Raw genomic sequence first — 230,686 nt, 5'->3', positions numbered from 1 at the left:
GAGCCATCGGTTTCTCTTTAAAAAAGATCAAAGAACAATTGATTGTGGGCACCGAGGAGCAGGATATCGAGAACATTCTAGATTACCAGGCATCGATCCTTTATTCACAGAAAGAGAGCATCCAAGCCAAGCTTGACGGATTGCATGTGGCAAAGGAAATGATGAAAGAAGGGTACAACGTACCCTGGGAGCTGTTAGCCCATCTTATGCGTTCGTTGAATGAGGTCGATATGTCGGCTTGGAAAGAATACGAATTTTCGGAGGAAGACGCGCGGCTGTTTCAAAAAGTATTTGACTCTGAGCAGGCGGTATTGGATTTTTACAATACGTTCAGAAAAATATCGCTGCAAGCTGCAGCTTATAAGGCCTCAAACGTCCCCATCGAGTCCCGTTTAGCCAGGGCCTTAGCCCAAGAATGGCAACAGATGGTTCAACGTGTGACCCATGGCGACGAACGGATTCATGCTGCCTTTTTAGCGGTCGATAACAATCGGGATCAATGGAACGCTGGAGAGCGTCAGCTTGTAATGGAAGCAGAACAATATTTGCAGGACGTCATAGAGCGCTATGCTGATCGTAAATGAGCCGCATGCTGCCCGGGTTCGCTTCCAGTGCAGGAAGCTTGATCGTATGCTACTATTCATGACGGATCGGTTTTTCTCTTGGTAAACAATGTTTCCTCAAGGTAACAAAAGGGGCCGAGCCGCATATAGTATATGAATAAGACATCGAAGAGAGGGAGGGGCCGGGGTGATGGAAGTGCAGGTAAAAAAAGCGCCGCTTCAACGCGCGAAAATGACGGTCGGTTATGTACTGCTTCTCATGTTGACGGTTTGAAGGCGATCAGGCCTTTTACCCGAAGGAGAGGATAAGTTCCTTCATCTAAACATAAAAGATGGCGCCAGAGGACACACCCTCTTGAAACGCCATCTTTTTTAATGCCAGAATGTAAGGATCGCAACGTTATCGATCGGAGTCATGAAGTTCCTTCCAGTACCTGTAGTCGTGAATGGCGAACCCGGAGAAGGAAGGGTGCTTTTCCGCCTTGGTGCATACCTTGCTCAGCTGTTCCTCCATATAGGCCGTGCCTTCCTCGAAAAAGGTAATGTAAGCTCCCTCATTGCTGGACTTGGTCTCCACGGCAATCAGGGCCTCCTTGCCGAGTTCGTCGGCTTCCTTTAGCTCGGTCGCGGCGAGGTTGTATATGTTATCCGCTTGATCGCGATAGGCCATAATGACGATCTGGTCGAACTGCTTGATCATCCAGCGGCTGATCGACATCGACTGATCCGGCAGCCGGTAGGTATGCAGCCAGAAGGTCATGTCGGAGCCGATCGGCAGATTCAGCTTGTGCGCTTCATCGACCAGATAACGGACGCTCGCTTGCCACTGCTTAACGACCGAGGACTGGTTCGTTTTCCATTCGGCCAGCACATGCGGCTCGATATCGACATGGATGCCGGTGAAGCGCTCATTCGGGGCAGCGGACGCTTGATATTCGGCGGTCCATTGAATAAACGTCTCCAGCCGGTGACGTTCCGATTCCAGCGCCCAGTTCGGCGCCCCGCCGAGGACGTGGACCTCGATCCCTTGCACTCCTGCTTGGCGGATAAAGCTGCGGTAATACTCGGGACGGACATCGCGGTTCATCTGCAGGTAGAGCACGTTCACTCCCTGGCTGCCGGCAAAGCTCAGAATGTCATCGGCGGAGTCTTTGATTTGCGGGGTATCCCAGAACCAGGTTGCCTTCTGGCTGGGTTTCGCTTCCGCGGCATCAGGATGAAGGGACAGACTGCTTAGCAGCAGCAGGCCGCCGGCGAGACAGAGAGCCAGCAAGCGGACGTATTGTTTTTTCATAGGATGGATGTTCTCCTTTTCATTACGATTTAAACATAAGCATTAGGACAATCTTCGACAAGCGTATACCATTAGTATTGCGTTAGAAGTCATTACGCCAAATATATATTTTCATAAATGTGCACTTATGTATTCTATCGGTGAAAACAATATCGCAATTCATAGGTCTAAAGATCTAATGTTTTGAGGAAAAATGAATAAGTGGAGTTTGAAGAGGTCTGCAAGGGGATAAGTAAATAGGAGGTGCGATCGACCAAGTGCGGCTATACGCGGCACCGGGTGTTCATACTACTACTTAAGATATAAGAGAACCATTCCCCATCCTGGGTGATGTAGTATAATTTTTAAACGAAGGAGCGATGAACATGAAGGTAGCATTGATTGGAGCAAGCGGGACGATCGGGAAACGCATTACGGAAGAAGCGCTGCGCCGGGGACACGAGGTAACGGCGGTGCTGCGTAATCCGGATCGCCTTGAAGCGGAGCATGAGCGATTACAGAAAGTCAAAGCGGATGTGATGGATCCTTCGTCATTGGAAGAGGCTGTTCAGGGACACGATGCCGTGATCAGCGCTTTCGGTCCGAAGTTCGGCCAAGAAGAGGAGCTTGTAGCAGCCGCGCGGACCATTGTGGAGGGAACGAGACGCGGCGGCGTAACCCGCCTGTTGATCGTTGGCGGCGCAGGCAGCCTGATCGCCGACAGCGGGGTACCGCTTATGGAAACCCCGGAATTTCCGGAAGAGATCAGACCGCTTGCCCGTGCGCATGCGGATGCTTACGACCTTTATAAGGAAAGCGATCTGGAATGGACGTATATCAGTCCGGCGGCCATCATCGAGCCGGGGAAACGTACCGGACAATTCCGGATCGGCATGGACCGCCTGGTGACGGATGAGAGCGGAAGCAGCCGGATCTCGGTTGAAGATTTTGCGGTAGCCGTGATTGATGAGCTGGACGATCCGCAGTTCATTCAGTCCCGTTTTACCGTTGCTTATTAATCGACAGGCATCAAGCGAAGTCGTCAGAGCGTTTGGGTAGGATATATCGAAGCAAAGGGGAGAGCTTGGATGTATGTTGTGACGTCCGAACAGATGAGGGCACTCGATAACTACGCGATTCGCCGCATCGGCATTCCGGCCATCGCGCTTATGGAAAATGCGGGTAAAGCGATTGCCGAGGAAGTCCTGAAATTATGCCTGGAGCGTCATGTCGCGAGCCAGTTACCGTCCACGGCGGCCGCTCGGACATGCGGAAGCGATCAAGCCTACTTGCCGGAGGATGAGAGGTGCGACCGGCCGACTTCCTTATTGGATTATTCGGCAGCGTCAGAGGGCCCTTTCACCGGAAATGAGCGGGTTATCGAGATGAGCCGCCCGTCGCCTGTCATCGACGGAGACGCGCGATTGCCCACCGCGCTGGCGGCGCAGGAGCACTGGCTCATTCTGGTGGGCAAAGGCAATAACGGCGGCGACGGCGTGGTCGCCGCACGGCATTTGCGTGACGCCGGCATAAGCGTCACGCTGCTCTACGCCGCCGAGCCGTCCGCGCTGGCCGACGAGGCGGCAGTGCAGCGGGATGCCGCGGCAGCGCTCGGCATCCCGGCTCTGGTCCACGGCCGTGCCGCCGTGGACTACGGCGCGTACACCGGCATCGTGGACGCGCTGCTCGGGACGGGCGCGACGGGCACGCCCCGCGGCGCTTACGCCGCGCTGATCCAGGCCGCGAACGACAGCGGCCTGCCGATTGTGTCCGCCGATATTCCGAGCGGACTGGACGCCGATACCGGCGCGCGGCACGAGCCGTGCATTTCGGCCGCGGTGACGGTATGCCTCGCCTTCCTGAAGCGAGGCTTGGTGCAGTACCCCGGCGCCGGGGCCGCGGGCCGGGTGGTGGTCCGCTCCATCGGCATTCCGGCATCGCTGTGCCGGGAGCAGGGCGTCAGCACGCGTCTGCTTACCCCGCATGTCCTTCGGACGGAGCTGGGCGCCGACGTGTCGCGCCGCCGCGCGCCGGACGGGCATAAGGGCACCTACGGCCACGTCCTGACCGTAGGAGGCAGCCGCACGATGAGCGGCGCAGGCCTGCTCGCTTCCCGGGCGGCGCTCCGCGCGGGCTGCGGCCTGGTGACCTGGGCGCTCCCTGCCAGCCTGGTGCTGCCGCTGAGCGGAGCCGCGCCCGAGGTGATGCTCGCCCCTGCGACAGAGGAGAGCGGCGGCTACTGGAATGAGGCCTCCGCGGAGCAGGTCCTGTCCCTCGCCAAGTCCCGCGATGTGCTGGCCGTAGGTCCGGGGCTTGGCCGCTTCGAAGGAGACGACAGGTGGCTCCGCCGACTGTGGGAAGAATGGGAAGGGCCGCTGGTGGTGGATGCCGACGCGCTGAATATGCTGTCTGCGGCTGGCGATTTCAGCGCCTGGAAGCCGCGTGCCGCGGCCACGGTGCTGACCCCGCATCCCGGGGAGATGTCCCGGCTGCTGGGCATTCCTACTGCCGAGCTGCAGCGGGACCGGATCGGTGCCGCCGCAGGGTTCGCGACCGGCCACGGGGTTACCCTCGTGCTCAAGGGGGCGCATACCGTCGTGGCTTCGCCGGACGGACAAACCTACATCAATACGACCGGTGCCTCCGGCATGGCGACCGGAGGCACCGGAGACGTGTTGACCGGCATCATTGCCGGCCTGCTGGCGCAAGGGCATGCCGGTCCGTCTGCAGCCGCGCTTGGCGTGTGGCTGCACGGCCGTGCCGGCGAGCGGGCCGCGCGGCATCGGGGGCATCCCGCCTCGGTCATCGCCGGGGATGTCATCGAAGCGCTTTGAAGCAAAGAGCCAAGGGCCCTCATCAGAGGGCCCTTTTTCCATGGGAAGAGGCTATAGCTCTTGAATCAGATTACCCAGCACAGCAGGGGAACGGCCAGGGCAAAGAACGGGGTGGCCAGCGAATTGCTGGAGAATGCATGCTTTCCCCACAAGAACAGAAGCAGCGTCAGGGTTCCGGCAGCGGCACGGAGCCAGAGCTGCTCCGGATGACCGCCCGTGAACAAGGCGAAGAACAGAAAACCGACCGCTCCATACACGGCAGCCTGTTTCCCCTTATGCAGCGAAGGCAGGAACGCGAGTATGGCATCGGCCGCGAGAGAGGCCGTCAGCGCGTAACCGTACACCCAGTGTTCTTGCGGCATGTAAAGGCCTAACCACTCCGAGGCCTGATCCGCGCCGGACGGCCACGCCCAATCCAGCAGACTCAGCAGCAGCACGACGATACCGGCGCTGGCCAGCTTGTTTAATGCATAAAACCCCATGTCCATCCGGGCGGACCGTTTGGGAATTCCGGTGTTCATTGTACACATCCTCTGCACGTTATTCGTGGAATCCTCGGATGCCTGCGGCATCCATGCTAGCTGGTTACCATCTGCCCTCCGTTGACGTGAATAGCCTGACCCGTGACATAAGAAGAAGTGATGGACGATGCCAGGTAAACATAAGCGGGTGCCAGCTCATAAGGCTGTGCGGCTCGCTTCATCGGCGAATTCGTTCCGAATACGGCAACCTCATCGGCGGAGAAGCTGGAAGGGATGAGCGGCGTCCAGACCGAGCCTGGCGCGACGGAGTTGACGCGGATGCCCTGATCGACCAGCGAAAGGGCCAGGGATCGGGTAAGGGAAACGATGGCGCCTTTGGTTGAGGAATAGTCGATGAGCTCCTTTAAACCGTCATAGGCCGTAATGGAGGCCGTGTTGATGATCGATGCCCCTGCTTTCATATGGGGCAGCGCAGCCTGGATCATGAAGAAGAACGGAAAGATATTCGTCTGATAGGTGTGATGCAGCTGTTCTTCCGTAATGTCCAGAATGCTGCGCTGCACATACTGGACGGCATGGTTGTTCACGAGAACATCCACTCTGCCGAAGCAGGCGATCGTCTCATTAACCACGGCTTCGCAGTTTTTTTTGTAGCGCAGATCGATCTTCATTAAGAGGCATCGTCTGCCGAGCGATTCAATCCGCTGCTTCGTCACTTCCGCATCCGAAGTCTCATATAAGTATGGGATGACCAGATCGGCACCTTCCTTGGCGAAGGCAATGGCGGTCGCTTTGCCGATACCGCTGTCCCCCCCGGTCACAATGGCGATTTTGCCATCCAGTTTACCGCTGCCCCGGTAGGCGGGATCTTCGCTGATCGGACGCGGCGACATCAGGCTTTCAAGGCCCGGCTGGCAGTTTTGATGCTGGGGAGGGAAAGCGATGAGCTGTTCTTTGCATTCGGTTTTGGAGCCTACGTATGGAATGGGCTGTTGGGGATTCATTTCATTCCTCCTTTGGTATACGGGATGTTATTCATGGAACGTCGATGCTTTATCTCTATGCATTCGCCCAGTCCAGGGTGCCGGTTGTGAACAGAATAGGTGAAAGGTCGTGCGCAAACGCGCGGGTTACGGATTTTTTACGATGTCCTTTGGGCTATTGTGGTAAAATATTTCCAAATTCATCAATACGGCCAAGGGGGCACGGTCACGGATGAAACCCGTCAAGCGTTCAAAATTCCGCCTGTGGGCAGGCAAGCAGTATTTTACGTACCGGCGTTATTGGGCATGGATGAGGAAGAGGGGCGGCATCGCCCGCACGCAAAGTCCTGAGCTACTGCGATATTCGGTGTTCACACACCAAACCCCGCTGAAACGCCAGCTCAAGGACGTTGATATGTGGTATCAGCATCATAAGGTGATCAACCTGCGTCTGGCCGTGCGCCATCTGGATGGACTGCTGGTTCGTCCGGGAGAGACGCTGTCCTATTGGAGGAGCATTGGACGCCCGACCCGCAGGAAAGGGTATGTCGACGGCATGGTCCTGTTCTATGGAGGCTTTAAGGCCGGCGTGGGCGGAGGGCTGTGCCAGCTGTCCAACCTCATATACTGGATGACGCTGCACACCCCTCTGGAAGTGAAAGAACGGCATCGGCACAGCTATGACGTATTTCCGGATGCGAACCGGACCCAGCCGTTCGGAAGCGGCGCTACGTGCGCCTATAATTATTTGGACCTTCAGATTTATAATCCGACGAACGATACATACCAGCTGTCGGTATATGTATCAGAGGAGGATTTGATCGGGGAATGGCGATCCAGCGCCGCTCCGCTGCATCGCTATGAAGTATATGAGCGGGACCATCGCATTACCCAGGAAGTTTGGGGAGGATATGCGAGGCATAACGTCATTGGCCGCAAAGTGTTCAACAGGGAAGGCGAACGGATTCGGGATGAGTGGATTACCGAGAACCATGCGCTCATGATGTACTCGCCGCTGCTTGCCGAACAAGGAAGTGGGTCGTCCTGATCAAGGGAGGGGCCAGGTGCCGATCTTAAACCGTATTCGCATGGGGAGCCCTGTTCGTGATCGGTTAAATGGAGCGGGCAATGGAGAACATCGGTTTGACGCATTCTGCCGGATTGACAAAAGCGCGGACACATTGATACGATGATACTAATTCTGACAAGTTTGCTCTGATTTATGCCGGTTGATGTCGGATGCAAGAGCGACTGCTGACCGGAAGACTTTGCCGTATCCTGTAAAGTCTTTTTTTTCTGAGATTCAGGCTATGGCGGTCTGACTCTATATCGAGAGGACCTTACATAGCGATCTGATGGTGCGTGGATGAAATGGTGACATTATAAGATAAGCTGAGGTGAACAATGATTATGGCGAAAGCTGTTATTATTAACGGGAGCCCTACAGCCGGATCCCGATTGAATGCGGTTATGGATTTTGCGGAGCAGGCACTAACTGCTGCCAATTTCGAGGTGAGCCGGATCGACGTGGCCGGGCTGCCGCCCGAGGATTTGATTCATACGAAGTTTGAGAGCGAGCATATCGTCAAAGCCAACGGGCTTGTGGCCGAGGCCGATGCCGTGATTGTGGCAAGTCCGGTTTATAAAGCTTCGTTTACCGGCGTGCTTAAGACATTTTTGGACCTGATTCCGCAAAAAGGCTTGGCTGGCAAAATCGTGCTTCCGATGTTCATTGGCGGCAGTCTCGCGCATTTGCTGGCGATTGATTATTCGCTCAAGCCCGTGCTTTCCTCGATCGGGGCCCGGCATATTCTGGGCGGCGTGTACGCCGTGGATGCCCAGGTGGCGCGTACCGAGGATGGCGGGTTTGACGTAGCGGAAGTGCTTCAGGAGCGTTTGGCCTCCGCGATGGAGGAATTGATTGAAGAAACCCGTTACCGGACAGAACGCGCATAGGGATAGCGTGAGTGACGGCAGGGGTGTTCTAGCGATATAGATCATATGGAGGGATACCATTTGCAAAAGCTAGTGTTTTTTGTCGGCGTGGCCGGCACAGGCAAGACAACCGTAGCGAAGAAACTTGCAGTCCTCATACCGGCTGCATTCCTCGACCGTGATACGGTGGGGGGACGGTTTGTCGAGAAGTTCCTGGAGAGCAACGGACTGGATCCGAACGACCGCGATTCTTCCTTCTATAAAGAGAATCTGCGCGATCTGGAATATGATACGACCAAGGATATTTGCATCGAGAACCTGGGTGCCGGGCAAAATGTCTTTATGATCTCGCCGTTCACGGCGGAGCTCAAGAACCGCGAATGGATTGAAGAGGTCATCGCATCCGCGGGATTAACGAAGAACGACGTTGACGTGAAGGTCATCGTGGTTGCGCTCAAGGACATGGATTTGCAGAAGGAGCGGATCATTGACAGACAGACCGAGCGGGATCAGTGGAAGCTGGATCATTGGGACGACTTCAAGAAGCGCGTCGATTTCGTTCCGGAAGTGAACTGGGATATTCCGCAAACGTCCATCAAGGTGTTTGATAACAGCGGCGATCTGACGGAAGAGAAGGTCGAGGAGCTCTATCAATTTATCGTAAGCGAATAGTAAGTATATCGTAACAACAGATTCAATATCGGATGAAAAATTGCGTCATTCCAGGTCCCGGCAAGCCCTGTGATGGCGCATTTTTTTGAATATCGGGGCATCTTCGATTGCTTCAAGGAAGCGGTCTGCCTGCTATCGCAGCAAACAGCGGGCTGCTCGGATTCGCTGTATGTCCAGGAATGCGTTCTATGAGAGCGTGCAGCCTGCATCGCGAGATCCTGAATTGGAACCGAAGCCGGAATGTTATATAGTAGTAGACTTGTCATGATCGGTTAACGTAGATTTCAAGGAGGGAAAGCGGTTGGATAACTCGGCTATGCTTGCCTATCTTCGAAGCGTTGTGTTAATGAGGGATCGCATCCCGTCATTTAACGAATACCCCTTTAATTTGCCGGCCGTAGCGGCTATGGACGGACTTCGCTTTCATCCGAAGGTCACTTATATCGTGGGCGAGAACGGAATGGGCAAATCCACGCTGCTGGAGGCGATTGCCGCGGCCCTCGGGTTCAATCCGGAAGGAGGGACGCTCAATTTCTCCTTCTCGACGGAGGAGACCCATTCCAGGCTGTATGAATATATTCGAACCGTCCGGGGCGCACGCAAACCGCGGGACGGGTTTTTCTTCCGGGCGGAGAGCTATTATAACGTCGCCAGCGAAGTGGATGCACTGGAGCGGGAGCGTCCTGGACTTTATGATTCCTATGGCGGCAAATCGCTTCACCAGCAGTCGCACGGAGAATCCTTTTTTGCCACCTTTTTGCATCGGTTCTGGGGGAACGGGCTGTACATCATGGACGAGCCGGAAGCGGCCTTGTCGCCATTTCGCCAAATGGCGCTGCTGAGGCGCATCCATGACCTGGTTCATGAAGACTCGCAGTTTATTATTTCCACGCATTCGCCGATTGTCATGGCTTATCCGGATTCGATCATCTACAAGCTGACATCCGAAGGCGTGGAAGAGACGAGCCTGGAGGAAACGGATCATTACATGATCACGAAGGAATTCGTGAATCGCCGGGAAGCGATGCTGCATGAATTGTTTGCAGATGATGAGGAATAAACGGGAAAGATAAGGGCTCGCGGATCGCTAGATCTTGCGAGTCCTTTTTGCATTGGGGGCCTGTTATTGTACTGACCGTTTCCTGCCAAGGCATGAATAAGAGATTTCTCTCCGTAGATGCTTCTGATTTTAAGAATTAGAATGGTTCAATGTCTCGAAATAAACTTTGAATAATTTAAGTAATTAGTCCATTATACCTCGATAATTGGGATGAATTAGAATGAAAATCATGAAAATGGTGTTTACAAGTTAGAATCATTGAACTAAAATAAGAACGAGGTGAAATGCTCTGGAGAACGGAAGAGAAGCAAGCGTGGAGAGACTCATGGACATGTATCGTGAGTTATCGGATAAAATGACGAGGCATCGGGTCGTGTCTTTCTTGAGTCATTTAAGAAAGAACGATTTGACGATGAATCAGTATAAAATCCTAAGTTTGATCGAGCAGCAGGGACCGTGGCTTCCCAACCGGTTGGCTGAGCACATGGAGCTTAAAGCTGCAACGATTACTTATTTGGTGGATGCCTTGGAACAACGGGGCTTGGTGATTCGAACGCCGAATCCGAGTGACGGACGCAGCCACTATGTCAATTTTACGGCAGAAGGCCGGCAGCTGGTGCTCGACGCGCGCAGCGAGGGGGATTATGCCGTCATGGAATCCTTCAAGCAGCTGGATGAGGACGAGGCGGATAACCTGTATATTTTGCTGCGATTGCTTGGCCGAAAGCTATTTCCAACAGAGTAAACGATATGAAACTGAAGTAATCCTGCCTCCAGTTCTGTTATCAGATCCGGGCGGGGTTACTTTGTTTAGGAGGCTTCTTGTGAATACAGACGAAAAATCTTCATTCTGGCTAATTATGAGCGCCGTGTTTTTCGGCAATTTTCTCGCGGTGCTGAGCATTACCACCATCAACGTCGCCTTTCCGGTGGTGATGGAACAGTTTCATGCCACGCTGAGCACAACCCAATGGCTGATGGCCGGGTATTTGCTGGCAACGGGGATCGTGGCCCCCATCGTCGGCTACATGGGGGACCAGCTAAGCTATAAGAGGCTGTTCGTACTGGCATTGACGGGTTTTACCCTTTCGTCGCTGCTATGCGTTGTCGCCTGGAACATCGAGACATTGATCGCGTTCCGGATCACGCAAGGCGTCTTCGGCGGGATGATCATTCCGATTACGATGACGATCATTTACCAGGTATTCCCGCGCGAGCGGCAGGCCTACGCCATGGGCTTGTGGAGCCTGGCTTCCATGCTGGCACCGGTGATAGGGCCGACCCTGGGCGGATGGCTGGTGCAATACTTTGGCTGGAAATCCATATTCATTCTGAATGTCCCCATCGGCCTGATATCGATCGTCATCGTAAGCAAATTCATTCCATTTTATCGACTGACCGGGAAGAAGAGCTTCGATCTCCTCGGCTTCTTGACGGTGGTGGCGGGCAGCTCCTGTTTGCTGCTCTCCTTCAGCCATGGCAACGATTGGGGCTGGGGGTCCTGGAAGACGATCTCCTTGCTCGTCGCCGGCATTTTGCTGCTGCTGTTCTTTATTAAGTGGGAGCTTCGCATCCCGTTCCCGCTATTGCAGCTGAAGGTATTCAGATTCCCCCGATTCCGGTACAGCTTGATCTTGAACTGCATCGTGACGATCTCCCTCTATACGGGAACCTTGCTGGTGCCGCTCTATTTGCAGACCGTGCTGAAGCTGTCCCCGATGGATACCGGATTGATCATGCTGCCGGGCGCGATCGTCATGGCGGCGGCATCGCCGATTATCGGCAAATTTTATGACCGGATCGGTCCGTTCCGGCTGGTCATCACGGGTGTCCTTATCATTGTGGCCGCCACGCTGGCTTTCAGCGGGATCGGCACGAATACGTCGGTTCTGTACATTTCCATGCTGCAGCTGGTTCGCTGCCTCGGCATAGCGCTGTGCAACATGCCGTTAACGAACGCCGCGATGAGCGCGGTGTCCAGCGAGTACTCAGGCCATGCATCGTCCATTACGAACTGGGCGCGCCAGGGGCTGGCTTCGTTATCCATCGGCATTTTCAGCGCGCTGGTGGTAACCAGAACATCCTATTACATGGGCGCCGGAACTGTGACTCCGCGTGCGGCAACGACCATGGGCATTGATGACGTGTTCATGATCGGCACGATGGTGGCGGTGGCAGCCATACCTCTTACATTTTTGTTACGGGTCAAAAAGAAAAAATCGGCTCGCCATATCGCGCTCTGACCGGGCATGCCCCGGCTGTATGAAGAGGAGGAGCCTTCAGGCTGTTGAGACCGGCCCAAGATGCCGGGAACCCGAATATAATCTAGCGATTGAACAAGGTTGAACCTAAGAGCTTGCATGCCGCAGGTATAACCTTAAGGATCGTCGGATAGCCCGTTAACCGATGAGAGAGCAGCTGCAGGAGCTGCTCTCTTATTTTGTTTTTGCGCTTAATAGCCTGGATGAAATATGACAAAGCTGTTCTTTTATTCAATTCGCGGTCTGTGGTAGGGTGAAGTATACGAATGCAGGCGCTAGGAGGAGCTTATGGAATTTATACGGAAGCTGTGGGTTTTCGGTTATCAGCAGGCTTTGTCCTGCCTATTTCCGGTGATTATCTTCGGCGCGCTGGGACTGACCAAGGTGGTCGAGATTCCGGGTTTGCCGCGGTATGATCTCATTCTTCTCATCTGCGTCTTGGCGCAAATCGGGATGCTGGTCAGCAAGCTGGAGACATGGGATGAACTGAAGGTCATCTGCGTCTTTCACGTCATCGGATTGATGCTGGAGCTGTATAAAGTGCATATGGGCTCATGGTCTTACCCGGACGAGGGCTGGAGCAAAATCGGCGGCGTTCCGCTGTACAGCGGCTTCATGTATGCCAGCGTGGCCAGTTATATCTGCCAGGCTTGGCGGCGAATGAATTTGCGCATCACCGGCTGGCCGCTGCCTGTGCTGACCGTGCTGATCAGCGCGGCGATCTATGCCAATTTCTTTACCCATCACTACGTGTGGGATGCGCGCTGGCTCCTGACCGCATTGTTGTTCGTGGTGTTTGGCAGAACCATGGTGTATTTCGACGTTGACGGAAAAACCTTGCGCATGCCGCTGGTGCTGTCGTTCCTGTTGATTGGTTTTTTTATTTGGATCGCTGAGAATATCTCCACGTTTCTCGGGGCCTGGACCTATCCGGGGCAGGAACGGACATGGAGTCTGGTGCATATCGGAAAAATCAGCTCGTGGTTCCTGCTGGTGGTCATCAGCGTCATCATTGTGGCCCAGCTGAAGCATATCAAGCAGGGGAGAGGCCCGTCCAAAGGCAATCCGAAGGGAACGGTCATGTGAATGTAGCTCAGCGGATTTGATCCTTCATGCAGAATCATGTATCCTATGGGTAATCGAGACGATGGAATTAGCGAGCCATAAGGCAAGCTACTTGTTATGAACATAGATGGTTGAAATCTTGGCAGGGAGGAGTATTCACATGAAAAAAAGATCATTGGCGTCGTTGTCCAAAGGCATGGGATACTCCACCGCTGTTTTCTTTGATCGGTCCGATGACGGGAGAAGTCTGTCCAAAATCGGATATTCGGCGATCAAGGATCCTTCATGCTATTCACTAAAATGAGGGAGCAGTGGAATTAAAAACACCACAGGTCGCTGGCTTGTGGTTGCATAGATCGGCATGTACACCACAGGTGCGCTGTGGTGTTTTTTGCGTTTCTAATGATACGAGCAAAGGAGAGGTAGACCATGTTCATGCAAGGTAAACAAATCTATGTCAAGTCGGTAGAGGAATCGGATGCGGAAGCGCTATGGAAGCTCGAGGTGGATAACCGGGATTTTTTTCAACGGTTCACGGGCTTAAGGGACGACGAATTCTATACCCTTGAGGGACAACTCGAACGGATTCGCAAGGCCCGGGAATCCAGCAAGGCGGATCAGGCGTATCTCTATATGATTGGACTGCGGGATACCGAAACGATCATCGGGGAGATCATGCTGACGGAAGTGGTACGGGGGAATTTGCAGAGCTGCTGGATCGGTTATTTTCTGGACCGGGACCATAACGGTAAGGGGTACATGACCGAGGCCGTTCAAATGGTGGTGAGGTTTGCCTTTCAGGAATTGAAGTTTCACCGGATTGAAGCGGGCGTGATGCCGCACAACCTAGGCTCGATCCGAGTGCTCCTGAAGGCCGGCTTCCATAAAGAAGGCATCGCCAGGAAAAACGTGAAGATTAACGGGAAGTGGGAGGACCATCAGACACTGGCTATGTTGAATGAAGCCGATGAGGAGGCATCGTCCCCGATTCACCGGTACAATCCGTCCGTCATCGCCCCGCCGATCGGTCCGTATACCCATGTAACCAAGGTTGCGAGAGGGGCTGAGCTGTTGGTATTCTCCGGCCAGGTGGGGACCGACAGGGAGGGGAGCCTGCCGGCCGATATGAAGGAGCAAGTAGAGAACACCTTGGCGAATATCCAGCGGGTATTGGCTTCGGAAGCCATGTCGGCGGATCATATCGTCAAAATCAACATTTGGGCGGTTCAGGAGGTCGACTGGGATCATTTCCACCGGGTATGGGAGAAATTCCACGGGGGGAAGGCGCCGTCCATGACGATGACCTACGTGCCGGCGCTGGCGATGCCGTCCCTTCAGGTGGAGATCGAGGTATGGGCAGCGAGGGGGCAACGCTTAATGTAGAGGAGCGGATTGCAGCCGTCTTATATAAGGCATAAAAAAACCTCCGGGATCCTGTTTAGGGAACCTCGGAGGTTTTGTGTATATGGAAGGAAACTTATAGATCGTCAAAGCCGTTGTCGTCGCCAACTTTGCCGTAGTTACGGGATTTGGCTTCGAAGAAGTCGGTTTTCGTTGCGTTGAGGGCTTCGTCGGAGAAAGGCTTGATCCATGGCATGCAGTTGACGTCCACGCCTTCGTAAGCTTTTTCCAGACCCATCATGGTGATGCGACGGTTCGCGATGTACTTGATGTAATCGCTCAACTCGTTCAGATCGATGCCGCGCACATTGCTGAGCGTGTAGTGGGCCCAGTTGGTTTCGAGCTCGACGGCACGGTCAATGGTGCGGTACAGGTAGTCGATGTTCTCTTTGGTGTTCAGCTCAGGGAAATCCTTGAGCAGCTGCTTGAACACTTCGGCGAAGAAGTAGCAGTGCTGGTTCTCGTCACGCTGAATATAGGAGATCATCTGGCTGGTTGCCATCATCTTTTGGTCACGGGCCAGGTTGTAGAAGAAGGCAAACGTGCTGTAGAAGAAAATCCCTTCCAGGATCAGGTCGGCGACCATGGCTTCGAAGAAGGATTGCGGCGACGGATTGTCGCGGAAATTCTGGTAAATGTTCGAGATGAACTGGTTGCGCTCCAGAAGAACCGGATCATGCTTCCAGTATTCGAAGATTTCCTTCTGCTCCTGCTCCGATACGATGGAGGAAAGCACGTAGGAATAGGATTGGTTGTGAACCACCTCTTGCTGACCGATGATGGCCGAGATGGCTTCGAGCGACGAGTCGGTGAAGTAACGCTTCACGTCGCCGACAAACATCGTCTGCATGGAATCGAGCACAGCCAGCAGGGAGATGTTGATTTTGAAGGTGCGCTGCTCTTCAGGGTCCAGGCGCGGGAACTGCTGCGCATCCTTGGACATCGGAATTTCATCCGCGATCCAGTGGTTCAGCAGCAGAACCTTATACAATTTATACATATGAGGCATCCGAATGTCGTTCCAGTTCAGGATCCCGGAGCATTCACCTTCAATGACGCGAGTGGAGCGGTTGGGTGCTTCGGTGTTAAATATCTTTTGCATTTGCATGCCGATTTTCTCTCCTTGTATTTCATAATAGGGCGGCGCATAGGCGAAGCCTGAGGGAAACCTCCCAGCATATTCATGGAACGGGTATCCACACCGGGACGGGTATCCATCTCCAGCCGCTGTTGTCCGCCCTTTGCCTTAATGTATTTTAAAGGTTGCAAAGGGCTCCCAAAGGCGGACGTAAACTCTTCCGATTGGATACCCTTACCCTTGTAGTCTTTTAGTTAGAAAGCTTATTCCCGCCTGCTATGCGAGACCCCCCGCATGCAGCCGCTCGACGCTTGTCGCATCGCATGAGAAGCGATTCCCAAAGGGAGAGCGAACCACGCAGGCAGTAACTCAAAATCGCACGAAGTAGGTCAATAGTCCCCGCACCACATGAAAAGCGATTCCCAAGGGGAGAGCGATCCACGCAGGCAGTAACTCAACCAATCGCACGAAGTAGCTCAGTAGTCCCGCACCACATGAAAAGCGATTCCCAAAGGGAGAGCGATCCACGCAGACAGTAACTCAACAAATAGCACGAAGTAACTCAAAGGTCCCCGCACCGCATGAGAAGCGATTCCCAAGGGGAGAGCGATCCCAGCAGACAGTAACTCAACAAATCACACGAAGTAACTCAGAAGTCCCCGCGCCGCATTCCAGCGTTCCCGCAGGGAGAAAGCGCTCCTAGCCACTAAAGCAACTTAAGAAGCGCCTCATTCACATCCAACCCACCTTGCGGGTGTCCAGAGGGCAGAGCCCTTGGGGCCCTCCCTTGGAAGGGAGGGGTTGGGTGGGTTCGAAAAAGGTTAATCTAAACTCTTAGCTTGCGCACGACTCACACTCTTCAATCGTCAGCGCGCGGCTGCGTACATAGTACGTGGATTTGATGCCGGCTTTCCAGGCATGCAGATGCAGCTCCAGGAATTCCGAAGCCCGGATATCAGGGCGGACGTACAGGTTAAAGCTTTGCGCTTGGTCAACGTGACGCTGACGGGCGGCAGCCATTTTGATGGACCAATGCTGGTCGATCAAGAAAGCCGTTTTATAGTACCAGATCGTTTTCTCGGACAGATCCGGAGCAGGGTTCGCCACTTTATAAGTGGTTTTTTCTTCATAAGACAGAAGTTCGTACAATGGATCGATGCTCGCCGTGGAACCCGCGATGATCGAAGTGGAGCCGTTCGGCGCGATGGCAAACAGCCATGCGTTACGGACGCCGTTCGCTTGCACTTCCTGCTGCAATTCACGCCACTGTTCGGTGGTCACGAACTTGCCTTCATGCTCGCCGTCGGTATAACCGCGGAACGTGAAGTACTCGCCGCTCTCCCAGTCGGAGCCTTTGAATTTCGGGTAGTGGCCTTTTTCCTTGGCCAACTCCATGCTGGATTTGACGAGCAGGTAGTTGATGTGTTCGTACAGATTGTCATTATAGGCAACGGCTTCGTCGGATTCCCAGCGGATGCCTTCCAGCGCCAGCAAGTGGTGCAGACCGAAGGTGCCGAGACCGACCGCGCGATATTGGCTGTTGGTGTATTGAGCTTGCAGAACTTCAATATTGTTAATGTCGATGACGTTATCCAGCATGCGAACCTGGATCGGAACGAGACGCTCCAGCACACCGGCAGGTACGGCACGGGCCAAGTGGATGGAGTTCAGGTTGCAGACAACGAAATCGCCAGGGATTTTGGAAATCACGATCCGGGTTTGGCCGTCTTTCGTAACCAGCTCCTCTTGCTCAACGACCGTCGGAGATTGGTTCTGCATGATCTCCGTGCACAGGTTGGAAGAGTAGATCATGCCATGAGCCGAGTTCGGGTTCGCACGGTTGACCGTGTCGCGGTAGAACATGTACGGCGTACCCGTTTCAAGCTGGGATTTCATGATGCGCTTCATAATGTCGATGGCTTGTACCGTAATGCGCGGCAGCAGCGGGTTCGCTACGGCTTCCGCGTATTTTTGGCGGAATTCGCCTTCGCCTTGAGTATGGTCATAGAAGTCCTCCAGACCTAGCGGACGGCCGTTCTCGTCTTTCCAGCCCATGATTTTCTTCACTTCATGCGGACAGAACAGGCTCCACTCTTCACGAGCTTCTACAGCCTCCATGAACAGGTCGGGCAGGCATACGCCATGGAACACGTCATGCGCTCTCATGCGCTCGTCGCCGTTGTTCAGCTTCAGATCCAGGAAGGACAGGATGTCTTTGTGGAACACGTCCAAGTACACCGCGATGGCGCCTTTACGAGTTCCCAATTGGTCAACGCTAACAGCGGTGTTGTTCAACTGGCGAATCCAAGGGATGACGCCGGAACTGGTATTCTTGTGACCACGGATGTCAGAGCCGCGTGCACGGACTTTACCGAGGTATACCCCGATGCCGCCGCCCATTTTGCTGAGACGGGCGATGTCCGTATTGGAATCGAAGATTCCTTCCAGGGAGTCGTCCACGGTATCGATAAAGCAGCTGGACAGCTGGCCGGCTACTTTTTTACCTGCATTGGACATGGTCGGCGTAGCCGCCGTCATGTACAGGTTACTCATGGCCCAGTAGGCTTCCTTGACAAGGTCAAGACGCTTGTCGGCAGGCTCGTTATGCATGAGGAACATCGCGATGACCATGTAGCGTTCTTGCGGAAGTTCCATGACGCGACCGTCAAAGTCGTTTGCCAGGTAACGCTCAGCCAGCGTCAACAGACCGATGTAGTCAAACAGCAGATCCCGGCTTGGATCGATGCATTCGCCGAGTTCTTCGATTTGTTCTTTGGTGTAGCTGGTCAGAAGGTCCTCGCGATAGATGCCTTTTTGCACAAGCTCCGTAATGAGCGGGTAGAAGGCACCGTATGGTTCTTCCGGGTATGCTTTGTATCGGCGGTTGGTAGCCGCTTTTTTATATAAAGAGGTCAGAAACGAACGCGCAGCTGCAAACTTCCAATTCGGCTCCTCTTTAGTTACAAGCTCAAGGGCGGACATCGTGAAGGCGCTGCTGATTTCTTCGCCGGTAACCTGCTCACCGCGCAATTTGGCATTGACGCCGCGAAGCAGACGCTCCTTATCGAGCATGTCCAATCCTTTCAGAGTCCGGTCGGCATAGACGGAGAGGCGAATTTCATCAAAGGCGAGCTGACGGTTGTTCGGTTTAACTACGAGCTGGGGCATGAATAAATTCCTCGCTTTCTTCGGGGGAAATATGAAAAAGGACATCAAAAAAACATTTTCTAAAACCCGCGGGCAGGCTTGAAAATGTCCGTGCGCTGTGATTCGGAAATGACGTTTGACATAAGCCCTTGAACGGGCATGATGTTATGTACAGACGCAAGTTTAACGAACACTTACCTAAAGCCCCGTAGGTTGGTGTCTGCTGCATATAGGCAGGTCTCTGACTCGGGCTTCTGCCTCCCGGCGGTGCCTCCCGAAAACCTTGATCCGATTCTTCGGCGGCTATGCCGTATGAGGATGGCTGAAAAAAATGATGAACAGCCTAAGAGCCCTTACAGTGGCGGGACCGTGATGGATTTACACCATGCTTCCCTATTAAGCCGGACTGCCTTATGGGTTGATCCGGCACCTATATACACTATATTTGGTTGTTGTTAATCTAATTTAACCCAATATATTGTGTTTGTAAACCATATTCTTAAAATTGAACGCAAAAAGAATTATAGCAAACGAGCGGTCATTGTGCCAGTTAAGAAACTGTCAAAAGGCGATAAGATTTCCTGGATTGTGACCAAATGCGACCTTTTCTGCGCAGATACCGCGTATATTCTCGTTTTGACAAAATAGGATATTACCGTATGGATGAGGCGGGCAGGATACACTATATCTTGTGTGAAGCTAAAACTGAAGGGCTTTGATATGGCGGACCGAAATTGGTATGATATCCGTATCCGGAATTGGAATTGGAAAATGGAAGAGCATCGCATGATTGAGATATGACGAGGGGGGTTGTTCAGATGGCAATAGCAGAGGTAACGGTGATTCCGATCGGAACCGCAACCACGAGTTTAAGCGCTTATGTCGCCGAGATGCAGCGAATACTGAAACAGCAGGAAGGGATTTCCTATGAGCTGACATCGATGAGCACGATCATCGAGGGAGAGCTTAACATGATCTGGCGGGCGATTGAGGCTTTGCATGAAGCGCCTTTTCTGTCCGGGGCAAAGCGCGTATCGACTTCCGTTAAAATTGACGACCGCAGGGACCGGGTCTCCTCAAGCAAACAGAAGATCCAATCCGTGCAGGAAAAGTTAGGCGGGTAATGCCGCCAAATTCGGTGGATATTCCCGTTAGAATAGGACTTGCTTTTTGCTGCCGAAGTATTATAATAATTTTTGTTGTTTCGAGAGGAATATCATCGAACCACATGTGCTGGTGTAGCTCAGGGGTAGAGCAACGCACTCGTAATGCGTAGGTCGGGGGTTCAATTCCCTTCACCAGCATCTTCATAAAGTCAATAACGGCGCGGTTTTCCGTCATTCGGGAACCGGGCCGTTATTTGTACGTGTTGGCGAATGCGCAATATTATTCGTTCCCATCAAAATGATAAATTAGTTGCACAACGCCTGAGGAGAACGTTCTTGTATTCACCATTTTTAAATTCAACCTCTGTTTTATATCCACAAACAGCGGTTTTCCTTCTCCCAAAACGACAGGGTGAACGGATAATCGATATTCATCAACAAGTCCCAAATTGATAAAAGTCGTAATAAGACTTGCCCCTCCGTACAGCCAGATGTCTTTACCAGGCTGATTCTTTAATTTATTTACTTCTTCAAGAATGCGATCATTTATGAATATTGCTTTATGATCACTCCCCTTTTGCGTCCTGGAAAACACATACTTTTCTTTACTATGAACCAATTCCCAAAACTCTTTTTCGGAATCCGCATGTCCAATTTCCGGAGTGAATTGTCCCCATAAATCATAGCTTTTTCTTCCATACAAAATGGTATCGATTTGATTTAAAAAATGATTAAACCCCATTTCAGAGTCCATAATGCACCAATCAACTTCACCATGTTTCCCTTCAATAAAACCATCCAAAGTAACCGCTAAATCTAAAATTATTCTTCGTGCCATGATTTATTGCTCCTTTCGTTACGTTAATCTACCATCCAGTATAGACTTCAAATACGTCACCTTATGTCATAAAACGCCTAACCTCGTTAAAATGATTTTATGTAAACTGAAGTCGTTCCCTCCTGGAGCGGCTTTTTTTATTTCTTCGAAGGAGCGTGATATGATATGAAATAAATTGATGGAATGGTTGGTACAGAAGGTGAATGCAACTTTTTCTTGAGGTGATATTTTGGGCGATAGACCATTTAAAGCTTTGAGATATATATTCACGTGGATAGCCTTTATTTTTGTTATATGCGTTTGGTTCAGTTCTCACAAAACGTTATATTTAGGGTTTGTAACGCTGTCTGTAAGTGCCGGATACCTAATGCACATTGTTGGAGTGAAAAGAGGGGAAAGTGAAGATAGCAAACTGTTCTTATCCATCATTTCGTGCTGTTTATGTTTTTTAGTCTCGTTATATATTTTTTGTATAACACTTTAGCCCGCCAGCATTAAGCTGACGGGCTTCAGTTTTCTAACGGCATATAAATTAGCAAAATCCTAAGAATAACAAATTCTAATCAGCAGACATGGCCTCTGCTTTTGTTTCGTGGACCGTGCCAAATGGATGCTCTGGAGGGGCATATATCACGTATATTTTTAGCGGTACGCTGCCCATATTGGTGACATTGTGCCATTTTCCAGCAGGTATCATGATGGCATAGCCATCATAGGCCATTTGTTGAAAATCTAAATTATGTTTGCTATCGCCCATTTGAACAAGCCCTTGACCTTGTTCAATGTGTATGAATTGGTCGGTTGTGGGGTGAACCTCTAATCCAATGTCATCTCCAACATGAATGCTCATTAGGGTCACTTGTAAGTGCTTCCCTGTCCATAAAGCGGTTCGGTACGTATTGTTTTGTTTCGCAGCTTGATCAATATTCAGTACAAGTGGTCCTCGCCCATAATCCGTTATTTGAATATCTTCATCATCACGATTCCAACGGGCATCATACCAACTGAAATAATGAGGATTCAAGCTATGAAGCCGGTTGTAATCGTTCCAGTATTGATATCTCGGATCAAACACTTGATAAGGGTAACATGGATCGCGGTACATGTTCATTCTCCTTTTATCGTTTCATCATTTTCCGATTATCCTATGCTGCTGCCTAATTAAAAGATTCGAAAATGGGCTAGGGCCTATAACTAAAGACAAGCGGTAAGCTAAGACATGGATATCGTCTTGGACTGCCGCTTTCAGGTTTTAAGTTACCCTTGTTAGCCATAACGATAACGCCACTAACAACGCCTAACAACAAATAAGCCAATATTATGGTTAGGACGCCTTTAATCCCTTTCAGAGATGGGTGTGCCTATTCTCCAAGAGCTAAATAGGGTATATGCAATGGCTGATAGCAGCGCGGCCCCCAAAAGCAGTATTAAGCAGTGCCGTGCTGGTCCCGTGATATAATTCGGATAAAAAAGTGGAGCGTGGACAGATGCTTAGACTGGAGAGTGTAGAGAAGAATCAAATAGGCGTTTATGCAGCAGCCTTGATATTAGGTGCAGTAATGGGCTTATTAAGTCCCGCCATAGGCATGTTTGTTGAGCCTGCCATATCATTCATGATTGCCATTCTTCTTTTCAGCATGTTTTGTCAAATTCCATTCCTTAAGCTGAGGGAGGCTTTATCCAACGGGCGTTTTATAGGAGCTTTATTGCTTGTGAATTTTGTTCTGACACCGGTTCTCGTCTATATTCTAACCTTGGTATTTCCTCAACCGGCTCCCGTTTTACTTGGTGTTTGCCTTGTGCTTCTGACGCCATGCATTGATTATGTTATTGTTTTTACACAGTTAGGGAAAGGGAATGAGCGATTGATTCTTGCGTCCACACCGATCCTTTTTGTAGTACAGATGATTATGCTTCCGTTTTACTTGTGGCTTTTCCTTGGCTCGGAAGCAGCAGAAATGGTCAAGGTGGGCCCATTTGTCGAGGCATTTATCTTCTTGATTTTCGTCCCGTTGCTTCTTGCTTTGGCTGCACAGTTCTGGGCCAAGAAAAGTGCCAAGGGTTCAAAATCGTTGCAATTAACCGCATGGCTCCCTGTACCCTTTATGGCAATCGTTCTTTTTGTAGTCATTGCTTCACAAATCGGGAGGGTGTATGAAGATCTTAGCGTTATCATAGCGGTTATTCCCATTTATGTTCTATTCCATATCATGACGCCGTTTATTTCACGGGCGACCTCGGCGTTTTTTCGAATCGGACCCAAGGATGGGAGAGCGCTTATATTTAGTGCAGGGACACGGAATTCATTAGTCGTTCTTCCTTTAGCACTTACCCTGCCTGAGGAAATGGCTACGATTGCAGCAGCGGTAATCGTCACTCAAACCGTGATAGAGCTAATTGCCGAGCTTGTTTATATACGTATCGTGCCAAATTTGATTTACCGGGATTGAAAATAAGTTGTTACCGCCTGACTGGACAGGAAATATCGTCGCCGAGTGACATTTGGATCGCTGGCAGAGGCTGGCGGGGGTATTTTTTGTCTATGAGCAGTACATGCGCCCTGACACTTCATGAAATTTTGAATACGTTATATCGTATCGTAAGCAAAGGAGGGAATCTCATGGGCGAAGTTGGATACGGTGGGTATAACTCTGTGGGAGCGATTCTTGTTCTCTTCATCTTGTTGGTTATCATTACTGCTTCTTTCTGGGTATAATTTCGTTTCTCTTCGCAACAAAAAGCCCTGCCGACTCATGTCGGCAGGGCTTTTTAAATCCTAAAGGGATGATCGGTAATGGGGCTCAAAATATAACCATCAGGATACCGAATACGAGTACGATTGATCCCAGAACCACCAGAAGAATCCCGCTGGATTTTATATAGCGAATGTAGTCGGAATCAGGCTCCGACCCATACTTTATGCTCCACATTTTATATAAGGACCCCCATGTGGGTTTGCGCATCCTCATGACACCACGAATGATAAGAGCTGTAGCGAACACGATAAGTACAAATCCAGACATATAACCCGTCTCCGATCGGTTAGAATAGAAGTAACACGGATGAAATCACCGCCTAGCCAAACATGAAGGCAATCTCCGGGAAAGTTCCATTGTATGCATAATATCAGGGATTCCGGATGAAATGAAGCTTGGGCCTGGGGCACAAGAGGTCAGCTCAAAACCGTAACCGGGCCATTCGATATAGGCTCCAGCAAACACCGACCGTACCCCATTGGAGTATCTTATATTATATACTCGTCCTTGCAGTAGGATCTATAGTTGCCTTGCCTAGTAAACGTGGAAGCATGAGCGGAAGGAAGGGACGCGGCCTACTCCGCTGTATTTAGCCACCAGGCTATTCAACAACCTACAAAGGCGGTGAATGATCGTGAAAAAGGTTTGGATTGACGCAGGACATGGCGGAAAGGATGCCGGAGCCACCGGAAACGGGCTGCAGGAAAAGGATATCGTATTAGCGCTGTCCCTGGCCGTGAAAAAACGATTGGAAGCCGAATACGACGGCGTTCAGGTATACCTCTCCCGGTCTTCCGACGTGTTTCTGGAATTGGCGGAACGGACCGATAAGGCAAACGCTGCCGGTGCCGATGTCCTGGTAAGCATCCACTGTAACGCAGGCGGCGGTGCAGGGGGCTTCGAGTCATATCGATATACCTCCGCAAGCCCTGGTTCGGTAAAACTCCAGAATGTTATTCATTCGGAGGTCATGAGCGCGATTACATCCTACGGGGCAAGTGATCGAGGACAGAAGGCGGCTAACCTGCATATGGTCCGTGAATCTAAAATGCCTGCGGTGTTGACCGAGAACCTGTTTATCGATGTGGCAGCGGATGCAGCCAAGCTGAAACGGCCGGACGTGCTGGACGCTCTGGCGAGAGGCCATGTCAACGGCATTGCCAAATACCTGGGACTTCAGAAGAAAGAGGGGGCTGCTGCGGTGAGCGATAAGGTCAATGTCATTGTAAACGGTAAGCAGATCGAAGATGGCAAGCTGGAGAATGGCGTGACCTATGTACCGCTCCGGGCCATCGGTGAGGCATTAGGCGTCAAGGTGGGATGGGATAACAAGACCAAGACGGCTACGGTGACGACCGAATAGACTCGAGTCCGGTGGCTTTTAGATGAAGTGCCTTCCTCGCCGTGTCTTGATGTAGATGCACAAGGACGCGTTCATGTTGAACAATTTATGTCTCTTTAATCGTAATTTAAGCTTCCCTTAATATTTGAGGCATAAGATAAAAGCACCCCTTTTAAAAAAATATATCAGAAGCCCCTCTAACATAGGTTAGAGGGGCTTCTTTGGTTGTCTTCCCTTATTAGAGGAAAGACCCGGGGTACGGTACTGATGGAATATTTACAATCCCAGCCATTTCGTAATATAAGCGGATACGGCTAATTCCTGAAAATCCTGCCAGCTGCGAAATGGGGTATGCTCAACGATAAACGGGTTAATCGTGCGACCTTGTATGAATTCGTCAAAATCTTCATCGGTGCTTCCCTCGTATCCAGCGGCCTTCAGCAAGTGATCGATGGAAGAAAACTTCGTATGTCTTTGAATAAATGATTCCGAGAACAGTTCTTCCACGGGCACCTCTTGTTTCATGTCCGAGAGCCTTGCGGCATTTTCGCGAATTTCTGATAGCTTCTCTTCATCCAGTCCGTCTAATCCACTGATCCCAGTATTCATTATGCCCACCTCCAAAAAGTTGCACGTCACTCTATTATACATATACGAGTATGCTGAATTATCGGATTCGCTTTTTTTTGAAGCGGGTATTGACTCGTTAGATTTATATAGGAAGAGAAGACGGAAGGGGCTCCTTCAATTGTATATAATCGCAGAGAGGCCGTGCAGTTATGCACTTAAGAATAAACGATCATCACATTATAATTATTCTTTACCTAGGAATGATCGGGGTTTTCATGTAGACTGGTAATGATTTACTGCCGGGCATGCCTGTGTTTGGGGGATGACGGTCCGTACATACTTGCTTGCATATGGGGGTGGGCACTGTGCCCAAAAAAGAAAAGGTATCCATGTCATGGCTGCTGCGGTATTTGAAGCCGGTAAAAGGACGGCTGATCCTGCTGCTGGCCATGCTGCTGACGTCGACCGGCTTGCAGCTGCTGAATCCGCAGATTGTCAAACGCTTTATCGACACGGCAGCCGGCGGAGGCGTGATAGCCACGCTGATCCAGCTTGCGGGATTATTCCTGATCGTGGCTGTGTTGAACCAGCTGATTACCGTAGCTGTCAGTTATCTGGGGAATGATATTTCATGGCGCGCGACGAACCGGCTCCGCGGCGATCTTTTGAAGCATTGCTTACGGCTGGATATGCGGTTTCATAATGTGAAAACGCCCGGCGAGATGATTGAGCGGATTGACGGAGACGTGACGAATATCTCGAATTTCTTTGCGATGTTCATCGTGCAGGTGATCGGCAGCTTCGTGCTGCTTGCCGGCATATTGGGATTCATGTTTACGGTCAATTTGCCCATCGCGATCGTGATGACGGTGTTCACGCTGCTGTCCATTCTGTTCATGGTGTTCATCCGGAATATGGGCGTCAATTCCTCCAAGAACGAACGGGAAGCCAGCGCTTCGCTGTTCGGATTGATTGAGGAACGCATCGCCGGCATCGAGGATGTTCAGGCAAATGGCAACGTGCCGTACGTCATGAACCGGTTTCACCGCTTGATGCGCAGCGTGTTCCTGAAGGGGAGAAAAGCCTGGATGCTCCGCGTCGTACCCTGGAACACTACGGTGATCCTGTTTGCCCTAGCGGTTACCGCAGTCCTGTTACTGGGGGTACGCTATTATTTGATCAATGAAATTACGCTGGGAACCCTGTTCCTGATCTATCAATATACGCAGATGTTAAACGATCCGATCGAGATGCTGGGCGACCAAGTGCAGGAGTTCCAGAAAGCGAAATCCGGCATGCTGCGCTCCAGAGAGCTGCTGTCCAACAAGAGCGAGATCGTGAACGGGGAGCAGGAAGAGCTGCCCGAAGGCGCGCTCGGTTTGGAGTTTGAGGGCGTCAACTTCAGTTACAACGCGGATAAACCGGTATTAAAGGACATTAACTTCGAAGTGAAGCCGGGTGAACGCCTGGGGATCATCGGACGTACCGGCAGCGGGAAGTCGAGTCTCAGCCGCATTCTGCTTCGGCTGTATAACATCGACAGCGGGGTCATCCGCGTCGGAGGCACGGATATCACGAAGCTGAAGCTGCCGGCGCTTTACCGCCGGGTGGGGATGGTTACGCAGGATGTGCAGCTGTTCGACGGCTCGCTGCGCGACAACCTGACGCTGTTCGATCACGGCGTGTCGGACGAATTCATCCTGGAAACGACGGAGCGTCTCGGGCTTCGGCAGTGGATCGATGCGCAGCCGGAAGGTCTGGATACGCATCTGACCACAGGCGGGGCCTCGTTGTCCGCCGGGGAAGCGCAGCTGTTTGCGTTAACCCGGGTATTTTTGACGCAGCCGAGCCTGGTGATTCTGGATGAACCCTCTTCCCGCTTGGACGCCGCAACGGAGACCATGCTGCAGGCAGCCGTCGATCAGCTGATGAGCAGTTGTACGGGCATCATCATCGCGCATCGGCTGGCTACCCTGGAGCAGGTGGATAAAATCATGGTGCTGGGTGACGGACGAATTCTGGAATTCGGCGCACGGGAAGCACTTGCGTTAGATCCGGCATCGCATTATGCGAGACTGCTGAGCACAGGCAGAGAGGAGGAGCTGGCGTGACCATCACGGGTTTTATAGGGCGGCTGTTTCGATTTAGGCCCTCATTATTTTTAATCAACGGTTTATTGTGGTGCATCTTTCATTCGCTGCCGTTATTGATCGGGCTCGGAATGCAGTGGTTTTTCGACCGGGCCACATCGAATTCCACGGATTATGTATGGCTGGCCGTTCCTTTGATTTTTATTGCCGTTGTAAGGGTCGCGCGGGTGGGGACGTTCTTTGCAGCCTTCTATCAATGGGTAACGTATATTTATCATATCCAGGCTATCTTGCGCACCAACATGCTGGCGGGGATCATGCGCTGGCCGGGACGGAATTTGCCGGCTTCTCCAGGGGAGGCGATGAGTCGCTTCCGCGATGACGTGGATGAAGTGGTGGAATACGTGGAGTCCTGGGTGGATTTTTGGGGACGCCTTGTTTTTGCGCTCGTATCCGTTGTCATCATGGCAAGCATTAACTGGAAAATCATGCTGGTGGCCGTGCTGCCGCTCGTGGTGGTCACGCTCCTGAACAATTTATCCGGCAACCGCGCACGGCGTTACGGCCTGAAGAACCGGGAAGCTACGGGGCGCATCACCAGCTTCATTGCCGAAACCTTCGGCGCGGTTCAAGCATTGAAGCTCGGGCAGGCCGAAGATCATGTCCATGAACGCTTCACGAAGCTGAATGAGGACCGCCGGCAGGCAGCGCTGAAGGATAATCTGTTCAAACAATGGATGCGGTCCCTGAACCAGCATGTGCTGAGCATTTGTACGGGGCTGATCCTGTTGATGTGCGCAACCGAGATGCAGGCCGGACATTTCACCGTCGGTGATTTTGCGTTGTTTACGACGTACCTGGCCAATATCGGGTTCAGCATTTCCTTATTCGGATATATGGTGTTCCAGCACAAACGGCTGAAGGTTTCCTTTGACCGTATGCGCTCGCTGTTCCGCCCCGGCGAGGAGGACCGGATTATTGAGGCGAGGGAAACGTATCTGAACGAAGATCCTCCGGAACTGCCTCTCATTCGCAGGGAGCCGGGGGAGAAGCTCAAAGAGCTGGAGGTAAAGAATTTATCCTATCATTATCCGAATTCGGAGAATGGGATATCGAATATTAACCTCCGCCTGGAGCGCGGCAAGTTTCTGGTGGTGACCGGCCGAATCGGGGCCGGGAAATCGACGCTTGTCCGGACCCTGCTGGGGCTGCTGCCCAAGCAGGCGGGCACGATTCGCTGGAACGGGGAAGAAGTCGATCCGGCTACCTTCCTGATGCCCCCTCGGGCGGCTTATACCCCGCAGGTTCCAAGGCTGTTCAGCGATCCTTTGAGAGAGAACATCGTGCAAGGGAAGAAAGAGCGGGCCGAGGAAGCGCTGGAACGGGCCGTCCGGCTGGCCGTCATGGAGAAGGACATCGAGAATCTGGATCAAGGGCTGGAGACGTTTGTCGGCCCGAGAGGCGTCATGCTGTCGGGGGGACAGATCCAGCGCGCGGCCACGGCGCGCATGCTGATGACCGGCGCGGATCTGTACATCTTCGACGATCTGTCCAGCGCGCTGGACGTGGAGACGGAGCAGCTGGTATGGGAGGGAATGTTCAAGGAGCGTGACGTCACCTGCATTGCAGTATCGCACCGCAGGGCGGCTCTGTCCAAGGCCGATCATATCATCGTCATGAAGGATGGACGGATCGAAGCGGAGGGAAGCTTGGCGGAGCTGCTCGCCACGAGCGAAGAGATGCAGCTGTTATGGCAGGGTCAGTCCACGACCGAGACCGAGGCCGCGGTAGCGGATGAAGCCGAGGTTAGTAAGGTATAACATTCAATGTGGTTTGGAATTGGGGATGTTTGAACAGGTTTATGAGCAAGGCAGCTTCCGTTGGTGAGGAGGCTGCCTTGTTTTGTATAATAATGGGTGGAATATACTGGAATTATATCGGTCATATAAGGGGGAGTTCTGCATGAAGAATCGCAAGTTCTTGATCACTTTCGGTCATAACCTGGACCATAGCAACATGGATGATCTGGTGTCAGATCGCCTTTCCCGTCATAAGGGGCGGATACAGAAGGATTACTTCGATCCGGTGCTGCGCAAAGGTGCTGCGTTTATTCTAAACTATCAGATCATCGACACGAATGCGGACAGAGTCTCGCAGCGGTATTACTTGGATGACTACCACATAACGGAAGCCCAGCTGCAAGGCTTTCTGTACTCATTGAACAAGCTGAAGGGTACGCATTTGTTGTGCAATCCCAGGAGGCAGGGACATCACTGGACCGTCATCGACGAAATCGAGTACAGCTGTTATGCCTATCAGACATTGGACGGAAGGGATCTTCGTTTTATAGAATACCAAAATGATACCAGGGCGGATGCCGTCATGAAGAAGGGGATACCCCGGATTCCCGAGCATCAGCACTACCTTGCCTTGCCAACGGACTGCAGTCAGGAAGAGAAGGATCGGCGGTTGACCGATTGGATCTGCGGGATCATTGAAGCGGCAGGCAATGACCTTTAGTTTCAACGCCACTTCAAAGAATACCTTCTTGTATTCCCTCCACCCGGAAATACGCGATTGGCGCTTCGTCTGCCCATCCATGAACCTATCATGAATTCCATCGGCAGATTCTATTATTTTGCCTGCGGGAATAAGGATATAAGTACAAGCCGATCGATAGGCTCTAGGAATAGGATGTAGAAAATGAATGGAAAGGGTGGGTTTGTCATGGAATGGAGCGTCATTTTTCAACTGATCGATCCGCGGCTGTTCATGGTCGTTGCCGCTTGTTGGGTGATCGGATACGTGCTGAAGCAAACGCCTAAGGTTCCGAATTGGAGCATCGTATATGTGGTTATGGTCGTATCCATCCTGTTGACAACCGGCTTGATCGGCTGGAGCGTGGAGAATATCATCCAAGGCATCCTTGCGGGAGCGTTCGCCGTATTCGGGCATCAGGCCGTTAAACAAACGGCAGAGGCGATTGCGACCAGAAAGAAGTAAGAACGGCTGCAATGGGCCCCAGGATCATTTTGGTCTAAACCGAACGTTACCTTGTAGCCTGCGTCTCCCGCCTGTTATCCTAAAGTGCATGAGATCATGAGAGGGAGCGTGAAAGACTTGCAAAGGAAAACGTTGACCGTTGAGGCGCTGCCTGGGTTTGAGCCGGAGATCGGCCGCTGGATATGGGGACTTGAGGACGTGCGGCGGACGATATTGAAACGGCTGGCCGGGATCCCATATGAGCATCTGAATCATAAGGCGGCCGGCCGGCAATCCATCGGTTCACTGCTATACCATATTGCCTTAATCGAAGCGGACTGGCTGTACGTCGAGGTGCTTGAATCCGATTGGGACCCGAAAATAAAGGCAGGTTTCCCCTGGGATCACCGTACGGAGGATAACCGTCTTTCCGAAGTGCCGGATCAGCCGCTCGCTGAGCATCTCCACCGTATGCACATGGTTCGTCAGGAACTGGTTGCCCATTTCCGAGGCATGGACCTTTCGGACTGGAGAAGACCCAGACGACTGGAGGCGTACGATGTGACGCCCGAATGGGTCATCTATCATCTGATTGAGCATGAGTCCCATCACAGGGGACAGATATTTCAGCTGTTAAGGGAATTGGAGCAAGCGTGAGCATCGTCCTGACGCTGGGAAGCTTCGGCTTCTTCCGGAGCCGCGCATCGCGGCATTTTAAGCGAATGTGCCATAATTTTTATAACCACGCAGGGCAGGGAGCATTCCTTGCTCTTTTTGCGCATATCCTGCAACGATTCATTCCGCCATACGTATTAAGCCAGATAGAATGCGGTTCGGAGGGGATACGATGAATAACGAATTTTACGTGGGATGGGGAACGCTGGCGCTGATCAATGCCGGGCTGGCCCAAGGAAAGAACAGAACGGGATTAAACTGGTTTCTGCTGTCACTGTTGTTAGGCCCGCTCGCAACCCTGTTTCTTGTCTTGTCAGCTAAAAGGTGAACTTGGCAAAAAAGGTAAATCGGGCAATAAAAAGAGCCGCCTCCCGGCAAGGGAAGCGGCTCTTATCGTATTTTACATCCGCTGAAACATTGCGGTATCACGGCTGTAGTGCGTCAAATAACCTGTTTCTTCGTTGCGGATGCGGACGACATCCGGCGTGTAGCATTCAATGTAACCTCGCTCGATCTCCACGTATACGCTTGCGGGGTCTTCCTCCCACACGGAAACCAGCGTTTCCGACAGCGCGGCAGCGAAAAAATGGATGTCTTGCGACAGGTACCGGCTATTGCGGTCTATATTCATTTCATTTCCCCTTGATGATTAGAATCGGATAACATGCGGTCTACTAACTCGTTCATTCCCTTCCAGGAATCCTTCAGAATAAATTCATGCTGAATATGCGCATTCCATGGGCGCGGAATCAGGATGGTCTGTTTTCCGGCTTTTCTCGCAGCAATCGCATTATGGGGACCATCGTCAATCAGAAGGTCAAACTCTACTAAATCCTTGCGCTTGGCCACGAAAAAATTCTCGAACGGAATAAAAGGCATATGCCTCTGCAGCCATCTCCATTTCTCAGGCACCGAGGATGGGCGGGCTGCGGTAACGACAATGACATCATAATCATGTGTCATTCTGTGAACCTCGTCAATCGTATATTCGTCAAATAGTTCGAGCTCTTCATACAAACCGGGCTTTCCGAAGAAAAATTCTTCCGAGCATTCAGGATGCCAGATTTGGTGCAGGTTGTAATCGGTAATCTGATCGAGCGTAAGCTGGGGATCCTTGTACTGCAAATTGTGATAATGGATGGCTTTGGGAATCAGATGGCAGATCGTATCATCCATATCGATGGCGACTATTTTTTTGCTCATATCGTCATTACTCTCCTGTAATCATGAAATCTTCGAAAGATGATGTTCCGTAAATTGTAATGGACAGGATGCATATTGGCAAACCAAAATCAAAAATGGAAGGATGTTGCATTTCTTTCCCCTGACTCATTATAAACTAAGTATAACATTAATAGGCCGGCAACCCTTCTGATATTTTCCCGGCGCGGGTTCGACCGGAATCATAGCAGCTTTCCTTCATTATGACAGTACATGTCATGAATGCCCTTTTATAATAGGAGCACTACAGGGCACAAAGGAGGAACGGCCATGCCGCAAGAATATATCCGCATTCGCGGTGCCAGGGAGAATAATCTAAAGAATGTTTCGCTCCAAATTCCAAAACGAAAAATCACCGTCTTTACCGGCGTATCCGGCTCGGGCAAATCGTCCATCGTGTTTGATACCATCAGTTCCGAGGCCCAGCGATTGCTGAACGAGACGTTCACCGCTTTTGTTCGGAACCGGCTTCCCCGGCATAGCCGCCCGAACGTGGACTCGCTCGAGAATTTGTCGACCGCCATCGTCATCGACCAGAAGCGGCTGGGAGGGAACTCGCGTTCCACGCTCGGCACGATCACCGATCTGTACGCCGTTCTTCGACTGCTGTTTTCGAGGGTGGGGCAGCCATTCGTAGGTTATTCCAATGCGTTTTCTTTTAACGATCCGCAGGGCATGTGTCCGGAATGCCAGGGAATCGGGAAGAAGGTGGAGCTGGATCTGACGAAGCTGCTGGATACGACCAAATCCTTGAATGAGGGAGCGGTCCGGTTTCCGATTTTCTCGGTGGACAGCTGGTATATGAAGAACTACACCATGTCCGGTTTCTTTGATAACGACAAGAAGCTGGCCGATTATTCCGAAGCGGAATGGGATCTCTTCCTGTACGGCAAGGAGGGAAAAGTGACGTTCCCGTCCAAAGGCGGACCGGTGCAGTCCGACTTCGAAGGCCTCGTGCTGAAATTTAACCGGCTGTATATTCAGCGAGACAGCAGCGAATTGTCCGAACGAACCTTCAATCACGTGAAAAATTTCATTACGCACGGCACATGCCCGTTATGCGAGGGGACACGGCTCAGCCAAGCTGCGTTAAGCTGCAGGATCAACGGATTCAACATCGCCGAGTGTGCGGCCATGGAGATCGGGGACCTAAGAGCGTTCATCCTGGATATCAAGGAGCCGATCGCTGCCGGCATGGTAGCCAGCTTAGCGGAGCGGCTGCAGCATTTGATGGATATGGGACTGGATTACCTGACGCTGAACCGGGAGACGACCACGCTCTCCGGAGGCGAGTCGCAGCGGGTCAAGATGGTCCGGCATCTGGGCAGCAGCCTGACGGACATGATGTATGTTTTTGATGAGCCGAGCGTGGGCTTGCATCCGCGGGATGTCCACCGTCTGAACGGCATGCTGAGGAAGCTTCGCGACAAGGGCAACACCGTGCTGGTCGTGGAGCATGACCGTGACGTGATTGAAATTGCCGATCATGTGGTGGATGTGGGGCCGAATGCCGGTACCCGGGGAGGGGAAATTGTCTTCGAAGGGACGGTCGAGCAGCTGTGCGACCAAGCTTCCACCTTAACCGGGCGGTATATGAAGCGGTGGATGCCGATGAAGGAACAGTTTCGCGTACCTACAGGGCATATGCGCATTGCCAATGCGAATCATCATAACCTGAACAATGTGACGGTGGAGATCCCGGTAGGCGTATTGACCGTGGTCACGGGCGTAGCGGGATCAGGAAAGAGCTCGCTCATTCACCATGCCTTCCTGTCCCAGCATCCCGAGGCTGTTGTCATCGACCAGTCCGCCGTCAGCGCCTCGATCCGTTCCAACCCTGCCACCTACACGGGGATCATGGATGACATCCGGAGCATGTTCGCCAAGGCGAACGGCCAGAGTCCGTCCCTGTTCAGCTTCAATTCCAAAGGGGCCTGCCCCGACTGCCACGGGCTCGGCTTCATCTATACGGACCTGGCTTTCATGGAAGGCATCAAGTCGCCGTGCGATACCTGTGACGGCAGACGTTTTAAGGATGATGTGCTCCAGTACAAGCTCCATGGAAAAATGATCACCGAGGTGCTGGACATGACGGTGCTGCAGGCGCTGGATTTTTTCGAGAAAAAAGAAATCAAGCGGCGGCTGGAAGCATTGCATGACGTGGGCCTGCACTATCTGACCCTCGGACAGCCGCTGAGCACCCTGTCCGGGGGCGAAAGCCAGCGCATCAAGCTGGCCAGCGAGCTGCACAAGCAGGGGCAGATTTACGTCATGGATGAGCCGACGACGGGGCTGCATATGTCGGATGTCGGGCATCTGCTGGACATGATGAATCGGCTCGTCGATAACGGCAGCTCGGTGATCGTGATCGAGCACAATCTGGACGTGATCCGTCAGGCGGACTGGATCATCGATCTCGGGCCCGAAGGCGGCAGCAGGGGAGGGAGGGTCATATTCGAAGGAACGCCCGCCGAACTGATCGCGGCGGAACACTCCCTGACCGGTAAATACGTGAGAGGATAGACTTAGAATGGCTGTGCCGCATATCCCCGCGGCATGGCCATTCTATGGTTATCAGGCTTATATGATCGTTTAAACGGCAATACTGTATGCTGCCACAGACTGCGGCTTAGGCAGGAGTCGGTTCATAAGAATAAACGACTAATGTCCGTATACCGCGATGGGCAGCATTTTGATTGTAAACGGGGGATCAGGCAATGCGGAAAGCATGGTGGAAAGAAGCCGTTGCGTATGAGATCTATCCGCGCAGTTTCATGGATTCGAATGAAGATGGCATCGGGGATCTGCAAGGGGTGATATCCCGTCTGGATTATTTGAAGGATCTCGGGATTGACGTCATATGGGTATGCCCTATCTATCGATCCTCCAATAACGACAACGGCTATGATATCAGCGATTATCAGGATATTATGACGGAATTCGGCTCGATGGCCGACTTCGACCGGCTGCTGGCCGAAATCCATAAGCGCGGCATGCGCCTTATCATGGATCTGGTGCTTAATCATACCTCGGATGAACATCCGTGGTTTATGGAAGCCCGCTCCTCCCGAACGAATCCGAAGCGGGATTATTACATCTGGCGGGACCCGAGGGACGGGGCCGAGCCGAACAATTGGGAATCGGTGTTCACCGGTTCCGCTTGGGAGTACGACGAATTAACGGGTCAATATTATCTCCATCTCTATTCGAAAAAGCAGCCTGATCTAAATATGGAGAATCCGGCGGTCCGGGAAGAGCTGGTGCGGATGATCCGCTGGTGGCTGGATAAAGGGATCGACGGCTTTCGCGTGGACGCGATCACCCATATTAAGAAGCTGCCGGGTTTGCCCGACATGCCGAATCCAAACAACCTTCGATATGTCGATTCAAATCCCGGTCACCGGAATATCGCGGGAATCCATGAATTTCTTCAGCAATTCAAACGCGAAGCGTTCGCCGATTATGACATTATGACGGTGGGCGAAGCCAGCGGCATTCCGATCGCCGAAGCAGACCGCTGGATCGGGGAGGAGAACGGGGCGCTGAACATGATTTTTCAATTTGAGCACGTCAATCTCGATTTCGGACTCGAAGGGCGCTGGGATTACGCCGTCTGGGACTTGGCCGAATTGAAGCAGATCATGCATAAATGGCAGACGGGCCTGGAAGGGACGGGCTGGAACGCTCTCTATATGGAGAACCATGATCAGCCGCGCTCCGTATCCCGTTTTGGCGATCCGGTCCACTATCATAAGGAATCGGCCAAGATGCTGGCTACTTTTTTTATGCTGATGCAAGGGACGCCGTTCATTTACCAGGGGCAGGAAATCGGGATGACGAATGTCGAGTTTCCGGAGCTGAGCGATTATCGGGACGTGGAGATCTACAATTATTACCGCGAGCGGCTGTTGGACGGAAAAGACGTGTCCGAGACGATGCGCAGAATCGCGTACCGGGCCCGGGACAATGCAAGAACGCCGATGCAGTGGGATGACACGCTTTATGGCGGTTTCTCATCCGTCGTGCCGTGGATTCGGTCCAATCCGAATTATCATGAGATCAACGTGGAGCATCAACTGGCCGATCCGGATTCCATTCTGAATTACTATAAGGCCTTGATCCGTCTGCGCAAGTCCACCGAGGTGCTGATCTACGGAAAATACGAAGCCGTGCTGGAGGAGCATCCGGAGATCTTCGCTTATTCCAGATCATTAGGGAACGAGGTATATCTGATCGTATTGAACTTTTACGGCAGGACGCCGGAGTTTCAGTTTCCAGCGGAATGGAGCGGCCGTCATCCGGAAGTGGTGCTCACCAATTACGAGCGGTCGGACCGGAGTTTCGGCCAATTCACCTTAAACCCTTATGAAGCGATAGTTTATCGTGTAAACTAAGTGGGTAAGCGATTTCTTGAAATGAGAGGTGAATGCAGCTTGTCGCAGCCTAATTTGATGTCTGCCGCCGTTCTTGATCGTCCTTTATCCATTGGGGTGAAGCAGGTGCCCATTCCGGAGCCGAAGCCGGATGAAGCCTTGATTCAGGTGTTTTGCATCGGCATCTGCGGTTCGGACGTGCATTATTATGAGCATGGACGGATCGGAAGGTATGAGGTGAAGGAGCCGTTGATTCTGGGACATGAGCTGGCTGGAGTCGTTGTGAAAACGGGGGAGAAGGTGACAAATGTCTCCGTCGGTGACCGCGTGGCCGTAGAGCCGGGCGTTACGTGCGGGCGATGCGCCTATTGCAAAAGCGGACGCTACAACCTGTGCCCGGACGTGGTGTTCATGGCGACTCCTCCGGTTGACGGTGCCTGGGCCGAATACGTTGCGGTTCGCAGCGACTTCCTGTTCCGGCTGCCGGATGAAATGTCCTTCGAGGAGGGCGCATTGCTTGAGCCGCTGTCCGTTGGCCTTCATGCCGTACGCCGCGGGCGTATCCGGCCGGAGGACCGGGTGCTGGTGCTCGGTTTGGGCCCGATCGGCCTGCTTGCCATGGAGGCAGCCAAAATGTCCGGAGCCTCACAGGTATTCGGCAGCGACGTCGTGGATTACCGGCGCAATCTGGCCCTTCAGATGGGGGCCTCCGGCGTGATCAATCCCATGGACGAATCCGTGCCCCAGCGATTGGTCGAACTTACGGGCGGCAAGGGAATCGATCTCATCATCGAAACATCGGGCAATGCCGGGGCCATCGCGGATTCCATCGGTTATGTGAACCGCGGGGGCCGCATCGTGTTTGTAGGCTTGCCTGCAAAGGATGCCATTCCGGTGGATATCGGCGCTTTGGTTGACGCCGAGCTGGATGTATACGGTGTGTTCCGCTATGCGAATACGTATCCGGCCGCTATTCAGATGCTGCAGAACAAGGGCAGCCGCATACGGGACATCATCACCCACCAGTTTTCTTTGGATCAGATCGAGGAAGCCGTGGAGCTTGCCCGCACGCAAAAGGACACCAGCGTCAAAGTCATGATCTATCCTCATCAAAACGCATAACGTTTCTTTGCGGCAGGAAGAGCTGCTTCCGGAGCTGGAGGTACAACCGAACCTGATAATGTGATCATCAAAAAGCACCGCTCCAACACTTGTCGGAGCGGTGCTTTTTTCATGTGTTACCGGTTAGTCCGGGCGCTCATTGCTCATCCAGCTGTCGATGCGAAGATCATCGCCGTAGGTCTCGCGCGACGAAATTTCGCCGAGCTTCTGCTCGGCAGCCTCGCGGGTATCGAATCCGCCGATGACCGCGATAAAGTCCCCGCCGGCCGCCTTAATGAAGGTCACGTCGTCTTCCAAGTAAATCTCTTCAAGAATGGCCAGGGATTCCCCTTGCGGCATCGTCTCACTGCGGATATAGAAGACTTCGCGCGGAGTTACCGGCTCGCCGGTGGAAGTAAGCTTCAGCTCCAAATAGCCGGGATCTTTATATTCCGATACGGAATGCTTCACGCCGTCCTTCAGCTCAACGACAAAACGCATGGCCGAATCGTCCAGAATCACATTTTCATAAACATCCTTCACCAGCGGAAGCGCCAGCATGTCTTTCTTGATGGTATCATAGTCAAAATTTCGAACCCCGTTAAACGTGAAAATAAGGCGGTTCGGGGCATCTCTATGGTCGACGGTATAGGCAGGCACGCTGGAAACGGACTCGCCTTCCTGATCAAAATGAATCTTGAATACATCCTCGGAAGCTTCCGTTCCTACGGTAACGCCGTCGGTCCGCTCGCCGCCGCCCCCGAATTGCAGCACCTGAACGATGCTGCCCACCACGGGTACTTTGGATAAGGCATTGGCTACCGTTGGGATATTGACCACGAACAGCAGGGCAGCGGCCGCTGCAACAACGGAAGAATACCTCATCATACGTTTGGATCGTTTACGGGTGGCCGCCTTTTTCTGCGCAGCATCTATGACGCCTGTTAACTGAGCGGGGATTTCAATGTGTTCGTAGCGTTCTTTTCCTGTCATAGGCTATCGACCTCTCCCTCGATTAAATAAGATTTCAATTTTCCGATAATGCGATAAAACCTGGTTTTGACGGTGTTCTCGGACAATGACAGCACATCCGCCATTTCCCTAAAGCGCAGGTCCTCAAAAAACTTCAAAATCATGTAGGTTTTCTCCTCCGGCGGCAGTTTGTCCAGCGCATCGTACAGATCCATTTTCTCCTCCAGCGGGACCCCATGCTCTGCAGCCGCGTAGTCCTGGGCCTGGTCTTCCATATAGGTAAACCGCTTCTTGCGACCGAGATGGTCGATGGCAGCGTTAATGACGATCCGGGTCATCCAAGAATCAAAATACTGCGGCGCGTTCATCCGCTCATAAGCGAGGTATCCCTTATAGGTCGCTTCCGAGACGATGTCCAGTGCCTCCTGCTCGTTTTTGACATAGCAATAGGCCACCCGGTATAACTTGTTCTTGCATTTCTCGATATGTTCGCTGAACTGTTGTTGCTTCGATTCTTTCGCTCTCAGTTCACTCACTCCTAACTACTAGCACTAGTATACATGTCATGGCACGAATTCGTTGATCTGTTCATTCATTGGCCGGATTGATGGGATCAACTCAAGTACTTGAGTGCGCTTGACTGATCATTAGACCGTGGAGAGGGCCAAATAGTTTTAGTCCGGGATAAAAAATAGACGAATGGAGGGATATACCAGGCCGGTTACGCCGTTTGTGCGAATCCAAGGCTGAAATGAGGAGGGATTGAAAAATACCGAGCAGCTTAACAGAAGACATGAAGGATGTTACTATATGAGTCATATGAAATGAACGGAGGCCAGAATATGTAGGTTTTTCTACCCAACCCGCACAACTAAATACAGAATTGGGGTAGAAAGATGAAACGGAAATCCTTTCGATATCTCTGGATAGGCCAGGCGCTCGCCAATAGCGGCGATTTATTTTACATTGTCGGCCTGATGACTATGATCCATGGGATTACGGGATCTGCCATGTTGATGGCCATGATCCCTTTCGTTACGACGACGGCCCGGTTTATCAGCGGGAGCTTTGCGCCCGTTTTAATGGACAAGTACAGCCTCAAGTCGCTGCTTGTTTCGTCTCAGATCGGAAAAACGGCCGTGCTGTTCCTGTTGATGGTAACCTGCTATGCACTGGGAGAGCAGGAGGCGACGGTTTATGCGATTCTCGGATTCGTATTTCTCATCTCCTTGCTCGATGGCTGGGCTGCACCTGCCAGCCATGCCATGCTGCCGCGTCTGGTGGATGCCGCCGAGTTAACGAAAGCGAACAGCTTTGTTGCCATCGTGGATCAGATGATCCAACTGGGAGGCTGGGCGGTTGGGGGACTGCTGGTCGCAGTCTTGGGCGGAAGCAGCGTGATAGGACTGACCTTTGCGCTGTCCCTGGCAGCGGCAGTCTTCATGAAACTTATAGAGGATCGGCATGAAGCCGCCCCGGAACCGAAAGAGAAGACGCGCGTTTCGAAAGGGCGCTCCATTCAAGAAGGCTGGGCACTCATTTGGAAGCAGCCTTCCCTTCGGGCGATTCATGTGATTTATGTATTGGAGACGATGGCAGGCGTGATCTGGATCGCAGCGATCATCTACGTTTACGTGGCTGATGTGCTCCACAGGGAGGAGGCGTGGTGGGGATATATCAACGCAAGCTTTTTCCTGGGACTCATGCTGGGCGGACTGTTCGGAATGAGAGGCGGGGGGCTGATCGACCGCAATATTCGCAAGTTCGTCATCTGCTCTTCCTTCGGCATCAGTCTGATGACGCTAGGTTTTGGATTGACCTCGGTGCCTTGGCTGGCCCTTATGTTCTCGGCAGGCTTCGGCGTTTTTGAACAGCTGAAATCCGTCTCGCTGCAGACCACTCTGCAGCGAAGCGTATCCGTTCATCTGTTGCCGAAGGTGTACGCGGCTCAAAGCGCGATGGTTTCGCTGGTATTTGGCCTATCCACGCTGCTGTTCGGGTTCATCACCGACGAATACGGCGTCCGGACTACGTATATCATTGCAGCTGCGGTGTTGTTCATCTCGGGCTGTTACGCTGCAATCATACGAACGAGGTGGCCGGGGGCAGGGGAAGCGCAGCACAAGGAGGAGGACGCGCGGTATAATTGGCATATAGGTTCATCCTCCCGCCGGACTTGATGACTGCAAGTTTCATACATGCAGACAATTTCGAAAATAAAAAAGGCGAGCGTTAAGCTCGTCTTTTTTATTTTGAATACTACGGGGACTCGCGTTATGAACAGGCGTTTCATCCATATCCTTATGCAAGGCTTTAATTTCGTAAGCCGTATTTGAAACAATCCACGCCCTTTTCCTTCGGAAACATAGGCTGGTAGAGTATGCGATTCATTAGAATGACGATGGCATGAATAACGTGTAAACGGCTCTCCTATCGCTATAGGAGAGCCGTTTTTGGGCTTGATATTCTGGTTACAGTGAAGGGCCAAGGGCAATCCAGGACACGAAGCCGTAGGAAAGGCTGCAATTCGGCTGGCGGATCACTTCCAGAACTGCTGCATCCTCGCGCTGGGATTTCAGTGAGATCTGGAAGCCAGGATTGTTGCTCATCCCCACGATAACATAGTTAATGCCGGCATAAGGTTCATCGAATAGGACGGTCACCTCGGTCTGAGTGCCGGCCCCTGTCAATACAAAGGGGGTCATTCCAAATTGCTGAAGTTTCGGCTTCCCGCTTGAGCTGCGCACCGGCGTGAAGGCCAGATGCTGTGCAGTGACTGCTGATTCAGCCAATTGCTGGCCGGTTACAGCCCCGTCGGAAATATGAACGCTAGCGACAGCCGACTTGCCTAATTTGTCGCCGTCAATGCTGCCGTCAGCGAGTGTAAAGGTATCAAAAGCGTCCGGTCTAAGATGTCTTCTCTCGATGGTCCCGTCAGCGATTTGGTTTCCGGTAACAGATCCCTCGGCCAAGGTGAAGTTATCAAAAGCATCCGGTCCAAGGTGTTTACTCTCAATGGAACCTTCGGCGATCAGGGAACCGTTCAAAGATCCCTCGGCCACGTTCGCGCCAGTGATAGTCCCTTCAGCGATTTGGCTTCCTGTAACAGAGCCGTCAGCCAGGGTAAAGTTATCAAAGGCACCCGGAGCGAGATGTTTGCTCTCAATGGACCCCTCGGCCAAGGTGAAGTTATCAAAGGCATTCGGACCAAGGTGCCGGCTCTCGATGGATCCCTCGGCCACGTTCGCGCCAGTGATAGTGCCTTCAGCGATTTGGCTTCCTGTAACAGAACCGTCAGCCAGGGTAAAGTTATCAAAGGCATCCGGTGCGAGATGTTTGCTCTCAATGGAACCTTCGGCCAAGGTGAAGTTATCAAAAGCATCCGGTCCAAGGTGTTTACTCTCAATGGATCCCTCGGCGATCAGAGAACCGTTCAAAGATCCCTCGGCCACGTTCGCGCCAGTGATAGTCCCTTCAGCGATCTGGCTTCCTGTAACAGAACCGTCAGCCAGGGTAAAGTTGTCAAAGGCACCCGGAGCGAGATGTTTGCTCTCAATGGACCCCTCGGCCAAGGTGAAGTTATCAAAAGCATCCGGTCCAAGGTGTTTACTCTCGATGGAACCTTCGGCGATTAGGGAACCATTCAAGGACCCGTCGGCCACGTTCGCGCCAGTGATAGTCCCTTCAGCAATTTGGCTTCCTGTTACTGAACCATCGGCCAGGGTGAAGTTGTCAAAGGCATCGGGTGCGAGATGTTTGCTCTCAATGGAACCTTCGGCCAGGGTGAAGTTATCAAAGGCATCCGGTCCAAGGTGTCGGCTCTCGATGGATCCCTCGGCGATTTGTGAGCCGTTCAAGGACCCGTTGGCCACGTTCGCGCCAGTGATAGTCCCTTCAGCAATTTGGCTTCCTGTTACTGAACCATCGGCCAGGGTGAAGTTGTCAAAGGCATCGGGTGCGAGATGTTTGCTCTCAATGGAACCTTCGGCCAGGGTGAAGTTATCAAAGGCATCCGGTCCAAGGTGTCGGCTCTCGATGGATCCCTCGGCGATTTGTGAGCCGTTCAAGGACCCGTTGGCCACATTCGCGCCAGTGATAGTACCTTCAGCGATCTGGCTTCCTGTAACAGAGCCGTCAGCCAGGGTGAAGTTGTCAAAGGCATCGGGTGCGAGGTGTTTGCTCTCAATGGACCCCTCAGCCAGGGTGAAGTTATCAAAGGCATCCGGTCCAAGGTGCCGGCTCTCGATGGAGCCCTCTGCAATCTGGGAGCCGTTCAAGGACCCCTCGGCCACGTTCGCGCCAGTGATAGTACCTTCAGCAATTTGGCTTCCGGTAACAGAGCCGTCAGCCAAGGTGAAGTTATCAAAGGCATCCGGTGCGAGGTGTTTACTCTCAATGGAACCTTCTGCAATCAGGGAACCGTTCAAGGATCCCTCGGCCACGTTCGCGCCGGTGATAGTCCCTTCAGCGATCTGGCTTCCTGAAACAGAGCCCTCGGGCAGAATGAAGTCGTCAAAGGCATCCGGTGCGAGGTGTTTACTCTCGATGGAACCCTCTGCAATCAGGGAACCGTTCAAGGATCCCTCGGCCACGTTCGCGCCAGTGATAGTGCCTTCAGCAATTTGGCTTCCTGTAACAGACCCCTCGGCCAAGGTGAAGTTATCAAAAGCATCCGGTCCAAGGTGCCGGCTCTCGATGGAACCTTCGGCGATCTGGGAGCCGTACAAGGACCCCTCGGCCACGTTCGCGCCGGTGATAGTCCCTTCAGCAATTTGGCTTCCGGTAATAGAGCCGTCAGCCAGGGTGAAGTTATCAAAGGCATCCGGTCCAAGGTGCCGGCTCTCGATGGAGCCCTCGGCGATTTGTGAGCCGTACAAGGACCCCTCGGCCACGTTCGCGCCGGTGATAGTACCTTCAGCGATCTGGCTTCCGGTAATAGAGCCGTCAGCCAGGGTGAAGTTATCAAAGGCATCCGGTCCAAAGTGCCGGCTCTCGATGGAGCCCTCTGCAATCTGGGAACCGTTCAAAGATCCCTCGGCCACGTTCGCGCCAGTGATAGTACCTTCAGCGATCTGGCTTCCGGTAACAGAGCCGTCAGCCAGGGTGAAGTCGTCAAAAGCATCCGGTGCAAGGTGTTTGCTCTCAATGGATCCCTCGGCGATCAAGGAACCGTTCAAAGATCCCTTGGCCACGTTCGCGCCAGTGATAGTACCTTCAGCGATCTGGCTTCCGGTAACAGAGCCGTCAGCCAGGGTGAAGTCGTCAAAAGCATCCGGTGCAAGGTGTTTGCTCTCAATGGATCCTTCGGCGATCAAGGAACCGTTCAAAGATCCCTCGGCCACGTTCGCGCCAGTGATAGTACCTTCAGCGATCTGGCTTCCGGTAACAGAGCCGTCAGCCAGGGTGAAGTCGTCAAAAGCATCCGGTGCGAGGTGTTTACTCTCGATGGAACCCTCTGCAATCAGGGAACCGTTCAAAGATCCCTCGGCCACGTTTGCGCCGGTGATGGTCCCTTCAGCGATCTGGCTTCCTATAACAGAGCCGTCAGCCAGAGTAAAGTTATCAAAGGCATCCGGTGCGAGGTGTTTACTCTCAATGGAACCTTCTGCAATCAGGGAACCGTTCAAGGATCCCTCGGCCACGTTCGCGCCGGTGATAGTCCCTTCAGCGATCTGGCTTCCTGAAACGGAGCCCTCGGCCAGAGTAAAGTTATCAAAGGCATCCGGTGCGAGGTGTTTGCTCTCAATGGATCCCTCGGCAATCTGCTCCCCGTTCAGTGAGCCGTCGGCTACGTTCGCGCCAGTGATGGTTCCCTTAGCGATTTGTCTTCCGGATACAGATCCGCCGGCCAGGGTGAAGTTAGCAAAAGCGTCGGGTCCAAGGTGCTTGCTTTCGATGGAGCCCTCGGCAATCTGCGCCCCGTTCAAAGAGCCGTCGGCGACGTTCGCTCCGGTGATGGTTCCCTCAGCGATTTGATTTCCCGTAACAGAGCCCTCGTCTAAGGTGAAGTTGTCAAAAGCATTCGGTGCAAGGTGCTTGCATTCGATGGATCCCTCGGCAATCTGCGCCCCGTTCAAGGAGCCGTCGGCGACGTTCGCCCCCGTGATGGTTCCCTTAGCGATTTGCCTTCCGGATACAGATCCGCCGGCCAGGGTGAAGTTATCAAAAGCGTCCGGACCGAGGTGGCGGCTTTCAATGGAGCCTTCGGCGATCTTCGAACCTTTCAGGGACCCATCGGCGACGTTCGCGCCCGTGATGGTACCTTCAGCAATCTGACTTCCCGTAACAGAGCCCTTTCCTAAGGTGAAGTTGTCGAAAGCATCCGGTGCGAGGTGCTTGCTCTCGATGGAGCCTTCGGCAATCTGCGATCCGTCTAAGGAGCCGTCGGCGATGTTCGCGCCGGTGATGGTTCCCCCAGCAATTTGACTTCCTGTTACAGAGTTTTCGGCTAAAGTGAAGTTATCAAAAGCGTCCGGAGCGAGGTGCTTGCTTTCGATAGAGCCCTTGGCAATCTGGGACCCGTTCAAAGCACCAGCCGCAATGTTCGCACCCGTGATGGTTTCCTTGGCGATTTGGCTCCCCGTAACGGAGCCGTTAGCCAGGTTGAAGTTATCAAAGGCGTCCGGACCGAGATGCCGGCTTTCAATAGAGCCCTCCGCTATTTTCGAGCCGTTCAGAGAACCTGCCGCAATGTTTGAGCCGGTGATCGTTCCATGAGCAATTTTTGCTCCCGTAACCCCGTGATCCTGAATAAGCTCCGTTGTAATCGCACCGGCTTCAATATGCTTCGTGGTGATGCTGTGCGTCTGCAAATGATGGGGAAGCACGGCACCTTCTGCCAATTGTCTTGATTTGACGGACCCAGGCTGCAGCTGATCGACTCCCACACTATCCGGTTGCAAGTGGACATGGCCGACAGACTGATCCGCCAGATGGGCCATGTTGACGGAGTAAGGGGCGAGATGGTGACTTTGAATAGAGAATAATTCTATATGCTTGGATGCCACAGCCCCTTCACTGAGATGGTTTCCATGGATCGATTCTCCGGCAATATGCTCGGAAAGAACGGCACCGTTCTCGATGTGCGACGATTCAATGCTTTCGTTCCGGATATGCTTTGCGCTGATCGAGCCTGACGCAATATGCCGATCGGTTACAGCGATATCCTCAATATGCTGTGATTTGACCACTTCCAAACCAAGATGGTCCGAAAGGACGCTCGCTTCTTGCAGATGCACTGCCGAGATGGAGAGCGGTTTGATTTTTTCTCCGCTAACGGCGTTTGTTTTCAATACGGTCCCCGACACAGATGAAGGGGTAAGGTGGTCTTCCGTAATCGATTGCGATTCAAGCTTCGCTCCTGGAATGCTTCCGTCGGCAAACAGCATATCGGGCGATCGGCTCTCGTCAGCCAAATGGTTTAGCGTGATGGATTTCTTTTTCAAATGGTAGCCGTGGATTGCTTCTTGGGTGATATGTTTGCCCAAGATGGATTCCAGTCCAAGATGCACTCCCTCAACCGACTGCTGGGCAATTTTGTCTGAGGTAACGGCTCCATTCTGAATGGCTTCCTTGGCGACGGAATGGGTTGACAGGTGGGTGGAACGAATGGCTTGGGATGCTATTTTGTCACCAGTGATGCTGCCTTCGGCAAGTTTGGACGACGTAACGGAAAGATCCACCAGCTTGTCGGTCGACACGCTTTCCGGTGACAGTTTCAGGGACGTTACAGCATGGTCTGCCAGATGCCGAGGTGCAATAACCCCTTCGCCGATGGAAGATTCGATTACGCTGCCTTCGGCAATTTTGTCGCTCGTTACCGCTCCGCGTCCAAGCGCTTCTGTTCCTACGCTCTCGGTCTGTAAATGGCAGCTGGCAACCGAGCCGTTGGTCAAATGCGATGATTGGATCGCCCCGTCTTGTATGGCATGTGCTCCGACGCTGTCCGCAGCCAGATGCTGCTGCAGAATGGATTGGCTTGCGATATTGCTGGAAGTCACGCCACTCTGCCTAATGATGCTGCCGCCAACCGAGCCCAACGCCAGCTTGCTGCCCGTTACACTTTCGGGTGCAAGCTGTTCTTCCCCAACCGATTCTCGCTGAAGATGCTGTCTCGCGATGGAACGGTCCGCCATGTGCTGCTCTCCAATCGTTCTGGAATGGATTGCCGCACCGAGCACGCTTTCAGGAGCAAAGTGCTGTGGTAAGATGCTGCCGATTGCGATATGTTTTGCTTTCACTGCATCTTGAGAGAGATGCCGGGCTTGAACAGCCTCCGAAGCGATTTGGGATGATTCTACGGCCCCTTTAGCCAAATGACGGGTTTGTACAGCTTCATTGGCAATCTTACTCGGGAGAACACTCTGATCAGCAATTTTTGAGGCCGTAACAGCCTGCTCGACCAGTTTGGCTGTATGGACTGACTGATCGGCAAGTTTGGAGCTCGTTATACTGGAATCGCTCAAGTGCCGGGTGGACACGGCGCTGACGTCGATCTGTTCGGGACCGATGGAACCAGGCTGAATCTGATCAGGCCCTATGGCACCGTCTTCCAGATGGCGGGCGCCCAGCGATCCATTCTGAATATGGTCGGCGCCAATGCCTCTAACAGCAATTTGGTCGGGGCCGATGCTTCCCTTGGCAATATGCTCCGATGTCACGGCCCTGCTGACGATATGGTCGCTGTTAATGGATTTCTGCTGTATATGGGAGCCGTCTACGGCGCTATCCGCTATTTTGTTTCCGGTGATGGCGCCATCGCGGATTTTGGATGACGTGACGGCATTGTCGGCAAGCTTGGAAGTGTGAATCGCCTCATTGGATATATGCCGGGTTTCTACGGCGCTTGATGCGATTTTTTCTCCAATGACAGATTGGTCGTCCAGCAGCTCCGTCGATACGAGCAGCTGCTCGAGGTGCCTTGCTGTAATAGCTCCGTCGGCTATTTTCTTCCCTTCAACGGCATGGTCCGCCAGCTTTTGGGTAGTTATGCTGCCATCCTTGATTTTGCTTGCGTTGACCGAGCCGTCCCTGAATTTGCGCGTCGATAAGATTCCATCCATGAGATGCTCGCCCGTGACCGACAATGGAGCAATTTTGCTTGAGGTCACGGCTTCGTCTGCAAGATGAAGGCTGGAAACGCTATAGTCTTGCAGCGCTTCGGGACCGACCGCTCCACGAGCAAGCTTGGAAGCCGTAATCGACTTGGAGGCGATCCGGTTCTCGGTTATGGCATATTCACCTATGTCCTCTGTAAATATAAATGCTCCTTTAATTTCTGGCATTTCCTTTTCAAGAATCAACTGCTCCGGCTCGATTTCCGTGTTCGGCAGGGAAGGAGGATCGGAAGATAGCGTCAAATCGTCAGAAGACAATGTCATGGAAGAATCTGCAGAAGACAGTGTCACGGAATCCGTAGAAGATAATGCTGTGGAGTCAGTTGCTGCCGCGGCGGAGTCGGAATTTACCGTCACGGCATCAGAAAATGCAGTAACCTCTGTTGATACGGAAATAGCTTCGTCTAATATTACGGGTTTGATGACTTCTTCTCTTTCTTGCTGCCTTAATTCGAAAATGCCGATGAGATCCTCTTCCGGATCCGCGAGGGGTAATGTTGAAAGAATGCGGGCTTCTTTATCTTGTACTGTTTCTGTTTCTTTTTCTTTTTCTTTTTCAGGACTGCGTCCATTACCCCGCCCCAACAGGTCGAGTTCCCTGGTACTAGGGTCAACTCTGAAGGGTTGGTTAGAAGATGTTGACGAGTTTTTTTTCTTTTTCTTCAAAACTGCACGCTCCTTCCGAATACTGATCGTCTCCGGTATCATATGCAGCCGTTTAGGCGGCTGTCACTGGTCTTTTGGGATTCGAAGAATCGAAATGGCGGCGCATCCATGGAAAAAGGACCCGGCAAAGGCCGAGTCCTTCATTGTGCGCTTAATAGCGCTTATAAAATTTAACCCCTGGCGCCTTTACGGCTGCACAGTCGGTTCCGTATTTGAAGTTTCTTCAAGAATCTTTGCTTCTAAAACGACAAAAGCCCTGCCTCTCTTTCGTCCTTGCGGCTCCGATGACCGCTCCAGTGTGAATCAGAAAACCGTTCCATAAAACTCATACTTTTAGGGTCATAAAATAGGAATTTGCACTTCAACAGAGATGTAAATAACCATGTTTCGAGGAACTTACGGGGTTAAACTTCGTGTAACAATTAATTATTATAGCACAACTGCATGTAATAAGCAAAGATATTCAAACGAATATTAGAATGATATGCAAAAACGCTTGATTTTTTCCTGAAATCCTACGATATTCATATTAACAGTTTTTTCTTGCAAATTCTGCTGCCGAGCTCTTAAACTTGTAGCATCATGTCGAATACGTTCGGATCGCATATGCCTTGCCGATGTTTATTATCCGTTTAATGAAAGTAGGCGTTCCATGCAACTGTATAAGTCTTTTCTTAAACAGCTAATCCGGAACTATATGATCGGGTCCATTGCAGCTGTGCTTGTTGTGGGTGGCGTATTAATGGTAACGACCCTCGAGATTCCCACCCGGGAAGGCGTGCGTCTAATGCTCATATTGGCCATTTCGTTCATGGTAATGGTCGCATCGGAGCTGACGGTCTTTCTTCGCCATTTACGGCCGATTCACGCGGGATTTGATGAAGGCCATACGGATTTGGAAACGTTGGAAAAAGCGTATTTGAGCATTCACCGTATGCCGCGTTTGGCGGTATATCGCATATTCGGACCGCATCTGCTCGGTTTGTCGCTTCCGGCCATTCTGCTTACCGTTTGGATGATGGAGCAGGGGAAGCTGAATTTCCCGCCGTTTTACATATGGCTGGCTTGCCTGGGGGCGGTCCTGCTGGCCAGCTGTCATGCCATGATCGAATTTTTCCTCACCATAGCCGCCATTCGCCCTTTGATCAAGGAAGTTCGGCGGCAGGCGCTGTCGCGTTATGGCGTGGATTTCTCTCTTGAGGGCCATGTGTTCATGGCGATTCGGACGAAATTTCTGCTGAGTACGATGCTGATCGGCACCTTTCCGCTATTTCTGTTCAGTTTGGCCGTGCAGATCCGGTTGGAGGGGCTTAGTCAGATTGTAGCCCAGCAGTATTGGGGCTGGGCCGGATTTATATTGCTGCTTGGGGTCGGATTTGCTTATATCGGCGCCTGGCTCTTGACCCAGGATTTGCAGCGTCCCATCCGTCAGCTGTACCGGGCGATGAATGAGATCAAGGAGGGCCGTCTGATTCAGACCTCCAATCTCTACTCCGATGAATTTTCCAATTTGATCGCGGGTTTTAATATGATGGTCCGCGGGCTGCAGGTGCGCGAGGAACGGAATCGCAAGCTGCTGGACAGTTATTTTGCCGCTTTGGCGGCGGCGCTGGATGCCAGAGATCCTTACACGGCCGGCCATTCGCTTCGGGTAGCGGAATATTCGGTGTTGATCGGCCGTCTGGCCGGACTAAGCGAAGAGCAGGTTGATCTTTTGCATAAGACGGCATTGCTGCATGATATCGGCAAGATCGGGGTCAGGGACAACATTTTGCTGAAGGAAGGGAAACTGACGGCAGAGGAGTTCGATCAGGTAAAGGCTCATCCGGCGCAAGGGGAGAACATTCTGCTGCAAATCGAGCCTGCCGATGCGATGGCTCCTTACCTGGAGGGGGTGCGCTCCCACCATGAGCGCTATGACGGAGGCGGGTACCCTGACGGGCTGAAGGGAAAGGAAATTCCGCTGTTCGGCAGGATTATTGCGGTGGCCGATGCCTATGATGCCATGACGTCGGATCGGCCGTACCGCAGCGGCATGAAATCCGCGGATGCGTTGAGCATATTGGAAGCTGGTAGGGGAACCCAGTGGGATCCCGATTATGCGGGCATGTTCGTGAAATACATGAAAGCGGAGAAGAAGGTCATTACGATCCGTTAGCGGGGGACCGGCCAAGGAACGCAGCTGCACGGATTCTTTGATGAGCAAGTAAGAGGCCGTACCTGTGCAGGTATACGGCCTCTTTTTTGCGGGTATGTCGTCTACATGCTGCCAAATGCTGCAGTCCAGCACGTTTATCATGCTGATTCCTTGCAGGAGCTGACAGGAAAAAACAAGGATATCAGATCATCTGGTGAGCCGTATCGATTTCCGTACCTTCTTCATGCTCTGCATGCTTCCCCTTGCGATGCATCCAGCCTGCCAGCCATGTGCTGATTTCATATAGACCGATGAGCGGGACGGCAACCATTAGGTGCGATACGAGGTCAGGCGGCGAGATCAGCGCCGCAACGATAACCAAAACGACGTAGGCGTAGCGCCTCATGGTATGCAGGATAGCCGGGCTTAATATTCCTATTCGCGTCAGAAACAGGACGATGACAGGCAGCTCGAAGGCAAGAGACAGCGGGATGATGATATTGAACATGAAACCGAAGTACTGGGCGACGCCGTACGTCTCGACGAGGTCCATCTGACTGTTGATTCCCGTCGTAAAAGCGAGGCTCATCGGAAAAACGACAAAGTACGCAAACGCGACCCCTATGAGAAAACATAACGCAGAGAAGGGGATAAACCGAAGGGCCGCTTTCTGCTCGCGGCCGTTCAGTCCCTGATTGACAAACAGCCAGATTTGATGCAGGGCGAACGGCAGGGTAGGAAGCAGAGACAATACGATGCTGATGCTCATATAGATGCGGAGACCGTCCCAGGGCGAGAATACGTTCCAGGTTACCTGAAAGGCGGGCGAATGGTGCTTTAACATGGATAACACATGGGGTGCGGCGAACAGGCCTGCCGCCATGCTTAGGAGAAAGACGGCGGCTACCAGAAGGATTCGCTTTCTAAGTTCGGCGATGTGCTCGAGCAGCGTCATGGTATTCTTGAACTCCATAGACTTCGTCACTCCTTTGGTCATCATCGGAAGATCGGCGTGCAGCGCTGTTTTTTCGATTTATTCAATTCCTTCAGTTCAAACGTATTAAATCCCTCCTGCATTTTTTGATGGATTTCCTGAATGCTCTTCACATCCTCAAAAGAATATCTGCGGTTTCCTCCCTTCGTACGCTCCGGAAATATGAGCTTGCGTTCCTCGTAATACCGGATTTGCCTTTCGGTCAATCCGGTCAGTTCGCAAACAACCCCAATACTCATCACCTTACTCTCCATGCTCTTTACCTCCTATGTAAGTATTGTTAACCCTGAGCTTTGTTAATGGCTTGGGATTAAAACCAAAGAAGATAAAACGGTAATAATTTGGGTGAATCCATTCCTTTTTGGAAGGATTTATGACATGATTTTATGAAAAAGAAAGTGAAAAAGCAATCATTTTTCAAAAAATAAAAAAATGTGTGAGGAATTCTAACAAGATTTAAGTCAAACTTTGTTTTCTCTGCTAAGATCGGCTCATGAATCCAATCCAATCCCAAACTAGCGAAGGAGTGAACGAGGGTGGCTACAAAAGAACAACCAAAAGAGATGACCCGGAGACAATTTCTGACGACCGTTGGCAAGGTGGGCGGATCTGTCGCCGTCTTCAGCTTGATGGGTACGATGGGGCTCCTTACGCCGGAAACGTTGAAAGCCGCGGAATATACCCCACCCGGAAAGAATGACCTGCATCTCAGCGGCCGGGGCGGCAAGAAGATCGTTATTCTCGGCGCAGGGATCGCGGGCCTGACGGCAGCGTATGAGCTTGGTCTGGCAGGTTACGACTGCACGATATTGGAGGCAAAGAGCTTTGCCGGCGGGCGTAACTGGACGATCCGCAAAGGAACCTCCGTGTCGGAGATCGGATCCGGTCGTCAGACTTCCCGTTTTGATAACGGACTGTATTTCAATGCAGGCCCGATGCGGATTCCGCAGTTTCACGTCACGCTGGATTATTGCAAGAAGTTTGGCGTAGCCATCGAGCCCTTCAACAACGTGAACGAGAGCGGCTATTACTATAACGAGAACGTGGGGGCTTTGTCCGGACAGCGCGTCCCCAAGCGTGCAGCCAAAGCCGACGTACGCGGTTACGTGGCCGAGATGCTGGCCAAAGCCGTGAATCAAAATGCGCTGGATCTGCCGCTGACGGCGGAAGAGAAGCTGAAGCTGGTGGATTATCTGAAGGCCGAAGGCGATCTGAATCCGGACCTGTTCTACAAGGGATCGGAGCGCGGCGGGTATAAGGATGAACCGGGAAGCCGACTGGATGCCGGCGTTCTCCGCGATCCGTTCGATTTGAAGGCCATCATCAATTCCGGCTTCGGCAAATATTTCAGCAACGAATACGGTTACGACCAGCAGATGATGATGTTTCACCCCATAGGCGGCATGGACGCCATCGTCAAGGCATTTGAGAAACGGGTAGGCAGCCGGATCAAGTACCGGGCCGAGGTAAAGGAAATTCGCCAGTCCTCCTCCGGCGTGCGGATTGTGTATGCGGACGGCCATTCCGGCAGAGACCAGGAAGTACGCGGGGATTACTGCATCTGCACCATACCGTTGACGGTATTGAAGAAGATCCCGGCCGACTTCTCGCCGGAGATGTCCAAAGCCATCGGCAGCGTGGGCTACGCCTCCGCAGGTAAAATCGGTTTGCAGTTCAAGCGCCGTTTCTGGGAAGAAGACGAGTATCTGTACGGCGGCAGCAGCTTGACGAATATGGACATTACGCAAATCTACTATCCGCCGACAGACTATTTCGGGAAGAAGGGGATCCTGCTCGGCTATTATGCGTACGGGGGCATCGCCGATAAACTCGGCAGCATGTCGTATGCCGAGCGCGAGAAACTGGCATTGACGCAGGGGGCCAAGATCCATCCGCAGTATCCGAAGGAGTTCGAGGCCTCCTTCTCGATCGACTGGAAGAAGACCCAATACCAGGAGGGTGGCTGGGTATCCTATTCCGCCAATGATAGGAAAACCTACTACCCGACCCTCTGCAAGCCGGATAACCGCATTTACCTGGCAGGGGAGCATATCAGCTACATTACGGCCTGGCAGGCAGGCGCCATCGAGTCCGCCCGCGAGGTCGTAACCGATATCCATCAACGCGTCATGAAATCATAATGGAGAAGGGAGTCCATAACCCATGAAAAATAAACTGAAGACGTTCCTGGCACTCGCCATGCTGTTCAGTGCCGTAAGCGTAACCGCATATGCCGACGGTGCTTCTGCCCATAAGAAGCCGGCCAAAGCTTTGCCGGCCCCCCAATTTTACGGCAGTCCTACATCCTCGATCTCCAGCGGGGTAGTCGTGCCGGAGGGTTCCTCTTATCTCTATACGAGCGGGACGGTTCCGCCATTGTTGAACAAAGATGGCAAAACGGTTTATGAACGCTATGGCGATACGAAAACCCAGGGGATCGGCATCCTGAAGGAAATCGAGAAGCAGCTGAAGGAGCAGGGATTGACGATGAAGGATGTCGTCTATTTGAGAGTGTACTTGACCCCGGATGCAGCGAAGAACGGGACCTTTGATTATACCGGCTGGTTTGACGCATACGCCCAATTCTTTAATACGAAGGAGAATCCGGTTAAGCCTGCGCGTTCCACCGTGGGGGTAGCCGGTCTTGTGAATGCCGATTGGTTGATTGAGATTGAGGCCGTAGCCGTATACCCGAATAAGGATAAGAAAAAGTAAGTTGTCCTCGTTTCGCGAAGCGGCGGATCGAATAGCCGCTGGCTTTCAACATGAACCGTTACCATCACATATTAAAGGAGTTGGGTTCTATGTTCCAAAATGTCGGTTTCGTCGGATTGATGATGATCTTGATAGTCGTGCTCATTCTGTTCGGCCCTTCCAAGCTGCCCGAGCTCGGCCGGGCAGTTGGACGCACATTGTCCGAATTCAAAGCCTCCGCCAGAGAGCTGGTTGGCGAGGATAAAGAGGAGGAGAAGGATAAGGAGAGGGAAAGGGAGGGAGCCGTCATCAAACTGAAAGGCTGATAGGGAAGTTTAATTTCTGCCTTATGCTATGAAAATGGATATCTCTGTACAATCCAAGCTGCTGCCACGGATGGTTGAAGTCCACGGCGGCAGCTTTTTGCATGCGGCACTTTGAGGTATGGTTCGAGAGCGGAAACTCCCCGTTGTCATCGTTTGCCAGGATTCAGAGAAACTCCTGACGGGTATACACAAGTACAGGCAATGATACAATTCATCATCCATTACGCTAAGAGGAGCTGATATTTATGGATAGCAACGTATTTAAAGGGAAATGGAAGCAGATGAAGGGTGAAGCGAAGAAGCAATGGGGCAAATTGACGGATGACGATCTTGATGTGATCGACGGCGAGAAAGATAAATTGGTTGGCAAGCTGCAGGAACGCTACGGGCATACGAAGGACGCGGCGGAGCGCGAATATACGGATTGGAGTGCAAGATACCGCGACTAGTCCACAAGACGATAAGGGAGGCAGTACGAATCATGTTGGAATCCCGTGTTGTGACCGGCAAGGTGATCGATATTCGTGACGGCAAGGTGTTTACCTTACACGGAGACATGGTCAGCACCTATCATTTGGGATACTATGAGATGACGAACGAGGAGATTCTCCCTGTCACGGACAGTCAGCAGGCGGCAGCGCCCGCCGCGGGCTTCATGGCGGAAGAATCTTCCGAGTCCTCCGGCTGGCTCGGCAGGGAATGGAAACCGCTGGCCAGTTTCATAACCGCATGGAGAAAGAGTGCAAATCGAGCCTGATTTGCGCTCTTTTTTTGACTTTTTAAGCCTGTCTGTCCAGGTAATATGCAATGAGAAATTCATGTGAGTTTTATATTTCAAAAGTCATATTGACTTGGGTCCGATGCGGTGTAGAATGAGGTCAAAAGGAAGTTTGATCAGCCCATTTGAAGACATCGAAGGAGTGTATCAACATCAAGGCTGTCCAGGTTATTCACAAGCCGCGCAAACAGGTTTCGCATCAACGCAAACATTTGATGACGGCCACATGGGAAGGGGTTCCGGCGATCATTTTGCAGACGCTGCTGGGCGGCCCCTTTTTGACAGGGTACTTATTGTACTTAGGCGCGGAATCCAGTGAGGTTGGTTTTGTTCTGGCCGTCACCACGCTGTTCAACGTGCTTCAGATTCTGGTTGCGTACCTGATCCAGCGCTTGCAGTACCGCAAGAAAGCAATGATTGTGTTTACCTTTATGCACCGCATGTTGTGGGGGGCTACGGGCCTGATCCCGTTTATTTTTCCGGAACGATGGTGGGTTCCGGTGTTTATGATCCTTTATATGGGCGCCTTTATTGCCAATACCGTATCCGGCATGCTGTGGACCTCGCTGATTAGCGACATGGTGCCGGCCAAAGTGCGGGGACGTTATTTCGGCATACGCAATACCATCCTGAATGCGCTCGGAGCCCTGACCCTGTTTGTTGGCGGGATCATCCTGGACCGTTATCCCGGCGGCGGGGGCTTCCTGATTCTGTTTATGATTTCTTGGATTGCCATCGCTGCGAACTTATCCATGTTCTTCTTGTATCCTGATCCTCCCTTCGAGCATTCGAGCGAGCGTCAGTTTAGGGCGATGATCCGCAAGCCGCTGTCGGATACCACGTTTATCAAATCTACGCTGTTTCTGGCTGGTTGGCTCTTTCTGCAGACGTTGATTGTTCCGCTCTACTCGTACGCCATGCTGGACGTTCTGCATATTTCGTATTCGATCGTATCCATCATGACCGTTGCGCAGACCGTGATCATGATGATCGGTTTCTACGTATGGGGAAATTTGAATGCGCGTTTCAGCAACAGAACCTTGCTCTATTGGACATTGCCGCTGATTGCGGGGTCGTGCTTGACATGGGGCTTGCTGTCCGTCCTGTCCGTAATTCCGGTGCTGCTGTTATCGCATATGCTGCTTGGTGCCGGCGTAGGCGGCTTTAACCAGCTTGCCTTTAACTTCATGATCGGAGATACGCCGAAAAGCGAACGGCCGATGTTCATTGCCGTATACTCCTCCATCACGGGGTTTGCCTCTTTTCTCGGTCCCATGCTGGGCGGTCTCATATTCAAAGGGATTGCACATGCGCCCGACTGGGTATCCCGATATGGTTTTCAAACCGCGGTGGGCGTGTTGATGGTACTGATTGCTTTGACGGTGGGGCGGAGAGTGCTTCGTTCCGCTTAGAAGAACGGCAGGCAGCCGATGTCTTTCATGTCATGGATATTTCATATGATGAACGAAAAGGAGGGGTTTCGTTGGGAAAGGTTGCACTCGTAGTCGGGGCCACGGGGCTTGTGGGGCGTTCGGTAACCGACGAGCTGCTGGGCCGCGGGGAGCTTGATGAGGTGCGCGTGCTGGTGCGAAGACTCCCGGAGGTCACGCATCCCAAGCTGCTGCCCATCCTGGTGGAGTGGGACCAGCTGGAACGATACGGCGACGCTTTTTCCGGCGTCCATAGCGTGTATTGCTGTCTGGGGACCACAATCAGGAAAGCGGGGTCCCAGCAGCAGTTCCGTAAAGTGGATGTGGACTATGTCATCAAGGCGGCAGAGCTGGCCAAGCAGAACGGAGTGAGGCAATTTATGGCGGTCAGCTCCGTAGGCGCCAATCCGAAGGTTCGTAATTTCTATCTTCGCACCAAGGGAGAGGTTGAAGAACGGTTGGCCGGAATCGGTTTCCGGGGGCTGCATCTGTTCAGACCGTCGTTATTGCTGGGGGAGAGACCCGAACGGCGGTTTGGGGAGCGGGCGGCTTCGCTTCTGATGACTTCCCTCGACTTTGCATTCAGGGGTCCGAAGCTTGCCCCATACCGGGCCATTCCGGCGCAGAAGGTCGCCAGGTCCATGGTGAACATCGGTCTAACGGATATGAAAGGCCATCATGTATACACCAATGAAGTGATGCATGTTCTAGGCGAGGCCGCTGATTAAATTTGCCAGAGAACCCGCGGCGGATTACAATGTACACATATAGGAATACATAGAAAGGGTGATATATCATGAGTAAACATATCATATCGACCGACAAAGCCCCGGGAGCCATCGGACCATACAGCCAAGCTGTAGAAATCAACGGATTCGTATATACTTCAGGCCAGCTGGGATTGAATCCGGAAACAGGAGAATTCGGTGAAGGGGTCCAGGAACAAGCGAAGCTTTCGCTTAGCAATGTCAAGGCAATCCTTGAAGCTGCCGGGACAAGCCTGGATCAAGTGGTTAAAACCACGGTATTCCTGAAGGATATGAACGATTTCGCGGCGGTGAACGAAGTGTACGGCAGTTTCTTCTCCGAGCCGTATCCTGCGCGCAGTGCCGTGGAGGTTGCTCGTCTGCCGAAGGACGGATTGGTAGAGATCGAGGTTATAGCCGTTAAGAATTAAACGATATGAACGTACAAGGAGCTTTGCCTGCGTCGGCAAAGCTCCTTTTGCTTGTTCCAAATCCTTTCGATGAAAATTCTGAAGAACGAGCCGATGAATCCGGGCTTTAATACCGGGATCGTCTTCGATTGCGCGTGAAGAAGAGCCATATGGCAAATACAAACAAGATAATCGAGAGCACGAAGGCGGTCATTAAAATACTGTCGGTCTCCCGATGCTCGGCGGCGATGGCGATGTAAGCCCAGGTGAAGACCAGCGGTACGATGCCGTCCCGGTATCGCAGTCCGATCAGGATGGCGAGTAAAGCGCCTACGCAGAGCAGGGCGATACCCAAAGCGGATTCGCGCAGCCCGAAGAGGCTCCAGCCATTCTTTTGGAACACGATCCCGACATTGACGATAAAGGCAGGGCACACCCAGCCGATATATAGGCTGAACGGCAGCTTCAGGCAGAATCTCTCGCCGGGCGTCGGATAGTCTATCGCATGCGTGCGCACATATAGAACCCATAGGGTCAGCAGCAGCAATAACATCACAACGACAGACCATTCAATATACAAATAGTGCCATAGTACAAGCCAGGCCATATTGAATACGCAGCTGAGAATAAACCATGGACCGATGGATTTGACGGAATCCCGGTTTCCGGAGTCGCGGCGCAGCTGGTAGATGACAAAAAAGAGCAGCAGCACATAGATGACGGACCATATGGAAAAGGCATACCCTGCGGGAGTGATCGCCGTATAATACATATCCGATATCTCCCCGGTCGTTCTGCCACCCAGCGGCAGCATGCCCGATAACACGTTCACGGTGATAACCCCGAGGAAAAACAGCAGGTTCCACCAGCGGTACGGGTTCGTGCGGTACATACAATCTCCTCCTGATATCAGTCTGGACTATATAGAATATACCCAAAAGAATGGATAACGAGCCAGCAGCCAAAAGAAAGGGGGTTATCGTTTCCTTAATTCATATGCTTCTTGCGATATTCGTTCGGCGTGAAACCCTCCATCTTCTTGAACACTTTGCTAAAATATTTCTCGTCCTGGTAACCGACCATCTCCGCGATCTGGGCAATCCGAATTTGGGGATTGAGCAGCAGCGTTTTGGCTTTCTCGATTCGAATCCGACCGAGGAAATCCGATAACGTCACGCCGAATTCCTGCTTGAATTTACGGGAGATGTACTCCCTGCTAAGAAAAAACTTGCCTGCGATCTGCTGCAGCGAAATCTCATCATGATAGTGCTGCTCCAAATATTGGGCTATGTCATGAATGATGTGACTGTCCTTCGAATGGATCTGGGTAAGGACCCGGGATGCCGCGTAGAGCCTTCCGCTGATCTGTTCGCGCCAGCGGTCCCAGCAAATCATGCCATCCTCGCTGTAAGGGAGCGCGGAGGGAAGGTCCTGCGAAATTTCAGCGTCCTCGACGGGCTCCTGCGTGCTTTTCACTTCATTTTCCGTCCAGTGATACTGGATCCAGTCCCATTCCGAATTCCACCTCATCAGATGCTCGGGAGAAACAAGATCCCTCTCGCGAACCTCTTGCAGCCACTCTGCCGTGGCCGCCTCGATGCGCTCCTTGCTCCCGCTGAGCGCGGCCAGCTTGAATTCCTCCTCGTAGGAGGAGAGCCGCAGGGTACGGGAGCCCTCGCTTTCGACGGCGCGCTCACGATGGATGTGGGACTTGCCAGTCAGTAAATTGCGGCTGCACAGGGCTTGGACTGCAGTCGAATAAGCCTTGGGCAGATCTTGGGGAAAAGCGCCTGCTTCGGCGGCGCCGAAATGGCTCCGCCTGCGAAGGGTGGAGAAGAACCCGTCATTGATTCGATCCAGCAGGTCGTTAAAGGGAAGACGTGGATTCCAACAGAGCAGGATGATTTCTCCGGGCTTGTCGATATGCCGGAAGGCTACTCCGCGATCCTTCAACAGCTCATTGCAAATGTTGATGAGGGTGAAGGACAGCAGATGCCGCCTATTGCGGAATTTGGACAGCAAAGCTTCGTCAAATTGATCGTCGCGGAGCACGGCAACGTTGCAAGCCATGCCGGTTTCGGGCAGCGTCATCCGGTTCCGCAATTGAGAGACGACGCTTTCCCGGCTGCCGTAACCGTTCACAAGATCCGAGAGCAGGCGGTCCATATAGAATGGGGTCATCTGATTCATTTCAATAGTCTGATTGGTCATATGCCGCCGTTTCTCTTCCTCAAGCCGCCAGGTTTCAACCGCTTTGGCCAGCGCCTCGTTCAAGCTGTCCGGATCCACGGGCTTGAGAATATAATCGATGCCTCCCGAACGGATGGTATGGCGCACATATTCAAAATCATCGTATCCGCTGATGACAAGCACTTTAATATCCGGTTTCGTGGCATGCAGCCAGGTCAGCAGCTCAAGTCCGTTTTTGCGGGGCATCCGCATGTCGGTCAGGACAATCTGCGGTTTCTTCTCCTCGATTAGCCTTACCGCTTCCTCGCCGTCGGCCGCCTGGTCGATCTCCGTTATGCCATGCCGTTCCCAGTCTGCCAGAAGCCCTATAGCTTCCCGAACGTGCTGTTCGTCATCTACGATCAATACTCTCATTCTAGTGTTCACTCTCCCGTGGTTTGATATCGAGCGTAACCTTGACGCCGTGGGGCTCTGCATTCTCTATGGTTAATTCAGCATGATTGTTGGAGTACAGGTTCAACCGCATGTATACGTTCAACAGCCCGATAGAATCTTCGCCGGCATCGTTTCGGTCAGGGTGATGAAAGGCCGTCTCAAGTTTGCCGCGGATCGAGGCGAGCTCCGCCTCCTCGATGGAAGCCCCGTTATTCTCAATGACAACGATCAAGCGGCCATCCTCCGCGATGCGGGTGGAGATGGAGATGCGGCCGACGCCGGCGTGCGTGTTCATGCCATGCTTGAAATAATTCTCAACGATCGGCTGCAGGATCATCTTCGGAACCGGGGTCGTGAGGCTTTCCGGATCCACATCCCAGATGATTTCCAGCTGATCGCGGAACCGCTGTTTCTGCAGCTCAAGGTACAGCCGCACATGGTTGATCTCATCCTGAAGCGTCACTTTGCCCTCGCTGTTGCGCATATTGTAGCGCATCATATTCGCCAGCGAAGAGAGCAGGGAATAGATCCTCGGCACGTTGTGCTGCAGGGCCAAGGTGCCGATGGACTGGAGCGTATTGTATAGAAAATGCGGATCGATCTGGGCCTGAAGCGCCTTCAGCTGGTTGGTTTTATTGGCGATTTCCAGCCGGTACTCGCGCAGGATCAGGTTGTTGATGGTATCCATCATCGTTCGGAAGCGTCGGGACAGAATTCCGATCTCATCCGGGCTTGTCACGTCAATATTCACGTCGAGCCGCCCGGTTTTCACCTGATTCATATAGGTTGTGAGCTGTTTAATGGGTTTTGTGATTCGAATCGATATCCATAATGTGCCGAATATGACAATGAATAGCGCTAATATCGCAATAATCGCGTTAATGCTCGTTAATTCCGTCGAATGTTTGTACAGCGTTTGGTGCGGAATTTGCTTGACGAGCGTCCAGGGTGCGTAAGGCAAATCGAGCTTCTCATAGACAATCATCGCATCCTCGCCGTCATAATATCCTCTTTCCGCTTGAGCGATGACGTCCATAAGCTCAGGATCGTCCAGTGCTTGACCTCTCTGCTGCGGATCCGGACCGTATATGATGCTGCCGCTGCTATCAATCAAGTATAGCGCCTCTTCCCCTTTAGCATACAGCTGATCGCATATGGCCAAGATACTGTCGAGTTTCACGTCAATGGCCATGAGGGCATATTGGTCCGGCGCAGGCACGTTGGTGATGGATCGGTAGAAAGTGATCACCTCAAAATCCAGGATGTCCGCGGGCCGCGGAGGGAACCCGTAACTATGCACCTGATGGACGGGCTCGATGGCTGTATTGCCTTCGCCGAACTCTTCTATTTTGCGGTACGGAGCCTGCCGGAATTCCCTTCTTGGCAGATTGCTGGATATCTGGGTGGATTGTCCCGTCAATTGATTGTGCAGATAAATCTGGTGAACGTCCTGCGTGCCCGTTTGGATGGCCTGCAAGGTTGCATACAGCTCGGCTACGACCCGGTGGTTATCGGGATCCAGGGCAAGGTTGCGCAAAAAATGGGGATCCGAATAAACGGACAGCGACGCGCGGTCGATGCCGCGCAGATAGTTCATCAGATTGGTCGCTCCTTGATAGATCAGCCGCACATTTTCGTTCACCGTCTGCTCCTTCACGGACTCCCGCGTATGCGTAAACGTGATGATTAACGAGAGCAGGAGCGGGATGGTTGTGACGGCGAGCATGAACGTGATCAGCCGGGTCTGGATGCTGCGATATTTCATGAAGGATCACCTCGGAATTATCGAATGGGCATAAGCGCGTATGGTCAATATTTTACACCTAACGGTTCATGATTCTCCGTGTTTATTGTTTACAGGTTACCGCATAATAGCTGTACATCATACAACAACTTAACGAAAAGGGGAGATCAAGGGATGAATCGAAAAAAATCTTCGGCGCTGCTGCAGCAGTTTCTTTTCGTGGGGCCCTCCACCATATTTTTCATCCTCATCATGATCATTCCGTTCCTCCTGGGTCTTTATTATTCCTTCACGAACTGGAATGGCGTGTCAAGCAAAATCGATTTTGTCGGCTTTGATAATTTTGTTACCATCTTTACCAACGATGATAAATTCCGGGATGCTTTCTGGTTTACGACCCGTTTTACGGTGCTTGGCGTCATCCTTACGAATCTTCTAGGATTTATTCTGGCGTACTTTCTGACGAAGCCTTTGAAGACACGAAACGTGCTGCGGACGATCTTCTTCATGCCAAACGTCATCGGCGGCCTGCTGCTCGGTTTCATCTGGCAGTTTATCTTTGTCAAAGGGTTTGCGGCGATCGGCAATGCCACGAACCTCGGATTCTTTAACCTGCCTTGGCTCGGCACAAAGGGAACTGCCTTTTGGGCAATTGTAATCGTTTTCGTATGGCAGACGGCGGGGTACCTGATGGTCATCTATATCTCCTCGCTTAACAATGTGCCAAAGGATATTCTGGAGGCTGCCGAAATCGACGGGGCGAGCAGGGGGCAGGTGCTGCGGTCCATTATCATCCCGCTTGTGATGCCGGCGGTTACGGTATGTTTGTTCCTGGCGATCTCCTGGTCATTCAAAATGTTCGACCTGAACCTATCCCTGACCAAAGGCGGCCCGTTCGGCTCGACCGAGTCGGTGGCCATGAATATTTACAATGAGGCCTATACGAATAACCGTCTCGGACTCGGAACGGCGAAGGCGGTCATATTCTTCATCGTGGTTGCCATCATAACAAGCCTGCAAGTCCGATTCACGAAGAGCAAGGAGGTTGAAGCCTAATGGAGACCACAAGAAAATACCGGCTGAATACCATGGCCACCGAGATCATCATGGTCATCGTGGCATTGCTCTTCCTAGTCCCGTTCTACTTCCTGTTCGTGAACTCCGTCAAAACCTTCGGCGAGCTGTTAACCGATTCGGCGGGGCTTCCGACCACGTTCGAATGGAGCAACTATTCGCGGGCGTGGGACATCACGAACTTCCCGCAGGCGTTCTGGAATTCGCTGGTCGTTACGGTGGCGAGCAACCTGCTGCTGGCGATGTTAAGCGCCATGACCGCTTACCAGATGGTTCGCCGCAACACGCGTTTTAACCAGATCATGTTTGCGCTGTTTGTGGCGGCGATGGTCATTCCGTTCCAATCGATCATGATTCCGCTCGTGAAAGTGACGGCAACGCTCGGCATTAACAACAGCTTGTACGGATTGATTATCTGTTACCTGGGCTTCGGGGTTCCGCTGAGCGTATTCCTGTTCCATGGCTTCGTGAAATCGATCCCGATGGAGATCGAGGAAGCCGCGACCGTGGATGGCTCCAGCGGGTACGGCGTATTCTTCCGGGTGGTTTTCCCGCTGATGAAGCCGATGTTCGTGACGGTGATCATCCTGAACACCTTGTGGATATGGAATGACTACCTGCTGCCATCCCTGATTCTGCAGTCTGCCGAGCTTCGGACGATTCCAATTGCTACTTTTGCCTTTTTTGGGCAGTATACCAAGCAGTGGGATTTGGCCCTCCCGGCGCTGGTGCTGGGGATCATGCCGGTCATTCTGTTCTTTCTGGCCATGCAGAAGTACATCATTGAGGGAATTACGCAAGGAGCGGTGAAGGGATAACCGCCAAACGGTCAATTCCTTCCCCCTCAAAGATCAATATAATACCTGATTTAACGAAAATAGGTTGATTATACTAAAAAAGTAAACGCTATCAACGAATGCTGGACACGATGTTATAGAAAAAAAAGGGAGGTTTTACAATGAAGAAATACGGTAAGCTGCTCCTGGTCATGGTTTTGGCTTTCTCCACGCTGCTTGCAGCCTGCGGCAACAATGAGGACGGCAGCCAAGGCGCTGAAGGCGGTGCCGAGGGCGGAACGAAAACGATTAAGATTTTTCAATTTAAAGTCGAAATCGCCGAGGCTTTGAACAAACTGAAGGCCGAGTACGAAAAAGAGCATCCCGGCATCAAGCTGGATATTCAAACGGTTGGCGGCGGCTCCGATTACGGTGCGGCGCTGAAGGCGAAATTCGCTTCCGGCGATGAGCCCGACATTTTCAACGTCGGTGGATATCGCGATCTGGAGACATGGTTTGAGAATGTCGAGGATCTCTCGGACCAGCCATGGGTGAAGGACGTTGTTGACGTTGCCAAAGTACCGATGACAAAAGACGGTAAACTGTACGGACAACCGATGACCATCGAAGGTTACGGATTCATTTATAACAAAGACTTGTTTGAGCAAGCGGGAATCACCGAACTCCCTAAGACGCTCACGGAGCTTGAGGAAGCTGCCAAAAAGCTGCAAGCGGCTGGGATTACGCCATTCGTGAACGGATACCAGGAAACCTGGATTTTGGCCAACCACTTGCTGAACATTCCGTTCGCCCATCAGGAAGATCCCGATGCATTCGTCAAAGGAATGAATGAAGGCACGGAGAAGCTGGTTGGCAACGCGAAGTTCGATGAATGGATGAGACTGTTCGACCTCACCGTCCAATACGGCCAGAAGAACCCGCTGACGACGGATTACAACACGGAAATCACGACCTTTGCCAGCGGTGAAGCGGCCATGACCCAGAACGGGAATTGGACGCAGGTGCAGATCGACGGGATCAACCCGGACCTGAACATCGGCCTTCTGCCGATGCCGATCAATGACAACGCCGAAGAGAACGACAAGCTTCCGGTCGGCGTGCCGAACAACTGGGTCGTGAACAACAAATCGAAGGTGAAGGACGAAGCCAAGGAATTCCTGAACTGGCTCGTCACTTCCGAGACCGGTAAACGCTACATTACGGAAGAGTTCAAATTCATCCCGGCACTGACCAGCATCGAGGCGAACAGCGAGACGCTTGGCGATCTGGGGAACGATGTCATGAAGTACAGCCAAGAGAACAAAGCGCTCAGCTGGGAATTCAACAAATTCCCGGACGGCGGCATGAATGAATTCGGCAGCCAGATGCAGGGTTATGTGGCTGGCAACGTGGACAAAACCCAATTGTTCGAAGGCATTCAGAAATCATGGGACAGCTTAAAGGCGAAGTAATCGCGAGGTCGGCACGAGTGCCATCCGAATGATTATGGACGTCAAAAAAGACGGTGCAGGACGAACCTGCACCGTCTTTTTGTTGTGGGGGCTAATAATTATTGCGAATCAGCAGGTAAATAATAAGACCTACCACAGGGAAGAACAATAAACCCAGCACAACAAGAATCGCGAACTCGGGACTGCGCCCTTTCCGCCGGGCATCGTTATAACCCCATACGCAGACGGCAATGTGAAGAAGAAAGAAGAACAATCCCAGCAATAAAGCCGCAATCCCGAAAATACCAAAGCCTATAAAACTCATAAATGCAAGACCTCCCGAACTCTTAATGTATGATCTACATACGCCGGATCAGCGGAAGGGTCGCATAAAAAATGCACGCTTCGAAAATTTGGGCGGCAAGAATCAACGGGAGACTGCATAAGAACAAGGATTTTTCATTACTCTATATAATAGAAGAATTCGCTATGCAATACATAGATCATAACGAAATAGTAAATACATGGTATGATAAAGGTTGACGTTATTTTGGCGATGGCCATAATCCGTATCGTTTTGAAATTAGGTTGCTATCGTATAAGATAGTAATAATATCTATAAAGCAGGAAAAGACGGGAGACAACGATGAATCAACCGCTCTATGGCGTATGGTTAGGTGACGTATTCTTTTGTTTTTCCGGTGAGGTTTCGGAGCCCCGAGTGGATGCATGGAGCAGAGTGGTCCGAACCTTTCGCAAACCGGATGGAACCCGTCCCTTCGCTAACGCTTCCCTCCGGCTTGCCGAGCTCAGATATCCGGCCAAAGTCCTCGGATCGAAAAGCGCGCGGCGTCCGGAACGGAAGACGCTTGGCGGACGGACGATGGAAGGGCTTGCGCTGACACCGGGAGACGCATTCTCCATGCTGGTTTCGCTGGATCCCGAGCATACCCAAGCTCAGGGTTTGGCCGTCGGCGAAGAAATGGAATATTGGGTGCAAGCGAGCAGATTCGCATTGGAGCTGTTATTGCAGGGGAGGTTTGCACCAGGGACGGCGGAGGTGCCTTCCGCCGGAAGGCGCAAAACGTCGATGCACACGATAAAAGCGGTATGGAAACCGCAGCTGAATACCGAGGATACGGCCCGTTTTCTGCAGCTGGCGGCGAATATTCCTCCTATTGCCATCGGGACGCCTGCAGCGCTTGCCGGAACCGATCCTTCCACGCGGGAGGAAGCGGGGGCGATCGTGCTGTATTCTTTCCTGTGCGGCGTGATCGACAGTCAAGCCAGGGCTGCCGTCCGCGAATCGGAGGACAAGCTGAAGGCCTATCTGGCGAACTACCGGCGGGGACAATCCCCGCTTACCGAGCTGTGGTGGAACAGTCTGTTGACGGTCAGTCGGGATATTCCCATTCAAGGAACGGCGGAGGAAGTGGGCGAGCTGGAGGAAGCCGTAGAACGGGTCGGGGGGACCGTGTTCCCTTACGCCGGCGGGGAGGATCAGCCTCCTGAGAACGGAACCCTTGCCCTTGGGCTGCGGCTCGAACCGCCGCTGGAAGAGAGCCGGAAGGACTGGAAGGTAACCTTCTGGGCACGAAGCCAGGAGGATGAAGGCTTATTGATGCCGGTCCGGAGCGTATGGGGAAGTCCGGAATCCGATCAGCTGCTGCGCGGACGGATGTATGCTGGGGCCCAGCTGCAGCTGCTCATGAGGCTGGGAGAAGCCGCGGCGCTGGCTCCCGAGCTGGCGGAAGGCTTGTACGGGCGCGCTCCGGAGAGCGTCACCCTGCCGCTGGAGCGGTTGTCGACGTTCATGAAGGAATCGGTTCCGAGATTAACGGCGAGCGGCGTTACGGTTCAAATGCCGTCCCGCTGGAGCAGGGAAGGACGCCGCCGCGTCGGCTTATCCCTCAAAATGATGCCGGATGCAAGATCGTCAGGCGAAGCACAGTCGACGCCGGTGCTCGGAATGGAGCATCTGGTCAGTTTCCAAATATCCGCCGCGATGGGCGGCCATACCCTGACGCGAGAGGAATTGAAATTTTTGGCCGAACAGAATCTGCCTTACGTCCAGTTCCGCGGGGAATGGGTTGAGGTGGATTTGAAGGAGATCAATCAGGTGCTGCGCTTCATGAAACGCCATGAGAAGGGCGAGATGGAGCTTGCCGAATGGATGCACCTGAGCGCCGAAATGGATGGAGAACGCTTGTGGAAGGGGCTTTTCATCGAAGAAGTGGAGACAACGGGCCTGCTGTCCTCCCTGCTGGACGGGGAAACGGTGCGCAAGCTTCCGTCCCGCCCGATCCCTTCCTCGCTTCACGGAGAGTTGAGGCCGTATCAGGAGCGGGGATATCAGTGGCTAAGCGTGATGCGCGATTTGGGTTTTGGCGTTTGCCTTGCCGACGATATGGGGCTTGGAAAAACGGTGCAGGTCATCACTTGCCTGCTGGAGCGCCTCAATACCGAAGCCGCGGGAGACCCGGTGCTGATCATTTGCCCGACCTCGCTTCTGGGTAACTGGCAGCGGGAGATTCAGCGATTTGCGCCGGATCTGACCTTGCATGTGCACCACGGCGTCCGCCGTCTGCGCGGAGACGATTTCCTGCAGGAGGCGGCCGATCATGATATCGTGCTGACGACGTATCACTTGGCCGGAAGAGACGGCGGGGACTTATCCGCGATCCAGTGGTCGAGCGTGGTGCTCGATGAAGCCCAGTATATTAAAAATTATCGTACGAAGCAGGCGCAGAGCGTCATGAAATTATCCGCGCCGCACCGCATTGCGATGACGGGGACGCCGGTGGAGAACCGTCTGGCGGAGCTGTGGTCGATCTTCCATTTTCTCAATCCGGGATATCTCGGATCGTTTAACAGCTTCCGTCAGCGCTATGCGCCGGGCGAAGGGCAGCAGGAGAGATTCCGGGAGCTTCACAAGCTGGTTTCTCCATTCATGCTGCGCAGACTCAAGAGCGATCCGGACATCCGCAAGGATCTGCCGGAGAAGCTGGAACTGAAATCGTATTGTCCGCTGACCGAGGTTCAAGGCGCGATGTATCAAGCCGTCGTCGACGAGATGATGGGACAGATCGAGAGCCGGACGGGCATGGCGCGCAAGGGGCTTGTGCTTTCATCCCTCACCAAGCTGAAGCAGATATGCGATCATCCGCAGCTGCTTCGACGCGACGATGGACGCGCTGTGCGTCCCGAGTCCTCCGGCAAGATGGAGCGCATGCTCGAAATTCTGGACAGCATCGCTGATGTGGGAGAATCGGCGCTGATCTTTACCCAGTATGTGGGCATGGGCGAGCTGTTGGTGAGCATGCTTGGACGTAAATACGGAAAACAGCCGTATTTCCTTCATGGAGGGGTGCAAAAACGCGAACGGGATGAGATGGTACGGGCGTTCCAGGCAGGCGAGGGGACGGAGTTCTTTGTCCTGTCGTTGAAAGCCGGTGGCGTAGGCCTGAATTTGACCCGTGCGAACCATGTGCTCCACTATGACCGATGGTGGAACCCGGCGGTCGAGAATCAGGCGACGGACCGCGTATTCCGGATCGGGCAGAACCGCAACGTTCAGGTGCACAAGCTGATTTCCCAGGGAACGCTGGAGGAGAGGATCGACGAGCTGATCGAACAGAAGAAGGCGTTGTCCGAGCAGGTGGTCGGGTCGGGCGAAACCTGGCTGACGGAGATGTCGGACGGCGAGCTCCGCCAGCTGATCGAGCTTCAGGAGCAGGATTGGATGTAACCGAAAATGCCGGTCCGCGGATGGCATCATGCCTACCAGGCGTACCGGTACGCGAATGGAATGTAAGGAGGTGCGGGCTATGGAAACTGCGGGATTAGCCGAAGGGCTCAGACTCGAGATCGAACCGGGATGGTTGAAGGGAAAAGCGGATGGAGACATCGAATCTTCGGAGACTTATGAGGTCAGCGTTCAGGTGGAGAAACTGGATCCTGCCGCCCGCGAGGCGGTTCTGGCTTATCTGGAGAAAGACCCGCAGGCGCTGTACCGCCTGCTTGCAGGTCAGGACGCCCCTTGGCTGGATGAACTGGCGCCATCCCCCCTGCGGGGCGGAGAGCTTGCCGCCGAAGCGCGCTGCACATGCGGCCGAGCGGCTTGCGGGCATGCCGCAGCCTTGCTGGCTGCCGCAGCCCGGCGTCTAGCAGCAGAGCCGCTCCAGCAGCTGACGCTGCTAGGGCTGCCGCGGGAAGCGCTGCTGGCCGGCGTCTTCGACGCCTGGGCCAAAGCAGCCCCGCTGCCGGCAGGCGGCTCTGCCGCGGAGTCGGCCGCCCGCGCGAAGGAGAAGGGACCGTCCGGTCCTTCTCCGGGCGAATGGGTGGCCGAAGCGGCGGCCGAGGGCCGCTTGCACCGGCCCGGCCCGCAGCTTAGCGAGCTGGCGGTGCAGCTGTCGCCGCCGCCTCCGGCGGATCAGCTCGGCCCGGCGGGCGACTGGACAGGCTTGCTGCCGGGCGTTCGCGGCGCGTCCAAAGCGCTTGCCCTGATCGCTCGCGGGGCGGCCAAGCAAGCGGACCAGAAGCGCCGCAGCTTGGAGCCGCCTTCGCCATAGCTTGGACATCCATTGCAGAATGGTATGGAATTCGATAAGAGCAGCGCCGTAAATCGAGGCAAGCTGCCGAATACCTGACGTAAACGGTGTAAATCCGTCATGATTCGTCAGCGGCTCGTTTGTCCTGTTTATTCCGAATAGGGTACAATGGGGGCAGGACAAACTGTGGGAAAGGAAGTAGCAGAGATGAATGCATTTTCGGGAAGAGGAATCCGGTTTACAAGCGTAATGCTGTCATCCCTGCTGTTAGCAGGGGCCATTCTGGCGGGATGCCAATCCGACGATGCCGGCTCCGGCAAGGAACAGGGGCAGGAATTGCAGTCGCCGGCCGAGGGCCAGGAAGGCAGCACGCTTCCTGAAGGCGGATCGGAGAACGGGGAAACGGGGGCTGAGAATCAGCCGGCGGATCCGGTCATGGCAAAGCGCAGCGAGAATGCACTCCAGGCCACCATCCAGGAGAGCGGGGGCAAGCAGGTCGTGACCAATGCGGAGGCCGTGACGGTAGTCGTGAACAAGCAGCGCAGCTTGCCGGACGGTTATGAGCCGAGCGATCTTGTAGAGCCGGATGTTCCGTTTTCTTTTGATGAGCCGCACGAGAAACGGCACCTGAGACAAGAAGCGGCGGACGCACTCGAGGAATTGTTCGACGCGGCCAAAGCGGACGGCATCGAGCTTCGGGCCGTATCGGGATACCGTTCTTATGCCCGCCAAAAAACCATATATGAGAACAATGTTCGTACCAAGGGGGAAGCCGAGGCTAACCGCGTAAGCGCTGTGCCGGGTACGAGCGAGCATCAAACCGGCCTGACCATCGACGTATCCAGCCCTAGCGCGGGCAATGCGCTGGAGGAAACGTTCGGCCATACGGAGGAAGGACAGTGGCTGGCGAGCCGCGCGCCGGAATTCGGCTTTATCATTCGTTATCCGGAAGGGGCCGAGGATATTACCGGCTATGTATACGAGCCTTGGCATATCCGTTACGTAGGAAAGGATTTGGCACCGGATATCGCCGACAGCGGCCTGACGCTGGAGGAGTATTTCGACGAAGCGAACATTAAACTGTAAGCTGTGCTAATAGTCGTAGGATAAACGGGACTTTTTATCCTTGTACCGCGGCTTGCGAATCTATAAAGTAGAACAGGACCTGCGCAAGACCGGGCGATGTTCTAGTTATACAAAGGAATCCCGGAGCGGCTCGCTCCGGGATTCCTTTGTTTTTGGACTGAAGCATTCGGATTACTTATTCAGTGGCGAGTCTTCATAACCGGGATCGTCGTAGCCGGTATCGTTCAGCTTGCCGATGATGTTCATATCCTCGATGGTTTTGCGGGTGCGTTCATCCCCATGTTCATGGAGAAAGGTGTAAAGATTAATCGTCCGTTCATCGTATTCCTCGGCGGCATCGTCATGATCTGCCGATTTATATGGGACGAACGTCCGTTTAAAAGCATACCGGTCGCTGCTGCTGACCTCATGGAGCAGCCCCCTCAGCTTCGAGACCTCTTCATCATCCATATATACGACATATTCGTTCGTATCGTTCGGTACATCCTGGATCAGGTTGTGATTGACTGAAACATAATACGTCTTTTTATCGTTTGTCATGATAAATCCCTCCAGACTTCGGCAGCTCAAGGCTGCACGGAATAGGATACGGGGTTTAAACCGGCCGCCGCCCCTTACTGTGCATTTTTCTAATCATATACACGTACGGGGGCCGGATGAATCAGAAGCGAAGTTGGAAGGGGCTTCCTTTTTCACATGGGGCAAGGAATTTGGTATGATAGAATCACCATGACGGCAGTATACTGGACGATGAGGATCATATCATGACACATGAGCAAATCTGCGAACTGCAAAGAAACATGGGGCAGCCGGTTTATGGCTGGCTATAAATCGTTTATAACCTTGATGAAGAGATATGACAATGTGCCGGCGGACCGCCGGTGAATCGGGATATGAGAAAGAGGAGGATTCATAAATGAAGATTTTACAGAAACTCAAGGATGGAGCTAACCGCGCAACGGAAAAGGCGCAGCACGTGGTCGAAGTGAATAAGCTCAACAGCCAAATTTCCGAAATCGAACAGCAGAAGAACTCGTATTACTTGCAGATGGGTAAAGTATTCTATGAGGGCTACCGTCAGCAGGATATGACGATTGCGGAAAAGGAGATGGTCGAGCTCGCGCAAACCTGCGATGGATTGCAGGAGCAAATCGAAGCGATACGGAACCGCATCGCGGTGCTCAAGAATGAACGGGTCTGCGAATGCGGACGCGTGGTCGCGCTGGACGCGAATTTCTGCCCGTATTGCGGAAACAAGCTTGCCAATTTGATTGACCCTGAGGAGTCAGCGCCGGAAGAGCCGCGGGAGCCCGAGCGCAAGAGCATGTTCGATAAACGCGAATATGCGGCGGCTGAAGAAATTCAGGAGGAACAGGACGATGTCCAGACCTATGATTATCGTCCGAATCCGGATCCGTACGAGCCCGACCTCTATGATCCTGAACCGGAACGCCAGCGCGAGGAGATCATCGAGCGGTCGTCTGAACCGGAGGTTGATCCTGAACGGCTGCGCCTCGAGCAGGAGGAGCAGGAGAGGGAACGCCGCCATTGGGAAGAGCTCGAGCGCGAGCGGGAGAGACAGCTGGAGCTGGACCGCCGCATTCGTTTCTGGCAGGAAAATAATCAAAGTCAAGACTACGTCGGAGACGATGAAGCGACCCGCGACATGGTGAAGTGCCAAATTTGCAGCGTCGACCTGCCGAAAGGCTCGAAATGGTGTCCGCGCTGCGGAGCTGAACAGATTTAAGAGATAGGGATTCGGACGATCATGCCCTTGCGCGATGAATAAAGGACAGTGTGAATGATAGAGCAAGCGTTCGAGCATCTATGGGAGGACTAATATTATGGAACAATTGCTGCATCATTTGCGCAATTTGGGATTTACGGAAATTGAGTCGAAGATTATGGTGGACCTTGCCGAGCATGGGCCTGCAGGCGGGTATGAGGTAGCTAAACGTTTGGGCGCTTCGCGTTCCAACGTTTATGCGGCCATGCAGCGTCTGGAGCGGCAGGGAGCGCTTGAGCGAATGGACGGGGAACCTGTCCGTTACCGTTCGCTGAAGCCGGAGGAATTGACGCGGATGATATCCGGGCGCGTGGAGGCATCCCTCGCTTTTGTTGAGAAGAGCCTGCCGCGGAGCAGCGGCACGGCCGCTCCCTTCCTTAGCATGGAGGGGGATCAGGCGGTGCTTGATGTGCTTGTACGGGAGCTGAAGCGGGCGAAACGGGAGATCGTCGTTGACGTCTGGCGCGAGGAAGCGTCGCTGCTCCGTGAGCCGCTGGCGGAAGCGGAGGCAAGAGGAGTGAAAGTGCTGTGGGCTTGCGACGGTCCGGATCAGGGACTCTCAAGAACTTTGGCGTGGCCTGGGTGGAGCGACCTTGCGGAGCGAAGGGCCGGTGGCCGGAAGTTCTCGTTTGTCGTCGATCGGCAATGGTGCATCTTAGGGATGCGCGGCGGGGACTATGATACGGGAGCGGTCATCACGGAGCATCCGGTCATGGCAGAGCTGCTCTTGCATCATTTTACCCAGGAGATGGTATTGTTCCAGTTGGAACAGGACATGGGCGAGCAGCTGGAAGCGCGTTACGGAGAACACTTTGGCCTGATTCAAAGCGAGTATCTTAATGCGGAGCCGGAGACTGAAGAGCAGGAAGAGCAGGAAGACCTGGCTGCGTCATCGATAACCCGCCCGCTGGCGGGGCATGAAGGCGATCCCGAAGAAGTGAACGGGGACTCCAATCGTAATACGGCCTAGGGGCACGTTGTAGATCATTGCCTTTCCGGAAGTGACTTTTGTCACAGTTAAGCATCATGTTTCATCGTAGAATGGAATAGACATAATGATTAGGAACGCCGGGATTCATCTTGGCGTTTATTTGCTTAAGACCGGCAACCCGCGTGAATGAAGGCCGAGATGGCAGGAGAACATGAATGAGACGGGTGTGAACGGATAACATAACAACCAAGAAGGGAGATGGATGAGCATGGAATGCATCGTTCATTTTACAGTCGGACATAAAGAAGGCCCCAAGAAGCTGCGTGGATTGATTTTTGTTGATAAGGGAGAGACTCCTACAGGTGAGCAGCTGCTCGATATGTTTCATGAAATGGAGTACCGGGTGGTGCCTGACCCGCATGATGAACTTCTCTTTAAACCGGAGAACGGCGCCGAAAGCTATACGTATATACGCGTGAGTGAATTGGATATGGGGCAGGAGCGATATACGGAAGACCGTAATTTGAAGGCGCTGCTGAACGAGCTGCTGCCGAAACAACGCACGGGTTTGTAACGGCTTCTTGATGCTATTAGAACCATGCGAAGATCATAAGCCCTCCGCCTTCCGCCAATGTCCGCTGGGATTTGTAAAATCCGCTTGCTATAATGGATGTACGGAAGGGGATGGCGATGTTTATTATTGCAGGAATCGTGGCGCTTTTGATATACGGCTTGCTGGTTTATTATATTGGCCGAAGCGTATGGAGCTGGTTGAGGCCGGGGCCGTCCATGGCGCTCAAATGGGTATACATAGTCGTGCTGACCGTGGTATCGACATCGTTTATATCAGGACGGTTTTTCGGTAATCCAACCGTGCTGAATATTATAGGATCGTATTGGATGGCTATTTTTTATGTGCTGATTATCCTTCTCCCGTTGATGCACATCGTGTTATGGCTGCTGAGGATGACGGCATTGCGAAGAGACGGGCTGGAGAAGGCGGCGGTATCCGTCGTGCTGGTGCTGATGGTGATCGCGATCGGTTTCGGCTCCTTTAACGCTTATAGTCCAACCGTACGTGCTTACGATATTCAGGTGGACAAGGATGCGGGTACCATGGAGAAGCTGAATATCGTCATGGCGTCCGATATGCATTTCGGCGTCCTGTCAGGCAAGGCGCACGCTGAGCGCATGGTGAAGGAGATCAATGGCTTGAAGCCGGATCTGGTGCTGTTTCCGGGCGATATTATTGATGATGATCTGGATGCTTATTTAAGCCAGGGGATAGATCGGATTTTGACCGGTATCCAGGCAACCTATGGCGTATATGCTTCGCTTGGCAATCATGACCGATTCGAAGGGGAGATCACGGAGCTGATATCGGCTCTTGAGGACAGCGGCATGTCCGTGCTGTATGATGAGAAACTGACGGTGGAGGGCTTGACGCTGGTAGGCAGGCGGGATAAGCAGGATCAGGACCGCGCCGATTTGTCCGCGATCATGGAGGGGACCGATTTATCCAAGCCGGTCTTTCTGCTCGATCATCAGCCGAATGCGCTGGACGAAGCACAGCAGCAGGGCGTTGATCTGATCGTGTCGGGGCATACGCACCGCGGTCAGGTATTCCCGGCGCATTTGATTACGAGGGCCCTGTTCGAGAACGATTGGGGATATCTGCAAAAAGGCCGGATGCATTCCATCGTGTCCTCGGGCTACGGCTTCTGGGGACCGCCGATTCGGCTGGGCTCCCGCTCCGAGATCGTGCAGATCCATGTTACGTTTCAATAGATGAAATTGTCGGAGAAAGCTACCGTTGAGGTGGCTTTTTTTGATGTCAGATATATTGGGAAAATTATGTATCCAGATAGGGCCGGATTATTGTAAGATTTTTGCTAGAAATATCACTTAGGTATAGGGGGGGTTAAGGGTTTGGTTTCGATTAGGTTTAGAAAGATGGGCATGATGGCATTAGCCGCTGTCCTTGCGGGGAGTGTATTTGGGGGAGCAAGCGACGCCATGGCAGCATCAACTGCGCCTTTTCCAAGCAAAGAGAGGCTCGTCGCCGGCAACGGATTACCTTTAGGTCAATCGACTACGATTGCAGGGGGGCCGGGGCATGCAGCCGGGCTATCCTCGTCACTGGCTTCGGAAGGATTGCGACAACCGGGCAGTGTGGCTTGGCTGCCTGACGGCTCCGTTATCGTATCCGATACGGAGAACCATGTGATTCGCAAAATAAAGGACGGGAGGAGCAGCATTCTCGCAGGTGCCTCCTTGTCCTACAAGCGGGACGGCGGGGGACTTCCGATCGGCGGGCTCCTGGATGGCCAGGGCGAGCTTGCGTTTTTGAACCGGCCGTCCGGGATTGCCGTTGACGGAAAAGGTCAGGTGTACATAGCCGATTCAGGCAATCATGCGATTCGTAAAATCGATCAAGCGGGCAGAGTAACCACCATAGCGGGCAACGGACGGATGGGGCTGAAGGATGGCAAGACTCAAGATGCCTTGTTCCACGAGCCGCAGGACGTTGCGGTTACCGAGGACGGCATTCTGTATGTGGCGGATACGCTGAACCACGTCATTAGGCGGATCTCTCCGGATGGGGAAGTAACGACGATTGGCAGCCCGTCGACGCGTGCTGTCCAGGTTCGCGCCGGAGTCATCGCTTTGGCAGGGGACTACAAGAACGGATCGCTTGCTGAAGCGCAATTTAACGAGCCGGCAGGTCTTGCGTTTGACGGTAAAGGCAATTTGTATGTCAGCGATTCGGGCAACCACGCGATCCGCTATATCGATTTCGGGAAAGGGACCGTTTCGACGGCCGCCGGCAGCGGTCCGTCATCCGATGGCTACGCCAAGGACGCGTTATACGCAGATCCTGGCTATCTGGACGGAGCTGCGGATGCAGCCCGCTTCAACTCGCCTCGGGGATTGGCATGGAGCGCGGAGGATGGACTTCTCATTGCAGATTCCCATAATCATGCCGTGCGTCAACTGAAAGACGAACGCGTATCCACCATGGCCGGCGGAACCAGAGGTTACGCGGATGGAATTGAAAGCGAGGTCCGATTCAACGCGCCGGCGGATATTGCCGTCGCTTCGGATAGTGGGGAGCTGTTCATCGCGGACCAACGCAATGGGGCCGTCCGGGCATGGTCCGGCTATAAGACGCCCGATGCCTGGCAACCAGGCCAAGGGATCGCCGCAGCTTACGGAGATCAGGCGGCCCAACTGGGCGACTTGGCCGTTATGAAAGAGGGCCAGATCGTGGTGCCTGTCAGAACGTTAGGCACGCTTCTCGGAACCCGTATGAGTTATGATGCCAAGAATAAGGAAATGACATTAACCCTTGGCGAGGATGTTATCACGCTGCAAGCCGGAGATCCCTATATGACCCGGGATCAGGCGGGCAAAGAAGTTTCCCGAGCGGCGACGGAGGTTGAGCCGTATATCGCCAACGGCCAGATGATGGCTCCGCTGCGAGCGGTGGCCGAACTGATGGGCAAGGATGTCCAATGGAACGAAAGCGGCAAGCTGGTTATCATCCGGGATTTGGCTGAACGGGAAACGAAGCCGGGGGATGTTAGCTTCAGCACTTCGAAATTTACGCCGCGACGCATGCAGATCGTGGAAATCACCGGTTCGGCCAAGATCCGTTACGGCGGGTATGCGCAGGTGGATGCCTACAAGGGGATGATGCTGGGCGAAGACGATGAAATTGTTACCGGCTCCGGCACGGGAGGCGCCAAGCTTCGGATCCTGGATACGGAAGATGTCATTACGTTAGGCAACGACACGACGTTGGTGGCCGAGCAGCTTCGCAAGATTGGCATCTCCAACGTAACTCGGCTGAATCTGGAGGCTGGGCAGGCTTATTATGATGTTACCGACCTGGCCCGGTCGACGGATCGATTCGACGTGCGGACCGGTTATGCGGACAATAGCGTACAAGGCACGCATTTTATAATCACCGTCAACCCCTTAACAGGAATGACAAACGTAGTGACGGCTAGCGGGAAAGTCAGCTCTTCGCTGGTGCCGGCAGGCACAGAAGGTTCCTTGCTGCCATCCGGCCCGGTCATGATTAGTCCCGCGCAACAAATATCGCTGGGCGGTTCACAGGAGGAACGCCCCCCTGTACAATTCATCGATATTGAGGATTTGATTGGGAACGCTTCGCCGGGAATCATTGCTCAGATAATTAAGAATAAGAACGACATCGACCGGGAGAACGAGGAATTTCTCGAGAAGACGCGGCAAGAACTACAGTCCGGACAAAGCGGAACCGGCACTCAGGACTTGATTATGAAATCGCCGGACGATTTGGCAAAAGTCGCGGATAATTTGAATAACCTCATCGGAAATATCGCGAAAGAGGCGCTTGATAAGAAAAAAGCCAGCCAAGAAGAATTAAATAAACTGATTAAAGAAGCAAACCCGGATTCGGGGAAGATATTTGATCTTGGCCAAGTGAAAGATTTGGATAAACAAGCCGGCCTCGACCCTGCTCTGGAGCAGGCGCGCTTGGAAGCACTGAAGCGCAAGCAGGAAGAGGTACAGAAGAAGCAAGATCAGCAGCAGAATCAGTTGGATCAGCTGCAGGAGAAACTCGGCGATATGCTGGCAAAGATCGAGCAGCAGGAGGAAGCGAACAGGAAAGCACAGGAGGAAATGAAAAAGAAGGCCGAAGAGCAGCTTCTTCAATCCTTAAGCGCAGAGGAGAAGGCACGCTTTCTCCAGGGCAAGAAAGAGGCGGAGCAGGAGAAAGGCGCTCGGCTGCCGACGCCGGTTAGTCCTGGCGGCGGCTCGGGATCAGGAGGCAGCGTATCGCCGCCTGTAACCGGTCCGCCTGTGACCGAGCCCCCAGTGACTGAGCCTCCGGTAACGGAACCTCCTACGACGGAGCCGCCTGTGACCGACCCTTTCGTGAAGGTTATATATAGCGATGATATGAGCAGTGAACTGTCGGCCCGCCCAGACAATTATTTTGGATCCATTCATTTCGAGACGAAAGGCTATGCCGATGACATGGAAGTTCAAGTCAGGGTGACGCTGACAAGGGATGGAAGTCCGGTCGTGGGTCTGCCTGTCCGTCATGGCGAGCAGACGGTGGAATCCAACGCAGAGGGAAGCTTTACGCTGCAGTCTGTTGATGGTATCGGCTTTAAGTTAAGCGAGGTCGCTTCGCCGGATATTCCGCTGGAGTTCTACGCCGATCTGCTGGAGCCGGGCAGCTATACGGAGAAGATTGAGTTGCTTGAGATCAAGGAAGGCCAATTGACTGTGCTTGGAGAAAGCGTCCGTTCCATCCAGGTCAGTCCCTTCTCGCAATTCGAATTCATTGGCGAAGGGCCGTTTCCGGCAGCCCTTGATATGTATTGGGGGTTTTCTTCCAAAGCGTACGGACTGAGCGAGGATACCCGGGTTGGCTACGAATTGACGATTCTCGATGACCATGGTCAGCCGGTAAGTCTGGGCGTACTCGGATTCCGGATGAAGCCGCATGAGCCGGGAACGGTTCCGACGGAGGGGTATGAGATCGCAACTCCGGATCGTGAAGGGGTGTACCGAGTAAATGCAGGTTTAACGGCTGGGGATATGGATCTGGGAGGGAATGGGAGCGATATCCTGTTCCGCTGGCAGCAAGCTCATGTCGGGACTTATACGCTCCGTATCCAGCTGGTTGATATAAACAGCGATATGTCGGTGCCCATCGGTGAGCCCCTGGAATGGATAATCAAAGTGACACCTACAAGTTGATGCAAGGGAAGGCTGTCCCATTAATCGTATGGGGCAGCCTTTTTTTTCTTTAATTGACCAGTAGTTTATTATTTCCGTAAATTTTCACTTTATTTTTTCATAGGGAATGCGTTATACTTCATTCATTCGGAAATATAACATTTATACGTAAGCATTCTAAGGAATTCGGATATCATACATTTTCTCGTATAGGTGCAGGAATCGGCCTGCATGTCTCTACCCGATCACCGGAAATGATTGGACTACGGGTTATAGCAGCAGCGGACAAGCCAGGTCAATTCCGTTTGATCGGACGGCTAACGGTGCGTTTTTGCTGCTTATGCCCACTTGTTTCTTTCCCGGCGATTCGGTGAAGGGAGGAAGTGGGCTTTTTTGCTTGGAATGCGGACAACAAATTTAAGGGGGAGCATCATGCAATTACTGCAGAACAAAGTGAAAGAGGAAGGCATTGTATTAAGCGGACAGGTACTGAAGGTGGATTCGTTCCTGAATCACCAGATGGATCCGGTATTGATGAAAGAGGTGGGAAAGGAATTTACGCGATTGTTCAAGGAAGCGAACGTGACTCGCGTATTGACCATCGAATCCTCCGGCATCGCACCGGGCATCATGACCGCGCTTGAGATGGAAGTGCCTCTCATCTTTGCACGGAAGCAGAAATCGCTGACGCTCCGTGAGGATATATTCGTGGAGAAGGTGTACTCCTTCACGAAGCAGGAGACCAACGAAATTACGGTCGCTAAGAAATTCATCAAGCCGGGCGATAAAGTACTGATCGTGGATGACTTCCTTGCCAACGGCGAGGCGGCATTCGGGCTTGCCCGAATCGTCGAGCAGGCGGGTGCCGAAGTGGTGGGCATCGGGATCGTCATTGAAAAGGCGTTTCAACCGGGAGGACGCCTGCTGGCCGAAGCGGGCTACCGGGTAGAATCGCTCGTACGGATTGCATCACTTGAAGACGGCGTAGTGACATTCGCATAGAACGAAAGCTAACAAATTAATGGGGGGAATCAAAAAGCCATGGAACAACAGAAACAAGCGGTGCAAGAGCCGATTTTCGATAAAAATCGGAGTCCGGGCAAAACCTTTTCGCTAGGTTTGCAGCATGTATTGGCAATGTACGCAGGGGCAATCATCGTACCGCTTATCGTCGGTGGTGCACTCGGTTTAACGACGGAGCAGCTGACGTATCTCATCGCCATCGACCTGCTTGCATGCGGGGTCGCAACCCTGCTGCAGGTATTCGGCAACAAGTACTTCGGTATCGGTCTTCCAGTAATGCTTGGCTGCGCGTTCCAGGCGGTAGGGCCGATGATCATTATCGGACAGCAGCACGGCATGTCGGCTATTTATGGAGCGATTATCGCTTCCGGTTTATTTGTCATTCTGTTCTCCGGTTTATTCGGTAAGCTGATTAAGGTATTCCCGCCTGTCGTTACAGGCTCTGTTGTTACGATTATCGGTCTGACGCTGATCCCCGTAGCCTTGAATGACCTTGGCGGCGGTCAGGGCAGTGAGGATTTCGGCAGCGCGCTCAACATTTCCCTTGGTTTCGGCGTTCTTGCCTTCATTATTATCATGAACCGTTTTGCCAAAGGCTTCTTGCGTTCGATCTCCGTTCTTTTGGGTCTCATTCTCGGCACCCTGGTTGCCGCGTTATACGGCGGGGTCGATCTTACCCCATTGCGCGAAGCCGGCTGGTTCCGCGCGCCGCAGCCTTTCTTTTTTGGTACGCCGGAGTTTAAAATCGTTCCGATCATGACGATGATTCTGGTAGCGATCGTCAGCGTTGCCGAATCGACGGGCGTATTTATGGCGCTTGGCAAAATCGTGGATCGCGACATCACCTCCAAGGACTTGTCCCGCGGTTACCGCGCGGAGGGTCTTGCGATTGTGGTAGGCGGTATTTTCAACTCGTTCCCTTATACCACGTACTCCCAAAACGTTGGCTTGATTCAGATGAGCCGCGTGAAGACGCGCGACGTCATCGTAGTGGCAGGCGGTTTGCTTGTATTGATCGGATTCGTGCCGAAGATTGCCGCCATGACGCAGCTTGTGCCGACGTCGGTTCTGGGCGGGGCGATGGTTGCCCTGTTCGGCATGGTGGTTTCTTCCGGCATTCGGATGTTAGGGGATCAAGTAGACCTTAACCGTCATGAGAATCTGTTCATTATCGCGTGTTCCGTTGGTATGGGTCTTGGCGTCACAACCGTGCCGGGCCTGTTCGCCAGCCTGCCCGACAACCTGCGCATTCTTGCCGATAACGGCATCGTGGCCGGCAGCTTGACCGCGATTGTGCTGAATCTGATCTTTAACGGCTTGAAGTATACGAAGCCGACCCGCACTGAGCGAGGTGAGACGACAGAAGGGCACGCAGCTTAAGATGATCTTCGAAAGCAGCCGGATCAGTTCCGGCTGCTTTTTTTGATCCTGTTCGGCCTTGGACTAATCCCAAAAAAACGGCTCCTCCCAATCATGGGAGGAAGCCGTTTTTTTGCATGACCTAGCTTTAGATGCGCTGCATTTGTTTCTCCGCAAAATTGCCGATCCATGGCAGCTTGAACCATTTTCCTTGAATGGCGTTAAACATAAGCACCAGCCACATCAGCACGCCGACCAGCGCCAGGAGGGCGGAGGCCAGAAGGCCGATGATGGGCACCGCGCTCGACAGCAGGTGGGCGACGGCCAGAAGGCCGAAGGCCAGCAAGGACTGCAGCGCATGGAATATGACATATCGGCTTCTCTTTTCTAATGAAAGAAACAGAATTCCTCCGACCATGGGAAGAAGATAGCACAGCGTCGCGGCCAGATTCTCGGGAAGTCCTGTGGACGATTTGAAAGGGGACATCTCATCAACTCCTTGTCTTAGACCGGTTCTGGGGTAGGGCAAGCTATATACCTTACCTTATGAGCCGATGGGACAAAGTATGATGGTTATATCCCGGACTTATTTCATTTTCAATTGGAGCAGATATTTGACGAGCGCATCCTGCTGCTCCTGCGTGAACCCGCTGCTTTCGTCGACCCAATACTCATGTCCCTGACCGGTGACGTGGGTGTCCCTGAGTCTCGAATCCTTGCGGTTCGCCTCAACGACCCGCAGTCTCAGCTTGCGGTCGATCAGGGCTTTCAGGCTGTTGTAGGGATCCGGGTGAATGCCCTTCATAAGCGTTGCCGGCACTCCGGCTTGCGACAGCTCCGGCCCGACCGCGACGCCCCCGTCGTGCAAATACGGTGCCGACCAGCGGAGGCCGATCAATCCTTTGACCTTATAACCGCCGCCCGATTTATGGCCGAAGCCCAGCTGAATCTGCTCCGGATCTATTCCATCCAGCGGGACTTTAGTCGCCTTGGCGTCCGGAGGAATCGGGACAGGCGTGTCGGGCGGGTAGAACTCCGCCTCGCCAAAAGCGTTCTGCGTAAAATGGAAGGCCTTCGCCCTTGCAGGCTCGGTGCCGATTTCTGCCGCACGCAGAATGCGGTTGTTGGTAAAATAGTCGCCTGCGTGGCAAGTGATGCACTGCGCTTTTTTGAAAACTTCCGCCCCGAGGCTGAGGGTCTTGGCATCGGAAGTTTCAGCCTTATCGGTTTCAGGCGGACGGACGGTATTCTGATAAGCGGACATGGCATTAACCTGCTCCCCGGCCTTAAAACCCGGCGAACTGATATACAGCCCGTTCGGCGCTATGGCCGAAACCTTGGGGAAGTTCGGAATCTTGATGACCTCATTAACGCCGGGGGTTCCGGGATTCGGGTCAAGACGGTCGAAGAATTCGGTCGGCTTCAGCCCGCTGCTTGGATCATAGCGGAACTTGCGATGGGCCGCATTTTGCAGGATGGTGCCCACATAAATCTCTTTGTCGATCCCCATTAGCGGCTCGCTGACCTCGGTTTGGCTCAAGGTATCCGTATTTTGGGCGTGAACATTGTTGCTGAAGGTGCTGAGTCCTTTGAAGGGACCCGCGATGGCGAAGCCGCTCCAGCTGTACGGATGGTCGCCCTTTGTAAACATATCGGGAATTTGGGTCACGTCGCTGACCTTATCGACGGTGGTATCGAAATTGCCGGGCGCCCATTTGATCAGATTGTCGTCAACGGCTTTTTCCAGCAGGGCGGGATCCGGGAGGGCTTCGGCTTGCCCTTTGGAATTTATGACGGTACGCTGCCCGTTCTTGACATAATCCACGAGGTTCGCAACGTCCGTGTGGGTGAAATACGCTGCGCTATTCGGGGCCAACGCCAGCATTAAACCGAGGTTCAGATCGGAATTGGGCGCGCCCTCCACGACCCTTCCCGTATCACGGTTCACGGTGGCATGGCAGGCCATGCAGCTAACGCCGATTCGGGTTTTGCCTTCGGCATATTTGAACGTTACGCCAATGGGGGAATAGGCTCCTTTGGCTACGTCAAAGCCGGTATCGATTTTATCCCCCTTGCGGAAAGTTTTGCCGCCGATGGTCACATGCTGATCAAGCTCGACGCGCAAATTGGTGGTTCCCCGTCCTTTCAGCTCGGCAAGGGCTTTAGCAACGTTTTTGAGCTTCATCGGACCGTCGACGATTCCCAAAATATCGGTCAAGAACACCTCATTGCCAAAGGATTCCTCATACATCGTGCGGCGCCCCAGGGCAAGCAGCTCTTTGTTTACCTCAACTGCGCCATTGGCCGCTGTCAAACGGGGGTGCTGATCCTGCAAAGCGGTTCCCGGGACCGTAAGCGTCTTGCCCCACAGGTCATACTGGCGAATGACATCGGTTTGCCGGACTTGGATTTGCGTGGAATTGGAATTTTCCAATTTATGCGCAGGCGGTACATAGGCATACTCCGGTTCCACGACATTAGCTATGAGCCATAAGGCTGCCGCGATGGCGATCGGGATCAGCCACAGCAGAAGCCGCTTCGATTTTCGCATATCAAATCACCCTTTTATTAGCAGGTCTGATGAATCATCTCTTCGCTGCCGTATGCAAGGGCTTTAATCTACTTCCACGTCATGGCGGAGCGGAGATTCGGCATTCACCTGTTTATCCGGACCTTTTTCTTTCGGAACCAGACGCTCGTCTGTTCTGCCTTGATGGTGGTTGTCGAAGTCATACTCCGCCAGCCGCCACTCCGTGGAGCCCATCTGCGGATCGAACGGGAATTCCTCTCCTCGCTTCAGGTATTCCTCCCGTCCCCATTCATTCGTGTACGTTCCGTCCACGTCAACCCCTTCTCTCGAAATCGGGTGAAGATTCTTGTCTTTACCGGACATGTCGCATGCTCCTCTCAGCTTGATTTTAAGAAATGATTCATATGGCATAAAGTAACCAGAAAGAGTGGGGACTATCCGCCGAAATTTGCATGTTAGCCAGTGAATGGGCTTGGAAAAGGCACAAACGCTTCTTGCGAAGAAAGAACGAGGTTTGCGATTTGCCAGCTACTCGGCGGAAGCCGCTGCGGATTTCAGGGTCTCGAGGATATGGCGTTCCAGCAGTACCCGCGGGTTCTTCCAGCGGCTGACCTTACTGTCTGCTGTAAATACGATGACCGCATCCAACTGGGGAAAAAGGTAGATTTGCTGTCCTCCATGGCCGTGGGCGAGCGCATAAACCGATCCGTTCTGAATGCCGGTCCACCATTGGAACCCGTAATCGCCGAAAGCCGGATAGCCTTTCACCTTCGGAGTGAGCGCTTGCTTAAGCCAGGTTTCAGGAATGACGGGCTTGCCTTGCCACTGTCCCCCGTCCAGGCAGCATTGACCGAATTTGGCCATGTCGCGGGAGGTAAGATACAGGCCGATATGACCCATGCTGTGTCCCTCGGGGCTCGGGGACCAGGCGGCATGGCGAATGCCGAGCGGCTCGAACAGATATTTCCGGGCATAGGTGTAGGCGTCCATTCCCGTGGCCTCGCTAATCGCAACGGAGAGCAGGTGGGAATCGGTGCTCCGGTATTGGAATCGGCCCATTTCCTGTTCGACGACAGGGAGGGATAGGGCGAAGCTCGTCCATTTCCGGTTGCGGTGGAAACGGTGGATGAGTGGTTCCCCGAGCTTTTTACCGGTTTGCCACGCAAAGCCCGAGGTCATCGTCAGCAGATGATGAAGGGACACGTGGCGCAATAACGGATGAGCTCGCTGGGGAACGTATCGCTGAAAGATATCGGTCACGGAGGCTTTCAGGTCAGGCAGCTCCCCGCGTGAGAGGGCGATGCCGCAAAGCGCAGACGTAAAACTCTTGGTGGCCGACCTTAAATCATTCAGCGAGGATATGCCGTGGCCGCCGTAATAGCGTTCGTAGATAAGTTTGCCGGCATGAAGGAGGAGAAAGCTCCGCATTTTCGGATATTGCTTCTGTATGATCAGGTCTACCCGATCGAGCGCGTCGCGCCGAAGGCCTGCGTCTTCAGGCTCCGCAACGGGAATAGGCGGGCTTGAGGCAACGGGGGAATGCAGGATAGTCTGTGACTTCACCATGATATAACGGCCTCCTTGTATCTCATCTTCTCAAATCTTTGATTCAGGTGACGGCATTCGCCGCTTGCAGCCGGCAGGATCGCTTAAAAGTATCTTAACCAATTCTGTGCGCAACCGATGACGCGGCGAAAAAACATAGTACAGAAAAACAATTTTTGGGAAAGATGAAACAAACAGAGGAATATGATATAATATATTAATGATTCAGTTGCATGCTGTTAGGGTATGTATAGTGTCAGGTGCATTGGTAAGTTGCTGAATATCAACCTAATGGTCACCGTAAGAACTGCAATATGGCTTCAACTTAATGAGGTAGATCTTTTCGGCATTCTCTTTAAACGGAGTAATTTATTCCACACGTTTTGGGAGGGATCCATCATGGCAACGAAAGGTCACAATGAGGTTAAGGAAAGTCTGCGGGAAATGACACGAATTTTCCGGCCTAAAGATCCGAAAAAATTTGTAAAGGAGTATGTCCGGAAGTACCATATTATGGGGGGCTACGAAGAAGAGCTTACTCTTGTTGTTGAGCATGAACTTGGCAAGCTGAATTCCTCCGTTTCGTAACCTGTAACAGCACCTGGTCTATAGAAATATCACAGACGCATCGCATCTTCACCTTGTTAACGACTAATGACATGAACCATTTTAGCGCCTATGGTTAAACCGTTTTTGGGACAAATGTCCCGAAAGCGGTTTTTTTGCGTTTAGCCATTTTTCAATCATGGTGTCTTCGTGTTACGCGGAAAGTCTGCTTCCCGGGGCATTTTGCATCGGTCCCTACATATATTGTTAGCAATCGATCCGATAAGGATATAAGGGAGTGGGCAGATGTGAGGATACAGCTTAGACGGAAGGAAGAGATCGGACATATCCGCGAGGCCGGGCGCATATTGGCCGCCTGTCACCGTGAAATAGCGAAAGTCATCAAACCGGGGATCACGACCGGCGAGATCGATGCCAGGGTCGAGAAGTTTCTGGAGAAGAATGGGGCCTTCCCCGAGCAAAAAGGATACAAAGGTTTTCCTTACGCGACTTGCGCATCGGTCAACGAGGTGGTGTGCCATGGATTTCCCGACCAGCGGCCGCTGCAATCCGGGGATGTCGTCACCATTGATATGGTGGTCAACAAGAACGGCTGGCTGGCCGACTCGGGCTGGACTTATGCGGTGGATCAGGTTTCCCCGGAAGTAAGGCAGCTGATGAAGCATACGCACGAAGCTCTGTTTAAAGGGATCGAGGCCGCGCGGCACGGCGCAACCTTGGGTGACGTCGGCCATGCGATCGAAAGGGTTGCCGAGAGGGAAGGCTACGGGATCGTCAAACCGCTTGTCGGTCATGGCATCGGCCGCGCCATCCACGAGCCGCCCGATGTGCCGAACTATGGAAATCCCGGAAGGGGCCTCAAACTCAAAGCAGGCATGGTCATTACCATCGAACCGGTATTTACCCTGGGCCGTTCAGGGGCGGTGTTCTGGGGGGATGACGGCTGGACCATCTCCAGCGCGGATGGATCGGTGGGCGTCCAGTATGAGCATACGATTGCCATTACGCGTGGAGATGCTGTTATTCTGACGGATTAAGATGCCGAAAATATACCATAATAATAGGAGGCGTTCTTTGCAGGGCCGGTTGTGGCTTTCGAGGAACACCTCCTTCATCATGTTTGTTAGGGTCGAAAGGGGGGAGGGCTGCATACAGATTCAAAAAGGCGGAAATGACTGTATATATAGCTATGAAGGCTGTCGTTGACGGGATGTGAAGAATGTCGAATGAGGGGTCGCGGGGTGGAAGGTGCGCTTTGAAAGCGATTGCAAAATCAGTAACGGCGCGACTTTGACGACTTTTCGAACAATTTGTGAACTCCCTGTGAATGATTGACAAAAGCAACCCATGAACTTATATTTAATAAGTGATTGCTTTAATTGACAGGATTACTTCATCCGTGATTGTGCAGGTAGATTACCGCTGTTTGCGCCGGATGGTAGTCTACGAAAATCGGAAAAGTGGGGTAGATCAATGATGAAACGGTGGCAGGCTGTAAAGCGTCTTCTTCCTTTGATGGCCATGTTTGCTTTGGTGTTATCCGGCTGCGGCCGAGAGGATTTGTCGGTCTTAAGACCACAAGGTCCGGTAGCACAAGGTCAACTGGATTTAATTAAGCTCTCCATTTCGATTATGATCGTCGTAATGGTTGTGGTATTTGGAATTGCCGCATACGTGCTTGTTAAATTCCGTAGAAAAAAGGGACAAGATGAAATTCCTGAGCAAGTGGAAGGTAACCATAAGCTTGAGATCATTTGGACGGCGATTCCGCTGCTCTTGGTGCTCGTGCTTGCAGTTCCTACTATTCAAAAGGTATTTGCTTACGGAGAGAACGACTGGAACAATCCAGATGCAGTTAAGGTGGAAGTTACTTCTCACCAGTTCTGGTGGGAGTTCAATTATCCAGACTACGGCGTAAGAACGGCTCAAGAGCTGGTTGTTCCCGTAGGCAAGAAGATTGCATTCCAATTAAAAACGAATGATGTGCTTCACTCCTTCTGGGTACCATCGCTCGGCGGCAAGATGGATACAAACACGGAAGGCAGCGTTAACTACATGACTCTGGTTGCTGACAAAGCGGATACATACATTGGTAAATGCGCGGAGTTGTGCGGTCCTTCCCACGGTTTCATGGAATTCCGGGTGAAAGCGGTTGACGATGCGGCATTTGACAAATGGGTGGCGGCATTCAAAGAGCCAGCCGTGCTTCCTGCGGATGCGGCACTCGCCGAGAAATTCAAGACCAACTGTCTTTCCTGCCACGCTGTGGGCGACCAAGGCGGAGCGATGGGTCCTAACCTGACCGGCATTGGATCCCGTGAGACGATTGCGAGTATCTTGCTGAACGACATAAGCGGCAAACCAGGCACTAAGCCGACGAAAGACAACCTGGTGGAATGGCTGATGGAGCCTCAGGCTGTAAAACCTGGCAACACGATGCCTAATCCGAAGGATCTCGGCTTCAGTGACGAAGAAATCGAGCAGATTGCCGATTACTTGGCCAATTATAAGTTGGATTATTAATACAGCAAGAACTTTAAAAGGGGGTACAAACCTTGGCTCACGCTCATGCTTCTAGCCATAGCGTCAAACGCTACACGGGGATCATGGATTGGCTGACAACCGTCGACCACAAGAAAATCGGTATATTATACCTGATCGCGGGTGGTTTCTTCTTCGGGATAGGCGGTATCGAAGCGATTCTGATTCGCTTGCAGCTGATCAAGCCGATGAACGATCTGGTATCGGCTCAAGTATTTAACGAATTGATTACAATGCACGGAACGACGATGATCTTCCTTGGCGTAATGCCAGTTATCTTCGCCTTGATGAACGCGGTCATCCCGCTTCAGATCGGCGCGCGCGACGTCGCGTTTCCGTTTCTGAACTCGCTCGGATTTTGGACGTTCTTGTTCGGTGGACTTTTGCTTAACCTGAGCTGGATTATGGGCGGCGCGCCTGATGCGGGCTGGACGTCCTATACGCCGCTCTCCACCAACGACTATTCGTCCACGCACGGCGTAGACTTTTACACGATAGGACTTCAGATTGCAGGTCTCGGTACGTTGATCGGTGGTATCAACTTCCTGGCTACCATCATTACGATGCGTGCGCCTGGCATGTCCTTCATGAGAATGCCGATGTTTACATGGACGGCGTTCATCACTTCGGCCATGATTCTGTTCGCATTCCCTGCCATTACGGTAGGTCTCGTATTGCTCAGCTTTGACCGTTTGCTCGGTGCCAATTTCTTTGATGTTGCGGCAGGCGGAAGCCCTGTATTGTGGCAGCATATTTTCTGGATTTTCGGTCACCCTGAAGTTTACATTCTGATTTTGCCGGCGTTCGGTATTATCTCAGAAGTTATCCCTACATTCTCCCGTAAACGTTTGTTCGGATACAGCTCCATGGTATTTGCAACCATCCTGATCGCCTTCTTGGGCTTCATGGTTTGGGCTCACCATATGTTTACGACAGGTCTTGGACCTGTAGCGAATGCGCTCTTCTCCATCGCAACGATGCTGATCGCCGTTCCTACCGGTATCAAAATCTTTAACTGGCTCTTCACGATGTGGGGCGGCCAAATCCGCTTCACCAGCGCAAACCTGTTTGCGATCGGTTTCGTACCGACCTTCGTAATGGGTGGGGTTACCGGCGTCATGCTGGCTTCTGCTCCTGCAGACTTCCAGTTCCATGACACGTACTTCGTTGTAGCTCACTTCCACTACGTTATCGTTGGTGGTCTGGTATTCGGTCTGTTTGCCGGCCTTCACTACTGGTGGCCAAAAATGTTCGGCCGTATGCTGAACGAAACGTTGGGCAAATGGACGTTCTGGTTGTTTGCCATCGGCTTCCACATGACATTCTTCGTACAGCATTTCCTTGGATTGCTAGGTATGCAGCGGCGGATTGTCTCGTACTTGCCGAACCAGAATTTCGACGAACTTAACTTCATCAGTACCATCGGTGCAATCTTGATGGGGATCGGCGTATTGCTCTTCTTGGCTAACATTGCCGTCACTACAAGAAAACCGGTTGGCGTTGCAGCGGATCCATGGGAAGATGGACGCACGCTCGAGTGGAGCATTCCTTCTCCACCGCCAGAGTACAACTTTAAGCAAATTCCGCTCGTTCGCGGCATTGACGCTTACTGGAAAGAGAAGATGGCAGGCAATAAAGAGATGACACCATCCGAGCCGGTTGGTCCGATCCATATGCCTTCGCCAAGCATCCTTCCGTTTGTGATGTCACTGGGTCTGTTTATCGCGGGTCTTGGTTTCATGTTTAGCACGGAAGACTTCTCGAATTCGTTCATGAGCTTAATCTTCAATAAATATATCGTTCTGATTGTTGGTCTTCTGATTACGTTCGCGGCAATGATCGCTCGTTCCCTGTACGATGATCATGGATATCACATCGAAGTTGAAGAACTGGAAGGGGAGGGGAAAGCATGAGTCACGCTGAACATGTAAACGGCGAACTTCCTCACGAGCCCGAGAAGGCAACACTCGAAGGCCGTAATAAGGTTCTTGGTTTCTGGCTCTTCCTCGGTGGAGAGGCCGTGCTCTTCGGTACGTTGTTTGCAACGTTCCTGGCGCTTCGCGGCCAGAACAACGAAGGTCCAACTGCTGCTGAGCTGTTCTCACTGCCGATCACGGCAGCAGCAACGCTGATATTGCTTGTCAGTTCCTTGACCAGCGTGTTCGCCATTCAGGCGCTGCACCGTCATAATATCGAGAAGCTGAAGCTGTGGCTGATCGTGACCGTTGTCCTGGGTCTTGGATTCCTTGGCCTTGAGATTTATGAATTCTATGAATATGTTGTGCATGAATCGTTTAACATGAAGACGAGTGCATTCTCGTCTGCATTCTATACGCTGGTTGGCTTCCACGGCGCCCACGTTGCTTTCGGGGTCGTGTGGATCAGCCTGTTGATTGCTCAGCTGTACAGAAAAGGGTTAACCGTGGTTACAGCACCTAAGGTTTATGTGTCTGCTATGTACTGGCACTTTATCGACGTTGTATGGGTGTTCATCTTCTCGGTCGTATACCTTCTTGGAAAGGTGGGCTAAGGAATGACTGCGAATCAACAATCCAATGAGGGGCCTACTGTGAAACACCGCCATCGTGTGGAAGGTCCTGAGAAACACATTGTCGTCTTTATTTTCTCCATCGTCTTGACTGCGATTGCTTTTGCGGCTGTCGCAGCCGGAGGCATCAACACAGCATTTACGATCATCCTTTTGCTGGTTATGGCTGTGTTGCAGGTGTTCGTGCAAATGGGTTACTGGATGCACTTGAAGGACAAAGGGCATCTGATGCCAATCCTGTTCATGATTGGCGGCTTCTTCGTAGCTAGTACCTGTATTGTCATGGCACTGTTCTGGGTTTGGTGGTAAAATGAAAAAGAGGTGGGCTACTTCAGCCCCCTCTTTTTTTAAGTCGTAGGAAGGTGTCACAATTTCGACAGAATTTAACCCGTTTAGGGGAGGTTTTTGCATGCTGGGCTTAGAATATTTTAGTTTTGCAGATAAATGGAGTCCCTTGTTCCTGGCATTTATGCTGCTCGTTACGGCAGGCTACTTCCTGTTGACCGGGCCGCTAAGCAGTCGCTTTGAAGGGAGTGCTCCGGTTTCCGCAGGAAGGAAAACACTGTTTGTAGGCGGTATGCTAACGTTCTATCTCGCACAAGGTGGACCTATTGAACTGCTCGGGCATACAATGTTCTCGTTTCATATGGTCAGTATGGCCATGTCCTATCTAATGGCAGTGCCGCTCTTGATTCTGGGTATTCCTGTTTGGATGTGGCGCGCCTTCGACAAGGTCAATCCGTTTAAGAAGCTCGGTTTCCTTGCGCGTCCGATTGTTGCCGCGGTTCTGTTTAACGGCTTGTTTTCGTTTTATCACATCCCGGTCATCCATGACTTTGTCATGTTAAACTTCTGGGTGCACCGTCTGTATTACTTGATCCTGTTTATCGCCTCGCTGCTGATGTGGTGGGCCATCATTAAACCGATTCCGGAGAAGGACAAGTCGTCAGGGCTTATGAAGATGGGATACATCTTTCTGAACATGGTCTTGCTGACACCGGCATGCGGGCTCATTATTTTCTCAAGCGAACCGATGTACGCAACTTATAGCGATCCAGTGGTATGGGCGAAGGCGATGGGCTATTGCGTTGCCGGCGATACCTCCGCGTTGCTCAGCCAGTTCGGCGGGCCGGAGTTCTTCGGCTACCTGGAGCCCGCGATTGACCAGCGAGTGGGCGGGATCATCATGAAGTTTTTCCAGGAAATCATTTTTGCCTCGATGCTGGCCTATGTGTTCTTTCACTGGTACAAACGAGAAAATCAGGAAGACGATCCTTTGCCTGGCGAGATTCCTCCAGGTAAACTCAATCAGGCGTAACAGGATTATTGAAGGGGGATCCATATGGATTGGTTTTTTATATTTCCCACGGTCAGTACAACGTTCATCGTCATCAGCGCCGTGCTGGTGGCGATTGGCTGGGGACTTATCATTAAAGGGAAGCGCGAGGCCCACAAGAAAGTGATGATCTGGGCGGCCATCGCAGCCGTCATCTTCTTTATCATCTATTCCTCGCGCACCGTATTCATCGGCAACACGTCATGGGGCGGACCTGATGACCTGAAGCCGTATTACCAGGTATTCCTGATCTTCCACATTGTACTGGCTACCGTAGCCGCTGTGTTCGGGATCACGACGCTGGTCCTCGGCTTCAAGGAGAAGTTCTCCAAGCACCGCAAGTGGGGCAAGGTTACGTCGATCATCTGGTTCTTTACGGCCATCACCGGCGTAGCCGTGTATACCTTGTTGTACCTGTTGTACCCGGGCGGGCATACCCAGCCTGTATGGAAAGTCATATTTGGAATGTAATTGGAGGTGAACACCCGTCAGAGAAATCTGGCGGGTGTTTTTTGTTTTGGCGGCTCAAATGTGGGCAGAGGAGGGGGAGTGTATCCGTTCCGGTCGCTGTTGAAACCAGGAAACTGGGATGAGATGAAGTGGTTGTTTCCCGGTTTCAAAGGCGAACGCCAGGTCTCCTCCACGGCTGCACTCCCCTGGTGCAGGGATGTCCTTGAGAGAGCCGCAGCAGGGAAGGGAACACCCGATGGTTATCACAGCCGGGTGTATTGTGTGGGCAGATGGGGGAGTGTATCCGTTCCGGTCGCTGTTGAAACCAGGAAACTTAGGATGAGATGAAGAGGTGGTTTCCCGGTTTCAAAGGCGAACGCCAGGTCTCCTCCACGGCTACACTCCCCTGGTGCAGGGATGTCCTTGAGAGAGCCGCAGCAGGGAAGGGAACACCCGATGGTTATCACAGCCGGGTGTATTGTGAGGGAATTGGAGGGGAGTGTATCCATTCCGGTCGCTGTTGATACCAGGAAACTAGGATGAGATGAAAGGGGAGTTTCCCGGTTTCAAAGGCGAACGCCAGGTCTCCTCCACGGCTGCACTCCCTTGAGCAGGGAAGCTGTTGATTGAGCCGCAGCAGGGAAGTGAACACCCGATGGTTATCTCAGCCGGTGTGTATTGTGTGGGCAGAGGAGGGGGAGTGTATCCATTCCGGTCGCTGTTGAAATCAGGATAATCATAAAATTTTACAAATTCTATTGACACTGTTTATATGCACACTATATACTGTGTATAAAGATATACACAGTGAGCACAGTAATCACACTAAGCACAGTGAGATCAGACTGCGATAATAAAACGAAATGAATACATGAAGGAATGAAAGGGTGAGACGCATTGCAACAGGTTATCCATAATGCGATGAAGATCGTAAAGAAAGACTTCGCAAGCGATAAGCTCCAAATCATATGGAACATACTGTTCATGCTGTATATGGGGTTCGCCACGAGCGTCGTCATAAACGTTCAGTTCGAGCATCTAGACGAATACAATAACCCGTTTGTCGATTTTATCATGGTGCTTTTTGCTCCTTTTGTAGGATTTTTATTTAACCGGAAGTCCTTCAAATATTTGAACGAGGATTCATACACCCGAATGCTGTACTTCTACCGGAGCATACCGGTGCCGGCTTCCGCGATTTTTGTTAGTCGGATCATTAATTCCCTGATCGCTTTTGCCATCAACAGCATCGTGTTTTACGGAATCATCTATGCTATCGGGAATCACCTTAGAGGCGTGATGGATATTCCAAGCTATATCGCCTTTATGCTGACATGGGTCGGGGTTGGATTTTTATTAACGGGACCTTATATCTACTGGGAAAATATGTGCAGCGGCAAGGTGTATCTAAGGAATACCGTTCTTATGAGTCTGCTCCTTTCGGGATTGATCGCTGTACTGAGCCTGTTGGGTTACAGCATATTCGAATTCGCAGCGAACGCCGCCATGAAATGGAGCCTGTTATCTCCGGTGATGTGGGGTTCGCTGATTGTAGGATTGGCGTCCATGCTGCTTATGAGCAAGTTAACCTACACGCGGCAGCAGACCAGGGATTTATCATGAAGGACCTAAAGATGAATCCGTACGGTATGCAATGGCACGGGCTTATGCACAAAAGAAAAGCGAGGTGGTAAAAGGTGCGACTTCTGATACAGATCAATGAAAATAGCGCAGAGCCTTTATATCACCAGATTGAAACACAGCTGCGCTCGCTCATTATTAGCGGTCAAATCGAGGAGGGAACGTTATTGCCATCCATTAGGGAATTTGCCGGAGATCTGAAGTGTAGCGTCATTACGGTGCGCAGGGTGTATCAGGATCTTGAGAATGAAGGATTGCTGCGAACGAGGCAAGGCACGGGAACCTTTGTTGCCGGCGTCGGCGACCAAGCCCGAGAACAATATAAACGCGATGCGGTCATTGAGGCATTAAGGGATGCCGTAGATAAAGGGCTTGCCGTTCAATTCAATGAAGATGAGATGAAAGAGATGTTCATGGAAGTTGTCCGGGAAAAATATGACGCCAAAGGAGGTCGCTAACATTCCATGGAACCGCATGTTATTGAGTTTCGTAATGTCATTAAACGGCGAAGAACGAAAACCATCGGCCCGATCCAATTATCGATTCCTCAAGGATATATCGTTGCCCTGGTGGGACCTAACGGCTCGGGAAAAAGCACGCTGCTGAACATGATGATGCAGACCGTGTTTCCGGACGAAGGCGAAATCACCTGGTTCGGCGAGTCTTACCGGGGAGAGCTTCCGGTCTCGATCCGTAAACAGATGGGCTTCGTTCCTGAACAGCTAAGCATAGAAGAACAGCATATGACGGTGGATGAAGCGGCCAGCTTCCGCGCATCCTGGTATGACGATTGGGACGGTTATTTTTTCGATGAGCTTTTATCCCGGTTCGATGTCCCGCGGGGCGTCAAACTGCGCAAGATGTCCAAGGGGGAACGCCGCAAGTTCGAGATCGCCGCTGCGCTGGCGCCAAGGCCCAAGTTCCTGCTGCTGGATGAACCTTCCTCGGGCCTGGATCCATTCGCTTGGAAGCTGATGATCGATCAGCTGCACAAAGTGATGAAGTCCATGGATACGACCATCGTGCTCTCCACCCATGTGGTGGATGAAATCCGGCGTCTGGCGGACTATGTCATTCTCATCCATCACGGGAAGATGCTCGGCATGGTGGAGAAGGATTCGCTGCTGGACAACTGGAGGGAATGCTGGATTCAGGGAGATGCCTCCATTGTAAAGGAGCTGCCGGGTATTCTGAGCTTCAAGCAAGAGACAGCGAGCACGATATCTTTTATAACGACGGAATGCTTGGAAGTGGAGAAGATCCTGCAGTCTGCAGGCATCCCGTTTATTCAGACCCGTTCCTTGGAGCTGGATGAAGTGCTTCGATTATGGATTGACGGAAACATGCCTGCCAATGTGCAGAACTAGGATAGAGAGGGGTTTTTAGGAGATGCAACGATTGCAATTAGACAATGTAGTTAAGATTTATGCAGACAAAACGGCAGTAAACCGGATTTCGCTTCAGGTTGAGGAAGGTGAAATCTACGGGCTGCTCGGGGCGAACGGCGCCGGCAAAACAACCACCATGCGGATGGTGCTTGGACTGATCTACCCGGATGACGGAACGATCCTGTACAACGGAAAGCCGTACAACAAGGAACTGCGTCACATTATGGGTTACTTGCCGGAAGAGCGCGGGTTATACCCGAAAGTGAAGGTCAGCGAGCAAATTTCCTACTTGGCTCAGCTGCGGGGCATGTCCGCGAAAGACGCGGATAAGAGTTTGAAATACTGGCTGGAACGGTTTGAAGTTCCCGACTATTACGACAAGAAGATCGAAGAGCTGTCCAAGGGCAATCAGCAAAAAATGGGCTTTATCGCAGCGGTTGTCCATGACCCGCAGATTCTCATTCTCGACGAAGCCTTCAGCGGACTGGATCCGGTTAACGTCGAACTTCTGAAATCAACGGTAAAAGAACTCCGAGACAAAGGAACGAGCATTCTGTTCTCCACTCACCGGATGGAACACGTTGAGGAACTGTGCAAAAACATTACGATTCTCCATCGCTCCAATACGGTGGTAAAAGGGAATTTGAAGGATATCAAATCCAAGTATCCTCGTGAAGAGGTGGTGCTCGGTACGTCCGGTGAAGTTCGGGGTCTTGAAGCCCTGCCTGGCGTAACGGCGGTGGAGCGGACAGAGGACGGTTACTCCATCCGAATCAGTCAGGTTGATGCAGCGCAGAACATTTTAAATATGGCCATGTCGCAAAGCACGATCCATCGGTTTGAAGTGAAGGAACCGACACTCAATCAAATCTTCATAAAGGCGGTAGGTGAATCCAATGAATAATATGTGGACCGTTATCCGATTTACGTTCATGAATAAAGTAAGAACGAAGTCGTTTCTCGTTTCTACCTTGATATTTGCACTCATTATTACGATCGGGATCAATCTTCCTTTTCTGATCCAAATGTTTACGGGGGATAAGGCGGGATCCGACGAGACCACCCGCATCGGGCTGGTATATGGACAAGAACAAACGCTTGCCGAACAATTGGAGACCACTTGGAGCAGCTTACCGGCCAATTCCTACGAATTCGTCAAATACGAAACGGCAGATGAAGCTGCCCTGAATCAAGACATTAAAGACGGCGTAATCGAAGGCTATTTGAAATTTGAAGCACAAGATGGCAATACGTTCCCAACCGTGGTCTACAGCTCCGAAGACGAGGCCATGAGCCCGGAACTGCAATCCAATCTGCAAGCAGCGCTGCAGGTGGCGAAGACGCGCAGCATCGTAGAAGGACTCAATTTGTCCGATGCCCAGATCAATGAACTGAATATGCCGGTTCAGATTGACGCACGCAGCATAAGCACGAATCCGTCTGGCAATCCAGACGGGGCTTCGGATGAGAAGGAAGGGGCTTCCGAGGTTATTAACTACATTGTGGTGTACGCTCTGATTATTCTGTTCTTCTTCACCTTGATGGGTACGGGGAACATGATCGCCTCCGAAGTGACGACAGAGAAGAGCTCCCGTATTATGGAGATCTTGATTACAAGCGTATCTCCGCTGAGCCAAATGTTTGGCAAGGTCATCGGCATGTTCCTGTTGGGTCTGTCGCAGATCGCCGCATTCGGCATCGTGGCCGCCGTGAACCTGATGCTTCCGCACAACCTGGATACATTGAAGGACATGAATCTCGACCTGAGCGCGATTGACCCGATGCTGCTGGTGTTCGGTTTAATCTTCTACATCCTTGGCTATTTCTTGTATGCAATGCTATATGCGGCCATTGGTTCGATCGTCAGCCGTACCGAGGATTTAGGGCAGGCGGTCATGCCGATTACGATGCTGTCGCTGGTGGCGTTCTATATCGCGATTTTTAGCCTGAGCGCTCCAAACTCGATGCTGATGAAGGTGTCCTCGTACATTCCGTTCATCTCGCCGACCACGATTCTGGTACGGATCGGACTAGGCGACATTACCGTATGGGAGATTCTTCTCTCGCTGGCGATCCTGATCGCGGCCATTCTCGTCTTCGGCTGGCTGGCTGCGAAAATCTATCGCACCGGTGTCCTGATGTACGGTAAACGCCCTACGTTCAAAGAGCTCAGAAAAGCAATGAAGGCTTATAAGATGTAAAGCAGTGGAAGTAGTGTTAGGGCTGCCGGAACAAAAAGTAGAGTTAAGGGGGGCGCCATACCGACATCGGTATGGCGGACATACCCCCATAAAATAAGTAGAGTACAGCACGGTTATTCTTTGCCGCATAAGACCACACCAACATAAAGGAGCTTACATACATGAAAAATTGGAAACGCATGCTCTTGTCTCTCACGATTTCGGCGGGATTGCTCGCCACGTCAGTGCCTGCCATGGCAGCGCCGCAGCAGCCGGCTGTGAAAGTGAATAACCAAGTTGTCGAATATTCGCTTGGCACACCGGTTATAGAAAAAGGCACGACGCTTGTTCCGCTTAGAAGCACGCTCCAGGCTTTGGACGTGAAGCTGACGGGAGCTGCAGATGACACCATTACTGCGGTGGTGGACGGTAAGACCATTACCCTGAAAGGCAAACTGAAACGAATCAATGGCGTAACCTATGCGCCCATTCGGGTTGTCGGGGACGCAGCCGGCTATGAGGTCAAATGGAATGCAGCAACCCGTACCGTTCTGCTGGTTTCCAAGGCGACGGAAACCGCACAGACCGGCGGCCGCGGGTTTATGTGGGAAGTAGAGAGCAATGGGAATACTGTGTATCTGGTGGGCTCCATGCATATCGCGGATGACAGCTTCTACCCGCTGCGTCCGGAATTTGAGGAAGCCTTCGCCGAAGCAGATTATCTCGGCGTCGAGGTTGATGTCAGCAAAGCCGCTGACGAAGCGCAGCAGCAGCTGATCATGGATATGGGCATGTATAAGGATGGAACAGCGCTCAAGGATCATGTGTCCGGCGAGACGTACGCCAAGCTAGGCAAAATCTTGACGGAGAGCGGCATGAAGCCGAATGCCTTGGATGCATTCAAGCCATGGGTAGTGGAAACCACGATCAGCAGCTTGAAAGCGGTGAAGGCTGGCTACGAAGCCGCTGCTGGAATCGATCTGTATTTCGTCCAGAAAGCGATCGAGCGCAAAATTCCGGTAATCGAGCTAGAATCCTATGAATTGCAGCTCGGCATGTTTAATGGCTTCTCCAAAGAGCTGCAAGAAAAGAATCTCAACATCGCCTTGGATAATTTCGACGTGCTGGATGACGGTGTGGAGCAATTGGCTGAAATGTGGAAGACGGGTAATGATGAGGCGCTGCTGGAGTTCACCAACAGCATGGCCGTTGATGAGGAATACAACAAAGCGATGCTGATTGACCGCAACATCGGCATGGCCGAGAAAATCGACGGATACCTGAAGAACGGCAAAAAAGAAGAGTACTTCATCGTGGTTGGCGCAGCCCACTATCTGGGTGAGCATGGCATCGTGAAGCTGCTTGAGGATAAAGGCTATACCGTCGTTCGTAAATAGATAAAAGCCATCGCTTGCGAATTATGACTCGATTCTAACATTCAAAAAGCGAAAACCTTCCAATGATCGAATGACGATCATTGGAAGGTTTTTTGTTGTTTCCGTATTTTATTAAATAACTAGAAGCTGTTCGAACAGCCCTTACAGCAGCAATATGGCAGCGCCGATCATCGGGGTAAGGACCATGCAGGTTTTCAGCCAGACAACGGGTACGCGCTTCGTAAATTTTGCTCCGACGTACGAGCCGGACATCGTCCCGACCACAACGGCGGCGAGCAGTTGAACATCCAGGTATCCGATCGAGAAGTATCCGGCGCCTCCGGCCAGCGCAATCGGCATGATGACCAGCATGGTCGTGCCGGCGGCAAAGCACATCGACATGCCGAGGACAAGCATGAGCCCGATCTGGATGAACGGAGTGGAGCCGATTCCGAACAAACCCGATAAGGCACCGGTGATCAGTCCGATGAGCAGCGCCTGCAGCCAGTATCGGAAACCCTGGACAACCGGTGGAGCCGAGACCTCGGAAGCCTTGGACCGCCGTGAGACGTACATCATCCTGAACCATAAGGCCAGTCCGGAGGCGAAGAGCATCCCGGATGTCATAAAGCCCAGTTGATCCTCGGGAATCAGCGAGGACCAGCCTGAGCTGACCCACGCCCCCGCCGCACCGGCTAAGCCGACGACGGCACCCGTTCTCAGCACCATATTCCCTTCCCGATAATGGCTGACCGAACCGGAAAGCGACGAGAAGAACATCGCCGCCAGTGCGGTACCCAGCGCGGTATGGATGGGATAACCGAATACAACCGTCAGGATGGAGATGATAAAACCCGATCCGCCTGCGCCCACGAAACCGAGGAGTAGTCCGAGCAGCACCATAACGAGGGCGATCTGGATCAACAACATCAGGCCATCCTCCAAACCTGATGGGGCACGCCGATTCCGGCGGGAACCGGCAGGTCCTCTCGAATGCAGCTGTTTTGGTCCAGTACCATGGTAGGGTGCCCGCTCCCATAGACGGGCCAAGCCGGCAACGCACGAATATTCGGCTCTCCGCTTTGTACGAATGCGACCCATGCTTCCCGCATGGCGCGTGCCAGCGCATAGCTCTCGGCGGCTACGGAATAGGGATCCTCATTGGAGTGCCATTCAGCGGGCATCACATTTCGGTTGAATGCTGCGCCGATGAGACTGCCTTCATACCCGTGTATCGCGCCGAGCGAGCCGCCGCATTGGAGCCGATACATCCATACAGGAGTTCCTGACGATGCCACGGCTTCTGCAAACTGCATCGCTCCGATCGTATAGAGATGTTCGGTCAATGTTTTGCTCCACGCTTCACCCGATGCCATCGATTGCTCATAACAAGCATAAGCATTCCACGCCACAGCGGCATTCTCGCCGAAGAAACGTTCGAGCGTCTCGAAAGCCGGGGACTGAAGCGCCGGATCGTTATGGATAAAAATAGCCGCTTCATTCTCATTCGTGCCGATCAGCAGCGGCGGGAGGCCGGCGTTCCCCGCCAGACTCGCCAGTGGATCCAACGGAATGACATGGCCGTCGGCAACCGGGCCGAACATATGCAGGCTGCGCGAGGTGTCGGAGCCGATCGCCGACTGCGCTTCGATGATTCTCTCGGCAGGAAGTTCAAGCAGCTGATGCGCCTGTGCTTGCGGTAACCCCAGCTCTTCAAGCAGCCTAAGAGTCGTGACATTGGCGGTTTGGCAATCCCGTATCGACTGCGTTGCGCCGCTTTGGGCAATGGCCCGGTGAAATAAGCCCTGTGCCGCTTCCATCACGTAGAGGGTGGCGGTACATTTGGCCCCGGCAGAATTGCCGATGACGGTTACCCGCGACGGGTCGCCGCCAAAAGCGGTAATATTCAACCGAACCCACCGGAGGGCAGCCGCGATATCAAGCATGCCATGGTTTCCGGAGGTTTCATACTCGTTGCCGAGCAGGTCTCCCAAATACAAAAAACCTAACGCACCCAGCCGATAATTGATCGATACGTAGACGATCCCATCCTCTGCTGCGTAACGGGATCCATCGCACTCCGCTCCGTTCCCCGACACGAACCCGCCGCCATGGATATAAACCATGACCGGTTTTAATTTCTCATTGACGCCCGTTGTCCACACATTTAAGTTTAGGCAATCCTCGGACTGTGCAAGCCCGGGCACGTTCCCGTTCGGCTGATGCTGCTGGGGGGCGATCGGCCCGAATTGCTTGCACGGCCTTACGCCCGTCCAAGCGAGCGGAGGGGCCGGAGGCTTGAATCTGCGATTGCCTACAGGTGCGGCAGCATAGGGGATGCCCCGGAATACATGCACGCCGTTTAAATCGGCGCCTTCCACTGTGCCTGATAATGTTTGCACGATCAAGTTGACCGTCTCCTATCCTTACAAGATGAGATTATTATATCTTGTTTCTATGATAAGCCCTAATATATATTAGATTATATAAATGATAACTGATGAGTTATGTATCAAAGAAAGTTGGAATGAGATGGAACTGTTGCAATTAAAGTATTTTCAGACTGCTGCCCGAATGCAGCACATGACGAAAGCAGCCCATAGCCTTCATATATCGCAGCCGGCATTAAGCAAAATGATCGCATCGCTAGAAACCGAGCTGGGAACCAAGCTGTTCGAGCGGGAACGCAAATCCATACGTCTGAACGAGCATGGCAAGCTGTTTCTCCATCAAGTGGATATTGCGCTGCAGGCGCTGGAGGACGGAAAGCTGCAGCTGCAGGATGCCAGCGGCAGCACCTCCGCCGCCATCACGCTCGATGTGCGCGTCTCCTCGCATTTGCTGCCGGATCTATTGGCCGATTTTCGCAAAGAATGCCCGAATGCCGAGTTCCAATTGCAGCAGCATGTTTTGTCATCCGTAGGGATGCCGAGCTTCGATTTATGCCTGTCCGATGGCGCAGAGCCGCCGAAGGGAACGACCTCGGTGTGCTTGCTCGAAGAGGAGATCGTGGTTGCGGTACCCGCCGACCATCCGCTTGCGGATCGAGATCGGGTCAGCTTGCAGGAGCTTAAGGAAGAGAGCTTCATTACGCTGCCTCCGGGCAAATCGCTGCGCGAAACGACCGATGCGTTCTGCCGTCTTGCTGGCTTTACCCCCCGTATCCGATTCGAGAGCGACGACCCCGCCACCGTCCGCGGTCTCATTCGAGCGGGTCAGGGCGTCGCCTTCCTGCCGGTCGTGACATGGGGCGGATCAACCGGGCCCGATGTCGTCCAACTGAGGCTCGAAGAAAGCTGGTGCAAGCGCTCGATTTCCTTGTCTTGGCCCAAGGACCGATACCTTATGCAGACGGCGGTGCTGTTCAGGGATTTTGCCATTCGGTACTTTGCTCGGCTGGCCGAATCGCACCGGCAGAACATGGCTCGGGGAGAGCTCTAGCCTGTACCGACCTGACCGTCTCCGGCGTGAGATTTTAGTGAATTGAATAGCGAAAAGGAGCGTCACAAGTGGAAACCAAACAGCCTCCCAGGCTAACCAATGAGGATTACCGATTGCAGCCTCGCGCGCCTGTTCAAGTATTTCACGGCATTCATCCGGGGACGATTCCGCTGCATTGGCATGAATTTTACGAGCTGAGTTATGTAGTTGGGGGAGAAGGGGAGCATAGGCTCAACGGCTCCGCGTATCCGCTGTCTTCCGGAACCCTCTTCCTGCTGACGCCGGCCGACTTCCATGAGCTGGTGTCCGTGGAAGACAAGCCTCTTGAAATATACAATGTCATTTTTACCGAGGCCATGATGGACGATAACCTGTATCACTGGTTGTTCGGAGGCAAGCTGGTGCTGCATGCACAGCTCGAGGAGATGCAGCACCGGCAGATATTCGCCGATTATGAACGGATGAGGGAAGAAACCGGAGCTTCGCGCGAAGGCAGCGAGATCGCGATTCGGGCTACGCTTCAGCGGCTGTTGGTGGATCTGAATCGGGGCAGTACCGCAAACTGCGCTTTGCCCACGAACGGGACCGGGAATCGGCAGCTCAACGTAAACCTGCAAAGGGCCTTGATCTACATTCACCACCACTTCCGGGAAGATTTGAGATTGGAAGATGCGGCCGCACAGGCCCAATACTCGGCTACGTATTTCAGCGAGTGTTTCTCGAAGTCCGTGGGACAGTCTTTTCAGCGTTACCTGCAAAATGTCAGAATGCAATTTGCCGAATCGCTGCTTCGGGTTTCCTCGCTGCCCGTCACCGAAATTTGTTACGCCTCCGGCTTCAATACGTTAGGGCATTTTGAGAGGGTGTTTCGTCAGCGAAAAGGGATGTCCCCCAGGCAGTACCGCCATCATGCAGGGATAGCCGAAGATATGCAGTATTTTTCCTAACGAATGCGCAGTATGGCTGTCACCGTCCGGGATATAATGGCCTCAGTTCGTGAAATCCTTACTTGACTGGAGGTTATGATGATGACAACGCAAGCGCTTTCGAAGCAGGAAGTTGAGTTTTATAAAGAGAACGGGTATTACCTATACCGGAAACCGCTCTTTAGCGCCGAAAAAATGCAGGTACTGACCTCAATCTTTGAAGAACAGCTCGAGGAGAAGGGCAGCAAGCTATCGGACGAACTGGATACCCCGCATTTCCGTGACGAAAGGCTGCTGGATTTCCTATTGGCCGATGAAGTGCTTGATCTGGTCGAACCGATCATCGGGCCGAATATCGGGCTGTGGTCGAGCCATTTTATCTGCAAAGATCCGCATGTCGGACGCGCTACGCCTTGGCATGAGGATTCGGCCTACTGGAACGGAAGATTAAGCAGCTTCGATAAGATTATCACCGTATGGCTGGCGATCGACCGCAGCTGGAAGGAAAATGGATGCATGCGCGTCATTCCGGGCACGCATCATAGCGGGTTCTCGGACTATGAGGAGGTGGACGGGACAAAGAATTTGTTCGACACCCAAATCAAGAGCGGCTCGGTTGATGAGTCTAGGGCAGTTTATTTCGAACTAGAGCCAGGGGAATGCTCGCTTCACGATTCGCGCATCATTCATGGCGCGGCGCCGAATACAAGCCCGTACCGGCGCTGCGGGTACACCATGCGGTATTTCTCGACGGACGCGCTGGTTTATCCGGATAAGAATCCCGGTTTTAAGGTGTGGCTGGCCCGCGGAAAGAACATCGCCGGAACGAAATTCGTCAACGAATAACCCGGATGGGAATAAAGGAGCGTGCATGAATTGAGCATTCAGCTGTATAAGGCCCTGTGGGGCATGGAGGGAAGCTGCAGGGACCAATTGACGAGGGCTGCACAGGCCGGTTACGCGGGAATTGAAGCTCCGCTGCCGCCGGCGAATCTGGAAGCCGAATTTAAGGAGTTGCTGGAGGAATTTCAGCTTCATTACATTGCCCAGGTGACTACATCCGTGCCCCATCAAGAAACCTTTGCCGAGCAGACGCGCCGGGCCGCAGCCTTCGGCCCGAAGCTGATCGTTTCCCATAGCGCCCGGGATGGCATGAAGATCGAGGAGCAATTGCGTTTTTTCGAGGCTGCGCTGAAAATAGAGCAGGAGGTCGGCATCACCATCGGGCACGAAACCCACCGGTCGCGGGCGATGTTCACGCCGTGGACGACGCGCACCTTGCTGGAGGAGTTCCCGGAGCTGAGCATTACGGCCGATTTCAGCCATTGGTGCTGCGTGACCGAGTCCTTGCTGGAGGACTATGCGGAAGACATGGAAGCCGCCATACGGCGGACCGTCCATATTCACGCGCGCGTAGGCTACGCTCAGGGCCCCCAGGTTCCCCATCCCGGGGCGCCTGAATACAGCCGGGAGCTGACAGTCTTTGAAGCCTGGTGGTCACGCATTGTCCAATACCGAAGAGAGCAAGGGTTCAGTCATACCAGCATAACGCCTGAATTTGGCCCGGCCGGGTACATGCACACCCTCCCTTTCACAGGGGCTCCCGTCGCGGATCTCTGGGACGTAAACGAGTGGATGGCCAAACGCATTTCGGAACGGTTGGCGCCATAAATAAGAAACGAGAACAAGCCGGACCATATGAAGGTTCCGGCTTGTTATTCGTTTCTTTGGGAAAGCCATCCCGGTCGAATCACTCATACACCCGCAGCCAGCCATCCAAGCATGCCCCGGACCACGCACCAGGTCCTCAGGGAGGGACCCGCGCACACGATTACAAAAGAACCATATTGGGATGCTGTTGGAGCCGTCTGAGTCTTCCCGCCTCACCGTACCGCGTTAGAATAAAACGATGCCGGCAGCCCCAGCCATAAGGAGAATCAGCAACGGGTGGAGTTTGTATTTGAGCAGGAGAAATAAACAAGCTCCGCAAATCAGCAGCGTGGGAATGAGTCCTCTTAAAGCCCCGTCGCCCTCATCGGGATAACCAAAATGAATGGCCGCATAGACGATGAGTCCGGTCGTAACCGGACGCAAGCCGTATAACGAAGATTTCACCCATGGATTCCCCCGCATGCGGTAGAAGAAGGCAGAGAGCATCACGATGACGACCAGCGACGGCAGGATGATGCCGACGGTCGAGACGACGGCCCCGGCATAGCCGGCGGTCTGATAGCCGATCAGCGTGGCGGCATTGGTGGCGATCGACCCGGGCGCCATGCCGGCCAGCGCCACGGTCTGCTGGAATTCCGCTGCGGTCAGCAGCCCTTTTTCCGTGATCTCCTTCTGAATGACCGGGATCACCGCATATCCGCCGCCAAAAGACACAAGGCCTACGCCAATGAATATCATGAACAAGTCCCAATACATTTCCTTCGCCCCGATTCGTTTCGCTCAAATGTAATATTCCAATTCCGGGCAGCTATCGGCCGCAGCCTTCTTCTCGGTATCCGCTCGCAGTCCCAGCCGTATTTTGATCTGGATGACGGCCATGCCGCCGAGCAGGCTAAGCGCAATCAGATAGAGGGGATGGACGCCGGTGAACAGCATCACGATTACGGTGGCAAGGGCGGTGATCGTTGTGGTGGCATCAAAGACGGCATATCTAGCCATCCGGTAAGCAGCCACGGCGATCAGCGCGATGATGGCCCCGTGCATACCCTTTAAAGCGGCTTCAACCTTAGGCTGATCCCGAAAAAATACCGCAGCCGTGCTGATCAGGAGCACGATGATAAATGTGGGGCATGTCACGCCCAGCACGGCCGAAACAGCCCCGGCCATGCCGGCTTGGCGGTGTCCGATCATGGCGGCGGCATTCACGCCGACGCCGCCGGGAGCGGAACCGGCAAGCGAGATCAGCTCGCCGATTTCCTCTTCGTTCACCCATTTTTTCTTGCTCACCACTTCGCGCTCAATCATGGGCAACATCGCGTATCCGCCTCCGAAGGTGGAAGGCCCAATGCGAAAGAAGGTCCAGAATAGCCGGGCCAGAAGCGTTATTTGTTCTTTTGCCCGGCTCATGTACGCGTTTAGCTTTTCCATTAGGCGTGGTGGATTCTCGGCATCGGCATCGGCTCCTTGCCAAGCTCGGCCCAGATATATTTAAGCAGCAGCTCCGCCTTCAGCTGCTCATATCCCGGTTCGTCCCACAAATTGTGCAACTCTCCGGGATCTGCTTCAAGGTCAAACAGTTCGCCGTAGGTCTGATTGTAATAAACGGTGATTTTATAACGCTGCTCGATGTACGTTTTTTGATGAATCGTTGAAGGCTCATGCCGGAATTCGCAGATGGCGTGCTGCCTTGCGGTATCGACAGCCCCGAGCCACACGTCCTTTTGGTCGATGCCCGTCATCGCGTGCGGGACCGGTATGCCGCAGAAGGATAGGAAGGTCGGGGCCAGATCGACCAGAGACTGTATCGCATTCGACCTTTTCCCGGCGGGCACCCGTCCCGGATAACGCACAATGAACGGAAGCTTGATCAAATCCTCGTAATGGAACCCGCCCTTGGCTTGAAGGCCGTGCTGGCCGAAGAAATGTCCGTGATCGGTGGTGAAGACAACGATCGTATCCTCCGACAGTCCCAGTTCGTCCAGTCTATCGAGTATTTTGCCGATATATTTATCCATCATGCTGATCATGCCGTAATACACGGCGACCAGCTTTTTCTTGTCGTATTCCGTTAGCCTGGATTTCGAGCCGTATTCGTAATAGTGATGGGAACGGTAACCGTGAATGCCGAACCCGGTCTCAGCGAGATGCGAAAAATCAGGCTCCTCTTCCTGCGTCAATCCGAAATGCGGCGGATTGCGGTCATGCTCTCCGGGCGTCAGGGACGGGATCGTGAGTTTCTCCGGATCATACATCGAATCCCAAGGCTCCGGCACCAAATATTCCGGGTGCGGGTCGAAGAAGCTTGCCCACAAGAAGAATGGCTCCTCCGCCTTCTTGTATTGGTCCAAAAGCGAATGGGTCCGCTCGGCGATCCAGGTATTGTAGTGGTATTTTTCCGGGATGGGCCATGTGTACGTTTGGGTAGGGTCCATGGTTCCCGTAGGCGGCAGGAAGTAATCGCGCCAATTGGCGCATCCTTGCTCCTCCAGCCATAGGGCATAATGTTGTCCGACATGGGCCTCGTTCGTATGGTTACGCGCCAGCTCGACGTGATCGAAGCCGTAAAAAGGACCGTGAAAATTTCGCCAATACGCCAAATCCTGAAGGATCGGGTAAGCTTCGACGGACGGGTAGTCTTCCGTGGATGTTAACGGCTGAAAATGTGCCTTTCCCACCAGCGCGGTCCGGTATCCGGCTTCTTGGAAGCTTTCGCCGACGGTATGGCGGTCTTCCAGCAGCTTTGTCCCCAAGGTCCAGGCTCCGTGCTGACTCGGGTACTGCCCCGTAATGATGGAAGCCCGGCTCGGCGTGCAGGTCGGATTGGGACAGTATGCCCGTTCGAACGTCGTCCCTTGGCGCGCGAGGCGGTCCAGGTTCGGCGTAGAGATTTCAGGCTGAAACGCGCCGATCGTATTCCAATGCTGCTGATCGCTAGTGATTAGCAAAATGTTAGGTCTTCTCGACAAGTGTAATCCCCTCCTAGTATGATGATATTGAAAAATAGGGGTTATCAAAATAGCACCGTGTTATATTTTTGTTGTCATTTTGTTATTCTTGATGAAAAAATGAAGGGAAGAGGGGAAGTCGAGTTGCAGGAGTACGAATACGAGTATGCCGAGTTTATCTACTATACGCCGGGATATTTGGATAAAGAGGCACAGATCTGGCCCGTCCGGGCGGGGCGAAGTTTAGCCAAGCCCAATTACAGGGTCGGGCCGAAACGGATCGAGTGTTACAGTCTGCACTTCGTGCATGAGGGAACGGTGCGGCTGGAGTTCGACGGCAAACGAGTGGATCTGCAGAAGAATGATCTGTTCTGCCTGTTTCCGGGCCGGACTTATTACTATCACCTGCTTCCCTCGGATGCACCGCTCCGGATGAGCTGGCTGGCCTTGGACGGAAGCAGGGTAAGGCCGCTGCTCGAGCTGGCCGGCTTAGTGCCGGAAAGCCCGTTCGGCAGACAAATGATCTCCTCCCGGGTCGAAAAGTCCGCCGAATGCGTGATTGATGCCTTGGCCGGCGTCGAGCGCTGGAAGCCGTCGGTATCGCTCGAGCTGCACGGTTTGGTTTATGGTCTGCTCGCCGGCATGGTTCCCGACGCGGCTTCCGCAGAGCCGACGGAGCTTGCGGGATGGATTAACGAGTGTTTGGATTACATGGAATTGCATGCTACCGAGGGGATATCCGTGCAGCAGGTTGCCGAATTCGCGGGCGTGCACCGCTCGTACTTCTCCAATATGTTCACGAGCCAGGTAGGAATGCCCCCGCTGAAATACCTTCAGCGCATCCGAATGGACAAGGCCAAACGGTTACTAACGGAAACGGACGCGACGATTACCGAGATTGCCCTGTCCCTGGGTTATCCCAATTTGTATTCATTCACCCGGGCGTTCAAGATTTATTTCAAGGTGCCTCCCATAACGATGCGTGAAAATCCATGCTGATTTCAGGAAGCGTTATGTACTATTGAAAACGGTTACCGATCCGGTTCCACGGAACCGAAAAAAGGAGACACTCGCCATGAAGCTCTCTACGATTCAAAGATGGCTATCGCCCAGACGAAGCATTCAAGGGAAAATATTCATTGCGTTCAGTGCGGTGACGCTCCTGTCCATCGTCTCCATTACGGTCATCGTGTATATGAGCATGCGCGAGACGATCATGCAAAATGCCGTCACCTCGGTTTCGGACAGCATCCGGCAGGCGGATGAATCGCTGAATATGATGCTGGAGGAAATCGACCGGCTGAACACCGTCGTGGTGACCAACAAAAACACGGTGATCGACACGCTGCTGAGCCCCCATGAAGAGATTAGTTATGAATGGTTTCTGGAACAGAAGCGGATCGACGAGTTTCTCTCCGTCCTGATCGATTACAAGCCCTATATTTCGCGGATTGCGGTGGTCGGTTTGAACGGGAAGGTGTATTTCTCGGGCGGTCCGTGGCTGGACAAGACGGTCTTGGGCAGCCCCATGATGGATTACATGCTCCACAACGGATCGCGCCATGCGTATTTCAAGCAGTCGGGCGTATCGGATGCCATTACGATCGGCCGTGAGATTCGATATAACCGCGAAACGATCGGAGTGGTCATGGTGGATTTGAATTATGATTTTATCCAAAAAACATACGGCGTGAAGCCGACCACCGACAGCATGATTTATGTGCTGGACAAGCAGGGCGGTTTCGTCTATGAAGCCGAATCGGCGCCAGCCTTTGCCCCTTCGTTCGATAAGATTCTCCGCATCCATCAGGACCTTGCAGGAAATGGGGATGCCATCAAGCAAAGCATAGACGGCAGAGATTATATCGTCGTGAACCGTCAATCCGGGTATACGGGATGGAGCACCCTGGCTCTGATACCAATGGACTCGCTGCTGAGCGAATCGGCAAGGCTCCGCAAACTGTTGGCGGAGGTATCCATCATCGTGTTTATCGTTGTCCTGATCGCTTCGCTGCAGGTATCTTCCCGAATCACCCTCAACATCCGGCGATTGAAATCCCTGATGATGTTCGTGAAGGAAGGGAATCTGACGTTCCCGAAAAAGGAAATCAAAAGCGAGGACGAGACCGGACAGCTGTACCGTGTCTTCATCAGCATGGTGGAGGATTTGAAGCGGCTGCTGGAAGGGATCCGGGTCAGCGAGAAAGAGAAGCGGGAGGCCGAATTAACGGCGCTTCAGGCGCAGATTCATCCTCACTTTTTATACAATTCGCTGAATACCATCAAGTATTTGGCCAAGATGAACGGCGTGCCGAATATCGAAGAGGTGTCCGGATCGTTGATCGAGCTCATGCGCGGCGTTTTGGGCAATTCGAGCGAATTTTTGACGGTGCGGGAGGAACTGGATTATGTGGAACGCTATATCTCCATCGTGAAGTACAGGTATATGGAGCCGATCCGGATGGTCACCCAGGTGGAGGACGAAACTTTGCTGGAATGCCGGGTCCTGAAGCTGATGCTGCAGCCCCTTGTGGAAAATGCCATCATTCATGGCATCGGACCGCTGGAGCAGGAGGGACTCGTGCTGATACGCGTATGTGAAGAGGGCAGCGACCTCAAGATTGAAGTGATCGACAATGGCAAGGGGATGACGGCGGGGCAGCAGGCGCAGCTTCTGGGGGAGACGGGCAAGAACGGAAATACATCCCGTTTCAGCGGCATGGGGGTACGCAATGTGCATGAGCGGATCGTTCACATGTACGGAGATGGCTACGGCGTCAAATTGTACAGTGAGCCGGGTTTATATACGAAGGCCGAGATCCGGCTTCCGAACATAGTGGAGAATAAGATAAATCCCGACAAGAGGTGATATAAAGCCATGTTTCAAGTGCTGCTTGTTGACGACGAACCGCTGGTGCGGCATGATCTGCGAACGCTATTGGACTGGAATGAGCACGGATTCGAATTATGCGGCCAAGCCCATAACGGTATCATGGCGCTCGCGATGATCGAGCAGTCTCCTCCGCATATCGCGATTATTGACGTGAATATGCCGGAAATGAACGGCGTGGAGCTCAATCGGGCGATTAAGGCGCGGTTTCCGTCCATTCAGACGATCATGCTCAGCAGCTTTGATGATTATGACTACGTGCGGGAGTGCCTGAAGAACGGCTCCATCGATTATTTATTGAAGCATCGGCTGGACGGTGCGACGCTTGCTGCCTTGCTTAACAAAGCGGTCCTTGAATTGCGCCGGGCGGATCGGCTGCTGGAAGAGAGCGAGGCCCGCAAGGTTAAGACCGAGCGGATAAATCCCGTGCACATTCGCGACTACATCGCGCATCTGGTCAGGGGACGGAAGGAGGCAACCCTGGAGGTTGAGGCATTTTCGCGAGAAAACAGCCTGTACACCGGTGCGTCAAGCTATGCGGCCGCGGCCCTGCAGATTGTTCCGTTCCTGCTGCTGACGGAGTCATACAGCGACGTGCAGACGAATCGGCTGGTTCAGCAGGTGGTCGATATGATGCAGCAGAGCCTTGGCGATATCCGTGAGCGGACGGCAGCTTATGTGGAGGATGGACGGTTCATGATCGTGTTTGCGTTTAAGGAACGGAGCGAGCATGCCATAAAGAGCGAAATCGACGGACAGATGAGGAAGCTTCAGCATGCGCTTGAGCTGTTCCTCAATTTAAAATGCGTAAGCGCCGTCGGACATGTGTGCACCAGCTTGACCCAACTCGGAACAAGCTACGGCTCCGCCGAACGGTTACTCGATGCTTCCCGCTCGGAGCCGTCCGGCAGCAGCGCGGCCCCCAGGATGCCGGGCCGGGCCGGCGGGCTTGCCGATGAATACCACCAGCGCGTGTCTCTAACGATCGAGGAACACAAACAGCTGCTGCTTTCGATTGAACGACTGGACATCGAAGGCGTGCACGGTTTAATCGACTCTGTTTTTGCTTCCATCCACCATCTGCCGATCCATTCGCATACGGTCCAGATGATGGTCAGCGAGCTCATGCAAACCGGGGACAAGGCACTGAAAACCTGGCTGCCAGGGACGGAAGACGCCAAGGAAAAGCTCCCTTCCCGAAGCGAGCTCGGAAGGATCGGCAGCGTCGGGGAGCTGGTGCAGTGGCTGCAATCCTTCTATGCAGGCTTGCTCGGACTGCTGAAGCAGCACCGGGCGGGAGGGCCATATTCCCGACATGTCACGCAGGCCATACACTTTATTCTGGAGCGGTACCCGGGTTACGTGACGCTGGAGCTTGCCGCGGGCGCCATCGGCCTGAACTCCTCCTATTTGAGCCGAATATTCAAGGAAGAGACGCAGCGGACGTTCTCGGAGTATCTGAATCGGGTTCGGATCGATGCGGGGCGCAAGCTGCTGGAAAGCGGCAAATACTCGATCAAGGAAATCAGCGGACAAGTGGGGTTTACGACCCATAATTATTTTTTCAAAGTATTCAAGGAAATGACGGGCCTGACCCCGCAGGAGTATTTGAACCGCCTGGGAAGAGGATAAGGATAAAACCAAGTATTCGGATCGGCAGGGAAACGAACTCGAAAGCCGCCTTGTTATAAACCGTAAAATATGTGGAGTAAATGGTCAAATTTTTGTAACGGGCCGTCAAGGCGGCTGAATTATAATAATCACACACACCAACGGTAAACGCTTACAAATAAGGTTGGTGAATAAGAAAATATGGGGGTAGCTGATACATGCGTAGACGCTGGGGAAGAAACACGGTCATCTTTATGATCGTTTCCAGCTTGATGCTGGCCGGATGCAGTTCCGATGGAGGATCGAAGAAGGAAGCCGCACCCGAAGGTGCGGAGAATGTCGTACATACCACGGGGTTTCCGATCGTGGATCAAGCGGTGGAACTGAAAATGTTCACCCGGATTGCACCCGTGAACGGTCCGTTCAAGGAGATGCCGGTATTCCAGGATTACGAGAAATTGAGCAACGTCAAGGTGGAATTCATCGAAGCGCCGACGGACGGCTTCCAGGAGAAGAAAAACCTGCTGTTCGCTTCCAACGAGCTGCCTGACGCCTTGTTCCGTTCCGGGCTCTCGCCGCTTGAAGCGGTTCGCTACGGATCGGCAGGCCAATTGATTCCGCTGGAAGGCCTTATCGACGAATACGCGCCGAATCTGAAGAAATTGATGGAGGAATATCCCGAAATCCGTTCGGGCATCACGACGCCGGAGGGGCACATCTATGCGATTCCCGGCATTGTGACGCTGGGCGCGGCGCGTACGGATAAGAAATGGATCAACCAGATGTGGCTGGAGAAGCTGAATCTGAAGGTGCCGGAGACGACGGACGAACTGTATGAGGTGCTGCTGGCCTTCCGCGATGGAGACCCGAACGGCAACGGGAAGCAGGATGAGCTTCCGATGACGGCACGTGTCGGATTGTCGATTGTGGCCGCGATGAGCGGATCATTCGGACTGGATACGCAGCTCGGGTATAACATCAATATCGAAAATGACAAAGTGAGCATCTGGATGGGCAGCGACAAAAATAAAGAGATGTTGATGTATTTAAACAAGCTATACAAGGAAAAGCTTTTGGACCCTGAGATATTCTCGCACACGGAAGCTCAGTATTTGGCCAAGCAAGGGTCGGGAAATACGGGATTCTTCTTTGACCAGACCAACAATAACTTCTTGTCGATCCAGGATCAGTATACCGGAATCGCGCCGCCGGCAGGCCCGAACGGAGACCGGATGCAAAGCCAGGCCTTGCCGATTGCGCGGGACTTTGGAGCCTTTGCCATTACGTCCATCAACAAGTACCCGGAAGTCACGATGCGCTGGATCGATTATTTTTACAGCGATGAAGGATCTACTCTTCTGCGGTTCGGCAGAGAAGGAGAGCATTACGAACTCAAGGATGGGATCCCGTACTATACAGAGGATTTCCTGAAGGATATTACCAATCAGGCCAAAATCACGCCTTATGCGGGAGGAGGGGCCCCTCACATCATCAGCGAACAGGTTGCTTCGTTCATCAACCCGCCGCAGGTGCAGGAGGCGCAGCAGCAGCTGGATCCGTTCATGCCGAAGGTTCGTTACGCCGCCCCGATGTTTGACGAGCAAACCGCGCAGCAGGTCAACATTCTGCGCAACGACATCGACAAATACTACGAAGAGCAAAGCACGAAATTCATTGCGGGCGCGCTTAGCTTCGACAAGTGGGGAGAATTCCAATCCACGCTCCAAAAGATGAAGATCGGCGAACTGGAGAAATTGTATCAGGATGCTTATGACAAGATGGAGAAATAAAGCTGCCACATCATCGTGAAGGAGTGGATGCCCATGAAGAGCGCCAACGCCGATAAAGCGATGGTTCTGCCTCGAAGCGATTCGAGGCGGGGCCCCCGCCTCTTAAAGCAAATGGCCAAGCGGTATGATCTGTATCTCATGCTGCTACTGCCCATCGTCTGGTATTTGGTGTTTCACTACGGTCCGTTGTACGGGCTGCAGATTGCCTTTAAAAATTTCAATCCGGCCAAAGGCATTCTCGGCAGCAGCTGGGAGGGCTTCGGACACTTCGAACGCTTCTTCGACTCGTATTATTTCTGGCGGCTGCTGTGGAATACGCTGTCCATCAATTTGTTCTCGCTCTTGATTGCCTTTCCGATTCCGATCCTGCTGGCCTTAATCATCAGCGAAATACGCAGCAAGACCTTCAGCAAATGGCTGCAGAACATTACGTACATACCGCATTTTATATCGGTAGTTGTAATCGTCGGCATCCTGAATGTGTTCCTGTCACCGACCAGCGGTCCCATCAATCTGTTGATCGAGGCACTCGGCGGCACGCCGATCCGCTTTCTGGAGGAAGCGGGCTGGTTCAAGACCATCTTTATCGGTTCTAACATATGGCAGAGCATGGGGTGGCAGTCCATTATCTACATTGCGGCGCTGAGCGGAGTGAACCCGCAGCTGTACGAGGCGGCGAAGATGGACGGGGCTTCAAGGCTGCGGCGCATTTGGCATATTTCCTTGCCGGGCATTGCGCCTGTCATCATTATTTTGCTTATTTTGGATATCGGCCATTTCATGAACGTGGGCTTCGAGAAAATATTATTGATGCAGAACAACTTGAATCTGGAATCAAGCGACGTCATCTCCACGTTTGTCTACACGACAGGCATTTTAAAAGGGGAATACAGTTACACGGCTGCGATCGGGCTGTTTAATTCCGTCATCAATCTGGTGCTGCTCCTGCTGGTGAACCGCATTGCGCGCAAGACGTCGGAGACGAGCTTATGGTAAAGGGGGGACCGACATGTCCAAACCATCGACAGTAAAGGAAGCCTCGAGTGAACGGCTATTCGACATCCTGATCTACGCGATCGCCGCTATCATTATCGTCATCGTGCTGTATCCGCTGTTGTTTATCGTCAGCGCTTCGTTCAGCGACCCGGCACGGGTATTGAACGGCGAAGTTTGGCTGCTGCCGAAGGGCGTGACGCTGGATGCCTATGAGAATATTTTGCACAACGACAAGATTTGGACGGGATATCGCAATACCATCCTCTACACGACCGTCGGCACGGCGATCAATATCATCATGACGATATTGGCGGCCTATCCGCTGTCGAGACCCGATCTTCCCGGACGCAACGGGATCATGGTGCTGATCACGCTGACCATGTTCTTCAACGGCGGGCTGATTCCGACGTATCTGTTGGTCAAGGATCTGGGGATGGTCGACACGATGTGGGCGCTGATCATTCCCGGCGCGATCGCCACGTACAATCTGATCGTAATGAGGACGTATTTCCAATCGAGCATTCCCTGGGAGCTGCAGGAGGCGGCCCATATCGACGGGTGCTCCAATTGGAGGCTGCTGTTTAGCATCATACTGCCCTTATCGAAGCCGATCCTGGCGGTCATGGTGTTGTTTTATGCGGTCGGCCATTGGAATTCGTTCTTTAACGCACTCATATACATCCGAAACGAAGATCTGCACCCGCTTCAGCTGGTGCTGCGCGAAATTTTGCTGATCAGCCAATCGGATGCCGTGGACGGCAGCGTGGGACTGGAAAAAAGCATCCTGCTGGCCGAAAGCATCAAATACGCGGTCATTATCGTATCCAGTTTGCCTGTACTGCTGATGTATCCTTTGGTGCAGCGGCATTTCGTGAAAGGCGTCATGATCGGCTCGATCAAGGGGTAATGCCGGTATGATCGCACGGCTCACCCTAAAATTCCATTGGAGGTTACATTCTTGAATACGAACGCAACGATTACCATTGATTGCAGCCGCAAGAGCGAGCATGAGATTAATCCGTATCTGTTCGGGCATTTTGTGGAGGATATCCGGGACCATATGGAGGCGATGCTCGCGTTTCCGCTGAAGGACATGGATTTTGAGAGCGAGGCAGAAACGATGACGCCGGTATCGGGAAGCTGGCGCGCGTATACGAACGGACGCAACACCCAGTACGCGATGGAAGCACCGGCGCCCCGGCATTCGGGAAGAGCCCAGCGCATCCGCATCCTGAGCGATGACGAAGCTTATGCCGGCATAACGCAGAAGGCGGCATTAAAGGGGCCGATGAACTATACGGTCCGGCTTGTCGCCCGCGCCTCCATTGAACTTCAATACGTGATGGTGGAAGCTGTCGACCGGCGCACGGAAGAGACGCTTGGACGGCTTCGCATGGAGCTTGGCAGCCATAACTGGCAGCACTATGAGGAGCAGCTGTCCATATCGCGCGAATGCACAGATGCCGAGATCCGGGTATATGTTCCGGCTGAGCATCCAAGGTGGATCGATCACGTGTCCACCGGCATGCTCTGGATCGATCACGTCTCCTTGCTGCCCGTCGACAGCATCGCCATGGTCAAACGCGAAGTGGTCGAGATGACTAAAGATTTGAATGCGGGCATGATGAGACTCGCAGGCAATTACATCAGCGCTTACCATTGGGAGCATGGCGTCGGTCCCGTCCTGGAAAGGCCGGTCATGTACAATGAGGCCTGGGGAGGGTGGACCAGCAAATATTTCGGAACGGACGAATTCATCCGTTTTTGCCGAGAGCTGCAGGTGGAGCCCCTGATTTGCGTGAACGACGGATCGGGCACCCCTGAAGAAGCCGCGCAGTGGATCGAATACTGCAACGGGAGCGCGGATACGCCGATGGGGGCTTTACGTGCCCGGAACGGCTTCCCTGAGCCGTATAACGTCAAGTACTGGGAGATCGGCAACGAAGTGTGGGGCCAATGGCAGGTCGGAACTTGCACGGCAGAGCGGTTTGCGGAGCGTACGATATCGTTTGCCAAGGCCATGAAGGAGGCGGACCCCTCCATCGTGCTGCTGGCCTGCGGTCATTACGAGCAGAACTGGAATAAGGCCGTGCTGGACCTGGCCGGCGAGAGCATCGATTATTTGACGCTGCATTTGTATCACGGCTACGGCCCTTTCGGCATGAACCGGGATACGCCGGCGGAGGATCGCTATAAGGCGATTGCCTCTTATCCCGAGTGGACCCGGCACCATGTCCGGCAGACGACGGAGCTGATCCGGTCCCGCCCGGAGCACAGCCACGTCAAGCTGGCGATCACCGAATACAACACGATGTATTATCCGAATACGGTGCGAAAAGGGCTTCCGAACGAGCACACGCTGGGAGCCGCGGTGGCCAATGCCGCCAACCTGAATGAAATGATGCGCTGCAGCGACATGGTGCACATCGGCAGCTTCTCTGACCTGGTAAATGGCTGGCTGGGCGGCTGCATACGCGTCGGGGACTATTATGCGGACCAATACTGCGGCAAGCAGCCCGGCTGGAGCGGGCATCCCCTTACGATCTACGGGACACCGACCTATGAAGTGCTGAAGCTTTACGCCAATCGGGACGTTCGGCGCGTCCTTCCGGTCCAAGCGGAATGCGGAACCTTCTCCGTGGCTTCGATGAAGGAGACGCCTATGGCGCTTGACGCGCTTCCGGACCTGGACATCGTGGCGGGGACGAATGACGACGGCAGCATCGTCACCGTGTTGATCGTCAATCGAAGCCTGGAAGCGGTTAGGGCCGTGCTGAATTTGAAGGCCTTCAAGGCTTCCGGGGAAACGACCCTTTACGAAATCACCGGCGATTCTTACGATGACATCAACTCCGTTTTCCAGCCGGAACGTATTATGTGCAAGGAAAGCAGGGTTCCTGCAGAGGCGTGGCGCCAAGGCTACGACTTACGGCCTTCATCCGTTTACGCACTGGAATTCAGAGCGCAGGTGTGATGATATGAAGCCGTCCTTTTAAAATGAATGTTTTCGTGCGAAAAAGTCGGACTGCGCTTGCAGTTTCCGGCTTTTTTTTGCGCAGGGAACGTTTCCGTCCGGGCCTGAATCCATGCAGGAAAATCGTACGAATGGACACGAAATGTTACACGATTCATCGTTTAACTTATTTATGGGAAGTGTAATTAGAGACTAAATACAAGGATGGGGTGATTAAGATGTCAAACGGAACCGTTGTGAATCAGGAAGCGGTCGAGACCGTGAAGGATATTATCAAGGATATCGAAACGGCGATGTTCTCCACGATATCGGAGGGCGGGATCAATGCCAGACCGATGCAAACGCAGGATATCGAATTCGACGGCGACTTGTGGTTCTTAACAAAGCGGGATACCAGCAAATACGAAGAAATCCTGGCGAATCCCAACGTGAATGTCGCTTATGTGGGCAAATCCTACGTATCGATCCGAGGCAAGGCCGAAGTCGTGGATGATCTGGAGAAGAAGAAGGCGCTCTGGAATGCGGCGTACGAAAAATTTCTGCAGACGTCCTATGACGATCCCAACATTATTCTGATCAAGGTGGACACGGACACCGCGGAGTATTGGGAAACCGGAAACAAAACGAAAACGGTGAAAGCCTTCTTCAAGAAAATGGTGGGCCAAGAGCCTAGGGGCGACTCGGATATAAACAAAACCGTAGATCTCCATTGATAACGAAATTCGTTCATTAGCAGTGGCAAAACCGCAGGATCCTGCATCACGATCCTGCGGTTTTTTTATGTTAGCCGAACCCGCATGCGCATATCCTTCAATACGGATCCCGTTTTGGTTATGAATGGATGAGCACCGGATGGGGTGGGCACTTTAATACATAACAGGGCATATTTAGCACCAAGAAGGAATATACCTCATCAAACAAGTGAGAATTATGTGAATTCGTGCTGGAATTCGCCTGCAAACCATAACGTGCAACTGGATGGTTTGATTACCGTCATGATATAATTTTTTCATAAATATGAAAAATAGATTCCAGGAGAGGAGGTAGTACATTGGGAAGGCGTTATTGCAAATGGATCAAATTGCGGAATTAGGTTGTAATATTCTCTTCTGCGAACTACCTCTTTTTCATGGAAATATCGTATATAGAATGACCTGTTCAGATGCAAAAGCACATGGCCTTTAATTCAATCTGGAGGTGAATCCCTCTGAAGAGGGAAATCATTGGACATTATTACCATCGTTAATTTAATCATACTTGCCATACTGATTGCGTTGACCGCTTTTTTCGTGGCGTCCGAGTTTGCCGTCGTTAAAATCCGCATGTCGCGGATCGATCAATTAATAACGGAAGGAAACAAGAAGGCGGTTGTTGCCAAAAAGGTAGCCGGCGATCTCGATTACTATCTCTCGGCCTGCCAGCTCGGCATTACGGTGACGGCGTTGGGGCTCGGGGCCATCGGCAAGCCGGCCGTTGAGCATTTCATGTACCCGGTATTCGATTGGTTTGACGTATCGGCTTCAACGGCCTCGATTGCCTCTTACGCCATAGCGTTCATTCTCGTAACCTTTTTGCATGTCGTGGTAGGAGAGATGGCGCCCAAGACCTTGGCTATTCAATTCTCGGAAAAGACGACGCTGCTCCTTGCAGCCCCGCTGTATTGGTTCGGCAAGCTGATGTATCCGTTCATTTGGGCGTTGAATGGAGCCTCGCGCGTGCTGCTTCGTGCATTCGGCGTGAAACCTGCGCCGCATGAGCAGGCTTATACGGAGGAGGAACTGCGCATCGTCATGGCGCAGAGCTTTCAGGGCGGCGAGATCAATGGGACCAAGCTGGCTTACATGGAAAACGTGTTTTCGTTTGATGAGCGCGTGGCCAAAGACATTATGGTACCGAGAACGGATCTGATCACCCTGGATAAAAGCATGGAATACCCGGACATCGTCCGTATCCTGGATGAGCACAACTATACGCGGTACCCTGTCATCGAGGACGGCAGCAAGGATCGGGTGGTTGGCGTCGTCAACGTCAAGAAGATGCTGCCCCACATCGTGGCCGGACGAGACCGCAAGCTGGAAGAATTCGTTCGGGACCTCCCGGTCGTGCTTGAAATTACGCCGATCCAGGATGCCATGCTGAAGATGCAGCAGGAGCAGATGCATATGGCTTTGGTGATTGATGAATACGGCGGTACGGCGGGGATCCTGACCCTGGAGGATATTTTGGAAGAGATCGTAGGGGAAATTCGCGACGAATTCGATGAAGATGAAGTAGCGGATATCCGGAAGATCGGGGAACGCGAATACCTGATAAGCGGACGGGTTCTCTTGGAGGAGCTTGAGAAGCGCTTCGGCTTGGTATTCGAGGATAACGAGGAGATGGATACGATCGGCGGCTGGATACAGTACCAGAAAGGCACGACGGCTCAAGACGGCGATGAGATCCAGCATGGCGAGCATATATGGGCCGTAGCGGAAACGGATAATTTTCAGATCAAACACGTCATTCTCAGACACGGATGATCTAGGGCATGGCATGATCCCGTGTACATTCAGACCATAACTTTTTTGGAGGTGAATCCCTCGCAAGAGGGAAATCATTGGACGGAATAATCGCGTTGAATTTATTTTTGGTAGCCGTGTTCATCGGACTGACTGCATTTTTCGTAGGGGCCGAATTCGCCATCTTGAAGGTGCGGCTGTCCCGGATCGATCAATTGATCGCCGAAGGGAATAAACGGGCGGTCACGGCCAGGAAGGTAGCCCATGAACTGGATTACTATTTGTCCGCCTGCCAGCTTGGAATTACCATTACGGCTCTCGTGCTGGGCGCGCTGGGCGAACCGACCGTCGAAAGGATGCTGCATCCGCTGTTTGAACGATTCGACGTGCCGGCGGCGGTGGCAACGGTACTCTCTTATGCCATTGCCCTCGGGATCATCACGTTCCTGCATGTCGTCATCGGGGAATTGGCACCTAAAACATTGGCGATCCAATTTGCCGAGAAAATGACGCTGCTGCTGGCGTCTCCCTTGTATTGGTTCGGGAAGATCATGTATCCGTTCATCTATGCATTGAATGGAGCTTCGCGTCTCCTGCTTCGAGTATTCGGCGTAAAGCCGGCAGGGCATGAAACGGTCCATTCCGAGGAGGAACTGAAGTGGATCGTGGACCAGAGCTACGAGAGCGGCGAAATTAACCAGACCGAGATGGGGTATTTGACCAATATATTTGCTTTTGATGAGCGTACCTTGCGCGAAATCATGGTCCCGAGTGATCGCATCGTTACGGTAGAACGAGGGTGGCCGCTTGCCAATATCCTGGAGGTTCTGGGCGAGTACGACTATACCCGTTACCCGGTGACGGAGTCGGGACGCGCGGAGGATTTCATCGGGTTTATCCATACGAAGGAGATGCTGACGGGCATAGCGGCGGGTAGAAACTGCAGCGTGAATGACTTTATTCACGACATGCCGCGTTTTCCGGAGTCGTCTTCGATCAAGGACGTCCTGATCAAGATGCAGCAAATCCGCGTGCATATGGCCGTCGTGACGAACGAATCCGGCACGGCGATCGGGCTGGTGACGATGGAGGATATTCTGGAGGAGATCGTGGGCGACATTCGGGACGAATCGGATCGCCGCGAGCTGCAGGGTGCACACGCCTAAGCGATGCCGAACTAGCATCGGGCACGATTCAGGAATAGGGCTAAACGTCCTTGCGGCCACCCATCCGTGGTGAAAGGGCATGGAATTGCCGAAACATAAAAAGAGCAGCTTCAACACGAAGCTGCTCTTTTTGCATGTGTCCTATCGAGTAGGTCATCGTGCTAGCGTGCTGCCCCCATCGTAAAGCCGAAGCTGTACGTGCGGTTGGAAGGCAGCGTGAATTCTTCATGGATCGGCGCTCCCCAGCTGTCGTCGCCGCCGACGCCCATTTGCTTGTAATTGATGCGCAGGACGGTTTTATCGCTTGGCGGGAGCTTGTACGCATGGTCGCTGCCCTCCAGCTCCTCCGGCGTCCACGGCAGTGCGCATACCTCCATGAGGGAGGAACTCTCGAATTCCAGTCCGTCCCCGCCATTCTCCCCGGTTAGCAGCGCGAAGCGCACATCCGTTTTATTCCCGCACTCTTGAGGCCTTAGATAAGGGACGAACTGATCGGCGACCTTGCCCGCGTATCGGCCGATTTTGGCTCCTGTCTTCCGGTCCCAATAATTATCATGTGGCCCCCGCCCATACCAGCTGAGCGTATCGAGTCCTTCATCCAGCAAGAACAGCATGCCGACTTCCGGAATGTCGGGCAGACCGGCGCCAGGGATCAAGGTTTCATGCACGCGGACAGTGCCGTCCGGATAGATTCGATATTCCAGCGTCAGGCTGGATACGGGATTGGTCTCGATCCGATAGTGGCTGGATACCACGACGGCAGGGCCTTCCGCATGCCAGCGCAAAGTCAGCAGCTTTCTCCGATCATGGGCCGTTCTCCACACGCCGCTGCGTTCAGGGAGCCGGTTGCCCAGATCGTTGTCGGTGACGGCCCGCCAGAAATTCGGTCTTGCGGGCGCCAGCAGGCATTCCCTGTCTGACAGTGCGTAGGATGTCAGATCCCCGGTGCCAAGATGGAAACGCAACGAGACGGCAGAACCCCTGATGATAAGCTCTTCATCCGACTCGGCAGCTTCCAGAGCCTGCACGCTTGCAAGAGCGTCCGTTTCGGGTTGCTCGGCAATATACGGCGTCAGCACAAACTGCTCCCAAGCCTCCTCATGTCCCGCAGGCGCCCACTTGGTGCTCTCCTTCCTAACGAGGGAGACGGTGAGAATCGCTTCTTTTCCTTCGTCCTCCACGGGGGAGTACGGAACATGGATTTCCGTTTGCTCACCAGGCTGAAGCGAGAGCTCGAGCGTGCCGGATTGGCTGACTTTGCCGTTTAGCGTTACGTCCCATTGTACAAGATACGGATCGAGGCTGGTAAACAAGAAGCGGTTGCTGACCCGAATCCGGCTTGCCGCAGGATCCAGGCTTTCGAACTTGACGTTCTGGTAGCATTTTTTCACTTCGTCCAGCTTAGGGGTTTTGGTTCGGTCCGCGAAGATCAGGCCGTTCCCGCTGAAGTTGCCGTCATGCGGCGTTTCGTTGAAGTCCCCGCCGTACGCCAAATATGGTATTCCGTCCGCCGTTTGGGTGCGGATTGCTTGATCGATCCAATCCCATATAAAAGCCCCCTGCAAAATGTCGTACTTCTCAAACAGCTCCCAATACAGGTGAAGCCCGCCGCAGGAATTGCCCATCGCGTGACTGTACTCGCAAATGATATAAGGCTTGTCCGGATTGCTGTTGGCATACTTCTCCACATCCTGCGGCCTTGCATACATGGTGGATTCCATGTCGCTGGCCGCTTCGGACGCCCTGTAATGAAAGATTCCCTCGTAATGAACCAGCCGGGACGGGTCGGCTTCCTTCAGAAAATCGTGCATCGCAATGAAGTTGTCGCCTCCGAACGATTCGTTGCCAAGCGACCAGATGATGACCGAGGGGTGATTCTTGTCGCGTTGGAACATCGAATTGCAGCGGTCCAATACGTTGTCGCGCCACTCCAGCTTGCTGCCGGGCACCGTTTCTTCCAGCTCCTGCTGCCCATACGTCCAGGTTCCGTGCGTCTCCAAATTCGTTTCATCGATAACGTATAACCCGTATTCATCGCAGAGGTCATACCATACGGATTGATTCGGGTAATGGGAAGTCCGTACCGCATTAATGTTATGTGTCTTCATCAGCTCAATATCGGTGATCATGTCTTCACGGCTGAGGGCCCGCCCGGTATCCGGGGAGAATTCATGCCGGTTCACGCCTTTGAACAGAATGCGCTGACCGTTGATTCGCATGAGCCCGTCCTTCAGCTCGAAGCGGCGGAATCCCGTACGGCAGCTTACGGCTCCGCGGCAAGCTCCGTCCGTATTCTTCAATGCCAGGACAACGGTGTACAAATAAGGCGATTCCGCGCTCCATTTCTCGGGTTCGGGGACGTTCATGCTCAGGGTAAAGCTGCCCTCGTCAATGATGTAATCCGCAATGGTGAGCGTTTGTTTCTGGACCAGCTGCCGGTCCTGATCGTAGAGAAGCGCCTCCAGCTGGAGCGTGTCCTTGTCGATGGTCTCGTTATAATAATTCGTGACGGCTGCATCGATTTGCATCTCGGCATGCCGGTACTCGTCATCAAGAACCGGGCGCACGAAGAAATCGGAGATATGGACGGCAGGGACCGAATAGAGATAGACCTCGCGGAAGATCCCGCTAAGCCTCCAAAAATCCTGATCCTCAAGCCAGCTCGCATCGCACCATCGGTATACCTCAACGGCTAATTTGTTCTTGCCCTCAATCAGATAGGGGGTAAGGTCGAACTCGGCCGGCGTAAACGTATCCTCGCTATACCCGACCATCTCGCCGTTCACCCATACATAGAAAGCGGATTCAACACCTTGGAAGCTAATATAAACGGGCTGTTCCTTCCATGCTTCAGGTACCGTGAATTCACGGATGTAGGAGCCCACGGGATTGTATCGGGTCGGTGCGAAGGGAGCTTTCAATTCAGGCTCCGATTCGGCCCAGGGGTATCTTACATTCGTATATTGAGGATAGTCATAGCCTTGAAGCTGCCAATGGGAAGGGACGGGAAGATCGGCCCAGCTCCCGGAATCGTAATCGCCCTCGTAGAAGTTTTGAATGCGCTCTTCAGGCGTTTTGGCGAAAGCGAATTTCCAGGTCCCGTTTAATGACTGATACCAGGGGGACATGGCGTGGTCAAGGCTCAGCGCCTCGGACTCCGTCGGGAAATTCATCATGTAAGCATGGGCTCTGTGACGGTTCAACTGAAAAATATTCGGATTATTATTCCATTCGGGATAACCGTTTGCAGGTGCCTGGTAAATGAATTTGGTACGCAATGTGCTCAGCTCCTCCTAGATTATAGTTTCCTTCCTTCTACTGACAGTATAGAGGTTAATTCCGCCCAAGAGTATAAGGAAGTTGCGCTATTTCTATCAAACGATCAACAAAACAGCGAAATTTCGATCACTTAGATGGTCATTTGCATATCTTGCTGCCAGGGAAGCCGTTGGTTATGTCCAGCGCCATCAACATGACCAATATTACATTTACATGGAATAATGTTTATGAAATAATGGTTAGTAAATGATCATTCACTAACGATGGGAGGAACGCGCATGGTAAGACCTCGCGAATTTCAAGATGAGGTGATCTTCCACGGCGTCTACCGGGCACTATGCAAAAAAGGGTACGGCCAGTTAGCCTTAACCGACATCACGCATGAAATGAACATCTCGCCGGCAGCCTTAATGAAGCGATTCGGCTCGAAGAAGAATCTGCTCCTGGCCTACAGCGATTATGTCATTGAATTAACCAAGCAAGCCTTCCACGATGCGGACTTGTCCGGCCAATCCAGAATCGAGGCGCTTAAAACGGTGTTCAGGGATGCCGTCTCGCATATGAAGGATCCTGTGGAATTGGCCAACCATACCTCCTTCTATCTGGAAGGGACGAATGATCCGGATTTGCTGGAGAAGACCCGGTACCGGCTGCAGCTGATCGATGAGTTTACCCGAAAGATGCTGGATCAGGCGATCACGAACAAAGAGATCGTGCCATGTGACGTGGCACGGGTCAGCCGGGTGCTGCAAGCCGCGATCAGCGGCGCCATGCTGATCTGGATCAAAGAGTCGGACCGAAGCTTGGACGAACTGTTTGACGAGTGCTTTCAGGTCATATTCGCCTCGCTCGTTCAAGGCGGTACGGAATAATGCCCATTTTATTATGGAGAGGTGGAGGGCTATGCCGGTTTACAAAGGAAGGGAAGTCGAATTGTATTATGAAGTGAAGGGAGAAGGGAAGCCGCTGGTATTTACGCACGGAGCTTCCTGGAATCATAAACAGTGGCAGCCTCAAGTCGATGCCTTCTCACGGCGGTATCAAACCGTGGTGTGGGATATCCGGGGGCATGGCTCCTCTTCCTTGCCGAATGGCAAGGTGGATTCGGAGGATTTCAGCAGGGATTTGGCGAATTTGCTAAGCGAACTCGGCATTGAACAAGCGACGCTTTGCGGGCTGTCCCTGGGAGGTCATATTTCGCTGCAGACTGCCGTTCGCTATCCGGAGAAGGTTGCGGCCCTGGTACTGATCGGCACGCCGTTCACGAATGCGTTTAATTGGTTCGAGCGCATGTTCGTGCCGGTAAACCGCTTAACAAGTTATCTGATGCCGATGTCCTTATCCGGAAAAATACAAGGCAGGATGTTATCCAAATTTAATAAGAGCAATCAAGCCTATATTGAGCAAGCTTTTGGCTCCATTGCTCATTCCGATTGGATTCGGATATGGGATGCGGTGACCCGAATGGACAGCACGCATGATCTGCACAAAATCCAGTGTCCGGCATTGCTGCTTCAAGGCGAAAGCGACACGATGATCCGAAGGCAGCAGGCATACATGCAGGAACAAATCGCGAACGCGCAGTTGAAAATCATCCGAAACGCTCATCACGCAACGAATTTGGATAACCCCGACGAGGTGAACGAGGCGATCGCTTCATTTCTGTCGGAGCACGCGATCTAGCGGTATCTGAACCCTTTCATTGACACCCCAAAACAGGGTTGCTACAATTTTAGGCATATATCCATCGGAATACAAGGGTTATCAAGGAGGGGACGAACTTGAATCGATTCGGTTCCACAGATCCATTCATACGTAATGAACGCGAAGCGGTGATCGCGGCCCGGGCCGACAAGCTGGGGGCGATATTCGCGGAAAGAGCACCTCAGCACGATCTGGAGGGATCGTTTCCGTTCGAGAATTTTGATGATTTGAAGGAGTCCGGTTATCTGAAGCTGACTGTTCCGGCAGCCTTTGGAGGAGAAGAAGCCTCCGTATACGAAATGGTGCTTGCCCAGGAACGGCTCGCCCGAGGAGACGGGTCTACGGCGCTGGCCGTAGGCTGGCATATCGGGCAGATACTGCAGCTGCGCCTTTCCGGGGCTTGGCCGGAGCCGTTATTTGAGAGATTGTGCAGAGACGTTGTAGCAGAAGGCACGGTCATTAATGAACTGGCGAGCGAGCCTGCGACTGGGAGCCCCAGCCGGGGCGGAAGGCCGGAGACGACGGCACGGCGGGTGTCGGGCGGCTGGCGCATCACCGGACGCAAAACCTTCAGCACGTTAAGCCCGATCTTGAAGCAATTCGTGGTTACGGCCGGAATCGAGCATAGCGAGAAGGTCGGCGCGTTCCTCGTTCGCAGCGGGCCCGGGGTCAAGGTTGAAGAGACCTGGAATACGATGGGCATGCGGGCAACGGGAAGCCATGACGTGATTCTGGAGGACGTATTCGTGCCGGACACGGAAGTCATTCGGGGACCCGATTATGAGAAGCCTGAGTTTCCCGTGCCTACGGAAGGCATTCTGCTTCATATTCCGGCATGTTATATGGGGATTGCTTATGCCGCGCGGAATTTTGCCATCGATTTTGCCCGTCGTCATCAACCGAACTCCTTGACGGTGCCCATTGCCGAATTGCCGAATGTCCAAAGGCAGATCGCCCAAATCGAAGTGGACCTGCTGACGGCCCGCAGTTACCTGTACCAAACCGCCGACCGCTGGGACAAGGAAGCGGAGAACCGCGCCGCGCTCAAACCCGAGCTTGGGCTTGCCAAGTACGTCGTGACCAATGCGGCGGTCCGGATTGTCGATCAGGCCATGCGGATCGTTGGGGGATTGAGTCTCTCCCGGAAGCTCCCGTTGGAGCGTATGTACCGGGATGTCCGGGCAGGTCTTCATAATCCGCCAATGGATGATGTCGTGCTGACGAATTTGGCCAAACGGGCCCTTTCGGAAGCGGAGGAGAAGGAAAATCAGGAGCCTTGATCTGATCGGACGAGAGAATAGGCCACTTAGCAGGAAATAAGGATAGAAACCGCGGGAGAGCTGGCTCCGGCGGTTTTTTTTGCGCTTCGCGTGCCGGACATTCCTTCTTGCGGCTCCATTACATAATCGCGGCATCTTCTGCAGCCTCTGCTTCATATACATACACTTAGGTTAGGATGGCGGGCTAACGGGTATAAAACCTATCAGTACGACTATATGAGTCGATCGAAATTCGCTCATGAGGAATTAGGTTGAAAGGAGATATGTAACCATGGATTCTGTGCTGTATTTGGGCTTGGCCGTTATATATGCCGTGCTGTTTCTGTATGGGTGCGTGCTGCTGAGGCGGGATGCGTCACCGGGGCTTCGGTACTTGCTGCTGATCGTAACGGCCGGATTGGTCTGGGATAACGGCGTGATCGGCATCGGGAAATACATGGGGGAAGGAGATCTGCTGGAGGGGCTTAACGTTGCGCGTTTCTGGATGCATGCGTTGGCCACGCCGCTGCTTGTGCTCGTGTCGTTCGACCTGATACGCAAGGCCGGAAGCCCTTGGGCTAGCAGGCCGGCCGCCGCATGGGGGGCCTGGCTTTTCACCGCAGCGCTGATCGTGCTCGAGGTGGTGACGGAGACCTTGCCGCTCAAGCTCCAACCATCCATGGAGTACGGAGCGCTGCGTTACGTTTCGTCCGAATCCGGGGGGCCGCCGCTCATGGTGATCCTGATTTTGATCCCGCTGCTGACGGCAGGCATTATCGTATGGCGGAGAAAAAAGACGCCGCTGCTGTTCATCGGCACGGTGCTGATGGCTGCCGGGAGCGCCATACCGATCCCGATCGAAAGCTCGGCTGCCACGAACGTGTTCGAGCTGCTGCTCCTCTTGTCCCTGTGGCTGACGGTACGCAAGCTGGCCTCCGCCCGTACGTTGTCTTTTCGCTAGTTCCTGCTGACACCGCGCTCGCCATCCAGATGTGCGCGGTTTTTTGGCATGTCCCGCCTTCTTTCGCTTGTTTAGCTCCCGCACCCATTTCCGACTAGCATCTGGATGTACCCCGCAGCTTCATGATGTACGTAACCGATTGGCATAGCGCCACATTCAGCAAACCTTCAGCTTAGCCTAAGCCTGGCATAACCTTCCCCTAAGACTGCTTTCAGATTCCGTCCCTATACTTCAAATAGCAAGACAAACCATGATCCTAGAAGGAGAGATGACGATGAATCCGATAAGCAAAAAAGTATTAGTAAGCAGTATGGCGGCAGCGATCGTGCTGGGGGGAGCCGGGTATCTTCAGAACAAAACCTTTGCCGCGGCGAGCACGGATACGGCAGCCGCGGCAGCTCAGGACGGTCAGACGGGAACGGACACAACGGCTTCGGATGCAGCGAAGAACCGGGAAGGGAAGTGGATGGGTCATAAGGCGGGCGGACCTCGGGGCGGCAGCATCGTGAAGGAAACGGCCGAAATCCTTGGGCTGACGGAGGCCGATATCCGGACGGCGCTTGAATCGGGCAGCACGTTTGCCGAAATTGCTAAAGGCAAGGGAATGGCCCAATCCGCGTTCGTTCAGAAGCTGATCGAGCTGGAAACCGCCAAGATCGATGAGCGTCTGAGTGAGGGCGGCATTACGGAAACCGAAGCAGCCGAGTGGAAAGAGGGTCTGAGCGACCGTCTTACCCAAATCGTAGAGAGCAGCGACGCCGGTTTGGGGAAAGGTCATGGCAAAGGAGGACGAGGGTTCGGCAAATTCGGCAATCCGGAAGAAATCGCGGCATTGCTCGGAGTGTCGGAGGACGAGCTGAAGGCCGGAATGGAAGAAGGACAATCGTTGGCCGAGATCGCGGCGGCGAAGGGAATGACGGAGGATCAACTGATTCAGAAGCTGAAAGATCAAATGACCGAGCCCTTGAAGCAATGGGTGAACGAGAAGCATACGGACGCTGATAAGTCGACTGCGGCTACGGGAGAAACGGATGAGGATACGGAATAACGATTGAATCGAGATTGGATTGCTGAAGAGACTGGATGGTATTCTATTAAGAATACATTCAGTTTCTTTTTTTATATATAAGAAAGTCATCATTTTTTTTGCACAAAGTGTTGACCTTAACGTTACGTAAAGGTGTACATTGAGTTTGTCAGGAGGTGAAACCATGGAATACACGGTGCAGAAGCTTGGGAAGTTGGCGGGAATAAGCACGCGAACCCTCCGTTATTACGATGAGATCGGGATTCTGAAGCCGGCCAGAATCAACTCGTCGGGGTATCGGATTTACGGGCAGGAGGAGGTCGATCAATTGCAGCAGATCTTGTTTTACCGGGAGCTTGGGCTGCAATTGGACGGTATCAAAGAGATTATGACCTCACCATCCTTCAATCGGACCAAGGCGCTCCAGGAACACCATGCGCAGCTCCTAGACAAGAGAAGGCAACTGGATTTGCTGATTACCAATGTGGAGAACACGATAGCCTCCGCCGAAGGGAGAAAAACGATGAGTGACCAAGAGAAATTCGAAGGATTCAAGCAGAAGCTGATTGATGATAACGAGAAGAAATACGGTAAGGAAATTCGCGAAAAGTATGGCGACGAAACTGTAAATCAATCCAATGCCAAGCTGAAAAATATGACGCAAGCGCAGCATGATGAAGTAACACGTCTGACGGAGGAGCTGTACGAAACGCTGGCCGAAGCGTTTAAGCAGGGCGATCCTGCCGGCGAGCTGGCCCAGAAGGCGGCCGATCTTCACAAGCGTTGGCTCACCTTTTATTGGAATGAATACAGCAAAGAAGCCCATGCCGGCCTAGCCCAGATGTATGTTGACGATGAGCGGTTTACCGCCCATTATGACGAGAAGCAGCCTGGAACCGCCAAGTTCCTCCGCGATGCGATTCTGATTTACACGGGCACGAATCCTGCATCATTGTAGGCAAGCTGAAGCAAGCAGCCTTGTCATACCGACAAGACCCTTTCCCTGCGCTAAACCCGCGAGGAGAGGGTCTTTTTTATAGGGGTTCCCTTGAAGGACCTTGATCTGTTCACCCTGCCTCCCTCTTCCACAATTAACCTCTTGTCTCCAAGGGGGGAGTAATGGTTAGATGTAACATGGGCTATTTTTCACAAACCTACACCATGGGTGATGACATATATATAGTGAGGGTAGAGAATGGATCAAATTGTACAGCAGGTAGTTACTATCTTTAACGATTTTCTATGGTCTAAACTGCTTATCGTATTGCTGATAGCGTTTGGCCTGTATTTTACGGTGGGCACCAAGTTTCTGCAGTTTCGCCTGATCGGCGAGATGTTCCGTGTCATCCGCGAACCCAAGAGCAAAACGAAGGGCAGCATTTCTCCGTTTCAGGCGTTTGCCATCAGCATGGCGGCCCGCGTCGGGACCGGGAACATTACCGGCGTTGCCCTGGCTATCTCGCTTGGGGGGCCGGGGGCCGTATTTTGGATGTGGATCATCGCGATCATCGGATCGGCCTCCAGCTTTATTGAGAGCACATTGGCGCAGATTTATAAGGTAAAGGATGGAGCGGGCGGATTCCGCGGAGGTCCCGCCTATTACATGCAGCAAGGATTAAAAAAGCGGTGGATGGGCGTGCTGTTTGCGATCCTGATTACTTTGTCCTTCGGCCTTGTGTTTAACGCGGTTCAATCCAACACGATTACGATAGCTTTCCAGAATTCCTTCGGCATGGATCGTTTAACCCTCGGGATCATCATGGCGGTTGTTTTTGCGGCCATCATCTTTGGTGGAGTGAAGCGAATTGCCAAAATGTCAGAGCTGATCGTCGTGATTCTGGCTGTACTGTATGTCGGTGCCGCGCTGTTTATCGTATTGGCGAACATCACCAAGCTGCCGGAGGTTTTTGCGCTAATCGTCAAAAGCGCGTTCGGTTATGAGCAGGTGGTCGGCGGATCGATCGGTGCCGCGCTCATGAACGGGATCAAAAGAGGCCTGTTCTCCAACGAAGCCGGCATGGGGAGCGCACCGAACGCAGCGGCGACCGCAACGACAAGCCATCCGGCGAAGCAGGGACTGGTTCAGGCGCTGGGCGTCCTGATCGATACGCTCGTCATATGTACAAGCACGGCATTCATTATTCTGTTTACCGGCGCATACCAGCAGACCGGACTTGATGGAATCGCCCTGACGCAGGCTGCCCTGGCCATGGAGATGGGTGCGTGGGCATCCGACTTCCTGGCGATCATGATTTTCCTGTTTGCGTTCAGTACCTTGATCGGTAATTATTACTACGGGGAAACCAACATCGAATTTTTGAAGTCGAATCGGGTTTGGGTATGGATCTATCGGGTTTCCGTGCTGGCCATGGTCATCTTCGGCTCCGTGACCAGCGTGAAGCTGGTGTGGGATTTGGCCGACCTCTTCATGGGATTGATGGTAATCGTGAATCTCATCGCCATCGCGCTGTTATCCCGAACGGCCTTTGCCGCGCTGAATGACTACTTGAAGCAGAAGCGGGCAGGCCTCGATCCGGTCTTCACTAAAGACAGCATCAAAGGGCTTCAGGATGTGGAGTGCTGGGATGGACAGGACAGCCCAACCACGAAAAGCGCCATAATCGAATAACGTGGACGGAATCGCTACGGTAGCTGTTGTTCTAGCTGCCGTAGCGATTTTTGATTTTACCGTAACCTTTGCGAATTCAAACCGTTGTCTAAGTGAGAAGGGGGAGAAGATACGAATGCTGCATGTTAATCGGATGACCTGGCGGACAAGGGCAACGCTGCTCTTTCATGCTTTATTAGCTGCGTTGGCCGTGTTTCTTACTTATGTCATGTATTATATAGCCGTCCAAATTTATTATGAAAAAAATGGCCTGAACGATAAATTTATAAGGTCTGTCATGACGACGGTTGAATTGCATGAGAGTGGACTTATGGTAGATAAACGCGGCTTGACTTCGATAGAAGTGACGCCCTTCCTCACCCAGAAGAAAACGCTGAAAGTGTATAAGGATGTGGGGGAGTGGCAGTTGATTGTCGGAGAGCTTCACGCGAAGAAGAGGTTATGGGGAGAACTGACCTATTCCATTGAAGAACAGGGGCCTTACCTGAACCGCGAAGAAAGGGACCCTTATGTTCTGCATTCTGCGCTTCTGGATGGTGGGAAGATTACAGACTCCTCTCATCCGAATGGTGCAATGAACCAGTTAGAGAAACTGGAGGACGGCAACGTAGCGGAATTATTCTTCTCGCTTCGAACGTTGAAGTCACCGGAGCAGGTTTTGGAGCTCCTGTCGGACTATGATGTTAGAGCGACCAATATGGCTGTTTTTGCTGGTGAACTGAGGGAAATCAAACTGGGTACTTATAGCTCTAGCGGCGCTGGTCACACGATCCCCCATCTTACATTGAGGCCCAGAATTATGTTTGACGATAACCATTTCCTTTCTGCATGGCATACTTTTTTCTCATTGGAGGCAGGAATATCGGACGATGTGCAGCAGCTGATCGTCGACGTTGAATGGATGACCAACAATATCAAATACAACGGTGTAGATGATGACAAACAACGGCTGGCCTACTTGAAGAAAAATGGAGTTCAAGTTTATGGGGCAACCGTCACGGGACCTGTGCGGGAGCTGGAGAAGCTGAAGGAGGAGTCGGAATTCTGGGGATTCCGTTTGGGCCGCATCGAGGTGTGGAATTGGAGCTAAGCCAGCTTGAGCTGTCATCCTTTGCATATGTCCCCAAATTTCTTCCATGCTTTGAACCATTCCGAGAAATTGGGAGCAACACTGGGAGGAACCATTCGTACACGGAGCGTCTCCTAACAGAAAAAGGGGTTCCCGTCAGATCTAAGATCTTTTGGGGCCCCCTTTTGTTTAAGAATAAGTAATACTAGACCATGCCGCTAAGCAGCTTATCTATATTACGTTAAATATTTATCCCGCAAAATATTCATATGATGAAGCTCATGCCCTGCAATGACATAGGCGGCCGCCCGGGCGGAGAGCGGGTAGTTGTTGAACGTGCCCTGACGCAGCAGCGCTTCCTCCTTCAAGCTTCCAACCAGCGTAATGGTGGACTGCCTGACGGCAGCGTAATCTTTAAGGGCTTCCCGCAGAGGAAGCTGGCCGAAGGGAGAATTCTGGACAAAAATCTCCCGGTCGTACCCTGAAAATTCACGGGCATCCCCGCGCGAAATGTAGAGAATGCGATAGCTCCATAAACGCTCTACATCGGCGATATGGCCGATCACCTGCTTGAGACTCCATTTTCCTTCCGCATAGCGGAAATTAGCTTGTTCTTCCGTCAGATCGCTCAGCGATCTTAACGTCTCGTCATGCTGCCGCTGCAAGATCTCGGCAATATGGCCTTCAGGGACAAGCGATACGTATTTTTCGCCGAGGGGCAAATATTCGTTAGCATTAGGCCTTGTGTTCATAACAAGTTCCTCCATATCCATGATTAAGAGCTCATATTAAAATTATGCCGCCAGGTCCAAATGAATGTATGTATGAACGGTCAGGTTGCTTGGGCCCAGATCAGATGGATGATGCCGTTCCAATAGCGTTCCGTCTTGACGATGTTCAGATCCGAGGCATTCACGATATCGATCATGTCCCGGTTATAATGACACCCGGATATCCGCCGTGCCGCGGGGTTGACGAAATGCTGCACGGCGCCGAGCAGCCGGTTCGTGCTCATGCCGTGCTCCAGCAAATAAATGCGGCCGCCGGGTTTGGCCCAGCGGTTGATGTTGTTCAATGCCTTTACCGGATCTTCATAGCCGCATAGCGACAGGGTGGAAACCACGCAGTCGTAGGTACGTTCCGGCAGCTCCAGGGTCTCGATGTCCCGTTCCAGGAAAGTGGCCCGAATGCCAAGCTCGGATGCCATTTGGCGCGCCCGGGTTAACATCTCGGGACTGAAATCGACTGCCGTTACGTCCACCTTATCAGGATGATAGAAGGGGAAGTTGGCGCCGGCGCCGACAGCTACCTCGAGCACTTTGCCCTCCACTCCATGAAGCAGCCGCTGTCTCCATTCTCCGAGTCTGCGCTGTCTGGTGTTCCTTTCATATATAGGAGCTTGTTTATTGAACTTTCGGATGAGGGAATTCTTATTCACGCGGAATTCTCCGGGCAACCCCTGTCTTGACCGCTGCTTTCACGACAAGCTCACGAATGGCCTTTACGACGTTCTGGTTGAACACGCTCGGAATGATATACGACGGGTTGCGTTCCTCGTCCGATACGGCGGATGCAATGGCTTCGGCTGCGGCCAGTTTCATTTCCTCATTAATCGTAGTTGCTCTACAGTCCAGGGCTGCACGGAAAATACCAGGGAAGCAGAGGACGTTATTGATCTGGTTCGGATAATCCGAACGTCCGGTCGCAATAACGCCCACAATATCTTCGACCTCTTCGGGTCTGATCTCCGGCGTAGGGTTGGCCATTGCGAATACGATCGGTTGATCAGCCATGGCTTGTACGTCTTCGCGGCGAAGCAGGCCGCCTGCGGAAAGACCGATGAACACGTCGGCACCTTGGATCACTTGGCGCAGGGAACCTTCGACTTTGTTCGGGTTCGTATGCTCTGCGTACCATTGCCACATACTATTGCTGTATTCTTTTCCAGCAACCAGCGCACCTTCGCGGTCGACGCCAATGATGTCCTTAACGCCGGCCGACAGGAGGATTTTACTGCATGCCACCCCGGCAGCCCCGATTCCGCACACAACGACCCGAACGTTATCGATGGATTTTCCGACGATCTTAAGGGCATTGATCAGCGCCGCGTACAGAACGACCGCCGTACCGTGCTGATCATCGTGGAATACAGGGATGTCCAGCTCGTCGCGCAGTCTCTGTTCAATCTCGAAGCAGCGCGGAGAGGAAATGTCCTCCAGGTTAATGCCGCCAAATGCCGGCGCCATCGCTTTGATGCAGGCTATAATCTCTTCCGTGTCCTGGGTGTCAAGGCAAATCGGGAAGGAGTCTACGCCGGCCAGCTGTTTGAAGAGCATCGACTTCCCTTCCATGACCGGCATGGCCGCATATGGGCCGATATTGCCCAAACCGAGCACGGCGCTTCCGTCCGAAATAACGGCCACCGTATTTCTTTTAATCGTGAGCGTGTAGGCTTTTTTCGGATCCTCCTGAATGGCCGAGCATACGCGGGCGACATCAGGCGTATAGACGCGAGATAGGTCATCGCGGTTTTGGATGGGGATTTTGGGCTGGGTTTCGATCTTGCCGCCGAGATGCAGCAGGAAGGTGCGATCCGAAACATTGACGAGCCGAACGCCTTTTAAATGTTTTACTGTATTTGTAATTTTTTCGATATCGACGCTGTCGGTGACCGTAATGGTAATATCGCGTACGGTAATGTGGCCGCTGGCTTGAATGACGTCGATGGCAACCATGTCTCCCCCGGCTTCAAATATGGCGGATGCAACTTCACCGAATTTGATCTCTTGAGTATTCATTTCTAGTCTGAGGATAATGCTCTTTCCTCCGAGTCCGTTGTTTTCCATTGTTACCTCCAAATGTTTGATCGATTTCGTCATTCTCAGTGTATGTAGTTATGCAAAATGTTAACGTTATCATAGTTCGCTGAGCAGTGGTCAATTTCCTGTTTCACCGTAAAGAAACCGTGATATATATAAGAAGAATTTATTGGAAAAGGGGATTCCAAGGAAGTATAATCGAAAGCATCTTATTGCGAAGGAGAGAGCTGCCATGAATGCCAGAATCGAGGAGCTTGAAAAACGTTTGACCACCCAGCATCATAAGGATCTGTTCCTTCAAATGAAACATACGCTGCAGGCCGTCGACGATTTGGCCGAACAGCACCGGGTTTACCAGGCCGTTCAGGCACTTAGTGGCACACGCATCGTTGGAGCGGAGGAGAACGTGTATTTTGACACGTTGAATCAGGTCAAGGAACAGATTATTCATACCCTGGAGCTAACGATCGAGGATTTGGAGCATAAAGGGGATAAACATTACCAGAAGCATTTTAGGGACGGCGTGGAATAGAGCTGCTGCGCGGTCTGAACGGATCGAACAGCATGGATGAAAGCATGATTCCCCCAGGGGAGGCATGCTTTTTTTTTGCGATTTTTTTCTGCAAGTTCCGTGTGTTTTCATAACATTTCAGGTTACATATTTATCCAATTTCATTGAAATGTGTAACAAATCGTTGATTAGTGTTATGGGATACGACTTCCAGATGCTTTAAAATAATGATAGTACTGGTAAAGCTTGGACGATGATTGTGGAAGATTTCCAAGTTCAGTCAAGTTATCTGTAAGTTAAGAGGGCAACTACTGTATCAAAGAAGGGGAGGTGGCCTGAGCAGCCGGAGGTTGTGTAAACGCTTTATTTATTATCTTTTATATTAAAGGAGGATTAATTGTATGACTTTAAGTTTGCCGAACAAAGCTTGGCTCAAGAATTTGATCATTGCTGGTTCCACGATGTTGTTGATGACCTTGTTCATGGTTTTATTTGCGGATAAAGCTTCTGCCCACGGATATGTCGATTCTCCAGGAAGCCGCGCCATTCTGTGTAAGCAGGGGCAAAACACCGATTGCGGTGCCATCGTGTATGAGCCGCAAAGCTTGGAAGCTCCTAAAGGCTGGCCGAACGCAGGTCCCGCCGATGGCAAAATCGCGAGTGCAGGCGGCGCGTTCCCTAAACTCGATGAGCAGTCCGCAACTCGCTGGAGCAAAGTAAGCATTTCCCCGGGAACCACGACGTTCCAATGGCATTTGACGGCCAACCATGCGACGGCAAGCTGGAAATACTACATTACGAAAGACGGCTGGGATCAAAATGCTCCGCTGAGCAGAGCTTCGTTCGATCTGACGCCTTTCTGCTCCATTAACTACGGCGGCGTAAAACCTCCGACAAACTATGCATCCACATGTAACGTTCCTGCCAAGTCCGGTTACCATGTCATTCTGGCGGTATGGGAAGTAGCTGACACGGCTAACGCTTTCTATAACGTCATCGATGTAGACTTCGGCGGTGGCGGAACTCCGAACCCAGGCGTTCCTGCACCGACAGGACTTACTTCCCCATCCCAAACAAGCAGCAGCGTATCCTTGGCATGGACAGCTTCCACCGGGGCTTCCAGTTATGAAATCTACCGTAACGGATCCCTTGTGGGTACATCGACTTCAACCTCTTATACCAACACGGGGCTAACCGCAGGAACGTCCTATACGTACACTGTGGTAGCCGTCAGCAGCTCAGGCAGTAAATCATCCGCATCGGCTCCGCTTACGGTTTCAACATCCGGAAGTTCCACGACCTATCCGGCATGGAGCGCAACAGCCGTTTATTTAGGCGGCAGCAAAGTCAGCCACAATGGCGTGAACTATGAAGCAAAATGGTGGACTCAAGGCGAAACACCTGGATCTGCCGAAGTTTGGAAGGTTATCCCTTAAATCGATCGTTTGACCGGATCCGGCGTCTAATGACTGCCGGATTTTTCTTAGGCTTTAGCCAGTTGCGTGCGTGAACCGCGCGAAACAAAGAACCACCCGCTATGCGGATGGAGGGAATGAGAGAGTGGGCGGTGGTATATTTCCTTTTTTTCACCTCCACTAATAAGTACAGAGGAGATAGCTTCTAATAAGCGTAGAGAAGATAGCTTCCGTCGGCTGCGCATTGACCCTGATAGCTTGGATTTACCTAAAGAAATATTGTGGGTTCACTGACTGTCGATGTTCTTCCTTCTGTATGATTTCATGGCTTTTGCCAACTTAAACGGACCCTAGTTCCGTTATTCAAGATCATAACCCGATTTTTCACAATGTACCGGACTCCAGATCCGCTATTATGAGAAATAAGGGGGCAAATACCGATTAAAACAGCAAATAAGGTCCGCTGGGTCCGCTAAAGTTACTAAAAGGGTTGTTTTCGATGAAATAAGGTATTCTGAGTCCGTTAGGAAGTCCTTATACCAAAGAACAAGTACATCGTGCGCACTGCTCCCTGTGCACCCTGTGCACCCTGCGTGCACGGTGTGTGGTCCGGGGCATGCTTGGATTGGCTGTCGACCGTTGAGTTTTGGACATATTGAATGACATGGCGATTGTGTCTATAGACGTTCAGTGAATTTCTGCTGTTTGCTCTTTTGGTCTAAGCCGGTGATCGCGAAAAAAAGCGAGTATGGATGGTAAACATAGCAGTGGAATATAAATAAGCAAGCCGCTGGCGAGCAGCAGCTTGAAAAAGGCACCCCCGGGGTGCCTTTTGTGCTTTCTACAAGAAGTATGTTCAGGCATGCCAAGGTATGCAAAGGTACGAAGGTATGCAAAAATATGCCGGTACGCCAAGGTACGCAAAGGTGCAAAGGTATGCAAAGGCATGCCAAGGTCCGCCAAGTTCCGCAAAGATACGAAGGTATGCAAAGGCATGTCAAGGTCCGCCAAGGTCCGCCAAGGTCCGCCAAGGTCCGCCAAGGTCCGCCAAGGTCCGCCAAGGTCCGCCAAGGTCCGCAAAGATACGAAGGTATGCAAAGGCATGCCAAGGTACGCAAAGGCATGCAAAGTTTGCTAGCCTCAAACCCTGTAAACGGTGATACCCCGATCCTGAAAAGGCTTGACATCCGAGTCGGAAGCCTCGCTGCCGGTAACGAGTGTATGAATGGCGCTGTTGGGAGCGACCGTATGCAGGGACAGCTTGCCGATCTTGCTGTGGTCGGTGACTACGACAATTTCGCCGGCGGCCTGAATCATGTTCTGCTTGGCCGGGACGAGCAGCGCCTCCGGGTGCATGAGGCCATGCTGGGGATGCAGGGCAGGGGTGCCGATGAACGCTTTCTCAACATGCAGGGATTTCAGCACATGGTCGGTAAACATGCCGTTTAGCATATAGCTCGAGGGGTACAGCTCCCCGCCGGTCAGGATGACTTTGATGCCCGGAGCATCGCGAAGTTCGACGGCAACGTTCATATCGTTGGTTATGACGGTAATGTCCGAGCGGTGCACAAGATGCGTAGCAATATGAAGGGTGGTTGTCCCCGAATCGATGATGATATTTTCCCCGTCTTCCACAAGTGAAGCCGCGAGCTGGCCGATGCGTATTTTTTCGTCCCGATGAAAGTTGGTCCGTTCATTAAAGGATGGCTCGTTATGCGTCCATTGCTCCATGATGACTCCGCCATGCGTGCGCTTCAAAGCGCCTTCCTGTTCAATCTCCGCCAGATCGCGGCGAATGGTGGCCGTATGGACGCCGAATTCGGATGCCAGGGCGGCAACCGTTGCCGTACGGTATTGCCTTACGTAATCAATGATCCTTTTCTTTCGTTCGTGTGCCAGCAATCGATAATTTCTCCCTTCCTAATTGGACAATGAGCAGCAGAGTGCGTTTGTACATACAATGCGCACTTTTGCTTTTTTATGCTTAATGGGCTCCATATCTATCTAGTGTACTCCCGTTATGTTAATGCCATGTTAAATCCCTTGCTGCGAAGCGAATTTACACAATCCGTACGAAGGCCTAACACTCTCCTAATATTGCAGATCTACAATCGAATTAAATAAAAATGAACAAAAGTGATCATTACATGTGCATTTGATGCGTACTTATTATCAGGTGCATGTAAGGGATTTCATGTTATGGAATCGTTCATTTTTTCGCTTGTCATGACAGCATCATTACACATTGGTGAGGGGGATCGCTCTTGGCATCCATTGAATTTGTGAAAGTGAGCAAGTCGTTTGATCGTCAAACCGTCATACAGGACTTGGATCTTACCATCGAGGACGGAAAATTCACCGTCCTGGTCGGCCCTTCAGGGTGCGGGAAAACAACGCTCCTAAGGATGATCGCGGGCATAGACCCTCAAACCTCCGGTTCCGTTCTGATCGACGGCAAGGATGTCACGCGCATTGCACCGGGGAAGCGCGGCGTGGCCATGGTGTTTCAGAACTACGCCATTTACCCGACGATGTCGGTCCGCGAGAATATCGAATTCGGCCTCGTGAACAATAAGGTTCCCAAAGCCGAGCGTAAGCGACTGGTGGAAACCATAGGGGCAACCGTGGGACTGAACGATTATTTAGACCGCAAGCCCTCCACCTTGTCCGGCGGACAACGGCAGCGGGTGGCTTTAGCCCGGGCCATGGTTAAGGATCCGTCCGTCTTCCTGATGGATGAACCGTTGTCCAATCTGGACGCCAAGCTGAGGGTTCAGATGCGGATCGAGCTGATCGAGCTGCACAAGAAGCTCGGGACGACCTTTGTTTACGTGACCCATGACCAAATTGAGGCCATGTCGATGGCGGATACCATCGTGCTGATGAACAAAGGGGTCATTCAGCAGGAGGCGCCGCCCGAAGTGGTGTACCGCAAGCCCAGCAATCTGTTTGCGGCCCAGTTCATCGGGGTTCCTCCCATGAACATTGCGCCGCTGGGGGACGATCGCGCGACGTTCGGGTTCCGTCCGGAAAGCGTTGTGATCGGCACGGAACCGGAATCGTTTCACTACACGGCCAAGGGCGAGATCATCACGCGAGAAATGCTGGGCTCCGAGACGATTTATCAGGTGAAGACGACCGATGGTCATGCATTCATGGTGAAATGTCCGGATGACAGATACCATGTCGATCAGCAGGTCTGTCTCGGCGTGCCGGCCGACCAATTGTTTTTCTTCGGTTCGGATGAGAACCGGGTGGACGAGAAGGACAACCGCCACAGGGAGTTCATGGAGCGGCTGAGAGGGCTGGCCCATGGATAAGAGGAGGATCTGGGAAGGGATCAGGCCCTATGTGCTGATCGCGCCAGCCATGGCGGGTATCCTGCTGTTCGTGATGTATCCGGTAGGTTATTTGATTTACTTAAGCTTGTTCAAATACAACCTGATGAACAAAGACAAGAGCAAATTTGTCGGATTGGACAATTTCACGCAGATTCTGGGGCGCGGGGATTTCTACAAAGCACTCTGGAACACCTCCGTCTATACGGCCGGGGTCGTCATTTTGACCATGCTGCTGTCCCTGCTGATCGCCGTATGGCTGAACAAGAAAGGCCGTTTCAATTCGATCGTCCAGGCCGGGATTTTCACGCCGCACGTCGTATCCATCGTATCGATCTCGCTGGTCTGGCTGTGGCTGATGGAGCCGAATCAAGGACTGCTCAATTATCTGCTCAAGCTGGTTGGACTCCCGCCGTCGGCATGGCTTCAAAGCTCCAAGACCGCGTTGATATCGGTCATTATCGTGTCGGTCTGGCAGGCCATCGGCTATTATACCCTGATTATCGTGGCAGCCTTGCAGAGCATATCGCCGAGCATTTATGAAGCGGCCGCGCTGGATAATGCGAGCAAGTTCAAGGTGTTTTACAAAATCACACTGCCGATGATCTCGCCGCAGCTGTTTTTTATTCTCATCATCATGACGATCGGCTCCTTCAAGGTATTCGATACCGTTCAGGTGATGACAGGCGGAGGACCAAACAATGCAACGACGACGCTTGTGTATTACATATACGGATTCCGAACGACCAATATCGGTTATTCGGCGGCGACAGGCGTTGTGCTCATGGCCATTATCGGATTGCTCACGTTCATCTATTTCCGGCTGTTATCCAAGAAGGTCCACTATCAATAAGGCTATAAGGCTTTGGCCACGAAGAAAGGAGGCACGGTTTGAAGACCTTTGACTTAAAAATCGTATGGACGGCGCTGGGCTATTTGCTGAAGGCTGCAGTGCTCATGATTTTCATCTTTCCGTTCCTGTGGATGATCTCCACATCGCTCCAGACATTCCGGGAGACGATGACGTTTCCGCCGACGTGGGTTCCGGCTTCGCCGCAGTGGGGGAATTTCGCGGAAGCGATGAATGCGGGGCCTTTCCTGACCTATTTCAGGAACTCGGTTGTCGTCACCGGTTCCATCATCGTACTGCAGTTCCTGATCATGATTCCGGCCGCGTATGCTTTTGCCAAGTATAAATTCCCGGGAAAAACGCTGCTGTTCGGCATGATCCTGCTGGCCTTCATGATCCCGGGACAGGTTACGTTCATTCCGGTTTATCTGATGATGGCGGATTGGGGATTGGTCAAAACCCTGCTCCCGCAGATCATTCCGTTCGTTTCGAATGCCTTCGGCATCTTCCTGCTGCGGCAATACTTCATGCAGATTCCGGAGGAAATCATCGAAGCGGCCCGTCTGGATAACGCCAGCGAGTTCAAAATCATCCGGAAGATCATGATCCCCATGTCGAAGCCGGCACTCGCCACCATTGCGCTGTTCAGCTTCGTCAGTCATTGGAACGACTATTTCTGGCCGCTTGTCATGACCGATTCGGCAGCCGTCCGGCCGCTGACCTTGGGGATCGCCATGCTGCGGGAGACCGAGGGCATCAGCAACTGGCATATCATCATGGCCGGCAACGTGATTCTGGTGGTGCCCATCCTGCTCGTATATTTGTTCTGTTCGAAGCACATCGTGAAGGCTTTTGTTTATTCAGGCATTAAATAATTACAGGAAATGACAGGTTTCAGCCATTCATAATCGAATAATTAATGGAGGAATGAATCACATGAAATCCAAATGGTATACACGCCTATCCGTCATCCTGCTGTTCAGTTTGCTTGCCGCATGCGGTGGAGGAGGTTCGGCCGAGCCCGGCGAAGCACCGGGAAGCGGGGGAACCGAAGCCCCGTCCGGAGACAAGGGGAAAACCACGGTGCAGTTCTGGCACTCGCTGGGAGGCAAGAACGGGGAATACATGGATGCGCTCATTCAGCGCTTTAATGCATCCCATGAGGATATCGAAGTCGTAGGCACCTTCCAGGGCAGCTACGACGAAACGGTAACCAAGCTGCAGCAGGCGATTGCATCCGGCACCGGCCCGGATGTCAGCATGCTCGAGCGAGCCTACATCCAGATGTTCGCCGATTCGGAGGTCCTTGAGGATCTGACGCCTTTTCTTGAAGGCTCCGGCATCAGCCCAGACGACTTCACTGCCGGTTTAATGGGACACTCCACCTTCAATGATCAATTGGTGTCGCTGCCGCTGAACCGTTCCACCCCGATCCTGCACGTGAACAAAACCTTGCTGGATGAGCTCGGGCTTCAAATCCCGACGACATGGGAGGAAATGAAGGAGGTCGCGAACGCGCTGGTCGTCAAGGAAGGCAGCGAGTATAAGCGATACGGCGTCACGATGCCCTACGACACATGGTATCCGATTGCCATGATTTCGCAAGCCGGCGGCACGTTCTTCAATGACGACAATACGTCGATCGGCTTTTCGGATAACGGTGCCGGAGCCAAAATGTTCACTTACCTGAAAGACCTGCAAAGCACGGGCGCTTTGTATTATCCGCCCGCTCAGGATTCCGGCAACATCGTAAACAGCATGTTTGTGGAAGGCAAAGTCGGGATGATGTACCAATCCACGGGATCGATCGGCGGATTGTCCAGCGCGGTGGATTTCGATTACGTGACGGCATTCCTGCCTAAGGACGAAGTATATGCGAATCCGACCGGAGGCGCGAACGTCACGATGCTGTCTTCTTCCAAGAACAAGGAAGCGGCATGGGAGTTCATTCGGTGGATGGAGATGGAAGAGGAAGGCGCGCTTGAATTTATTTTGCAATCCGGTTACCTGCCTTTCACGAAGAAGATGGTGGAGTCGGAGAAGATCCAAGAACTGTGGGCCAAAGAACCGAACCGCAAAGTCGCCTATGATCAGCTGGAATTCGCTACGGATACCAATAAGGATGTGGCATGGCCTGAGATTATGCATGAGTTCTTCTCGGCCATGGAAGCGATCATGTATGACAGCAAGGATATCCCGGCGACGCTGGATACCTTCAAGAAAGAGACGGAACGGATTTTGGCCCAATAACAACAGGTAAAGGAGTGGCAGGACATATGATCGAACGACTACGGGAGCCATCCTCTATGATGGTGGCTGCACATCGCGGGTATAAATCGGCTTATCCGGAAAATACGCTGCTGGCCTTTCGCAAGGCATTGGAGTTAGGCGTTGACATGCTGGAGTTTGATCTTCGGCTGACGAAGGATAAGGAGGTGGTGGTTATCCATGATGCAACGGTTCAGCGTACGACCAATGGCGCCGGCGAGGTAAGGGATTACACGCTTGTGGAGCTGAAGGCTTTGGATGCGGGCGGCTGGTTTGCCCGGGAATTCGAAGGCTTGAAGATCCCGACGCTTGCGGAGCTTTGCGAACTGCTTCGGGAATACCCCGAGGTTCTGTGCAACGTGGAGATTAAGCCCAGTCCCGATGCCCAAGAGGCCGCCGACCTGGCGATTGACATGCTGAACCGGTACGGGTACCTGCCGCGCTGCGTATTCACCTGCTTCGATGCTCAGGTTCTGACCTATATCCATGAAACGCATGGCCAGAAGACTCAGGGGTTTCCGGGCGAGAAAATGTCCGGCTTTGACTTCGGGGAGGAGGGCACCTACGCCAAAATGTGGGGGATCGGCGTGGAGATGTCACTGCTTACGCCGGAACTCGTTGCCCGGTTCCAGGCACAGGGGCTGCTGGTCTGGAGCTATTGCCCGGACGATGAGCAGGGCGTCCGGTATTCGCTGGAGTGCGGGGTTACCGGCATGACCTGCAATGACCCGCTGCCGGCGATGGCGGTAACCGGAAAGAAGGGTACGCGGATATGACCTCCATTTTATCGAATGTCCGGAGTCTAGCGGCGGATTTACCGGCCCATCAGCTTGCGAATCTGGACGAAGTAGAGCTGGTTCAGATCCAGCACGGAGCGTTAGACGAGGTGGCGGGCTACCTTGAGACGAAACGGTGGACCTCGGTGGTCATGGTCGTGGACGATAATACCTATGACCATGCGGGCCGGAGGCTTTCGAATCTCCTCGCGAAATCATCGATTGGGGTCCAGGTCACCCGGCTGCTTCCGGACCGGAAGGGAGATGTCATCGCGGATGAAGTATCCCTGGTCCAGGTCATATTGGATATCCAGCATAGCGGGGCGAAGGCGGTGCTGGCGGTAGGCGGAGGGACGATTCACGATATTAGCCGGTACGCCGCCTATACCGCGGGCGTTCCGTTCATCTCCGTACCTACGGCCGCATCGGTGGATGGATTTAATTCCAAGGGAGCGCCGATCATTATACGGGGCGAGAAGATAACGATTCCGGCCATCGGACCGAGCGCGATATTCGCGGACGTCGATATTCTCATGGCTGCTCCCTCCGAGTTAACCGCGGCCGGATTCGGGGATATGCTGGGCAAGTACACATCGCTGTTCGACTGGAGGTTTGGCAGTTTGGTGGCCGACGAGCCCTATTTGCAAATTTCGGCGGATATGACGAAATCCGCGCTCAGCCAGTGCGTGAACGCGGTGGAACAGATTGCGAAGCGGAGCGAGGAGGGCGTACGCATCTTGATGGGGGCGCTCGTCGAATCCGGACTGGCGATGCTGCTGTTCGGTCAATCCCATCCGGCTTCGGGTTCGGAGCATCACCTGTCCCATTATTGGGAGATGGAGTTTATCCGTCTGGGGAAGAAACAGCTGCTGCACGGTGCCAAAGTAGGAGCCGCTTGCGTGGAAATCTCGAAGCTGTATCATCGTATCGGAGAGCAGGGGATCGAGCTGAACGGAGGCTCCTCCCCGGGTGCGGAAGATATAGAACGGCGAATGGCGCTGCACTGGAACGACATCCGGTCGCATATTACGCATCTCCCGGAGCCGGAAGTGCTGGGCGATCTGATGCGCATGGTAGGCGGACCGGCCGGGGTGTCGGAGCTTCCGATCGGAGATGGGCTGCTGGAACGGAGCCTGGCTGAGGCCCACAAGGTTCGATACAGCCGCTACACGCTGCTCCATGCTTACAACGAACAAAGATCCTTATTTGTCCATTAAGGCAGGTTAAAGGTCGACGAGTGAAATAAGGCTGTCCCTCAAGCAGATCCTTCTGCTTCAATGGGGCAGCCTTTTTGGCTTTTCTGCAGCTGTGCTTTGATTCCGCCCGGCCTTACGAAGACGGCCAGCGCCCCAAAGACTGAGGGGGGTGCCGCCGCTGCCGATCGCCAACAAGGTCTAAAGATATATGTAATTTATTTCATTTGAATAGGCATTTAGAACTATCACCCATCTATTTTTACATAAACGACCTAAAAGTCGAATTATGTAAAAAGTTTCGCCAAACTCTCAAATATTGGACAAATGCTACCGATAACTTATAAAGCGGAGTCTTATCTCCCCATTTTACACCAACATTTTTCGACATTGCCTGTTCGTTTTGTATGTAGAGAGAAAGTCCTTACAGAAAAAAGAGCACTTGCAAAAATTTTGGACGAATGATCGGATAGGACCAAAGCGCTACTTATTGGGGGAGGATTTACAGCATGCTAAAGAGTCTTAAGCAAAAGATGATTACAATGATTTGTTTGCTCTTGCTAGTCAGTCTTGGATCCGTTTTTGCCGTAACTTACAGTCGGTCATCTGACTTGCTGCAGGAGAGCTTGGACAAGGAAGCTCAGCTTAGCGCGGAGAAGCTTGCGCTTCAGATCGACCAATTTCTTGATGTGGAGATTGCCAAGGTGGAAAGCATCGGGAAATTCATTACGGGTAACAAAGAGCAGGATCTGCAGTTGATTCAGGCTGCGCAGGAAGTGAACAAGGAATTTGAGACCTTCTTCTTCTCGTACGATTTGACGGGGAAGAACGTCATTAACTTTCTGGGCGAGGTGACCGACGTGTCCGACCGCGTCCATTATCAGGAAGCCGGGAAGGGCGAAGGCAAGCTGGTCGTGTCGGAGCCGGTGCTTTCCAAACGGACGGGCAATAACATCGTTACGATGATCATTCCGCTGATGAAGGATGGAAAACAGTACGGCTACATGGGCTCCACCCTTCCGATCAACGAAGTTCAGAAAACAGTATCGTCCCAAACGTTCGGAGACACCGGATATGCCTTTCTTCTGAGCAAATCGGGGACGTTCATGTGGTATCCGCAAGAGGAGCTTGTCCTTCAATCCAACGTGAAGGACGTTGACAGCGCCGGATTAACGAAGGCCTACGAAGAGGTTAGCCAGGGCAGACCAGGCGAGTTCGATTATGTATTGGAAGGTACCGAGTATTCGGCGGCTTATGCACCGTCCAACTTGAACTGGGGGGTCTTCGTGACGGCACCGACCCATGAGCTGAATGCTCCAATCAAGGAGATGTCGTTTACGTTAGTCATTATCTCGGTTGCGGCCCTGGTCGTATCCGCCGCTGCAGCAATTTGGTTCACGGCCCAGATCGTCCGGCCGATCCGCAGGCTCAACACGGCTGTGAAGGAAGTCGCAGCAGGCGATTTGACCAAGACCATTCAGGTTAGCGGCAAGGATGAGGTGGCCGTTCTTTCCAGCGATTTCAACCAGACGGTATCGCATCTGAAGCATCTGGTCCTCGGCGTGAACGATTCCTCCCGGCAGGTCATGTCGGTGACGGAAACCGTCTCGAGCGGGGTCGATACGGCCATGGACAGCGTGGACCGAATCGGATCCTCCATTCGCCAAATTGCCAGCGGAGCGCAAGCTCACGCCTCAAGTTCCAACGAAATCGCTACGTCCATGAGCGACATGGCCAGCGGGATCGTCAAAATCGCCGAGACGTCCTCCATGGTGTCCGAAGCCGCGCAGGAAGCTGCCAGCCAAGCGGAGACCGGATCGGTTGTCGTTGAGCAAGCCGTGAAACAGATCGGCAACATCGGCGAGGGTACATCCAAAGTCGGCACGGCGATCGAGCGTTTGAATGAGCGTTCCTCGGAAATCGAGCAAATTTTGAGCTTTATCACGGAAGTCACCTCCCGGATTCGACTGCTGTCCCTGAACGCTTCCATCGAGGCTGCCAGAGCGGGCGAGCATGGACGAGGCTTTGCGGTCGTGGCTGAAGAAGTCAAGAAGCTGGCGGGACAGTCGGAGGTCTCAACCGATCAGATAGCGAAACTGATTACGGAAATTCGCGAGGACACAATCAACGCCGTACAGGTCATGGACGTCAGCCGTAAGGATGTACAGGACGGCATTGCGTTGATTGAAGATGTGCGCGAGAAATTCGATAACATTCTGAATGCGACCCGCAACGTGGCGGATCACATTCTGGAAGTATCGGCGGCATCCGAAGAAATGTCCGCTGGATCGGAACAGGTCAGCGCTTCGGTTGAAGAGCTGAAATCCATTGCGGATCTGACTTCCAATGATGCACAGAACGTGACGGCTGCCATGGAAGATCAGATTGCAACCATCAAGGAGATTTCAAACTCCGTAAAACAACTGGAGACGGTCGCCCAGGAGCTCAGCAAAGAGCTCGGCAAATTCAGTCTCTAACATTCCCTGGATCTTACGGACCGCGCGTAACGGTACTTGAGAGGGGGGATGCCTGGAAGGAAAACGGCTCAAATCGCAAGCGTGCAAGGCAGTAAGTCAGAGGAAGTACCGGCAAGAAGAGGTTTGACGTTTCAAGGCAGATCGATGCCGCTGCCCACTAAGGGGCATCACGAAGTACAACTAGAAGAAAACTGGAGGAAACGAAATCATGGCTAAAAATTGGAAAAAGGTATTACTGGCAGGGGTAGTCAGCTTATCATTGGTAGCAACGGGCTTTGCGGCAAACGAGGTCCTCACATCACCGGAGGTATCGGCTAAATCCGCCTCGACCAATGCACCTGGTCAACTGAAGAAGCAAGCGGCTTCCCAGCTTGACGAAATTATCGAAAGAGGCTACATCCGGGTTGGTATGACAGGGGATTACAAACCGTTTACATATTTGAATCCTGCTACAAAAGAGTATGAAGGTTATGACGTTGACGCCATGGAAGAGCTCGGTAAAGACCTTGGCGTGGAAGTACGCTACGTCAACACGACTTGGTCCAACATGATGAAGGACTTGCAAGCTGATAAGTTCGACATCGCAGTGGGCGGCGTTACCCGCAACACGGCTAGACAAAAAACGGCTTATGTATCCCAAGGGTACATTTCCTTCGGTAAAGCTCCATTGATCCGTGCAGAAGACAAAGACAAATACCTGACGGTTGAAGATATCAATAAACCTTCCGTTCGCATCGGCGTGAATCCGGGCGGAACGAACGAAGTATTCGTGCGCGAGCACTTGACCAAAGCGAATGTGACGGTTGTACCGAACAACCTGGATATCCCGCATTTGGTAGCAGACGGTACGTATGACGTGATGATCACAGATACAATCGAAGCGATTACTTATGCGAAGGCGGATTCCAGACTGTATGCCGCTTTGACGGACAAGCCGTTCACGAACAGCGAAAAAGGCTACATGATCCCTCGCGGCGACTTTGAATATGCAAGCTATCTGGAAATGTGGATCGACGAAATGAAGCTGCAAGGCAAGTTTGCGGACATTCATAAAAAATGGCTGGAGTAGGTTGGATCAGGCTATAAACAGATAGCCAATCCCTGCCAGCAGATCAGGTTGAAGAACCTGATCTGCTGGCTTTTTTGTTGTGTTCAATAAGGGGAAGAGAGCGCCGCCTCGGCGTCCGGGAGGTTTACCAACCAAGCAAATAGGGTAGTAAATTAACATGGACATCGACCATATAACATCAGGATAGGAAACGGGGGGCAGACCATGAAGCTAGCTAAATGGATTGCGGCGTGTTTGATGACCGTATGGATGCTGACCGCTTGCGGCGCTCAAGAGGACTCAGGACGCGTGCAGATTGAGTTTTTTCAGAACAAGCCTGAAGCGAAAGGCTCCTTTGATGCACTCATCGAGAAATTTAACGAATCCCAGTCCGAGATCAAGGTGGTTCAGGTAAATCCGCCGGATGCGGAGACGGTGCTCAAGACAAGAGTCGTCAAGAATGACATTCCCGACATTATCGGCATGGGTGCAACCGATACGTATTCATTGCTGGCCCAAAGCGGCATATTTACGGATTTGACGGATAACCCGCTGCTGAGCCGGGTGGATGAGACTTATGTCCAGATGCTGAAGGACGTAGCGGGCATGGACGAGGTTACGGGCATTCCCTATTCCACTAACGCTAACGGCGTCATGTACAATAAGGAAATTTTCAAGGAGCTGGGGCTCAGCGTTCCCAAGACCTGGGACGAGCTGCTGGCTACGGCGCAGAAGGCCAAGGATGCGGGGAGAATCCCGTTTTATTTCACATATAAAGACGATTGGCAGACGGTGCTGCCGTTTAACGCATTGGCTTCCAACCTGGAAGGCATTGAATTTTACATGGATCGGCGGGAAGGCACCGTAACGTTTGCCGAGAAATACCGGGAGATTGCGGAGAAACAGCTCGCGCTGATGGATTATGGCCATGGGGACAACTTCGGCAAAAACTATGCGGACGGGAACCGGGATTTCGCGAGGGGAGAATCCGCCATGTATATCCAAGGAACCTGGGCCATACCGGAAATCCGGAAGGCGAATCCGGATGCGCCGATCGGCTTCTTTCCGCTGCCGACCGGCGATCGTCCGGAGGAGAATAAACTGATTTCGGGCGTGGATACCTTACTGGCTATTTCCGAGGATTCGAAGCATAAAGAGGAGGCTCAGCGTTTCATTCAATTTTTACTGGAGCCTGAGAATAGCAAGCAATATATAACGGAGCAAACGCTGTTCTCCACCGTGGAGGGCGTGAAGCAGGAGGATCCCGCCGTCGCAGAGCTGCTGCCTTACCTGGAGCGGGGCCAGGTCATCGATTTTGCCGACCACTACATTCCCGCGGCGGTGCAGCTGAACTCGGTGATCCAATCCTTCCTCCAGAACCGGGATATCGACGGGTATCTGAAGAAGCTGGACACCGAATGGGACAAGGTAGCTGACAGGCGTTAACGGGCAGAAGGCGGTATTTTCTTCACACGATATCCAAGAAGTATTGAGGAGGACCCAACATGAACAAGCGGCTTATGCCTTATTACTTGATGACCGTGCCGGCGGTCGTGCTGTTCTTCGTATTTCTGACGCTGCCGGCTTTGCAGGGGGTGTATTACTCCTTCACGAACTGGAACGGATTCGGCGATAACTTCGACTTCATCGGTTTCAAGAATTACGTCAATCTGTTTAAGGATGGCAACGTGGGCAATGCGTACTGGTTCACATTCAAATTCGCGGTCGTGGTCACCATCCTCATCAACATCTTCAGTCTGCTGATTGCCATGGGACTGAACGCCAGAATCAAGGCGAGGAATTTCTTTCGGGGCATCTATTTTCTTCCGAATATTCTGAGCGTGCTGATTGTAGGTTACATATTCAACTATCTGTTCTCGAATGTGTTCACCATTTGGGGACAGAACCTGGGGATCGGGTGGCTGTCGACCAATATCCTGGGCAGTGAACAGCATGCTTGGATCGGCATCGTGGTGGTCGCGGTATGGCAGGGCATTGCCTACAACACGATTCTGTATCTTGCCGGACTCCAGACCATTCCCGGTACGCTTTACGAGGCTTCCAACCTCGATGGAGCGAACCGCTGGCAGGAGTTCTGGAAAATAACGTTTCCTCTGATCGCGCCGTTCTTTACGATCAACATGGTGCTGGCGATGAAGAATTCCCTGATGGTCTTTGATCAGATCGTAGCCCTCACCAACGGCGGCCCGGGACGGGCAACGCAGTCCATCTCCCACCTGATTTATACCGGCGGCTTCGAGGGAGGCGAGTTTGCTTACCAATCGGCTAACTCCGTGATCTACTTCATCCTGATTGCCACGATATCGATTGTGCAGATTCGGTTCCTGCAGAGAAGAGAGGGGGACATGTAATGCGGACGAAAACCAACTGGACGGTGATGATTCTCATCACATTGGGTACGATATTGATCCTGTTTCCGCTGTATATGACGATCACGATTGCGCTCAAAACGCCGGAGGACATGCTGGCATCGGTGTTCGGCCTGCCGAAAGACCTGCATTTCGAGAATTTCACGAACGCCATAAAAATGACGAATTTCTTCCATGCGCTGGGCAACAGCGCCATGGTGACGACGGCAACGGTGGTGCTGACCCTGTTGACGAATTCGCTCGTCGCTTATGCCATTGCCCGCAATATGAACCGGAAGTTCTTCAAAGGCTTGTACTTCTATTTCATCAGCGCGATGTTTATTCCGTTCCCGATCATTATGCTGCCGCTGGTCAAGCTGACGGCCGGGTTCCATATGACGAATCTGGTCGGACTCACCATCCTGCATACCGTCTATGCCTTGGCGTTTAACGTATTTGTGTACGTAGGTTATATCAAATCCATCCCGGTTGCGCTGGAGGAAGCGGCCCGAGTGGACGGCACGTCGACTTGGGGAACATTCTGGAGAATCATATTCCCGATTATGGCACCGATCAATGCGACGGTAGGCATTCTGATCTGCCTCTCGACCTACAATGACTTCCTGCTGCCGCTCATCATCATCAGCGATACGAATTCCTACACGCTGCCGCTGGTGCAGTATATATTCCAAGGGCAGTTCAACACGGACTTCAATCTGGCCTTTGCCTCCTACCTGATGGCGATGCTGCCGATGATCATCATCTATCTGTTCGCGCAAAAGTGGATCATCAACGGCATTACGCAGGGGGCTGTAAAATAAGGCAGCTTTGCATTTCCTAGGAGCACTTAGTCCTCTCAGCCCTTCGCTGCAGCAGGGGGCTGCGGAGCCCGCAATCAGCAGCATGTCCTTGTGCGACCCATCATAACGAAAAGCTGTATTCCGGCATGATGTCATGCCTGGAATACAGCTTTTTTGCTGCCGCCAGGGTTCCAATCGGCGAAGGATCCCCTGGTTTATGGCGTGTCCTTATTATAATTTCAGCATGTTCCGCTTCTCCGCATCCGGGTCCTCGATGATCCTGCTGTCGTTGTTGAATATCATCGTTGAACGCAAAGCCGGATCATAAGCTGGCCACGGCAGCGCCTCCGTATCCGGCGAGCCGTTCCGCGCAAATGCAATCCAGGCATCCTGGATCCGGTCCGACAGGGCTTGCGTGGCCGCATCGACTTGAACGCCGATATTCTCAAACAGCGCCAGCGTGTTGAATACAAACGGGATTTCCAGGGCATGCATCGCTTTGCCGAGCACCGGATGGTCCGGCAAGGTCCAATCGAACCGGTACATCCACACCGGCGCGTGTTTGCACTGTGCGGAAGCGAATTGCAGGGCTGAGCGCCAGAAGTACAGATCGGTCATAATCTGGGCATGTCCGTCGATGCTGTACGGGTATTCCTTGGTGATGGGGGCGGCATTCTCAATGCCGGTCATCATCTCCACGGTGCGGACTAGAACGTCTTCCTTCACAAGCGGCATGTCCGGCCGGAAGAACAAAGCCCCTTCATCGAGATTCGTCCCGATCAGGATCGGCACGTCCTTGGCCCATCCCGATTGGATGGCCTGCAGCGGATCATGCGGCAAAGTGCCCGGATCCAGAACCGGCTGAAAGATCATGTTGACGCCGGGTCCGATCTGCTTCTTCAGCCGTTCCCCGGCTTCGAATATCGACACGCCTGTCAGGGAATCCAGCTGATGGATGTTGTCAGGCGTAATGTCCAGCTCCTTAAGCAAGCCGGCCGTTATCATTCGTGCCTGTTCCGGAACCATGACCTGGGCAGCGCCGCTCTCCATGATCGCCCGGTGGAACAGTCCCTTGGCTGCAGGCATCGCCAGTAACGCCGCAATGCTCATGCTGCCCGCTGATTCCCCGAATACCGTAACCCGCTCCGGATCGCCGCCGAAGGCCGCGATATTGTCCCGCACCCATTCCAGGGCAGCGATCTGGTCCAATAAACCGGTATTGGAGGAATAGGCTTCGCCGTATGGAGAGAGATGGAGAAAGCCGAGGGGGCCCAGCCGGTAATTGAGGGTAACCACGATCACGTCTCCTCGGAGAACGAAGGGCGCGCCGTTATAGCTTGGCAAGCTGCCCGAGCCTGTGACAAAAGCGCCCCCGTGAATCCATACCATGACGGGCAGCGGCTCCGCCGGCATGTTCCGGGGTGCCCACACATTGAGATATAGGCAATCCTCGGATACCGTCTTGATCACGCCGCCGCCAAGCATGCTGGATGTGGATTCAAGCGGCTGAAGGCACATGGGACTGAAAGCGGTGGTTTCTCTAATCCCGTCCCATGAATCGGGGGGCACAGGAGAACGGAACCGCAGCGGGCCTACCGGTGGCTTCGCATAGGGAATTCCCTTCCATACGCGCACTCCGTTTTCCGTAAGGCCTTGAATGCGCCCGTCTTTCGTTTGTACGACAAGTTCTGACATGTTCTCGCTACACCCTTTCTCTCTGCTCTATATATACACTTTACCAAGTTAGCGGCATAAGTTCAAAAAAGCACGAATCCTGAGGAATACAGGCAGGAATGTCATGTTACATGAAGAATGTAACAGGGTGGGCGGTATCGCGGACGGCGGATACGGCATCACCTGATGATCCATGTCATTATAGGCATACTGGAGGGATAAGCATGAACATAGCGATATTGGGCTGCGGCACGATGGGGACGGCCTATGCGCACAATTTGGCGAAAATGCCGGGAGTAACGGTGACGGGCGTGGTCGATATAAACGCCGAACGAGTGGAGCGCGCTGCAGCTTTGACCGGGGCGAAGGCATACACGGATGTAGAGTCGCTGTTTGAACAAAAAGATTTGGAAACGGTTGCGGTGTGTCTGCCCACCTATCTCCACAAACCGTTTGTACTGAAACTGGCCGAAAAAGGGCTGCACGTCATCTGCGAAAAGCCGGCAGCATTAACGCTGGAGGATGCGCAGGAGATGAAGGCGGCCTGCGAGAAGCACGGAGTCCGGTTGTTTATCGGACATGTCGTCCGGTTCTTCCCGAACTATCACGATGCCTATCGGCAGGCCCGCTCGGGGAATATCGGAACGCCGAAGATGGCTCACTTGAAGCGGTACGGTTCCTACCCGCAGGGAATGGATGGATGGTACAACGACCCTGGCAAGAGCGGCGGCGTCATCATGGATCTGATGATTCATGACATCGATTTTGCCTGCTGGCTGTTCGGGGAAGTGGAGTCGGTATATGCTTCGACCGTGAAGCGGACCGAGCCGCAGATGGAGTACGCCCAGCTTACGCTTCATTTTAAAAATAGCGCCATCGCGAGTCTAACCGGATATTGGGGGTATCTCGGTCCATTTACGACGCAGTTCGAGATCTCGGGAGACCAAGGCATCGTACGATTCGACAGCAATCAGGTACAGTCCCTGGACTTGAAATTGGCTAGCGCCGAGGCCGGGGAGGGAGCTGCTGTGCAGGTTCCTTCCAGTCCGAGCCTCCATGACCCTTATTATAACGAGGTGCAGCATTTTATCGAGTGCATCCGAAACGGCAGCGAGCCGCTCGTCAGCATCAAGGATGCTTGCTACGCCGTTGAAATCGCTCAGGCAGCGGAGCAATCGGCACAAACTGGACAGCCCGTGATGATCGGAGGGATGGTTTCATGAAAAAGGTGAAAGTAGGGTTTATCAGCTTTGCCCATATGCATGCGGCAAGCTATCTCTTCGGCATGCTGAAGCGGGATGACGTCGAGGTGATCGGAATCGCGGACGAAGACGCGGAGCGCGTTCGCCCTTACTCCGTGGATCGGGGGATTCCGTATTATGCCGACTATAATGAATTGCTGGCACAAGAACTGGATGCCGTAGTCATCTGTTCGGAGAACGCGCGTCATGCGGAAATTACCAAACGCGCCGCTGCGGCGGGCAAGCATGTGCTGTGCGAGAAGCCGCTGGGCCTATCGGAAGCCGAGATGCTGGAGATGATTCAGGCATGCAAGGATAACGGCGTTCAGCTCATGACCGCTTTTCCTTGCCGATATATTTCGTCCGTACGCCAGGCGAAGGAAGCGATTGACGCAGGGCAGATCGGTGACATTTTGGCTATGAAGGGAACCAACCGGGGAACCATGCCGGGCGGCTGGTTTATTGAACGGGAGAAATCGGGCGGCGGCGCCGTATTGGATCATACCGTCCATGTGATGGACCTGATGCACTGGTTTACCGGCAGCAAGGCCGAGGAAGTGTACGCCCATGCGGAAACGCTGTTCAACGATACCGAGATTGACGACGCCGGCATGGTCCACGTCAAATTCGCGAACGGCGTCGTGGCCGTGCTGGACCCAAGCTGGTCCCGCAACCGCACCTTCCCGACATGGGGGGACGTAACGCTTGAGATCATCGGCACCAAAGGCGTGCTGAACATTGATTCTTTTGCCCAGAAGAACGATGTATACAGCGATGTGACCGGTAAAGCGTCGTGGAGCTTCTGGGGCGATGATATGGACGAAGGCCTCGTCAACAGCTTTGTCGAAAGCATCCGCGACGGCAAGCCGGTCGAAATTACCGGGGAAGACGGCTACCTCTCCGCCCGGGTTGCCATTGCAGCGTACGAGTCTGCAAGCACCAAGCGCACCGTTCAGCTGAAGCCGCAGGGATAGTGCGGTTTTGCCGATAAAGCCGGGGAGCGGGAAATTCCCGTTATGTAATGTGAGCGTGCAGGGATTCGTTCTTGAAGAATAAGCAGCAGCGCAATCGTCTTTAGGATGACACTTCTGCCTCCGGCCGGAAGCGCCGATGCCTGTGAAGTACGAGGCTATGCCTTTGTTAGAGGCGCAGTCTGGCCCCTTTAGGATATGAAGTCATTCCATCTAGAGGATGGATTGATGGCAGAGAACCTTGCAATTTAAGCCCCTTCGATTTTCGAAATCGAGGGGGCTTTTTTATATGAGAACAATGGGACTTCAAGGGACTTCAAAGGATGAGCGTCCCTGAATCGCAAGCAGAGGGTCTCCGCTATCTCCGCAATTTTCCGGCAAGACCTCCGAGAATATGCGCGGACCAACGGTTTTCTTAAATTGGCAAAAAAGATCAAAAACGCTTTGCTCCCTTTTGGTATCCTTAATAACAAAGGAGGGCCTGACCTTGAGTACCCAGCGTATTATCCAAAAGAGCATCGCGTACATGGAGCAGCATCTGGAGGAGCGGCTGACCCTCGCGGATATTGCATCCTATGCCGGTTTTTCGCCGTATCATTTCCACCGATTGTTTCGGAGGGAGGTCGGCATGAACATCGCGGATTACCTTAGAAAACGAAGGCTCTGTTATGCGGCGCAGCTCCTGCTGCACACCGAGGCTGCGATTATCGATATTTCCCTGCACTGTCACTTCGAGAGCCAGGAGTCGTTTACGAGAGCATTCAAAAAATTGTACGGCATGCCGCCGGGGCGTTACCGCAAAATCTTTGCGGTTCATGCCCATCATTCACATTATCCAAAAGGAGAGGATCACATGCAGCAGCAAGCTCAATCCCCATTAAAAGGCTGGTTCCTAAGCGGAAGCCACCCTCAAGATTATGAGATCGGCGTCGATCGGACCACCGTCCACCAGGGAAGTACCTCGGGTTACTTAAGAGCCCTTACGCCGATGGAGGATGGCGCTTTTGCAACCATGATGCAGCAGTTCAAAGCCGGCAAGTATGCGGGCAAGCGGATGCGCTTCTCCGGATTCGTTAAAACCGATAACGTGAAGGACTATTGCGGACTGTGGATGCGCGTCGACAATCGTGCCGAAGACGTGCTCCAGTTCGATAATATGAACAATCGGCGCATCGTCGGCAGCACGCACTGGAATCACTATGCCATCGTGCTGGACGTGCCTGAAGATAGCGCCACGATCTCGATCGGCGTCCTGCTTATGGGGACAGGCAAGGTGTGGGTGGACAGCTTCCGTTTTGAAGAGGTAGATCTCAGCGTACCGACGACGAACCTAGACGTTCACTATGAGCTGCTTGAGGAGCCCGCCAATTTATCGTTTGAAGAGTGAAGCATGCGGGGATGCGCCGTCTACGGAAATGATTGATCTTGGCTCGTTGCTGGACAGGGGATTCCCCATACAACCATTAGGCAGAAGTCTCTCCATACCGGAGGGCTTCTGTTTGTTGCCTTGGACGATGGCTTGCATCATGATATTCCTGGGGGGATGTTTGACCGCTGGATACTGGCCAGATCGAGAACCATTTAAAGCATGAGTATAGCGAAAAGGAGGGTGTACTATGCAGGTAATAACGCTATGCGGCTCCACCAAGTTTAAAGCGCAATTTCGAGAAGCCGAAGCTTCGCTTACGCTTAGCGGACATATCGTCCTTAGCGTCGGTTTTTTTGAGCAGAGCGACGGAATCGAGATCACAGAGGAGCAGGAGCGCAGGCTCAAAGAGCTGCACTTCCGCAAAATCGATATGTCCGACGAAATCTTTGTGATCGATGTGAACGGGTATATCGGCGAGAGCACGCGGGCCGAGATCGAATACGCCAATGGGCATGGTAAACAGGTGCGGTATTATTCTAAGGAGCGGTTAGGTGCAGCGGCCCTGTAATCGTGCAGGCAGTGCAACCGATATTGCGCACTAGGCCGGTATCTTATAGGCGCTGCAAAAGCGATACAACTTCTGGTTACGCGGTCAGTTTGAAGATTGTTGCACGCTTCATCGGTCTAAGGCGCCAATACATGCCGATATGATGCGTGTGCTGCCTTCGGTCACGGTGCGAGGATCGTGATCTTCTGCAGGAGAATGGATTAATAGTTGATAGGCTATCTAATTAGCTGAGTCGTTGAAATTACCTAACGAAAGAAATGTACGATGAATCATGGACTAACCAAATAACCGGATGAATTGACTCATTATGTATCAGAGTAACTGAATTTATAATCTGGAATATAGAGTAACTGAACTTGTAATCGTGGAGTATTGAAGTAACTGGATCTTAGCTCATCAGGTACAAATAAGGGAAATAAAAATGGAGTATAACCTTAAAGTAACTGAATAATCGATGGTTTGTACTTTAAAGTAACCGTATTTTTGATCATAACGTACCAAAATAGCCGAATATCTCACATTGCGCATCGCTAGCGGACACAGCGGACCTTATTTGATGAGAAATAAGGGGATTCGTAAATGTTTCGGACATGAGATCCGTTATTCTCTGAAAACAGGCGGATATCGAACCGGAATTCGTAACATAACGGATCTGGTGTCCGCTTATATTGAAATTCAGGCGAATTATTGAAAATAGCGGATCTCTGGTCCGGATCAGCCGCATCATGCGCACTGCTCCCTGGCCCACAGTGCGTGGTCCCGGGCATGCTGCTTGGATGTCTGTCGTCTAGCCGTTCGCCTTATACCATCCGTTTTCACTCCTTCGTCGCCAACCCAGCCAAAAACAGTTGAGATACCCGCATCCGTGTCAACAGACTGTTCCGCTATGCCACCGTGGCAAAACCAATCGGCCTGTGCGGCCATGCTGCCGTAGACTAAACCAATCGGCCTGTGCGGTCATGCCGCCGTGGCAAAACCAATCGGCCTGTGCGGTCATGCCACCATGGCAAAACCAATCGGCCTGTGCGGCCATGCTGCCGTAGACTAAACCAAACGGCCTGTGCTGTCATGCCGCCGTAGACTAAACCAATCGGCTCCGGGTCGAAACCACAGCAGGTGTCACGACTAATAACGAGCGTGCAGCAACGCCGATAACAAAAGGCAGGTCAAGATATGAAATCTTGACCTGCCTTTTTTACCCCAAACACAGCTGCTATTATGAAGTGCCGCTCAGCTCGAAGCAGCGGAGCGTCTCCCAAACTCTAATGGTGCTGTAAGGCTGAGCTAATCATTATAGATAAAGCACCAACGCAATAATGGCAGCGAGCACGATCCGATAGATCGCAAACGGCACCAGCTTGATCCGGTTGATCAGCTTCAGGAAGAAGCGGATGGAGATCAAAGCGAAGACGAAAGCCGCCACGAATCCGGCGATGAAGAACGGAAGAGCCTCCAGCGTGAAGTATTCCCAGTTCTTCAGCAGCGACAGGAAGCTGGCCCCGAACATGATCGGCACGGCCATGATGAACGTAAAGTCCGCCGCCGCGCGGTGGCTCATGCCCAGCATAACGCCTCCGGAGATGGTGGAGCCGGAGCGGGAGAAGCCTGGCCAGAGCGACAGACACTGAATCAGCCCGACGCTGAATGCCTGCCTGTACGTAATTTGATCGACAGACACCACTTTCGGCTCTTTTTTCGAGCTGACCTTGTCGGCAACGATCATGAAGATGGCTCCGATCACAAGACCGATCAGCACCGTTTCGGTAGAAAATAAATGCTCGTCAATGAGGTCCTCGAACAAGACGCCCAGAACGCCGGCCGGAATCAAACCGACGATAACCTGGCTGAGTCTCAGTCTGCCCGTACCGGCCGGTACGCCGGCTTCGGGCTTTTTGCGCTTGAGTCCCAAGAGATCCAGGAAGCGGTCCTTGAACACCACGATGACGGCGAGAATGGAGCCGAGCTGAATCACGACCTTGAACGTGTTGGCTACGTATTTCGTCAGAAACTCCTCGGATTTCAGCCACATGTCATCCACGATGATCATATGGCCGGTAGAGGATACAGGAGCGAACTCGGTCAGTCCCTCGACGATTCCCAGAATAATTGCTTTGAGGATGGTTAAAAAATCCATGACCTGCGGTCTCTCCCTTACTTAAAAATGTAAAATGTAATGATATGAATGATGCATGGCATGAAATGCGTGGTTCCAGCTTAAGCCGATTTTCTCCGCTTGCGGAAGAAGAAGAACAGGAATGCGATCACGGCCACGGCTATTACAGCATAAGCGATATTGGAATAGACGTCCATGAAGGCGACGATATTTTCCCATGAATCGCCGACGGCGGCTCCGACGGATACCAGAATGACGTTCCAGATCAAGGTACCGATGGTCGTAAAGAGCAGGAACATGCCGAACTTCATGTTGGACATCCCCGCCGGGATGGAGATCAGGCTCCGGATCAGCGGAATCATGCGGCAGAACAGCACGGTCCAGTAGCCGTATTTATCGAACCAGGCATCCGCCTTGCGGATGTCTTCTTTTTTGACGCGGAGGATATGCCCCCAACGGTCCACGATTTTCTCCAGCCGTTCGACATCGAGCAGGCGTCCGATCCCGTACAGGATGACGGCACCGACCACGGAGCCGATGGTAGCTGCGATAATGACGCCGGGCACCGTCAGTTTCGTGTAGGTTGTCATGAATCCGCCGAAGGTCAGAATGACCTCGGAGGGAATCGGCGGGAACACGTTTTCCAGGGCAATCATCAGCAGGATGCCGACATAGCCGAACTTCTCCATAATGTCCGTAATCCAGTTTTCCAAAAGTTACACCTCTTTCAAAAGATAAGGAGGCCTTTGCCATCCTTTATATAAGGGTCTGCTTCAGCTTGCGCAGATATTGGCTGCGGATGAAGAAAAAGTACAGGACCTGCATCATCAGGAAGCTGATCAGCACGATGCCCATTTCAGCCGCAATGGATAAATAGAAATAGCTTTGCAGCGCGATGAAGGCAAAGATGCTGTGCACGATCGCAAGTCCGATCGGTACAAAAAACAGCAGCGCGAGCTGTCCGGTAACGATCCGCCTGAACTCCCTGTCCGTCATGCCGAGCCGGGATATCGTGGCATAATGCCTGCGGTCAAAATCCAGATCGGCATAGAGGCGGAAGTACAGGAAACTTCCAGCCGCGATAAAAAACACCGTGCCCACAAGCAATGCCGCGAAGAGCAGCATGTTGTACAGGCTGTCCCGAAGGGCGAACAGCGTACCGCTGACCGCCAGCGCAAAGGTCCGGTCCATCTCATAGCGCACGGCACCGCCCGGAGCCAAATGGGGAACGATCCCCTCCGTCTCCGTAAAATCGTCCACGTAGAAGCCGGTGTACCGTTCCTGACGGACCGGATCCGTGACGGCGGCAAAGATGTCGTCGCTGACGACAAGACCGCCGAAACGGGAATCGTCATCCATCTCCGGCAGCAAGTATTCCGGCACGCCGACATGATCTGAATAACCGATTTCACGCAGCCGGATGCCGGAATCCCGAAGCCGGTAAGAAGCGTAATCCCGGTTGCGGGTATAAGCTCTGTCGTTTTGCGAAGCAATGAGGACAAGGGCCTCCTCACCGCTCGGCGGCTGTTCGTCAAACGGCAGTCCCGCCATCACGACGGCCGCCTTATAGTCGGAGAACGCGATCAGCGTCAACGGAATCTCCGATGGACCGGCCTGTGCGGATGCCGGTTCAGCATCCGTATATTTAACGCGAAACGATAGCGTTTCAAACGGTATTTTCCTCGACTCCAGCTCCTGCCGGATTTCGTTCAAATGCTGCTCTTCGGAGGTATCTCCCGTTTTGGCGAGATAACCGATGGCGGCCGGGAAGTCCTCGTTGAACTGCTTCGTGAGCACCGGAATGGAGGCGAATACGCCTACCGAGCAAAAAGACACGGCCAGCACGATCGTCACCATCGAAAACATCTGGGCATGATCCTTCAACCGGTACTGCAGGCTGGATAGCGAGATCAGCTTGGTTCTTCTCCAGGTGAACCGGCGGCTTTCTTTCAGCCTGCGGACGAGAGCAACCCCTAACTGCGAATAAATCAGATAAGTGCCGATCATCGTCATCAAGGTAACCGGGAACATGCGCAGCGCGAGGGTCGATGCGCTTGTCGTGGCTGCCAGGCCGTAGCTGACAAGCAGCAGGACAGCCGCCAATATGGATAACCACGGCGATGTTCTGGGCGCGGTTTTCGGCCGCTGTCCGGACTGGAATAAGTCGATGAGCGCTTTGGGCCGCAGCAGCCAGGACGTGCACAGCGAGATGATGAGGAACAGCAGCGCGTAACTGGCGATCGTCAGCCCGAGCGCTCGCAGACTCAGCCGGAACGGCAGGGGCGGGACTCCGAGAAAGGCCGAGCCTGCCATCAGGAACAGCTTGCCTGTAATGATGCCGAACAGGATGCCCGTGGCGATCGCGCTTACGCCGATGATCATATTTTCAAGAAACACCATCTTGTTAAACTGGCGGTCCGTCATGCCGTGCATGAACAGAATGCCGAACTCGCGCTTGCGGGTCTTCAAGAAAGCCCCGACGGAATACAGCACGAAGAAAAACGAGAATACGTACATAATCAGCTCAGCGCCAACCATCGCCTGGATCACGACCGGATAGAACACCTCGTCCGTGATGGAAGGGTGAAACAGGAACAGCGCGCACACAAAGAAAATCATGACGGAGAAAGCGCTGCTTAAGAAATAGGCCGCGTAGGTCCGCTTGTTCCTCAGGACATTCCTAAAAGCGAATTGTCGAAAGGTCATGACTTCCTCCTCCCAGCAGCGCCAGCATGTCGATGATTTTCTGGAAAAAGGCTTGGCGGTTGTCACCGCAATACATTTCATTATATAGTTGACCGTCCTTGATGAACAAGACGCGGTCACAGTAGCTGGCTGCCACCGGATCGTGAGTGACCATGAGAATCGTTGCGGAAGCTTCTTTGCTCGAAGCGGAAAGCGTCTGCATCACTTCTTTGGAGGCTCTGGAGTCCAGGTTCCCCGTCGGCTCGTCAGCCAAAATCAGGGAGGGCTCCTGAATGAGCGCCCTCGCGATGGCGGTGCGCTGCATCTGCCCGCCGGAAATCTCATAGGTGTGCTTGTGCAGAATGGACCCGATCCCGAGCCGGTCTGCGATCCGGTTCAGCCGGATGCCCATTTCGTCCAGCGGCATGCCCTCCAGCGTCAGCGGCAGGACGATGTTTTCCTCAACGGTCAGCGTATCCAGCAGATTGAAATGCTGGAAGACGAAGCCCAGCTCCCTGCGCCGAAACAGAGCCGTATCGCTCCTACCGAGCAGATGGGGATTGCGTCCGCCTATGATCACTTCCCCGGCCGTGGGCTGATCAATGGTCGCAATCAGATTGAGGAGCGTCGTTTTTCCGCTGCCGGAAGGTCCCATAATACCGACGAATTCGCCTTTGGAGACGTTGAAGTGAATATTGTTCAGCGCTTGGAACGCCACTTTGCCCTCATAGATTTTGGATAGATGCTTGACGCTCAGGATGGGCATATCTTCACTCCTCTATAACGATGTTATCATTGTAAAAGATTCGTTTGCGTCCATGCCATATTCGTAACTTACAGTTACCTTACAACCTTGTAAGGTTTCTTTTGCCCGCGTAAGCAGATCGGGAATAAGCCGCAGCGGACTTAATTAAATAGCTTGCACTGCCGAACCCTGCCATCTGCCGGTGGAATTCATTGTGCGATATGGCCCGCAGCATCCGCAAAAATGATGCGGACCGTCGTTCCTTCATCGACCTTGGATTCGATTTCGAAGGCATGTCCAAGCTTGTCGCATATTTGTTTGACCAGAAACAGGCCCATGCCTGTCGATTCCTGGAATCGGCGCCCGTTCTCTCCGGTGAAATAAGGATCGAACACCCGCGGGAGATCGCTTTGGGGAATGCCGATGCCTTCGTCCCTTATCTCAAGCACGACTTGATTCTCCCGGGTGTAGCCGTTGAAAAAGAGGGTGCCTTGTTCCTTCAGCGTATATCGAACCGCGTTGGTCAGCAGCTGCGTCAGCACAAAAGAGAGCCATTTCTCGTCCGTGGCCACCGTTAATCCGGAATCGATCCGGATGGACGGGTACATTCTACGCCGGATAAACAGCCGCTTTTGCTCGGACGTGACATTTCGGACGATTCGTTGAAGCGGCAGGTTTTCCACATGGAAATCGCGCTCGAACGTATCGAGCCTGGCGGTATACAGCACGAGATCGAGCCCTTTTTTGAGGCGGTCCAGCTCGTCGCCGATCGCGGCAAAACGGGGGTCGTCATCATCCTGGAGAATCAGGTGAATGACCGAAATCGGCGTTTTCATCTGGTGGGCCCATTGGTTGATGAACTGCAGATGGCCTTCAATTTTATGCTTATAGTTATGCAGATCCGTGGTGTAATGCCGGAACTGGGTTTTCAGCAGCTGATGAAGCGCTTCGGCGAGCGGGGTGTGGGAGGATTCTGCCGAGGATTCGCCGGTGAGGGATTCTCCCGGAAGCGGCTGCTCCAACCGTTTATAGAAGGAACGGTTGGCAATGAAACGGAAGGCGAGATAGCCGACGAGCAGCAGCAAGCTGATGATGCCCGCGTACAGGCTGACCGTCAAATTGCGATAACCGTCCAGCCTATAGATCAGGGTAACGACAAGAAGCTGGGCGATGTAGACAATCATTAAGGGACGCTGTTCTTGCAAAAATAGTCTCATGCTTCGTCCCTCCAGCTCGGTACCAGTCGGTAGCCGCGCCCGCGCACGGTTTGAAGGCCATCCTCGATTCCGAGGGCGGCGAGTTTCTTACGGACGCGGGTGATGTACACATTCAGCGTATTATCGTCCACAAAGGCCTGATCATCCCATATTTTCTCCAGAAGCCGGTCCCTGCTGACGATCTGCTTGGGCTTCTTCATTAACTCGTCCAATATTTTGGCTTCGGTATGGCTGAGCTCCGCTTGGGTCGGTCCGAGCGAAACGGAGAGACGCTCAACGTCAAGCGTGAGTCCGGCGATGCTGAGGACCCGCTCATTCTGACCGGCAGCATAGGACCCGTAGGCCCGCCGGAGCTGGCTCTTGATTTTGGCCATGACGATCTCGTAGTCAAAGGGTTTGGTTATATAATCATCGGCACCGTTCTCCAGCGCCATCACCTGATCCATTTTCCCGTCGCGGGCCGAGATGAAGATGATCGGGCAGGTGGAGAGGCTGCGGAACTGCCGGCACCAATAATAGCCGTCGAATTTAGGCAGATTGATATCCAGAAGCACAAGATGAGGGTCATACGATTCAAATTGATCGCGCACCGTCTCGAAATCATGAACGGACTGCGTCGCATAACCGAATTTATGAAGATATTCTTTCAGCAGGCCGACCAGCCCGGCATCGTCTTCGACAATGAAAATTTTGAACATATCGATCATAGTCCCTTCATTTGACATTCTCGTACCGTCTGTATTGTACCAAATTGTCAGGATATAAGGAAAAATTGCGTGAGCGAAGACAGCGGGGCTTAGGAAAGCTCGGGAGCGAATGTCTCGCTTTGTTAAGCGATCCCTCCGAAAAATAATCTTGACGCTTGTGCCATCAGCTGATAATATACTTGATAATTCCAATCGAATAACTATGATAAATAAATTTGAATCGACCAGTCTGCTGGAGATCATGAGCATCCTTCATGATCTCCTTTTTGTCGTACGGACCTCGATTTACTATCAACCAAGGAGCGGGGGGATCAACGATTGCGTGCACAGGATGAATTGAAACTGACGGCGGATGTCCTCGTCATTGGCGGCGGTCCAGCAGGGGCTTGGGCAGCCTGGAGCGCGGCGTCCCAAGGTGCCAAAGTCATATTGGCCGATAAAGGGTTTCTGGGCTCCAGCGGGGCAACGGCACCCGGAGGAACCAATCTGCTATATTTGCCCCCTGACCATAAGCTGCGCGATGAAGCCGTGGCCCAGCGGATGAAGGAGGGCGGTTATTTATCGGAACCGGATTGGATCCATCGCGTGCTGGATCAGGTATACATCAACCTGGAACGCGTGGAGGCATGGGGATACCCGTTTCGCCGCGATGAGAACGGGGTCCCCATGCGAGACCATTTGCAGGGCCCGGAATATATGAAGCTGATGCGAAGCGCGGTCAACCGGGCGGGTGTACGGATCATGGATCAGTCCCCGGCGCTCGAGCTGCTTGCCGACGAGCATGGGGTCGGAGGAGCACGAGGCATATGCAGGCAGAAGAACAAGAATTGGGAGGTACGGGCACAGTCGGTTGTCATAGCTACCGGCGGCTGCGCCTTTCTGAGCAAGGGCCTTGGCTGCAACGTGCTCACAGGCGAAGGACTGCTCATGGCGGCGGAGCTTGGCGCCGAGCTATCCGGTATGGAATTCAGCCGCCAATATGCGCCGAGCGCGGCGTTTGGCACGGTGACCCGGGGGCGGCTTCTCAACTGGGCGACGTATTATGACGAAGACGGGAATACGCTGTACAGCCCCGGAGGGCCCAGGCCGCATGATTTTCTGCCGACGATGCTCCGCAAAGGACCGGTATATGCCATGCTGAATCATGCCGACACGGAAGAGAAACGGCGCATTTTAAGGCAATCGCACGCCATCTTCTTTGTTCCGTATGATCGGGCGGGAATCGATCCCTTTAAGGAGCGTTTTCCCTTGACCCTCCGCTATGAAGGGACGGTCCGCGGAACCGGAGGCATCCGGATCACCGGCGAAGATTGCGCGACGACGGTACCGGGTCTGTACGCCGCCGGCGATGCCGCAACCCGGGAGCGGGTGACCGGTGCCAAGTCGGGCGGAGGGGCTTTTAATGCCTCTTGGGCGATTTGCTCGGGAACGTGGGCTGGCGAATCGGCGGCGAAGCATGCGCTGAGTACGCGTTCTTCTGCGGACGGCCGTCGCCTGCAAGGTGCGGGGCGGGCCGGAATGTCCCATCCATCCGCAGCACATGGGCAGGGAATGGATGCATCCGGCCTGATTCAATCGGTACAGCGGGAGGTGTTTCCGCTGGATATCAATTATTTTCGCAGCGAACCGGTCCTGCAGCAATCGCTCGAACGGCTGAACGGGCTATGGCCGGAAGTGTACGCTAAGGTAACCGGGGGTTCGCGCGAGCGGATCAAGGCAAGGGAAGCGGCGGCCATGGCGGCAACGGCAAGATGGATGTATGCGGCTGCGCTGACCCGGCGGGAAACCAGAGGGATGCATACCCTTCTGGAATACCCGGATCCGAATCCGGACCAGCAGCATCGTCTGACCGTAAGGGGGATCGATCATATCCAGGTATATCCTGAGGGGCGGCCGCCCCGGCAGGCAAGCCGAGGTACGATGGACGCTTGCCGACACTATGGTGGTTCAAGAAATAGGAGCAGTGAAGCCGTGGGGGCTGCTGCCTGGATCGCGGCAGCGGCCGGGGAGGTGGAAGGCTCATGATCGAGGTTGTCAGTCAGCAGCGGTGCATCGAGTGCGGCCTGTGCGTCAAGGTCTGTCCGACCAATGTATTCGACCGGACGGAGACGGGGCTTCCGGTCATTGCCCGTCAGGAGGATTGCCAGACCTGCTTTATATGCGAGGCTTATTGTCCTGCCGATGCTCTGTATGTTTCTCCCTTTGCGGATATGGAGCAGAAGGTGACGGAAGAAGAACTGATCGCGGTAGGGATCATCGGAAGCTGGAGGGAGACGGTCGGCTGGGGACGCGGGCGGACCCGGCTGGCCGAGATCGACGAGACCCCGTTCATCGATCGGATTCTCCCCCGGCGAAGTTAAAGCAGGAACTAAACCAATAGCATTCATACTGTCAACCATTCTAATGGAGACATTCCTTCGGTATTTCGAAGAATGTCTCCTTTTGTATTCGAGGAGAGAGGTGCGCTTATGAAACGGGTTTGGCTGATGTTCAGGTTAGATGATGAAAGATTTGCGTTTCCCGAGCCGGAGCGTGATCGCAATGAGTGACCATGCACGATTGTACCGGCACGACCCTCCGGCTCCGGTCCACGGCAGCGAGTCGCTGGTACCGGAGCCCGCCGCCGGGCAGCGGCAGAGGCTCTCCCCGGGCGAAGCAGGTGCCGGGATATGGAGGAAGTCGCTGGGCACCTTGGCTGCGGGCGCGGTTCTTCCCGTGTCGCTGCTGGTTTTATGGCAGGTGCTCGGCGACCTTGGTTACATCTCGGAGCTGCTCTTCCCGACGCCGCTTCGCATTGCGGAGGCTTTTGTCCACTTGGCGGGCTCGGGTGACCTTGGCGGTCATGTGCGGATCAGTTTGGTTCGTGCCGCGGCGGGTTTCGCCCTTGGAGGGGCTCTAGGCCTAGCCTTCGGTATTCTGGTCGGGGTATTCCGCATATCCGAGCGGGTGCTCGATCCATCCATTCAGATGGTCCGCATGATTCCGCATTTAGCGGTTGCGCCGCTGTTCGTGCTTTGGTTCGGAATCGGGGAGTCGTCCAAAATACTGCTGATCGCCAAAGGGGCTTTCTTTCCGCTCTATATCCAAACCTATCTGGGCATCCGCGGCGTGGATAACAAATGGTTCGAAGTAACAAGGGTTCTGGGTTTCACGCGTATCCAGCAAATCTTCAAGCTGGTCATTCCGTCCTCCCTGCCGCATATCTTCCTCGGGATCCGGCTGTCCCTCGGGCTGGCCTGGCTCGGGCTGGTCGTTGCCGAGATCATGGGCTCCACGTCCGGCATCGGCTATTTGATGACGGATGCCAGACAGTTCAGCAAAACCGCAACCGTGTTCGTGTGCATCGTCCTGTTTGCCGTCATCGGCAAAGCAGCAGACGCCGCGGTTAGGCTGATGGAGCGCAGGCTGCTGAAATGGAACGACAGCTATGAGGGCTAAAGCACGGCTTCTGATTCCAAGAGAGAGGAGGAGACACGATGAATAACGCGAACGAACTTGCGCTGCCTGCGGCGGGGCAGCCACCCGCTGTATCGCAGCCGCCCAATCCTGCTGCCGCGCGTTCCAATCGCCGGCGTGCATCCTTACTACGGGCCATTGCGCTCGGATCGGCCCTTCCGGTTCTGGTGCTGGCCATATGGCAGCTGGCAGGCAATCTTGGCTGGATCGATGCGTTCTTCCTGCCGACGCCGGCGGCGATTTTCGAATCCCTCTGGAATCTGATCGCCTCGGGCAAGATGGCGACCCATCTGGGCATAAGCATCGGCCGCGCCGCTGCGGGCTTCGCCCTGGGAGGCAGCCTGGGCTTGATATTCGGCCTGCTGACGGGCTTCTCGCGCAAGTCGGAAATATTCCTGGATCCGACGGTGCAGATGCTGCGGATGATCCCGCATTTGGCGATCGCCCCGCTTATTATTTTGTGGTTCGGATTCGGAGAAACGTCGAAGGTGCTGATCATTGCGAAGGGAGCTTTTTTTCCGCTGTACGTCAATACGTTTCTCGGCATCCGGAGCGTCGACAAAAAGCTGTTCGAGGTATCGAGGGTGCTGCAGTACAGCCGGGTTCAGCAGATCATCAAGCTGATCATCCCGTCTTCGCTGCCTAACCTGTTAATGGGACTCCGCTTATCGTTGGCGGTATCCTGGCTCGGGCTCGTCGTTGCGGAGCTGATCGGTTCGCAGTCGGGGGTCGGGTTTCTCATCAATCTTGCCAAGCAATCCTCGTTAACGGAGCAAATTTTTGTGGGTGTATTGGTTTTTGCCGTCGTCGGCATGATGGTGGATCTGTTCGTCCGTTCTCTGGAACGCCGCTTGCTGAAGTGGCGGGATAGCTACAAGGGATGATCCGGCTTCGTGAATGAGAGAACAGAGGGACAATGATGATTAGGAGGGGAACATGCATGAGTTCACGTATTCAAGGCAGCACGCTTCAGTTGGAAACGGATGTGCTGGTCATTGGCGGTGGCCCGGCCGGAGCCTGGGCGGCTTTAACGGCCGCGGCGAAAGGCAGCAATGTCGTGCTGGCGGATAAGGGCTTCTGTGGATCAAGCGGGGCAACGGCGCCGTCGGGCACGGGCGTATGGTACGTGGAGCCTGAAGGGCGGCAGCGCCAGGAAGCGAAGATGAGCCGGTATTTTATGGGCGGACGCTTAGCCGAGAATGAGTGGATGGATCGGGTCCTGGATCAAACCTACGAGAATATGAACCGCCTTGGCGGCTGGGGGTATTCGTTCCCGGTCGATCCGGATGGCGGCATATTCCGGCGCGGCTTGCAGGGACCGGAGTATATGCGTCTCATGCGCAAGCTGGTGAAAAGAGCCGGCGTCAAAATACTCGACCACAGCCCTGCGCTGGAACTTCTGGCGGATGAACACGGAGTGGGGGGCGCCGCTGGCGTAAGCACGCAGGGCGGCGATCCCTGGAGAGTCACGGCGGGTGCCGTAGTCATCGCAACCGGCGGCTGCGCCTTTCTGAGCAAAGCGCTGGGATGCAACGTGTTGACCGGTGACGGCTATCTGATGGCGGCCGAGGCCGGGGCCGAAATGTCGGGCATGGAGTTCTCCAACGCCTACGCCATATCGCCAACGTTCTCCTCGGTGACCAAAACGGCGTATTACCGTTATGCAAGCTTTTACTACGAGGACGGCACGGTGGTAGAGGGAGCGGGCTCGACCAAAGGACGTTCCGTCATTGCCAAAAAACTGCTGGAGAACCGACAGGTATATGCCCGATTGGATCAGGCGCCCGCCGATCTGCAGCCGCTGCTCCGGGTGGGGCAGACGAATTTTTTCCTGCCGTTTGACCGCATGGGCATCGACCCGTTCAAGGATATGTTCCCGGTCACGCTTCGGCTCGAAGGGACGGTGCGCGGGACCGGTGGCATTCATATCGTGGACGAAACGTGCGCCACGAAGGTCCCCGGCTTGTATGCCGCCGGAGACGCCGCAACGCGGGAGCTGATCTGCGGCGGATTCACCGGAGGCGGCAGCCACAATGCCGCCTGGGCGATGTCTTCCGGCAGCTTTGCGGGCGAAGGCGCGGCGGACTATGCCAAATCGCTGGGACGGCATGCCGCTAGACGCGAGGTGCACGGATTGTCTTCGGCTCCGCTCGTGTCATCCGGTACCTACGGATCGCTGCAGGAAAAGCCGCCGATTGCCGCGGAGGAATACATTCGGGCGGTGCAGGAAGAGGTCATGCCTTATGACCGGAACCTGTTCCGTACGGATGAGGGACTTCGGGATTCGTTGCAACGGCTCGACGGCGTATGGAAATCGATCCGGCAGGAACCCATCCATCTTGATTATCAGGCGGTGAAGAAACGCGAGGCAGCGGCCATGGCTGCAACGGCCCGCTGGATGTACCGCTCGGCGCAGGCCAGGACGGAAACGCGGGGAATGCATAAACGGGTTGATTATCCGGAACTGGACGAGACGCAGCATTACCGCCTGATTACATCCGGGTTGGATGAAATCAGCGTCCGGGCGCAGCGCGTGAGCGAGGAGGCGGTTTCCCTTTGATTGAGCTGATCAGCGATGCCAGATGCGTGCAGTGCAATCTGTGCGTCTCCGTATGTCCGACCAACGTATTTGATAAAGTCGATAACGATGTGCCTGTCATTGCGCGCCAGAACGATTGCCAAACCTGTTTTATGTGCGAGCTCTATTGTCCGGCGGACGCGATGTACGTCGCGCCTCATCCGGACCGGCTCAGAGGGCTAAGCGAGGCGGAGCTGGAGCAGGCCGAGCTGTTGGGGGGCTACCGCGAGAAGGTGGGATGGGGACCCGGCCGAACGTCCATATCCAGCCATGCGTTTCTGGCTCAGCTCGCGAAGCGTTCTGTTCCTTGATCGTCAGTCTCCCCCCTTTTTCAGGCAGCTCCACTCTTCCCGTCTGCATGGGAAGCACGATCTGCGGGCTCATTGATGCCAGGGTTTGCCGGGGATTCCATGAAGCCCCGTAAGAAGCAAGAGGCGTAAGAAGCGAAAGCGAGGCAATGTCATATCGAGATGGGATCTGTGAGGGGAGAGAAATCGAATGGAGAATCGAAACGTTAAAAAACACAAGCGAAAGCGATACGCGATTTTATTGACGCTGGTGGCGGCGGCGCTTGCTTTTTCACAGGGCTGCGGGACCAAAGATCAAATAACGGAAGCATCAAGCTCCGGCGTGCCGAAGACGCTCAATTACGGATATATAGGAACCAATGCCCTGAATGTGCCTGGAGGCGCCGAGGGCTGGGGGTTCCATAAGGGCATTATTCAGGAAGAGCTCAAGAAGCACGGGATTGAAACGGTAAACCTGACCGCCTTTCCGAACGGTCCGGATTTGAGCGAATCGCTGATCAGCGGTCGCCTGGACTTTGGCAGTTTGGGCGATACGCCGGCCATCCTGTCACGCTCAACGGGAGCGAAGACCAAGGTGATTACCCAAGGCTCGACCGACAGCATCGGGTACCTCGTGGCGAAGAAGGGTGGCCCGGCTTCCCTGGAAGAGTTAAAGGGAAAAACGGTAGCCACTCAAAAAGGTTCCTTCCACCACCGATACTTGGCCGGTCTTTTGAAGAAAGAGGGGCTGGCTGAGGATGTGAAGGTCATCCACCTGCTTCGCGTGGATGCGGAGGCTGCCCTGGCCCGCGGGGAAATCGACGCGATGACCAATACCGGCGTCTATACGCTCAAACAAATCGATGAAGGCTATACGCTGCTGGACGATGCCACCAAGCATCCCGAGCTGTATGGGACCAGCGTAACCGTAGTGTCGGAGGATTATCTGGCGAAATATCCGGATTTCGCCAAGGCGTGGAATGACGCCCGTTCCAAGGCGCTAGAGGATTTAAAGCAGCATGAGGAAGAGTACTATGCGTTTCTGGCCGAATTGCAGAGCACGAAGGTGGAGTACGTGAAGAAGGTTAGCCCGATCGAGCTGATCAAAGAGGTTCCTTTTACCGAACAAGGGCTGCAGCTGCTGGAAGGAACGAAGGCCTTTCTGATCGAAGAGAAGCTGGCGGAAACCGATTTTGCATTGGACGATTGGCTGATCAAGCCTTAAACCAAGCCTTAAACCAAGCCTTAGACCAAGCCTTAAACCAAGCCTTAGACCAAGCCGTATTACAATAACCCGCAAAGGGTAAGGAGAGATGATCGTATGACCAGACCTGATCCAACCGTAATCGTATCAGCCCTGTCGAAGAAGACGGTGGCGGAACAAACGCGCCGTCCCGAATATCCGGTGCATGCCCACTTTGTGAATCGATGGTCTTCGAGGGCCTTTGACTCCCGTCCGGTCGAAGCGGATGTGCTGTATACTGTCTTGGAGGCGGCCCGGTGGGCACCCTCCTCGGGCAACGGGCAGCCGTGGCGGTTTATCGTTGCCCGAACAGAGGAGGAGCGGGAGCGATTCCGGTCTTTTATCCGTCCCGGAAACCGCGTGTGGAGCGATCGTGCGCCGGCGCTTGTCCTCCTCGTTTCCTACACGCTGAATGCCAATGGGGAACCGAGCGGCAGCCACGCGTTTGATGCGGGGGCTGCTTGGGGAACAATCGCTTCGCAGGCTGCTTTGCTTGGGCTGAATACCCGCGCGATTGGCGGCTTCGACCATGAGCTTGCCCGCGAAGCCCTGCATATTCCGGAAGAATATGATCTGCATGCGGTCATAACGCTTGGATACCACGGGGATAAATCGGCGCTGCCGGAGACGCTGCAGGAACGGGAGGTCCCTACGGACCGACGATCCTTGAATGAACTGGTGCATGAAGGAGTATTTCAGGCTAAGGAATGATGCCCGGCCACTCTGCACGAAAAACCGTTCCTTGGTTAACCGTGCTGTCCACGCTCATTTGGCCGCCATGCGCGTTCATGATGGACTGGGTGATGGACAGTCCAAGACCTGCACCGCCGTGCTGCCGGGTCCGGGATTCATCGATGCGGTAGAACCGCTCGAACAGATGGGGCAGATGCTCCTTCGAAATCCCGGCTCCATTGTCGCTGACCAGCAGTACGGCATGGTCCTTGGTTTTATCCACCGCAACGGTAATCCGCCCTGTGTCGGAATCAGTATGCTGTACCGCATTATGAAACAGGTTGTAGATGACCTGCTTGATCTTGTCGGAGTCACACCGGCACAGCACGGCTGCCGCTTGAATCGTTACGTTTCTGCCTTGAGCGAGCATCCTGAGATGAGGCTCCATCTCAAGCAGCAGCCGATCCAGCCGGGTATCCTGCAGATGAAGCTCCGGCTTACGGTCAAGTTTGGCCAACAGAAGCAAATCCTCGACCAATTTCTTCATGCGCTTCGATTCGCCGTGCATGCTGGACAGTGCTGCATGGAGCTGCTCCTTGTTGTCGGCGGCGCCGCGGCCGAGCACCTCCAGAAAGCCGTGAATCGAAGTAAGCGGCGTGCGCAGCTCATGGGAAGCATCGGCAATAAACCTCCGCATCTGCTCTTTCGCCTCGCGTTCCGCTTCAAACGCTCCCTCAAGCCTTTTCAGCATGCCGTTAAACGATTGGGCCAAACGGTCAATCTCCTGCTGACCCTGCATGGCCGGAAATCGCTCCGCCAAGTTTCCGGCATCCGTTCGTTCCACTGTTTCGACCATTCGGCTCAGCGGGTTAAGCGTCCTGCGCAGCAATGGCAGGTACAATGCGATCCCGCCAGCCATGGCAAGCAAAGCCAGCACGGCAAATATCAGCAGCTGCCGCAGCAGAACGGCATGGAGCGGCTGCGTATCCATTCCAAGCTGCAGTATACCGGAAGGGCTGTTAGGGCTGCCGTAAGGGCGAAAGACAACGATCTGCTCGGTGCCTTGGGCATCGTCAGTCACTTCGTACGGAACGGGCATACGCTCTTTGAATTGCTCCAGAATCGAGGTATAAGCCTCTGCTGCCAGCTGCGGAGCGGACAGACCGTTGTCACTGGCCAGGTCGGTGTAGCTTCCGTTCGTTGCGATCTTGGCAAGCGACATATTCGGCAGAAAGAGCAAAGGTCTATTCTCCTGGCGGGGCATGCCCGCATGGGCGTCGTTATTCGGAACAGAAGGCCGGTTATGTTGCACGCGATCAGGCTCCCACATCTCCACGGGGATAGAGCGGACCTGAAGCGAAAGCGCCTCGGCCTGATTGCGGAACAGGGCGTTTTTCATCAATACATATTGCAGCGCCCCGATCAGCACGAGCAGAAGCGCCAAGACGAGAAGGGAACGCGACAGGAGCTGCGTGCGCAGAGACGTTGGCCGAGATGCGCGTATGCGGTTTCGGAAACTCATGGCAAATCCACCCGGTAGCCGGCTCCGCGAAGCGTGCGAATGACCCGATGCTCCTTGTCTCCGAGCTTCTCTCGCAGGGATCGGATATAGACCTCCACGATGTTATCCTCTCCCCCAAAATCATAATCCCACACAATATTCAATATGTTCGATTTGCTCAGAACGCTGCCGTGTTTGGTCACAAGCAGTTTGAGCAATTTATATTCCGTAGGGGAAAGCTCCAAGGCTTCCCCCAGGTATGAAATTTCTTTCTTGCGGTCATCGATGGTGAATGGCCCGAGCCGGATTTCGCCCAGCAGGCTCGGGAACTGATTGCGGAGCCGAGCTTGAATGCGGGCCAGCAGCTCTTCGAAACTGAAGGGTTTGGCCATGTAGTCGTCCGCTCCGGTCATAAGGCCCGTTACACGGTCATCGATCTCATCCTTCGCGGTAAGCATAATGACCGCAACATCCCTGCCTTCCTCCTTCAAGCGTCTGCACACCGCAAGACCGTCCATTCCCGGCATCATCACATCCAGAACGATGACATGCGGCTCGAAGCTGGCTGCTTCCCTTAACGCACATTCCCCATCGGAGGCCGTGCGCACCTCAAACCCTTCATTTTGGAGACCAAGCTCCAGAAATTGCAGTATGTGCGGCTCGTCATCCACAAGCAAAACGCGAATACGATGCATGGATCCCATGACACAAAACTCCTCTTCTTTCATTCCTTCAACTTTATCATACGTGCCGTAGCTGAATGAAATCTGAACGCGAACTGAAAATAAACTGAAAAATGATTCGCAAATATGCATTCTCAAATCAGGGAATTAAAGGATGTTGATATCTGTTCGGTTATCGTTGATACTATCTTAAAGCCAAGATAATCAATGCAGCACCTGTTCAAGATCCATCATGGATGGGTGAAAGGAGGAGACTGGACATGATAGGAAATGTATATCCACCCGAGAATCAGGGCAAGGGCTCACTCGATGGAGGAAGGATAACGGAGTTGAAGCCGATCGGTTTCTCCGGAGAAGGGTCAGCCGTGACCCGGGTAGGGCCGCTTTTCTATTGGTCCTGGTTTCGTTCGCCCGTCGAAGGCTATATTGCGTCTCATCCCCATCAGGGTTTTGAAATCGTGACTTATATGATTCAGGGAAAGTGCGACCATGAGGATTCGCATGGTACGCACAGCATAATAGGGCCAGGAGGCCTGCAATTGATGAGGGCCGGTTCCGGACTTACGCATGAGGAACTTCTGACCGGGCCGGATGCAGAAGGATTCCAAATTTGGTTTGAGCCGTATCTTCGCGATTCATTGAAGCAAAACCCTGCCTGTCGTCAGTATCGTCCGGACTCCTATCCGGTAACCCGTATCCAGGGGGGATTGGTCAAAACGATGATCGGCGGTTCCGCGCCAACCGATCTGTCCGTGGACGTGAGGATGCTGGATATTCAAATTCTGGCCGGGCACGAAGCACGATATGAACTGAAAACCGGCAGGCGTGCGGCTGCGCTTGCCGTAAGGGGAGCCGGCAGCTTTAGCACGGAAGAGGATAGCCTCCTGTTTCAACATCGGGACTTTATGGTAATCGATACGGTGCTCGGTGAGACGATAAGCCTTAAGGCGCAAGAGAATGTCAGGGTCATCCTGATTGACGTACCGGAAAACCCTGGATATCCGCTCTATTCCAAGCGGCCATAGGGTCAAAAGTTTACAATATTGTAGTGGAATGAAATTTAGAAGGTACGATAAACTAGAGTCTGTCAGATGGGGTATCCGTCTGTACAGGCTTTTTTTAAAAAGCGTGGCAGGGAACCAAAGGTCATCTTTCATGCAGCAATTGCAAGGAAAAATACATATATATGGTAAGCAGAAAGACCCAACAAAGAAATCCGGACTTCTTTAGGCCGGACCGATTGGGTTATTTTGGTATGTTTTTTTTCTATAATAATCTATTTATACTAAATTCAAGTATAATAAGAGACTAAAGTCCTCCTCTTTACCAATAGTTGGCATGTGTTTTTGTGAGGATGGTAGCATGCGTCCCGAGACACAGCCTGTCTATAATGATTGCGGGATCACGAAAATGACATTTTCGTCATTCCACAATCAAACGAGATGGGGGAGATCGTTATTTTCTCGAAAAAAAGATTTAAACAATTGATGGCCGGAGCGCTGTTATCAGCAGCGGTTCTTGGTTCTTACGGATATGGGTCTGTGAATGAAGTGTCTGCTGCCAGCGTGCAGTCTGTAACCAAAGGTGTAGCAAGCTCGAATGTGTACATGCGCAATAAGCCTTCGACTTCGGGTAAAGTCGTTGACCGCGTGCATAAGGGTGAGCGCGTTCAAATTCTGGGCAAGAGCTCAAGCTGGTATAAGATCAAGACTTCGGACGGCAAGCAAGGATATGCTTCGTCTAAATATATTAACCAAAGCAGCGGATCTTCTAACACTTCCGGCAATTCGGGAAGCACGGCGCCTTCTGCGAGCGCAAGCGTTGAAAAAGTAATCAGTGCAGGCATGAAGTATCTGGGCACGCCGTACGAATTCGGTTCTAACCGCAATTCAACGAGCACCTTTGACTGCTCGGCATTTGTCCGCCGCGCATTCATGGACGGTGCTAACATTACGCTGCCAAGCGATTCCCGGAAGCAAGGGCAGTACGTCAAAGATAAAGGAACGGCTGTATACAACGTCAATCAATTAAAGCGCGGGGATCTGGTATTCTTCATGAGTTACCGAGGTTCATCGGCATCCGCTTATGCCGGATTGGACAAGTCCAAACAGCGGATTACGCACGTAGCGATCTATCTGGGAGACAACAAGCTGCTGCATACGTACTCGAAACAATCGGGCGGCGTCCTCGTAGGTAACTTCGGCGATTCTTGGAAACACCGCTTCATGCACGGCGGAAGCGTACTATAAAACATCGTTCCATGGATAAGATTCATCCATGGTTAGAATAAAAACAGAAGGACTGTCCGGTTGGGAGATCTGAACGATCTTTGACGGGCAGTCCTTTGTGTTATGCGATTTGCATTTCGCTCTCGATTTCAGTAAGGTGGACAGTAGGAACGGGACAACAGCATGAAGATAGGAACAGGAGGGACGATGATGAACGGTGGACAGCGTTCCAATATCAAACCGGGGCTTGAGGTTGATATCGTACTGAAGCAGGACCAGAGAACGGGCAAATTAACCCGCGGCGTGGTCAAAGATATTTTGACCAATTCGCCCAACCATCCGCACGGCATTAAAGTACGTCTTCAGGACGGCCAAGTGGGACGGGTAAAGAACATTTACGAGACATAACATTCGATGCAGTCCGAGACTGCGGCCATAGGCTGCGGGATATAGCAAACCAAAAGCCGCATCCAAAACTTCGCAAATCTGAGGAGTTTTGGATGCGGCTTTTTTGCATTTCTATGCAACATTGCTCCCAATCCATCCGTCTGGAGGTTGAGGTGAACAAAAAAGATGAGAAGATACCTTTATATGGGGTTTATCTTGATGTTGATGTTAACGGGCTGCGCGAAGCAGGAGATGCAGGGGGCAGATCCGACTGGACCTTCATTGAATAAAGCTGCCAGGGGAAATCAGGCGGAAATTACCGACGGGGACTTCGTGTATCGACTCGTTAGCGAGAAAGAAGAGTATGAACAGGGAGATCAAGTTCAAGTATACGGGGAGCTGGAGTATATCGGCGAAGAGGATGAGATTACGATCGGCCATGCGGCCTCCGCTTTTTATTTCCCGATGAAAGAGCTCACAAGAGACTACAACATCAGTTATGCCATGAACGAGCCCTATATTACAACCAAGCTGAAAAAGGGCGAGCCGCTGCGCGAATATTACAAAATCGGCGGTGGATACGACAGCAGGGACGACAAGACATTCAAAGATTTCATCCGCTCGCTGAAGGATGGTTTTCCGGGCGGGCGCTACGTCGTCTACGGATCCGCGGATTTCGTGATTGATTCCATGTCGCAGGGCGCGAGTCAGAGCGGTTCGAACGGGGAAGAGCCAAAGCGCTATAAGATACAAGCCGAGATCGAATTCAGCGTAAACGAAGAGAAGGAATAAAGCAATAGAGGGGGTAACCCGCAGATTCTAGGAACCTGCGGGTTACCCCTTTTAGCATGCTTATTGGAAGCCTTGGCCCTGATGTGTGTTAGGAAAACCTTGTTGGCCGTATGAAGGCTGAATATGCTGTGTTTGGTTGTGGGCTTGTACGGAATACTCCACTTGTTTAACGATCTGGGAGATTTGCTGATACTGCTGCATCGCCTGTTGATGGCCTTGAAGGGCCGTTTGGATCATCTGCGCCGCTTGACGCTCACGCTGAGCGAGTTCCTCGAGTCGGGCCGCATTTTGCTGCTCTTGCTGCATCAGCTGCTGGTACATAGCCGAGCCCTGCTGCGTTTGCTGGGTCAGCTGCTGAAGAATTTGCTCGCACTGACGAATTTGCTGCGAAATTTGCGAGTTGTTGTTATTCATTGGATACATGGTTGTGTATTCCTCCTAAGAATTGTGGTTTCAATCCTTGGTTAGTGTACGGAAGAATACGTCAAATCATCCTGAATTATAATGTGAGCTGGCCTTCCAATATATGGACGAATTCCTCCAAAAAGGCTTGATCCTCTTGATCGAAACGGTTCTTGAGCGGACTGTCGATATCCAGAACGCCATATAATGCGCCATCCACCATCATGGGCACCACAATCTCGCTGTTCGAAGCCGCATCGCAGGCAATGTGCCCCGGGAACTCATGTACATCGGCTACAAGCAGTGTCTGCTGTTTAGCCGCAGCGGTTCCGCAAACTCCGCGATTCATCGGAATCCGGATGCAAGCGGGCAGTCCTTGGAATGGCCCGAGCACCAGCTCTTTGCCATCATAAAGATAGAAGCCGACCCAATTCGTATCGGACAGGAACTGATTGAGCAGCGCAGATGCATTGGACAAGTTGGCAATGGCATTCGGCTCGTCGTGGATAAGTGCTTTCAACTGATTCAGGACCTGGGCGTATTGCTCGCTCCTAGTGCCTTCATAGGGTGTGTTTTGAAACATTGGATATCCGCCCTTCCTTCATTTGCGTTGATTCATTCACCTTAGTATAAGTATATGATATTCGTCAAGGGACAAGCCATGGGAAGAAAGGCTCCGGCGAATCCGGCTGATTCCTGACCATGTCGCAGGGGTAATGTATGACATGACCAGGTATCAATTCAATCAGGTGGAGGGAGAGAAGATCGAATGCGCGCAGACGTTCAAAATTTGTTTATCGGTATTCATATGCTCTATCACGCCCATGAGCGGGACCTTACGATCAGCGAGATGCAGCCCGAGCTGGAGCGTCATGGATATAAGGTCGGCGACCGGGAGGTTAAGCATGAACTCGAACGCTTGACCGAGGAGAACTTCCTAACGGCGCACGGTGAGGGGTACAGCCTCACGGGAGCCGGGATCGAGGAGTTCAAGGAAATCCAGATCAGGCTTAAGGAGCTTTGCGATGAAGTGCTTAAACCGGTGAACCCGAAAAAGGCCGATTCCATGGCGTAGGGCAGATAACAGCATAACAATTGAAAAAAGCCCCCGACTCACGCAGATCCAGCGTGCAGTGCGGGGGCTTTTTGAGCCGCCGTCCTATACTGTCTCAAGGGATCCGTCCAGCTCCAGTTGGAAGGTGCTTTGGGCTGGCGCTGCTTCCGGCTGCGCTGCACGGGCAGCTTCCGGCAGCGGTGCCTGGACGGGTTGATCTATATGTTCACGAAGGAAAGAGTGCACGCCTTCCCGATATTGCTCGGGATCCACATGATAAGCGTTCGCATGGATAGCGCCTTCGATAAGAAGAAGTTTTTTCGGGTCTGGTTTGGCTTCGTACATCTCGATGCTCATTCGGGTAGGCACGTAATTATCCTTGGTGCCATGGATGAACATAACCGGAAGCGTGCTGTTCCGAACAGCACGGATCGGGCTGACCTGATCGAGGCTGAACCCGGCTTTACGCCGAATTCTGGCGTTCACCCAGGACAGGAACGGCACGGAAGGGATTTTGTTGATGCGCGTGAGCTGATGCCGCATTAAATCCGTCAAATCGGAATACGGGCAATCCGCGATGACAAGCTTGACCTGCGGATCAGCGATGGATAAATACTCCAGCACGGTTCCGCCTCCCAGCGATTGTCCATGAAGCCCGATCGCCACATCCTCGCCGTATTTGCGGGTAATCCAGCGCACCCACGCTTGCACGTCGTGTTTCTCATAATAACCGTAGGTGGTATAGCGTCCTTCGCTTCGTCCATGCCGGCGCTGATCGATCAGGAGCACGTTGTACCCCTCTTCCGTAAACAAATCAATGAATTGGGTGGATACGGCTCGCGAACCGGTATAGCCGTGGGCAAGAAGCATCCAGTGCTTGGAGCCGGGATTGTTTAGAATGGCTGCGCCGCACAGCTTCAACCCGTCAAAGCTCTTGATCGCCACTTCGTTCTTTTGAAGCGATTCATATTTCTCTCTGCTGTACAGTCCGGCTTTTTCCAGCACCGTGAACAGCTTGAGGTCATTCTTTACGCGCATCCGCGTAATCTGCAGATATCCGATTTGCGTAATGGCAGCGGCAATGACAACGACGGTGAACAGCAAGACAATCGCGATATACATACTCAGATGACTTCCTCCTTATTCCGCACTGTACAAGGGAGCCGTGACAAGCATATTGACGGAAGCCTCCCGAATCCATCAATATATATACATCCAGCTCTAAGATGTTGATGGGGGACCAGGATACGGATTGATTTTCGCTATACTCTTTTATACACGCACATAGTATCACCGGAAACAGCCGATGCAAGTCAGTTTTTTGCGAGAGGGTGGAATACCATGTACAGATGCGAAGGGATCGTTCCGGAAATGAAGGGTCGGCGGATCCGGCTGCGAAGGATGGAGAGGGAGGATGCGGAAGCGATGCTGGGCTGCTGGTCCGATCCCGCCGTAACGGCCTTTCTGGATATGCCCGTAATGGATTCAGCCGAGGACGCAAAGGCGCTGATTGAGTGGCTGCAACGGCTTGCCGAGCAGGACGAAGCCATTCGCTGGGGCATCGAGATCACCGAAACAGGCCAATTGATCGGTAGCTGCGGATTTAATATTTGGCAGCTGGAGGGCGCGTTCAAGGGCGAGTTTGGGTGTGAGCTGGCAAGCCGTTATTGGGGGAAGGGCTATATGACCGAGGCGGCCGAGCTGGTTGCGGCTTTCGGGTACGCGTCCATGGGACTAAACCGAATCGAGGCTTTCGTCGATTCAAGAAATGAGCGTGCATGCCGATGGTTCGCGAAGCACGGTTATATGCGCGAAGGAGTGCTTCGCGATTATCGCCATACGTCCGGCGGTTATGTCGATGCCGTCGTTTTTTCGCGATTGAGAAAAGATTGGAACACGCTATAAGAGAGGCAGTTGGTGGAATATGCTGATTCAATATGAGAAGGGCGGCACGCTTCTTCATCGATATGATCCTTTAAGCAAGCTGGTGATCCTGTTCTGTACAGCGGTAATCGCCATGCTGCTCGACCAAGCCTGGCAGCAGGCGTTGTTTCTCCTGTTATGCATCGGCCAAGCCCGATTCGCCGGCCGGGTGTCTTGCAAGCGTCTGCTGGGAGGGATCCGGCTCATTGCAATCGTTGCAGTACCCTACTTCATTCTGACCAGCTTGACGGTCCAAGGGGACACCGTATGGCTGCAGTGGGGGCCCATCGCCCTGACGGTTGAGGCTCTGAACGCCGCGGGTGCCATGTCGCTCCGGATGTTTACGTTGTTTCTGACCTCGATGGCGTATATCTTGACGACGGATCCAAGAGAACTGGTTGCCGAGCTGACCAGGCGTCTTCGAATCCCTTACCGGTTTGCGTTTGGCGTATCCGCTGCGCTGACCTTCATTCCGCTGTTGGAGGAGGAGGGTGCCCATATTCTGGCTGCCCAGCAGGTAAGGGGCCATCGACCGCCCAAGGGACTCGGAAGCCGCATCGGCTACGGATTGAAGTTTGTTTCGGCTGTCCTGCTTAATGCGCTGCGTCGTGTTCAGCAAACGGCGGGCGCAATGGAATCCAAAGGATTTGGCGCATACCCGGACCGAACCTATCGCACGGAGGTTAACATTCCTTCATGGGCGGTCGCATCGGCAGTTATGTATGTACTGGCAACGGTTTTCGTCTGGTGGATTGCCTGAATTGTTAACCTGAATCAACAAAAAATGGGTTGACGTTAAGAGCGGAAGTGTGCAAAATATGAAAAGAAGCGTTGACGAACGCTAGCACAGCCGCCGACGGCGGCTGGTATGAAGGAGGACTACCTTTGAATTCATCATCACAGAAAAAATGGTTTGCTTTTACGACGCAGGAGATTATCCTGATGGCGATGCTTGCTGCCGTTAATGCCGTTCTCACCGTATACATAGGGCCGGTTAACAAGCTGTTGAACAGTCTGGGCGGACCCATCGCCACTTCGACGACGACGGGAATCTACATGGTTTATGGACTCTTGGCTTACTACATCATACGTAAACCGGGAACGGCGGTTGTCACGTTTGCGATCGGCGGCACGATTCAGGCTCTGACCGGTACGGTATACGGCATTGCTTCGTGTTTTGTGGCCGCGGGCTGCTACATGATCGTGGCGGAGACGATTTTCGCGATCTACCGATACAAAAAGTGGAGCGCAAGCGCTCTAATGCTGGTTGGCGGGGCGATGGTACCGCTCTGGTTCCTGTTCGCGGCCAACATGTTCGGGTATACGTCCTGGCCGATCGAAGTGCTTGGCATTGCGCTGGCGGTGCGTATTCTGAGCGGCGTACTCCTCTGCGGCCTGTTAACCAAGGTTTTGGGAGAGGCGTTAGTGAAGACGGGCCTGCTTCGCCGTTTCGCCGTCTCCGTTAAGGGATAGCCCGATGTCGGGAACAAGGGTGTCATGCCGGGGACTGGGATTCCTCTATGACGGAGAGGAACGTCCGGTTATCCACGATATGAATCTGGACATAGCGGAGAACGATTGGGTCGCGATTCTTGGTGCCAGCGGCAGCGGGAAGTCGACGCTGTGCCAGCTGTTATGCGGCCTTCTTCCGCGGAGCGGCGGAGGCGCAAGAACGGGGGAAGTGCTGCTGGACGGCATGGATCCTGCAGCGGCGCCGATAGCCGACGTAGCGGATGCGGTCGGGGTGCTGTTTCAGGATCCGGATGCCCAGCTCGTTCAGGGGATCGTAGAGGACGAAGCAGCCTTCGGCCCTGAAAATATGCGGGTTCCGCCCGCGGAAATCGAGGAGCGGGTGGTGCAGTCCCTTGCGGCGGTCGGGCTGCTTCACCGGCGGACCGATCCGGTGCGCAGCCTGTCCGGGGGACAGCGGCAGCGCACGGCCTTGGCCGCGGTGCTGGCACTGCGCCCGCGGCTCTTCGTCTTCGACGACGCCTGCGCCAGCCTGGATGCCGCGGCGCAGGCGAATTTCCTGCAGCTGTGCCATAAGCTGCAGGTGGAGGGCCGGACGCTGATCACCGCGTCCGGCCGCTTTGACGATGTCGCGCGCGCCGCGGGGCGCGTCATCGTCTTGGACGGCGGCACCGTCGTGCAGGACGGGCCGCCGGAGGAGCTGCTGCACCGCTGCGGGGAGCAGCTGGTGCAGCTGGGCTTGCTGCCTCGGCCCGCAGGCGAGGCAGCGAGTGCCGCCGCCGGGGACAAGCCTGTCCCGGCAACAACTCCCCAGCATCCGGCAGTGCGCCATGCGGAATTGCCGGTCCCCGCAGGTTCCGCGCCTGCGGCGGTATCCCATGCGGGCAAGCCAGTTCCTGCAGGCTCCTTACCTGCGGCGGAATCCCGTGCAGAAGGCGCCAGGCTGTCTGCCGTCTCCCCGCTGCTCCAGATCGATTCGCTGACGTTTGCGTATCCCGGCGGCCGGGAGGCGCTGCGCGACATCGATGCGAAGATTGATCCCGGCGACTGGGTGCTGCTGACGGGGGAGAACGGATCGGGCAAAACGACGCTCAGCCGCCTGATCATGGGCCTGCTGCCGTCTCCGGCAGGCAGCATACGCTGGCAAGGGGAAGATACGAAGGGAATGGCCGTCTACCGCAGGGCCGAGTTGATCGGCTACGTGTTCCAGCAGCCGGAATATATGTTTACGGCCCCGAATGTTTGGGAGGAGCTGATCTACAGCCTCCATGGCGGGATGTCCGTGAAGAAGCGTCCGGAGCTGACGGCCGGCCAGCAGCAGCGGGCGAGGTTTCTGTTAGAGATGGCGGGACTTACGGATCGTCTTCAAATGTCTCCTTATTTGCTTAGTCAGGGCGAGAAGCGTCTCTTAAGCATCATCAGCCAATTGATGCTGGAAAGACCGCTGTATATCCTGGACGAGCCGACCTCGGGAATGGACTATGCCGCCATCGATAAAGTAACCGAGCTCTGCCGTTATGTCATCGGGGAAGGCTCGGCCGTCCTGATGATCACGCACGATCCCGAACTCATGAAGCGGCATGCCACTTCCTTTATTCATCTGCGGAACGGGAAAATGTCTGTGCAACCTTCGCGGTAACCTTTATAATAGAAATGTTACATGATGTGAAAGCGCTCCTGGTATCGGGAGGCGCTTTTATGCTGTTGGCCCCGGTTTTGTCCTAATAGGATCGGCAGGGACAGGAGTCATGCCGGGGCCGTCTAGAGTAAAGGGGACGAAGGAACGTGGGTGTATTAAGACAAGACAAACGCAGTTATATCCTGGTCGGTATTCTGTTATCCACCTTTATGGCTGCGATCGAAGGAACGGTTGTCGGTCCGGCGGGTCCGGCCATTATCAGCAGCTTCGGCAGCGTAAGCCTGATGAGCTGGATTTTTACGGCCTATCTGCTGACGATGGCCGTTACGACGCCGATTTTCGGTAAAATAAGCGATTTATATGGACGCAAGCCCGTATTTTTATACGGCTCGCTGATCTTTCTCGTAGGCTCATTGCTGTGCGGGCTGTCGCAGAACATGACGCAGCTGATCATTTTCAGGGCAATCCAAGGGATCGGAGCCGGTGCGGTTATACCGGTGACCTTCACGATTGTCGGAGACATTTACAATCTGGAGGAACGAGGGAAGATTCAAGGGATGATCAGCTCCGTTTGGGGAATTTCATCGCTGATCGGACCGCTGCTTGGCGGGTATTTCGTGGATTACTTGTCCTGGCACTGGATCTTTGTTTTTAATGTTCCGTTCGGGCTGTTATCGATAGGGCTGATTTTCCGTTATTTCAAAGAGGAGCGGAACGCCCGGGAAGTATCGATCGATTACGGGGGGGCGGCCCTGTTTACCGTGGGAATGACCGCGCTGCTGTTTGCGCTCGCGGTCGGCGGCGGGGAGAGCTATTCCTGGAATTCTCCGTTCATGCTCGGTCTGATGATCGGTTCCGTGGTGCTGCTCGCTGCGTTCCTGGTGGTGGAGAACAGGGTGAAGGAGCCGATGCTGCCGCTCCATCTGTTCAAGATCCGGGATATTACGGTATCGACGATAGCCAATATTCTGGTAAGTGCGCTTATCATCGGGTTGACCACGTATTTGCCGCTGTGGATTCAAGGCGTTCGTGGCGGCAACGCCACCTTGTCGGGTCTGACGCTGGCCCCGATGTCGATCGGATGGCTGATCGGCTCGATCATCAGCGGTCGACTGATCGTTAAATCCGGCTCCCGGAAAACGGCGCTGATCGGCGTCGTGCTTCTAATCATCGGAGCGGTGGGATTGGCGTTCATGCATAAGGATACGGCGCTGGGCGTGCTGCTGGTCTTTACGTTCATTTATGGCGTCGGCTTCGGTTATATCTCCACCTTGTTTCAGATCATTGCGCAATCCTCGGTCGGCTATGAGGTTCGCGGAGCTTCCACGGCGCTGAACTCCTTCATCCGGACGTTCGGTCAGACCGTGGGCGTAGCGGTGTTCGGATTATGGGTCAATGCGGGAATCGCGGGCAGGCTTGCCGCTGAGCCGGATGCGGCCGGCATTACGAGCGACGACATTAACAAATTGCTCTCCCCGCATGGAATGGCCGAACTGCCGGAAGGGTCAGGCAGCCTGTTGAGCGGAATACTGGAGGGAAGCCTTAATTCCCTGTTCGTGGTGATGGCCGTGATGGCGGTGATCTGTATGTTGATCGTGGCCGCCTTCCGCAATGCGCCCCCTGAACCGGAGGCGGGAGAGGAACAACCGTCAGGCCATTGATCGATGGACGCATGTAAGGCATATATTTCATAATAAAAATGTAACAGGACCCCGGTCTCTTTGAGGCCGTGATCCTGTTTTTTTGTTGGATGCGCTCTTTGGGGGCTGCGCAAACGTCCATGTCGTAACAATCCCTTCGAAAGTGCCCGAAATCTTGCTTTTATGCCCTACACGGCACAGGGCGAACTCCGATATAATAAACATATTTCGCTATAAATGACTTCCCACACTACATAAACCAAGGGGCTGCCGATGTATGTCCAAATTTAATCTGTTCCGAAAAATCGTCCTGTTCATTTTTCTGATGTTGATTCCGATTGTCGGCCTCTATTTCTATTCGAACCAAACCACGACGAACGTGCTCAGCAAGGAGCTCAGCCAATCGAATACGAACCAGCTTGTTTTTTTTCAGAATCAGGTGAATACCAATATCGATATTTTGGCATCATGGCCGAATTTGCTCCTGCATGACCCGGACATCTCAAGCTTTCGGGATATATATTTGGAGGATAAGTATCTGAACCTGGACGCGATTAATCTGGTGAAGCAAATTCAGACGAAGCTGAGCATACAGGAGAGCTCTTCGAACTGGCGGAGCCATCTGGCCATTTATTCCCCATCCCTCGGGCGGGTGGTCACCGAAAGCGATGCCGGGTTTTATTCGCCCGAGGAGCTCGCGGAGGACGTGAAGCCGGGGTGGCAGGTCACTCCTTATTACGAGGGGAGCGACCGGCGTTTCCTGTTTGTCTGGTATTCGGTGGCACCGTATTCCACCCAGCATCATACGGGCAAGTCGAATACCGTGATCAAGGTTGAATTCGACAGCACCAACATCCAGGATATGCTGGACCGCTTTAAGAGCGACGGAAGGAGCGATCCGTTCTACTATAAACCCGATTCGGGCGTTATCTACAATCGTACCGCGGACCAGGAACTGATTAACCATATGATGGCGGAGCTGGATCGGGAGCCGCTCAAAGACGTGGAGAATCGCGTGAAGGAAGTGGACGGCAAAACCTATTCGGTCAGCATCGTGTTATCGGAAACGACCGGATGGTATTTGATAGACTATATTCCGCTATCGGACATTATGAAGCCGATCCATACGTCGAACAGGCTCTTTTATATTTCGATCGCAGCATTGCTCCTGATGAGCTGCCTCGCCGCATATCTGCTGTACTCCCAGGTTCAGGTTCCGATCAAGCAGCTGGTTTATGTGTTCCGAAGGCTCCAAGCCGGGGATTACGGGGTGAGGATGAAGGTAGCGGGCCGTAACGAGTTCAGTTTTCTGGCCACGAGATTCAACTCGATGGTGGAGCAGATTCAGGAGCTGTTCGAGCATGTATACATGGAGAAGATCCATGTCAGGGAAGCGAAGCTGAAGCAGCTGCAGTCCCAGATCAATCCCCATTTCTTCTATAATTGCTTTTCGTTTATTACCAGCATGGCGAAGCTTCGGAAATACGAAGCCGTCGTGGCGATGTCGCACAGCTTGTCCCGGTATTTCCGCTATACCACGCGTCAGGAACGGGAACTGGTTCCCTTGTCGGACGAAGTGGAGTTCGTTACGCATTATCTGGAAATCCAGCAGATGCGGATGAGGCGTCTCCAATATCATCTTGATTTGACGGAGGAAGCTGAAGGCATGGAGATCCCGCCGCTGGTCATTCAGCCCTTGGTGGAGAATGCCGTGCTGCATGGCATTGAGCCTCACTCGGGCGACGGTGAAATCAGGGTAACCTTCCGGATTGTGAACGGTCTGGCCTGCATTCAAGTGGATGATAACGGAATCGGCATGAACGGGGAGAAGCTGGCCGAGCTGGAGGCCCGGCTGAACAGGCCGATGGATCAGGAGATGGGCTGCGGCGTCTGGAATGTTCACCAGCGCATGCGGCTGCGTTATGGCGAAGAAGCCGGCCTGCGGTTTGCGGCATCTCCGCAAGGCGGCGTACGGGCTGTACTCTACTGGCCATTGCCGGAACGCTTGGGAAGAATCAATCAAAGTCAGGGCAGGGGGCAAAGAGTCGATGAATATCTTATTGGTTGATGACGAGAGTTATGTTACGGAAAGCTTATATCAGACGATACCATGGCGTGAGCTGGATATTGAAGAAGTGTATCAGGCTTCTTCCGCCCTGGAGGCGATCGACCTGCTGGAGGAGCAGGACATCGATGTGGTGGTTACGGATGTTCGGATGCCGGTGATGACCGGCCTGGAGCTGATGGAGACCATAACCGAGCGTTGGACGCATATCCGCTGCATTTTACTTACGGGTTATTCGGATTTTGAATATGCCAAGCAGGCGATTCGGCTGCAGGCATCCGATTACATTTTGAAGCCGGTGGACGATGGTGAATTCATGCGGAGCGTGAGCTCCGCCTTGGCGTCGATCCAGGAGGAGCGAAAGGAGCTTGGGCACTACCATCAGCTGATGTACAGCCGCAAATCGGATCTCGGCATTCTGCGAAACAGCCTCATGCATGATCTCTTGCTGGGACGCGAGATGCCGCGTCATTCGCTTGATCACAAGCTTCATGAATATGAAATTCCGCTCCGAACAGACCAGCGGACGATCATGCTGCTGATCCAGCTAGGGCAGAGGTTTACGGGAATGGACGACTATTCGGTGGGACTGATGGAATATGCCATCGGCAACATTGCCGAGGAGGTATTTGCCGAGCTGCTCCATGTGTGGTCCTGTAAAACGCCGCATCATGGTTTGATTCTATTGGCTCAGCCCAAGAGAGTGCCGAACGCTGGAGATATGGAAACATTCGCGGATTCCCGCGAATTGAAACGGTATATAACCCAGTTTCAACAGGATGTGGGCAGCTATTTAAAGGGAAGCATTTCGGTTTTCGTGTCAGACTCCTTTGATTTTCCGGGGGAACTGGGATCCGTTTATCGGTCGGGACTAAGCTCGCTTTACCTCTGGGGAAACGGAGATCATGAAGCTATCCGATTCGCGGAAGACCATGATGACCGGCTGCATGAGCCTGTATGGGACGTTACCCAGGCGTTTGCAAAGCCGCCCAGCCTGCTGCATCTGCTGGAAACAAGGCAGTGGGATGCCGCCCGGGACAAAATAGAACAAGTTTTTGCAGAAGTTGAAACCGCATTCATCGGGCAGACGGCGTTGTATGAAATATTTTTATCGGTTGCGAATGCCTACATGTATCTTGCTCACAAGCAGGGGCATTACATTCATCAGCTGGACCAGGCCGGCTGGGACCCCTTATATATTCAGCAGGTGGTTCAGTCGGCTGCCAAGCTGCGCTCCTGGTCGATTGATATGCTGAATAAACTTCATGATATCTCGTCCGAACAGGAGACAACGAGCAAGAGCCATATCATCAAGCAGGTCCAGGAGATGGTGACTGCCGATTCGGGTCACGACCTGTCCGTCAAGACGATTGCGGACCGGGTATTTCTGCATCCGGTATATTTATCCAAGATTTATAAGAGCGAAACCGGAGAGGGACTCGGCGATTATATCATCCGCAAGCGAATGGAGCGGGCGTTATATCTGCTGAAGCATACGAACAAGAAGATTTATGAAATTACCGCTGAGCTCGGATACCAGAATCCGCAGTATTTCAGCAAGATGTTCCGGAAGCACTACGGAATGACCCCGAACGAATACAGAGACCAAGGATGTTGCTAAAGGTGCAGAAATCTTCGATTCGTGACATAGGATGCGGCTGCCGGCCCCTCTATAATTAAACATGTAATCCATAAGGTGGTAGAAGGGGGATTTAACGATGACCGCTAGAAGAAAGAAATGGTTCCCGATCCTGGCCGCGTCCTTGCTCCTGGCCGGATCCTTGGCCGGATGCTCCGGCGGCGAGCCGAAACCGGAAGCGGCGCAGCAGCCGGCCGAATCCAAAACTGAAAACGTCTACAAAGAGAAATACGATCCGGAAGTTACGATTACGACGGTGTGGGGCGTCGATCCGACGCTTCAATTCAAGAATGGGGAAACGATCGAGAACAACGTGGCTACGAAGTGGGCCAAGGAGAAGTTTGGCATCAACATCAAATCGTTGTGGTCCATTACGGATACCAACGGCGCTTTTGCAACCAAGCTGCGGCTGGCCATGTCCTCCGGACAGGAAATGCCGGATATCGTCACGCTCGGCACCGAAAATCAGCAGCTGGCCCAGGATTTGATCGATTCCGGCATGTTTGCCGAGGTCGGCACGCTGTTTGACCAGTATGCATCGGAAACGTGGAAGAACGCGATGAATCTGGATCCCAACGTGTGGAATCAGTACAGCCGGGACGGTAAGCGAATGGGGCTTCCGGTTCTGGATTTTGCCTATAATCACGACTATGTATTATGGATCCGGCAGGATTGGCTGGACAAGCTGGGGATGAGCGCACCGAAAACGATGGATGAGCTTGAGCAGGTGATGGATGCTTTCAAGAATCAGAACCCGTCCGGTCTTGCTCCGGATAAAGTCACGCCGCTGAGCATCGGCTTCAAAACGTCCATGAGCACCTGGATGGGCGATCCGTCATGGATATTCGGCGCTTACGGAACGCTGCCGCAGCAGTGGAACGTGGCTGAGGACGGAAGCCTGGAATACGGCTCGGTCCATGCGGGCATGAAGCAAGGCTTGGTGAAGCTGAACGAGTGGATGAATAAAGGATACATTCCGAAGGAAGCCGCATTGTGGGATGAGAACAAAACGGCGGAGCCGGCTGTAGCCGGAACGGCCGGCATCATTCCGGGGCCTTACTGGATGAGCGGCTGGCCGCTGATCGATACCGTGAAGAATGCGCCGGAAGCCGTCTGGAAGCCTGTCCAGATTCCGGCTGGCCCTGGCGGCATTGCGATGCGCCATGGAACGCAGTATACGAACGGCGTTACCCTGATCCATATAGATATGGAGCATCCTGAGGCCTTCTTCACGTATCAAAACTACTTGTTCGATAACTTTGCCGTATCCAAGGAAGGCGGCGAATTTGCCAACGGGCTGTTCGAGGGCTACGACTTCGAGCTCGATGCCAATGGCGAAATGGTGCCCAACGATCAGATCCAAGGCGGTTACGTGAATGTCGTCCGTTACTTACTGGTCCGCGACGGTGCCCGCATTCCGGACGAGCAGATGAAAGCGCTGCTGAAGCTGGCGAAAGGCGGGAAGCCGGAGAGCCGCCTCGAAAAGGACGTTGCGGTCAACTATGGCAAGGATACCCCTGCCGCTGCGGAAGTGCTGCTCTCCCAAGAGGAGATCTCCAAGAAGAACATGTTTACGGGACCGGTAACCGCCACCATGAAATCGAAGTGGGATTATCTCCTGAAGATCGAGAACCAAACCCTGAACGAGATCATTTACGGCAAACAGCCCGTTGAATCGTTTGATACGTTTGTGGAAACGTGGAAAGCCGGAGGCGGGGAACAGATCACCAAAGAGGTTAACGAATGGTATCAAAGCGTGAAGTAGTTGTGGTTACCGAGTAATGAAGGGCGGCCTGCCTAGGCCGTCTTTTTTGTTCCATGAGAGACGCTGCAAATTGATTGCTATCGTGCCATGAATATTGGTTTTGTGGGCTACTGCGCCCCGTGGGACGGGTCCTATAATCAAGAGGTAGATTGATTTAACGGGAGGATCTTGGATGAAGAGGATGAAAAAAACGTGGCCTTTCCACGTCATGCTGCTGCCGGCCCTTATCTGTCTGTTCTTGTTCAGTTATTTGCCGATGGGCGGCATCATTATGGCTTTTCAGGACTATAAGCCGTGGGAGGGCGTTGGCGGCTCCGCATGGGTGGGCTTGGACAATTTCCGATACTTGTTTGAAAGGCAGGACAGCATGCAGGTCATATGGAACACCTTTGTCATCGCGGTGATGAAAATCGTGTTCAATCTGCTGATTCCGTTCGTGTTTGCCATTCTGCTGAATGAAATCCGAAAAACGGCGCTTCAGCGGAGCATCCAAACGATGGTGTATTTGCCCCACTTTTTGTCCTGGGTCATCCTGGGCGGAATTTTGATCGAAATGCTCGCCGTCGACGGCTTTGTTAATCGAATTCTGGCCGCTGTCGGCATCGATCCGATCTTTTTTCTCGGAGACAATAACTGGTTCCGGTTCACGGTGATCGTATCCGACGTTTGGAAGGAGTTTGGCTACAATACGATTGTATTCCTGGCTGCGCTGGCCGGCGTTAGCCCGACCCTGTACGAAGCCGCGGAAATCGATGGAGCGGGACGCCTGAAACAAACGCTTCATATCACGATCCCTTCCATGATTCCCATCACGATCGTTGTCGGGACCTTGGCGCTCGGCAACATCCTGAATGCCGGGTTTGACCAAATCTTCAACCTGTACAATCCGCTGGTATACGAGAAAGGCGATATCATCGATACCTTTGTATACCGGACAGCGATCCTGAATGGCGAGATGGGGTTCGGAACGGCTATCGGCTTGTTCAAATCCGTGATCAGCATGGTCCTTATTCTCGTATCCTATCGGCTGGCCTACAAGTGGGCGGGCTACCGTATATTCTAGCAGAGCGAAAGAGGGAGAGCCATGTACCATAAAACGATGGAATACCGCATATTTAACGTGTTTAATACCTGCTTGCTTGTCGCGCTGGCCATTCTCTGCATCATTCCGCTGCTTCATGTGCTGGCGATTTCGTTCAGCTCCAAAGCCGCTGCCGACGCCAGTCTGGTGGGATTATGGCCGGTCGATTTTTCGCTGGAAGCTTACAAGAAAACGATCAATAACCCGGCATTTCTACACTCGATCTGGATCTCGATTGCACGTACCGTACTGGGAACGGCTTTGACGCTTGCCGTGACGTTTCTGGCCGCATATCCGCTGTCCAAAGAGAACCGCGTCTTCCGCAGCCGCAGTGTTTATTCCTGGCTGTTTGTGTTCAGCATGGTGTTCAATGGAGGCCTGGTGCCGTTCTATATCGTGATTCAGAAGCTGGGCCTGATCAACTCCTTCTGGGTGCTGGTGATCCCCGGCACCGTGAACACCTTTTTGGTGATCCTGATGCTGAACTTCTTCAGGGGAATTCCGAAAGAACTGGAGGAAGCGGCTTTCATCGATGGAGCCGGCCATTTCAAAACGCTGTTTAAGATTTATTTGCCGATCTCGCTGCCCTCGATTGCCACGATTGCGCTGTTCAGCATGGTGTTCCATTGGAACTCGTGGTTTGACGGGCTGCTGTATCTGAACAATGCCAAGGATTTCCCGCTGGCGACCTTCCTGCAGACGGTCATTATCCAGCGGGACATGAGCTCGATGAGCATGAGCCCGAAGGAGATGGAGCTGTTGTCCCAGACGACGGTGAATGCCGCACAGATCTTTATCGGCGCGGCGCCCATCCTGCTGGTTTATCCTTTTTTGCAGCGTTTTTTCGTTAAAGGGATGACGCTGGGTTCTGTCAAAGAATAAGAGATGCGATCCTATCAGGAAACAGGAGGTTTAACTTACTATGAAACGAACGTTTAATCCGATTAGCTCGCGGGTTCCGCACATGCTGCATGGCGCCGATTATAATCCGGAGCAATGGCTCCGTTATCCCGAAGTGCTCGAAGAGGATATCCGGCTGATGAAGCTGGCGAATTGCAACGTGATGTCCGTCGGCATATTTTCATGGGTTTCATTGGAGCCCGAGGAAGGGGTATTCACGTTTGATTGGCTTGACGGCGTATTGGACCGCTTTGCCGCCAATGGAATTTATGCTTTTCTGGCAACGCCAAGCGGCGCAAGACCGGCCTGGATGTCGGAGAAGTATCCCGAGGTGCTGCGCGTAAGCGAGAGGCGCGTTCGTAACCTGCACGGCTTCCGTCATAATCACTGTTATACTTCGCCGGTCTATCGGGAGAAGGTCCATACGATCAACAGGAAGCTTGCGGAGCGGTACGGCAACCATCCGGCCGTGATCGGCTGGCATATCTCGAATGAGTTTGGCGGCGATTGCCACTGCGACTACTGTCAGGACGCATTCCGGTCTTGGCTGCAGGCGAAGTACGCCACGCTGGATGACCTCAACCATGCCTGGTGGACCGCATTCTGGAGCCATACGATTACGGATTGGAGCCAGGTTGAATCTCCGTCGCCGCACGGGGAGACGCAGGTACATGGAATGAACCTGGATTGGAGACGGTTCGTAACCGATCAGACGGCGGATTTCATCCGGCACGAAACGGAACCCCTCCGCAGGGTCAATCCATCCCTTCCGGTGACGACCAACCTGATGGAATATTTTGAAGGACTGAATTACTGGAAGTTTGCCGATTTGCTGGACGTGGTATCCTGGGACAGCTATCCGACCTGGCATGATCAGGGCGGGGATGAGGCCGCGCAGGCAGCCCGCGTTGCCATGATGCACGATATCGTCCGCTCGATCAAAGGCGGGCAGCCGTGGATGCTGATGGAGAGCACCCCAAGTTTGACGAACTGGCAGCCGGTGAGCAAGCTGAAGCGTCCGGGTATGCATTTGCTGTCTTCCATGCAAGCCGTTGCCCATGGTTCGGATACGGTGCAATATTTTCAATGGCGCAAGAGCAGGGGATCGAGCGAGAAGCTGCACGGCGCCGTCGTCGATCATGTCGGTCATGAACACACGCGGGTGTTCGGCGACGTGGCTGAGGTCGGGGACTATCTCAACAAGATGGATGCCGTTGTAGGAACGGGCATTCCGGCGGAAGCGGCGGTCATTTTTGACTGGGAGAACCGCTGGGCCATCAACGATGCGCAAGGTCCGCGGAATAAGGGAGTCAAGTATGAGGAGACCGTGCAAGAGCATTACCGGGCTTTATGGAAGCAGGGAGTCCCGATGGATGTCATCGATATGGAGCAGGATTTCTCCGGATATAAACTGGTGGTCGCCCCCATGCTGTACATGGTGCGCCCAGGCGTGGGCGAACGGATTCAACAATTTGTGGAAGCGGGCGGCACATTTGTTGCGACGTATTGGTCGGGAATCGTCGACGAGTTTGACCTTTGCTTCCTTTGCGGATTTCCGGGTCCCCTTCGTAAGACGCTCGGCATATGGTCGGAGGAAATCGATGCTCTCCATGATCACGATGTCAATGGGATCGTAACGAATGACGGAGGGGGGCTTAGCTTGGCCGAGGCCTATGAAGCCGTTGAGCTGTGCGACCTCATTCATCTGGAGACGGCGGAGGCGCTGGCCGTTTACCGGTCCGATTTCTATGCGGGACGGCCAGCATTGACGGTCAATCAGCTTGGGAAGGGCCGGGCCTATTATATCGCCTCCCGGAACAAGGAGCCTTTTCATTCCGATTTTTACAGGAAGCTCGTTGAACAGACAGGCGTCCGCCGGGCGCTGCCGGTGGAGCTGCCTTCGGGCGTAAGCTCATCCATTCGTACGGATGGAGAGTCGGATTACATTTTTGTGATGAACTTCTCTGGCGAAGCGAAGCGGGTCACGCTGGACGGAGCCGATTACCGTGATTTTATCTCGTGCGAAGCCCTAGGGGCAGAGATAGAGTTGGCGCCTTACGGAGTGAAGGTGATCAAAAAAGGGACGAGAGCGTAAGCCGGCTCAGCCTTCCAATGTTCCGATTCGTTTCAAAACATGCCTCTTCCAGGGACAGGTGCCTTCGTGCGATGCCTGTCCCTTCATCATGCACTGCGCCGCTCATTTGCCTATTCCATGTGATCGTCCTTTCCGCACTGGATCCGACATTTCGCCCCCTTGCGCCGGGTTCATTTTGCTTGGAAAAGGACCGGAAATGTTGGCATTATGCCCTGTGGATTCATATGGAAAACGCTTACAATTAGGGTGTCACTTGCGCAGTGAACGAAAAACCAAGGAGGTATCGTAATGACTGGAGTCGCGAAAGGAGTTTGGTTCAGAATGTTTCTTTGCATGTCAATGCTTGCATTAACGTTCGGCTTTTCGGGTAACGACGCCGCCGAGGCGGCACCTGCCTTTGCAAAAGGTGCGGACATCAGCTGGGTTCCAGGTATGGAAGCTCAAGGGTATAAGTGGAAAGACAAGACAGGGGTTCAGCGCGATATTCTGGACATTCTGAAGAACGATTACCAGATCAATTCGGCAAGGATCCGTGTCTGGGTCAATCCCAACATGAATGATTACATGAACGGTTATCTGAATGCGGAAAAAGCCGCCGAGCTGGCCCAGCGTGCCAAGAATAAGGGCATGAGCATTATGCTTACGCTGCATTACAGCGATTCCTGGGCGGATCCGGGACAGCAGAACAAGCCCTATGCTTGGCGTAATTTTACTTTTCAGCAGCTGATGGATGCGGTCTATTCCCATACCGTCTTTGTGATGAACACCATGAAGAACAAAGGCGTGACTCCGGATTGGGTACAGGTCGGCAACGAAACCAACAACGGAATGCTGTGGGAGGACGGCAAGGCCTCAGCGAACATGAAGAATTACGCATGGCTCGTCAATACGGGGCATAACGCGGTGAAGTCCGTCAGCGGCCAGGCCAAGACGATCGTTCATTTATCGAATGGCTACGACAATGAATTGTTCAAGTGGAATATTGGCGGCTTGATCAGCAACGGCGCGAACTTCGATATTATCGGCATGTCGCTGTACCCGGAAGCGGGCGATTGGTCATCGAAGGTCGATCAGACGATAGCCAATGCCAAAGACATGACTGCCAGATATGGAAAAAGCATCATGATCAGCGAAATCGGCATGGATTACAATCAGCCGGCGGCAGCCAAGAGCTTTATCCAGAGCATCAAGACCAAGGTGAGAGGCTTAGCGGGAGGTACCGGGCTGGGCGTGTTCTACTGGGAGCCTGAAGCTACGCCGGGATACAATGCGGGATACAACAAGGGAGCCTGGCAGGCGGACGGGAAGCCGACCATTGCCTTGGAAGGCTTTAAAGACTGAGCGTTTCTAACCGGTATATTGAGCAAGAAGAACCCTGTTTCCGAGAAGGAGGAAGGGTTCTTCTCTTTGTTTTTTCAGCCCTGCTGGCGCACGATCTGCACCTGTTCCGCATGTTTTCCCATTTTGCCCAGCAGCCCGATCAGCTGGCGCTTCTCTTCCTCGTCCAATCCTCCCAAGGCATGCTGGATGTGTTGTTCATGCAGCGGGTACAGCTTCTGCATCAATTGCTCTCCGGACGGAGTCAGCTCGGCATAGATCACTCGTCTGTCCTCGGGGCAGGGTCTGCGGCGCACGTAGCCTTTTTCAACCAGCTTATCGACCACGTAAGTTACGTTTCCGCTCTGCAGGAGCAGCTGTGCCCCGATCTGCTGGATGGGCTGGCGGCCTTTATAGAACAGTACTTCCATTACGGCAAAAGAGGTTGGATTAAAGCCTTCGATTTTACTGCCATTCACGACATGTTCGTTGACGCTCTTGAATGACTTGGCAAACACCCGATACAGGTGCATCGCAAGCTGTGTATCGCGTTCATGTGACACCTTCATACATTCTCCCGCCTTTGGTATGGACTCATGTCCTGAATTACTTCAAATCTAAGATTACGCTGAAATGTACAAATGCAACATGTGATTTGTCACAATGCGGACGAAACATTTTTCATCCTCCGGCTCCGGCAGCCACGATGCCTCCAGCCCGATACGCCCTCCGCGCGCCGATCCTATAATGAAATTCAAATGGGAAGAAAAGGGTGGGGGACATGAAGCAAGCACAAACCGCAGAATCCGCGGGGCTCAAACCGCTGCTGCTGTGCAAAGGCAGAATCGACAGGAAAGATGTTGCCGCTGCAGCAGGGAAAGGTGTCCATATGGTCCCTGAAACGACTACGATATAATGCAAGAATGTTTCGCTAAATGCAACTAATCCTTGCCCTGATGCGTAATACTGGGAATAGAGACAACGGATGGGGTGTTAGGATGCATAAGATTCAAGAGAATGGACTTGGGCCTGAACCGGTGCTGAAGGTGGATATTCAGGAGGCAGGATACGAACCAAGCCGCCCGCGCATACGGGATATATCGTTTCAAGTGGTGCCCGGCGAGCTTCTGGGTTTGATCGGACCGAACGGAGCGGGGAAGAGCACGACCATTAAGACGGTGCTGGGGCTTCTTAAAGATAGCAAGGCCGACGTCTATATTGCGGGCAGTCCTCCGCGATATGCTTACGTTCCCGAGCAGCCCGTGTTTTACGAGGACTTGACGCTGTGGGAGCATTTGGATCTGGCAGCCGCTGCTTTTGGAATGGACGATCAGCATTTCGAGGAGCAGGCCGCCCAGCTGCTTCGGCAGTTCGGCATGGAGTCGGTACGCCATGAACTGCCGGGAGGCTTCTCCAAAGGAATGAAGCAGAAGATGATGCTGATGATCGGCTTTCTCTCCAAACCCGACGTTTATATCGTAGACGAGCCGTTTATCGGTTTGGATCCCCGGGCAACGCGCGATTTCCTGAATTTGCTGCTCGAGGAGAGGCGCCGCGGCGCCGGTGTATTGATGTCTACCCATGTGCTGGATACCGCGGAGAGAATTTGCGATCGATTTGTGCTCATTTCCGCAGGACGGATTGCCTCGGAGGGCACGCTGGACCAAATCCGGCAGTCCGCTGAACTTCCCGGCGCATCGTTGTTTGACTGCTTCGATGCGCTGACATGAGGGGGATGATGGATATGGAACGATCACATCACTTCAGACATCCGGGCTCCCTCTTATGGCGAAGGGTGACCGCTCATTGGAAGAATCAGCGCGACAATCTGGCGACCGTGGTCGACTGGGTCGTGATGCTCTACATTATTGTCCCCGGCCTTCTCTTGGGAGGCGGGTTATACCGCGAGTTATGGACGAGCCCGCTTCCAGGATGGGTACAATTCCTGCCGCTGCAAGCGGTGGTAGCGATCCTGCTCTTCATGTTTTCCGGCAGAGTGCTGTTATTCTTTGAAGAGGCCGACACATTGTTTCTTCGCCAGCAGCGGGAATGGATGAAGGGGTTAATGATCGGAGGCATGGCGTACAGTCATGCGGTTTCAACGATCAAGGGTTTGTTCATTTCGGTGCTGGCGCTGCCGATTCTCGTCAGGGAACATGAAATTACCGGAACTGCCCTGATGACATTGCTGGCCGTTACAGTCGTTTGCGCCTGGTGCGCCAACCTATGGACGGCCATGATTCGTTCCCGTTATAAAGGCTGGCGGAAGCATCTGATGACGTATGTTGTACGCTGGCTATCATTCGGACTGCTGACGCTGCTTGTTACGTTTTGGCTTCATTCCTATGTTGTGATATGGGCGGCCGTCTTGTTTCTGCTCATGCTGCTTTTTTTTCTCAGCCGAAAGCGTCTGGCCATGCAGGGGACCTTCCTGGCCGATGCGCGCGAAGATGCAAAGACTCGGGTCCAGCTGACGGAGAAGCTGCTGGTTCAAGCCGTCGGGAAACCGCCCAGCATACGAAGCAAAACCTGGTTTATGCGGAAGTCCGGCCGATTGTTCAAAGGCACGGCGGAGAAAAGGCTCGCCGACGCGGGGCTTAAAGCGATTTTGCGCCAACCTGAGAGCTTGTTATTGTACGTTCAGATTACGCTGGTCGGCATCCCGGCCGTCTGGCTGCCGCCGCTGATCATCAAAATCATCGTTTATGCCGCCCTTGTCTTGATGATGTCGTATTGGCTGAACACAAGATGGGCATTGTTTGCCAAAGCCGAATTCATGCATGTGCTTCCGTTTACGAATCAGCAGCATCGAGCCGCCGGCATTGTTGCGGTACGAGCTTTGCTCGCCGTTCCCGCATTTCTTTATTCGCTCGTGGCAGGATTAACGCTTTTTCAGGGCGTAATGGGATGGCTCGCCGTGCTTGCATTGACCGTGCTTGCTCTCATGGTCGCGCCATCGCTCATGTCTTGGCCGGTATACAAGGAGGAGAAACGCCAACCTCAGGAATAATCAAAGCGCGCCGGAATGCTCCCGTCTACAGGGCATTCCGGCGCGCTTTTTTAATCGGCTATGTGCGATACGGACTCGGCGGCATGCTTGCCTGCCGTATATCCGGTCGCAAAGGCGGCCGTGATGTTGTAGCCGCCGGTGTATCCATGTATATCCATAATCTCGCCGCAGAAGAAGAGGCCGGGCATCAGCTTCGATTCCATGCTTTTGGGCTGGATTTCCTTGAGGCTGACGCCGCCGCCCGTCACGAAGGCCTCCTTCAGCGAACGGGTGCCTGAAGCGCGGAACGTAAACTTTTTAAGAACGGAGGCCAGGTTTTCCTGCGCGGCTTTGGATATGCCGCTGCAGATCATGTCGCTATCGATGGACGATTTGGATAACAGCAGCGGGATCATCCGCTCCGGCAGCATGCCCTTAAGCACGTTCTTGATGCTCTTTCGCGGCTCATCCTCCAATCGTCCTTTGAGCTCGGCCGCAAGCTCCGTTTGAGAGCGCTCGGGGAACATGTCGATGGCCATGTCCACGTTGACGACATCGAATTTCCGCTGCACCTGGCGGATGAACTGACTGCAGCGAAGCGCGATCGGTCCGGACACCCCGAAATGGGTAAACAGCATATCTCCCCGGTGGGCAATCACTTTTTTTCCTTTCGGATTCCAGACGGACAGCTCCACCTCCCGCAGTGACAAGCCCTGCAGCTCTTTAGAGGCAATAAAAGGCTCGGTAGACACGATAGGCACCTCGGTCGGATACAGCTCCGTTATCGTATGGCCTGCGGCTTCAGCCCATGGATAACCGTCTCCCGTCGAACCGGTCTGGGGCACGGATTGCCCGCCGGTGGCAATGATCACGCAGGAAGAGTGGATCACTTCCCCGGATTTCAGCTCGACCCCGGCCGTCCGGCCGTTCTCATAGAGAACGCGGTTCACCGGGCTATTCGTCCGGATATCGGTACCGAGCTCCTTCACTTTGCCGATCAGGGCATTCACCACGCTGGAGGCTTTGTCCGTAACAGGGAACATGCGCCCGTTGTCTTCCTCCTTCAGCCGAATGCCGAGACCCTCGAAGAAGGTCATGATGTCCCTGTTGTTCCAATGCTGAAAAGCGCTGTACAAAAAGCGTCCGTTCCCCGGAATGTTGGCAATCAATTCATCCTGTTCTTTGGCATTCGTGACATTGCATCTTCCGCCGCCCGAGATGCCAAGCTTACGGCCTAGCTTGTCCCCTTTGTCGATCAAGAGGACAGAAGCTCCTCTTTCCCCTGCAGCCACGCAGGACATCAATCCGGAAGGTCCGCCTCCGACGACGATAATATCATAATCAAGCATGTTTGCTCATAGCTCCTTTGGGGGTATATCAATTAATAGATGGATCTTATTATATAGGATATTCACGAATTATCCCAAACCTCATGGATAGGACATAAGACGTGGGACTCCGTCGCCGCTGCAGGAATTTACAAGATATTGTAATATGATGTCGCCTGTGCTTTAATCAGAAATATTAGATGCGTTGTCCAATTGAGGTGATGGATCACTGTGCTGAGCCTATGGAAAGATATTTTGCTGCAAGTTTTGCTGTCTGGTACACTCATCTTTCATCTGCCGCTTCTCCTCGACAGACATCTAAAGTGCCTGAACAAGAAGAACCCGGATGATCTGCTTCGATTTCGCAAGCATATTGTCATTGCCAGCGGAATCAGCACCGTATTGTGCGTCTTGATTTCTGCAATGAGCGATTATTACGTTCCGATCCATCTTGGCGTGATCCCGTTATTTTTAGGCATATTATATGGAAGCAGGAGTTCAGGGCTATGTCTTGCAGTAATTTATGCCACAAGCCATGGGCTGATTAACGGCTGGTCAACGACCGGCCTCGTTCTGAATTTGCTTGTATTGGGATACTCGCTATTACCTAGGGTATCCTCCAATTTCAAGCAAGGCTCCATGACCGAAAAGATTTATTGGCTCTGGAGCGCGCTCGTTCCGGCTATGCTGATTATTGTAGCCTGCCACGCGATGGAAGGAAAGGCTAGGAATGACGATCTGAATCCGGACACGATTCTGGTGACCATTCTGTATATGCTGATCGGCATTTTTTATTCGGGCGTGATCGTGTATTGGATCGAATTAACCTCTGGGCGTCTGGCTTCGGGCCAGTACGACGTGAAGGGCGGAGAGATTGCTTCATTAACGAAAATGATGGAGATGATTCCTTTAGGGATGGTTGCGGTGGATCGCAGCGGCAATATCATCGCCTTTAATCAACCGCTTATCCGCAGCTTTCGAAGCGTGTTTCCCAATCTGACCACCAAGGATGTCATCGGCAGGCCGTTGTTCGACTTGTTGGAGGGCATGATTCAAAAGGAACATTTGCGCAGCCGATTTCAGAGAGCCATAAACGGTGTCGAAAGCACCGGGGAAATTATGCGCAGCGCTACTAGAGTGTATTCTACCGGCATTTATCCGCTTATACATAATGGGAACGGCGACATCATGGGTGCGGTAGGCATTATGGAAGACATTACGGAGCTTGAGAAGCTCCGCACGGAATTTATTAATGTAGAACGGTTAAGCTTGGTCGGCCAAATGGCGGCAAGCATCACCCACGAGATTCGCAACCCGATGGCTGTCGTGCGCGGATTTCTGCAGCTTATGAAAGAGAAGAGTCCGGATACGCTGGATCATTATTACCGGATCGTCATGGAAGAGCTCGATCGGGCCAATGGCATCATCAGCGACTTTTTGTCCCTGGCCCAGAACCGGGCAGCCGAGAAAGAAGAGTGCCACCTACATGACATTATCCATGAGCTCAGCCCGCTCTTGTGGGCGGACGCCAATTTGCGCGGACAGAACATCGAGCTGAAACTGGGAACCGGCATTCCCGAACTGTATCTGAATGCCAAGGAAATGAAGCAGCTCATTCTGAACTTGTGCCGCAATGGGATGGAGGCCATGGATGACAAGGGGACGTTGACGATCGAAACCCGGCTGGAAGGGGACCTCGCCCAGTTGTATGTGGCGGATACCGGAATCGGCATACCGGAGAATGAGCTGGAGCGCTTGTTTGAACCTTTCTTTACCACGAAGAGCAAGGGGACGGGGCTTGGACTCGCCCTGTGCATGAGCATTGTACAGCGTCATCATGGAACGATAGACGTAAAATCGTACCTAGGCGAGGGCACGGTGTTCATCATTTCTTTTCCTGTCCGCTCGTACCCGCACGGCCTGACGGAATCCCAGAGCGCTGCCGCTTCCGAATAAACGGTCTGTTAATTACGCATCATAAGGCAGAGCTCAGGGTAAAGGAGGGATTCGGATGAGTAAGAACGATTCCAAGCAACAGGAGCAGCAGGAGCGTGAAAACAAAGATCGCCGTGGCGAGCCCATCGTTGACAAGAAAAAGGACGGGGTAAACTATCCTGCTACCTAGTATGATGATTGAAGCAAGAAGACGGGCGGTATCCCATTTTGTGATGCTGCTCGTTTTGTATTTTCTTGCTTTCACTCTTTAGGATTGTATAATATAGATATCGATGAGCTGTTATAATTCGAACAATCTTGTTTATATAAGGAGTGAAGCAGTTATGGGTATGTCTTTTGACCGATATATGCGCGATATGGTTCAACCGATGCGGGATGAACTGACCAGTTTGGGAATCAAGGAGCTCACAACACCTGAAGAGGTGGAAGAAGTGCTTCCGGAGGCGAAAGGCACAACGCTGGTCGTTGTAAACTCCGTATGCGGATGCGCAGCAGGGCAAGCACGTCCTGGTGTAGCCATTGCGCTTGAGAACCAGGTGAAGCCGGATCATTTGTATACCGTGTTCGCCGGACAGGATAAGGAAGCAACGGCGAAAGCCCGTGAGTATTTTGCTCCGTATCCTCCGTCCTCCCCATCGATTGCGCTGCTGAAGGACGGGGAATTGGTACACTTTATTGAGCGTCATCAAGTGGAGAACCGTTCCGCCGAAGAAATCGCCGCAGATTTGACCGACGCATTCAATCGCTACTGCCAGTGATTCGGCAGTTACATAGGCCCCGAAGCATTCGGCATATTCCGAAGCCGCGGGGCTTTTGTTGTATGAATGAAGTACTTAAGTTAGAGAGAACATACTGAAAGGAGTCATCTATCATGAGCCTGCAAGAACAAATTATCGCTGAACTGGGTGTCAAGCCTACGATTAACGTGGAGGAAGAGGTACGCAAGCGCGTGGATTTCCTGAAAAACTACGTGAAGAACTCCGGCACTTCCGGACTGCTGATCGCCATTAGCGGCGGGATCGATTCGGCCGTGGCCGCCGGCCTGTGCAAGCGGGCTACAGACGAGCTCACGGAGGAGAACGGCAAGGAATACAAGACGCTCGGGGTGTTCCAGCCATACGGCGAACAGGCCGATATTTCCGACAGCTACGCAACGGCGAAGGCCTTCGATTTGAAATATACCGTCGAGACCAATATCGAGGAGGCGGTGAACGAGGTTGCTTTGGAAGTGGAGCATGGCCTGAAGAATATCGGCGTCCATCAACATATGAGTATCCCCGGCAAAGGCAACGTGAAGGCCAGAGTGCGTATGGTGGTACAATATGCGCTGGCATTCGAGCAGAATTTGATCGTTGTCGGCACGGACCATGCATCCGAGGCGATTACCGGCTTCTATACCAAGTGGGGGGACGGCGCAGTGGACATTACGCCGCTGAGTTCCCTGAACAAGCGTCAGGTTCGCATGCTTGCATCCTATTTGGGGGTACCGCAATCGATTCTGGACAAAGCGCCTTCTGCCGGACTTTGGGAAGGACAGACGGACGAGAAAGAGCTCGGAATCAGCTATGATGATAACAGCGACTATCTGGAAGGCAAAACGATCAATCCCGAGGTTCAGCAGAAGCTTGAGAGCTATTACGTCAAAACGGCGCACAAGCGCAATACGATTCCAGGCATCTAACATAACCATATCCCAAGCGCAACAAGCCTTTCGGAGGATATCCCATCCCCCGGAAGGCTTTATATTTTTTATAGAGACTAGGTATATATGATGTTGTAGGTCGGTTTGAGAACGCCGTTGGCATATTGCTTCATATCGATCAAATCGAACTTCAACCTGGGTTTGACACTGCCGAATAACGGAACACCGTCACCAACCATCACTGGATTAATTTTTAAAACAAGCTGATCGATGAGTTTATGCTGGAGCAGGCTTCCTGCCAATTCTCCGCCGCCGCACAGCCACAGCTTGCCGTCTGCCTGTTCTTTGAGATGACGGATGAAGGGGATGGCGTCCTCCTTGATCAATTCAACCTCATCGTTGGATTCGAATTCTAACGAACGTGAGAATATATAATGCTTAAGACCTTTGTAACCTGGCTCCCCCGGCTTAGCCCCCATCTTAAAACCAAACGCATACGTTTTTCCGCCCATGAGGACCGCCTCATAGTCCTGGATTTCCGCTAGAAAGTCCGGAACATGTTCCCCATCGAATAAAAAAAGGGTCTGATCGATTCTTCCCTCCATCATGGCCTGATCTGCGATAAAATAGTCAAGCGAAACGGCAACGTGATAAATTAATGTACCCAAAACATGATTCCTCCTTTGTTTTATATGCTGTTTTGTTCAGTTTATATGGATAAAATTTGAAATACAACAAATGTATTTAATTCATGCTGTTGTAACACCGTAGTCTCGCGTTGGCGGACATCGACTGCTACAATAAGAAGGAGTGTTTATTTTTTTGGAACAGGAAGACTGGATCAACGAAGGGGAGCAGACGATTGTGATCTACGGAATCGGGCATGATGTGCTGGACATGAAGCGAATGGAGACGTTGATGACAGGCCCGCATGGAGAGAAGTTCATTCAGCGCGTGCTTACGCAGCAAGAGCAGGCCGTTGCCGCTAAGAAGGGGGCAAGACGGACGGAGTTTATTGCCGGGCGTTTTGCTGCCAAGGAGGCGATATCCAAGGCATTTGGCTGCGGAATCGGCCGCCTGATCGGATTCCATGACATGGAAGTAATGCCGGGTGCTCTCGGCAGGCCGGAAGCCAGTCTGTCCAAGGAAGCCTGGGACCGCCTGGGCTTGGGGGGCCCCGCCCATTATGCGATTCATTTGACGATTTCCCATCAGGCCACGCTGGCTTCCGCCTTCGCCGTGGTGGAGAAGATCAAGTAAGGAAGACGAAGGAGATTACGAATAGATGCATAACACGGAACACAAACGATACTTCAGCCAAGAGCTGCTGGATTGGTATGAAATCAATAAACGGGATCTGCCATGGCGCAGGCATCGCGATCCTTATTATATATGGGTATCTGAAATTATGCTGCAGCAGACCCGGGTAGATACGGTGATCCCGTATTTCCATCGGTTTATCGAGCGGTTTCCGACGATCCAATCGCTTGCGGACGCGCCGGAGGACGATGTATTGAAATGCTGGGAGGGTCTGGGCTATTATTCCCGCGCACGCAACCTTCAGGCTGCCGCTAGACAAGTGACGGAGCAGTACGATGGCGTGATGCCCAGCGGCAAAGACGAAGTGTCGGGTCTGAAAGGGATAGGGCCCTATACCTCGGGCGCCATTCGCAGCATCGCGTTCAACATTCCGGCCGCGGCCATGGACGGCAACGTGATGCGCGTGCTTTCCCGTTATTTTTTGATCGAGGAAGATATCATGAAAGTGAAAACCCGTACCAAGATGGAGGATCTGGTGCTGACGCTGGTTCCGGATGGACGGGCCTCGGATTTCACCCAGGCGCTGATGGAGCTGGGGGCCTTGATCTGTACGCCGAAGTCGCCCAAATGCCTGGTATGTCCGGTCATGGAGCATTGTTCGGCCAGGCTGGAGGGCAAAGAGGAATCGCTTCCTATTAAAACGAAGGCCAAGCCGCCGCGTCCTGAATACCGTCTTACCGCGATTGTAGAGGGCACCGGCGTGCACGAAGGCAAGATCCTGATCCGCAAGCGTCCAGCCGCCGGTTTATTGGCCGGGATGTGGGAGCTGCCGCATGTGATCGTATCGGCCGATGGGAGCAGCGTACCGGCTGCAATGCCCGAGGAGACGGCGATGGTCCGCTTGCGCGATGCCTTGCTGGAGGAAGGGGTCCCGGTCCAGCCGATCGGCCATGTGATGGACGCGGAGCATACCTTTAGCCATATTCAATGGAATATGGGCGTATACCGCTGTAAGTGGCAGGATGTGCCGCCGGCAGTCCTGCAGGCTGCGGAAAGCGCGGCTGCATATGAGACGGGCGAAGAGAATTTCCGGTGGATTCACGTTCAGGATATGGAGCGTTACGCATTTCCCAATGTATTCATCCGGATTCTGAATGCCTATTTCTCATCTTGAAGCCGCTTTTGCCTTTTTCATTAGGATGTAATGCAGAAGAGGTTTGTAAGGAGTCGTGAAGCTTTTGCATAGTTGGAAGAATGCGTTGTTGTACATTTTTGGCATCGGGATCTCCAATCTCGGGAACTGGATCTATCTGGTTGCCATCAATTTGCTCGTGCTCCACATGACGGGGTCTCCCGCGGCAGTAGCCGGATTGTTCATCATCCGGCCGCTCGCTACCCTGTTGACCAACTCCTGGGCGGGCAGCATCATCGACAGGGCGAACAAGCGCAGGCTTATGATGATCACCGATGTGATCCGGGGGGCCTTGATCGCCCTGATTCCCTTCATGTCCTCGGTGTGGGGCATCTATGGCATCATGTTTCTGATTAACGTGGCGGGCTCTTTCTTTGGGCCTACGTCCATGACGTACGTAACGAAGCTGATTCCGGCAGAGGTACGAAAGCGGTTCAACGCATGGTCCAGCTTTACGACTTCCGGCGCGGTATTGCTTGGACCCGCCTTATCCGGCCTGTTGATCGCCTACACGGATATTCGGGTCAGCATCGTCATCAATGCGGTATCCTTCCTGATCTGTGCGCTTGTCATCTATTTCCTTCCCGATGTGGATGAAGAGGAGGCGGCAGACAGCAAGCGGGAGGCCATGACGATGAGAATGCTGCTTCGGGACTGGGCCGCGGTGATCGATTTCGGAAAGGCCGCGAAGTATTTTATGCTCGTATACGTGCTGTTTCAATCCGCCACGCTGCTCGGTTTTGCGCTTGATTCCCAGGAGGCCACGTTCATTAAGCAGGTGCTGCTCCTCGGCGACGAGGATTACGGATTGCTTGTCAGCGTTGCGGGAGCAGGGTATCTGGCAGGCTCGATGGCTGCGTCTTTATCCGTTAAACGGCTGTCGCTGCGTATGTTTATCGGTGCAGGGATGCTCCTGTCAAGCATCGGTTATATGATCTTCTATGCGGCATCGGGTCTTATGACGGCCGTGATCGGTTTTATCGTGTTTGGATTCTTCTCTTCGTATGCCAATGCGGGGTATACCACTTTTTTCCAAAACCAGGTGCCCGTCGACCTCATGGGACGCTTTACGAGCGTGACCCGACTGCTGGAAGGGATGCTGCAGATTCTCTTCACGCTCCTGCTCGGTTTTGCCGCCGATGCCTGGTCGCTGCAGGCCGTATGCCTGATCGGTGCAGGCGCAGCGGTTCTGCCCTCGGCCATGCTGCTGGCGGTCATCTACTCGCCGTCCAAAGCGCGTTATTATGAGACCGGCGCCGCGGCAGCGGCAAACGATGCGTAGGAGAATTCAATGAAAATGAAAAGGCTGCTTTCGCGGTAGACAGGGTCTACGGCGGAGAGCAGCCTTTTTTGTGATATGAGATCGGTTGTAGTCAGGCGATATTACTTCGCGTTGTCGTAACGTTTGCCGACTTCTTCCCAGTTTACAACATTCCAGAATGCGGAGATGTAGTCCGGGCGTTTGTTTTGATATTTCAGGTAGTAAGCATGCTCCCAAACGTCCAGGCCGAGGAGAGGAGTTTGACCTTCCATGATCGGGCTGTCTTGGTTAGGAGTGCTGGTTACCGCCAGTTTGCCGTCTTTAACAACGAGCCAAGCCCAGCCGCTGCCGAAACGAGTTGTAGCCGCTTTGGCGAAATCTTCCTTGAATTTATCGAAGCCGCCGAGCTCGCTGTTGATGGCATCAGCCAAAGCGCCGGTTGGTTGCCCGCCGCCGTTTGGTCCGATCACTTCCCAGAACAGGGAGTGGTTAGCATGGCCGCCGCCGTTGTTGCGAACCGCTGTGCGGATGCTTTCCGGTACAGCATCAAGGTTGCCGATCAGATCCTCAAGGGATTTGCCTTGAAGCTCAGGAGCGTTCTCAAGAGCAGCGTTCAAGTTGGTTACGTAGGTATTATGGTGGCGATCATGGTGGATCTCCATCGTTTGTGCGTCGATGTGGGGCTCGAGCGCGTCGTTTGCGTAAGGAAGTGCTGGTAATTGAAATGCCATAGTAAAAACCTCCTGTAAATTTAGTTTTTGGTTATGATGAAAGGCCTTCCTTCATCAGGAAGCCTTTATCATCCCGGAGCAATGGAATATGTAATCCGGCTACACTACATATATTAAACCGTTTTGGGTGATTAAATCAACTTTTATGTTTGAAAAGTCCGCGAGAGCCGATTTAAGGCCTAAAGAATGTTGTTTCGCCGCAATGGAAAATGATGAAAAACTTTCCTAAGAAAGTTGTCGTTATATATATAGCCTTGAAGAAATCTGTACTTATAGATGGAGCATGAAAGGGATAGATCGAGGTAGAAAGGAGTCGTAACATGAATAGTACAAAGTTCAGAGTGACGGCCATTTTGATGGCTGCGATTCTGGCTGCGGCACCGCAAGTCGAAGCTGCTGCATCTAAGACGGAGACATCGCAAATCGCGAAGTCGGCCGCGCAGAAAAATGCAAATCTGGCCTGGAGCGTGAAGCTGGGCAGCAACGTCACGGCGAAGCTCGACCATGCCGACGTATGGCAGCAAAACGGATCGCATGCGGCGGTATTTACCCTGACCTATAAAAATGGGGGCAAGAGCGCGGCGCGCCTGGTATCTTATTTTCCCAAGGTGGTCCTTCCCGGCGGTTCCGTGAGCGCGGCCAATCCCATTTCCAAGGACCTGGCCAAGAAGAAGGTAGAGCCCGGGCAAAGCGTGAGCGTCACCTACTATGCGAAGACCGACAGCAGCTCTTTGGCCGGCATGAAGCTGGTCATGGACGTATGGAATCCGCAGGTCAAAGGCTACCTGCAGCGCGTCGGAACGTACAGAATGCCCGCCAATTATTCCGCTGCCGTCCCAACGGGCTCAAGCACCAAGCTGAAGCTGGGCGGAACGCCGGTTACCGTACAGGCGGAATCGCTGGAGATCATCAAGTACGACGGCAAAGTCATCGCCAAAGTCGGGATGTATATGACCAATCATGGCGGCAAGGTATGGAACGATCGGGGATTCGAGGCGCATTTGGTAACGGCAAGCGGCAATTGGTTCCCGTTGCGTCATGAGGCGGGGGCAGAAGGGGTGCCTGTCCAGCCGAAAGAAAAGAAACTGGTTTACTACATAACGGAAGTTCCCTCTTACCTGAAGACGGCCGGCCTGCGTTTCTTATGGACCGAAAACGATGACACGCTGAAGCTGTCCTTGCCTGTCGCCTCATTCAAGCTGCCGGCGGCAACAGCTCCGAAGTGGGACGTCAAGGCGGGCGAAGCCAAGAAGTTGACCATCCGGGGGATTCCGGTCGATGCCAGAATCCGCCAGTCTTCGCTGCGTGCCTCAGGGGGACAGGGCATATGGACCATTGAGATGGCCTTCAAGAACAAAGGAAAAAAATCGGTGGAGGTTCCGGCCTACGAGTTCGCGATTAAAGCGTCCGAAGGCTCCTTCCATCCTTATGCACCGGACGCCAAAGCGGGCTTGACGCTCCGCCCCGGGGAAGAGAAAACGATGGTGATGGAAATCGCGCTTCCGCTTGATCTCAAGCAGGACCGGCTGAAGCTGCAAATGATCGGGGCATCAGGCACGGCCGGCTCATCCAAACCGCCCGCGAATCCGGGTGAGTCGGGCAGCGAGCCGACCTCCGAGGTTCAGGAGCCGTTGACCCTCCCGATTGCATACTTTGCCATCCCGTACCAAACGGAACGCAAGTCATCCATCGGCGTGGAATACGGCGCGCAGTCGGCCAAAGGATTTGCGTACACGCTGGAATCCATCCAGCGCCTGCCGTGGCAGGACCAGGACCTGATCGTGGCGAAGCTGCGGCTGCGGAATACCCAGGAATCCAAATCGCTGCCGCTGCCAGAGCTTAAAGCGAACGTCACGGCGGATGAAAAAACAAGCTTGGCCGGCCCGGAGGTCATCGCCGAGGAGCAGGGCTCCCTGATTGCGCCGGGGGCATCAACCGAGGTGTACGTCATGGCGCGGATCCCGTATACGAAGGATATACGTTCGCTCCGTTTCGAGCTGTTTACGCAGCAGGAGGCGGCGAAAACGTCGTTCCTGACCATGACCACGTCCGGGATGATGCAGTCGATCGGCGTTCTGGAGAAAGGGAAGCCGTATACGGTCACGGCTGCGGGTAAACGTGCGGAGGCACAAGAACGGCGGACGGTCATCTATGAAGGAGCAGACTCCGATATCGTCTATTCGGAATTCGTGCTGACCAGCAACGAACAGCGCCGCGTTCAAGCCGCAGTGCTGAAAGGGTACTTCCAAAGCGCGGACGGCAGGATTTATGAAGCGGAGACCCTTCAGCCGGAAGCGGCCCTTCAGCCGGGATCCAGGCAGTCGATCGTCTTTTGGGCCCGAGTGCCGAAAGGGGCTGCCAGCGAATTGGGCCTGGCCCTCGGCACGGCGATGTCCGGAGGCAAGCTTGCGGAAACGGGCAAGGACGCTACGGGTGTGCTGGGCGTGAAAAAATTGATGCTGAATCCGGCCAGACCTGCGGCAAGCTCCGGCCTGACGCAGCTCGATTGGTATCCTTACAGCGTTTCGGTCACGAAAGCTGCTGGGCATTTACAGGAGGGCAGTTCCACCATATCGCTCAATGCCACGTTGGATGTGAAACGGAGCGAGAGCATTGCGGCCGCGGATTCCGGCCGCAAGCTGATACTCATCATCAAGGATAGCCTCGGACAAACACAGGAGCGGACGCTTACGCCAGGCACCGATATCCAAGTGCCGGGCACCCGGTCGATATCGATGGAGCTGACGGACGAGCAGTACAAAAAGCTCCGCGGCGGCTGGTTTAACTTGACCCTTGTGGACGAATTCCAGAACGAGCGGATCACGCTGGGCAGCCAGAGCTACAACCTGACGTTCCAGCCCCTTCTGGACCCGAACGAGGAGAGATAGACTAAGAACCGGAAAGGAATAGCGAACATGCTGCGTTTGGAAAATGTATCGCACAGCTTTAAGAACGGCAACGAAGTGTTAAAGGTGCTTCATAACATCCAGTTCGAAGTCCAGAAGGGCGAGATGATTGCGCTGCTCGGCAGCTCCGGATCGGGCAAGTCCACGCTGCTCAACTTGATGGCCGGGCTGATGAAACCGACCGAAGGCCATATTTATATTGCGGATCAGGATATCGTCAAATACGGGGAAAACAAGCTTGCCGTTTTTCGGCGCAAGCATATCGGATTTATTTTTCAGGCTTACGAATTGATTCCGACACTCACGGTTCGTGAGAACGTGGAGCTTCCGCTTGTTTTTCAATCCGTTTCTCCGTCCAAGCGCCGCAAGAAAGCGATGGAGCTTCTGGAGATGACGGGGATCGGCGATAAGGCTTCGCTGTACCCGTCCCAGCTGTCCGGCGGGCAGCAGCAGCGCGTCAGTATTGCCCGCTCGTTGATTACCGAGCCTTCCGTCATTTTTGCGGACGAGCCGACGGGCAACCTGGACACCAAAACGGAAGAGGAAATTATCCGAATCATGATGTCGCTGAACGAGTCCATGAAGACGACGTTTGTCATCGTTACCCATGAGATGGAAGTCGCCGCCCAAATGAAAAAAACGATTATGCTCCGCGACGGTTATTTGGTTCAGCCGGAGAACTACGCGACTTCCACGGGAGGGCAGCGGGGGCCGAGCGCCCCTTCGCCCCTGTCCGGGGTCCCGGTTCATTCGGAGGAGGCAGGTGAGGTCCGCTGAGATTTTTAGACAGCATACGGCTGGCATGGGGACAGATCAAACGCCGTAAAGTGGTAACGGCCCTGTGCATGACCGGCATTTCGATCGGATGTGCGGCTATCATCGTAGCGATCAGCATCGGAAACGGCGCCCAGAGTTATTTGGAGACGGAAATCATAGGCGGCATGAAACTTGACGAAATTACGGTGACTCCGCAGAGCACGGGCGGGCCCGGGGAAGGCGGCGGCCAATCGGCGGGAGGAGAACGGGGATTGCTTACGGATGATAAGGTTCAGGTCATTCAGGGCTTCAATCACGTCAAATCCGTTGTAGCCACCAAGCAGCTCGGTTATTTCCGGACCATTTCGTCCGACAACCTGATCCATGAAGGCATCAACGTCGTGGCCGTGGACCTGTCCAAGCTTAAAGAGCAGGGAAACCGGTTCAAGGAAGGCGGCCCGCTGGAGCAGATCGGTGCCGTGGTGCTGAATTACGGAGCGACAACCGGATGGAAGGACGCGGAGACGAGCGAAAGATTGAACAATATGATGAGTTCCGATCCCAACAATCCGCAGCTATGGGAAGAGTTCCAGAAGTATGAGAGCGCCGTTTCGGAAATGATCGGAAAGAACGTTCAGCTGGAGCAGATGGACAACGACAAGAAATTGCTCAGCCCGCAGCTCTACGTCGGGGGCGTGCTGGATGTGCCCAAGGGGCGGGATGCCCAGTTTGCATTCTATGACCGTCAGGCCTACATATCCTTTGACACGGCAGATTGGCTGACGGATAGCTTGAATCTGCAAAAAGGGCCAGCTTCGAAACAGCGGGTTTACGATAATCTAACGGTCAAAGTGGAGGATCTGCAATATATTAAACCGCTCGAGGACCTGATCTCCAAGCTTGCGCTGAATGCGAGCGACAATCTGGCCATGCGGGATCAGGTTGCTTCCCAATTGGACACCTTCAAGGCGATCGCTCTCGGCGTAGGCGTATTTATCCTGTTGCTGGCCTCGATTTCGATCATCGTCGCCATGACGATGTCGACGCATCAGCGCCGCCGGCAAATCGGCATCATGAAGGTTCTGGGAGCGAATATGCCGCAAATCCGGAACATGTTCATCGTGGAAGCCAGCCTGCTCGGTTTGCTTGGCGGCTTGCTCGGCATCGTATTCGCGTATTTGATCATCAAAGGGCTGAATTCATTCATCATGGCTTCGGCAGGCATGTCGGGACTGCAAATCGCCGTGACGGCGGAGACGCTGCCGATCGGCATTGCCTTCGCCGTAATGACGGGCATCTTCTCGGGGATTTACCCGGCGATCAGCGCAGCAAGAACGAATGCGCTGCTGGCCATCAAGCGGGATTAGGATCATGAGTTTCGGAAAGGAAGCTAAATCGGAATGATAAAAAAAATCATAAAATGGACGGTTATCGCTGCTGTGCTGGGTCTGGTGGGATATTGGGGATATGGGCAGGTGAAACCCAAGGAACCTGAGATTCCCATGATGGAAGAGCCGCAGGTCATCTCATTCCCCGTAACCGAGGAAACGATCCTATCGACCGTGCAGGTCAAGGGAACGTCCGAATACGGAAAGGAAACGAACGTATACGCGCCTTTTGAAGCGAAGGTGGAGTCCTGGAACGTCGAGAACGGCCAGCAGATCAAAAAAGGCGACGCCCTTTTCAAGTTGGAGCAAAAGGCGATTCGCCAGCAGCTCCAGCAGAAGGAGGCCGAGCTGCAGAAGCGGAAGCTGGAGCAGGAGCTGAAGGAGTTTACGCTAAATCAGGATCTCGACAACGCGCCTGTAGGCGCAACGGAGGCGGAGCGCCTGAAAATGCTGGCAGACCAGGAAAATGCGCGGCTGAGCAGTCAGCTGGACGAGGTGAACAACGATATCGAACGTCAGACGCTTGCCGATTTGAACGACAGGCTGAGGCAATCGACATACGTATCTCCGGCAGCAGGCCTGTTCCTGTTCGACCCGACCCAGCAGCGGCCGCAATCGGTGACGGCCAACCAGTATATCGGCAAAATCGTCGACCTGGATTCCCTGCGGTTAGTGGCATACGTCGGGGAAAACGACATCTTCAGCATTCAGCCGGGCATGGCGGTAGAGGTCAAGCTGCCGTCCATCAAGGATTTGAAGCTAAAGGGCAAGGTGCTGGAAGTGGGCAAATTCGCCGAGGCGACGGCTCAGGAGAAACAGACGTCCCAGACGCCGCAGTTCAAGGTCATCATCTCGCTGCCGAAGAATGATCGCTTGATCGGCGGATTGACGCTGAACGGAGAGATCGTGACCAAACGGAAGAACAAGGCGGTGGTGGTTCCCAAGTTGGCCGTCATGACGGAGGGAGATAGCTCTTATGTCATGGTGGACAAGGGAGGCGGCCAGATCGAGCGGCAGGATATTGAGACGGGAATGCAGACGCTTGATAAAATCGAGGTTTTGTCAGGGCTGAAAGCGGGAGATACCGTCGTTCTCCAGTAAACATGGATGTACGAAAGCAGCGTTCCTCCAAAGGCACATGGCCGGGGGGCGCTGTTTTTTTTCATCAAGTTCCTTCATTACAGCATGTATCGCCACAGGAAAGGTAGCCCGGTGATTTCAAAAATACATGGAGACAATGATGTAAACTCATTGGTAATTAATGGAGCAATTTTTACCATGAGCTAATGGTTTAACGGCAGGAAACGAATCGTTTATTCAACAAAAATATGGAATTTTATCCATCAAAAATAATGAAAACGCTTCATATAAAGCGCTTTCAGAAGAAAACTCGTGAATTTACGAGAAAGATGTGGTTTAATGGACAAGGAAACAGGATTTTCGGGTTTTTTGTAGTAAACTTAAATGTCAGGTTTGCGTTAACGGAATACTAGATCTTTGTAAACCGGGTAAACCGCATCATGCTAACGAAAAGGGAGATTTTGAAATGCATGTTCGTTCCTTTCAGTTGAGTGACTGTAACCCCGTAACCGAGCTATTACAGATTGCTTTGTCGGAAGAATGCTACGAAAACACGATGGAGCCTTTCTCCAGGCAGCTCGCTTGGGACTCCGATCTGATTATGGTGGCAGAAGAAAACGGTGAAATCGTTGGTGCCTTAATCGGTACGATCGAACGCAATCATGGTTGTTATTACCGCATCGCCATTCATCCCGACTATCGCAGAAAAGGGATTGGCAAAGCCTTGATATCAGCGATGGAACAGCGTTTTCAATCACGGAAAGTCAGTCGGATCATGGTAGCCGGAGATGAGCACAACGCCGCAGCCATGCCATTTTATGAAGCCATGGGATACGGTGCCAGCCAAATCCTGCGGTCGTTCCAGAAGCTCAGTATCCTTGGTCAATAGTTGCAGCGACTACAGCGGTACATACGAGCAGCGCAAAACGGCGGCCTTAAGCTTCGACAGAGATAAGAAACGACATTTTTTCGATATGAAGCATATCTTTCAGCCGTTGCAAATGGGTGGGAGATATGCTTTTCTATTAATGTACCTGTTTTTGAAGGTGCCGCCCTCGATGCTCGAAGGTGAAATCGAAGTAAAGTAGGTGTAGCATGGGACAAGTGATTCCTCCGGATTCAACTGAGCATGGCGAGAACAACGGGCCTCAGAATCAACCGGCCAAGAAGAACGGCTGGGCCGCCGAGCTGTGGGATTGGGTAAAGACGATTGCGATTGCATTTGTTATTATGGTGCTTCTAAATATGTTTGTGTTTAACCTGTCTATGGTTAAGGGCGAATCCATGCAGCCGACGCTGGTGGCATCGGAGCGGCTCTTTATTAATAAAGTGGTCTATCGCTTTTCGGAACCGAGCCACGGCGACGTCATTGTGCTTAAGGATCCGAGCGACGGACCGGACAAGAAGGAGTTTCTTGTTAAGCGCGTCGTCGGCGTACCCGGGGATACCATTGAGGTAAAGGATCAGAAGCTGTACGTGAACGGCGTGGCCCAAGAGGAAGGGTATACCGATGTCCCGATCGAGGATCCTGGCTTTGAGCCCGTTACCCTGGAAGCGGGAAGGTATTTTGTTATGGGGGATAACCGCCACCTCGGAAAGAGCAAGGACAGTCGCATGTTCGGCAGCGTGAAGGAAAGCGACATCGTGGGCAGGGCCGAATTTATTTTCTGGCCGTTGTCCGAGATCAAAAAGCTGTAGCTTAAGACAGAACATCATCCCAGAAAAGGAGGCGCTGGAGAATGACCTACACACTCGGCTCGTACGCTCCTCCGCCTTCGGTATGGGAGGAGCTCAAGCAGGAGCTAAAAGCCGTTGCACCCGAGCTCGGCATTGATGATATCGGCTTCGCCTCGGCGGAGCCGTTCCAATCCCTGAAGGGGATTTTGCAATCCCATCGGGATAAGGGATATGAGTCCGGGTTCGAGGAGCCGGATCTGGATAAGCGGGTGACTCCCGCACTCCCCGGCACCGAGCCGAAGTCCCTGATCGCCATCGCGATAACGTACCACTCCAAGATGGAGAACCCGCCGAAATCGGAGCCTGGCAAGTACAGGGGCATCATGGCGCGATCCGCTTGGGGAAGGGATTATCACCATGTGCTCCGTGAGGCGATGAGCCGCCTGGAGGCATACATCAAGGAACGCGTGCCGGATGCAAAGCTTGAAAGCATGGTGGATACCGGCGCGCTTGTCGACCGGGCCGTCTCGCAGCGGGCCGGCATCGGTTTCAGTGCCAAGAACTGCTCCATCATCTCTCCGAAGTTCGGTTCCTGGATATTCCTTGGCGAAATGGTAACCAATATCCCGTTTCCGCCGGATTCGCCGGTAACCGAGGATTGCGGGGAGTGCACCAAATGCATCGATGCATGCCCAACCGGCGCCCTTGTCGGTCCCGGGCAGCTGAATGCCCAGCGCTGCGTTTCTTTTCTGACCCAGACCAAAGGATTTCTGGACGAAGAGGCCATGCGCAAGATCGGCAACCGGCTGTATGGATGCGATACCTGTCAAATTGTTTGTCCGAAGAACCGGGGCAAGAGCTGGACTCATCAAGAGGACTTCAAGCCCGATCCTGAAAAAGCCAAGCCGCTGCTCCTGCCCATTCTGGATATGAGCAACCGGGAATTCAAGGAGGCCTTCGGAGATACGTCCGCCGCTTGGCGCGGCCGTAAGCCGATTCAGCGCAATGCCGTCATCGCGCTCGGCAATTTTAAAGATATTTCAGCCGTACCGAAGCTGAGCGAAGTACTGCTGAAGGACCCGCGCCCGGAGCTGCGGGGAACCGCTGCATGGGCTCTGGGCCGTATTGGAGGCGAAGAAGCGTTGAACAACTTAGAGAAAAGCATGAAATCAGAAGGGGATTCCCGAGTACGAGATATGCTGCAGCAAGCCTTGAATAAGCTAAAGCCTGAACCGGCTGGAAATGAAGCACCTGCCGAAGCGCAAGCCGCGGCCGAAGTTTCATCCGCCGGGGGTTCGGGTTCCTCTAATGGGGGCAATCCGGAGCAGGAGGGTCCTGTCATTCAGGGGGTCGAGCCGATGGCCATCCCTGAAGGAGGACCGGAACTGCTGTATTATGATGAAGTTCAATCTCCGATCGGACCGTTGACGGTCTGCGCCACGGAGAAGGGCCTTTGTCTCATTGAATTCGGCAGCTTCTATGTGAAGGAAGCGGTCATCCAGCAGTGGTCGCGGACTTGGGCCGGCAACGGCGGCTACCAACGGGACGAGGCCAGACTAGCCCCTGCGATCACGCAGTTGAAGCAGTACTTTGCCGGAGAACTGAAGGCCTTCGACGTACAGCTGGACATGCGCGGAACCTCATTCCAACTGCAGGTATGGGAAGCGCTGAAATCCATTCCCTATGGAACGGTTTGCTCCTATAAGGATGTAGCCGAATCCATCGGGCGTCCGAAAGCGGTTCGAGCCGTGGGCGGAGCGAACAATAAGAACCCCGTTCCGATCATCGTGCCGTGCCATCGGGTGGTAGGGGCCGACGGAGCGTTGATCGGCTATGCCGGCGGCCCGGAAATCAAACGCACCTTGTTGACGATCGAAGGAGCCATGCCGGACCGTAAAGGGTCGTAGTTGACCAAGGCGTAATCATCGGAACTGCCTGCTGCCGAACATCCGTTATTTTCATTTGCTGTGACGAAAAGGACATGCTATGATAGGTTCGTGTATACGCCATTAAATGGCAGATATTAGTAGAAGGTGGTCAAGTGATGGATATTGTCATTCCGATTATTACATTGATCGTGGGTCTGGTCGGCGGATTCTTCATCGGCGTATTCTATCTGCGCAAGCAATTGGAGAAGATGCAGAACGATCCGCAAATGCTGCAGAAGATGGCAAAACAAATGGGGTATAACATGAACAGCAAGCAGATGCAGCGAGCACAGCAAATGATGAAAAATCAGCCTATGCCGGGCAAAGGGCAAGGCCGCAAACGCAAATCATAATGCAAGAAAGCCCGCTCCCGTCTAAATGGAACGACGGAGGGGCATTTCTATTTAAAAAGACCGCTAACAGCGGCTATAAGTTAACCGTTTGCTTTTTTTTGGAACGGAAAGGGGGATTGTACTGTGGCGGGCGTAAAGGACTATGTGAACCATAAAGTAGGCCAAAACCGGGAGCAGATCGAGTACCATGTAGAGCAAATATTGAAGCTGATCGGTGAAGATCCCAAGCGTGAGGGTCTGCTTGAGACACCGGCCCGCGTGACGCGGATGTACGAAGAGATCTTTGCGGGGTATGAAGTCGATCCCAAGGACGTTCTCGGGGTTACCTTCGACGAGAATCACGAGGAACTGGTCATCGTGAAGGATATCGTATACTACAGCCAGTGCGAGCACCATATGGCGCCGTTCTTCGGCAAAGTCCATATCGGATATGTCCCGAGCGGCAAAATCGCCGGCTTGAGCAAGCTGGCACGCTTGGTAGAGGCGGTTACGCGCCGTCTTCAGGTGCAGGAGCGCATCACTTCGCAAATCGCCGATATCATGGTGGAGGCGCTGCAGCCTAACGGCGTTATGGTCGTGGTGGAAGGCGAGCATCTGTGCATGTGCGCGCGCGGCGTGAAGAAGCCGGGCAGCAAGACGGTAACGTCGGCTGTACGCGGTACGTTCCAGAGCGATTCCGCGCAGCGCTCGGAGTTTCTGTCCTTGATTAAAGACTAAGCTGGATCTTCATGATATCAAAAAGGCTTCGCCCACGGAGGCGAAGCCTTTTTTTGTTATCCCTGTGACGATATGAAGCCATCTGATCATCCAGGACAAGCAAGGAAAGATCAAGATGCGCCATCGACTTGTTTCATATATTGCACATACTGGACGAGGGCGCTTTTTTGCTCCTCGATCTCCCGGATTCGACGGGACATCTCCATGAAAAAGACTTCGATCTGATCCCTCAGCACATTAGCCGATTGTCCCTTCCAATCCTGAAGGCGGGCATACATGACCCGCGCTTCTTGTTCGTCGGACCGAAGGGCTGCAAGCAGCCCCGTCAGCTCGCGTTCGGCTTGAAGCAAATCATCAAGCTCCAGCAGAATCTCTCGACTCATCCCCATTCCTCCCGGTGGTTGCTAATAGATGTTTACCCGCTGTTATCTGTACGTTCAAACAGATCCGCCTTAAATTTAATGTACTGCACGATGTCGGTTGTATGCTGCAGATGCCACTGACTCATCGACATGATGGATGTATCCAGCTGCTGGACGATCGGCTGGAGACGCCGGCTGTGGCTGGAGAACATGTATTTGGAGAGACGCTGCCGGATTCCCTGCATTTCGGCATCGCTCTGATGGGCATGCGCTCGCCATTTCTCGGCTACGCTTCGCAGCTCGGCAGGGGTAACCTGGATGGTACCGGAGGAGCCTCCTGCCGATCCGGCCATGGCTCCCAGCGAGCCGCCCAAACCTAAGCCCAAGTTGCTCAACGGCCCGCCAAGACCAAACAAGAGATCGCTGTGGGAAGGGATTCTGGGCGAATCCACGGATTTACCGGTAGCGCCGTCATACAGACGGTTCGAAATGTACCCATTCTCGAATTGATAGCGGTCCAGCTGGTGATAGTTGGGGCCTCCCAGCGTATTATCGATTTTTTCTTTGATGCTGAGCCCGTCATTGGCATCCTTGTAACTGGAGTCTATGTAATAGGTTGAGCCTACGTGACCGTCGTAACCTCCGAGCGCACCGCTGGCAATAATGTCGCCGGGATGGGCGAAATTAATGATCTGGGAATCGAATTCCCCATTCTCGGCTTTTCTTCTGGCTTCAGGGGAGAGGCTACCGATGACGGACGGGGCGCTGAAGGTGACAGCCGACATGCCGGTATAAGCGGCAGCATATTGCGCGTTGGCTCCGCCCAGCGAATGACCGGTAAGGGAAAAATCAACACCCTTGTACTTCTCCTTCATTTCCAGCGCGTAATCCTCGGCTTGATACATCTGATTGGTGCCCAAGATATCCGTTTTCTTATCGATTTTCCTCGATTGTTCGCCGAACCAATCCGTGACATCGTTAATGCCCGTCACTTCTTTGACTTTGTCTACATGGTCGGCCCAAGGAGCCCGGAACTCCGGAATTTTCCTTTTGATCTCTTCAATGCCAATATCCGCGTCGGCCAGATAATCGGGGAGCGCATGGGATAAATCTCTGCCTGCTTCGGTGCCGCGGTATGCGATAACGGCCTGGTTCGTTTCCTTGTTGTAGAAAGTTACCGCGTCAAAACCGGATATGCTGTTGCTCTTATAGTCCTCAAGAACCTCCCATCCCGGCAGGTCCTCAACGGTATCTTCTTTTTTCAGATCGAGGTAAGCCGCTTCCGACATGAGTCGGTATGTCTCGTCATCCACTTGCGGTGAACTCAATATATTCCCTCCTTAACGTGATCTATCAGGTTCAGAGCCTATGGTTGCTGCAAGAGAAACATAGGTCCGTCACTCGCCCTTAATAGCTTTTCTAAGCTCCGGGTTCATCACGAAATTGGACGTTTCGCCTGTGTTGAAATCTACGGATATTTTAAAGGTTTGTTCAGGATGATCCACGACATACCCTTCGAGGTTAACCTTGTCCGCTACGATCGATGGCATCATCTCTTCTTTGGTAATCTCTACATCCAAATTGTATTTTTCCTTAAAATACTCAACGGCCGTGGTTTTCGCCTTTGTTATAACCTCGTCCGAGCTGCCGTTTGCAGTGGCTTCGTTTTGATTATGGTTCACGGGCTGGCATCCTCCAACAATTAGAATAATGAATACAAAAGCAAAAATGAAAATACGCGATTTGAACCTACTGTTCACACTGACCCATCCCTTCAGTCGTGATGTCCTGCTCCCATAGGCACGCCGGATCTTTCGGTTGTTGCCTTAGACCAATGCTGAGGCTGCGTACCAAGCTTACTGTCATATCATAATCCAGCATATGGTAGCGATCAACCGAATAAATAACCAGATATGTGGTAAAAAAGACCTAACAATAAGGTTGGGTTACTCCGTAGCTTGAATAATCCTGTTCAAATCCGGGCTTATGACCAAGTACCCCTCTGAACAGGGAAGCCCTCCCTAAACTCCATAAAGGAAGTAAGGAGGGCTATAGACTTCATACCCAATATTAACCAATCCGAAGCAGCTAATGCCGGCTGAGAATTAAAACGGTTTCCATTTCAGCTTGCTGGCATGCTTGAAACGCTCCGCAACTTCCGGCCAGTAGACCACGTTCCACCAATCGTTGATGTAATCCTTGCGTTTATTTTGATGTTTAAGGTAATATGCATGCTCCCATACATCCAGGGCGAGGAGAGGGACGACGTCCCACTGGGAGAGATTTTGATGTTTCTCGGCCTGCAAAATTTCAAGCCGATGGCTGCGCGGACTCCAGACGAGGATCGCCCAGCCGCCACCTTCCACTTTGTCTGCTGCTTCGGTAAAATGCTTCTTGAATCGATCGAAGCTTCCGAAATCCTTCTTGATCTGCTGTGCAAGCTCTCCGCCCGGTTCGCCGCCGCCCCGCGGGTTCATGATGTTCCAGAAGATCGTATGCAGATAGTGGCCGGCACCGTGGAACGCAAGCTCGCGTTCCCAATGCTTCACGAGCTCGAAATCGCCGCTTTTTCGGGCCTCCTCCAATTTCTTCTCCGCCTTGTTCAGGCCGTCGACGTAGCTTTGGTGATGGATGTCGTGGTGAATTCGCATGGTTTTCTCGTCGATATAAGGCTCGAGCGCATTATAAGCGTAAGGCAGTGGAGGGAGGCGGTGTCCGCCAATCGGCACAGCCTTGCCGCCGCTGTCTCCCATGCCTTGAATGGACAGCTCGGCTTCGGGAGTAGACGGCGGAGGAGACGTTGCCTCGTGCAGCGTCATCGACTGCAGCGGCATATCCACATCCATGAATCTCTCCAGCGCTCCGGCGGCGTTCAGTGTTTCGAGAGCATTCAGGAAATATTCGGACTCCCGAATCACATGGTGCAGGACCGTACCGGCAAGCGGCACTTTCTGAACGGCTTCACTGTTCTCTTTTAAGCTGTGCAGCTGGCGAATGAACTCCCTGGACTGCTCGCAGGAAGCGCGCAAGAGCTGCTCGACCTGGGCCAGCATTTGAGGCGTGGGAGAAGCATTATAACTTAGAATATGGCGCAGAAGTTCGTCTGCCGCCTTCTCCGTGTCGGAGAACACGACGGCCCATTGATCCAGCATCTTGACGTAGACCGGCTCCAGATCGGGTACCACGGCTTTGATCAGCGCGAGGTGTTTTCTTTCCTGATGCTTCCAAAAGCGAATTTCCTCCAGTAATCGCACCGGGAGCTTCGCTCCATAATGAAATAACATGTCCGTTCCCTCCAGTATCAGGTTCACTAAACACACTATATTCATTTGGCGGCCTGTATTATGAAGGAAAAATAAAAACCCCCGCTGCATCAGGCAGCAGGGGAGTAGAATCGTATCATGAAAGGCACGGTCTCTTCGCTATAGAAACACCTGAAGAAAACCTCAGGATTCGTCCGGCGTTTCGAGTTTGCCGAGGAAGGTCGATACTTTGCGCAGATATTCCCTAGGATGCTCGCGGAAGATAAGCTCATGATGGGCATCCTCTACAATCCAGGAGTCGGAATCCGCATGCGTCTGGTTGGAAGCGATTTTCTCGGCGATCGGGTAAGGAGCCTTATCGTCCTTCGTTCCGTGGATGAACAAGGTCGGGAACGGGTAATCGTGCTTCTTCACCTCATTGTACGGGATCTGGTCCAGACTTGTGCCGTTAAGCACAGGGAAGAGCAGCTCCAGAATCTCCAGCGATGGATGACGGGGGAGATCAATCTGGTTGTGGATATTGTGGTAAAGCGTGTCCGGCTCCAATAAAAAGGCGCTGTCCAGAATCATGGCATCCACGTCCTTGGTCTCAAGCCCTGCCTGCAGCGCGGTGCCGGCCCCCATGGAGAACCCCCAGACGACAATTTGCTTCGCGCCGCGCTGCTTCACATGCTCAATGGCTCCAAGAAGCTGGCGTTTCTCCTCCTTGCCGCCGGTCGCCACTTCCTTGCTGGTCTGGGAGGCAAAACCGTAATCAAACATGAGCACATTGAAATTCATGTTGTGCGCGTAGTGGGCGATATCGTACATCGGTACCCAGGTTTCCTCCCGGTTGGCGCCGTAACCATGGCTGAGCACGATGGTTTTCGAGGAATTCTCGGCCGGGATATACCATCCATTGATATTTCGTTTCCCGTCAATCGAGTGGAACGTGACGTTCTCGTAATTCATATCTTTCGCAAGCTTGGGATTGGAATAGAGCGGAGCCACCGTCGGATTCGACAAAACCCAAGCGATATAGGCATGAAGCGCAATAAAACAGAAAACGAGGAAAAAAACGACAGATAATAACAGCGCTAAAATAATATGCTTTAGACGGACCAAGCCCGTGGACAGCTCGGCCGGCGCGTCATTCAATTGGGAGAGTGGGGCATTACTACCAGTCGTAGTGCTCATAAGTGGCCCCTCCTTACCATATAGTCTGAGTGCGTTTCGTGAACATGAAAAAGTTGAAATTATAATAATCGTATGCCCGGATGCCTATAAAGTCAATGCAAAACCATAGATTGTAAGACAACTGTAAAGTCCCTGTCCCCATGGTTTACTTTTGAGAAGAATTCTCATATAATTCTTGTAACCAGGTTTCATACAATGAAACAGGAGAGGAGCTGATCGGGATGGAAGACCGCAAATTAACGGTACGCGCCGTAGAGCGGGCCCTTGATATCTTGATGTGTTTTACGAAGGATGGCGAACTTGCTCTCACGGAGATTTCTTCCCTTATCGGATTACATAAAAGCACCGTCCATCGGCTGCTAACAACGCTGGAAGACAAAGGATTCGTTGTGCGGAACAAAGAGACGGAGAAATACCGGCTCGGCTTGAAAATATGGGAGCTGTCGATGCATCTGTCCCAAAGCGACGACCCTGCCATTCGCCTTCAGCCGGCGATGGAGGCCTTGCGGGATCGGCTTGGGGAAACGGTAAGTCTTTATTTAAGGGACGGTTCGGATCGCCTTCGGATTCAAGCGGTTCAGAGCAACCAGGGGATCCGCCGGGTCGCCCAGGTCGGCGTGCGGCTGCCGCTCTCGGTGGGCGCGTCCAGCAAGGTTCTTGTGGCCTTTGCGCCTGAGGCGGACCAGGAGGAGCTGCTGAATGCGCCGGATTGGCCGGAGGCGGTCGATAAGAACGCGTACCGGCAGCAGCTGGCGGAAATACTGGAGAACGGCTACGCGATCAGCATCGAAGAGCGCGAGCCTGGAGCGGCTGCCGTATCGGTGCCGATCTTCGACCGCAGCGGCCGCGTCGCCGCCGCGTTGTCGATGTCCGGGCCTGTAACCCGCCTGTCGGCCGAAACGCTTCGCGAGCATGCGCCAATCCTGATGGAAGCGGCACGGGAAATGGGAATGATGATTTAATTTATTCTATTGCCGGATCAGAGACAGCATCACTATAAGTTATTGAATGACCGGGAGGCTGCGTGTGATACAGCCGTCCGGAATAACAGCGTCCAAACGCTGTCCATCTTCGGAGAAGGCTCGCCCATAAACGATATTTCTTATCAGGATGGAAAAGGACCGTCCCCCATGATCTTGGTGATCGCGGGGAACGGTCCTTTTGCCGCAGCAGCTCAGTATGTAACAGGTAAGCGCAACTTAGGTCAGCTTCACGTTCTTTTCCTTCATTTTCTGATTAAGGACTTCTTGAAAGGTCAGGGGTTTGTCCGTCGCTTCCTCTTTCTTAGGCGCCGCCACCGGGTGCGGCCGCTGGTATTGATAGTGGAACGAAGCCATCGTATGTATTTTGATCATCGGTACCTTCCTCCTGGATATGGGTTTCCGCAATGTTTTGTACCCATTAACCTGTGCGGCCTTATTCGAAACGGAATTTCCAATATTCAGGAAAAAAGTACCGGGAAATAACAAAATCCCCATCATCCACGCGTGGATGATGGGGATTTTTGACTAAGGCCAAATCGCCTATAAGAATGCTTTATTGGTTCGATGCGATCATTTGACGCAGTACCGTTTGGAGGATACCTCCG

At 53.1% G+C, this 230,686-nt stretch carries 203 protein-coding genes, 1 tRNA gene and 2 riboswitches (2 of these 206 running past the window's edge); of the genes, 147 read left to right on the top strand and 57 right to left on the bottom strand.

From position 1 onward, the window contains the following. On the top strand, window positions 1-584 hold the 3' portion of the coding sequence (locus tag JNUCC32_RS21965; RefSeq protein ID WP_192569834.1) for a MerR family transcriptional regulator. The gene continues 169 nt to the left of window position 1, outside the view; only the last 584 of its 753 coding nucleotides appear in the window; the start codon falls outside the window, past its left edge; it ends in the stop codon at window positions 582-584. A 379-nt stretch (window positions 585-963) separates the two neighbouring features. Here JNUCC32_RS21965 and JNUCC32_RS21960 read toward each other — a convergent pair whose 3' ends face one another. After that, the gene (locus JNUCC32_RS21960) at window positions 964-1,857 is read right to left on the bottom strand and encodes a hypothetical protein (protein ID WP_192569833.1); all 894 of its coding nucleotides are present in this window, start codon (window positions 1,855-1,857) and stop codon (window positions 964-966) included. 365 nt (window positions 1,858-2,222) lie between these two features. Here JNUCC32_RS21960 and JNUCC32_RS21955 point away from each other — a divergent pair, with 365 nt between their 5' ends. Further along, entirely contained in the window at window positions 2,223-2,855 is a 633-nt protein-coding gene (locus JNUCC32_RS21955) for an NAD(P)-dependent oxidoreductase (protein WP_012818839.1), read from the top strand. 69 nt (window positions 2,856-2,924) lie between these two features. After that, entirely contained in the window at window positions 2,925-4,670 is a 1,746-nt protein-coding gene (locus JNUCC32_RS21950) for an NAD(P)H-hydrate dehydratase (protein WP_192569832.1), read from the top strand. A 65-nt stretch (window positions 4,671-4,735) separates the two neighbouring features. On the opposite strand, the gene JNUCC32_RS21945 is transcribed toward JNUCC32_RS21950, so the two are convergent. Together JNUCC32_RS21945 and JNUCC32_RS21940 are read right to left on the bottom strand one after the other, a co-directional pair. Continuing rightward, the gene (locus JNUCC32_RS21945) at window positions 4,736-5,191 is read right to left on the bottom strand and encodes a hypothetical protein (RefSeq protein WP_192569831.1); all 456 of its coding nucleotides are present in this window, start codon (window positions 5,189-5,191) and stop codon (window positions 4,736-4,738) included. A gap of 56 nt (window positions 5,192-5,247) precedes the next feature. Continuing rightward, window positions 5,248-6,156 carry an SDR family oxidoreductase gene (locus JNUCC32_RS21940; protein WP_192569830.1) on the bottom strand — a complete coding sequence of 303 codons (909 nt, stop codon included), beginning with the start codon at window positions 6,154-6,156 and terminating at the stop codon, window positions 5,248-5,250. A 211-nt stretch (window positions 6,157-6,367) separates the two neighbouring features. Between JNUCC32_RS21940 and JNUCC32_RS21935 the strand changes: the two genes are divergently transcribed. From JNUCC32_RS21935 to JNUCC32_RS21895, 9 genes are all read left to right on the top strand, one after another. After that, window positions 6,368-7,183, top strand: a complete 816-nt coding sequence (locus JNUCC32_RS21935; protein ID WP_192569829.1) for a VanW family protein — start codon at window positions 6,368-6,370, stop codon at window positions 7,181-7,183. A gap of 362 nt (window positions 7,184-7,545) precedes the next feature. After that, window positions 7,546-8,091 carry an NADPH-dependent FMN reductase gene (ssuE, locus tag JNUCC32_RS21930; protein WP_009589288.1) on the top strand — a complete coding sequence of 182 codons (546 nt, stop codon included), beginning with the start codon at window positions 7,546-7,548 and terminating at the stop codon, window positions 8,089-8,091. 60 nt (window positions 8,092-8,151) lie between these two features. Then, the gene (locus tag JNUCC32_RS21925; protein WP_192569828.1) at window positions 8,152-8,742 is read left to right on the top strand and encodes a P-loop nucleotide/nucleoside kinase family protein; all 591 of its coding nucleotides are present in this window, start codon (window positions 8,152-8,154) and stop codon (window positions 8,740-8,742) included. A 301-nt stretch (window positions 8,743-9,043) separates the two neighbouring features. Further along, window positions 9,044-9,802 (top strand): AAA family ATPase, encoded by a 759-nt coding sequence (locus JNUCC32_RS21920; protein ID WP_228468803.1) that lies wholly within the window; start codon window positions 9,044-9,046, stop codon window positions 9,800-9,802. Between the two features lie 325 nt (window positions 9,803-10,127). Next, entirely contained in the window at window positions 10,128-10,547 is a 420-nt protein-coding gene (locus tag JNUCC32_RS21915) for a MarR family winged helix-turn-helix transcriptional regulator (protein WP_009589289.1), read from the top strand. 79 nt (window positions 10,548-10,626) lie between these two features. Next, the gene (locus JNUCC32_RS21910) at window positions 10,627-12,045 is read left to right on the top strand and encodes an MDR family MFS transporter (protein WP_192569827.1); all 1,419 of its coding nucleotides are present in this window, start codon (window positions 10,627-10,629) and stop codon (window positions 12,043-12,045) included. Between the two features lie 306 nt (window positions 12,046-12,351). Continuing rightward, the gene (locus JNUCC32_RS21905; protein ID WP_192569826.1) at window positions 12,352-13,149 is read left to right on the top strand and encodes a DUF817 domain-containing protein; all 798 of its coding nucleotides are present in this window, start codon (window positions 12,352-12,354) and stop codon (window positions 13,147-13,149) included. A gap of 139 nt (window positions 13,150-13,288) precedes the next feature. Continuing rightward, window positions 13,289-13,432, top strand: a complete 144-nt coding sequence (locus JNUCC32_RS21900) for a hypothetical protein (RefSeq protein WP_176502450.1) — start codon at window positions 13,289-13,291, stop codon at window positions 13,430-13,432. Window positions 13,433-13,557: 125 nt separating this feature from the next. Continuing rightward, window positions 13,558-14,511 (top strand): GNAT family N-acetyltransferase, encoded by a 954-nt coding sequence (locus JNUCC32_RS21895; protein WP_192569825.1) that lies wholly within the window; start codon window positions 13,558-13,560, stop codon window positions 14,509-14,511. Window positions 14,512-14,605: 94 nt separating this feature from the next. On the opposite strand, the gene JNUCC32_RS21890 is transcribed toward JNUCC32_RS21895, so the two are convergent. Together JNUCC32_RS21890 and JNUCC32_RS21885 are read right to left on the bottom strand one after the other, a co-directional pair. Next, window positions 14,606-15,637: a ribonucleotide-diphosphate reductase subunit beta gene (locus tag JNUCC32_RS21890; RefSeq protein WP_036670897.1), complete on the bottom strand. Its 1,032-nt coding sequence runs from the start codon at window positions 15,635-15,637 to the stop codon at window positions 14,606-14,608. An 804-nt stretch (window positions 15,638-16,441) separates the two neighbouring features. Further along, window positions 16,442-18,775 carry a ribonucleoside-diphosphate reductase subunit alpha gene (locus JNUCC32_RS21885; protein WP_012818853.1) on the bottom strand — a complete coding sequence of 778 codons (2,334 nt, stop codon included), beginning with the start codon at window positions 18,773-18,775 and terminating at the stop codon, window positions 16,442-16,444. A 194-nt stretch (window positions 18,776-18,969) separates the two neighbouring features. Continuing rightward, a riboswitch (cobalamin riboswitch) is annotated at window positions 18,970-19,203 on the bottom strand. A 369-nt stretch (window positions 19,204-19,572) separates the two neighbouring features. Here JNUCC32_RS21885 and JNUCC32_RS21880 point away from each other — a divergent pair. Beyond that, window positions 19,573-19,878, top strand: coding sequence for an MTH1187 family thiamine-binding protein (locus JNUCC32_RS21880; RefSeq protein WP_192569824.1), 306 nt, complete (start codon window positions 19,573-19,575; stop codon window positions 19,876-19,878). 108 nt (window positions 19,879-19,986) lie between these two features. Next, a tRNA-Thr gene (locus tag JNUCC32_RS21875) sits at window positions 19,987-20,058 on the top strand. Window positions 20,059-20,140: 82 nt separating this feature from the next. Here the strand turns inward: JNUCC32_RS21875 and JNUCC32_RS21870 are convergent. After that, complete coding sequence (locus JNUCC32_RS21870; RefSeq protein ID WP_192569823.1) at window positions 20,141-20,698, bottom strand: dihydrofolate reductase family protein; 558 nt, start codon at window positions 20,696-20,698, stop codon at window positions 20,141-20,143. Between the two features lie 559 nt (window positions 20,699-21,257). After that, window positions 21,258-21,803: a cupin domain-containing protein gene (locus JNUCC32_RS21865; RefSeq protein WP_192569822.1), complete on the bottom strand. Its 546-nt coding sequence runs from the start codon at window positions 21,801-21,803 to the stop codon at window positions 21,258-21,260. Window positions 21,804-22,185: 382 nt separating this feature from the next. On the opposite strand from JNUCC32_RS21865, the gene JNUCC32_RS21860 reads away from it, so the two are divergent. The 3 genes from JNUCC32_RS21860 (at window position 22,186) to JNUCC32_RS21855 (ending at window position 24,817) form a co-directional block, all read left to right on the top strand. After that, window positions 22,186-23,148: an arsenic resistance protein gene (locus JNUCC32_RS21860; RefSeq protein ID WP_192569821.1), complete on the top strand. Its 963-nt coding sequence runs from the start codon at window positions 22,186-22,188 to the stop codon at window positions 23,146-23,148. A gap of 170 nt (window positions 23,149-23,318) precedes the next feature. Beyond that, window positions 23,319-23,414 carry a hypothetical protein gene (locus JNUCC32_RS31630; RefSeq protein WP_012818867.1) on the top strand — a complete coding sequence of 32 codons (96 nt, stop codon included), beginning with the start codon at window positions 23,319-23,321 and terminating at the stop codon, window positions 23,412-23,414. 674 nt (window positions 23,415-24,088) lie between these two features. After that, the gene (locus tag JNUCC32_RS21855; RefSeq protein WP_192569820.1) at window positions 24,089-24,817 is read left to right on the top strand and encodes an N-acetylmuramoyl-L-alanine amidase; all 729 of its coding nucleotides are present in this window, start codon (window positions 24,089-24,091) and stop codon (window positions 24,815-24,817) included. Between the two features lie 255 nt (window positions 24,818-25,072). On the opposite strand, the gene JNUCC32_RS21850 is transcribed toward JNUCC32_RS21855, so the two are convergent. Next, window positions 25,073-25,405 carry a hypothetical protein gene (locus JNUCC32_RS21850; RefSeq protein WP_009591801.1) on the bottom strand — a complete coding sequence of 111 codons (333 nt, stop codon included), beginning with the start codon at window positions 25,403-25,405 and terminating at the stop codon, window positions 25,073-25,075. A gap of 326 nt (window positions 25,406-25,731) precedes the next feature. On the opposite strand from JNUCC32_RS21850, the gene JNUCC32_RS21845 reads away from it, so the two are divergent. The 6 genes from JNUCC32_RS21845 to JNUCC32_RS21820 all read left to right on the top strand — a co-directional run bounded on the left by JNUCC32_RS21845 (window position 25,732) and on the right by JNUCC32_RS21820 (window position 31,441). Beyond that, the gene (locus tag JNUCC32_RS21845; protein ID WP_192569819.1) at window positions 25,732-27,477 is read left to right on the top strand and encodes an ABC transporter ATP-binding protein; all 1,746 of its coding nucleotides are present in this window, start codon (window positions 25,732-25,734) and stop codon (window positions 27,475-27,477) included. Continuing rightward, window positions 27,474-29,276: an ABC transporter ATP-binding protein gene (locus JNUCC32_RS21840; RefSeq protein ID WP_012818871.1), complete on the top strand. Its 1,803-nt coding sequence runs from the start codon at window positions 27,474-27,476 to the stop codon at window positions 29,274-29,276. Before JNUCC32_RS21845 ends, JNUCC32_RS21840 begins: the two co-directional genes overlap by 4 nt. 142 nt (window positions 29,277-29,418) lie before the next feature. After that, window positions 29,419-29,976: a hypothetical protein gene (locus tag JNUCC32_RS21835; RefSeq protein WP_192569818.1), complete on the top strand. Its 558-nt coding sequence runs from the start codon at window positions 29,419-29,421 to the stop codon at window positions 29,974-29,976. A 183-nt stretch (window positions 29,977-30,159) separates the two neighbouring features. After that, window positions 30,160-30,459 carry a phage holin family protein gene (locus JNUCC32_RS21830; RefSeq protein WP_009591821.1) on the top strand — a complete coding sequence of 100 codons (300 nt, stop codon included), beginning with the start codon at window positions 30,160-30,162 and terminating at the stop codon, window positions 30,457-30,459. A gap of 108 nt (window positions 30,460-30,567) precedes the next feature. After that, window positions 30,568-31,095 carry a DinB family protein gene (locus JNUCC32_RS21825; protein WP_228468802.1) on the top strand — a complete coding sequence of 176 codons (528 nt, stop codon included), beginning with the start codon at window positions 30,568-30,570 and terminating at the stop codon, window positions 31,093-31,095. Between the two features lie 190 nt (window positions 31,096-31,285). Then, window positions 31,286-31,441 carry a hypothetical protein gene (locus JNUCC32_RS21820; RefSeq protein ID WP_006208027.1) on the top strand — a complete coding sequence of 52 codons (156 nt, stop codon included), beginning with the start codon at window positions 31,286-31,288 and terminating at the stop codon, window positions 31,439-31,441. Window positions 31,442-31,513: 72 nt separating this feature from the next. Here JNUCC32_RS21820 and JNUCC32_RS21815 read toward each other — a convergent pair whose 3' ends face one another. Both JNUCC32_RS21815 and JNUCC32_RS21810 read right to left on the bottom strand, forming a co-directional pair. After that, window positions 31,514-31,744, bottom strand: a complete 231-nt coding sequence (locus JNUCC32_RS21815) for a hypothetical protein (RefSeq protein WP_009591802.1) — start codon at window positions 31,742-31,744, stop codon at window positions 31,514-31,516. Next, entirely contained in the window at window positions 31,741-32,316 is a 576-nt protein-coding gene (locus JNUCC32_RS21810) for a 5' nucleotidase, NT5C type (protein ID WP_012818875.1), read from the bottom strand. Before JNUCC32_RS21810 ends, JNUCC32_RS21815 begins: the two co-directional genes overlap by 4 nt. A gap of 288 nt (window positions 32,317-32,604) precedes the next feature. Between JNUCC32_RS21810 and JNUCC32_RS21805 the strand changes: the two genes are divergently transcribed. The 3 genes from JNUCC32_RS21805 (at window position 32,605) to JNUCC32_RS21795 (ending at window position 37,829) form a co-directional block, all read left to right on the top strand. After that, the gene (locus JNUCC32_RS21805; RefSeq protein ID WP_192569816.1) at window positions 32,605-34,857 is read left to right on the top strand and encodes an ATP-binding cassette domain-containing protein; all 2,253 of its coding nucleotides are present in this window, start codon (window positions 32,605-32,607) and stop codon (window positions 34,855-34,857) included. A 194-nt stretch (window positions 34,858-35,051) separates the two neighbouring features. Beyond that, window positions 35,052-36,728, top strand: a complete 1,677-nt coding sequence (locus JNUCC32_RS21800; RefSeq protein WP_192569815.1) for a glycoside hydrolase family 13 protein — start codon at window positions 35,052-35,054, stop codon at window positions 36,726-36,728. Between the two features lie 39 nt (window positions 36,729-36,767). After that, window positions 36,768-37,829: an NAD(P)-dependent alcohol dehydrogenase gene (locus JNUCC32_RS21795; RefSeq protein ID WP_192569814.1), complete on the top strand. Its 1,062-nt coding sequence runs from the start codon at window positions 36,768-36,770 to the stop codon at window positions 37,827-37,829. A gap of 123 nt (window positions 37,830-37,952) precedes the next feature. Here the strand turns inward: JNUCC32_RS21795 and JNUCC32_RS21790 are convergent, their stop codons facing one another. Together JNUCC32_RS21790 and JNUCC32_RS21785 are read right to left on the bottom strand one after the other, a co-directional pair. Next, a complete protein-coding gene (locus JNUCC32_RS21790) occupies window positions 37,953-38,801 on the bottom strand; it encodes a DUF4179 domain-containing protein (protein ID WP_192569813.1) in 849 nt (282 codons plus the stop codon). Next, complete coding sequence (locus JNUCC32_RS21785) at window positions 38,798-39,316, bottom strand: sigma-70 family RNA polymerase sigma factor (RefSeq protein WP_192569812.1); 519 nt, start codon at window positions 39,314-39,316, stop codon at window positions 38,798-38,800. Before JNUCC32_RS21785 ends, JNUCC32_RS21790 begins: the two co-directional genes overlap by 4 nt. A 360-nt stretch (window positions 39,317-39,676) precedes the next feature. Between JNUCC32_RS21785 and JNUCC32_RS21780 the strand changes: the two genes are divergently transcribed. Next, window positions 39,677-40,960 (top strand): MFS transporter, encoded by a 1,284-nt coding sequence (locus JNUCC32_RS21780; RefSeq protein WP_228468801.1) that lies wholly within the window; start codon window positions 39,677-39,679, stop codon window positions 40,958-40,960. A 291-nt stretch (window positions 40,961-41,251) separates the two neighbouring features. Here JNUCC32_RS21780 and JNUCC32_RS21775 read toward each other — a convergent pair whose 3' ends face one another. Next, window positions 41,252-48,160, bottom strand: a complete 6,909-nt coding sequence (locus JNUCC32_RS21775; RefSeq protein ID WP_192569811.1) for a WIAG-tail domain — start codon at window positions 48,158-48,160, stop codon at window positions 41,252-41,254. Between JNUCC32_RS21775 and JNUCC32_RS21770 the strand changes: the two genes are divergently transcribed. Together JNUCC32_RS21770 and JNUCC32_RS21765 are read left to right on the top strand one after the other, a co-directional pair. Continuing rightward, complete coding sequence (locus JNUCC32_RS21770; RefSeq protein ID WP_192569810.1) at window positions 48,159-48,884, top strand: hypothetical protein; 726 nt, start codon at window positions 48,159-48,161, stop codon at window positions 48,882-48,884. The two genes, JNUCC32_RS21775 and JNUCC32_RS21770, sit on opposite strands and share 2 nt — an antisense overlap. A gap of 330 nt (window positions 48,885-49,214) precedes the next feature. Beyond that, window positions 49,215-50,720 carry an HD-GYP domain-containing protein gene (locus JNUCC32_RS21765; protein ID WP_192569809.1) on the top strand — a complete coding sequence of 502 codons (1,506 nt, stop codon included), beginning with the start codon at window positions 49,215-49,217 and terminating at the stop codon, window positions 50,718-50,720. A gap of 181 nt (window positions 50,721-50,901) precedes the next feature. Here JNUCC32_RS21765 and tatC read toward each other — a convergent pair whose 3' ends face one another. Together tatC and JNUCC32_RS21755 are read right to left on the bottom strand one after the other, a co-directional pair. Further along, a complete protein-coding gene (tatC, locus tag JNUCC32_RS21760; RefSeq protein ID WP_012818885.1) occupies window positions 50,902-51,672 on the bottom strand; it encodes a twin-arginine translocase subunit TatC in 771 nt (256 codons plus the stop codon). 23 nt (window positions 51,673-51,695) lie between these two features. Further along, window positions 51,696-51,947: a MerR family transcriptional regulator gene (locus JNUCC32_RS21755; RefSeq protein WP_012818886.1), complete on the bottom strand. Its 252-nt coding sequence runs from the start codon at window positions 51,945-51,947 to the stop codon at window positions 51,696-51,698. A 282-nt stretch (window positions 51,948-52,229) separates the two neighbouring features. Between JNUCC32_RS21755 and JNUCC32_RS21750 the strand changes: the two genes are divergently transcribed. From JNUCC32_RS21750 to JNUCC32_RS21715, 8 genes are all read left to right on the top strand, one after another. After that, window positions 52,230-53,834 carry a flavin monoamine oxidase family protein gene (locus JNUCC32_RS21750; RefSeq protein ID WP_096777111.1) on the top strand — a complete coding sequence of 535 codons (1,605 nt, stop codon included), beginning with the start codon at window positions 52,230-52,232 and terminating at the stop codon, window positions 53,832-53,834. Between the two features lie 22 nt (window positions 53,835-53,856). Next, entirely contained in the window at window positions 53,857-54,408 is a 552-nt protein-coding gene (locus tag JNUCC32_RS21745; RefSeq protein ID WP_192569808.1) for a RidA family protein, read from the top strand. Window positions 54,409-54,497: 89 nt separating this feature from the next. After that, complete coding sequence (locus JNUCC32_RS21740; protein WP_012818889.1) at window positions 54,498-54,713, top strand: twin-arginine translocase TatA/TatE family subunit; 216 nt, start codon at window positions 54,498-54,500, stop codon at window positions 54,711-54,713. Window positions 54,714-54,958: 245 nt separating this feature from the next. Then, a complete protein-coding gene (locus tag JNUCC32_RS21735) occupies window positions 54,959-55,162 on the top strand; it encodes a CsbD family protein (protein WP_009593042.1) in 204 nt (67 codons plus the stop codon). A gap of 32 nt (window positions 55,163-55,194) precedes the next feature. Further along, window positions 55,195-55,470: a hypothetical protein gene (locus JNUCC32_RS21730; RefSeq protein ID WP_012818890.1), complete on the top strand. Its 276-nt coding sequence runs from the start codon at window positions 55,195-55,197 to the stop codon at window positions 55,468-55,470. Window positions 55,471-55,616: 146 nt separating this feature from the next. After that, window positions 55,617-56,903 carry an MFS transporter gene (locus JNUCC32_RS21725; RefSeq protein WP_192569807.1) on the top strand — a complete coding sequence of 429 codons (1,287 nt, stop codon included), beginning with the start codon at window positions 55,617-55,619 and terminating at the stop codon, window positions 56,901-56,903. Between the two features lie 71 nt (window positions 56,904-56,974). Next, the gene (locus tag JNUCC32_RS21720; protein ID WP_096777108.1) at window positions 56,975-57,649 is read left to right on the top strand and encodes an NAD(P)H-binding protein; all 675 of its coding nucleotides are present in this window, start codon (window positions 56,975-56,977) and stop codon (window positions 57,647-57,649) included. A gap of 68 nt (window positions 57,650-57,717) precedes the next feature. Then, the gene (locus JNUCC32_RS21715; RefSeq protein ID WP_009593048.1) at window positions 57,718-58,098 is read left to right on the top strand and encodes a RidA family protein; all 381 of its coding nucleotides are present in this window, start codon (window positions 57,718-57,720) and stop codon (window positions 58,096-58,098) included. 106 nt (window positions 58,099-58,204) lie between these two features. Here JNUCC32_RS21715 and JNUCC32_RS21710 read toward each other — a convergent pair whose 3' ends face one another. The 3 genes from JNUCC32_RS21710 to JNUCC32_RS21700 form a co-directional block, all read right to left on the bottom strand. Beyond that, the gene (locus JNUCC32_RS21710; protein ID WP_192569806.1) at window positions 58,205-58,969 is read right to left on the bottom strand and encodes a tryptophan-rich sensory protein; all 765 of its coding nucleotides are present in this window, start codon (window positions 58,967-58,969) and stop codon (window positions 58,205-58,207) included. A gap of 95 nt (window positions 58,970-59,064) precedes the next feature. Continuing rightward, entirely contained in the window at window positions 59,065-60,681 is a 1,617-nt protein-coding gene (locus tag JNUCC32_RS21705) for a response regulator (RefSeq protein ID WP_192569805.1), read from the bottom strand. Window position 60,682: 1 nt separating this feature from the next. Next, complete coding sequence (locus JNUCC32_RS21700) at window positions 60,683-62,467, bottom strand: sensor histidine kinase (protein WP_012818895.1); 1,785 nt, start codon at window positions 62,465-62,467, stop codon at window positions 60,683-60,685. 153 nt (window positions 62,468-62,620) lie between these two features. Here JNUCC32_RS21700 and JNUCC32_RS21695 point away from each other — a divergent pair, with 153 nt between their 5' ends. From JNUCC32_RS21695 to JNUCC32_RS21685, 3 genes are all read left to right on the top strand, one after another. Then, window positions 62,621-63,502 (top strand): carbohydrate ABC transporter permease, encoded by an 882-nt coding sequence (locus JNUCC32_RS21695; protein ID WP_009593034.1) that lies wholly within the window; start codon window positions 62,621-62,623, stop codon window positions 63,500-63,502. Further along, a complete protein-coding gene (locus tag JNUCC32_RS21690) occupies window positions 63,502-64,338 on the top strand; it encodes a carbohydrate ABC transporter permease (RefSeq protein ID WP_012818896.1) in 837 nt (278 codons plus the stop codon). Before JNUCC32_RS21695 ends, JNUCC32_RS21690 begins: the two co-directional genes overlap by 1 nt. 140 nt (window positions 64,339-64,478) lie before the next feature. Then, window positions 64,479-65,768, top strand: coding sequence for an ABC transporter substrate-binding protein (locus JNUCC32_RS21685; protein WP_096777104.1), 1,290 nt, complete (start codon window positions 64,479-64,481; stop codon window positions 65,766-65,768). Between the two features lie 91 nt (window positions 65,769-65,859). On the opposite strand, the gene JNUCC32_RS21680 is transcribed toward JNUCC32_RS21685, so the two are convergent. Then, window positions 65,860-66,072, bottom strand: a complete 213-nt coding sequence (locus tag JNUCC32_RS21680; protein ID WP_096777103.1) for a PLDc N-terminal domain-containing protein — start codon at window positions 66,070-66,072, stop codon at window positions 65,860-65,862. Window positions 66,073-66,393: 321 nt separating this feature from the next. On the opposite strand from JNUCC32_RS21680, the gene JNUCC32_RS21675 reads away from it, so the two are divergent. The 3 genes from JNUCC32_RS21675 to JNUCC32_RS21665 all read left to right on the top strand — a co-directional run bounded on the left by JNUCC32_RS21675 (window position 66,394) and on the right by JNUCC32_RS21665 (window position 71,383). After that, on the top strand, window positions 66,394-69,495 hold the full coding sequence (locus JNUCC32_RS21675; protein ID WP_192569804.1) for a DEAD/DEAH box helicase: 3,102 nt from the start codon (window positions 66,394-66,396) through the stop codon (window positions 69,493-69,495). 79 nt (window positions 69,496-69,574) lie between these two features. Further along, window positions 69,575-70,318 (top strand): hypothetical protein, encoded by a 744-nt coding sequence (locus tag JNUCC32_RS21670; RefSeq protein WP_192569803.1) that lies wholly within the window; start codon window positions 69,575-69,577, stop codon window positions 70,316-70,318. A 186-nt stretch (window positions 70,319-70,504) separates the two neighbouring features. After that, window positions 70,505-71,383, top strand: a complete 879-nt coding sequence (locus JNUCC32_RS21665) for a M15 family metallopeptidase (RefSeq protein WP_036664536.1) — start codon at window positions 70,505-70,507, stop codon at window positions 71,381-71,383. Window positions 71,384-71,554: 171 nt separating this feature from the next. Here JNUCC32_RS21665 and JNUCC32_RS21660 read toward each other — a convergent pair whose 3' ends face one another. After that, window positions 71,555-71,923, bottom strand: a complete 369-nt coding sequence (locus JNUCC32_RS21660; RefSeq protein ID WP_012818902.1) for a hypothetical protein — start codon at window positions 71,921-71,923, stop codon at window positions 71,555-71,557. A gap of 376 nt (window positions 71,924-72,299) precedes the next feature. Between JNUCC32_RS21660 and JNUCC32_RS21655 the strand changes: the two genes are divergently transcribed. The 7 genes from JNUCC32_RS21655 (at window position 72,300) to JNUCC32_RS21625 (ending at window position 82,242) form a co-directional block, all read left to right on the top strand. Beyond that, window positions 72,300-73,130 (top strand): zinc ribbon domain-containing protein, encoded by an 831-nt coding sequence (locus tag JNUCC32_RS21655; protein WP_096777099.1) that lies wholly within the window; start codon window positions 72,300-72,302, stop codon window positions 73,128-73,130. Window positions 73,131-73,227: 97 nt separating this feature from the next. Beyond that, window positions 73,228-74,139, top strand: a complete 912-nt coding sequence (locus tag JNUCC32_RS21650) for a TrmB family transcriptional regulator (RefSeq protein ID WP_012818904.1) — start codon at window positions 73,228-73,230, stop codon at window positions 74,137-74,139. A 223-nt stretch (window positions 74,140-74,362) separates the two neighbouring features. Continuing rightward, a complete protein-coding gene (locus JNUCC32_RS21645; protein WP_228468800.1) occupies window positions 74,363-74,674 on the top strand; it encodes a hypothetical protein in 312 nt (103 codons plus the stop codon). Between the two features lie 116 nt (window positions 74,675-74,790). After that, complete coding sequence (locus tag JNUCC32_RS21640) at window positions 74,791-75,888, top strand: metallophosphoesterase (RefSeq protein WP_192569802.1); 1,098 nt, start codon at window positions 74,791-74,793, stop codon at window positions 75,886-75,888. Between the two features lie 228 nt (window positions 75,889-76,116). Continuing rightward, entirely contained in the window at window positions 76,117-79,860 is a 3,744-nt protein-coding gene (locus tag JNUCC32_RS21635; RefSeq protein WP_228468799.1) for a stalk domain-containing protein, read from the top strand. Window positions 79,861-80,024: 164 nt separating this feature from the next. Beyond that, window positions 80,025-80,125: riboswitch (purine riboswitch) on the top strand. Between the two features lie 146 nt (window positions 80,126-80,271). Further along, window positions 80,272-80,841 (top strand): xanthine phosphoribosyltransferase, encoded by a 570-nt coding sequence (locus JNUCC32_RS21630; RefSeq protein WP_009593434.1) that lies wholly within the window; start codon window positions 80,272-80,274, stop codon window positions 80,839-80,841. Between the two features lie 39 nt (window positions 80,842-80,880). Next, window positions 80,881-82,242 carry a nucleobase:cation symporter-2 family protein gene (locus tag JNUCC32_RS21625; RefSeq protein ID WP_192569800.1) on the top strand — a complete coding sequence of 454 codons (1,362 nt, stop codon included), beginning with the start codon at window positions 80,881-80,883 and terminating at the stop codon, window positions 82,240-82,242. A 127-nt stretch (window positions 82,243-82,369) separates the two neighbouring features. Here JNUCC32_RS21625 and JNUCC32_RS21620 read toward each other — a convergent pair whose 3' ends face one another. From JNUCC32_RS21620 to JNUCC32_RS21605, 4 genes are all read right to left on the bottom strand, one after another. Next, window positions 82,370-82,708 carry a DUF4870 domain-containing protein gene (locus JNUCC32_RS21620; protein WP_009593435.1) on the bottom strand — a complete coding sequence of 113 codons (339 nt, stop codon included), beginning with the start codon at window positions 82,706-82,708 and terminating at the stop codon, window positions 82,370-82,372. 99 nt (window positions 82,709-82,807) lie between these two features. Then, complete coding sequence (locus JNUCC32_RS21615; RefSeq protein ID WP_192569799.1) at window positions 82,808-84,772, bottom strand: electron transport protein; 1,965 nt, start codon at window positions 84,770-84,772, stop codon at window positions 82,808-82,810. 63 nt (window positions 84,773-84,835) lie between these two features. Further along, complete coding sequence (locus JNUCC32_RS21610; protein ID WP_009590511.1) at window positions 84,836-85,114, bottom strand: hypothetical protein; 279 nt, start codon at window positions 85,112-85,114, stop codon at window positions 84,836-84,838. 165 nt (window positions 85,115-85,279) lie between these two features. Further along, window positions 85,280-86,317: a serine hydrolase domain-containing protein gene (locus JNUCC32_RS21605; RefSeq protein WP_192569798.1), complete on the bottom strand. Its 1,038-nt coding sequence runs from the start codon at window positions 86,315-86,317 to the stop codon at window positions 85,280-85,282. 378 nt (window positions 86,318-86,695) lie between these two features. Between JNUCC32_RS21605 and JNUCC32_RS21600 the strand changes: the two genes are divergently transcribed. From JNUCC32_RS21600 to JNUCC32_RS21535, 14 genes are all read left to right on the top strand, one after another. Beyond that, window positions 86,696-86,884, top strand: a complete 189-nt coding sequence (locus JNUCC32_RS21600) for a hypothetical protein (protein WP_006208082.1) — start codon at window positions 86,696-86,698, stop codon at window positions 86,882-86,884. A 266-nt stretch (window positions 86,885-87,150) separates the two neighbouring features. Then, window positions 87,151-87,900: a type I methionyl aminopeptidase gene (gene map / locus JNUCC32_RS21595; RefSeq protein WP_192569797.1), complete on the top strand. Its 750-nt coding sequence runs from the start codon at window positions 87,151-87,153 to the stop codon at window positions 87,898-87,900. Window positions 87,901-88,336: 436 nt separating this feature from the next. Then, window positions 88,337-89,386: a cytochrome c oxidase subunit II gene (gene coxB, locus JNUCC32_RS21590; RefSeq protein WP_009590534.1), complete on the top strand. Its 1,050-nt coding sequence runs from the start codon at window positions 88,337-88,339 to the stop codon at window positions 89,384-89,386. A gap of 83 nt (window positions 89,387-89,469) precedes the next feature. After that, window positions 89,470-91,317, top strand: a complete 1,848-nt coding sequence (gene ctaD, locus JNUCC32_RS21585) for a cytochrome c oxidase subunit I (protein ID WP_374705894.1) — start codon at window positions 89,470-89,472, stop codon at window positions 91,315-91,317. Next, window positions 91,314-91,934, top strand: coding sequence for a cytochrome (ubi)quinol oxidase subunit III (locus JNUCC32_RS21580; protein WP_009590523.1), 621 nt, complete (start codon window positions 91,314-91,316; stop codon window positions 91,932-91,934). The genes ctaD and JNUCC32_RS21580 overlap by 4 nt, the downstream gene beginning before the upstream one ends. Before the next feature lie 3 nt (window positions 91,935-91,937). Then, window positions 91,938-92,261, top strand: coding sequence for a cytochrome C oxidase subunit IV family protein (locus tag JNUCC32_RS21575; protein WP_012818913.1), 324 nt, complete (start codon window positions 91,938-91,940; stop codon window positions 92,259-92,261). Window positions 92,262-92,361: 100 nt separating this feature from the next. Next, entirely contained in the window at window positions 92,362-93,270 is a 909-nt protein-coding gene (gene ctaG, locus JNUCC32_RS21570; protein WP_012818914.1) for a cytochrome c oxidase assembly factor CtaG, read from the top strand. Window positions 93,271-93,294: 24 nt separating this feature from the next. Next, on the top strand, window positions 93,295-93,759 hold the full coding sequence (locus JNUCC32_RS21565) for a DUF420 domain-containing protein (protein WP_096777089.1): 465 nt from the start codon (window positions 93,295-93,297) through the stop codon (window positions 93,757-93,759). A gap of 876 nt (window positions 93,760-94,635) precedes the next feature. After that, window positions 94,636-95,361 (top strand): hypothetical protein, encoded by a 726-nt coding sequence (locus JNUCC32_RS21560; RefSeq protein WP_192569796.1) that lies wholly within the window; start codon window positions 94,636-94,638, stop codon window positions 95,359-95,361. 74 nt (window positions 95,362-95,435) lie between these two features. Beyond that, on the top strand, window positions 95,436-95,837 hold the full coding sequence (locus JNUCC32_RS21555; RefSeq protein ID WP_036664513.1) for a GntR family transcriptional regulator: 402 nt from the start codon (window positions 95,436-95,438) through the stop codon (window positions 95,835-95,837). A 6-nt stretch (window positions 95,838-95,843) separates the two neighbouring features. Then, entirely contained in the window at window positions 95,844-96,746 is a 903-nt protein-coding gene (locus JNUCC32_RS21550; RefSeq protein WP_012818918.1) for an ABC transporter ATP-binding protein, read from the top strand. Window positions 96,747-96,768: 22 nt separating this feature from the next. Then, on the top strand, window positions 96,769-97,671 hold the full coding sequence (locus JNUCC32_RS21545; RefSeq protein ID WP_192569795.1) for an ABC transporter ATP-binding protein: 903 nt from the start codon (window positions 96,769-96,771) through the stop codon (window positions 97,669-97,671). Then, window positions 97,664-98,968, top strand: a complete 1,305-nt coding sequence (locus JNUCC32_RS21540; protein ID WP_192569794.1) for an ABC transporter permease — start codon at window positions 97,664-97,666, stop codon at window positions 98,966-98,968. The genes JNUCC32_RS21545 and JNUCC32_RS21540 overlap by 8 nt, the downstream gene beginning before the upstream one ends. A 161-nt stretch (window positions 98,969-99,129) precedes the next feature. Then, window positions 99,130-100,344 (top strand): TraB/GumN family protein, encoded by a 1,215-nt coding sequence (locus JNUCC32_RS21535; RefSeq protein WP_192569793.1) that lies wholly within the window; start codon window positions 99,130-99,132, stop codon window positions 100,342-100,344. Window positions 100,345-100,485: 141 nt separating this feature from the next. On the opposite strand, the gene JNUCC32_RS21530 is transcribed toward JNUCC32_RS21535, so the two are convergent. Together JNUCC32_RS21530 and JNUCC32_RS21525 are read right to left on the bottom strand one after the other, a co-directional pair. Beyond that, window positions 100,486-101,253, bottom strand: coding sequence for a sulfite exporter TauE/SafE family protein (locus JNUCC32_RS21530; RefSeq protein ID WP_192569792.1), 768 nt, complete (start codon window positions 101,251-101,253; stop codon window positions 100,486-100,488). Continuing rightward, entirely contained in the window at window positions 101,253-102,725 is a 1,473-nt protein-coding gene (locus JNUCC32_RS21525) for a carboxylesterase/lipase family protein (RefSeq protein WP_228469013.1), read from the bottom strand. Before JNUCC32_RS21525 ends, JNUCC32_RS21530 begins: the two co-directional genes overlap by 1 nt. 130 nt (window positions 102,726-102,855) lie before the next feature. Here JNUCC32_RS21525 and JNUCC32_RS21520 point away from each other — a divergent pair, with 130 nt between their 5' ends. The 4 genes from JNUCC32_RS21520 to JNUCC32_RS21505 all read left to right on the top strand — a co-directional run bounded on the left by JNUCC32_RS21520 (window position 102,856) and on the right by JNUCC32_RS21505 (window position 106,361). Next, window positions 102,856-103,764: a LysR family transcriptional regulator gene (locus tag JNUCC32_RS21520; RefSeq protein ID WP_192569790.1), complete on the top strand. Its 909-nt coding sequence runs from the start codon at window positions 102,856-102,858 to the stop codon at window positions 103,762-103,764. Between the two features lie 68 nt (window positions 103,765-103,832). Next, window positions 103,833-104,711, top strand: coding sequence for an AraC family transcriptional regulator (locus JNUCC32_RS21515; RefSeq protein ID WP_012818925.1), 879 nt, complete (start codon window positions 103,833-103,835; stop codon window positions 104,709-104,711). A 78-nt stretch (window positions 104,712-104,789) separates the two neighbouring features. Continuing rightward, window positions 104,790-105,536, top strand: coding sequence for a phytanoyl-CoA dioxygenase family protein (locus tag JNUCC32_RS21510; protein WP_012818926.1), 747 nt, complete (start codon window positions 104,790-104,792; stop codon window positions 105,534-105,536). Between the two features lie 30 nt (window positions 105,537-105,566). Next, window positions 105,567-106,361, top strand: a complete 795-nt coding sequence (locus JNUCC32_RS21505; protein ID WP_012818927.1) for a sugar phosphate isomerase/epimerase family protein — start codon at window positions 105,567-105,569, stop codon at window positions 106,359-106,361. Between the two features lie 225 nt (window positions 106,362-106,586). Here JNUCC32_RS21505 and JNUCC32_RS21500 read toward each other — a convergent pair whose 3' ends face one another. The 3 genes from JNUCC32_RS21500 to JNUCC32_RS21490 are packed head-to-tail and all read right to left on the bottom strand — an operon-like array spanning window position 106,587 to window position 109,327. Next, window positions 106,587-107,117, bottom strand: a complete 531-nt coding sequence (locus JNUCC32_RS21500) for a chromate transporter (protein ID WP_012818928.1) — start codon at window positions 107,115-107,117, stop codon at window positions 106,587-106,589. A gap of 24 nt (window positions 107,118-107,141) precedes the next feature. Further along, entirely contained in the window at window positions 107,142-107,768 is a 627-nt protein-coding gene (locus JNUCC32_RS21495; RefSeq protein ID WP_041622093.1) for a chromate transporter, read from the bottom strand. A gap of 20 nt (window positions 107,769-107,788) precedes the next feature. Further along, window positions 107,789-109,327 (bottom strand): sulfatase family protein, encoded by a 1,539-nt coding sequence (locus JNUCC32_RS21490; RefSeq protein WP_192569789.1) that lies wholly within the window; start codon window positions 109,325-109,327, stop codon window positions 107,789-107,791. A 123-nt stretch (window positions 109,328-109,450) separates the two neighbouring features. On the opposite strand from JNUCC32_RS21490, the gene JNUCC32_RS21485 reads away from it, so the two are divergent. From JNUCC32_RS21485 to JNUCC32_RS21440, 10 genes are all read left to right on the top strand, one after another. Continuing rightward, entirely contained in the window at window positions 109,451-110,305 is an 855-nt protein-coding gene (locus JNUCC32_RS21485; protein ID WP_012818931.1) for an AraC family transcriptional regulator, read from the top strand. 76 nt (window positions 110,306-110,381) lie between these two features. Beyond that, window positions 110,382-112,175: a sensor histidine kinase gene (locus JNUCC32_RS21480; RefSeq protein WP_192569788.1), complete on the top strand. Its 1,794-nt coding sequence runs from the start codon at window positions 110,382-110,384 to the stop codon at window positions 112,173-112,175. A 9-nt stretch (window positions 112,176-112,184) separates the two neighbouring features. Then, window positions 112,185-113,828, top strand: coding sequence for a response regulator (locus JNUCC32_RS21475; RefSeq protein ID WP_012818933.1), 1,644 nt, complete (start codon window positions 112,185-112,187; stop codon window positions 113,826-113,828). Window positions 113,829-114,025: 197 nt separating this feature from the next. Further along, entirely contained in the window at window positions 114,026-115,597 is a 1,572-nt protein-coding gene (locus JNUCC32_RS21470) for an extracellular solute-binding protein (RefSeq protein WP_192569787.1), read from the top strand. A gap of 33 nt (window positions 115,598-115,630) precedes the next feature. After that, a complete protein-coding gene (locus tag JNUCC32_RS21465; RefSeq protein WP_192569786.1) occupies window positions 115,631-116,593 on the top strand; it encodes an ABC transporter permease in 963 nt (320 codons plus the stop codon). Between the two features lie 13 nt (window positions 116,594-116,606). Then, window positions 116,607-117,500, top strand: a complete 894-nt coding sequence (locus JNUCC32_RS21460) for a carbohydrate ABC transporter permease (protein ID WP_096777073.1) — start codon at window positions 116,607-116,609, stop codon at window positions 117,498-117,500. Window positions 117,501-117,551: 51 nt separating this feature from the next. Beyond that, window positions 117,552-119,567, top strand: coding sequence for an alpha-L-arabinofuranosidase C-terminal domain-containing protein (locus tag JNUCC32_RS21455; RefSeq protein WP_192569785.1), 2,016 nt, complete (start codon window positions 117,552-117,554; stop codon window positions 119,565-119,567). Between the two features lie 218 nt (window positions 119,568-119,785). Beyond that, entirely contained in the window at window positions 119,786-120,280 is a 495-nt protein-coding gene (locus JNUCC32_RS21450; RefSeq protein ID WP_192569784.1) for a pyridoxamine 5'-phosphate oxidase family protein, read from the top strand. A 510-nt stretch (window positions 120,281-120,790) separates the two neighbouring features. Continuing rightward, entirely contained in the window at window positions 120,791-122,089 is a 1,299-nt protein-coding gene (locus tag JNUCC32_RS21445; RefSeq protein ID WP_192569783.1) for a hemolysin family protein, read from the top strand. Between the two features lie 77 nt (window positions 122,090-122,166). Continuing rightward, window positions 122,167-123,234 carry a hemolysin family protein gene (locus tag JNUCC32_RS21440; RefSeq protein ID WP_192569782.1) on the top strand — a complete coding sequence of 356 codons (1,068 nt, stop codon included), beginning with the start codon at window positions 122,167-122,169 and terminating at the stop codon, window positions 123,232-123,234. Window positions 123,235-123,395: 161 nt separating this feature from the next. On the opposite strand, the gene JNUCC32_RS21435 is transcribed toward JNUCC32_RS21440, so the two are convergent. Beyond that, on the bottom strand, window positions 123,396-126,512 hold the full coding sequence (locus JNUCC32_RS21435) for a beta-galactosidase, LacZ type (protein ID WP_192569781.1): 3,117 nt from the start codon (window positions 126,510-126,512) through the stop codon (window positions 123,396-123,398). A gap of 279 nt (window positions 126,513-126,791) precedes the next feature. On the opposite strand from JNUCC32_RS21435, the gene JNUCC32_RS21430 reads away from it, so the two are divergent. The 8 genes from JNUCC32_RS21430 (at window position 126,792) to JNUCC32_RS21395 (ending at window position 135,183) form a co-directional block, all read left to right on the top strand. Continuing rightward, window positions 126,792-127,385, top strand: a complete 594-nt coding sequence (locus JNUCC32_RS21430; protein WP_192569780.1) for a TetR/AcrR family transcriptional regulator — start codon at window positions 126,792-126,794, stop codon at window positions 127,383-127,385. Between the two features lie 31 nt (window positions 127,386-127,416). Next, window positions 127,417-128,196, top strand: a complete 780-nt coding sequence (locus JNUCC32_RS21425; RefSeq protein ID WP_192569779.1) for an alpha/beta fold hydrolase — start codon at window positions 127,417-127,419, stop codon at window positions 128,194-128,196. Window positions 128,197-128,294: 98 nt separating this feature from the next. Then, the gene (locus JNUCC32_RS21420; protein ID WP_090912633.1) at window positions 128,295-129,497 is read left to right on the top strand and encodes an acyl-CoA dehydrogenase family protein; all 1,203 of its coding nucleotides are present in this window, start codon (window positions 128,295-128,297) and stop codon (window positions 129,495-129,497) included. A 271-nt stretch (window positions 129,498-129,768) separates the two neighbouring features. Next, window positions 129,769-130,437, top strand: coding sequence for a hypothetical protein (locus JNUCC32_RS21415; RefSeq protein WP_192569778.1), 669 nt, complete (start codon window positions 129,769-129,771; stop codon window positions 130,435-130,437). A 274-nt stretch (window positions 130,438-130,711) separates the two neighbouring features. Further along, window positions 130,712-131,485: a hypothetical protein gene (locus JNUCC32_RS21410; RefSeq protein WP_192569777.1), complete on the top strand. Its 774-nt coding sequence runs from the start codon at window positions 130,712-130,714 to the stop codon at window positions 131,483-131,485. 163 nt (window positions 131,486-131,648) lie between these two features. Then, window positions 131,649-132,422, top strand: coding sequence for a MerR family transcriptional regulator (locus JNUCC32_RS21405; RefSeq protein ID WP_192569776.1), 774 nt, complete (start codon window positions 131,649-131,651; stop codon window positions 132,420-132,422). A 237-nt stretch (window positions 132,423-132,659) separates the two neighbouring features. Further along, window positions 132,660-134,093 (top strand): alanine/glycine:cation symporter family protein, encoded by a 1,434-nt coding sequence (locus JNUCC32_RS21400; protein ID WP_192569775.1) that lies wholly within the window; start codon window positions 132,660-132,662, stop codon window positions 134,091-134,093. Window positions 134,094-134,208: 115 nt separating this feature from the next. Then, a complete protein-coding gene (locus JNUCC32_RS21395) occupies window positions 134,209-135,183 on the top strand; it encodes an anti sigma factor C-terminal domain-containing protein (protein WP_192569774.1) in 975 nt (324 codons plus the stop codon). A gap of 215 nt (window positions 135,184-135,398) precedes the next feature. Here the strand turns inward: JNUCC32_RS21395 and JNUCC32_RS21390 are convergent, their stop codons facing one another. The 3 genes from JNUCC32_RS21390 to JNUCC32_RS21380 form a co-directional block, all read right to left on the bottom strand. Continuing rightward, window positions 135,399-135,914 carry a DinB family protein gene (locus JNUCC32_RS21390; protein WP_192569773.1) on the bottom strand — a complete coding sequence of 172 codons (516 nt, stop codon included), beginning with the start codon at window positions 135,912-135,914 and terminating at the stop codon, window positions 135,399-135,401. Window positions 135,915-135,994: 80 nt separating this feature from the next. Continuing rightward, the gene (locus JNUCC32_RS21385; RefSeq protein WP_192569772.1) at window positions 135,995-136,600 is read right to left on the bottom strand and encodes a class I SAM-dependent methyltransferase; all 606 of its coding nucleotides are present in this window, start codon (window positions 136,598-136,600) and stop codon (window positions 135,995-135,997) included. Beyond that, window positions 136,593-138,008, bottom strand: a complete 1,416-nt coding sequence (locus JNUCC32_RS21380; RefSeq protein ID WP_090912644.1) for an NAD-dependent malic enzyme — start codon at window positions 138,006-138,008, stop codon at window positions 136,593-136,595. Before JNUCC32_RS21380 ends, JNUCC32_RS21385 begins: the two co-directional genes overlap by 8 nt. A gap of 205 nt (window positions 138,009-138,213) precedes the next feature. On the opposite strand from JNUCC32_RS21380, the gene JNUCC32_RS21375 reads away from it, so the two are divergent. Then, window positions 138,214-138,513 (top strand): hypothetical protein, encoded by a 300-nt coding sequence (locus JNUCC32_RS21375; protein ID WP_096777059.1) that lies wholly within the window; start codon window positions 138,214-138,216, stop codon window positions 138,511-138,513. Between the two features lie 380 nt (window positions 138,514-138,893). Next, on the top strand, window positions 138,894-139,928 hold the full coding sequence (locus JNUCC32_RS21370; RefSeq protein WP_096777058.1) for a lytic polysaccharide monooxygenase: 1,035 nt from the start codon (window positions 138,894-138,896) through the stop codon (window positions 139,926-139,928). 1,119 nt (window positions 139,929-141,047) lie between these two features. Here JNUCC32_RS21370 and JNUCC32_RS21365 read toward each other — a convergent pair. Continuing rightward, window positions 141,048-141,809, bottom strand: coding sequence for a DeoR/GlpR family DNA-binding transcription regulator (locus tag JNUCC32_RS21365; protein WP_012818956.1), 762 nt, complete (start codon window positions 141,807-141,809; stop codon window positions 141,048-141,050). A 362-nt stretch (window positions 141,810-142,171) separates the two neighbouring features. Between JNUCC32_RS21365 and JNUCC32_RS21360 the strand changes: the two genes are divergently transcribed. From JNUCC32_RS21360 to JNUCC32_RS21310, 11 genes are all read left to right on the top strand, one after another. After that, the gene (locus JNUCC32_RS21360) at window positions 142,172-143,227 is read left to right on the top strand and encodes an ABC transporter ATP-binding protein (RefSeq protein WP_096777056.1); all 1,056 of its coding nucleotides are present in this window, start codon (window positions 142,172-142,174) and stop codon (window positions 143,225-143,227) included. Beyond that, entirely contained in the window at window positions 143,220-144,098 is an 879-nt protein-coding gene (locus JNUCC32_RS21355; protein WP_096777055.1) for a carbohydrate ABC transporter permease, read from the top strand. Before JNUCC32_RS21360 ends, JNUCC32_RS21355 begins: the two co-directional genes overlap by 8 nt. Window positions 144,099-144,136: 38 nt before the next feature. Continuing rightward, the gene (locus JNUCC32_RS21350; RefSeq protein ID WP_096777054.1) at window positions 144,137-144,970 is read left to right on the top strand and encodes a carbohydrate ABC transporter permease; all 834 of its coding nucleotides are present in this window, start codon (window positions 144,137-144,139) and stop codon (window positions 144,968-144,970) included. A gap of 61 nt (window positions 144,971-145,031) precedes the next feature. Then, window positions 145,032-146,345 carry an ABC transporter substrate-binding protein gene (locus JNUCC32_RS21345; RefSeq protein ID WP_096777053.1) on the top strand — a complete coding sequence of 438 codons (1,314 nt, stop codon included), beginning with the start codon at window positions 145,032-145,034 and terminating at the stop codon, window positions 146,343-146,345. A 26-nt stretch (window positions 146,346-146,371) separates the two neighbouring features. After that, window positions 146,372-147,139 carry a glycerophosphodiester phosphodiesterase family protein gene (locus JNUCC32_RS21340; protein ID WP_192569771.1) on the top strand — a complete coding sequence of 256 codons (768 nt, stop codon included), beginning with the start codon at window positions 146,372-146,374 and terminating at the stop codon, window positions 147,137-147,139. Continuing rightward, window positions 147,136-148,356, top strand: a complete 1,221-nt coding sequence (locus JNUCC32_RS21335; protein ID WP_192569770.1) for a sn-glycerol-1-phosphate dehydrogenase — start codon at window positions 147,136-147,138, stop codon at window positions 148,354-148,356. Before JNUCC32_RS21340 ends, JNUCC32_RS21335 begins: the two co-directional genes overlap by 4 nt. 485 nt (window positions 148,357-148,841) lie before the next feature. Continuing rightward, window positions 148,842-150,809, top strand: coding sequence for a methyl-accepting chemotaxis protein (locus tag JNUCC32_RS21330; protein WP_096777050.1), 1,968 nt, complete (start codon window positions 148,842-148,844; stop codon window positions 150,807-150,809). A gap of 208 nt (window positions 150,810-151,017) precedes the next feature. Then, the gene (locus JNUCC32_RS21325) at window positions 151,018-151,878 is read left to right on the top strand and encodes a transporter substrate-binding domain-containing protein (protein WP_090912662.1); all 861 of its coding nucleotides are present in this window, start codon (window positions 151,018-151,020) and stop codon (window positions 151,876-151,878) included. A 204-nt stretch (window positions 151,879-152,082) separates the two neighbouring features. Further along, window positions 152,083-153,303, top strand: a complete 1,221-nt coding sequence (locus JNUCC32_RS21320) for an ABC transporter substrate-binding protein (RefSeq protein WP_096777049.1) — start codon at window positions 152,083-152,085, stop codon at window positions 153,301-153,303. 59 nt (window positions 153,304-153,362) lie between these two features. Then, the gene (locus JNUCC32_RS21315) at window positions 153,363-154,229 is read left to right on the top strand and encodes a carbohydrate ABC transporter permease (protein WP_009590746.1); all 867 of its coding nucleotides are present in this window, start codon (window positions 153,363-153,365) and stop codon (window positions 154,227-154,229) included. After that, a complete protein-coding gene (locus JNUCC32_RS21310; protein ID WP_192569769.1) occupies window positions 154,229-155,047 on the top strand; it encodes a carbohydrate ABC transporter permease in 819 nt (272 codons plus the stop codon). Before JNUCC32_RS21315 ends, JNUCC32_RS21310 begins: the two co-directional genes overlap by 1 nt. Before the next feature lie 210 nt (window positions 155,048-155,257). Here JNUCC32_RS21310 and JNUCC32_RS21305 read toward each other — a convergent pair whose 3' ends face one another. After that, complete coding sequence (locus JNUCC32_RS21305; RefSeq protein ID WP_192569768.1) at window positions 155,258-156,721, bottom strand: carboxylesterase/lipase family protein; 1,464 nt, start codon at window positions 156,719-156,721, stop codon at window positions 155,258-155,260. Between the two features lie 203 nt (window positions 156,722-156,924). Between JNUCC32_RS21305 and JNUCC32_RS21300 the strand changes: the two genes are divergently transcribed. The 4 genes from JNUCC32_RS21300 to JNUCC32_RS21285 all read left to right on the top strand — a co-directional run bounded on the left by JNUCC32_RS21300 (window position 156,925) and on the right by JNUCC32_RS21285 (window position 160,849). Continuing rightward, window positions 156,925-157,923, top strand: coding sequence for a Gfo/Idh/MocA family protein (locus JNUCC32_RS21300; RefSeq protein ID WP_192569767.1), 999 nt, complete (start codon window positions 156,925-156,927; stop codon window positions 157,921-157,923). After that, entirely contained in the window at window positions 157,920-158,915 is a 996-nt protein-coding gene (locus JNUCC32_RS21295) for a Gfo/Idh/MocA family protein (protein WP_192569766.1), read from the top strand. Before JNUCC32_RS21300 ends, JNUCC32_RS21295 begins: the two co-directional genes overlap by 4 nt. 484 nt (window positions 158,916-159,399) lie before the next feature. After that, window positions 159,400-160,299 carry a helix-turn-helix domain-containing protein gene (locus JNUCC32_RS21290; RefSeq protein WP_096777045.1) on the top strand — a complete coding sequence of 300 codons (900 nt, stop codon included), beginning with the start codon at window positions 159,400-159,402 and terminating at the stop codon, window positions 160,297-160,299. Window positions 160,300-160,528: 229 nt separating this feature from the next. Next, on the top strand, window positions 160,529-160,849 hold the full coding sequence (locus JNUCC32_RS21285) for a hypothetical protein (RefSeq protein WP_192569765.1): 321 nt from the start codon (window positions 160,529-160,531) through the stop codon (window positions 160,847-160,849). Between the two features lie 1,291 nt (window positions 160,850-162,140). On the opposite strand, the gene JNUCC32_RS21280 is transcribed toward JNUCC32_RS21285, so the two are convergent. The 6 genes from JNUCC32_RS21280 to JNUCC32_RS21255 form a co-directional block, all read right to left on the bottom strand. Beyond that, window positions 162,141-162,983, bottom strand: coding sequence for an undecaprenyl-diphosphate phosphatase (locus tag JNUCC32_RS21280; protein ID WP_036664481.1), 843 nt, complete (start codon window positions 162,981-162,983; stop codon window positions 162,141-162,143). Between the two features lie 80 nt (window positions 162,984-163,063). After that, a complete protein-coding gene (locus tag JNUCC32_RS21275; RefSeq protein WP_009594880.1) occupies window positions 163,064-163,675 on the bottom strand; it encodes a DedA family protein in 612 nt (203 codons plus the stop codon). Between the two features lie 43 nt (window positions 163,676-163,718). Further along, window positions 163,719-165,668, bottom strand: coding sequence for an ABC transporter permease (locus JNUCC32_RS21270; RefSeq protein WP_192569764.1), 1,950 nt, complete (start codon window positions 165,666-165,668; stop codon window positions 163,719-163,721). After that, a complete protein-coding gene (locus tag JNUCC32_RS21265; protein WP_192569763.1) occupies window positions 165,643-166,413 on the bottom strand; it encodes an ABC transporter ATP-binding protein in 771 nt (256 codons plus the stop codon). Before JNUCC32_RS21265 ends, JNUCC32_RS21270 begins: the two co-directional genes overlap by 26 nt. A 188-nt stretch (window positions 166,414-166,601) precedes the next feature. Continuing rightward, on the bottom strand, window positions 166,602-167,609 hold the full coding sequence (locus JNUCC32_RS21260; protein WP_012818977.1) for a HAMP domain-containing histidine kinase: 1,008 nt from the start codon (window positions 167,607-167,609) through the stop codon (window positions 166,602-166,604). Further along, complete coding sequence (locus tag JNUCC32_RS21255; RefSeq protein WP_192569762.1) at window positions 167,606-168,307, bottom strand: response regulator transcription factor; 702 nt, start codon at window positions 168,305-168,307, stop codon at window positions 167,606-167,608. Before JNUCC32_RS21255 ends, JNUCC32_RS21260 begins: the two co-directional genes overlap by 4 nt. A 327-nt stretch (window positions 168,308-168,634) precedes the next feature. On the opposite strand from JNUCC32_RS21255, the gene JNUCC32_RS21250 reads away from it, so the two are divergent. The 8 genes from JNUCC32_RS21250 to JNUCC32_RS21215 all read left to right on the top strand — a co-directional run bounded on the left by JNUCC32_RS21250 (window position 168,635) and on the right by JNUCC32_RS21215 (window position 176,591). Beyond that, entirely contained in the window at window positions 168,635-170,341 is a 1,707-nt protein-coding gene (locus tag JNUCC32_RS21250) for an FAD-dependent oxidoreductase (RefSeq protein ID WP_192569761.1), read from the top strand. Next, entirely contained in the window at window positions 170,338-170,676 is a 339-nt protein-coding gene (locus JNUCC32_RS21245) for a 4Fe-4S dicluster domain-containing protein (protein WP_012818980.1), read from the top strand. The genes JNUCC32_RS21250 and JNUCC32_RS21245 overlap by 4 nt, the downstream gene beginning before the upstream one ends. 181 nt (window positions 170,677-170,857) lie before the next feature. Continuing rightward, window positions 170,858-171,754 carry an ABC transporter permease gene (locus tag JNUCC32_RS21240; RefSeq protein WP_192569760.1) on the top strand — a complete coding sequence of 299 codons (897 nt, stop codon included), beginning with the start codon at window positions 170,858-170,860 and terminating at the stop codon, window positions 171,752-171,754. A 38-nt stretch (window positions 171,755-171,792) separates the two neighbouring features. Continuing rightward, window positions 171,793-172,656 carry an ABC transporter permease gene (locus JNUCC32_RS21235; protein WP_012818982.1) on the top strand — a complete coding sequence of 288 codons (864 nt, stop codon included), beginning with the start codon at window positions 171,793-171,795 and terminating at the stop codon, window positions 172,654-172,656. A gap of 56 nt (window positions 172,657-172,712) precedes the next feature. Next, window positions 172,713-174,332, top strand: a complete 1,620-nt coding sequence (locus tag JNUCC32_RS21230) for an FAD-dependent oxidoreductase (RefSeq protein WP_192569759.1) — start codon at window positions 172,713-172,715, stop codon at window positions 174,330-174,332. Next, a complete protein-coding gene (locus tag JNUCC32_RS21225; protein WP_192569758.1) occupies window positions 174,329-174,661 on the top strand; it encodes a 4Fe-4S binding protein in 333 nt (110 codons plus the stop codon). The genes JNUCC32_RS21230 and JNUCC32_RS21225 overlap by 4 nt, the downstream gene beginning before the upstream one ends. A 187-nt stretch (window positions 174,662-174,848) precedes the next feature. Continuing rightward, entirely contained in the window at window positions 174,849-175,862 is a 1,014-nt protein-coding gene (locus tag JNUCC32_RS21220; protein WP_192569757.1) for an ABC transporter substrate-binding protein, read from the top strand. Between the two features lie 96 nt (window positions 175,863-175,958). Next, window positions 175,959-176,591, top strand: a complete 633-nt coding sequence (locus tag JNUCC32_RS21215; protein ID WP_096777037.1) for a nitroreductase family protein — start codon at window positions 175,959-175,961, stop codon at window positions 176,589-176,591. On the opposite strand, the gene JNUCC32_RS21210 is transcribed toward JNUCC32_RS21215, so the two are convergent. After that, the gene (locus tag JNUCC32_RS21210; protein WP_192569756.1) at window positions 176,581-178,074 is read right to left on the bottom strand and encodes a sensor histidine kinase; all 1,494 of its coding nucleotides are present in this window, start codon (window positions 178,072-178,074) and stop codon (window positions 176,581-176,583) included. The genes JNUCC32_RS21215 and JNUCC32_RS21210 overlap by 11 nt on opposite strands. Then, window positions 178,071-178,757 carry a response regulator transcription factor gene (locus JNUCC32_RS21205; protein WP_036664469.1) on the bottom strand — a complete coding sequence of 229 codons (687 nt, stop codon included), beginning with the start codon at window positions 178,755-178,757 and terminating at the stop codon, window positions 178,071-178,073. The genes JNUCC32_RS21210 and JNUCC32_RS21205 overlap by 4 nt, the downstream gene beginning before the upstream one ends. 239 nt (window positions 178,758-178,996) lie before the next feature. Here JNUCC32_RS21205 and JNUCC32_RS21200 point away from each other — a divergent pair, with 239 nt between their 5' ends. The 4 genes from JNUCC32_RS21200 to JNUCC32_RS21185 all read left to right on the top strand — a co-directional run bounded on the left by JNUCC32_RS21200 (window position 178,997) and on the right by JNUCC32_RS21185 (window position 182,143). Next, complete coding sequence (locus tag JNUCC32_RS21200; RefSeq protein ID WP_192569755.1) at window positions 178,997-179,761, top strand: pirin family protein; 765 nt, start codon at window positions 178,997-178,999, stop codon at window positions 179,759-179,761. 417 nt (window positions 179,762-180,178) lie between these two features. Further along, window positions 180,179-180,985 (top strand): C40 family peptidase, encoded by an 807-nt coding sequence (locus JNUCC32_RS21195; protein WP_012818990.1) that lies wholly within the window; start codon window positions 180,179-180,181, stop codon window positions 180,983-180,985. Window positions 180,986-181,174: 189 nt separating this feature from the next. Continuing rightward, complete coding sequence (locus JNUCC32_RS21190; protein ID WP_036673676.1) at window positions 181,175-181,372, top strand: YwbE family protein; 198 nt, start codon at window positions 181,175-181,177, stop codon at window positions 181,370-181,372. A 165-nt stretch (window positions 181,373-181,537) separates the two neighbouring features. After that, on the top strand, window positions 181,538-182,143 hold the full coding sequence (locus JNUCC32_RS21185; protein WP_228468797.1) for a hypothetical protein: 606 nt from the start codon (window positions 181,538-181,540) through the stop codon (window positions 182,141-182,143). Window positions 182,144-182,203: 60 nt separating this feature from the next. On the opposite strand, the gene JNUCC32_RS21180 is transcribed toward JNUCC32_RS21185, so the two are convergent. Then, window positions 182,204-182,566, bottom strand: a complete 363-nt coding sequence (locus tag JNUCC32_RS21180) for a hypothetical protein (RefSeq protein ID WP_012818992.1) — start codon at window positions 182,564-182,566, stop codon at window positions 182,204-182,206. 76 nt (window positions 182,567-182,642) lie between these two features. Continuing rightward, entirely contained in the window at window positions 182,643-183,128 is a 486-nt protein-coding gene (locus JNUCC32_RS21175; protein ID WP_192569754.1) for a GAF domain-containing protein, read from the bottom strand. Between the two features lie 186 nt (window positions 183,129-183,314). On the opposite strand from JNUCC32_RS21175, the gene JNUCC32_RS21170 reads away from it, so the two are divergent. Further along, entirely contained in the window at window positions 183,315-183,620 is a 306-nt protein-coding gene (locus tag JNUCC32_RS21170; protein ID WP_009594879.1) for a hypothetical protein, read from the top strand. A gap of 84 nt (window positions 183,621-183,704) precedes the next feature. Here JNUCC32_RS21170 and JNUCC32_RS21165 read toward each other — a convergent pair whose 3' ends face one another. Then, window positions 183,705-184,721: an alpha/beta hydrolase gene (locus JNUCC32_RS21165; RefSeq protein WP_192569753.1), complete on the bottom strand. Its 1,017-nt coding sequence runs from the start codon at window positions 184,719-184,721 to the stop codon at window positions 183,705-183,707. A 219-nt stretch (window positions 184,722-184,940) separates the two neighbouring features. On the opposite strand from JNUCC32_RS21165, the gene JNUCC32_RS21160 reads away from it, so the two are divergent. The 12 genes from JNUCC32_RS21160 to JNUCC32_RS21105 all read left to right on the top strand — a co-directional run bounded on the left by JNUCC32_RS21160 (window position 184,941) and on the right by JNUCC32_RS21105 (window position 201,157). After that, window positions 184,941-185,504, top strand: coding sequence for a GNAT family N-acetyltransferase (locus JNUCC32_RS21160; RefSeq protein WP_192569752.1), 564 nt, complete (start codon window positions 184,941-184,943; stop codon window positions 185,502-185,504). 19 nt (window positions 185,505-185,523) lie between these two features. After that, on the top strand, window positions 185,524-186,282 hold the full coding sequence (locus tag JNUCC32_RS21155) for an energy-coupling factor transporter transmembrane component T family protein (RefSeq protein ID WP_096777029.1): 759 nt from the start codon (window positions 185,524-185,526) through the stop codon (window positions 186,280-186,282). Window positions 186,283-186,407: 125 nt separating this feature from the next. Next, the gene (locus tag JNUCC32_RS21150; protein WP_192569751.1) at window positions 186,408-186,995 is read left to right on the top strand and encodes an ECF transporter S component; all 588 of its coding nucleotides are present in this window, start codon (window positions 186,408-186,410) and stop codon (window positions 186,993-186,995) included. A gap of 4 nt (window positions 186,996-186,999) precedes the next feature. Further along, window positions 187,000-188,631 carry an ABC transporter ATP-binding protein gene (locus tag JNUCC32_RS21145; RefSeq protein WP_192569750.1) on the top strand — a complete coding sequence of 544 codons (1,632 nt, stop codon included), beginning with the start codon at window positions 187,000-187,002 and terminating at the stop codon, window positions 188,629-188,631. Window positions 188,632-188,777: 146 nt separating this feature from the next. After that, the gene (locus tag JNUCC32_RS21140) at window positions 188,778-190,292 is read left to right on the top strand and encodes an MDR family MFS transporter (RefSeq protein ID WP_192569749.1); all 1,515 of its coding nucleotides are present in this window, start codon (window positions 188,778-188,780) and stop codon (window positions 190,290-190,292) included. 256 nt (window positions 190,293-190,548) lie between these two features. Beyond that, a complete protein-coding gene (locus tag JNUCC32_RS21135; protein ID WP_192569748.1) occupies window positions 190,549-192,339 on the top strand; it encodes a sensor histidine kinase in 1,791 nt (596 codons plus the stop codon). Further along, window positions 192,320-193,957: a response regulator gene (locus JNUCC32_RS21130; protein WP_192569747.1), complete on the top strand. Its 1,638-nt coding sequence runs from the start codon at window positions 192,320-192,322 to the stop codon at window positions 193,955-193,957. The genes JNUCC32_RS21135 and JNUCC32_RS21130 overlap by 20 nt, the downstream gene beginning before the upstream one ends. A gap of 97 nt (window positions 193,958-194,054) precedes the next feature. Further along, complete coding sequence (locus tag JNUCC32_RS21125; protein WP_192569746.1) at window positions 194,055-195,740, top strand: type 2 periplasmic-binding domain-containing protein; 1,686 nt, start codon at window positions 194,055-194,057, stop codon at window positions 195,738-195,740. A 172-nt stretch (window positions 195,741-195,912) separates the two neighbouring features. Beyond that, window positions 195,913-196,803, top strand: coding sequence for an ABC transporter permease (locus JNUCC32_RS21120; protein WP_036664449.1), 891 nt, complete (start codon window positions 195,913-195,915; stop codon window positions 196,801-196,803). A gap of 21 nt (window positions 196,804-196,824) precedes the next feature. Next, a complete protein-coding gene (locus tag JNUCC32_RS21115; RefSeq protein ID WP_009594891.1) occupies window positions 196,825-197,703 on the top strand; it encodes a carbohydrate ABC transporter permease in 879 nt (292 codons plus the stop codon). Between the two features lie 40 nt (window positions 197,704-197,743). Beyond that, the gene (locus tag JNUCC32_RS21110; RefSeq protein WP_323373366.1) at window positions 197,744-199,816 is read left to right on the top strand and encodes a beta-galactosidase; all 2,073 of its coding nucleotides are present in this window, start codon (window positions 197,744-197,746) and stop codon (window positions 199,814-199,816) included. 333 nt (window positions 199,817-200,149) lie between these two features. Then, entirely contained in the window at window positions 200,150-201,157 is a 1,008-nt protein-coding gene (locus JNUCC32_RS21105) for a glycoside hydrolase family 53 protein (protein ID WP_228468796.1), read from the top strand. Window positions 201,158-201,231: 74 nt separating this feature from the next. Here JNUCC32_RS21105 and JNUCC32_RS21100 read toward each other — a convergent pair whose 3' ends face one another. After that, window positions 201,232-201,702: a MarR family winged helix-turn-helix transcriptional regulator gene (locus JNUCC32_RS21100; RefSeq protein WP_012819005.1), complete on the bottom strand. Its 471-nt coding sequence runs from the start codon at window positions 201,700-201,702 to the stop codon at window positions 201,232-201,234. 212 nt (window positions 201,703-201,914) lie between these two features. Here JNUCC32_RS21100 and JNUCC32_RS31725 point away from each other — a divergent pair, with 212 nt between their 5' ends. The 3 genes from JNUCC32_RS31725 to JNUCC32_RS21090 all read left to right on the top strand — a co-directional run bounded on the left by JNUCC32_RS31725 (window position 201,915) and on the right by JNUCC32_RS21090 (window position 204,143). After that, window positions 201,915-202,049 (top strand): hypothetical protein, encoded by a 135-nt coding sequence (locus JNUCC32_RS31725; protein ID WP_267132883.1) that lies wholly within the window; start codon window positions 201,915-201,917, stop codon window positions 202,047-202,049. Window positions 202,050-202,131: 82 nt separating this feature from the next. Then, complete coding sequence (locus JNUCC32_RS21095) at window positions 202,132-202,863, top strand: ABC transporter ATP-binding protein (RefSeq protein WP_192569744.1); 732 nt, start codon at window positions 202,132-202,134, stop codon at window positions 202,861-202,863. Window positions 202,864-202,877: 14 nt separating this feature from the next. Continuing rightward, window positions 202,878-204,143, top strand: a complete 1,266-nt coding sequence (locus JNUCC32_RS21090; protein WP_192569743.1) for an ABC transporter permease — start codon at window positions 202,878-202,880, stop codon at window positions 204,141-204,143. 50 nt (window positions 204,144-204,193) lie between these two features. On the opposite strand, the gene JNUCC32_RS21085 is transcribed toward JNUCC32_RS21090, so the two are convergent. Beyond that, window positions 204,194-205,471: a BaiN/RdsA family NAD(P)/FAD-dependent oxidoreductase gene (locus JNUCC32_RS21085; RefSeq protein ID WP_192569742.1), complete on the bottom strand. Its 1,278-nt coding sequence runs from the start codon at window positions 205,469-205,471 to the stop codon at window positions 204,194-204,196. Window positions 205,472-205,681: 210 nt separating this feature from the next. Here JNUCC32_RS21085 and JNUCC32_RS21080 point away from each other — a divergent pair, with 210 nt between their 5' ends. From JNUCC32_RS21080 to nadE, 3 genes are all read left to right on the top strand, one after another. Then, on the top strand, window positions 205,682-207,406 hold the full coding sequence (locus JNUCC32_RS21080) for an ATP-binding protein (protein ID WP_192569741.1): 1,725 nt from the start codon (window positions 205,682-205,684) through the stop codon (window positions 207,404-207,406). Between the two features lie 323 nt (window positions 207,407-207,729). Continuing rightward, window positions 207,730-208,164 carry a BrxA/BrxB family bacilliredoxin gene (locus JNUCC32_RS21075; RefSeq protein ID WP_009594942.1) on the top strand — a complete coding sequence of 145 codons (435 nt, stop codon included), beginning with the start codon at window positions 207,730-207,732 and terminating at the stop codon, window positions 208,162-208,164. A 113-nt stretch (window positions 208,165-208,277) separates the two neighbouring features. Then, window positions 208,278-209,087, top strand: a complete 810-nt coding sequence (gene nadE / locus JNUCC32_RS21070; protein ID WP_009594931.1) for an NAD(+) synthase — start codon at window positions 208,278-208,280, stop codon at window positions 209,085-209,087. A gap of 77 nt (window positions 209,088-209,164) precedes the next feature. Here nadE and JNUCC32_RS21065 read toward each other — a convergent pair whose 3' ends face one another. Continuing rightward, the gene (locus tag JNUCC32_RS21065) at window positions 209,165-209,716 is read right to left on the bottom strand and encodes a dihydrofolate reductase family protein (protein ID WP_096777016.1); all 552 of its coding nucleotides are present in this window, start codon (window positions 209,714-209,716) and stop codon (window positions 209,165-209,167) included. 196 nt (window positions 209,717-209,912) lie between these two features. Here JNUCC32_RS21065 and acpS point away from each other — a divergent pair, with 196 nt between their 5' ends. The 3 genes from acpS to JNUCC32_RS21050 all read left to right on the top strand — a co-directional run bounded on the left by acpS (window position 209,913) and on the right by JNUCC32_RS21050 (window position 212,782). Next, the gene (gene acpS, locus JNUCC32_RS21060) at window positions 209,913-210,308 is read left to right on the top strand and encodes a holo-ACP synthase (RefSeq protein WP_096777114.1); all 396 of its coding nucleotides are present in this window, start codon (window positions 209,913-209,915) and stop codon (window positions 210,306-210,308) included. A gap of 25 nt (window positions 210,309-210,333) precedes the next feature. After that, window positions 210,334-211,482: an A/G-specific adenine glycosylase gene (gene mutY, locus JNUCC32_RS21055; RefSeq protein ID WP_192569740.1), complete on the top strand. Its 1,149-nt coding sequence runs from the start codon at window positions 210,334-210,336 to the stop codon at window positions 211,480-211,482. A gap of 64 nt (window positions 211,483-211,546) precedes the next feature. After that, the gene (locus JNUCC32_RS21050) at window positions 211,547-212,782 is read left to right on the top strand and encodes an MFS transporter (RefSeq protein WP_192569739.1); all 1,236 of its coding nucleotides are present in this window, start codon (window positions 211,547-211,549) and stop codon (window positions 212,780-212,782) included. A 101-nt stretch (window positions 212,783-212,883) separates the two neighbouring features. Here the strand turns inward: JNUCC32_RS21050 and JNUCC32_RS21045 are convergent, their stop codons facing one another. Further along, window positions 212,884-213,492, bottom strand: a complete 609-nt coding sequence (locus tag JNUCC32_RS21045) for a superoxide dismutase (RefSeq protein WP_009594941.1) — start codon at window positions 213,490-213,492, stop codon at window positions 212,884-212,886. Window positions 213,493-213,812: 320 nt separating this feature from the next. On the opposite strand from JNUCC32_RS21045, the gene JNUCC32_RS21040 reads away from it, so the two are divergent. The 9 genes from JNUCC32_RS21040 to folE all read left to right on the top strand — a co-directional run bounded on the left by JNUCC32_RS21040 (window position 213,813) and on the right by folE (window position 224,297). After that, the gene (locus tag JNUCC32_RS21040) at window positions 213,813-216,380 is read left to right on the top strand and encodes a hypothetical protein (RefSeq protein ID WP_192569738.1); all 2,568 of its coding nucleotides are present in this window, start codon (window positions 213,813-213,815) and stop codon (window positions 216,378-216,380) included. A gap of 27 nt (window positions 216,381-216,407) precedes the next feature. Next, on the top strand, window positions 216,408-217,175 hold the full coding sequence (locus JNUCC32_RS21035) for an ABC transporter ATP-binding protein (protein WP_192569737.1): 768 nt from the start codon (window positions 216,408-216,410) through the stop codon (window positions 217,173-217,175). 50 nt (window positions 217,176-217,225) lie between these two features. After that, entirely contained in the window at window positions 217,226-218,521 is a 1,296-nt protein-coding gene (locus JNUCC32_RS21030) for an ABC transporter permease (protein ID WP_192569736.1), read from the top strand. A gap of 33 nt (window positions 218,522-218,554) precedes the next feature. After that, entirely contained in the window at window positions 218,555-219,643 is a 1,089-nt protein-coding gene (locus JNUCC32_RS21025; protein ID WP_192569735.1) for an efflux RND transporter periplasmic adaptor subunit, read from the top strand. A 445-nt stretch (window positions 219,644-220,088) separates the two neighbouring features. After that, entirely contained in the window at window positions 220,089-220,511 is a 423-nt protein-coding gene (locus JNUCC32_RS21020) for a GNAT family N-acetyltransferase (RefSeq protein ID WP_012819018.1), read from the top strand. 206 nt (window positions 220,512-220,717) lie between these two features. Continuing rightward, window positions 220,718-221,320, top strand: a complete 603-nt coding sequence (gene lepB, locus JNUCC32_RS21015) for a signal peptidase I (RefSeq protein ID WP_009594926.1) — start codon at window positions 220,718-220,720, stop codon at window positions 221,318-221,320. A gap of 41 nt (window positions 221,321-221,361) precedes the next feature. Beyond that, window positions 221,362-223,206, top strand: a complete 1,845-nt coding sequence (gene queG, locus JNUCC32_RS21010; protein WP_192569734.1) for a tRNA epoxyqueuosine(34) reductase QueG — start codon at window positions 221,362-221,364, stop codon at window positions 223,204-223,206. Window positions 223,207-223,343: 137 nt separating this feature from the next. Further along, entirely contained in the window at window positions 223,344-223,580 is a 237-nt protein-coding gene (locus JNUCC32_RS21005) for a YneF family protein (RefSeq protein ID WP_009594912.1), read from the top strand. A 123-nt stretch (window positions 223,581-223,703) separates the two neighbouring features. Next, window positions 223,704-224,297 (top strand): GTP cyclohydrolase I FolE, encoded by a 594-nt coding sequence (folE, locus tag JNUCC32_RS21000; protein ID WP_012819021.1) that lies wholly within the window; start codon window positions 223,704-223,706, stop codon window positions 224,295-224,297. Between the two features lie 110 nt (window positions 224,298-224,407). Here the strand turns inward: folE and JNUCC32_RS20995 are convergent, their stop codons facing one another. The 5 genes from JNUCC32_RS20995 to JNUCC32_RS20975 all read right to left on the bottom strand — a co-directional run bounded on the left by JNUCC32_RS20995 (window position 224,408) and on the right by JNUCC32_RS20975 (window position 229,098). Next, a complete protein-coding gene (locus JNUCC32_RS20995; protein WP_096777009.1) occupies window positions 224,408-224,680 on the bottom strand; it encodes a hypothetical protein in 273 nt (90 codons plus the stop codon). 32 nt (window positions 224,681-224,712) lie between these two features. Continuing rightward, window positions 224,713-225,987: a lipase family protein gene (locus tag JNUCC32_RS20990; RefSeq protein WP_096777008.1), complete on the bottom strand. Its 1,275-nt coding sequence runs from the start codon at window positions 225,985-225,987 to the stop codon at window positions 224,713-224,715. 69 nt (window positions 225,988-226,056) lie between these two features. Next, window positions 226,057-226,341 carry a hypothetical protein gene (locus JNUCC32_RS20985; RefSeq protein ID WP_090912753.1) on the bottom strand — a complete coding sequence of 95 codons (285 nt, stop codon included), beginning with the start codon at window positions 226,339-226,341 and terminating at the stop codon, window positions 226,057-226,059. 423 nt (window positions 226,342-226,764) lie between these two features. Further along, complete coding sequence (locus JNUCC32_RS20980; RefSeq protein WP_096777007.1) at window positions 226,765-227,943, bottom strand: Fe-Mn family superoxide dismutase; 1,179 nt, start codon at window positions 227,941-227,943, stop codon at window positions 226,765-226,767. A 162-nt stretch (window positions 227,944-228,105) separates the two neighbouring features. Further along, window positions 228,106-229,098: an alpha/beta fold hydrolase gene (locus JNUCC32_RS20975; RefSeq protein ID WP_096777006.1), complete on the bottom strand. Its 993-nt coding sequence runs from the start codon at window positions 229,096-229,098 to the stop codon at window positions 228,106-228,108. Window positions 229,099-229,319: 221 nt separating this feature from the next. Here JNUCC32_RS20975 and JNUCC32_RS20970 point away from each other — a divergent pair, with 221 nt between their 5' ends. After that, on the top strand, window positions 229,320-230,060 hold the full coding sequence (locus tag JNUCC32_RS20970; protein ID WP_009591105.1) for an IclR family transcriptional regulator: 741 nt from the start codon (window positions 229,320-229,322) through the stop codon (window positions 230,058-230,060). Between the two features lie 237 nt (window positions 230,061-230,297). Here JNUCC32_RS20970 and JNUCC32_RS20965 read toward each other — a convergent pair whose 3' ends face one another. Both JNUCC32_RS20965 and acnA read right to left on the bottom strand, forming a co-directional pair. Then, window positions 230,298-230,453 carry a hypothetical protein gene (locus tag JNUCC32_RS20965; RefSeq protein WP_192569733.1) on the bottom strand — a complete coding sequence of 52 codons (156 nt, stop codon included), beginning with the start codon at window positions 230,451-230,453 and terminating at the stop codon, window positions 230,298-230,300. Between the two features lie 181 nt (window positions 230,454-230,634). Continuing rightward, window positions 230,635-230,686 carry the final stretch of an aconitate hydratase AcnA gene (acnA, locus tag JNUCC32_RS20960; protein ID WP_192569732.1) on the bottom strand. It continues 2,666 nt past the right edge of the window, so only the last 52 of its 2,718 coding nucleotides appear in the window; the start codon falls outside the window, past its right edge; it ends in the stop codon at window positions 230,635-230,637.

Source organism: Paenibacillus sp. JNUCC32, from assembly GCF_014863545.1.
Classification (GTDB): Bacteria; Bacillota; Bacilli; order Paenibacillales; family Paenibacillaceae; genus Paenibacillus_AQ; species Paenibacillus_AQ lautus_A.
The sequence above is the reverse complement of the archived record's forward strand: the minus strand, read 5'-3'. Positions and strand labels throughout refer to the sequence as shown.

What these genes read in the sequence shown, in the direction of transcription:
- JNUCC32_RS21960 (WP_192569833.1), bottom strand. Translation starts at nt 1,857, where the DNA reads ATGAAAAAACAATACGTCCGCTTGCTGGCTCTCTGTCTCGCCGGCGGC.
- JNUCC32_RS21955 (WP_012818839.1), top strand. Translation starts at nt 2,223, where the DNA reads ATGAAGGTAGCATTGATTGGAGCAAGCGGGACGATCGGGAAACGCATT.
- JNUCC32_RS21950 (WP_192569832.1), top strand. Translation starts at nt 2,925, where the DNA reads ATGTATGTTGTGACGTCCGAACAGATGAGGGCACTCGATAACTACGCG.
- JNUCC32_RS21945 (WP_192569831.1), bottom strand. Translation starts at nt 5,191, where the DNA reads ATGAACACCGGAATTCCCAAACGGTCCGCCCGGATGGACATGGGGTTT.
- JNUCC32_RS21940 (WP_192569830.1), bottom strand. Translation starts at nt 6,156, where the DNA reads ATGAATCCCCAACAGCCCATTCCATACGTAGGCTCCAAAACCGAATGC.
- JNUCC32_RS21935 (WP_192569829.1), top strand. Translation starts at nt 6,368, where the DNA reads ATGAAACCCGTCAAGCGTTCAAAATTCCGCCTGTGGGCAGGCAAGCAG.
- ssuE (WP_009589288.1), top strand. Translation starts at nt 7,546, where the DNA reads ATGGCGAAAGCTGTTATTATTAACGGGAGCCCTACAGCCGGATCCCGA.
- JNUCC32_RS21915 (WP_009589289.1), top strand. Translation starts at nt 10,128, where the DNA reads ATGGACATGTATCGTGAGTTATCGGATAAAATGACGAGGCATCGGGTC.
- JNUCC32_RS21905 (WP_192569826.1), top strand. Translation starts at nt 12,352, where the DNA reads ATGGAATTTATACGGAAGCTGTGGGTTTTCGGTTATCAGCAGGCTTTG.
- JNUCC32_RS21900 (WP_176502450.1), top strand. Translation starts at nt 13,289, where the DNA reads ATGAAAAAAAGATCATTGGCGTCGTTGTCCAAAGGCATGGGATACTCC.
- JNUCC32_RS21895 (WP_192569825.1), top strand. Translation starts at nt 13,558, where the DNA reads ATGTTCATGCAAGGTAAACAAATCTATGTCAAGTCGGTAGAGGAATCG.
- JNUCC32_RS21890 (WP_036670897.1), bottom strand. Translation starts at nt 15,637, where the DNA reads ATGCAAATGCAAAAGATATTTAACACCGAAGCACCCAACCGCTCCACT.
- JNUCC32_RS21885 (WP_012818853.1), bottom strand. Translation starts at nt 18,775, where the DNA reads ATGCCCCAGCTCGTAGTTAAACCGAACAACCGTCAGCTCGCCTTTGAT.
- JNUCC32_RS21880 (WP_192569824.1), top strand. Translation starts at nt 19,573, where the DNA reads ATGGCAATAGCAGAGGTAACGGTGATTCCGATCGGAACCGCAACCACG.
- JNUCC32_RS21870 (WP_192569823.1), bottom strand. Translation starts at nt 20,698, where the DNA reads ATGGCACGAAGAATAATTTTAGATTTAGCGGTTACTTTGGATGGTTTT.
- JNUCC32_RS21865 (WP_192569822.1), bottom strand. Translation starts at nt 21,803, where the DNA reads ATGTACCGCGATCCATGTTACCCTTATCAAGTGTTTGATCCGAGATAT.
- JNUCC32_RS21860 (WP_192569821.1), top strand. Translation starts at nt 22,186, where the DNA reads ATGCTTAGACTGGAGAGTGTAGAGAAGAATCAAATAGGCGTTTATGCA.
- JNUCC32_RS31630 (WP_012818867.1), top strand. Translation starts at nt 23,319, where the DNA reads ATGGGCGAAGTTGGATACGGTGGGTATAACTCTGTGGGAGCGATTCTT.
- JNUCC32_RS21850 (WP_009591801.1), bottom strand. Translation starts at nt 25,405, where the DNA reads ATGAATACTGGGATCAGTGGATTAGACGGACTGGATGAAGAGAAGCTA.
- JNUCC32_RS21835 (WP_192569818.1), top strand. Translation starts at nt 29,419, where the DNA reads ATGAAGAATCGCAAGTTCTTGATCACTTTCGGTCATAACCTGGACCAT.
- JNUCC32_RS21830 (WP_009591821.1), top strand. Translation starts at nt 30,160, where the DNA reads ATGAATGGAAAGGGTGGGTTTGTCATGGAATGGAGCGTCATTTTTCAA.
- JNUCC32_RS21820 (WP_006208027.1), top strand. Translation starts at nt 31,286, where the DNA reads ATGAATAACGAATTTTACGTGGGATGGGGAACGCTGGCGCTGATCAAT.
- JNUCC32_RS21815 (WP_009591802.1), bottom strand. Translation starts at nt 31,744, where the DNA reads ATGAATATAGACCGCAATAGCCGGTACCTGTCGCAAGACATCCATTTT.
- JNUCC32_RS21810 (WP_012818875.1), bottom strand. Translation starts at nt 32,316, where the DNA reads ATGAGCAAAAAAATAGTCGCCATCGATATGGATGATACGATCTGCCAT.
- JNUCC32_RS21805 (WP_192569816.1), top strand. Translation starts at nt 32,605, where the DNA reads ATGCCGCAAGAATATATCCGCATTCGCGGTGCCAGGGAGAATAATCTA.
- JNUCC32_RS21800 (WP_192569815.1), top strand. Translation starts at nt 35,052, where the DNA reads ATGCGGAAAGCATGGTGGAAAGAAGCCGTTGCGTATGAGATCTATCCG.
- JNUCC32_RS21790 (WP_192569813.1), bottom strand. Translation starts at nt 38,801, where the DNA reads ATGACAGGAAAAGAACGCTACGAACACATTGAAATCCCCGCTCAGTTA.
- JNUCC32_RS21780 (WP_228468801.1), top strand. Translation starts at nt 39,677, where the DNA reads ATGAAACGGAAATCCTTTCGATATCTCTGGATAGGCCAGGCGCTCGCC.
- JNUCC32_RS21770 (WP_192569810.1), top strand. Translation starts at nt 48,159, where the DNA reads ATGGAAGAATCTGCAGAAGACAGTGTCACGGAATCCGTAGAAGATAAT.
- JNUCC32_RS21775 (WP_192569811.1), bottom strand. Translation starts at nt 48,160, where the DNA reads ATGACATTGTCTTCTGACGATTTGACGCTATCTTCCGATCCTCCTTCC.
- JNUCC32_RS21765 (WP_192569809.1), top strand. Translation starts at nt 49,215, where the DNA reads ATGCAACTGTATAAGTCTTTTCTTAAACAGCTAATCCGGAACTATATG.
- tatC (WP_012818885.1), bottom strand. Translation starts at nt 51,672, where the DNA reads ATGGAGTTCAAGAATACCATGACGCTGCTCGAGCACATCGCCGAACTT.
- JNUCC32_RS21755 (WP_012818886.1), bottom strand. Translation starts at nt 51,947, where the DNA reads ATGGAGAGTAAGGTGATGAGTATTGGGGTTGTTTGCGAACTGACCGGA.
- JNUCC32_RS21745 (WP_192569808.1), top strand. Translation starts at nt 53,857, where the DNA reads ATGAAAAATAAACTGAAGACGTTCCTGGCACTCGCCATGCTGTTCAGT.
- JNUCC32_RS21740 (WP_012818889.1), top strand. Translation starts at nt 54,498, where the DNA reads ATGTTCCAAAATGTCGGTTTCGTCGGATTGATGATGATCTTGATAGTC.
- JNUCC32_RS21735 (WP_009593042.1), top strand. Translation starts at nt 54,959, where the DNA reads ATGGATAGCAACGTATTTAAAGGGAAATGGAAGCAGATGAAGGGTGAA.
- JNUCC32_RS21730 (WP_012818890.1), top strand. Translation starts at nt 55,195, where the DNA reads ATGTTGGAATCCCGTGTTGTGACCGGCAAGGTGATCGATATTCGTGAC.
- JNUCC32_RS21715 (WP_009593048.1), top strand. Translation starts at nt 57,718, where the DNA reads ATGAGTAAACATATCATATCGACCGACAAAGCCCCGGGAGCCATCGGA.
- JNUCC32_RS21710 (WP_192569806.1), bottom strand. Translation starts at nt 58,969, where the DNA reads ATGTACCGCACGAACCCGTACCGCTGGTGGAACCTGCTGTTTTTCCTC.
- JNUCC32_RS21705 (WP_192569805.1), bottom strand. Translation starts at nt 60,681, where the DNA reads ATGAGAGTATTGATCGTAGATGACGAACAGCACGTTCGGGAAGCTATA.
- JNUCC32_RS21700 (WP_012818895.1), bottom strand. Translation starts at nt 62,467, where the DNA reads ATGAAATATCGCAGCATCCAGACCCGGCTGATCACGTTCATGCTCGCC.
- JNUCC32_RS21695 (WP_009593034.1), top strand. Translation starts at nt 62,621, where the DNA reads ATGAATCGAAAAAAATCTTCGGCGCTGCTGCAGCAGTTTCTTTTCGTG.
- JNUCC32_RS21690 (WP_012818896.1), top strand. Translation starts at nt 63,502, where the DNA reads ATGGAGACCACAAGAAAATACCGGCTGAATACCATGGCCACCGAGATC.
- JNUCC32_RS21685 (WP_096777104.1), top strand. Translation starts at nt 64,479, where the DNA reads ATGAAGAAATACGGTAAGCTGCTCCTGGTCATGGTTTTGGCTTTCTCC.
- JNUCC32_RS21680 (WP_096777103.1), bottom strand. Translation starts at nt 66,072, where the DNA reads ATGAGTTTTATAGGCTTTGGTATTTTCGGGATTGCGGCTTTATTGCTG.
- JNUCC32_RS21675 (WP_192569804.1), top strand. Translation starts at nt 66,394, where the DNA reads ATGAATCAACCGCTCTATGGCGTATGGTTAGGTGACGTATTCTTTTGT.
- JNUCC32_RS21670 (WP_192569803.1), top strand. Translation starts at nt 69,575, where the DNA reads ATGGAAACTGCGGGATTAGCCGAAGGGCTCAGACTCGAGATCGAACCG.
- JNUCC32_RS21665 (WP_036664536.1), top strand. Translation starts at nt 70,505, where the DNA reads ATGAATGCATTTTCGGGAAGAGGAATCCGGTTTACAAGCGTAATGCTG.
- JNUCC32_RS21660 (WP_012818902.1), bottom strand. Translation starts at nt 71,923, where the DNA reads ATGACAAACGATAAAAAGACGTATTATGTTTCAGTCAATCACAACCTG.
- JNUCC32_RS21655 (WP_096777099.1), top strand. Translation starts at nt 72,300, where the DNA reads ATGAAGATTTTACAGAAACTCAAGGATGGAGCTAACCGCGCAACGGAA.
- JNUCC32_RS21650 (WP_012818904.1), top strand. Translation starts at nt 73,228, where the DNA reads ATGGAACAATTGCTGCATCATTTGCGCAATTTGGGATTTACGGAAATT.
- JNUCC32_RS21645 (WP_228468800.1), top strand. Translation starts at nt 74,363, where the DNA reads ATGAGCATGGAATGCATCGTTCATTTTACAGTCGGACATAAAGAAGGC.
- JNUCC32_RS21640 (WP_192569802.1), top strand. Translation starts at nt 74,791, where the DNA reads ATGTTTATTATTGCAGGAATCGTGGCGCTTTTGATATACGGCTTGCTG.
- JNUCC32_RS21635 (WP_228468799.1), top strand. Translation starts at nt 76,117, where the DNA reads ATGGCAGCATCAACTGCGCCTTTTCCAAGCAAAGAGAGGCTCGTCGCC.
- JNUCC32_RS21630 (WP_009593434.1), top strand. Translation starts at nt 80,272, where the DNA reads ATGCAATTACTGCAGAACAAAGTGAAAGAGGAAGGCATTGTATTAAGC.
- JNUCC32_RS21625 (WP_192569800.1), top strand. Translation starts at nt 80,881, where the DNA reads ATGGAACAACAGAAACAAGCGGTGCAAGAGCCGATTTTCGATAAAAAT.
- JNUCC32_RS21620 (WP_009593435.1), bottom strand. Translation starts at nt 82,708, where the DNA reads ATGTCCCCTTTCAAATCGTCCACAGGACTTCCCGAGAATCTGGCCGCG.
- JNUCC32_RS21615 (WP_192569799.1), bottom strand. Translation starts at nt 84,772, where the DNA reads ATGCGAAAATCGAAGCGGCTTCTGCTGTGGCTGATCCCGATCGCCATC.
- JNUCC32_RS21610 (WP_009590511.1), bottom strand. Translation starts at nt 85,114, where the DNA reads ATGTCCGGTAAAGACAAGAATCTTCACCCGATTTCGAGAGAAGGGGTT.
- JNUCC32_RS21605 (WP_192569798.1), bottom strand. Translation starts at nt 86,317, where the DNA reads ATGGTGAAGTCACAGACTATCCTGCATTCCCCCGTTGCCTCAAGCCCG.
- JNUCC32_RS21600 (WP_006208082.1), top strand. Translation starts at nt 86,696, where the DNA reads ATGGCAACGAAAGGTCACAATGAGGTTAAGGAAAGTCTGCGGGAAATG.
- coxB (WP_009590534.1), top strand. Translation starts at nt 88,337, where the DNA reads ATGATGAAACGGTGGCAGGCTGTAAAGCGTCTTCTTCCTTTGATGGCC.
- ctaD (WP_374705894.1), top strand. Translation starts at nt 89,470, where the DNA reads ATGGATTGGCTGACAACCGTCGACCACAAGAAAATCGGTATATTATAC.
- JNUCC32_RS21580 (WP_009590523.1), top strand. Translation starts at nt 91,314, where the DNA reads ATGAGTCACGCTGAACATGTAAACGGCGAACTTCCTCACGAGCCCGAG.
- JNUCC32_RS21575 (WP_012818913.1), top strand. Translation starts at nt 91,938, where the DNA reads ATGACTGCGAATCAACAATCCAATGAGGGGCCTACTGTGAAACACCGC.
- ctaG (WP_012818914.1), top strand. Translation starts at nt 92,362, where the DNA reads ATGCTGGGCTTAGAATATTTTAGTTTTGCAGATAAATGGAGTCCCTTG.
- JNUCC32_RS21565 (WP_096777089.1), top strand. Translation starts at nt 93,295, where the DNA reads ATGGATTGGTTTTTTATATTTCCCACGGTCAGTACAACGTTCATCGTC.
- JNUCC32_RS21550 (WP_012818918.1), top strand. Translation starts at nt 95,844, where the DNA reads ATGGAACCGCATGTTATTGAGTTTCGTAATGTCATTAAACGGCGAAGA.
- JNUCC32_RS21545 (WP_192569795.1), top strand. Translation starts at nt 96,769, where the DNA reads ATGCAACGATTGCAATTAGACAATGTAGTTAAGATTTATGCAGACAAA.
- JNUCC32_RS21540 (WP_192569794.1), top strand. Translation starts at nt 97,664, where the DNA reads ATGAATAATATGTGGACCGTTATCCGATTTACGTTCATGAATAAAGTA.
- JNUCC32_RS21535 (WP_192569793.1), top strand. Translation starts at nt 99,130, where the DNA reads ATGAAAAATTGGAAACGCATGCTCTTGTCTCTCACGATTTCGGCGGGA.
- JNUCC32_RS21530 (WP_192569792.1), bottom strand. Translation starts at nt 101,253, where the DNA reads ATGTTGTTGATCCAGATCGCCCTCGTTATGGTGCTGCTCGGACTACTC.
- JNUCC32_RS21520 (WP_192569790.1), top strand. Translation starts at nt 102,856, where the DNA reads ATGGAACTGTTGCAATTAAAGTATTTTCAGACTGCTGCCCGAATGCAG.
- JNUCC32_RS21510 (WP_012818926.1), top strand. Translation starts at nt 104,790, where the DNA reads ATGATGACAACGCAAGCGCTTTCGAAGCAGGAAGTTGAGTTTTATAAA.
- JNUCC32_RS21500 (WP_012818928.1), bottom strand. Translation starts at nt 107,117, where the DNA reads ATGTATTGGGACTTGTTCATGATATTCATTGGCGTAGGCCTTGTGTCT.
- JNUCC32_RS21495 (WP_041622093.1), bottom strand. Translation starts at nt 107,768, where the DNA reads ATGAGCCGGGCAAAAGAACAAATAACGCTTCTGGCCCGGCTATTCTGG.
- JNUCC32_RS21480 (WP_192569788.1), top strand. Translation starts at nt 110,382, where the DNA reads ATGAAGCTCTCTACGATTCAAAGATGGCTATCGCCCAGACGAAGCATT.
- JNUCC32_RS21475 (WP_012818933.1), top strand. Translation starts at nt 112,185, where the DNA reads ATGTTTCAAGTGCTGCTTGTTGACGACGAACCGCTGGTGCGGCATGAT.
- JNUCC32_RS21470 (WP_192569787.1), top strand. Translation starts at nt 114,026, where the DNA reads ATGCGTAGACGCTGGGGAAGAAACACGGTCATCTTTATGATCGTTTCC.
- JNUCC32_RS21465 (WP_192569786.1), top strand. Translation starts at nt 115,631, where the DNA reads ATGAAGAGCGCCAACGCCGATAAAGCGATGGTTCTGCCTCGAAGCGAT.
- JNUCC32_RS21460 (WP_096777073.1), top strand. Translation starts at nt 116,607, where the DNA reads ATGTCCAAACCATCGACAGTAAAGGAAGCCTCGAGTGAACGGCTATTC.
- JNUCC32_RS21450 (WP_192569784.1), top strand. Translation starts at nt 119,786, where the DNA reads ATGTCAAACGGAACCGTTGTGAATCAGGAAGCGGTCGAGACCGTGAAG.
- JNUCC32_RS21430 (WP_192569780.1), top strand. Translation starts at nt 126,792, where the DNA reads ATGGTAAGACCTCGCGAATTTCAAGATGAGGTGATCTTCCACGGCGTC.
- JNUCC32_RS21425 (WP_192569779.1), top strand. Translation starts at nt 127,417, where the DNA reads ATGCCGGTTTACAAAGGAAGGGAAGTCGAATTGTATTATGAAGTGAAG.
- JNUCC32_RS21415 (WP_192569778.1), top strand. Translation starts at nt 129,769, where the DNA reads ATGGATTCTGTGCTGTATTTGGGCTTGGCCGTTATATATGCCGTGCTG.
- JNUCC32_RS21410 (WP_192569777.1), top strand. Translation starts at nt 130,712, where the DNA reads ATGAATCCGATAAGCAAAAAAGTATTAGTAAGCAGTATGGCGGCAGCG.
- JNUCC32_RS21405 (WP_192569776.1), top strand. Translation starts at nt 131,649, where the DNA reads ATGGAATACACGGTGCAGAAGCTTGGGAAGTTGGCGGGAATAAGCACG.
- JNUCC32_RS21400 (WP_192569775.1), top strand. Translation starts at nt 132,660, where the DNA reads ATGGATCAAATTGTACAGCAGGTAGTTACTATCTTTAACGATTTTCTA.
- JNUCC32_RS21395 (WP_192569774.1), top strand. Translation starts at nt 134,209, where the DNA reads ATGCTGCATGTTAATCGGATGACCTGGCGGACAAGGGCAACGCTGCTC.
- JNUCC32_RS21390 (WP_192569773.1), bottom strand. Translation starts at nt 135,914, where the DNA reads ATGAACACAAGGCCTAATGCTAACGAATATTTGCCCCTCGGCGAAAAA.
- JNUCC32_RS21380 (WP_090912644.1), bottom strand. Translation starts at nt 138,008, where the DNA reads ATGGAAAACAACGGACTCGGAGGAAAGAGCATTATCCTCAGACTAGAA.
- JNUCC32_RS21375 (WP_096777059.1), top strand. Translation starts at nt 138,214, where the DNA reads ATGAATGCCAGAATCGAGGAGCTTGAAAAACGTTTGACCACCCAGCAT.
- JNUCC32_RS21370 (WP_096777058.1), top strand. Translation starts at nt 138,894, where the DNA reads ATGACTTTAAGTTTGCCGAACAAAGCTTGGCTCAAGAATTTGATCATT.
- JNUCC32_RS21355 (WP_096777055.1), top strand. Translation starts at nt 143,220, where the DNA reads ATGGATAAGAGGAGGATCTGGGAAGGGATCAGGCCCTATGTGCTGATC.
- JNUCC32_RS21345 (WP_096777053.1), top strand. Translation starts at nt 145,032, where the DNA reads ATGAAATCCAAATGGTATACACGCCTATCCGTCATCCTGCTGTTCAGT.
- JNUCC32_RS21340 (WP_192569771.1), top strand. Translation starts at nt 146,372, where the DNA reads ATGATCGAACGACTACGGGAGCCATCCTCTATGATGGTGGCTGCACAT.
- JNUCC32_RS21335 (WP_192569770.1), top strand. Translation starts at nt 147,136, where the DNA reads ATGACCTCCATTTTATCGAATGTCCGGAGTCTAGCGGCGGATTTACCG.
- JNUCC32_RS21330 (WP_096777050.1), top strand. Translation starts at nt 148,842, where the DNA reads ATGCTAAAGAGTCTTAAGCAAAAGATGATTACAATGATTTGTTTGCTC.
- JNUCC32_RS21325 (WP_090912662.1), top strand. Translation starts at nt 151,018, where the DNA reads ATGGCTAAAAATTGGAAAAAGGTATTACTGGCAGGGGTAGTCAGCTTA.
- JNUCC32_RS21320 (WP_096777049.1), top strand. Translation starts at nt 152,083, where the DNA reads ATGAAGCTAGCTAAATGGATTGCGGCGTGTTTGATGACCGTATGGATG.
- JNUCC32_RS21315 (WP_009590746.1), top strand. Translation starts at nt 153,363, where the DNA reads ATGAACAAGCGGCTTATGCCTTATTACTTGATGACCGTGCCGGCGGTC.
- JNUCC32_RS21310 (WP_192569769.1), top strand. Translation starts at nt 154,229, where the DNA reads ATGCGGACGAAAACCAACTGGACGGTGATGATTCTCATCACATTGGGT.
- JNUCC32_RS21305 (WP_192569768.1), bottom strand. Translation starts at nt 156,721, where the DNA reads ATGTCAGAACTTGTCGTACAAACGAAAGACGGGCGCATTCAAGGCCTT.
- JNUCC32_RS21300 (WP_192569767.1), top strand. Translation starts at nt 156,925, where the DNA reads ATGAACATAGCGATATTGGGCTGCGGCACGATGGGGACGGCCTATGCG.
- JNUCC32_RS21295 (WP_192569766.1), top strand. Translation starts at nt 157,920, where the DNA reads ATGAAAAAGGTGAAAGTAGGGTTTATCAGCTTTGCCCATATGCATGCG.
- JNUCC32_RS21285 (WP_192569765.1), top strand. Translation starts at nt 160,529, where the DNA reads ATGCAGGTAATAACGCTATGCGGCTCCACCAAGTTTAAAGCGCAATTT.
- JNUCC32_RS21280 (WP_036664481.1), bottom strand. Translation starts at nt 162,983, where the DNA reads ATGGATTTTTTAACCATCCTCAAAGCAATTATTCTGGGAATCGTCGAG.
- JNUCC32_RS21270 (WP_192569764.1), bottom strand. Translation starts at nt 165,668, where the DNA reads ATGACCTTTCGACAATTCGCTTTTAGGAATGTCCTGAGGAACAAGCGG.
- JNUCC32_RS21265 (WP_192569763.1), bottom strand. Translation starts at nt 166,413, where the DNA reads ATGCCCATCCTGAGCGTCAAGCATCTATCCAAAATCTATGAGGGCAAA.
- JNUCC32_RS21260 (WP_012818977.1), bottom strand. Translation starts at nt 167,609, where the DNA reads ATGAGACTATTTTTGCAAGAACAGCGTCCCTTAATGATTGTCTACATC.
- JNUCC32_RS21255 (WP_192569762.1), bottom strand. Translation starts at nt 168,307, where the DNA reads ATGTTCAAAATTTTCATTGTCGAAGACGATGCCGGGCTGGTCGGCCTG.
- JNUCC32_RS21245 (WP_012818980.1), top strand. Translation starts at nt 170,338, where the DNA reads ATGATCGAGGTTGTCAGTCAGCAGCGGTGCATCGAGTGCGGCCTGTGC.
- JNUCC32_RS21240 (WP_192569760.1), top strand. Translation starts at nt 170,858, where the DNA reads ATGAGTGACCATGCACGATTGTACCGGCACGACCCTCCGGCTCCGGTC.
- JNUCC32_RS21235 (WP_012818982.1), top strand. Translation starts at nt 171,793, where the DNA reads ATGAATAACGCGAACGAACTTGCGCTGCCTGCGGCGGGGCAGCCACCC.
- JNUCC32_RS21230 (WP_192569759.1), top strand. Translation starts at nt 172,713, where the DNA reads ATGAGTTCACGTATTCAAGGCAGCACGCTTCAGTTGGAAACGGATGTG.
- JNUCC32_RS21220 (WP_192569757.1), top strand. Translation starts at nt 174,849, where the DNA reads ATGGAGAATCGAAACGTTAAAAAACACAAGCGAAAGCGATACGCGATT.
- JNUCC32_RS21215 (WP_096777037.1), top strand. Translation starts at nt 175,959, where the DNA reads ATGACCAGACCTGATCCAACCGTAATCGTATCAGCCCTGTCGAAGAAG.
- JNUCC32_RS21210 (WP_192569756.1), bottom strand. Translation starts at nt 178,074, where the DNA reads ATGAGTTTCCGAAACCGCATACGCGCATCTCGGCCAACGTCTCTGCGC.
- JNUCC32_RS21205 (WP_036664469.1), bottom strand. Translation starts at nt 178,757, where the DNA reads ATGGGATCCATGCATCGTATTCGCGTTTTGCTTGTGGATGACGAGCCG.
- JNUCC32_RS21200 (WP_192569755.1), top strand. Translation starts at nt 178,997, where the DNA reads ATGATAGGAAATGTATATCCACCCGAGAATCAGGGCAAGGGCTCACTC.
- JNUCC32_RS21195 (WP_012818990.1), top strand. Translation starts at nt 180,179, where the DNA reads ATGGGGGAGATCGTTATTTTCTCGAAAAAAAGATTTAAACAATTGATG.
- JNUCC32_RS21190 (WP_036673676.1), top strand. Translation starts at nt 181,175, where the DNA reads ATGAACGGTGGACAGCGTTCCAATATCAAACCGGGGCTTGAGGTTGAT.
- JNUCC32_RS21185 (WP_228468797.1), top strand. Translation starts at nt 181,538, where the DNA reads ATGAGAAGATACCTTTATATGGGGTTTATCTTGATGTTGATGTTAACG.
- JNUCC32_RS21180 (WP_012818992.1), bottom strand. Translation starts at nt 182,566, where the DNA reads ATGTATCCAATGAATAACAACAACTCGCAAATTTCGCAGCAAATTCGT.
- JNUCC32_RS21175 (WP_192569754.1), bottom strand. Translation starts at nt 183,128, where the DNA reads ATGTTTCAAAACACACCCTATGAAGGCACTAGGAGCGAGCAATACGCC.
- JNUCC32_RS21170 (WP_009594879.1), top strand. Translation starts at nt 183,315, where the DNA reads ATGCGCGCAGACGTTCAAAATTTGTTTATCGGTATTCATATGCTCTAT.
- JNUCC32_RS21165 (WP_192569753.1), bottom strand. Translation starts at nt 184,721, where the DNA reads ATGTATATCGCGATTGTCTTGCTGTTCACCGTCGTTGTCATTGCCGCT.
- JNUCC32_RS21160 (WP_192569752.1), top strand. Translation starts at nt 184,941, where the DNA reads ATGTACAGATGCGAAGGGATCGTTCCGGAAATGAAGGGTCGGCGGATC.
- JNUCC32_RS21155 (WP_096777029.1), top strand. Translation starts at nt 185,524, where the DNA reads ATGCTGATTCAATATGAGAAGGGCGGCACGCTTCTTCATCGATATGAT.
- JNUCC32_RS21145 (WP_192569750.1), top strand. Translation starts at nt 187,000, where the DNA reads ATGTCGGGAACAAGGGTGTCATGCCGGGGACTGGGATTCCTCTATGAC.
- JNUCC32_RS21135 (WP_192569748.1), top strand. Translation starts at nt 190,549, where the DNA reads ATGTCCAAATTTAATCTGTTCCGAAAAATCGTCCTGTTCATTTTTCTG.
- JNUCC32_RS21130 (WP_192569747.1), top strand. Translation starts at nt 192,320, where the DNA reads ATGAATATCTTATTGGTTGATGACGAGAGTTATGTTACGGAAAGCTTA.
- JNUCC32_RS21125 (WP_192569746.1), top strand. Translation starts at nt 194,055, where the DNA reads ATGACCGCTAGAAGAAAGAAATGGTTCCCGATCCTGGCCGCGTCCTTG.
- JNUCC32_RS21120 (WP_036664449.1), top strand. Translation starts at nt 195,913, where the DNA reads ATGAAGAGGATGAAAAAAACGTGGCCTTTCCACGTCATGCTGCTGCCG.
- JNUCC32_RS21115 (WP_009594891.1), top strand. Translation starts at nt 196,825, where the DNA reads ATGTACCATAAAACGATGGAATACCGCATATTTAACGTGTTTAATACC.
- JNUCC32_RS21110 (WP_323373366.1), top strand. Translation starts at nt 197,744, where the DNA reads ATGAAACGAACGTTTAATCCGATTAGCTCGCGGGTTCCGCACATGCTG.
- JNUCC32_RS21105 (WP_228468796.1), top strand. Translation starts at nt 200,150, where the DNA reads ATGTCAATGCTTGCATTAACGTTCGGCTTTTCGGGTAACGACGCCGCC.
- JNUCC32_RS21100 (WP_012819005.1), bottom strand. Translation starts at nt 201,702, where the DNA reads ATGAAGGTGTCACATGAACGCGATACACAGCTTGCGATGCACCTGTAT.
- JNUCC32_RS31725 (WP_267132883.1), top strand. Translation starts at nt 201,915, where the DNA reads ATGAAGCAAGCACAAACCGCAGAATCCGCGGGGCTCAAACCGCTGCTG.
- JNUCC32_RS21095 (WP_192569744.1), top strand. Translation starts at nt 202,132, where the DNA reads ATGCATAAGATTCAAGAGAATGGACTTGGGCCTGAACCGGTGCTGAAG.
- JNUCC32_RS21090 (WP_192569743.1), top strand. Translation starts at nt 202,878, where the DNA reads ATGGAACGATCACATCACTTCAGACATCCGGGCTCCCTCTTATGGCGA.
- JNUCC32_RS21085 (WP_192569742.1), bottom strand. Translation starts at nt 205,471, where the DNA reads ATGCTTGATTATGATATTATCGTCGTCGGAGGCGGACCTTCCGGATTG.
- JNUCC32_RS21075 (WP_009594942.1), top strand. Translation starts at nt 207,730, where the DNA reads ATGGGTATGTCTTTTGACCGATATATGCGCGATATGGTTCAACCGATG.
- nadE (WP_009594931.1), top strand. Translation starts at nt 208,278, where the DNA reads ATGAGCCTGCAAGAACAAATTATCGCTGAACTGGGTGTCAAGCCTACG.
- mutY (WP_192569740.1), top strand. Translation starts at nt 210,334, where the DNA reads ATGCATAACACGGAACACAAACGATACTTCAGCCAAGAGCTGCTGGAT.
- JNUCC32_RS21045 (WP_009594941.1), bottom strand. Translation starts at nt 213,492, where the DNA reads ATGGCATTTCAATTACCAGCACTTCCTTACGCAAACGACGCGCTCGAG.
- JNUCC32_RS21040 (WP_192569738.1), top strand. Translation starts at nt 213,813, where the DNA reads ATGAATAGTACAAAGTTCAGAGTGACGGCCATTTTGATGGCTGCGATT.
- JNUCC32_RS21035 (WP_192569737.1), top strand. Translation starts at nt 216,408, where the DNA reads ATGCTGCGTTTGGAAAATGTATCGCACAGCTTTAAGAACGGCAACGAA.
- JNUCC32_RS21025 (WP_192569735.1), top strand. Translation starts at nt 218,555, where the DNA reads ATGATAAAAAAAATCATAAAATGGACGGTTATCGCTGCTGTGCTGGGT.
- JNUCC32_RS21020 (WP_012819018.1), top strand. Translation starts at nt 220,089, where the DNA reads ATGCATGTTCGTTCCTTTCAGTTGAGTGACTGTAACCCCGTAACCGAG.
- lepB (WP_009594926.1), top strand. Translation starts at nt 220,718, where the DNA reads ATGGGACAAGTGATTCCTCCGGATTCAACTGAGCATGGCGAGAACAAC.
- queG (WP_192569734.1), top strand. Translation starts at nt 221,362, where the DNA reads ATGACCTACACACTCGGCTCGTACGCTCCTCCGCCTTCGGTATGGGAG.
- JNUCC32_RS21005 (WP_009594912.1), top strand. Translation starts at nt 223,344, where the DNA reads ATGGATATTGTCATTCCGATTATTACATTGATCGTGGGTCTGGTCGGC.
- JNUCC32_RS20995 (WP_096777009.1), bottom strand. Translation starts at nt 224,680, where the DNA reads ATGAGTCGAGAGATTCTGCTGGAGCTTGATGATTTGCTTCAAGCCGAA.
- JNUCC32_RS20980 (WP_096777007.1), bottom strand. Translation starts at nt 227,943, where the DNA reads ATGTTATTTCATTATGGAGCGAAGCTCCCGGTGCGATTACTGGAGGAA.
- JNUCC32_RS20975 (WP_096777006.1), bottom strand. Translation starts at nt 229,098, where the DNA reads ATGAGCACTACGACTGGTAGTAATGCCCCACTCTCCCAATTGAATGAC.
- JNUCC32_RS20970 (WP_009591105.1), top strand. Translation starts at nt 229,320, where the DNA reads ATGGAAGACCGCAAATTAACGGTACGCGCCGTAGAGCGGGCCCTTGAT.
- JNUCC32_RS20965 (WP_192569733.1), bottom strand. Translation starts at nt 230,453, where the DNA reads ATGATCAAAATACATACGATGGCTTCGTTCCACTATCAATACCAGCGG.